Origin of the sequence: Brevibacterium antiquum (assembly GCF_016107655.1) — a bacterium.
GTDB lineage: Bacteria > Actinomycetota > Actinomycetes > Actinomycetales > Brevibacteriaceae > Brevibacterium > Brevibacterium antiquum.
In genome coordinates this window covers 1-191,885 of the sequence record NZ_JABASX010000010.1, presented here as the reverse complement: position 1 = coordinate 191,885, position 191,885 = coordinate 1, and the positions used below count along the sequence as shown (strand labels likewise).

General features: G+C 64.2%; 163 protein-coding genes, 4 tRNA genes, 3 pseudogenes and 1 riboswitch. Of the genes and pseudogenes, 99 read left to right on the top strand and 71 right to left on the bottom strand.

Translation table 11 applies throughout. From position 1 onward, the window contains the following. Nucleotides 1-955: 955 nt before the first annotated feature. Nucleotides 956-2,095, bottom strand: a complete 1,140-nt coding sequence (locus tag JFC13_RS16620; protein WP_232488712.1) for a DUF6882 domain-containing protein — start codon at nt 2,093-2,095, stop codon at nt 956-958. 229 nt (nt 2,096-2,324) lie between these two features. Between JFC13_RS16620 and JFC13_RS16615 the strand changes: the two genes are divergently transcribed. From JFC13_RS16615 to JFC13_RS16595, 5 genes are all read left to right on the top strand, one after another. Beyond that, nucleotides 2,325-4,058, top strand: a complete 1,734-nt coding sequence (locus tag JFC13_RS16615; RefSeq protein WP_198398170.1) for an ABC transporter ATP-binding protein — start codon at nt 2,325-2,327, stop codon at nt 4,056-4,058. Nucleotide 4,059: 1 nt separating this feature from the next. Beyond that, entirely contained in the window at nt 4,060-6,261 is a 2,202-nt protein-coding gene (locus JFC13_RS16610; protein ID WP_269770062.1) for an ABC transporter ATP-binding protein, read from the top strand. A gap of 396 nt (nt 6,262-6,657) precedes the next feature. Further along, the gene (locus tag JFC13_RS16605) at nt 6,658-8,394 is read left to right on the top strand and encodes a hypothetical protein (protein ID WP_198398152.1); all 1,737 of its coding nucleotides are present in this window, start codon (nt 6,658-6,660) and stop codon (nt 8,392-8,394) included. A 322-nt stretch (nt 8,395-8,716) separates the two neighbouring features. Then, nucleotides 8,717-9,211, top strand: a complete 495-nt coding sequence (locus JFC13_RS16600; RefSeq protein WP_198398151.1) for a peptidoglycan-binding domain-containing protein — start codon at nt 8,717-8,719, stop codon at nt 9,209-9,211. 443 nt (nt 9,212-9,654) lie between these two features. After that, entirely contained in the window at nt 9,655-10,365 is a 711-nt protein-coding gene (locus tag JFC13_RS16595) for a hypothetical protein (protein ID WP_198398150.1), read from the top strand. Nucleotides 10,366-10,462: 97 nt separating this feature from the next. Here the strand turns inward: JFC13_RS16595 and purQ are convergent, their stop codons facing one another. The 10 genes from purQ to purD all read right to left on the bottom strand — a co-directional run bounded on the left by purQ (nt 10,463) and on the right by purD (nt 23,276). Further along, entirely contained in the window at nt 10,463-11,200 is a 738-nt protein-coding gene (gene purQ, locus JFC13_RS16590) for a phosphoribosylformylglycinamidine synthase subunit PurQ (protein ID WP_198398149.1), read from the bottom strand. Further along, the gene (purS, locus tag JFC13_RS16585; RefSeq protein WP_198398148.1) at nt 11,200-11,454 is read right to left on the bottom strand and encodes a phosphoribosylformylglycinamidine synthase subunit PurS; all 255 of its coding nucleotides are present in this window, start codon (nt 11,452-11,454) and stop codon (nt 11,200-11,202) included. The genes purQ and purS overlap by 1 nt, the downstream gene beginning before the upstream one ends. A gap of 152 nt (nt 11,455-11,606) precedes the next feature. Beyond that, nucleotides 11,607-13,028, bottom strand: a complete 1,422-nt coding sequence (locus JFC13_RS16580) for an NAD(P)/FAD-dependent oxidoreductase (RefSeq protein WP_198398147.1) — start codon at nt 13,026-13,028, stop codon at nt 11,607-11,609. Nucleotides 13,029-13,214: 186 nt separating this feature from the next. Next, on the bottom strand, nt 13,215-14,078 hold the full coding sequence (locus JFC13_RS16575; protein WP_198398146.1) for an ABC transporter permease: 864 nt from the start codon (nt 14,076-14,078) through the stop codon (nt 13,215-13,217). A 1-nt stretch (nt 14,079) separates the two neighbouring features. After that, nucleotides 14,080-15,069: an ABC transporter permease gene (locus tag JFC13_RS16570; RefSeq protein WP_198398145.1), complete on the bottom strand. Its 990-nt coding sequence runs from the start codon at nt 15,067-15,069 to the stop codon at nt 14,080-14,082. Further along, complete coding sequence (locus tag JFC13_RS16565; RefSeq protein WP_232488710.1) at nt 15,066-16,247, bottom strand: polyamine ABC transporter substrate-binding protein; 1,182 nt, start codon at nt 16,245-16,247, stop codon at nt 15,066-15,068. The genes JFC13_RS16570 and JFC13_RS16565 overlap by 4 nt, the downstream gene beginning before the upstream one ends. Continuing rightward, nucleotides 16,231-17,391 (bottom strand): ABC transporter ATP-binding protein, encoded by a 1,161-nt coding sequence (locus JFC13_RS16560; RefSeq protein WP_198398144.1) that lies wholly within the window; start codon nt 17,389-17,391, stop codon nt 16,231-16,233. Before JFC13_RS16560 ends, JFC13_RS16565 begins: the two co-directional genes overlap by 17 nt. Continuing rightward, nucleotides 17,388-19,046, bottom strand: a complete 1,659-nt coding sequence (locus tag JFC13_RS16555) for an amidohydrolase (protein WP_198398143.1) — start codon at nt 19,044-19,046, stop codon at nt 17,388-17,390. The genes JFC13_RS16560 and JFC13_RS16555 overlap by 4 nt, the downstream gene beginning before the upstream one ends. A 162-nt stretch (nt 19,047-19,208) precedes the next feature. Continuing rightward, nucleotides 19,209-20,705 carry an aminobutyraldehyde dehydrogenase gene (locus JFC13_RS16550; RefSeq protein WP_198398142.1) on the bottom strand — a complete coding sequence of 499 codons (1,497 nt, stop codon included), beginning with the start codon at nt 20,703-20,705 and terminating at the stop codon, nt 19,209-19,211. A 303-nt stretch (nt 20,706-21,008) separates the two neighbouring features. Next, nucleotides 21,009-23,276, bottom strand: coding sequence for a phosphoribosylamine--glycine ligase (purD, locus tag JFC13_RS16545; RefSeq protein ID WP_198398141.1), 2,268 nt, complete (start codon nt 23,274-23,276; stop codon nt 21,009-21,011). Between the two features lie 33 nt (nt 23,277-23,309). Here purD and JFC13_RS16540 point away from each other — a divergent pair, with 33 nt between their 5' ends. The 4 genes from JFC13_RS16540 to JFC13_RS16525 all read left to right on the top strand — a co-directional run bounded on the left by JFC13_RS16540 (nt 23,310) and on the right by JFC13_RS16525 (nt 27,360). Continuing rightward, the gene (locus JFC13_RS16540) at nt 23,310-24,470 is read left to right on the top strand and encodes an asparaginase (RefSeq protein ID WP_198398140.1); all 1,161 of its coding nucleotides are present in this window, start codon (nt 23,310-23,312) and stop codon (nt 24,468-24,470) included. Nucleotides 24,471-24,485: 15 nt separating this feature from the next. Beyond that, complete coding sequence (locus tag JFC13_RS16535; protein WP_198398139.1) at nt 24,486-24,887, top strand: sterol carrier family protein; 402 nt, start codon at nt 24,486-24,488, stop codon at nt 24,885-24,887. Beyond that, complete coding sequence (locus JFC13_RS16530; RefSeq protein ID WP_198398138.1) at nt 24,884-26,326, top strand: aldehyde dehydrogenase family protein; 1,443 nt, start codon at nt 24,884-24,886, stop codon at nt 26,324-26,326. Before JFC13_RS16535 ends, JFC13_RS16530 begins: the two co-directional genes overlap by 4 nt. A 62-nt stretch (nt 26,327-26,388) precedes the next feature. After that, nucleotides 26,389-27,360, top strand: coding sequence for an EamA family transporter (locus tag JFC13_RS16525; RefSeq protein WP_198398137.1), 972 nt, complete (start codon nt 26,389-26,391; stop codon nt 27,358-27,360). 185 nt (nt 27,361-27,545) lie between these two features. Here JFC13_RS16525 and JFC13_RS16520 read toward each other — a convergent pair whose 3' ends face one another. Beyond that, nucleotides 27,546-28,526 (bottom strand): universal stress protein, encoded by a 981-nt coding sequence (locus JFC13_RS16520; RefSeq protein WP_198398136.1) that lies wholly within the window; start codon nt 28,524-28,526, stop codon nt 27,546-27,548. A gap of 157 nt (nt 28,527-28,683) precedes the next feature. On the opposite strand from JFC13_RS16520, the gene JFC13_RS16515 reads away from it, so the two are divergent. Genes JFC13_RS16515 through purM form a run of 3 tightly spaced genes read left to right on the top strand, consistent with a single transcriptional unit; the run spans nt 28,684 to nt 31,692 of the window. Further along, complete coding sequence (locus tag JFC13_RS16515; RefSeq protein ID WP_232488709.1) at nt 28,684-29,070, top strand: hypothetical protein; 387 nt, start codon at nt 28,684-28,686, stop codon at nt 29,068-29,070. Nucleotides 29,071-29,114: 44 nt separating this feature from the next. After that, complete coding sequence (gene purF / locus JFC13_RS16510; RefSeq protein WP_198398135.1) at nt 29,115-30,596, top strand: amidophosphoribosyltransferase; 1,482 nt, start codon at nt 29,115-29,117, stop codon at nt 30,594-30,596. 1 nt (nt 30,597) lies between these two features. Beyond that, on the top strand, nt 30,598-31,692 hold the full coding sequence (gene purM / locus JFC13_RS16505) for a phosphoribosylformylglycinamidine cyclo-ligase (protein WP_198398134.1): 1,095 nt from the start codon (nt 30,598-30,600) through the stop codon (nt 31,690-31,692). Between the two features lie 131 nt (nt 31,693-31,823). Here the strand turns inward: purM and JFC13_RS16500 are convergent, their stop codons facing one another. Next, entirely contained in the window at nt 31,824-32,051 is a 228-nt protein-coding gene (locus JFC13_RS16500; RefSeq protein ID WP_009881540.1) for a DUF3073 domain-containing protein, read from the bottom strand. A 128-nt stretch (nt 32,052-32,179) separates the two neighbouring features. Between JFC13_RS16500 and JFC13_RS16495 the strand changes: the two genes are divergently transcribed. From JFC13_RS16495 to JFC13_RS19950, 3 genes are all read left to right on the top strand, one after another. After that, nucleotides 32,180-32,995 carry a hypothetical protein gene (locus JFC13_RS16495; protein WP_198398133.1) on the top strand — a complete coding sequence of 272 codons (816 nt, stop codon included), beginning with the start codon at nt 32,180-32,182 and terminating at the stop codon, nt 32,993-32,995. A 73-nt stretch (nt 32,996-33,068) separates the two neighbouring features. Then, nucleotides 33,069-33,644, top strand: coding sequence for a hypothetical protein (locus JFC13_RS16490; RefSeq protein ID WP_198398132.1), 576 nt, complete (start codon nt 33,069-33,071; stop codon nt 33,642-33,644). Next, the gene (locus tag JFC13_RS19950) at nt 33,641-34,504 is read left to right on the top strand and encodes a hypothetical protein (RefSeq protein WP_198398131.1); all 864 of its coding nucleotides are present in this window, start codon (nt 33,641-33,643) and stop codon (nt 34,502-34,504) included. The genes JFC13_RS16490 and JFC13_RS19950 overlap by 4 nt, the downstream gene beginning before the upstream one ends. Before the next feature lie 87 nt (nt 34,505-34,591). On the opposite strand, the pseudogene JFC13_RS16480 reads toward JFC13_RS19950, so the two are convergent. After that, nucleotides 34,592-35,410: pseudogene (locus JFC13_RS16480) on the bottom strand (LysR family transcriptional regulator); the annotation flags it as partial. Between the two features lie 90 nt (nt 35,411-35,500). Between JFC13_RS16480 and JFC13_RS16475 the strand changes: the two are divergent. The 6 genes and pseudogenes from JFC13_RS16475 to JFC13_RS16460 all read left to right on the top strand — a co-directional run bounded on the left by JFC13_RS16475 (nt 35,501) and on the right by JFC13_RS16460 (nt 40,245). Beyond that, the gene (locus JFC13_RS16475; RefSeq protein WP_232488707.1) at nt 35,501-36,202 is read left to right on the top strand and encodes an EamA family transporter; all 702 of its coding nucleotides are present in this window, start codon (nt 35,501-35,503) and stop codon (nt 36,200-36,202) included. Further along, complete coding sequence (locus JFC13_RS19485; protein ID WP_232488706.1) at nt 36,202-36,444, top strand: EamA family transporter; 243 nt, start codon at nt 36,202-36,204, stop codon at nt 36,442-36,444. Before JFC13_RS16475 ends, JFC13_RS19485 begins: the two co-directional genes overlap by 1 nt. 36 nt (nt 36,445-36,480) lie before the next feature. Then, nucleotides 36,481-37,788: a hypothetical protein gene (locus JFC13_RS16470; protein WP_198398130.1), complete on the top strand. Its 1,308-nt coding sequence runs from the start codon at nt 36,481-36,483 to the stop codon at nt 37,786-37,788. A 188-nt stretch (nt 37,789-37,976) separates the two neighbouring features. Beyond that, nucleotides 37,977-38,294, top strand: a pseudogene (locus JFC13_RS19945) (PLP-dependent aminotransferase family protein); the annotation flags it as partial. Nucleotides 38,295-38,407: 113 nt separating this feature from the next. After that, complete coding sequence (locus JFC13_RS19475; protein WP_232488704.1) at nt 38,408-39,166, top strand: aminotransferase-like domain-containing protein; 759 nt, start codon at nt 38,408-38,410, stop codon at nt 39,164-39,166. Between the two features lie 98 nt (nt 39,167-39,264). Beyond that, a complete protein-coding gene (locus JFC13_RS16460) occupies nt 39,265-40,245 on the top strand; it encodes a DMT family transporter (protein ID WP_198398129.1) in 981 nt (326 codons plus the stop codon). Here JFC13_RS16460 and JFC13_RS16455 read toward each other — a convergent pair. The 4 genes from JFC13_RS16455 to JFC13_RS16440 form a co-directional block, all read right to left on the bottom strand. Further along, entirely contained in the window at nt 40,217-41,695 is a 1,479-nt protein-coding gene (locus JFC13_RS16455) for a phytoene desaturase family protein (RefSeq protein WP_198398128.1), read from the bottom strand. The two genes, JFC13_RS16460 and JFC13_RS16455, sit on opposite strands and share 29 nt — an antisense overlap. Nucleotides 41,696-41,699: 4 nt before the next feature. After that, nucleotides 41,700-42,392, bottom strand: coding sequence for a nucleoside/nucleotide kinase family protein (locus tag JFC13_RS16450; RefSeq protein WP_198398127.1), 693 nt, complete (start codon nt 42,390-42,392; stop codon nt 41,700-41,702). Then, the gene (locus tag JFC13_RS16445) at nt 42,392-43,381 is read right to left on the bottom strand and encodes an ATP-grasp domain-containing protein (protein ID WP_198398126.1); all 990 of its coding nucleotides are present in this window, start codon (nt 43,379-43,381) and stop codon (nt 42,392-42,394) included. Before JFC13_RS16445 ends, JFC13_RS16450 begins: the two co-directional genes overlap by 1 nt. A gap of 134 nt (nt 43,382-43,515) precedes the next feature. After that, nucleotides 43,516-44,208 (bottom strand): TenA family protein, encoded by a 693-nt coding sequence (locus JFC13_RS16440; protein WP_198398125.1) that lies wholly within the window; start codon nt 44,206-44,208, stop codon nt 43,516-43,518. Beyond that, a riboswitch (TPP riboswitch) is annotated at nt 44,205-44,310 on the bottom strand. (Overlaps the previous gene by 4 nt.) Nucleotides 44,311-44,376: 66 nt before the next feature. Here JFC13_RS16440 and JFC13_RS16435 point away from each other — a divergent pair. The 4 genes from JFC13_RS16435 (at nt 44,377) to JFC13_RS16420 (ending at nt 48,599) form a co-directional block, all read left to right on the top strand. Further along, complete coding sequence (locus JFC13_RS16435) at nt 44,377-44,739, top strand: VOC family protein (RefSeq protein ID WP_198398124.1); 363 nt, start codon at nt 44,377-44,379, stop codon at nt 44,737-44,739. Between the two features lie 21 nt (nt 44,740-44,760). Next, nucleotides 44,761-45,276, top strand: a complete 516-nt coding sequence (locus JFC13_RS16430; protein ID WP_198398123.1) for a HutD family protein — start codon at nt 44,761-44,763, stop codon at nt 45,274-45,276. Between the two features lie 225 nt (nt 45,277-45,501). Beyond that, nucleotides 45,502-46,884, top strand: a complete 1,383-nt coding sequence (locus JFC13_RS16425; protein WP_198398122.1) for a hypothetical protein — start codon at nt 45,502-45,504, stop codon at nt 46,882-46,884. Nucleotides 46,885-47,111: 227 nt separating this feature from the next. Then, complete coding sequence (locus tag JFC13_RS16420) at nt 47,112-48,599, top strand: catalase (RefSeq protein WP_198398121.1); 1,488 nt, start codon at nt 47,112-47,114, stop codon at nt 48,597-48,599. 170 nt (nt 48,600-48,769) lie between these two features. On the opposite strand, the gene JFC13_RS16415 is transcribed toward JFC13_RS16420, so the two are convergent. Then, the gene (locus JFC13_RS16415; RefSeq protein WP_198398120.1) at nt 48,770-50,332 is read right to left on the bottom strand and encodes an amino acid permease; all 1,563 of its coding nucleotides are present in this window, start codon (nt 50,330-50,332) and stop codon (nt 48,770-48,772) included. A gap of 463 nt (nt 50,333-50,795) precedes the next feature. On the opposite strand from JFC13_RS16415, the gene JFC13_RS16410 reads away from it, so the two are divergent. The 5 genes from JFC13_RS16410 (at nt 50,796) to JFC13_RS16390 (ending at nt 56,114) form a co-directional block, all read left to right on the top strand. Further along, nucleotides 50,796-52,160 (top strand): glutamine synthetase family protein, encoded by a 1,365-nt coding sequence (locus tag JFC13_RS16410; protein ID WP_198398119.1) that lies wholly within the window; start codon nt 50,796-50,798, stop codon nt 52,158-52,160. Then, nucleotides 52,141-52,974, top strand: coding sequence for a gamma-glutamyl-gamma-aminobutyrate hydrolase family protein (locus tag JFC13_RS16405; RefSeq protein ID WP_332839451.1), 834 nt, complete (start codon nt 52,141-52,143; stop codon nt 52,972-52,974). Before JFC13_RS16410 ends, JFC13_RS16405 begins: the two co-directional genes overlap by 20 nt. Beyond that, nucleotides 52,971-54,323: an aldehyde dehydrogenase family protein gene (locus JFC13_RS16400; protein ID WP_198398118.1), complete on the top strand. Its 1,353-nt coding sequence runs from the start codon at nt 52,971-52,973 to the stop codon at nt 54,321-54,323. Before JFC13_RS16405 ends, JFC13_RS16400 begins: the two co-directional genes overlap by 4 nt. Before the next feature lie 196 nt (nt 54,324-54,519). Further along, the gene (locus JFC13_RS16395; protein ID WP_232488703.1) at nt 54,520-55,320 is read left to right on the top strand and encodes a 3-oxoacyl-ACP reductase; all 801 of its coding nucleotides are present in this window, start codon (nt 54,520-54,522) and stop codon (nt 55,318-55,320) included. An 11-nt stretch (nt 55,321-55,331) separates the two neighbouring features. Next, nucleotides 55,332-56,114 carry a FadR/GntR family transcriptional regulator gene (locus JFC13_RS16390; protein WP_198398117.1) on the top strand — a complete coding sequence of 261 codons (783 nt, stop codon included), beginning with the start codon at nt 55,332-55,334 and terminating at the stop codon, nt 56,112-56,114. A 23-nt stretch (nt 56,115-56,137) separates the two neighbouring features. Here the strand turns inward: JFC13_RS16390 and JFC13_RS16385 are convergent, their stop codons facing one another. After that, the gene (locus JFC13_RS16385) at nt 56,138-58,084 is read right to left on the bottom strand and encodes an aconitate hydratase (RefSeq protein ID WP_198398116.1); all 1,947 of its coding nucleotides are present in this window, start codon (nt 58,082-58,084) and stop codon (nt 56,138-56,140) included. 145 nt (nt 58,085-58,229) lie between these two features. Between JFC13_RS16385 and JFC13_RS16380 the strand changes: the two genes are divergently transcribed. After that, the gene (locus JFC13_RS16380) at nt 58,230-59,075 is read left to right on the top strand and encodes a DNA-formamidopyrimidine glycosylase family protein (protein ID WP_198398115.1); all 846 of its coding nucleotides are present in this window, start codon (nt 58,230-58,232) and stop codon (nt 59,073-59,075) included. 22 nt (nt 59,076-59,097) lie between these two features. On the opposite strand, the gene JFC13_RS16375 is transcribed toward JFC13_RS16380, so the two are convergent. Then, nucleotides 59,098-59,586 (bottom strand): Lrp/AsnC family transcriptional regulator, encoded by a 489-nt coding sequence (locus JFC13_RS16375; protein WP_198398114.1) that lies wholly within the window; start codon nt 59,584-59,586, stop codon nt 59,098-59,100. 171 nt (nt 59,587-59,757) lie between these two features. Here JFC13_RS16375 and JFC13_RS16370 point away from each other — a divergent pair, with 171 nt between their 5' ends. Next, entirely contained in the window at nt 59,758-62,124 is a 2,367-nt protein-coding gene (locus JFC13_RS16370; RefSeq protein WP_332839450.1) for a transketolase-like TK C-terminal-containing protein, read from the top strand. Between the two features lie 124 nt (nt 62,125-62,248). Next, nucleotides 62,249-63,202, top strand: coding sequence for an aldo/keto reductase (locus JFC13_RS16365; RefSeq protein WP_332839449.1), 954 nt, complete (start codon nt 62,249-62,251; stop codon nt 63,200-63,202). Here the strand turns inward: JFC13_RS16365 and JFC13_RS16360 are convergent. From JFC13_RS16360 to JFC13_RS16345, 4 genes are all read right to left on the bottom strand, one after another. Further along, on the bottom strand, nt 63,150-63,554 hold the full coding sequence (locus tag JFC13_RS16360) for a hypothetical protein (protein ID WP_198398113.1): 405 nt from the start codon (nt 63,552-63,554) through the stop codon (nt 63,150-63,152). The genes JFC13_RS16365 and JFC13_RS16360 overlap by 53 nt on opposite strands. Next, nucleotides 63,532-63,900 (bottom strand): hypothetical protein, encoded by a 369-nt coding sequence (locus JFC13_RS16355; RefSeq protein ID WP_198398112.1) that lies wholly within the window; start codon nt 63,898-63,900, stop codon nt 63,532-63,534. The genes JFC13_RS16360 and JFC13_RS16355 overlap by 23 nt, the downstream gene beginning before the upstream one ends. Before the next feature lie 158 nt (nt 63,901-64,058). Then, nucleotides 64,059-64,220 (bottom strand): hypothetical protein, encoded by a 162-nt coding sequence (locus tag JFC13_RS16350; protein WP_198398111.1) that lies wholly within the window; start codon nt 64,218-64,220, stop codon nt 64,059-64,061. A gap of 52 nt (nt 64,221-64,272) precedes the next feature. Continuing rightward, a complete protein-coding gene (locus tag JFC13_RS16345; protein ID WP_198398110.1) occupies nt 64,273-64,980 on the bottom strand; it encodes a TetR/AcrR family transcriptional regulator in 708 nt (235 codons plus the stop codon). 47 nt (nt 64,981-65,027) lie between these two features. Between JFC13_RS16345 and JFC13_RS16340 the strand changes: the two genes are divergently transcribed. Beyond that, the gene (locus tag JFC13_RS16340; RefSeq protein ID WP_198398109.1) at nt 65,028-66,449 is read left to right on the top strand and encodes a flavin-containing monooxygenase; all 1,422 of its coding nucleotides are present in this window, start codon (nt 65,028-65,030) and stop codon (nt 66,447-66,449) included. Beyond that, entirely contained in the window at nt 66,446-67,270 is an 825-nt protein-coding gene (locus tag JFC13_RS16335) for an SDR family oxidoreductase (protein WP_198398108.1), read from the top strand. The genes JFC13_RS16340 and JFC13_RS16335 overlap by 4 nt, the downstream gene beginning before the upstream one ends. 6 nt (nt 67,271-67,276) lie before the next feature. On the opposite strand, the gene JFC13_RS16330 is transcribed toward JFC13_RS16335, so the two are convergent. After that, nucleotides 67,277-68,512, bottom strand: a complete 1,236-nt coding sequence (locus tag JFC13_RS16330) for a threonine/serine exporter family protein (RefSeq protein WP_198398107.1) — start codon at nt 68,510-68,512, stop codon at nt 67,277-67,279. A 127-nt stretch (nt 68,513-68,639) separates the two neighbouring features. Next, on the bottom strand, nt 68,640-70,262 hold the full coding sequence (locus JFC13_RS16325) for a GMC family oxidoreductase (RefSeq protein WP_232488702.1): 1,623 nt from the start codon (nt 70,260-70,262) through the stop codon (nt 68,640-68,642). A 211-nt stretch (nt 70,263-70,473) separates the two neighbouring features. Here JFC13_RS16325 and JFC13_RS16320 point away from each other — a divergent pair, with 211 nt between their 5' ends. Further along, a complete protein-coding gene (locus tag JFC13_RS16320; RefSeq protein ID WP_198398106.1) occupies nt 70,474-70,656 on the top strand; it encodes a muconolactone Delta-isomerase in 183 nt (60 codons plus the stop codon). Between the two features lie 27 nt (nt 70,657-70,683). Here JFC13_RS16320 and JFC13_RS16315 read toward each other — a convergent pair whose 3' ends face one another. Further along, complete coding sequence (locus JFC13_RS16315) at nt 70,684-72,645, bottom strand: primary-amine oxidase (protein WP_198398105.1); 1,962 nt, start codon at nt 72,643-72,645, stop codon at nt 70,684-70,686. A gap of 101 nt (nt 72,646-72,746) precedes the next feature. Between JFC13_RS16315 and JFC13_RS16310 the strand changes: the two genes are divergently transcribed. The 4 genes from JFC13_RS16310 to JFC13_RS16295 all read left to right on the top strand — a co-directional run bounded on the left by JFC13_RS16310 (nt 72,747) and on the right by JFC13_RS16295 (nt 77,548). After that, entirely contained in the window at nt 72,747-73,376 is a 630-nt protein-coding gene (locus JFC13_RS16310; RefSeq protein ID WP_198398104.1) for a TetR/AcrR family transcriptional regulator, read from the top strand. A gap of 45 nt (nt 73,377-73,421) precedes the next feature. Continuing rightward, entirely contained in the window at nt 73,422-74,438 is a 1,017-nt protein-coding gene (locus JFC13_RS16305; RefSeq protein WP_198398103.1) for an AraC-like ligand-binding domain-containing protein, read from the top strand. 133 nt (nt 74,439-74,571) lie between these two features. Continuing rightward, the gene (locus tag JFC13_RS16300) at nt 74,572-76,077 is read left to right on the top strand and encodes an APC family permease (RefSeq protein ID WP_198398102.1); all 1,506 of its coding nucleotides are present in this window, start codon (nt 74,572-74,574) and stop codon (nt 76,075-76,077) included. 55 nt (nt 76,078-76,132) lie between these two features. Then, nucleotides 76,133-77,548 (top strand): aldehyde dehydrogenase family protein, encoded by a 1,416-nt coding sequence (locus JFC13_RS16295; RefSeq protein ID WP_198398101.1) that lies wholly within the window; start codon nt 76,133-76,135, stop codon nt 77,546-77,548. A gap of 97 nt (nt 77,549-77,645) precedes the next feature. Here JFC13_RS16295 and JFC13_RS16290 read toward each other — a convergent pair whose 3' ends face one another. Next, nucleotides 77,646-78,551: a LysR family transcriptional regulator gene (locus JFC13_RS16290; RefSeq protein WP_198398100.1), complete on the bottom strand. Its 906-nt coding sequence runs from the start codon at nt 78,549-78,551 to the stop codon at nt 77,646-77,648. Between the two features lie 125 nt (nt 78,552-78,676). Here JFC13_RS16290 and JFC13_RS16285 point away from each other — a divergent pair, with 125 nt between their 5' ends. The 3 genes from JFC13_RS16285 to JFC13_RS16275 are packed head-to-tail and all read left to right on the top strand — an operon-like array spanning nt 78,677 to nt 82,840. Continuing rightward, a complete protein-coding gene (locus JFC13_RS16285; protein ID WP_198398099.1) occupies nt 78,677-80,389 on the top strand; it encodes an acyl-CoA dehydrogenase family protein in 1,713 nt (570 codons plus the stop codon). 26 nt (nt 80,390-80,415) lie between these two features. After that, entirely contained in the window at nt 80,416-81,642 is a 1,227-nt protein-coding gene (locus JFC13_RS16280; protein WP_198398098.1) for a CaiB/BaiF CoA transferase family protein, read from the top strand. Nucleotide 81,643: 1 nt separating this feature from the next. Next, nucleotides 81,644-82,840, top strand: a complete 1,197-nt coding sequence (locus tag JFC13_RS16275; protein ID WP_198398097.1) for an acyl-CoA dehydrogenase family protein — start codon at nt 81,644-81,646, stop codon at nt 82,838-82,840. A 56-nt stretch (nt 82,841-82,896) separates the two neighbouring features. Here JFC13_RS16275 and JFC13_RS16270 read toward each other — a convergent pair whose 3' ends face one another. Continuing rightward, complete coding sequence (locus tag JFC13_RS16270) at nt 82,897-83,775, bottom strand: oxidoreductase (protein WP_198398096.1); 879 nt, start codon at nt 83,773-83,775, stop codon at nt 82,897-82,899. 63 nt (nt 83,776-83,838) lie between these two features. Here JFC13_RS16270 and JFC13_RS16265 point away from each other — a divergent pair, with 63 nt between their 5' ends. After that, on the top strand, nt 83,839-85,581 hold the full coding sequence (locus JFC13_RS16265) for an ABC transporter ATP-binding protein (RefSeq protein WP_332839448.1): 1,743 nt from the start codon (nt 83,839-83,841) through the stop codon (nt 85,579-85,581). Beyond that, nucleotides 85,578-87,368, top strand: a complete 1,791-nt coding sequence (locus tag JFC13_RS16260; RefSeq protein WP_198398095.1) for an ABC transporter ATP-binding protein — start codon at nt 85,578-85,580, stop codon at nt 87,366-87,368. The genes JFC13_RS16265 and JFC13_RS16260 overlap by 4 nt, the downstream gene beginning before the upstream one ends. 55 nt (nt 87,369-87,423) lie before the next feature. On the opposite strand, the gene JFC13_RS16255 is transcribed toward JFC13_RS16260, so the two are convergent. Together JFC13_RS16255 and mgtE are read right to left on the bottom strand one after the other, a co-directional pair. Then, a complete protein-coding gene (locus JFC13_RS16255; protein WP_198398094.1) occupies nt 87,424-88,689 on the bottom strand; it encodes a C45 family autoproteolytic acyltransferase/hydolase in 1,266 nt (421 codons plus the stop codon). 77 nt (nt 88,690-88,766) lie between these two features. Next, on the bottom strand, nt 88,767-90,134 hold the full coding sequence (gene mgtE / locus JFC13_RS16250) for a magnesium transporter (protein WP_198398093.1): 1,368 nt from the start codon (nt 90,132-90,134) through the stop codon (nt 88,767-88,769). A gap of 105 nt (nt 90,135-90,239) precedes the next feature. Between mgtE and JFC13_RS16245 the strand changes: the two genes are divergently transcribed. Further along, nucleotides 90,240-90,950, top strand: coding sequence for an ArsR/SmtB family transcription factor (locus JFC13_RS16245; protein ID WP_198398092.1), 711 nt, complete (start codon nt 90,240-90,242; stop codon nt 90,948-90,950). Then, on the top strand, nt 90,947-91,795 hold the full coding sequence (locus tag JFC13_RS16240) for an isocitrate lyase/PEP mutase family protein (protein ID WP_198398091.1): 849 nt from the start codon (nt 90,947-90,949) through the stop codon (nt 91,793-91,795). Before JFC13_RS16245 ends, JFC13_RS16240 begins: the two co-directional genes overlap by 4 nt. A gap of 22 nt (nt 91,796-91,817) precedes the next feature. Here JFC13_RS16240 and JFC13_RS16235 read toward each other — a convergent pair whose 3' ends face one another. The 3 genes from JFC13_RS16235 to JFC13_RS16225 all read right to left on the bottom strand — a co-directional run bounded on the left by JFC13_RS16235 (nt 91,818) and on the right by JFC13_RS16225 (nt 94,471). Next, the gene (locus JFC13_RS16235) at nt 91,818-92,336 is read right to left on the bottom strand and encodes a hypothetical protein (RefSeq protein WP_198398090.1); all 519 of its coding nucleotides are present in this window, start codon (nt 92,334-92,336) and stop codon (nt 91,818-91,820) included. 137 nt (nt 92,337-92,473) lie between these two features. After that, nucleotides 92,474-93,529 (bottom strand): patatin-like phospholipase family protein, encoded by a 1,056-nt coding sequence (locus JFC13_RS16230; RefSeq protein ID WP_198398089.1) that lies wholly within the window; start codon nt 93,527-93,529, stop codon nt 92,474-92,476. Between the two features lie 45 nt (nt 93,530-93,574). After that, entirely contained in the window at nt 93,575-94,471 is an 897-nt protein-coding gene (locus JFC13_RS16225) for an SDR family oxidoreductase (protein WP_198398088.1), read from the bottom strand. Between the two features lie 213 nt (nt 94,472-94,684). Between JFC13_RS16225 and JFC13_RS19940 the strand changes: the two genes are divergently transcribed. Next, nucleotides 94,685-95,527: a CPBP family intramembrane glutamic endopeptidase gene (locus JFC13_RS19940; protein WP_198398087.1), complete on the top strand. Its 843-nt coding sequence runs from the start codon at nt 94,685-94,687 to the stop codon at nt 95,525-95,527. A 67-nt stretch (nt 95,528-95,594) separates the two neighbouring features. On the opposite strand, the gene JFC13_RS16215 is transcribed toward JFC13_RS19940, so the two are convergent. From JFC13_RS16215 to JFC13_RS16205, 3 genes are all read right to left on the bottom strand, one after another. Then, nucleotides 95,595-95,670 (bottom strand) — tRNA-Phe (locus JFC13_RS16215). Nucleotides 95,671-95,739: 69 nt separating this feature from the next. Further along, nucleotides 95,740-95,813 (bottom strand) — tRNA-Asp (locus JFC13_RS16210). A gap of 48 nt (nt 95,814-95,861) precedes the next feature. Continuing rightward, nucleotides 95,862-95,934, bottom strand: a tRNA-Glu gene (locus tag JFC13_RS16205). Between the two features lie 183 nt (nt 95,935-96,117). On the opposite strand from JFC13_RS16205, the gene JFC13_RS16200 reads away from it, so the two are divergent. Both JFC13_RS16200 and ybaK read left to right on the top strand, forming a co-directional pair. Further along, entirely contained in the window at nt 96,118-96,465 is a 348-nt protein-coding gene (locus tag JFC13_RS16200; RefSeq protein WP_198398086.1) for a metallopeptidase family protein, read from the top strand. Nucleotides 96,466-96,710: 245 nt separating this feature from the next. Beyond that, nucleotides 96,711-97,211, top strand: a complete 501-nt coding sequence (ybaK, locus tag JFC13_RS16195; RefSeq protein ID WP_143922254.1) for a Cys-tRNA(Pro) deacylase — start codon at nt 96,711-96,713, stop codon at nt 97,209-97,211. Between the two features lie 15 nt (nt 97,212-97,226). On the opposite strand, the gene JFC13_RS16190 is transcribed toward ybaK, so the two are convergent. Further along, on the bottom strand, nt 97,227-97,838 hold the full coding sequence (locus JFC13_RS16190) for a YigZ family protein (protein ID WP_198398085.1): 612 nt from the start codon (nt 97,836-97,838) through the stop codon (nt 97,227-97,229). 141 nt (nt 97,839-97,979) lie between these two features. On the opposite strand from JFC13_RS16190, the gene JFC13_RS16185 reads away from it, so the two are divergent. Then, entirely contained in the window at nt 97,980-99,341 is a 1,362-nt protein-coding gene (locus tag JFC13_RS16185) for an aspartate aminotransferase family protein (RefSeq protein WP_198398084.1), read from the top strand. Nucleotides 99,342-99,418: 77 nt separating this feature from the next. On the opposite strand, the gene JFC13_RS16180 is transcribed toward JFC13_RS16185, so the two are convergent. Further along, the gene (locus JFC13_RS16180) at nt 99,419-101,050 is read right to left on the bottom strand and encodes an amidohydrolase (RefSeq protein WP_198398083.1); all 1,632 of its coding nucleotides are present in this window, start codon (nt 101,048-101,050) and stop codon (nt 99,419-99,421) included. A 232-nt stretch (nt 101,051-101,282) separates the two neighbouring features. Then, nucleotides 101,283-103,010, bottom strand: a complete 1,728-nt coding sequence (locus JFC13_RS16175; RefSeq protein ID WP_198398082.1) for a thiamine pyrophosphate-dependent enzyme — start codon at nt 103,008-103,010, stop codon at nt 101,283-101,285. Between the two features lie 140 nt (nt 103,011-103,150). On the opposite strand from JFC13_RS16175, the gene JFC13_RS16170 reads away from it, so the two are divergent. Then, on the top strand, nt 103,151-106,021 hold the full coding sequence (locus JFC13_RS16170; RefSeq protein ID WP_198398081.1) for an aminotransferase class I/II-fold pyridoxal phosphate-dependent enzyme: 2,871 nt from the start codon (nt 103,151-103,153) through the stop codon (nt 106,019-106,021). A 6-nt stretch (nt 106,022-106,027) separates the two neighbouring features. Beyond that, nucleotides 106,028-107,074 carry a proline racemase family protein gene (locus JFC13_RS16165; RefSeq protein ID WP_198398080.1) on the top strand — a complete coding sequence of 349 codons (1,047 nt, stop codon included), beginning with the start codon at nt 106,028-106,030 and terminating at the stop codon, nt 107,072-107,074. Between the two features lie 113 nt (nt 107,075-107,187). On the opposite strand, the gene JFC13_RS16160 is transcribed toward JFC13_RS16165, so the two are convergent. From JFC13_RS16160 to JFC13_RS16110, 11 genes are all read right to left on the bottom strand, one after another. Then, nucleotides 107,188-107,955 (bottom strand): amino acid ABC transporter ATP-binding protein, encoded by a 768-nt coding sequence (locus JFC13_RS16160; RefSeq protein WP_232488701.1) that lies wholly within the window; start codon nt 107,953-107,955, stop codon nt 107,188-107,190. Further along, a complete protein-coding gene (locus JFC13_RS16155) occupies nt 107,955-108,749 on the bottom strand; it encodes an amino acid ABC transporter permease (protein ID WP_198398161.1) in 795 nt (264 codons plus the stop codon). The genes JFC13_RS16160 and JFC13_RS16155 overlap by 1 nt, the downstream gene beginning before the upstream one ends. A gap of 207 nt (nt 108,750-108,956) precedes the next feature. After that, a complete protein-coding gene (locus tag JFC13_RS16150; RefSeq protein WP_232488700.1) occupies nt 108,957-109,760 on the bottom strand; it encodes a basic amino acid ABC transporter substrate-binding protein in 804 nt (267 codons plus the stop codon). 201 nt (nt 109,761-109,961) lie between these two features. Next, the gene (locus JFC13_RS16145; RefSeq protein ID WP_198398079.1) at nt 109,962-110,432 is read right to left on the bottom strand and encodes an FABP family protein; all 471 of its coding nucleotides are present in this window, start codon (nt 110,430-110,432) and stop codon (nt 109,962-109,964) included. Between the two features lie 54 nt (nt 110,433-110,486). Then, on the bottom strand, nt 110,487-111,929 hold the full coding sequence (locus JFC13_RS16140) for an MFS transporter (RefSeq protein ID WP_232488699.1): 1,443 nt from the start codon (nt 111,927-111,929) through the stop codon (nt 110,487-110,489). Between the two features lie 205 nt (nt 111,930-112,134). Continuing rightward, the gene (locus tag JFC13_RS16135; RefSeq protein WP_198398078.1) at nt 112,135-113,337 is read right to left on the bottom strand and encodes an MFS transporter; all 1,203 of its coding nucleotides are present in this window, start codon (nt 113,335-113,337) and stop codon (nt 112,135-112,137) included. Nucleotides 113,338-113,487: 150 nt separating this feature from the next. Next, nucleotides 113,488-114,696: a bifunctional 3-oxoadipate enol-lactonase/4-carboxymuconolactone decarboxylase PcaDC gene (gene pcaDC / locus JFC13_RS20095; RefSeq protein ID WP_456298616.1), complete on the bottom strand. Its 1,209-nt coding sequence runs from the start codon at nt 114,694-114,696 to the stop codon at nt 113,488-113,490. Between the two features lie 111 nt (nt 114,697-114,807). Then, entirely contained in the window at nt 114,808-116,193 is a 1,386-nt protein-coding gene (locus JFC13_RS16125; RefSeq protein ID WP_198398076.1) for a lyase family protein, read from the bottom strand. Nucleotides 116,194-116,244: 51 nt separating this feature from the next. Beyond that, entirely contained in the window at nt 116,245-116,817 is a 573-nt protein-coding gene (gene pcaG, locus JFC13_RS16120) for a protocatechuate 3,4-dioxygenase subunit alpha (RefSeq protein ID WP_198398075.1), read from the bottom strand. Further along, the gene (gene pcaH / locus JFC13_RS16115; RefSeq protein ID WP_198398074.1) at nt 116,810-117,610 is read right to left on the bottom strand and encodes a protocatechuate 3,4-dioxygenase subunit beta; all 801 of its coding nucleotides are present in this window, start codon (nt 117,608-117,610) and stop codon (nt 116,810-116,812) included. The genes pcaG and pcaH overlap by 8 nt, the downstream gene beginning before the upstream one ends. A 46-nt stretch (nt 117,611-117,656) precedes the next feature. Continuing rightward, a complete protein-coding gene (locus JFC13_RS16110) occupies nt 117,657-118,841 on the bottom strand; it encodes a 4-hydroxybenzoate 3-monooxygenase (protein WP_198398073.1) in 1,185 nt (394 codons plus the stop codon). Nucleotides 118,842-119,122: 281 nt separating this feature from the next. On the opposite strand from JFC13_RS16110, the gene JFC13_RS16105 reads away from it, so the two are divergent. The 6 genes from JFC13_RS16105 (at nt 119,123) to JFC13_RS20060 (ending at nt 123,885) form a co-directional block, all read left to right on the top strand. After that, nucleotides 119,123-120,178 (top strand): YeeE/YedE family protein, encoded by a 1,056-nt coding sequence (locus JFC13_RS16105; RefSeq protein WP_198398072.1) that lies wholly within the window; start codon nt 119,123-119,125, stop codon nt 120,176-120,178. Then, nucleotides 120,175-120,399, top strand: a complete 225-nt coding sequence (locus JFC13_RS16100; RefSeq protein WP_101598479.1) for a sulfurtransferase TusA family protein — start codon at nt 120,175-120,177, stop codon at nt 120,397-120,399. Before JFC13_RS16105 ends, JFC13_RS16100 begins: the two co-directional genes overlap by 4 nt. Before the next feature lie 213 nt (nt 120,400-120,612). Then, nucleotides 120,613-121,218: a SipW-dependent-type signal peptide-containing protein gene (locus tag JFC13_RS16095; protein WP_198398071.1), complete on the top strand. Its 606-nt coding sequence runs from the start codon at nt 120,613-120,615 to the stop codon at nt 121,216-121,218. A gap of 14 nt (nt 121,219-121,232) precedes the next feature. Further along, nucleotides 121,233-121,952 carry a SipW-dependent-type signal peptide-containing protein gene (locus JFC13_RS16090; RefSeq protein WP_198398070.1) on the top strand — a complete coding sequence of 240 codons (720 nt, stop codon included), beginning with the start codon at nt 121,233-121,235 and terminating at the stop codon, nt 121,950-121,952. Then, complete coding sequence (locus tag JFC13_RS16085) at nt 121,949-123,355, top strand: signal peptidase I (RefSeq protein WP_332839447.1); 1,407 nt, start codon at nt 121,949-121,951, stop codon at nt 123,353-123,355. Before JFC13_RS16090 ends, JFC13_RS16085 begins: the two co-directional genes overlap by 4 nt. Next, nucleotides 123,268-123,885, top strand: coding sequence for a SipW-dependent-type signal peptide-containing protein (locus JFC13_RS20060; protein ID WP_408610777.1), 618 nt, complete (start codon nt 123,268-123,270; stop codon nt 123,883-123,885). The genes JFC13_RS16085 and JFC13_RS20060 overlap by 88 nt, the downstream gene beginning before the upstream one ends. Here JFC13_RS20060 and JFC13_RS16075 read toward each other — a convergent pair. Next, entirely contained in the window at nt 123,882-124,760 is an 879-nt protein-coding gene (locus JFC13_RS16075) for a class II glutamine amidotransferase (RefSeq protein WP_198398068.1), read from the bottom strand. The genes JFC13_RS20060 and JFC13_RS16075 overlap by 4 nt on opposite strands. A 153-nt stretch (nt 124,761-124,913) precedes the next feature. Between JFC13_RS16075 and JFC13_RS16070 the strand changes: the two genes are divergently transcribed. From JFC13_RS16070 to JFC13_RS16045, 6 genes are all read left to right on the top strand, one after another. Next, nucleotides 124,914-126,137, top strand: coding sequence for a Fic family protein (locus JFC13_RS16070; RefSeq protein WP_198398067.1), 1,224 nt, complete (start codon nt 124,914-124,916; stop codon nt 126,135-126,137). Nucleotides 126,138-126,150: 13 nt separating this feature from the next. Beyond that, nucleotides 126,151-126,684, top strand: a complete 534-nt coding sequence (locus JFC13_RS16065) for an O-acetyl-ADP-ribose deacetylase (protein WP_198398066.1) — start codon at nt 126,151-126,153, stop codon at nt 126,682-126,684. A gap of 90 nt (nt 126,685-126,774) precedes the next feature. Continuing rightward, the gene (locus JFC13_RS16060) at nt 126,775-127,317 is read left to right on the top strand and encodes a thiamine pyrophosphate-binding protein (protein ID WP_198398065.1); all 543 of its coding nucleotides are present in this window, start codon (nt 126,775-126,777) and stop codon (nt 127,315-127,317) included. Between the two features lies 1 nt (nt 127,318). Further along, nucleotides 127,319-127,912: a thiamine pyrophosphate-dependent enzyme gene (locus JFC13_RS16055; RefSeq protein ID WP_198398064.1), complete on the top strand. Its 594-nt coding sequence runs from the start codon at nt 127,319-127,321 to the stop codon at nt 127,910-127,912. A 164-nt stretch (nt 127,913-128,076) separates the two neighbouring features. Continuing rightward, on the top strand, nt 128,077-128,307 hold the full coding sequence (locus tag JFC13_RS16050) for a hypothetical protein (RefSeq protein WP_198398063.1): 231 nt from the start codon (nt 128,077-128,079) through the stop codon (nt 128,305-128,307). Further along, a complete protein-coding gene (locus JFC13_RS16045; protein WP_198398062.1) occupies nt 128,304-128,690 on the top strand; it encodes a hypothetical protein in 387 nt (128 codons plus the stop codon). Before JFC13_RS16050 ends, JFC13_RS16045 begins: the two co-directional genes overlap by 4 nt. On the opposite strand, the gene JFC13_RS20055 is transcribed toward JFC13_RS16045, so the two are convergent. Further along, nucleotides 128,666-128,956, bottom strand: coding sequence for a type IV toxin-antitoxin system AbiEi family antitoxin (locus JFC13_RS20055; RefSeq protein WP_198398157.1), 291 nt, complete (start codon nt 128,954-128,956; stop codon nt 128,666-128,668). The genes JFC13_RS16045 and JFC13_RS20055 overlap by 25 nt on opposite strands. A 905-nt stretch (nt 128,957-129,861) precedes the next feature. Between JFC13_RS20055 and JFC13_RS16035 the strand changes: the two genes are divergently transcribed. Next, nucleotides 129,862-130,425: a dihydrofolate reductase family protein gene (locus JFC13_RS16035; RefSeq protein WP_198398061.1), complete on the top strand. Its 564-nt coding sequence runs from the start codon at nt 129,862-129,864 to the stop codon at nt 130,423-130,425. A 17-nt stretch (nt 130,426-130,442) separates the two neighbouring features. Here JFC13_RS16035 and JFC13_RS16030 read toward each other — a convergent pair whose 3' ends face one another. Continuing rightward, complete coding sequence (locus tag JFC13_RS16030; RefSeq protein ID WP_332839446.1) at nt 130,443-131,018, bottom strand: GTP pyrophosphokinase; 576 nt, start codon at nt 131,016-131,018, stop codon at nt 130,443-130,445. A 168-nt stretch (nt 131,019-131,186) separates the two neighbouring features. On the opposite strand from JFC13_RS16030, the gene JFC13_RS16025 reads away from it, so the two are divergent. Further along, a complete protein-coding gene (locus JFC13_RS16025; protein WP_198398059.1) occupies nt 131,187-131,450 on the top strand; it encodes a DUF2277 domain-containing protein in 264 nt (87 codons plus the stop codon). A gap of 12 nt (nt 131,451-131,462) precedes the next feature. Here the strand turns inward: JFC13_RS16025 and JFC13_RS16020 are convergent, their stop codons facing one another. After that, nucleotides 131,463-132,236: an IclR family transcriptional regulator gene (locus JFC13_RS16020; RefSeq protein ID WP_198398058.1), complete on the bottom strand. Its 774-nt coding sequence runs from the start codon at nt 132,234-132,236 to the stop codon at nt 131,463-131,465. A gap of 194 nt (nt 132,237-132,430) precedes the next feature. On the opposite strand from JFC13_RS16020, the gene JFC13_RS16015 reads away from it, so the two are divergent. From JFC13_RS16015 to JFC13_RS16005, 3 genes are all read left to right on the top strand, one after another. After that, nucleotides 132,431-133,894 carry a benzaldehyde dehydrogenase gene (locus tag JFC13_RS16015; protein ID WP_198398057.1) on the top strand — a complete coding sequence of 488 codons (1,464 nt, stop codon included), beginning with the start codon at nt 132,431-132,433 and terminating at the stop codon, nt 133,892-133,894. Nucleotides 133,895-133,960: 66 nt separating this feature from the next. Beyond that, complete coding sequence (locus tag JFC13_RS16010) at nt 133,961-135,229, top strand: MFS transporter (protein ID WP_198398056.1); 1,269 nt, start codon at nt 133,961-133,963, stop codon at nt 135,227-135,229. Next, nucleotides 135,226-136,392 (top strand): PrpF domain-containing protein, encoded by a 1,167-nt coding sequence (locus JFC13_RS16005; protein WP_198398055.1) that lies wholly within the window; start codon nt 135,226-135,228, stop codon nt 136,390-136,392. Before JFC13_RS16010 ends, JFC13_RS16005 begins: the two co-directional genes overlap by 4 nt. A 97-nt stretch (nt 136,393-136,489) precedes the next feature. Here the strand turns inward: JFC13_RS16005 and JFC13_RS16000 are convergent, their stop codons facing one another. After that, on the bottom strand, nt 136,490-139,381 hold the full coding sequence (locus tag JFC13_RS16000; RefSeq protein WP_198398054.1) for an ExeM/NucH family extracellular endonuclease: 2,892 nt from the start codon (nt 139,379-139,381) through the stop codon (nt 136,490-136,492). Between the two features lie 260 nt (nt 139,382-139,641). On the opposite strand from JFC13_RS16000, the pseudogene JFC13_RS15995 reads away from it, so the two are divergent. Both JFC13_RS15995 and JFC13_RS19455 read left to right on the top strand, forming a co-directional pair. After that, a pseudogene (locus JFC13_RS15995) lies at nt 139,642-140,493 on the top strand (FAD-dependent oxidoreductase); the annotation flags it as partial. Nucleotides 140,494-140,542: 49 nt separating this feature from the next. Next, entirely contained in the window at nt 140,543-140,824 is a 282-nt protein-coding gene (locus tag JFC13_RS19455; protein ID WP_232488698.1) for a Rossmann-fold NAD(P)-binding domain-containing protein, read from the top strand. Between the two features lie 59 nt (nt 140,825-140,883). Here JFC13_RS19455 and JFC13_RS15990 read toward each other — a convergent pair whose 3' ends face one another. From JFC13_RS15990 to JFC13_RS15965, 6 genes are read right to left on the bottom strand one after another with little or no spacing between them, the layout of a single operon-like run. Then, nucleotides 140,884-141,798, bottom strand: coding sequence for an endonuclease/exonuclease/phosphatase family protein (locus JFC13_RS15990; protein WP_096160317.1), 915 nt, complete (start codon nt 141,796-141,798; stop codon nt 140,884-140,886). Between the two features lie 9 nt (nt 141,799-141,807). Further along, nucleotides 141,808-142,488 carry an HAD family hydrolase gene (locus JFC13_RS15985; RefSeq protein WP_198398053.1) on the bottom strand — a complete coding sequence of 227 codons (681 nt, stop codon included), beginning with the start codon at nt 142,486-142,488 and terminating at the stop codon, nt 141,808-141,810. Then, entirely contained in the window at nt 142,485-143,588 is a 1,104-nt protein-coding gene (locus tag JFC13_RS15980) for an ABC transporter ATP-binding protein (protein ID WP_096160315.1), read from the bottom strand. The genes JFC13_RS15985 and JFC13_RS15980 overlap by 4 nt, the downstream gene beginning before the upstream one ends. After that, nucleotides 143,585-144,505 carry an ABC transporter permease gene (locus JFC13_RS15975; protein ID WP_096160314.1) on the bottom strand — a complete coding sequence of 307 codons (921 nt, stop codon included), beginning with the start codon at nt 144,503-144,505 and terminating at the stop codon, nt 143,585-143,587. Before JFC13_RS15975 ends, JFC13_RS15980 begins: the two co-directional genes overlap by 4 nt. Next, nucleotides 144,490-145,419 carry an ABC transporter permease gene (locus tag JFC13_RS15970; protein WP_198398052.1) on the bottom strand — a complete coding sequence of 310 codons (930 nt, stop codon included), beginning with the start codon at nt 145,417-145,419 and terminating at the stop codon, nt 144,490-144,492. The genes JFC13_RS15975 and JFC13_RS15970 overlap by 16 nt, the downstream gene beginning before the upstream one ends. Further along, nucleotides 145,416-146,555, bottom strand: coding sequence for an ABC transporter substrate-binding protein (locus JFC13_RS15965; protein ID WP_101571983.1), 1,140 nt, complete (start codon nt 146,553-146,555; stop codon nt 145,416-145,418). Before JFC13_RS15965 ends, JFC13_RS15970 begins: the two co-directional genes overlap by 4 nt. A gap of 339 nt (nt 146,556-146,894) precedes the next feature. On the opposite strand from JFC13_RS15965, the gene JFC13_RS15960 reads away from it, so the two are divergent. After that, a complete protein-coding gene (locus JFC13_RS15960) occupies nt 146,895-147,686 on the top strand; it encodes a GntR family transcriptional regulator (RefSeq protein WP_198398051.1) in 792 nt (263 codons plus the stop codon). 134 nt (nt 147,687-147,820) lie between these two features. Here JFC13_RS15960 and JFC13_RS15955 read toward each other — a convergent pair whose 3' ends face one another. Beyond that, nucleotides 147,821-151,255 (bottom strand): proline dehydrogenase family protein, encoded by a 3,435-nt coding sequence (locus tag JFC13_RS15955; RefSeq protein WP_198398050.1) that lies wholly within the window; start codon nt 151,253-151,255, stop codon nt 147,821-147,823. Between the two features lie 185 nt (nt 151,256-151,440). On the opposite strand from JFC13_RS15955, the gene JFC13_RS15950 reads away from it, so the two are divergent. The 5 genes from JFC13_RS15950 (at nt 151,441) to JFC13_RS15930 (ending at nt 157,066) form a co-directional block, all read left to right on the top strand. Next, nucleotides 151,441-152,964 (top strand): transposase, encoded by a 1,524-nt coding sequence (locus tag JFC13_RS15950; RefSeq protein WP_198398049.1) that lies wholly within the window; start codon nt 151,441-151,443, stop codon nt 152,962-152,964. Nucleotides 152,965-153,058: 94 nt separating this feature from the next. Further along, a complete protein-coding gene (gene udk, locus JFC13_RS15945) occupies nt 153,059-153,670 on the top strand; it encodes a uridine kinase (protein ID WP_332839445.1) in 612 nt (203 codons plus the stop codon). Nucleotides 153,671-153,723: 53 nt separating this feature from the next. Continuing rightward, complete coding sequence (locus tag JFC13_RS15940; protein ID WP_198398048.1) at nt 153,724-155,385, top strand: HNH endonuclease; 1,662 nt, start codon at nt 153,724-153,726, stop codon at nt 155,383-155,385. Between the two features lie 62 nt (nt 155,386-155,447). After that, on the top strand, nt 155,448-155,966 hold the full coding sequence (locus JFC13_RS15935; RefSeq protein WP_198398047.1) for a hypothetical protein: 519 nt from the start codon (nt 155,448-155,450) through the stop codon (nt 155,964-155,966). Nucleotides 155,967-156,130: 164 nt separating this feature from the next. After that, a complete protein-coding gene (locus JFC13_RS15930) occupies nt 156,131-157,066 on the top strand; it encodes a hypothetical protein (RefSeq protein WP_198398046.1) in 936 nt (311 codons plus the stop codon). An 80-nt stretch (nt 157,067-157,146) separates the two neighbouring features. Here JFC13_RS15930 and JFC13_RS15925 read toward each other — a convergent pair whose 3' ends face one another. Further along, complete coding sequence (locus JFC13_RS15925) at nt 157,147-159,048, bottom strand: FAD-binding monooxygenase (protein WP_198398045.1); 1,902 nt, start codon at nt 159,046-159,048, stop codon at nt 157,147-157,149. A gap of 76 nt (nt 159,049-159,124) precedes the next feature. Then, entirely contained in the window at nt 159,125-160,468 is a 1,344-nt protein-coding gene (locus JFC13_RS15920; protein WP_198398044.1) for an MFS transporter, read from the bottom strand. A 172-nt stretch (nt 160,469-160,640) separates the two neighbouring features. On the opposite strand from JFC13_RS15920, the gene JFC13_RS15915 reads away from it, so the two are divergent. The 6 genes from JFC13_RS15915 to JFC13_RS15890 are packed head-to-tail and all read left to right on the top strand — an operon-like array spanning nt 160,641 to nt 167,053. Then, entirely contained in the window at nt 160,641-162,122 is a 1,482-nt protein-coding gene (locus JFC13_RS15915; RefSeq protein ID WP_198398043.1) for a fumarylacetoacetate hydrolase family protein, read from the top strand. Then, nucleotides 162,119-162,856 carry a GntR family transcriptional regulator gene (locus JFC13_RS15910; protein WP_198398042.1) on the top strand — a complete coding sequence of 246 codons (738 nt, stop codon included), beginning with the start codon at nt 162,119-162,121 and terminating at the stop codon, nt 162,854-162,856. The genes JFC13_RS15915 and JFC13_RS15910 overlap by 4 nt, the downstream gene beginning before the upstream one ends. Continuing rightward, nucleotides 162,853-164,358, top strand: coding sequence for a 5-carboxymethyl-2-hydroxymuconate semialdehyde dehydrogenase (gene hpaE / locus JFC13_RS15905; RefSeq protein ID WP_198398041.1), 1,506 nt, complete (start codon nt 162,853-162,855; stop codon nt 164,356-164,358). The genes JFC13_RS15910 and hpaE overlap by 4 nt, the downstream gene beginning before the upstream one ends. Before the next feature lie 11 nt (nt 164,359-164,369). Further along, nucleotides 164,370-165,482, top strand: a complete 1,113-nt coding sequence (gene hpaD, locus JFC13_RS15900; protein ID WP_198398040.1) for a 3,4-dihydroxyphenylacetate 2,3-dioxygenase — start codon at nt 164,370-164,372, stop codon at nt 165,480-165,482. Between the two features lie 12 nt (nt 165,483-165,494). Then, the gene (locus JFC13_RS15895) at nt 165,495-166,280 is read left to right on the top strand and encodes a fumarylacetoacetate hydrolase family protein (protein WP_198398039.1); all 786 of its coding nucleotides are present in this window, start codon (nt 165,495-165,497) and stop codon (nt 166,278-166,280) included. Beyond that, nucleotides 166,265-167,053 carry an HpcH/HpaI aldolase family protein gene (locus JFC13_RS15890; RefSeq protein ID WP_198398038.1) on the top strand — a complete coding sequence of 263 codons (789 nt, stop codon included), beginning with the start codon at nt 166,265-166,267 and terminating at the stop codon, nt 167,051-167,053. Before JFC13_RS15895 ends, JFC13_RS15890 begins: the two co-directional genes overlap by 16 nt. Nucleotides 167,054-167,149: 96 nt before the next feature. On the opposite strand, the gene JFC13_RS15885 is transcribed toward JFC13_RS15890, so the two are convergent. Beyond that, nucleotides 167,150-169,069: an LPXTG cell wall anchor domain-containing protein gene (locus JFC13_RS15885; RefSeq protein ID WP_198398037.1), complete on the bottom strand. Its 1,920-nt coding sequence runs from the start codon at nt 169,067-169,069 to the stop codon at nt 167,150-167,152. A 383-nt stretch (nt 169,070-169,452) separates the two neighbouring features. Here JFC13_RS15885 and JFC13_RS15880 point away from each other — a divergent pair, with 383 nt between their 5' ends. Then, entirely contained in the window at nt 169,453-171,135 is a 1,683-nt protein-coding gene (locus tag JFC13_RS15880) for a PrsW family intramembrane metalloprotease (protein ID WP_232488697.1), read from the top strand. A gap of 8 nt (nt 171,136-171,143) precedes the next feature. After that, nucleotides 171,144-172,331, top strand: a complete 1,188-nt coding sequence (locus JFC13_RS15875) for a MarP family serine protease (RefSeq protein WP_198398154.1) — start codon at nt 171,144-171,146, stop codon at nt 172,329-172,331. A 28-nt stretch (nt 172,332-172,359) separates the two neighbouring features. On the opposite strand, the gene JFC13_RS15870 is transcribed toward JFC13_RS15875, so the two are convergent. The 3 genes from JFC13_RS15870 to upp form a co-directional block, all read right to left on the bottom strand. Further along, the gene (locus JFC13_RS15870; RefSeq protein WP_198398036.1) at nt 172,360-173,301 is read right to left on the bottom strand and encodes an endonuclease/exonuclease/phosphatase family protein; all 942 of its coding nucleotides are present in this window, start codon (nt 173,299-173,301) and stop codon (nt 172,360-172,362) included. A gap of 87 nt (nt 173,302-173,388) precedes the next feature. Then, nucleotides 173,389-174,216, bottom strand: a complete 828-nt coding sequence (locus tag JFC13_RS15865; RefSeq protein ID WP_198398035.1) for a winged helix-turn-helix transcriptional regulator — start codon at nt 174,214-174,216, stop codon at nt 173,389-173,391. Between the two features lie 282 nt (nt 174,217-174,498). After that, complete coding sequence (upp, locus tag JFC13_RS15860) at nt 174,499-175,137, bottom strand: uracil phosphoribosyltransferase (protein ID WP_198398034.1); 639 nt, start codon at nt 175,135-175,137, stop codon at nt 174,499-174,501. Between the two features lie 80 nt (nt 175,138-175,217). Between upp and JFC13_RS15855 the strand changes: the two genes are divergently transcribed. From JFC13_RS15855 to guaD, 9 genes are all read left to right on the top strand, one after another. After that, a complete protein-coding gene (locus JFC13_RS15855; RefSeq protein ID WP_198398033.1) occupies nt 175,218-175,769 on the top strand; it encodes a tRNA adenosine deaminase-associated protein in 552 nt (183 codons plus the stop codon). Between the two features lie 74 nt (nt 175,770-175,843). Beyond that, nucleotides 175,844-176,308 carry a tRNA adenosine(34) deaminase TadA gene (gene tadA / locus JFC13_RS15850; RefSeq protein ID WP_198398032.1) on the top strand — a complete coding sequence of 155 codons (465 nt, stop codon included), beginning with the start codon at nt 175,844-175,846 and terminating at the stop codon, nt 176,306-176,308. 71 nt (nt 176,309-176,379) lie between these two features. Then, nucleotides 176,380-176,467, top strand: a tRNA-Ser gene (locus JFC13_RS15845). A 73-nt stretch (nt 176,468-176,540) separates the two neighbouring features. Then, the gene (locus tag JFC13_RS15840) at nt 176,541-176,882 is read left to right on the top strand and encodes a hypothetical protein (protein ID WP_198398031.1); all 342 of its coding nucleotides are present in this window, start codon (nt 176,541-176,543) and stop codon (nt 176,880-176,882) included. Further along, on the top strand, nt 176,875-178,350 hold the full coding sequence (locus JFC13_RS15835; RefSeq protein WP_198398030.1) for an NCS2 family permease: 1,476 nt from the start codon (nt 176,875-176,877) through the stop codon (nt 178,348-178,350). Before JFC13_RS15840 ends, JFC13_RS15835 begins: the two co-directional genes overlap by 8 nt. A 213-nt stretch (nt 178,351-178,563) precedes the next feature. After that, complete coding sequence (locus tag JFC13_RS15830) at nt 178,564-180,030, top strand: xanthine dehydrogenase small subunit (RefSeq protein WP_198398029.1); 1,467 nt, start codon at nt 178,564-178,566, stop codon at nt 180,028-180,030. Next, a complete protein-coding gene (xdhB, locus tag JFC13_RS15825) occupies nt 180,027-182,426 on the top strand; it encodes a xanthine dehydrogenase molybdopterin binding subunit (protein ID WP_198398028.1) in 2,400 nt (799 codons plus the stop codon). Before JFC13_RS15830 ends, xdhB begins: the two co-directional genes overlap by 4 nt. Then, nucleotides 182,423-183,220, top strand: coding sequence for a xanthine dehydrogenase accessory protein XdhC (gene xdhC, locus JFC13_RS15820; protein WP_332839444.1), 798 nt, complete (start codon nt 182,423-182,425; stop codon nt 183,218-183,220). The genes xdhB and xdhC overlap by 4 nt, the downstream gene beginning before the upstream one ends. 41 nt (nt 183,221-183,261) lie before the next feature. Continuing rightward, nucleotides 183,262-184,569 carry a guanine deaminase gene (gene guaD, locus JFC13_RS15815; protein ID WP_198398027.1) on the top strand — a complete coding sequence of 436 codons (1,308 nt, stop codon included), beginning with the start codon at nt 183,262-183,264 and terminating at the stop codon, nt 184,567-184,569. Here guaD and JFC13_RS15810 read toward each other — a convergent pair. Next, nucleotides 184,538-186,157: a nucleobase:cation symporter-2 family protein gene (locus JFC13_RS15810; protein WP_198398026.1), complete on the bottom strand. Its 1,620-nt coding sequence runs from the start codon at nt 186,155-186,157 to the stop codon at nt 184,538-184,540. The two genes, guaD and JFC13_RS15810, sit on opposite strands and share 32 nt — an antisense overlap. 408 nt (nt 186,158-186,565) lie before the next feature. On the opposite strand from JFC13_RS15810, the gene JFC13_RS15805 reads away from it, so the two are divergent. The 4 genes from JFC13_RS15805 (at nt 186,566) to allB (ending at nt 191,825) form a co-directional block, all read left to right on the top strand. Beyond that, complete coding sequence (locus JFC13_RS15805; protein ID WP_198398025.1) at nt 186,566-187,378, top strand: hydroxypyruvate isomerase family protein; 813 nt, start codon at nt 186,566-186,568, stop codon at nt 187,376-187,378. Between the two features lie 32 nt (nt 187,379-187,410). After that, nucleotides 187,411-188,334, top strand: a complete 924-nt coding sequence (locus JFC13_RS15800) for a 2-hydroxy-3-oxopropionate reductase (protein WP_332839443.1) — start codon at nt 187,411-187,413, stop codon at nt 188,332-188,334. A gap of 158 nt (nt 188,335-188,492) precedes the next feature. Then, the gene (gcl, locus tag JFC13_RS15795; RefSeq protein WP_198398023.1) at nt 188,493-190,289 is read left to right on the top strand and encodes a glyoxylate carboligase; all 1,797 of its coding nucleotides are present in this window, start codon (nt 188,493-188,495) and stop codon (nt 190,287-190,289) included. 177 nt (nt 190,290-190,466) lie between these two features. After that, nucleotides 190,467-191,825, top strand: coding sequence for an allantoinase AllB (allB, locus tag JFC13_RS15790; protein ID WP_198398022.1), 1,359 nt, complete (start codon nt 190,467-190,469; stop codon nt 191,823-191,825). Nucleotides 191,826-191,885 lie beyond the last annotated feature (60 nt).

Genomic DNA, 191,885 nt, shown 5'->3' with positions numbered 1-191,885 from the left:
GATGGTACTGCAACTTGGTGGTTGTGGGAGAGTAAGTGACTGCCGCAATATTCTTTGGAGAGTGGCGGTGTGGGGTTCGATCCTGTGGGATTGTTCCTTACACCGCCATTCTTGTATTCACACGTGGTGTGTCTTCTTTGCTTGGGGCTGTTCCGTCGGTTGCGGGATAGCCCCTTTTTCATATTCACTGGCCCCATCGGGGTGGCCGGCAGGTTCGAGCGACGACTCCGACGGCCGTACCGGACCCCATGCGTCATGCGCGTAGCGTGTGGATGCCACCGACAGAAGCATCCCCAGCAAGCCGCGAGTGATCACTGTTCGACTGCTCTGGACGGGGCACTGGCTCCTCCGCATCTGACTGGCCGCTCTCGTGCAATACCTCGAGATGAGTCCCCTATGTCTGGCCCGGCGCTTTATGGGCTTCTCTCCGAGCGTGCAGGTCCTTGTTGGTCTCGCCGAGGTCGTAGCCGCAGCCTTCCCGCGGTTCCACCGCGTGGCTGGGAGCCCTCCTCGCCGCGTTCGGCATGACTGTCGTGTTCCGGCTCAATCTGATCTTCTACGAGCCTGTCCAGCCGCTCTCAGGCATCATCGCGTTGAGGGGATCATCGAACGCGTCGCCAACCTGCCAAGGCTCTCTCGCTTCTAAGTGTGCAAGCGGACAAGGTCGACCGTGGCACGGCAGGTATCGACGAACCGCATCTTCCTGGCGATCACACGCTTGGCCGGACCTCTCCTTATCCAAGCAGCCTTCGGTCAACTGACGAAAGACGGATCAGCGGCCGTCGATCTGAGATACGAAGACGGGAATCCGGCGAGGTCTGACTCACCGGATTCCCGTCTTCACGCAATTCTGATCTGACCCCTGGCCCGGGACGAAGGTACCTTCTTCGACCGCAACTTCAGCCGGTATCCACGCGTGCCGATCAACCGGCGATGGGCACGCACTACCCGCAGGTCAACGTCCGAAGAGCTTCGAGAACAGCCCCTTCTTCTTTTTCGGCTCCTCCGCCTTGGCCTCCTGCTCCTCTGGCTGGCGATCGCCGTCCTGTGCCTTGTCCGTTGGCGAGGCCGCAGGTTCTGGTTCGGCGACGCGCGGTTGCTCGGACCCGGTCTCGGGTGCGGGACGAGAAGAATCGGAGTCGCGCTCGTCACCTGGGCCCGCCTCGGCGGGGGATGGGGTCGGGGCGGTCTCGTGGGAGGTTTCGGTGGTGGACTCCACTGGCGACGACCCAGGTGTCGAATGCATCGATGGGGCGGCGGCCGAACCCGCGCCGGAGGCAGCGGTTTCAGGAGCCGGGCTCGGTGCAGGGGGAGCCGGCTGTGCAGCGGCCTCTGCGGCAGGAGTTCCAACGGATTCTTGGTCTGTCAAGGAAGCCCCGGTGGCCTGTGCATACTGCTGGGCGGCCTCGCCCTCAAGCGGGGCACCCATCTCGCAGTTGGAGATCCGGCGTTCCTCGTCAAAGGACAGATCGGCCGAACCATCAGCGAAGAGCAGACGCAGCCCGCCCTCGGGCAACTCCGCGGTGGGGATGCCCCGCTTGCTCACATACGCCACAAGCGCGGCGCGATGATCAGTCACCGTTGTCTGCGTCAGCCCCTGCATCAGGGCGCGCACCGTTGTCTTGACCTGAGGCTCGGGAAGGGTGAGCTCCGGAGCATCGACAAGGAGCCAGACAGTCGTACCGGCACCCGCTGCAGCCGGGTAGTGTGCCCATTTGCCGGTGATCTCCTTCGCCGCGAGGGTCAGACGCAGCGCCAGCTCCTCATCGAGGGGGAGCTCTTCCGTGATCAGCTCAGCGACATCCTCGGCGGCACCGAACTTGCGCACGTCGTGAGCGAGAGAGACGACGGGCTCGGGGAACTCGTTGATGTTCTCCCATCCCCACAGCCACGTGCTCTGCCCGTTCGACTCCGAGCCGAGCAGGTGCGGGCGACCACGCAGGACAGTCCCCTCTGAGGAGGTGAAGGTGAGATGCGGGTCGGAGGTGAAATCGACCTCCCATTCGGCATCGGCGATGAGTGCGCCGAAGTGCGTCTGCATCTCTGTGGAGAAGAAGACGGCGCGATTGACGAGGTCCTGCAAAGTTGTGCTCATGATTTCAAGACTAGAGGTGTGCGCCCGATTATCGAGGAGGCACGCGGAGCCACCGCCCAGGTCGGAGCTGGTTTCGCCGGGTCATGTCAGTGGCGTGTGGTGAACTGTAACGAATTGAGAGTCGGGTTCGACCTATTGCCAGGGAGGAGAATGCATGTAAGATTGCCTGTTGCGCTTTTGAATTTCTCAACGCCTTTTCGCGAACTACTCACATCTCTGGATGTCCACCGTGGCCCTATTACGCCTGTCCCTGAAATACGCTCGATCCTATTGGCTCTACATTGTCTTCGTCGTCGTCCTCCAGCTGGTTGCGACCATCGCGGCTCTATTCCTGCCGAGCCTGAATGCGCAGATCATCGACCAGGGAGTCGCCAAGGGCGATACCGACTTCATCTGGTCGACTGGAATGACGATGATCATCGTCTGCCTTGTCCAGGTCGTCACCGCTGTGACTGCCATCTTCTTCGGTGCCCGCACGGGCATGGGCGTCGGGCGGGATCTGCGTCGGGCCATCTACAGCAAGGTCGACGAGCTCTCGACGCTGGAGGTCGGCAGGTTCGGCAGCGCCACACTCATCACCCGTAACACCAACGATGTCCAACAGGTCCAGATGCTGGTGCTCATGACCCTGAACTTCATGGTCTCCACGCCGATCATGTGCATCGGTGGAATCATCATGGCGCTGCGCGAGGACGTGGGGTTGTCCTGGCTGGTATGGGTGTCCGTGCCAGCGCTGTTCATCGTCGTCGGCATCCTCGTCTACCTGCTCATGCCGCTGTTCCGACGGATGCAGGAACAGGTCGATGACATCAACGGAGTCCTCCGCGAACAGATCACCGGCATCAGGGTCGTGCGTGCGTTCGTGCGCGAGCCTTTCGAAGCCGACCGCTATGCCGACGCCAACCGGGCACTGACAGAGACCTCGGTCAAGGTCGGCAACCTCTTCGTGCTCATGTTCCCGGCGATCATGATGATCCTCCACCTCGCCACCGCCGCCGTGCTGTGGTTCGGCGGCCACCGCGTCGACGCAGGCCAGATGGAAGTCGGTTCACTCACTGCCTTCCTGCAGTACCTCCTGCAGATCCTCGTGGCCGTCATGATGGGTGTGTTCATGATGATGATGATTCCCCGCGCTGTCGTCTGCGCTGAGCGCATCTCCGAAGTCCTCGATTCCACCTCGTCCATGATCATCCCGAAGGGCGTCGACGAACTCCCGCGCCGAGGTGAGCTTGAGTTCCGCAATGTCACCTTCGGCTATCCCGGAGCCGAGGTTCCCGTTCTTGAGAACCTCAGCTTCACCGCACAGCCGGGCACGACGACTGCGATCATCGGCGCCACAGGTGCCGGCAAGTCCACCATCGTCAACCTCGTCCCCCGTCTGCTCGACCCGCAGTCAGGAGACGTGCTCATCGACGGTGTTCCCGTCAGCGCATTCAACCGGCATCAGCTGGCACAGCTGGTGGGTCTGGTGCCGCAGAAGCCGTATCTGTTCTCCGGCACCATCGCCTCCAACCTCCGGTTCGGAAACGAGTTCGCCGATGACTCCGAACTGTGGGAGGCGCTGACGACGGCCCAGGCAACGGACTTTGTGACCGATAAGACCGATCAGCTTGAGGCAGTCGTCGCCCAGGGCGGCACGAACTTCTCCGGCGGACAGCGGCAACGGCTCTGCATCGCGAGAGCTCTGGCTGCCAAGCCGAAGATCTTCGTCTTCGATGACTCGTTCTCAGCTCTGGACGTCGCCACCGACGGCCGGCTGCGCAGCGCCCTGGAGCAAACTACCGGCGATTCGACAGTCGTGGTCGTGGCTCAGCGAGTCTCCACGATTCGAGACGCCGACCAGATCATCGTCCTCGACGAGGGCAAGATCGTCGGCCGGGGAACTCACGAGGAACTTGTGGATGCGAATGAGACCTACCAGGAGATCGTCGAATCCCAACTGGCCACGGAAGGGGTGAACTGACATGACGCACCAGGAATCCAACGAGTCAACGACGTCAGACACCTCGGCGGCAACGACGACTGCCGACCCCGACACAGCGCAGGTCGCCGACGAGGACTACCTGCCGCAGGGCGGCGACGGGGACATGTTCGGCGACACCCCGGCGAGAAAGGCGAAGCACTTCTGGCCCTCGGTCAAACGACTGTTCGGACTGATGGCAACCGAGAAGCTCGGGCTCATCAACGTCGTCCTGCTCGTCATCGGTTCGGTCGTCCTCACCGTCATCGCGCCGAAGGTCCTGGGCAAGGCGATGGACATCGTCTATTCCGGTGTCATCGGATCTCAGCTGCCGGCCGGAGCCGACATCGACGACATCATCGCCGGTGCCCGCGCGGAAGGCAGAGACGACTTCGCCAATATGCTGGCCACCGCAGAGGTCGTTCCCGGCCAGGGCATCGACTTCACCGCGCTCGGCCAGATCATCATCATCGTCCTCCTCATGTACCTCGTGGCCTCGATGCTCATGTGGGCGCAGGGCTACATCCTCAACGCCCTCGTTATGCGGGTCGTCTATCGGCTCCGCGAAGATATTGAACGCACCATCAACAAGCTCCCGCTGCGATACTTCGACACCAGGCAGCGCGGCGACGTGATGTCGCGGGTGACCAACGACGTCGACAACATCCAGCAGGCGCTTCAGCAGGCCTTCTCTCAACTGGTTCAGTCCGCACTGACTATTGTGGGAATCGGCGTGATGATGTTCATCGTGTCCTGGCAGCTGGCGCTGCTGGCACTCATCGCGCTTCCGCTTTCCGCGGTCATCGCCGGAGTCATCGGCACCCGGTCGCAGAAGATGTTCAAGGCACAGTGGAAACACACCGGCGAAGTCAACGGACACGTCGAAGAATCGTTCTCCGGCCTCGACGTGGTCCGGGCCTTCGGCCGCGACGAGATCATGCTCGAAGAGTTCGACCGTCGCAACGAGTCTTTGTACAAGGCCTCGGCAGGTGCGCAGTTCGTGTCGGGCATGATCATGCCGGCGATGCAGTTCGTGTCCTACCTCAGTTACGTGCTCATCGCTGTCGCAGGCGGCCTGAAAGTGGCCTCGGGGCAGATGACGTTGGGTGACGCGACCGCGTTCATCCAGTACTCCCGTGAGTTCTCCCAGCCGATCTCCGAGATGGCCGGAGTGGCGAACATGCTGCAGTCCGGTGTCGCCTCGGCGGAGAGGACATTCGAACTGCTGGATGCCGAGGAGGAAGAACCCGACGACGCGCAGGAGACGCTGCCGCAGCGTACCCCGGGCCGGGTCGAGTTCTCCGAGGTCAGCTTCCGCTACACCGAGGACACTCCGCTCATCGAGAAGGTCTCGTTCACGGCCGAACCAGGTCACACGGTGGCCATCGTCGGACCGACCGGGGCAGGCAAAACCACCTTGGTCAACCTGGTGATGCGCTTCTACGAAATCACCGGTGGCCACATCTACCTCGACGGCACCGACACCCAGGATCTGACCCGAGCAGACCTGCGATCCCACGTGGGTATGGTGCTCCAGGACGCATGGCTGTTCGAAGGCACCATTCGAGAGAACATCCGGTACGGCAGACTCGACGCGACCGACGAAGAGGTCATGGCTGCCGCACAGGCAACCATGGTCGATCGCTTCGTACGACAGCTCCCCGATGGATACGACACGGTCATCGACTCCGACGGTGGCAGCGTCTCTGCCGGTGAACGCCAGCTCATCACGATCGCGCGGGCGTTCCTCGCCGACCCGTCACTGCTCATCCTCGACGAGGCGACATCTTCGGTCGACACCCGTACCGAGGTTCTCGTCCAACAGGCCATGGCTGCTCTGAGAACGGACAGAACATCGTTCGTCATCGCGCACCGCCTGTCGACGATCCGTGATGCCCACACCATTCTGGTGATGGAGGACGGAGCCATCGTCGAACACGGCAACCATGAGGAGCTGTTGAACGCGGAAGGAGCGTACTACCGCCTCTACATGTCACAGTTCCGTGGGGAGGATGCGGAGGAGCAATTCACCGCCGAGGTGCTCGCTGAGTCAGAGACCGAGATCGGAATCCTCGTCGAGGATCGAACGGACATGGATGCCGCTGACGACGCCGATGGCGTTGACGACGCAGAGTCTGCGGAAGGAATTCGCGACGGCGGGCCGGCCCCGAGGGGGCTGAAGGACGACACGGTCACAGACACCTGAACCCATTGCGACTGATGACATGGTCGCAACGGGCGAATCGGCCCCTGCAGCTTCGGCTGTGGGGGCCGAAGTCAATTCATTTCGAAGGTAACGATTATCGGCCAAAGATGACCGTCTCTGCACAATCGTGACATGGACTCGTCTCTGCTCTCACGCTGTCCCTGGTGCTGTGCCGGGAGAGAAAGCCGAGGTGGGCGGAGGAACCAGCACCGAAATGGGCAGGGCGGACCGTTCTTCGGACCAGGTTGATGTCTCGAACGGATAAACATTGTGGAATTTCTCAATCACATTTCCGTCATGAACTAAAAGACCAAAAGTCGCCACCCGCTAACTACGTACGTATGGTCCATTTCATCACCGAACATGGCAGCCACGCAGATCTCTGGAAGGATCATCATGAAACGGCTGGCACTTGCAGCAAGCATCGCACTGGCGATTTCCACGCTCGGAGTCGGTCCGGCGGCCGCGAGCACATTGACCACAGCTGAAGCATCGGCTGCGCAGGCAGGCACAGAGTCTCCGAGCGAAGATGCCGCAGATCCCGGTGAAGCAGACGACCCCGGTGCTGACGCATCCGACCCGGGCACAGGCACGAATGAAGCACAGGGTGATGCCGCGGCCACCGAGCCGCCTGCGGACGAGGCAGCCGATCCGGACGCAGCCGAAGACGGAGCGAAGAAGGACGGCGCCACCGACGGTGCAGAGGAAACCGAGGTGATCGATGCCAGCTTCTCCCTCGAGAAGACAGAGATGACAGCCGAAGAGATCGGTGACCCCAATCAGGGGATCCGGTACACCGTCGATTCCCTCAAAGCTGGGGACGTCGTCACCGCTGAACCCGGTGAAGCCACCTCGACGACGGTCGAGAGCGATGGTGCATTCACCGGGACGATCCTCGGTAACACAGAGCTCAAGACCGGTGACACGCTCGATGTCACAGTCACCGTCACGCGTGAGGGGGCGGAATCGAAGACCTTCAGCGGCAGCGTCGAGGTCGTGGCTCCCGATGATGAGGAGCAGGAGGCAGACCTGACAGTTTCGCCGGAGACTCAGAACGTGGACGACTTCATGAACGGCGGTGTCCAGATCACCCTCGTCAACTGCGTGATGGATGAAGAGGTCAATTTCCGCATCGCTCGCAAGGGCGACCCAGGCACCACCATCTGGGAGGACTCGCAGGTGGCCGGTGAAGATGGGGCAGGATCCACCACGTTCATGCCTGGCACGGGCGGTGACGGCTGGGTCGGTGACTTCGTAGTCACAGCTTCGTGCGGCGACAAGAGTGCGGAGACGACCTTCACCGTGACCGATGGTGACGGCGATGATGCGAACTCGGATCTCACCGTGTCGCCCAAGACTCAGAGCCTGGAAGACTTCCTCAACGACGGAGTCCACATGACATTCGTCAACTGCCATATGGACGAAGAGGTGACGTTCAGGGTGAGCACCAAGAGCGACCCTGATACCACCATCTGGGAAGAGACGCAGCAGGCCGGTGAAGACGCGGCCGGGCACGCGACGTTCATGCCCCAAGGTGAAGGCGGCAAGGCGTGGGTCGACGAGTTCCTCGTCATGGCTTCGTGCGGGGATAAGAGCGCAGAGTCGACCTTCACCGTGACCGGCGACGAAGACGCCGGCGCCGAAGCGAAGCTCTCCATCAATCCGGAGAAGATCTCTGCAGTCGACTTCATCAACCGAGACAAGGGGGTGACGATCACTGTCACCGAATGTGAACCCGGCAGCGAGGTCAAGTTCGAGGTCTGGGGACTCGAACCCAGTGGGAAGCTCTACGAACAGAGCGCCGAGGCGAATGAGAACGCAGCCGCCTCGGTCCAGATCTACGGACTCGGCGACGATCCCGCACCCTACGTCGGCACCTACAAGGTGTTTGCGATGTGCGCGGACCAAGCGGAGATGCAAGGCGAATTCCTCGTCACCAGCAACGGTGGCGGCACCGATGGCGGCAACGCCGGCGAGGCCGGCGATTCCGGCCCAGCGGATGATTCCGGCAATACCGGCTCGATGCCTCGCACCGGTGCCGAAATCACCGGACTCGGCGCAGGAGCAGTGTTGATCGTGGGAGGTGCTGCGACAGTTCTCTTCGCCCGTCGCCGATCACAGCCTGGGCAGTGATCGGCGACCCGACGGGCTGGTGAATACCCCCGGCCCGTCGGCGCGAATCGACACTGCCAGAAGGGCGTTCGGCCCCGGTGCACCGACTCATCGAATCTGCAGATGAGCCAGTGCGCCGGGGCCGAACTGCGTGCTATGACCCCAGCAGCGAAATTGTGTCGGCACCAACTCGCGGGCATGCCTTCTGAGTACCGTCGGACCCTTGTCGCAAGAGGAACTGCGCCCATAGATTGACGTTTGTGGCGGCAAGGCTGCTTCCACAAGTATTCACAGCCGGTGCCTCTCTCAATGAGGCTCCACCGGCATCGATAGAGGAGGAAACATGTCGAACCCCGGTCAGCCGATCATCGAAAAAGGGTCACAAGGCGATGTCGTCAAGAGGGCACAGCGAGCGCTGCGCAGGGTGCCGGATCATTCAGTGGCCGTCGACGGAATATTCGGGTCAGTCACGGAAGAAGCGGTGAAGAACTTCCAGCGAGGAGCCGGGCTGGACGATGATGGCATCGTCGGGGACAAGACCTGGGAAGCACTGCCTGACGGCGGACCGATGCCGGTGCTCAAGGAAGGTTCGACCCATAAGGCCGTCGCCGACCTGCAGGAAGTGCTGAAGAACGGTTCGGTCGAGGGGGACTGGCCCTCACCAGGGGAGCCAGACGGCAACTTCGGAGCCGAGACCAAGGCTGCTGTGGAGGGCTTCCAGAAGTGGGGCGAGGCCGACGTCGACGGCGTCGTCGGTGACGAGACGTGGTCGGTCGAGATGCATGCGGCATCCGCGACTCTCGAGACGGCCGTCGGCCTCAAATGGGTTGAGGACTGACTCGGACCTATTGCCTGGGCCCACTCAGCAGTGGGTCCAGGCAATAGAACCGAAATCGCCCATTACGATTGGATCGCGCGCGACGCGCGAAGACATCAATGCGTGACCCCGAAGCTGAACGCCACCTGAACCTGGCTCAGGGACATCGCCGCGCAGATGCAGAGTTCCACCTCATATCCACGACTGTTGCGACCTACTGAGCTGGAACGACGACGCGCTTCGGAGAACTGTGCGAGCCAGCTCAGCTTCAGCAGTCCCAGCATCGACTCAGCTCAATGGGTGAGCAAGTTTCGTTGTCATCACGGAGTGACAGATCTGTCATGACAGGCCTGTCATGACCACAACGAACACAACTCCACAACCGTCATCCGACCTTCGTAGTGTGACTGGCACAACCGAATATGGCTGTTACGACCTTTTGCTGCGAAAGAAGGATGATCACAATGAAGAAGCTCGCACTGGCAGCTTCCATCGCTCTTGGCCTCTCCGCCTTCGGAGTGGGACCGGCGACGGCTTCAGATGGCTCGAATCAGGATTCGGTGATGAAGGAAGCGGACTTGGCGTTGAAATACCGGGAGATGACGCCTCTCGAGGTCACACAGGGCACGGGCATCGAGTTCACGATCGACGGGCTCAAGAAGGGAGACGAGGTCACCACGAGCCTGGACAACGAGCTGCGGACAGCGGAGAAGGACGGAGCGTACGACGGGGCGGTTGTCATGGATGAGAAGCCCGACGATACGAACGTGAAGTTCACGGTTACGGTCAAACGCGGTGATGAGCCGGACCGCGTATTTGACGCTCGCGTCCACATCATCGAGGGCGATCGGGGTGACTACGATGACGGTACTCTCGTGATGGACCCGGAATCGACGACGCTCGACGAGTCGCTCTACCAAGAGGGACTCAACCTGACGATGGTCAACTGCTCGAGCAAGGACGAAGTCCTGTTCCAGGTGTTCAAGGAGGACGAAGAAGGCCGGTCGAAGGTCTGGGAGAAGAGGCAGCTCGCCGGTGAGGACGAGTCTGCATCAGTGAGGTACATGCCAAGGGACGGCATGCCCGATACGGGCGAGTACGAGGCCGTCGCCACGTGCGGTGATCTCGAGGACACGGCAGCAGTGACGGTCAAGCCGACCGAACCGCAGGAGTGAGGTCACTCCGGCCGACAACAAGGCACAAACTGCTGAGGGCCCCGAGGCGCGGCGTCATGCCGTGCTTCGGGGCCCTTTCGTGCACCGGTCTGTGAGCTCAGCCCCTGACCAGAGTGCGCACGGCAGAAGAGAAGAACCCCTGACCGTCGATGCCGCCGCCGTCTTCGGGTCCGAAACCGGCCTCGACAGCGTGTTCGGGGTGGGGCATGAGTCCCACGACGTTTCCGGCCTCATTCGTGATGCCGGCGATGTCACGCAGAGAACCGTTGGGGTTGAGCCCCTGATAGCGGAAGACCACGCGACCGGAGCCTTCGAGTTCGTCGAGAACCTCGTCGGTGGCGACGAATCCGCCTTCACCGTTCTTCAGCGGAATGCGAATGGTCTGTCCCTGTGAGTAGTCACCGGTCCAGGCAGTATTCGTGTTCTCCACGACCAGTTCCTGGTCACGGCAGACGAAATGCTGGTGGTCATTGCGGATGAGGGCGCCAGGCAGCAGGTGCGATTCGCACAGGATCTGGAATCCGTTGCAGATGCCCAGGACCGGCATTCCGGCGTTGGCGGCGGAGACGACGGCGTCCATAATCGGAGCGAAGCCCGCGATCGCGCCGCAGCGCAGGTAATCCCCGTAGGAGAACCCACCGGGCAGAATGACACCGTCGACACCGGCAAGCGTGGAATCGGCGTGCCACAGGTTGACCGGCTTCGCACCCGCAAGACGAACCGCACGTGCGGCATCACGATCATCGAGGGTGCCGGGGAATGTCACAACACCGATCGAGACTCCGGACTCAGCACCCGCCTCGGCGATGGTGGGCTCGGTGGCGACTGCGGTCATCAGGCTTCCTCGACGGCGCGAACGGCCACGACGTTCTCGATGACCGGGTTGGACAGGAGCTTCTCCGCCGCCTCACGAGCCTGCGCGAGAACCTCATCGGTGACCTCACCCTCGACCTCGAGTTCGAAGCGCTTCCCCTGTCGCACCTCACCGAAACCGGTGAAGCCGAGTCGGGACATTCCACCGGAGATCGCCTTACCCTGAGGGTCAAGAATCTCGGGTTTGGGCATCACCTCAACGACGACACTTGCCATGCGTGTTCTGCTCCTTCAAGAAAGTGTTCGGGAGTTCCTCCCGCGCTCGCTGAAAGTCTATCAAGCACGGAAGGAACTGCCGCTTTCGGTCCGAGCTTCGGACGTCACCGGTTGGCCGAGTCGTCACCGGTGCCCAGACGTCACAGGCAGCGTCAGGAGTCGAAGCCCATGCCCACAGCATCGAGCGCTTTGAGCAGCGGACCTCGTCGGCCTTCGTTGCTGTCGGCTCTGATCATCGCATTCGTCGTCATCTGGATGCCCAGCCAGGCCACCGGCTCAGGCGGGAAGGGCAGCGGAAGCTTGCGCACCATCTCCAGCTGGGTCAGCTCGGTGTCCTGCCCGGACAGCAGGTCGAGCATGACCGTGCCGGCGAATCGTGAAGCGCCCACGCCCAGTCCGGTGAAGCCGGCGGCCATCGCGACCTTCTTGCCGTAGGCCGTGGTGAAGAAGGAGAAGAAGCGCGAGCAGGTGTCGATCGGCCCACCCCATTTGTGGCTGAACGTCAGATCAGACAGCTGCGGGAAGGTCTCATAGAAGTGCTCGGCCAGGGTCTCGAAGGTCTCGGGGCGCTGGTCGTACTTCCACGACACCTGCCTCCCGTAGTGGTAGACCGCGTCCCATCCGCCGAAGAGGATGCGATTGTCGGCCGAGAGTCGGTAGTAGTGGAACCGGTTCGCGCAGTCGCCGATGCCCTGCCGTCCGCTCCAGCCGATGGAATCCAGCTGCTCATCGCTGAGCGGTTCGGTCATCAGGGCATAGTCGTAGACAGGGACGGTATGCAGACTGGCCCGCTTGAGCAGCGAGGGGAAGACGTTCGTGGCCAGAGCAACGCGATCGGCCGTGATGATGCTGCAGGGAGCGGTTCTGCTGTCCTCGAGGCTCTGGGCAGTCACCAGAGTCGTGACCTGGACCGTCGATTTCCGGTCACTGACATCCGTGACCTTCGTGCCTTCGAAGACCTCGACGCCGAGTTCTCGGATGACCCGCAGCAGCTCCCAGCACAGCTTGGCAGGGTTGACCATGGCGACCTCGCGCGAGTCCCAGAGAGCACCCTTGTAGGTCGGGGACTTCACGATCTGAGCCAGCTCCTCCTGGTTGTAGAAGATGAAACCGGCCTCTGGGTCGTGTGCTTCTCGCAGCTCCGGGACCTGGTAGTCCTCGGTCGCGACGTCGAGTTCACCGGTGCGCTCGAACTCGACGTCCATGCCGTACCTGGTCACAGCCGCGCCGATCGCATCGAGGTTCTCCCGCCCCAGTTGTGCCAGGCGTTCGTTCTCGTTCGGCAGATGGGACTCACCGTTGTCATAGCCGTGGGTCAGGCTGGCTGCGCAGAACCCGCCGTTGCGGCCAGAGGCAGCCCATCCGATCGAATTCGCCTCGACCAGGACGACATGGCGCCTTGGGTCACGCTCCTTTGCCTGCAGCGCTGTCCACAGCCCGGTGAAACCACCTCCGACGATGACGAGGTCGGCCTCAATGTTGTGGGTCAGCGGCGGCAGGGGTTCCGGGCGCTGAGCGGAATCGAGCCAGAACGGCACGGTGGAGGCGTCGGCCAGTGCGGCATTGACGTCCATGTCATTTCTCCTTCTGTCTGACCGCAGTCGTCTGCGGCCCGACGGCATTCGTCTGCCATCTGTCGGCATTCGTATTCTGCCTTGCGGCAATCATTGCAGGGGTGGCAACACTGAAGTCCCAGGGCCCACCTCGGCGAGACCACCCGCCCACCTCGGCGAGACCACCCGCCCACCTCGGCGAGGGGATCATCCGGCCATCGTCTTGATGATCTCTGTCGAACTTCCACCCGCCTTGCGCAGCACGAAGCCCACAAAGGCCAAGGCCAGGAGGGTGAGGAGGAACATCAGGGTTGAGATCGCCGCCACTTCGGGCCGCAGGGCCACCCTCACGGCAGAGAAGATGTAGACCGGCCACGGCGTATAGCCGGGCTGTTGCACGAAGCTCGAGAGGATCGTGTTGTCGAGGCTGACCGTGAACGACATCAGCGCGCCGGCGAGGATGCCGGGAGCTGCGATCGGCAAGGTGATGTCCTTGAACCGGTTCCATGGGGTCGCGCCCAGGTCCGCGGCCGCATCCTCGAGTTGGGAGTCGATGCCGGCCAGTCGGGCGCGGACGATGAACGTCACGATCGCCATGGAGAACATCGCGTGCGAGATGATGAGCCTGACCAGACCGTTGTTCAGCGGTGTGATGCCCCAGTCGACGCCGACGGTGACGAACCATGGCAGGAATGAGATGCCGTCGACGATCTCGGGTGTGACCAGTGTCAGTCCGAGGATCGCTGTCAGGCCCAGGGCCCACCACGCGCCCTTCGGGGCCCGCGCCAGTGCCACGCCGCCCAGGGTGCCGAAGACCGTTGAGACGAGTGCGGCACCCACCGCGGCCTGGAGGCTTGTGACGACCGAGGAGATGATGATGTCGTTGTTGATCCCGGAGATGTAGGCGTCGAGACCGAAGCCGCGGAAGTTCGCCAGCACCTTGCCGGTGTTGAACGAGTACGCGATGATCACCGCGATCGGGAGGAACAGGTAGGCGAAGACCAGGATCCCCCAGACGTGGAGTCCGATGTCCGTCGGGGTTCTGCGGGCGAACGTATTCTTCTTCGACATCTCAGGCCCTCCCATCTTTCAGCGGCACACTGTTGAGTCGGGCTGCGATCATCTGCCCCAGTTTGAGCAGACTGAATCCGACCCCGACGACCGCCAGAGTCGCGAGGATCAAGATCACCGCCATGGCCGCGCCGACTGCCCAGTTCTGGGCCGTGTTGAATTGGTTGGCGATGAGCTGCCCGACCATCGAACCACTGGCCCCGCCGAGGACGGTCGCCGTGACGTAGTCACCATTGAGTGGGATGAACACGAGCAGGCACCCCGAGACGACACCTGGCATCGCCATCGGCAGCGTCACCCGCAGGAACGTCGTGATCTTGCCGGCGCCGAGGTCGTAGCTGGCTTCGCGCAGCTTCTGACCCGAGGAGTCGATTGCGACGAAGAGCGGCAGAATCATCAGCGGCAGATAGTTGTAGACGACACCGATCTGCACGGCCGAGCGCGTGTAGAGGATGTCCAGCGGCCCGTCGAGCAGCCCCAGGCCCTGCATCCAGTCCGAGAGGAACCCGTCTGGGGAGAGCATGATCTGCCACCCCAGGGTCCGAACCAGGAAGTTCGTCCAGAACGGCACCATGACCAGCGCCAGCGCCAGAGACCGCCTGGCCGGTGAGACCTTGATGGCCAGCCAATAGGCGAAGGGCAGAGCGATGATCAGGCACAGGATCGTGCCGACGACGGAGATCCGCAGGGTGGCGAAGAACGTCGACACGAAGCTGGCCGACATGGCCTCGGGGTACCGGTCGAAGGAGAGCTGGTCGGTGGCCACGGCCGTGAACTCGTCGGGCTTGTAGCCGAAGCTGTAGAAGATGACCAACGCCACGGGGATGATGAAGAAGAACAGTGCATACGCCCAGGTCGGGAACGACATCGCAGAGGCACCGAAGAACCTCGCTGACATGCCTCCGGGCTTCGCCGGCTGAGTTGTCTTCGCCGGCCTCTTGGGTGTTCCAGGTGTCTTCTCGGGCGTTGATTCGGCTGCCTGGGTGCTCATGCTCCGCTCCTTGCCTGCGCATCGGCGTAGATCTTCGTGCGGATCTGATCGGCCGGGGTCTGCTTGCTGGGTTCGAGACGGTCGAGGACCTTCTGAGACGGGAAGATGAGGTCCTGCTCGTCGAGGTCGGCCTTCTTCGCCTGTTCCGCCAGTCCCTGCGTCCCGATCGGGTAGCCGATGTAGTCGAGCTGTTCGACCGCGGTCTCCGGAGAGATCATCTGATTGATGAAGGCATGGGCGGAGTCGGGATGCTGAGCGCCGGTGGCGATGGCCCAGCAGTCCATCCACAGGTTCGCCGAGGGTGTCGGGAACACGAACTTCCAGTCCTCGGGCTCGGCCGCCTCCGACAGTCCCTGTCGGGCATCTCCGTTGAAGGCCTGCAGCAGGGTGAAGCTGCCCTGGACCATGCCCGTGGCGACATTGCCGATATAGGCCTTCGTGTTCGGTGCGAGCTTGTCGAGGACGATGCTGCGCGCCTCCTCGAGTTCCTTCTCGTCCTGGGTGTTGAGGCTGTAGTCCAGCGCCGCCAGTGCGATGGCGCAGACTTCCCACGGGTCCTCGAGCAGCGAGGTGGTCCCGGCCGCCTCCTTCTGTGCGGTGTCGATGAAGTCCTGCCAACTCGTCATCTCGTGAGTGATCTTCTTCGTGTTGTAGACGAACCCTGTGGTCCCCCAGGCTTTGCAGATCGAGTACGTGTTGTCGGGATCGAAGTACTGGTGCGTGAAGTTCGGGTCCATGTGTGTGAAGTTCGGGATGAGATCGAGGTCGAGCTCCTGGAGCAGATCGTGTTTGAGCATCTGCGGAATGTTCGATCCCGTCGGCACCACCACGTCATAGCCCGAGGTTCCGCGCGAGGTGGAGAGCTTTGCGATGAGCTCCTCGTTCGACCCGTAGGAGTCGACTTGGACGAGCACGTCGTTCTTCGCTTTGAATGCTTCGATGAGTTCGGGGTTGTCGTAGTCGCCCCAGGAGTAGAGGTTGAGCTTCGACTCGAGCTCACCGTCCGTGGGCGGTGAAGCGGCCATCGTCGTGTTGCGGCCACAGGCGCTCAGCGCGCCCAGACCGACAACGCCGAACCCGGCCAGGAGCGCTCGCCTGCTCAGCCTCGTCGAGGCGGCCCGGGGCGCCAGGAAATGCACATCGGGGATCCTGCCCGCCATCTCAGACACCGCTCTCATAGTCGTAGACGGCCACGTCGTCGGCATTCCAACTCAGATCCACCTCGGCGTCGGCGGCAAGCACGTCGTTGCCGGCGGCCGGCACCCGAGCCAGGAGCTCATCGTTGTCCCCGGCCACGAGCATGTACTGGATGACGTCGCCGAGGAATGACACGGACAGGATCCGACCGCGGGCGGAGTTCGCGGCCAACTCTTCGGTCCCGGCAGGGGCAACGCGCATGCGTTCGGGCCGAATGGCAGCCCGCACCTTGTCTCCGACGCTCAGCGTCGAAGCCGTCCCCGACGCCGAGGCGGGTCGGATGTCGAGGGTGGGCGTTTCCATGACGGCGTTCGCCGTTCTCAACGTCGCGGTGGAGCCGTTGATCTCGGTCACCTCGGCGGGGACGAAGTTCTGTTTGCCGATGAAGCCGGCCACGAAGCCGTTGACGGGATTGGCGTAGATGTCTTCGCCGGATCCGATCTGCTGGATCACGCCGTTGTACATGACCACGATCCGGTCACTCATCGCCAGAGCCTCGTCCTGGTCGTGGGTGACGAAGACGAAGGTCGTGTCCAGGCGAGTGTGCAGGCGTTTGAGCTCGAGCTGCATCTCCTCGCGAAGTTTGCGGTCGAGGGCCGACATCGGTTCGTCGAGGAGGAGGACCTGCGGTCGGTTGACCAGGGCTCGGGCCAGGGCGATGCGCTGCTGCTGACCGCCGGAGAGCTGTTCGGGCTTGCGTCCGGCGAAGTCCTCCATCTGGACCAGGGCGAGCACCTCACGGACCCGATCGGCGATCTCCGACTTCGGGGTCTTGGACTGCTTGAGGCCGTAGGCGATGTTGTCGGCGATGTTCATGTGGGGGAAGAGCAGGTAGGACTGGAACACCGTATTGACCGGCCGGCGGTGCGGCGGAAGGCTGACGATGTCCTTGCCCGAGAGCAGGATCGCACCGTCGGTGGGGGCCTCGAACCCCGCGATCATACGCAGCAGGGTCGTCTTGCCGCAGCCCGAGGGCCCCAGCAGAGAGAGGAACTCGCCCTTGCGCACGGAGAGATCAAGGCGTTCGATCGCGGTGTTGTCCCCGAATACCTTCTTCACACCTTGGATCTCCAAGTGTTCGAGCTGTGTGGGCGCCGTTGTCTCAGGCGTGGCTGTCGTGGTCATGATTGCCTTTCAGCGGTGGTAGCGTCGTGGACGATGCGGCCGCCTGCGATTGTCATCTCGTTGTGCACCTCGGCGAGACTGCCTGGGTCGAGGTCGAAGGGGTTGTCGCTGGCCAGTGCGAGGTTCGCGATCTGGCCGGTGCGGATGGTTCCATTGGCCCCCGAACGCAGCAGATGCGCGGAACCGGAGGTGTAGGCACGCAGCGCGGTGATCAGGTCGATGGCCTGCTCGGGCAGCAGCGGCGCCGGGTCGCCGGCGTCCGGATGCGAGCGGTTGACTGCCACATGGATGGCCTCCCACGGGTTCGGCGTCGAGACCGGCCAATCCGAACCCATCGCCAAGTGTGTGCCGGCATCGGCGAAGGACTTGAACGGATAGAGCCAGCGGGAGCGTTCGCTGCCGAGGTAGGGAAGGTTGAGGTCGAGGAGCTGGTGGTCGTGACAGGCCCACAGCGCCTGCAGGTTCGCGGTGATTCCGAGCTGAGCGAATCGGGGAATGTCGACGGGATCGACGACCTGAACGTGGGCGATGTGGTGCCGACGCTCCCTGTCCCCGGTGGTCTCGGAGCCCCCGATGGACTCGAAGGCGTCGAGGGCTGCCCTGTTCGCCGCATCACCGATCGCATGGCAGTGGATGTCGAAGCCTGCCGCGTCGAGGGCGGCGAAGGCTCGGTGCAGGTGCTCACGGGTGAAGTAGCTGGTGCCGAACCCGCCGCAGGCACAGCTGTACTCGGCACTCATCGCGGCGGTCCGGGATTCGACGATGCCGTCGAGCATGAACTTCACCGAGGTGGTGCGGAAGCCCCCGTGGGTTCGCCGCTGGTCGAGCAGGGCGGCGACCTGGGCGTCGATGTCCTCGACGTCACGGGGCCACCACAGGCTGCCGACAACCTCGGCCGTCAGATCGCCTGAGTCCTCTGCCTCAACGTAGGTGTCGAAGGGGGAGCGGTGGCCGGAGTAGTCGCCGACGATGGCGTCCATCCAGGCGGTGACGCCGAACGCATGGAGGGAGGACTGCCCGGCGAGGAGTCCGGCGCGGATGTCGGCGTCGGAGGCGGTCGGGACATGGGCGGAGACGAGATCCATGGCAGATTCGTGCAGGCACCCGGTCGGTGCCCCCGCTTCGTCCTTCTCGATCACGCCACCGGGCGGGGTAGGCGTGGAGGCATCGATGCCGGCCAGGTCCATGGCCTGCGTGTTCACCCACGCCGAGTGATGGTCCGCGCTGAGCAGGATGACGGGCCGGTCCGGGCTCAGTTCGTCGAGGATCACGGCGGTCGGTGCGCCGCCGGGGAAGTCGGCCATCGACCAGCCGCCGCCGGTGACCCAGTTGACGTCTGTCGTACCGGCGGCGGTCGCGGTGCTGGCTGCGGTCGCGGTCACATAGTCGCGAATCACCTCAAGCGAGGCCTCGAGGCCCTGAGCTTCGCTGAGATCGCAGGCCAGGGACTCCTGTCCGCCGAAGGTGGTGTGCACATGGGCGTCGACGAACCCAGGTGTGATCAGCTTTCCCGTCGCCGTGATGGTGTGTTCGGAAGGGTCCACAGCCGGGCCGCTGCCGATCTCGGTGATGATTCCGTCGCGGATGCTGATGCGGTTCGCAGGCAGGACCGAGTGTCCGTCGAAGATGCTGACGTCGAGAACGTCGAGGTTCATGTTCCTCCCGACTTCCTTGTCGAAGGTGAGGCCGAGCGCGCTGGACGCACTTGGCAGGATGTCATTGTATGTCGGCCGGGGCATCGGGCCACAGGGCTCGGACCGGCTGTTATCCGTTCGTGCCCGAGACCGTGACCGTGACCGGTAACCCGCGGCAGAGTGTCAGGACGTGAAGATGGTGTCCTGCCATTCGTGGTGCGGGTCCTCGTGTTGGTCGATGAAGACGTGCTTGACCTGCGTGTACTCATCGAACGAGTACTGGCTCATGTCCTTCCCGAATCCGGAAGCCTTGTATCCGCCGTGAGGCATGTCGGAGACGATCGGGATGTGCTCGTTGATCCACACGCATCCGGCTTCGATGTCGGCCGCGGCACGCAGCGTCCGGTTCGTGGTCGTCGTCCAGGCGCTCGCCGCCAACCCGTAGGGGGTGTCGTTGGCCAGTTCGATGGCCTCGTCATCGGTGTCGAAGGCGATCGCGACGAGGACGGGACCGAAGATCTCCTCACGCCATACCTCGGCGTCGGTGTCGATTCCGCTGATGAGAGTGGGTGCGTAGTATGCCGTTGAGTCGGTGTCCCCGGGCAGAGCCTCGCCGAGGTGGTTCGTCGTCGGGATCGCTGCGCCGCAGTGGATCGTGGCCCCGGCAGCCCGGGCACGGTCGACCATGTCGGCGACCCGTGAGCGGTGGGTCAGCGAGATGAGGGAGCCCATGTCAGTGGCGGGGTTCGACGGGTTGCCCACGCGGACACCGTCCATGAGTTCGGTGACGCGGGTTGTGAAGGCCTCGAAGTGTTCGCGGGCGACGATGGCCCGGGTCGCCGCGGTGCAGTCCTGGCCGGAGTTGATGAGCGACCCGGCCACGGCACCGCGGGCGGCGGCTTCGATGTCGGCATCGTCGAAGACGACGAACGGGGCCTTGCCGCCGAGTTCGAGGTGGACGCGAGAGCCCTTCGCCGCGGCGAGTTCCATGATGCGTCGGCCCACCTTCGTCGATCCTGTGAACGAGGACATGACGACATCGGGATGGGTGATGAGCGCTTCACCGGCCTCGAATCCGTCGCCGGCGATGATGTTGATGACACCGGGGGCGAAGCCGGCGGCGGTGGCAGCCTCGGCGAGGATGAGTGAGGTCCCCGGAGTCATCTCCGAGGTCTTGAGCACGATGGTGTTGCCGGCTGCGACGGCGGGGAAGATCTTCCATGCGGCCATCTGCAGCGGGTAGTTCCACGGGGCGATGGAGCCGACCACGCCGAGGGGTTCGCGTCTGGTCATCGACGTCGACTTCTCCCAATAGGTGCCGGCGGCCAGACCTGTGAGCTGCCGGGCGGCCCCGGCGAAGAACTTCGCGTTGTCGATCGAGCCGGGCACATCGAATTCCTTGGCCAGACGGATGGATTTGCCTGTCTGGCGCGACTCGAGTTCGGCGAGTTCCTCGGCGCGAGCCTCGAGCTCGGTGGCGAGGCCGAGCATCAGCTCCGCGCGCTCGCCAGGGGTGAGTGCTTTGAAGGCGGGGTAGGCGGCCTTCGCCGAGGCGACGGCGTCGTTGACATCCTCGGCGTTCGCGAGCGTGTACTCACCGATCGTCTCGCCGGTGGCGGGGTTGACGAGGGTGAAGGTGTCACCGCTGCCTTCGTGATAGGTGCCGTTCCAATAATGCATATCGTCACTTCCAAGCGAGTTGCACGTCTGTGTGTGGGCCTGGTCACACAGAGTATAGGAATCAGTGGGTTGAATCCACCGATTCCGTTGTGTGAGACGGTTTCGAGCTAAAAACAATGACCACCCAGCATATTTCCCTGCTGAATCAGTGGTCGTGTCTGCGATTTTCGCGCTGAGTCCTTGCTTGCGGCCGGGGTCAGCACGCGTCTCGAGACAACGCCGCACCGCCGATACCGCTGTCGTGCAGTGTTGTATCGGCGGTGCGGCGGTGTGAGAGGTGGAGAAGTGACGCTGTGACCGGCCTCAGCCGGGGAACTTCTGGCCGGTGAGTTTCTCGAAGGCCTCGATGTAGCGGGCGCGGGTCTTTTCGACCACCTCGGCGGGGAGGGGCGGTGGGGGAGTGTCCGAGGACTTGTCCCAGCCGGACTCACCGGTCAGCCAGTCGCGGACGAACTGCTTGTCGAAGCTCGCCTGCGGCTGACCCGATTCGTAGCTCGCCGCATCCCAGAAGCGCGAGGAATCCGGGGTCAGCACCTCGTCGCCGAGGACCATGGTCCCGTCGGGCAGTGTCCCGAACTCGAACTTCGTATCGGCGAGGATGATGCCGCGCTCACGGGCGATCGTCTCTGCTCGCTGGTAGATCTCGATCGTCAGGTCACGGACCTTCTCGGCTGCCTCGGTGCCGATGGTCTCTGTGATCTGGGCGAAGCTGACGTTCTCGTCGTGGTCGCCCAGATCGGCCTTGGTTGCGGGCGTGAAGATCGCCGGCTCCAGCCGGTCGGCCTCGATGAGGCCTGCCGGCAGCTGGATTCCGCACACGGAGCCCGTGGCCTTGTAGTCAGCCATCCCGGAGCCGGTGAGGTAGCCGCGGGCTACGCATTCGATGGGCAGCATCGACAGGTTCTTGACGATGAGGCCGCGACCGGCCACTGCCTCAGGAACATCGGAGCTGATGACATGGTTGCCGATGACCTCGGAGAGCTGGTCGAACCACCACAGGCTCAGCCCGGTCAGCACCTTCCCCTTGTCCGGGATCTCGGAGTCAAGCACCCAGTCATAGGCGGAGATGCGATCCGAGGCGACCATGAGCAGCTGCTCGGTCGACGCGGCATCGGTCGAGCCCTCGGGAATGTAGAGGTCCCGGACCTTGCCCGAGTAGACGTGCGTCCAACCCGGAAGTTCGGGCGCCGTGGAGTCGAGCGCGGCGGCAGCCGGTGCCTCTTCCGGTGCCGGGTAGATGTCGGCCACCATGATCTGCCCACGAGCGGCCACCTCGGCGATGTCGGTGCGGTGCTGCTCACCGTCCCACTTGACCTCGGCCACAGCGGCATAGGCCTTGGCCCGGGCTTCGTGGAGTCCGGTGCCCAGCGAGACGACGGAGAGCACACGTCCGCCGGCGGTGACGATGTCTCCGGTCTCGGCGACGTCCTCGGAGATGACGGTGTCTTCGGGGGCGAATCCGGCGCCCGTGTCTGTGGCACGAGCGGTCCCGGCGTGGAGGATGTGGACGTCCTCGAGCCCGTCGGCCGTGTTGAGTCCGCGGATGATGTCGCCGGTGCGCGGAGTGTTCGGGTAGTTCTCGGCAGCCATGACCACGGTCACCGAGGTGCGCGGATCCCAGTCGAGTTCACCGACCTCGTCGAGGCGCCCCTCGGCGGCGGCGAGCATGGTCTGGCCCAGCGGGCTGCGCAGACGTGAGAGCACGGACTGGGTCTCTGGATCGCCGAAGCGGACGTTGAACTCGACGACCCGCATGCCCTTCGAAGTCAGGGCGAGCCCGCAGTAGAGAAGTCCGACGAATGGGGTGCCGCGGCGGGTCATCTCCTCGACGACCGGCTGGGCGACAGTGTTGACGATGTCGTCGATGGTGCCGGCCGGGATCCACGGCAGCGGCGAGTAGGCGCCCATGCCGCCGGTGTTCGGGCCGGTGTCGCCATCGCCGATGCGCTTGAAATCCTGAGCGGGCGCCAGCGGCAGAGTGTGCTGGCCGTCGCAGAGGACGAAGAGGGAGACCTCGGGTCCGTCGAGGTAGTCCTCGATGACGACCCGGTCGGAGACCTCGAGGCAGGAGCTGGCATGAGTCAGTGCCTCGGCCCGGTCCGAGGTCACGACGACGCCCTTGCCCGCGGCCAGGCCATCGGCCTTGACCACGTACGGAGCACCGAAGTCATCGAGAGCGGCGGCCGCCTCGTCGGAGGTATAGGCGACCACGGCGCGTGCGGTGGGCACATTCGCTGACTCCATGACCTCCTTGGCGAACGCCTTCGAGCCTTCGAGGATCGCGGCCTCGGAACTGGGTCCGAAGACCGGGAACGAGGACTCACGCAGGGCGTCGGCGACCCCGGCGACCAGTGGGGCTTCGGGGCCGATGACCACGAGGTCGACGTCGAGTGTCTCCGCCAGTGCCGTGACAGCGGTGGAGTCGTTCATATCGACGGCTTCGGTGTGCGCGATCGCTGCGATTCCCGGGTTGCCGGGTGCGGCGATGACGGCGTCGACCTGGGGGTCGCGACTGAGAGCAAGGACGAGGGCGTGTTCGCGGGAGCCCGAACCGATGACAAGAACCTTCACCCCACCAGCCTATAAGGTCGTAGGCTTGAGTGCGTGACTCGTTCCACTTTCGTTTCCGCCGACGCCGCCGAGTTGGCCTTCGTCGAGCGCAGCGGGTTCATCGAATCCCGCCACACCGGTTCCGCAGTCGTCCTCGACCCGGATGGATCACCCCTGATCACCCTGGGTGCGCCGGAGGCTCCCGTGTTCACCCGGTCAAGTCTCAAACCGCTGCAGGCGATTGCCGCGATGAGTCTCGGAGCGCAGGTCTCCGGCACCTGGGCGGCACTGGCGACCGCGTCCCACAAATGCGAGGCCGGCCACGCCGAGGCGGTTGCCGGAATGCTCGAATCCGCCGGCTTGAACGTGGATGACCTGCAATGTCCGTCCGCGCATCCCGCCGACGGTGCCTTCCGTCGGAGCCTGCAGGAGAGTGCACGTCATCTCGAGCAAGACGACACTGATCCGGCATCGCCCCTGTACTTCAACTGCTCCGGCAAGCATGCGGCGTTCCTCATGGCCGCGGCGGCCATCGGCGCGGACACCGCAAGCTACCTCGACCCGAACCATCCCGTGCAGAAGAAGGTCGCCGAGGTGGTCGAAGCCTTCGCCGGTGAGACGCCGGCAGCCGTGGGCACCGACGGCTGCGGTGCTCCCGTCTTCGCACTCAGCCTCACCGGCCTGGCACGGGCGATCGGCCGTGTGGTGCGTTTGGGCAGTGCAGCCGCTGCCACAGCAGACGAGAACCCGAGAACCACCTCGGCGAGGGAACCATATGTCTCCTACGCCCCCGAGGCCCGCACCCTCATGGACGCCGTCTTCGCAGAGCCGTGGGCGATCGAAGGCCACGGCAAACCGAATACGACGGTCATCGAGAGCCTCGGCGTCTTCGCTAAGGGCGGGGCCGAAGGCGTCATCGCGATGTCGACGAAATCCGGGTATTCGGTCGCTCTGAAATGTCTCGACGGGTCCTCTCGCGCCACCGGAATCGTGGCACTGACTCTGCTGTCGAAGGTGGGAGCGCTCGCCCCGGGCACGGCTTCGTCCACGGGCTCAGCCCCCACCTCGGCGGGGGATGCCGTCATCACCGATGAGCTCCTCGACGAAGTCATCGCGGCGATCACCGACCCGATCACCGGCGGCACCGATTCCGAGGGACGGACGAGCATTGTGGGCAGGCTCGGGCTGGGCGAAGATGTAGCGAAGATCAGGTAAGAGGGAGAGTCACTGATGGCGATTCGCAGAAGGATCGACCCCGACGAGGGCCGCAACGCCCTTGAGATGTGGGTTGCGCACTCCGAGGCCGACGCGGCACCGGCAGACCGGTCGACCCTGGCCACGGCCGTGCGGTTCACGCTCGAGGAGCTCGCCTCCCGGGCGGAGGGCAACAGCGTCGAAGTCCGCGTCCCGCCCTTCGGCGTCACCCAGTGCATTCCCGGGCCCCGGCACACCCGCGGCACACCGCCCAACGTCGTCGAGACCTCGGCGCAGGTGTGGTTGGAGATCGTGACCGGCAGGACCGAATTCTCCGCCGCGCTCGCCGAAGGCTCGGTTGACGCCTCGGGCACGCGCGCCGACATCAGCGATTTCGTCCCCCTGTACACCTCAGCAGAATTGGAAGGTCGGCGATGAACGCCCAGATCACCCAGACCACCTCATTCATCGGCGGACGCCACGTTCCCTCACTGACCACCTACGCCAACGTCGACCCGGCCACCGGCGAACACCTCGGCGATGTCTCCCGCGGCGGAGCCGACGAGGTCGACCGTGCGGTCAAGGCAGCGGCCCGAGCGCAGAGGGAATGGAGGCGTTCGAGCACCGAGCAGCGGTCGAAGCTGCTGGTCACCACCGCCGAAGTGATCCGGGCCAACCGCGATGAGATGGCCGCGCTGGAATCCGAGGACACCGGCAAACCGCTGACCCAAGCCTACGCCGATGTCGACGTCTGCGCCCGCTACTTCGAGTTCTACGGCCACACCATCGAGTCCTACTACGGGCACTCGATCCCCATGGCCGAGGACATGCACGTCTACACGCGCCGCGAACCCTACGGCGTGACCGGGCACATCGTGGCCTGGAACTATCCGCTCCAGCTCATCGGACGCGCCGCCGCGACCTCACTGGCCACCGGCAACTGCGCCGTGGCCAAACCCGCTGACGAGACGCCGCGCTCCACGGTCCGACTGGCCGAACTCATCCATTCCGTTGGCTTTCCAGCAGGTGCGTTCAACGTGGTGACAGGCCTGGGCGCCGAGGCGGGGGCCGCGTTGGCGGCGCATCCGGGCATTGCTCACCTCGGCTTCGTCGGCTCGACTCAGATCGGTTCACAGATCGCCCACGCCGCCGCCGATCGGGTCATCCCGACGGTGCTCGAACTGGGCGGAAAGTCTGCGAACATCGTCTTCTCCGACGCCGATGTCGACGCGGCAGTCCCGTCCCTGGTGCGTTCGATCATCCAGAACGCAGGCCAGACCTGCTCGGCCGGGTCCCGACTCATCGTCGCTCAGGACATCCACGCCGAGGTGGTGGAGAAGATGGCGGCCGCGATGGAGAAGGTGACCATCGGCTACGGCATCGACGACCCGATGCTGGGACCCCTGATCTCGAAGAAGCAGCAGTCCCGCGTCGAAGGGTACCTCTCCGACATCGGCAACGCGCAGATCATCACCGGAGGGACAAGACCCGAAGGTCTCGCCGAGGACCTCACCGGCGGTGCCTTCATCACCCCCACTCTCGTGGACAATGTGTCCCCGGGTTCGAGGATCGCGCAGGAGGAGGTCTTCGGCCCCGTCGTCGTGGCCATGACATTCGGCGATGAAGAGGAAGCGATCTCCCTGGCCAACGGCACCGACTACGGCCTGGTCTCGGCCCTGTGGACGCAGAACATCTCCCGGGCTCATCGGGTCGCCGCCGAGGTCGAAGCCGGGCAGGTCTTCATCAACACCTACGGTGCCGGCGGGGGAGTGGAGCTGCCCTTCGGTGGGTTCAAGAAGTCCGGCTATGGCCGTGAGAAGTCCATCGAAGCCTTCGACGAGTACACGCAGACGAAGACCGTTGTCGTGAAGCTGTGAGGTCCTGACGCAGTGCAGCGGACTGGACACGACGCAGTGCAGCGGACTGGACACGGTCGTCGATGACTCCTGCCGTCCTCGGGCTGGTGCTATTCGCCTCAGTCGCCCATGCCCTGTGGAACATCGCGGCGAAGTCGGTGTCGGGCAAGGGCTACGCCTTCGTGCTGGCCTATCACGGGCTGTCGGCGATCCTGCTGGCCCCGATCGCGATCTGGCTGCTCGTCTCGGGAACACATGCGTTCAGTCTGGGACTGCTGGGCGCCGCAGCACTCAGCGCGGTCTTCCACATCGCCTACTCCGTGTCCCTGCAGTCCGGCTACGACCATGCCCCGTTGGGCGTCGTCTATCCCACGGCGCGCGGGGTCGGGCCGATCATCACGATCATCGTCGCCGTGCTGTTCCTGGGCGAGCGACCCACAGCACCGGAGACCATCGGCGCCTTCATCGTCCTCGCCGGCATCGCGGTCGTGACCGTGCACCCGAGGCGGGTGGGCGGAGGCCGGACGACGAACGGAGGTCACGGGAAGAGCAGGGGCCACGGGATGAGCAGGGGCCACGGGATGAGCAGGGGCCACGGGATGAGCAGCCACGGCGTGGGTCGTGGTCTGGCCTGGGGCGCACTGATCGGAACCTTCATCGCCTCGTACACCCTGTGGGACGACTTCTCCGTCAACCACATCACCGACTCACCGCTGCTCTACTTCGCCCTCTCCGAAATCTGCGTCGCGACCATCATGGCCGTGGGCATCGTGACGATCCCCGGCGGTGCGGGACGTCGCGCGGACTTCACATCGATCCTGTCCGGGCACAAACGAGCCCTGCTCACCGTCGCCATCCTCTCCCCGCTGGCGTACCTGCTCGTCCTCTACGCCATGCAGCAGGCACCGGTGTCCCTTGTGGCTCCCGTGCGCGAGACCTCGATCATTGTCGGCACACTGCTGGCCTGGTGGTTCTTCGGGGAGAAGAACATCGGCATGAAGCTGACCGGCGCGGTCGTCGTCGTCGCCGGCATCGGCCTCATCGCCCTCGGGTGAGATTCCCACCCCGGTGAGATTCCTACATCCGGCCACCGCTGGGTAAAAGTGCAGGCGTTGAGCACTTGTGCCCTACGTCAGCACTTTCGCCAAGCGGTCATGAAGGTGGAGCTGCGGCGCGGTTATGAAGGTGGAGCTGCGGCGTGGTCATGAAGGTGGAGCTGCGGCGCAGCACCGGCACAGCTTCAGCGCTTCTTCGCTGCCTTCCGGCGGAGCACGCGCACCACTCGGGTCGGGCACACAGCGTGTGAGAGGACGGCCTGGGAAGTCGACCCGAGGATCGTTGACACGAAACCGCCGCGGCCGCGGGAGCCGATGATCATGAGTTCGGCGGTGTAGGTGGCGCTGATGAGCACCTCGGTGGCGGGGGCATCGAAGATCGACCAGCGAACGTCAACCTCGGGGAACTCCTCTTGGAGGGACTGCGCGGCTTCTTCTCGCGAGGTCACGGCTTCGTCGTACATCTTCTCGAGGTGCGTTTCGCTGGGCATCCATTCCGGCGAGAGCACGTGGGCAGCGGTGATGCCGACCAGGTGCAGCGGCAGACCATAGATCCGAGCCTGCAGTGCGGCCTCACGCAGGACCGGCCCATCGGTCTCGAACGGATCGATCGCGGCGACGATCTCACCGGTGAAGTCGGGGCGCCTGTCGCCGGATTCGGCGGTTGTCGTCTGCGCGTCGGAGGAGCGCACAGGAAGGTCGATCGGCAGAGGTCGCTCCGGCATCGGGCGTTGGGGCCAGGTGCTGGGGATGACCACGGTGGGGCAATGAGCGTGCGCGGGCATCGCCAAGGCCACGGACCCCAGCAGGCGGCCGGCGAACCCACCGCGACCGCGGGCGCCGATGACCGCGAGATCGGCATTCTTCGAGTTGTCGACCAACGCCCCTGAGGCATCTCCCGGGAAGACCACGGTCGACACCGGCACCGAGGCATCGGTGACGGTTCGTGCGTTGTCGTCGACGAGCTTCTGCACCGACCTCTTGACCTCCGCATCGAAATCGGCCGGGTAGACGATGTCCGCTTGGGTCATATTGACGCCGGGAACGGTGTACGCCGCCACGAGGCGAATCTCGGAAGAGGTCAGCTGAGCGTGTCTGATCGCCCACTGCAGTGCGCATTGACTGTTGGCGGAGCCGTCCACTCCGACGATGATCGTTTGAGACATGTCCACCCCTATGTGAGAAGCCCTACTGTGTCTTCCTCCACCTTATGGGATCGGCCGCATAACTGCCTGGGAGTCGGCGAAAGAGTTCTCGACTAGACTGTCCGCGACGTGAAATGCGGGCACCATCGACCCGCCACCGACACTGCCCAAGGAGATCATGAAGGACCAGATCGACGTCTCCGTTCGTCGCAGCCCCAAGTACTCGGTATTCATGGGACTCGGCGCGATCCTCGGCGTACTCGTCGCGGGTGTGCTCACGCTCTTCGTCGATCCCGAAGCGATGCCCACCGGCTACACAGTGGCCAAGGGAGCGGGGCTGCTGCTGCTCGTCCTCGCCGTGGGCGGACTGTTCCTCGGCGGCCTGCTGGCAGTGCTCCTCGACTGGATAGGTCGGAGGAAGTCACATAAGTACCGAGTCGACGCGGAGATCGACATGGTCGATGATCCGAAGGAGATCGCGCGTCGTCGCATCGCCGAAGCCAACGGCGAAGATCCCGATGCCGAGGACGAGCCCCGAAACGAAGCCCCGAGTTCCGGAGTCTGATCCACTTGTGAAGCAGAGCTCACCGATGTGAGACAATCTTTCACGTGGCAAGAGGAGACGGGCAACTAACGCACGAAATCGACCCCCTGGACCGCGGACCTCAAGATGCTTGTGGAGTATTCGGAGTCTGGGCGCCGGGCGAGGAAATAGCCAAACTCACCTACTTCGGGCTCTACGCTCTGCAGCACCGCGGACAGGAGTCTGCGGGCATCGCTGCCAGCAACGGCAAGCAGATCCTGATCTACCGCGACATGGGCCTGGTCTCGCAGGTCTTCCATGAGCGGGATCTCGAACTTCTGCAGGGACACATCGCGCTCGGGCATACGCGGTATTCGACGACGGGCTCACCCTCGTTCGAGAATGCCCAGCCCACGCTGGGACCCACCCCGTTCGGGACAGTGGCACTGGCGCACAACGGCAATCTGACGAACTTCGATGAGCTCGAAGCTCTGGCCGATGGCCGTCGGCACGATGCCGATCAGGTCGTCAAGGACGCGACGAAGAAGGTCAGCCGGACCAGGCCCTTCCGCGACTCTTCCAATGACACCTCCCTGGTCACCGAGCTCTTCGCCACCGAAGAGGGCGAGAACCTCACCGAGGCCGCGCTCAATCTCCTGCCCAAGGTCGAAGGTGCATTCTCCCTGGCCTTCATGGACGAGAACACCCTCTACGCCGCCCGTGATCGTCATGGTGTGCGGCCGCTGTCGCTGGGTCGGATGGAGAACGGCTGGGTCGTGGCCTCCGAGACCTCGGCTCTCGACATCGTCGGTGCTTCCTTCGTGCGCGACGTCGAACCAGGCGAACTCATCGCTATCGACGAAGACGGTCTGCGCTCCTTCCGCTTCGCCGAACAGGACCAGGCTCGCTGCGTCTTCGAGTACGTATACCTGGCCCGACCCGACAGCGTGCTCAACGGCAAGACCGTGCATGCGGCCAGGACTCAGATGGGCCGCCAGCTGGCCGACGAGTTCCCCGTCGACGCCGATCTCGTCATCGCCACACCCGAATCGGGAACACCGGCCGCCGTCGGCTATGCCGAACGCTCAGGCATACCCTTCGGCCAGGGGCTGATGAAGAACGCCTATGTCGGGCGCACATTCATCCAGCCCTCGGACACCCTGCGACAGCGCGGCATCCGACTCAAACTCAACCCGCTGCGGGAGAACATCGAGGGCAAACGCCTCGTCGTCGTCGACGACTCGATCGTGCGTGGCAACACCCAGCGCGCGCTCGTGCGAATGCTCCGCGAAGCGGGAGCGAAGGAGATCCATGTGCGCATCTCCTCCCCACCGGTCAAGTGGCCCTGCTTCTACGGCATCGACTTCGCGACCCGGGCCGAGCTCATCGCCAACGGCCTGAACATGGACGAAATCCGCGACAACCTCGGCGCCGATTCCCTGGGATACATCTCCCTCGACGGGATGGTCGAGGCCACCCAGCAGGAGCGCAGCCAGCTGTGCACTGCCTGTTTCTCGGGCGAATACCCGATCCCTGTCAACAACACCCCCGCCGACAAAGGATGTTGAGTTGAGCACCGATCCAGCAAAGTCCACCACCTATGCCGCTGCCGGCGTCGACGTCGAGGCCGGTGACCGCGCCGTCGAACTGATGAAGTCCGCGGTCGGCGCCACACACAACGCAAATGTCGTCGGCGAAGTCGGCGGCTTCGCCGGACTCTTCGACGTCTCAGTGCTCAAGGACTTCGAGCGCCCGCTGCTGGCCTCATCGACCGACGGCGTCGGCACGAAGGTCGCGATCGCGCAGGCTCTCGACAAGCACGACACCATCGGATATGACCTGGTGGGAATGGTCGTCGACGACATCATCGTGTGCGGTGCCAAGCCCCTGTTCATGACCGACTACATCGCCTGCGGCAAGGTCGTGGCCGAGCGCATCGCGGACATCGTCCGGGGCATCGCCGAGGCGTGTGCCAGTGCCGATGTCGCCCTCGTCGGCGGGGAGACCGCCGAACACCCGGGCCTGCTCGGAGTCGATGACTACGATGTCGCCGGTGCTGCCACAGGTGTCGTCGAGGCCTCCAAACTACTGGGACCTGAGAAGGTCGACGCCGGTGACGTGCTCATCGGGTTGCCCTCCTCTGGTATCCACTCGAACGGGTACTCCCTGGTCAGGCACATCATCGCCGAGGCGGGGTGGGGTCTGGACCGTAATGTGCCGGAATTCGGCCGCACCCTGGGTGAGGAGCTCCTCGTCCCCACCCATGTCTACACCGGCGAACTCAACGCCCTCTTCTCTGCTCTACCCGATGCCGTGCATGCGGTCTCGCATGTCACCGGCGGGGGACTGTCTGCCAATGTGGCGCGCGTGCTGCCGAAGGGTCTCGTGGCGAAGATGTCCCGAGCTTCGTGGGAGATCCCTCCGGTCTTCTCCACCCTCGGCGATCTGGGCGGAGTCCCGCAGGAGGACCGTGAACGGACCTGGAACCTCGGCGTCGGCATGGTCCTCGTGGCCTCTGCCGAGTCCGTTGACAGTGTGCTCGCGGCCTCCCCGGGCTCATGGGTGCTCGGTGAAGTCAGGGTCGACGACGGTTCACTGGCCTCCGAACTCGACTACGTCCAGGGCGCCAAGGGTGTCGACGGCGGAGCCGCAATCCTCGCCTGAGGTGTGTCAGGCTGAGGGTGTCAGTGCAGCAATCAGGCAAAGCAGAAGGCGGAGGCCGCAGCCTCCGCCTTCTTGCTTGAGCGAATCCGATGCTCCCGTATCTGAGCGCCGATCACATCAGTGCTGATCGGTCAAGATTCGCGCTGTGTATAGTCGTCTTCTTCGTCGTCATCGTCGACGTTGTACTTGTCGGCGTAATCCGAATAGTCCGGCTCGTTGTCGTACGGATCTGACGAACCGGACGCCTGCGACTCGGAACCCAGTTCCTGCTGGAGTCTATTCAGGTCGGTGTCCGGGCTGTAGTATTTCAGCTTCCGGGCAACCTTGATCTGCTTTGCCTTTGCGCGGCCGCGACCCACTGGCGTGACCCCCTCCGTCGTCATGTGGGGCGAAGCGCCCCGGACTAGATCTCTGCTATGCGCTTAAATCCTACCTGTTCGTAGTGGGAAGTTCCATTTTGAGGCCCGACCTTGGATAGGGTGAACCCATGTCCTACAGTCGCGATTATGTTGTCTCTCTGCGGATCTTCGAACCCACCGTAGTCCATTCCGTATTGCAAGACGAGCAGGTGGAAGACAACCGTTCTCGTGTTGAGGAGCAGGTCTCCGAAGACGCGGATCAGCGCTTGATCTCCCTGCCGCCGAACCCTGTGGCCGAGTCCTTTCGCAACACGCCGATCTTCCTCCCGGCGTCTCAGACTTCGGACGGCGTGGATCGGTACTGCCCCGCCCAGGAGGACGTTCGCGGGTGGGAGGCGCTCGAGGCATTGAGTGAGCACACCTCGAAGGCGACGCTGGACATCATCGCTCCGAAGTCGGTGCGCAGGCGTGCGGCCAGTCGTCGTGCCGAGTGGCTCCAGGACACCAAGGATACTCGCGTCTTCACACGCGTCTCGGCGTGGGATGTGCCGCCGTCATGGTGGCTGTTCTTCTCACTGAGCGAAGACCAGATCATCACGAATGAAACCGATGCCGGGCTGAGAGTGCTCATTCGTACGGACATTCTGGCAGCCTCGGCGAGGATGGAATGGGCAGCGGAGACCGTGGCCGATAAGTCCAAGGTCGTCGACATGGTCGAGCAGACATCGATTCTGGCCCAGTGGGTCGACGGCTTCGACATGAACTCCGTGCTCGAACTCGACCTGGGCGGGATGAGCGATGTGCTCTGGCCCAACGAGGCACCGGAGCTCGTCGATTCGTGGGTGACCGCGCTGAGCAACGACGATCCTGAAACCGCGGTCGCATCCTTCCAGAAGTACGCGGCGATGTGGGAACAGCTCAATCTCTACGCGCGCAGCTCCTGACCCACCCTCCAGCTACCTGGCGGCTACGATAGTCTGCGTACCCGCGGCGTCGAGAGAATGAACCACACAGCGCATGGATGAGAAGAAGCGTCGACTTGTGACGAACAGGAAACCGCCGTCGGAGTCTGCCGAGGAGTCAACGACTGCCGCCGAACCGACGACTGCCGCCGAGTCTGCGACTGCCACTGCGACTGCCACGAAGCCAGAGCCGATGACGACGTGGTCGATCGTATGGCGTCTCGGAGCAACCGCCATGGCCCTCGTCATTCTCACCTGCGGACAGTTCCTCAACACCAACGACTTCTTCCCGCTCGGGTCACTCACCCAGTACGCGACCGCCAAGGACCTCAACGGCACGGTGAATGCGACGTGCATCGAAGCGCAGTTCCCCGGTGAGGACGAACCACGTCGGCTCGGCTTCAACACGGACACCGTCGGGATCGAACGCGGGGACATCGAATCCCAGCTCGATCGGGTCATCGCCAACCCGGAACTTCTGCAGCCCATGGCCGACTCCTTTGAGCGCCTCCATCCTGACGAGCCGAAACCGGAGCAGATGATCCTCTGCCGCACCGTGACCCAGTTGGAGAACGGCCGCAGCGTCGGCGAACCCGAACACAAGATCTTGGCGACCTGGGAGGTGCAGTGAGCAATTCCACCACCGCCGAGGCGAAGGTCGGCAATCCGATCGTCGCCTGGTTCACGCCCCAGATCTCTCTGGCCCGCGTCGCAGTCTTCCGCGTCATCGTCTACATCTTCGTCATCATCGACGTGCTCACGATCTCCGCCGACGTCATCCCGCACGGTTGGACTCCCGACCTCTACAAACCGCTGTGGCTGGCCAGGTTCCTCCACATCCCACCGGTCAGCGTCCTCGGCGCGCAGATCCTGCTCGCCGCGATCATCGTCTTCGCTCTCATGGCTGCCGCCGGCGTCCTCCAGCGAATCAGCGGCTGGATCGTCGCGATCACCTTCGGGCTGTGGATGTTCTATACCCAGGGCTATGGCTATGTCGCCCACGACCACATGGCGCTCGTCATCGCCGTCGTGGTGCTGCCGACGGTCGGAGTCGCACGGTTCAGGGATGTGGGGGCCACCTCGGCGAAGGCAGGGTGGGCGCTGCGAGTCGTGCAGATCTCCGTCGTGCTCACCTACTTCTATTCGGTGGTGATGAAGTGGATCGCCTCGGGCAACATCACCCACTGGGCCAACGGCGCTGTGATCATCTGGGCCCTGATGCGCCGCGGGGCCGAATGGTCGAAGCCGTTCCTCGAGATGCCGGGCCTGCTCATCGCCGGGCAGTGGGCGACTCTGGTGTTCGAGTTCCTCTCACTGATCGTGCTGTTCCTCAAGGGCAGATGGCTCTATGGTGCCGTCATCTTCTTCATGCTCTTCCATCTCATGACCTACATCGCCCTGGGCATCCACTTCCTGCCGACGGTCATCTGCTGGGCGGCGTTCCTGCCCCTGGAGAAGCTGATCCCGAAGCGGTTCGCCGCGACTCGCTGACCTGTTCGCAGCCACTCGCTCAGTGTCGTGCCGCAGTGCGTCGAGCACACGTTTGACGGCTGCGCGCTCGGCCGTATCGGGAGCCATGACCGCCACGACCCAACGCGTGGTTGCGACCCCTGTCAGAGGGAGGAGCGTGAGTCCGGCGTCTTTGGGGGTCGTGAATCGCGGCAGCAGGGCGACCTGGTCGCTTGAGGCCACGATCGCCTCGATGAGTCGGTTGTCCCGGATGCGCTGGGTGACCTCGAGCTCACGTCCTGTGACGTGTTCGATCGACGTCAGGATCGTGGTGAATGGGAATCCGTGGGGAACGCAGATCCACTCAGCGTCGACGAGGTCCTCGGGTCTCAGATGATCCCGGCGAGCCAGAGGGTGGGAGTCCGCGAGCGCGACATCGATGGGTTCGGTCGCCAGGCACTCAACGCTCAGCCCTTCGGTCCCGGCCGGACGTTCGGAGATCAGGCTGTGGGCGATGACGATGTCGACGTCGGAGGTCAGGCCCGCGAACTCGTGCTCGGCCAGATCCACATCGACGGTGCGCAGGGTGATCCTCGGGCTCGTCTCCCGCAGCTGTTGCAATGCAGAAGGCACAAGGTAGGCCAGAGCGCTGGGCAGCCCGGCAATCCGAACTTCACCGGAGGGATCGCCGAGGTAGTCCTCCCAGTCCGCCTGCACGCGGGCGATTGCTGAGGCCACGTCCTTACCACCTGCCGCCAGCAGTCTGCCCGCACTGGTCAGCTTCAGCCCGCGGCCCTCGGGTTCGACGAGGGTGTGTCCGAGATCCCGTGTGGCCTGTTTGAGCTGCTGCGATATCGCCGAAGGCGTGCGATACGTCGCCCTGGCCACGGCAGTCACGCTGCCGAGTTCGTCGAGTCGGCGCAGCAGCTCAAGATGCCTGGGGTCCATGTGCCAATGCTACAAGAGTGAAGTAGGGCTGCAAGGTATGTGTAGAACATTTCGATTGTATTAACTGTCTGGCGACTCGAGAATGAAGTCATGTCATTCAAACACTGTTTGCTCGCTGCCTCGGTGGCCGTGATGTGGGGACTGAACTTCCTGGCGATCGATTTCTCGCTCGAACAGTTCCCACCCTTCTTCCTCGTCGCCCTGCGCTTCGCCGTGCTGGCCGTTCCGGCGCTGCTGTTCATCCCGAAACCGGACGTGAAGTTCCGCTGGATCGTGGGCTACGGACTCGGCTTCGGGCTCCTCCAGTTCCTGTTCCTCTACTGGGCGATGGCGGCGGGGATGCCTGCGGGGCTGGCCTCCCTCGTGCTCCAGGCTTCGGGGCCGTTCACGGTGCTGCTGGGGATGACGTTCCTGCGAGAGCGGGTCCGCGGATCACAGATGGCGTTCCTCATCGTGGCCATGGCCGGGCTCGGCGTCGTGGGCTGGCAGAGACTGGACTCGAGCGCGAGCTTCTTGCCGTTCCTGCTCACACTGGCCGGCGGGCTGGGGTGGGCGATCGGCAACATCTGCAACCGTCATGCGCACTCGGTCGAGCCGGTGAAGTTCACGATGTGGATGTCGGTGGTTCCGCCCGTGCCGATGCTCCTTCTTGCGTTGGTCGTCGAGGGGCCAGACTCTATCGGGCAGTCGATGACGACGCTCATGACTCCCACCGGATGGCTGGGCCTCGCCGGGCTCGCCTACACCGTTGTCATCGCCACCATCCTCGTTCTGGCATCTGGTCGTGGCTGATGTCGCGCAACCCCGCTGGAGTCGTCGCACCGTTCTCGATGCTCGTTCCCATCGTCGGTATGAGTGCCGCCTGGTTCGTGCTCGGCGAGACGGTGTCTGTGGCGGAGATGTGCGGAGCCGTCCTCGTCATCATCGGCGTCCTCGGGGCGGGCATGCGCGCTGCGAAAGGGCCGAAGATCCTCGCCGAGGCGGTGCCCACAGACGTCGAAGACGTGGCCGACGTCCCCGCGGGGACGTCCTGACGGCGCGGTCCCTGACACCGAACTAGTGTTGTGCCCATGACTATGTCGCATGACCGCCCGCTCACTGCTGAGGATCTCTTGGCGTCCCCGCGGGGACGCTCGCTCGTGTTGGGACTGGCACTGAGCGGGCGTGAGGACGAATTCGATGACGAAGGCCAGGCCCTCACAGCGTCGGCGCGTGCCTTGGACGAGTTCCGCAGTGCTGTCTTCATCGCCGGCTATCTTGCCGACAAGGCGAAGGGGGCCGCGGTGGCGATGTACCTCGGTGAGGGTGACTCGGAACCGGAATCCGGCGCAGTGACGGCCGGCGACGTCGCTGAGACGCTGCGATTCGTCACACCCTCGAACCCGAACCAGGCCGAGCTCGAGCACGCGATGGCTGAAGTGATCGGAGGGGCCATGTACTGGCAGCCTCCGCACGGGGCTGATCATGTCGCCGCTGAACCCGAGGTGCGTGAGGCCCTGCGACTCTTCGCAGAGGTGCTCATCGGCACCGGTCTGCTCGACGCGTGGTCCCGTCCCCTCGACACGGAGAACCAATGGGCTCTGGCCTGGGACGATGAAGAACATCGCGGCGGTCTGCCGGCGATGTTCACGCACCCGGCAGGCCCGATCGGCCAAGCAGAGAGCCGGCCCGCGATCTCGCTCGCCGATCTCTTCTCGTCTGCGGAGGGGGACGGGGGCAAACTGCCATGGGGCCTTGATGAGTGGCTCGGCCACGTCCTCACCACGGAAACCGAGTACCGTCACGACTTGGCCAAAGACCCCAATGACGAGCTCAGCGGCGAATGGTGGTCGACCCCGCCCGATGGGCTCTGGACCTCAACATCAACCTGGCCGGACCAGACCCCGATCGGGGTCGAACTCGTCGAAGACGATTTCGGTCTCGAACGCGCGCGGGTCTGCCGCGTGCGCCTGCGCCAGGAGGCCCGCATCGCTGAGATTCGCTGGCCCGAGGACTGGGCGCAGCTGTGTCGGCGCTTTCCGCTCGACGTCACTGCTCAACGCCGTTATGTCTGGTTCGAGACGACCGGGCGCAAGGGCCGGTGGGTGATCCCCGACTGGTCACGAGTGGCCGAGGACTTCGATGGGGTGCACGTGAGTTTGGCCGGGTACCTGCGCACCGCAGGCTCCGTCGTGGAAGTCGGAGATCACAGTCTCGTGGAAGCTTCACCGTCCCTGCCCACGATCGGGAACACCGATGACTGCACTGCGAGCCTTATGGCGGGCTGGCACCCGGATATGACGTTCTGGCTGAATGACGTGGTCGACTCTGTCACCGAGGTGGTCGAGTGGGTCTACGACAACGATGCAGATGCGTGGCAGCGACCGCCGACACAGTGAAGTCGGCGAGCAGAAACGTCCCCGCGGGAACGCACCGAACTATGATCTGAGCGCTGTGAATTGCTCCACGGACACCGCACCCGAGCACCATGATTCGGTTGTATGCTCAGCGGATCACCGGTGGTGTCCGTACCGTCAGCACCTGTCATGTCGCCAGTGTTCATGGCTGAGTCTTCAAAGGAGAAACAGTGTCATCGAAGTTCGCCGATCGCATCGTTCGCGTTCAGCCCTCCGCCATCCGTGAGCTGCTCAAATACGGTGACGATCCTTCCATCACCTCCTTCGGTGGTGGGTACCCGGATGCCGCACTCTTCCCCGCGGCCGAACTCCAGCAGATCTATACCGAGATCCTGAGCAAGGAGAGTGCGACCGCACTGCAGTACACGGCCTCGGCGGGACTGCCCGGATTGCGGGCCCAGATCGCCGAACGCATGTCGAGCGCGGGTTCGGCAACGAATGCTGATGATGTTCTCATTCTCCAGGGCGCCCAGCAGGGCCTGGACCTGGTGGCGAAGCTGCTCATCAACCCAGGCGATGTCATCGTCACGGAGAACCCGACCTTCCTCGGTGCCCTCATCGCCTTCAACCCCTGCCACAGCCCGAGTACGCCGCCGTTGACATGGACTCCGAGGGTATGGACGTCGACGCCCTTGAGACGAGGCTGGCCACGACCGAGAACATCAAGTTCATCTACGTCATCCCCGACTTCCAGAACCCGACCGGTGTCAGCCTCAGCCTCGCACGCCGGAAGCGCATCATCGAGCTGGCCAACGAATACGACGTTCTCGTGCTTGAGGATTCGCCCTACCGTGAGCTGCGCTTCGAGGGCGAAGTGCTGCCGACCCTGGCCTCACTCGACACCGAGCACCGGGTCATTCACCTCGGCAGCTTCTCGAAGATCCTCGCCCCCGGAGTGAGGTTGGGCTGGGTGAGCGCGGCACCGGAGATCCTCGACAAGCTCGGTCTGCTCAAGCTCGCCGCCGACACCCAATCGTCGACCCTGAACATGACAGCGGTGACGCGCTTCCTCGACACCTTCGACATTGATGCCCACGTCTCAGCGATGCGCGGGGTCTACCGCGCCAAGCGCGACCTCATGGTCTCGACGATGACCGAACATTTCCCCGCCGAGGTGACCGTGACCAGGCCCGAAGGTGGGCTCTTCACCTGGGTGACCTTCCCCGAAGGCTTCGACACGACCGCCTTCATGGCTGAACACGCCCTGCCCGAAGCACGGGTCGCCTACGTGCCCGGCGAATCGTTCTTCCCAACCGAACACCGCAGTAACTATGCCCGGTTCAGCTACTCGGGCCAGTCCGATGATGAGATGGTCGATGCCCTGACCCTGTTGGGCGCGATCCTCAACGAACACATCTGAGCGAGAATCACCTCTCATCATCGCCGGGGCGAGCCTGGACGGTCCCGATATGAGCCGCAGATAGTGCCAAATCGGGCCCGCGGGCATACGGTCAGCATATGACCTTCATACCCAGGTCCGCTCCGACGCCGGAGCCGCAGACCGCGCTCGCCGTCTCGGCGGTGCTCGGGGGTGCTCTGTGCCTGTCGATCTCGGCGATCCTGGTCAAGCTTGCGGGCGTGGATGCGGCGACGACGGCCGTGCTGCGGTGTGCGATCGCCGTCATCGCCCTCGTGCCCCTGGCTCTGTTTGAGCGCCGACGCCATGGCGGACTCTCTCGGACAGGGGTCCTCTGGGCGATCGCGGCCGGTATCGCGCTGGGCATCGACTACATTGCGTGGACGGCGTCGATCTACCTCGTGGGCGCGGGTGTCTCGACCGTGCTCGTCAATGTCCAGGTCATCGTCCTGCCATTGCTCGCGCTGCTCGTCGATCGTGAGCGTGTGAGTCCACGTTTCCTCATCGCACTTCCGCTGATGCTCATCGGCGTCGGCCTGGTGGGAGGCATCGTCACGCTGACCGAGGTGGGGGACAGTGCCGTCCTCGGCACCGTTCTCGGTCTGATCGCGGGTATCGGCTACGGGGTGTACATGTTCCTCACCCGCCGTGGGACCAGGCGCAAGGCCGAGGGAACACTTCAGCCGTTGGCCTGGGCGACAGCCTCGGCGGCGGTGACCTCGGCGATCATCGCGCAGTTCACCGGCGGCCTCCACCTGGCCGGGATCAGCCCGAAGTCATGGATGTACCTCATCGCCTTGGCCCTGTTGGGGCAGGTGGTGGCGTGGCTGTTCATCAACAGGGGCAGCGTCCGATTGGTGCCGACGATGACGGCGAGCCTGCTGCTCATCCAGCCCGTGCTCGCCCTTGTGCTCGCGGCGCTCATCCTCGGCGAAATGCTCACCCTGGGGCAGGCGATCGGTGCAGGCCTCGTTGTCCTCGCGGTGGCCGTGGCCAACGGGGTGTGGCGATTGCGGAGGAGATCCCACGTTGCTCGGAGTCCAGGGGACGAGCTCAGGGCGCCAGGCTCGGCGCCTCGGTGATTCCGAACCGTGTCTTCAGCGCCCGTTTGGCGGCGAACCAGCCGTTCATGCCGTGCACGCCGGGTGCCGGTGGCGTCGCTGCCGAACACAGGTAGGCGCCGGGGACGCCGAGGCTGTAGTTGTCCCAGCTGGTGCGCGGGCGGGCCATCATCCGGTAGAAGGAGACGAGCCCGGTGGCGATGTCGCCGCCGATGTAGTTCTGGTTGTGGCCTGCCATCTCCGATGCGGGGATCGAGTTGTAGGTCACGATCGTGTCGCGGAAGCCGGGGGCGAAGCGCTCCATCTGTCTGATGATGTATTCGGCCGGATCGAGAGGGCAGTCGAAGGGGACATGGGCATACGTCCACAATGGTCGCAGGCCGCCCACTTCACGCGATGGGTCGAACACGGTCGGGTCGGAGACCAAGCTGACAGGGTGGGTCGGCATGCGTCCGGCGATCACCTCCGCCTCGGCGGCGGCCATCTGCGTCCTGGTTCCTCCGACGTGGATGGTGCCGGCGCGGTTGATGTTGGGATCGGCCCAGGGCACGGGCCCGTTGAGGACGAAGTCCACCTTGGCTGCGGCGTTGCCCTGCTTGAAGCTGCGCAGCGATCTGTCGACCTTGGCCGGGATGAGGCCGGAGAAGATCTGAGCCGCATTCAGTGCCGAGGTGTCGAGGAGATAGGCACGGGCGGGCGGTATATCGGAGACGTGCTCGATGCGCGCGTTCGTCGTCACCGTGCCGCCATGGGCCTCGAGGTCGGCGACCATGGCGTCGATGATCGCCTGCGAACCACCCACAGGGGACGGCCATCCGGCAGCGTGGGCGACGGTCGAGAGCATGGTGGCCGTGGCGGCCGTGCCCATGGCCGGCAGCCCACCGATCGCATGTGCGGCAACACCGGTGAACAGCGACTGAGACGTCTCATGTGAAAGCGGAATGTTCCAGGCCGGGCTCGCCTGGGACAGCAGCCGCAGTCCGAATTTCACCACATTGGCGATCCCGGGAACATCGCGCAGGGTCTCCGGAACGGAGCGCTTGTCACCGAGGGAGAGCCAGATCGCGTCATCGACACGTTCGAGGAGAGGAGCGAAGAACCGTCGCCATTCGGGTCCGGCCGCGCCGAGGTGGTCGACCGTCGTTTCGAGATCGTGGAAGGCCAGCGCAGCGGGCTGATTGTCCAACGGCTGGGCGTAGGAGACCTCCGGAGTGGTGAACTCGAGGCCCCGAGCGCGCAGGTCGAAGTCGACGAAGAAAGGACTCGAGATCGCCAAGGGGTGCACGGCAGAGCAGATGTCGTGGGTGATGCCCGGAGCCAGGCCCAAGTCAAGGGTGCGGGCACCACCGCCGATGGTCGATTGGGTCTCGTACACCTGCACGGACAGACCGGCTCGAGCCATGGTCACGGCGGCGGCCATGCCATTGGGGCCCGATCCGACGACGACGGCATCTACCTCAGCGTTGCTCATAGCTTCAGTCTAGGGGAGTGGGGTGACACGACCATTGATAGGACGGACTATCCCTGACCGTGGGGTGCGCCAGATCGTCGTTGTCGAGGATCCAAGTGGCATGGTCCCAGGGTGAACATTGCGCGAAGTAGAGACGCTGCCCGCCGACATAACGATGGTTGGACTGCGACTCGGGAGCAGAATCGAACTGCCCGGCGAAGCGTTCGTTCCCACGGGGCACAGACACAGCGAAGGGAACCTGCACCCACACACTTGCATCCCACAGCTCCCGAAGCTCGGGCCGGTGGAGAAAGATCCCATCCACGAGGAGGACGCAGTCCTCTGGCAAGGAGTCTTCTGTCGGTGGGGCGGCTGTGTCGGCATCAACATCCCAGACCGCTGGCGCGATCGACAGACCATGTCTGAACGGAGTCACGACGGACCGAGTGAAGGCATCGTAGTCATAGGAATCCCGATAAAAGGAATCGGGGCCCTGACCGTTCGCGTACCGAATCGAGCGGGGATGATGGAATCCGTCGATGCTCAGTGACGCAATGGGGCGCAATCCGTCCTGGCTGGCCACCTCGACGAGCTCTTGGGCTAAGACGGTTTTGCCCGCACCGTCGAGCCCATCAATGGCGACAAGGACTCGTTTGCCGATATTGACCCCGCGCAGCAGTGAGAGCAGTTGGTGGAGAACTGCGCGACGGTCAGACATCAAGTGTGGGACACAGACATCGCGGCAACCTCGGCGGCTATGTACTCGGCGATCCGGTCCGCGGCAGCGGTGCGTCCGGCCGTGCGCTCGCCCTCTTCGACGCTCGGGTTGTAGTTCGTGTTGGTGTTGATGTCGTAGACGACCTGGCGGCCATCGGCAGTCTCGATGAACTCGATTCCAGCGATGTCGATGTGCAGCTCGGCCAGGAGCGTCTCCAGCCTGCCGATGAGGGGCGTGCGCGCGGTGATGTCCTCACGCACGGAGAACGGGTCGAGCGGTGCGGCAGATGCGGAGGGGATCTCGCATGCCTCGGCGGGGCACAATTCGAAGGACCCATCGGAGACATCGACTCGCACCGCATAGTGGAACCGGCCGCCGACGAACTCGGCACGGGTGACGAACGGCTGCGCCGGCTGCACATATTCCTGGACCAGTGTGATTCCGTCGATCGGTTCGTTTGCACCACCGGCGGCGAAGTCACTCGCAGCCTCATCGAGTTCGGAATGAGACTCGAAAAGGCGCACGCCGAGTCCCTTGCCGCCCTGGTTGTGCTTGGTGATGAAGGGCGGGACGAAATCGCGTGCCGCCGTGGACAGCGCAGCGCTGCCGAAGACCGCCGAGGTGCGCGGGGTGTCGAAGTCGCGAATGGCAAGCTCGCGGTTTTGGCGGATCTTGCTCACTTCGAGTTCGTAGACGTCTGCGCCGTTGATGACGGTGCGTCCTGCGGTCTGGAGCCAGGCGAGCACCGCACGCCCATAGTCCTTGACATGCGGATCCGTGCGAGTGTGCGCCGAGGCGGACAGCCGCGACCAGAACAGGCCCTGCGGCGGCTCGGTGGTGAGGTCGATCGAGACCTCAGGCAGCAGCCACTCGACGAAGGGGATGCCTGATCGATCGAGGGCCTGCGCAAACGGCGCGATCCATTCGGGATTGTCATGAATGATGTAGACCGCCGGACCGTCCGTGACGGGAAGCAGCTGCGTGCTCATCTGTATTACCTCGCGTCCTCCAGCGACGGCGAAGGGTGACTGGATGCACCCGTACACCTGTTCTGCTCAACAATCCTAGTCCGAGCAGCCTCGTTGAAGCGAGCGACGCAGAATGTGAACCGGGCGCTCCAGCTTCACCGGGTCTCGTTCTGCGCGTACGCCTCGTCGAAGAAGGCCAGTTCGAGGTCGACGCCACGGTGCCAGATGTGAGTCAGTCGGCCTCGCGCCGCGGCGGATTCTGCGTCCTCACCGGTGGGGAATACGCGCTCAAGTTCGTCGACGAGGAACTGCACCCAGGCCCGGAAGGCCTCACCGCGGTGCAGGTCGATCCACCCGGAATGGACCCGGCGTGGAGGCATCGGATCCGAGCGCTCGCCCCAATCGAGGTAGAGCCATTCGGCGATGACGAGCACGACGAGCAGTTCTGCGTAGGAGGCTGAGACGACGGCCTCGTCCATGAGGTCACGGAACCCCTCGGTCGGCCCGGCCAGCTGGGGGTCAGCGTAGTCGGCGGCAGGGACACCCACCTCGGCGAAGGCCATGAGGAAATACGAATTCTCGTCGGCTTCGAGAAAGCCGAGCTGCTTGGCGAATCGCAGCTTGGGCCCGAGGGCATCGCCGTGAGCGACGCACGCGCCGAGCATCGAGAGGAACGATTCGAAGAACTGGTAGTCCTGAGTCAGGTACCGACTCATCACGGAGTCATCGACCGTGCCGGCAAACAGTTCGGTGACGAACCTATGCCCGACTGCCGCCTCCCAGGTCTTTGCCGATTGTGCTCTCATCGCTGCCACGGCCCCACCTGGCTGCACATGAATAGTGGTCATCGCTGTGTCCTCACTTCCTCCGCCGGTGCTCACCGGATCAGGTTCAAAGGGTCTGCTCGCGCACTCTCAGCGCCATTTCTCGGCGCTCCCCTGGGGTGGTTCGAGCCTAACACCAGCTCTGATCGTCAGGCTGTTCCCCATGTCACCCCCGCGGCGTAGACTCACATCATGGCTATCGCAAAGCAGCCCGTCATCGTCCTAGATGCCCCTGACGCCCGCGAACTCGCGGAGTTCTACGGCAAACTCCTCGACTGGGAAGTCAGAGTCGATGACGACGGCACCTGGGCAGAGATCACATCCGATTCCTGGCCGCCGATCTGCTTCCAGCAGGTCGAGGACTACCACGCTCCCAGTTGGCCGAGCCAGGCGCATCCGCAGCAGATGCACATCGACGTCATGGTCGACGACTTGGACGTCGGAGAGGCAGCGGTGACCGAAATCGGCGCCGGTAAGGCTGCCGAGCAACCGGGCGAGACCTTCCGCGTCTTCCTCGACCCTGCCGGGCACCCGTTCTGCCTCTGCGCGAACTGAACTCCCGTTTAGAATGATCACATGCGCGTGATCACCTCCTTCGATGACCTCGAACCGGTTCCATGGGCCAATGGTGCGGGGGAGACGACCGAGCTCGTCTCGCTCATCGAATCCCAAAATCTGACCCCGAGCCGACGACGGTGGCGCCTGAGCATCGCGCGTCTGGACCGTCCGGCTGCATTCTCCCCATTGCCGGGCTTGGCACGCACGTTCCTTCCTATCGGCGCCGAGGTTGTCCTTGAGATCGACGGACAGGGGCACTGCGTCGCCCAAGATGAACCTCAGAGATTCCGTGGGGACCAGATTGTCTCCCTCATCGAACTGGGCACTCCGTGCTTCGCCCTCAACCTCATGGTCGAGTCCGACGACGGCGCAGAATCGGAACAAGTCGGGATGGCGATGTCGACGCGATCGACCGGTTCCGACCTCTTCGCAGTGACCTTGGAGTCGGGTGCCGGCTACCCGAGATTCCAAGTGCTGGAACTCGAGGAATCGGACGTTCTTCCCGATCACCTCGGCGTGGCCATTCTGCACTGAGACGGCGACTGAGACAGCGGTCCTCGAGGCGGTCGAATTCGGACCTGCGAGTATCCTGCAAAGCGCATGTCCTGTGCGTCACACGGATCGGCATCATCGCAGGTCAACAGCCATGGAGGCGCTGCCTTCTCACAGTGTTGTCCCAGCTTCTGAGGGGGTGGGTCAGGAACTCCGAAAATGGACGGGCGATACTGAACTCAGGGACCAGTCATCGGAGGTATTTTGGTGTCGAAGCAGAATGAGTCAGGCAGACTGAACGGGCAGAGCGTCGCAGCGTCCGTTCACGACGGATCAGCATCGGAAGACGGCGGATCCGAATCGACCGTGCAGGCATCACAGACCCTGCCTCTGATCACCGAAGAACTCGCCGCCACACACGCCAGGAACACCCAGTCGACACCGACGCCGAGCTCGCACGTGAGCACACCGGTGATGCCGCCGAATCCGATCCGACGCGAAGAACAGCCGGTGTCAGCAGGCTCGGCGACTCGGATGATGCAGGAGAGCACCACTGCAGTCGGTGAATCGACAGCGAAGGATGACGTTGCCGAGAATGCGAAGGGCGACGACGGCGAGAAGAAGGAGAAGAGCGAGAGCAGGGTCTCGGCGACCCAGCTCGTCGCCGGTGCCGCAGCCGCAGCCACCTCCTCGGTCATCGGCGGGCAGCTGGGCGTTGCCGGAACGGTCGTCGGTGCAGGGGTCGCGAGCATCATCACCGGACTCGCGGTGACGCTCTACACCAGCAGCCTCGACAAGGGCAAAGAGAAGATCAGAGAAGTCGGCACGAAGCTCGCTCCTGCAGTGAAGGCGAAGTCACTCGGTGCCAAGACTCAGCGATCCCACGCCACCAGCACCTTCGGGAGCCTGAGCGACGAGGCGGACGCAGCCACGACCGTCGACGTTCCGTCAGCGCAGCACCCATCACCCGATGCCACCGAGGCGGCCAACGAGGAACCGAAGACGTGGTGGCAGAAGCTGCGCCGCAAACGCGTCCTCTACCCGGTGGCTATCGGGGTGGCGACATTCGGAATCGGCCTGGGTGCCGTAGTCATGGCCGAATCATTCACCGACGCCGACATCTCGCCCGGCACCTCACAGATCTCACGATCAGTGACCGGAGATTCCGGCACCGGGGATGACTCCGAAACATCGCAAGACGGCGGCGGCACTGCCGAATCCAGCTCCTCCGGGGACGATTCCCAGCCCGGCCAGAACCCGAATCAGGGCAGCGGAGCCGAGAGCTCGTCGACGAGTGAAGGACAGTCCACCTCGGCGAACGAGGGCAGCTCCACCACCTCCTCGACTGCAGATCAGACGGGGACCGACCAGGGCACCGATGCCAGTTCATCCACAACCACCGGCGACGACACCGCAGGAGCCGCCAGCGATTCAAGCGGATCCAGCAGTGCCGGAGCGGACACCTCGGGCGGGGGCGCAACCTCGACGGACGGGAGCTCGAGTTCCGGCTCGCAGGGTGAAGCAGGAAGCTCTGGCTCCGGCAGCTCGAGTGGAGGATCCAGCTCCAGCGGAGGCTCTGGTGACGGTGTGGGCAGCGGTTCCGGCTCGAGCTCTGCAGGCGGTGGAAGCGCCGCGACTGCCGCAGGCTGAGGGTCAGGAATATTGAGCAGGGTGGCCTTGGTTGTACCGAGAAAGGAACCTGGATAGCGTGAAAATCGGTTGCGCCAGTCTTCTGCACGCTGCCAGGAACTCGATATCAGGGGAGCCGTGATCGGCCTTCGCTTCATCGCATACAGGCGAGCGATGTTCGTCCTATGATGGATGAAGTGGACCGGGAAGAATGACTCCCCGTCGCTCAATCGGTTGAAGGAGAAGCAATGACTAAACACGCTGATCATGAACATCCAGGATTCGACGGCACGAAGCCCTCGACGACCGAATCAGGTGCCCCACGAGAGTCCGACGCGCACTCGCTGAGTGTCGGAGCAGACGGCCCGCTCCTCCTCCACGATGTTGCACTCGTTGAGAAGCTGGCTCGGTTCGACCGCGAACGCGTTCCCGAGCGCAGCCCCCACGCCAAGGGATCCGGCGCCTTCGGCGAACTCGAGATCACTGCAGACGTCTCCGCCTACACCCGGGCGAAGTTCCTGCAGAAGGGCACGAAGACACCGATGCTCGCACGATTCTCCACCGTCGCCGGTGAGCTGGGCTCACCCGACTCCTGGCGCGACGTGCGCGGATTCGCACTCAAGTTCTACACCGAAGACGGAAACTTCGACATGGTGGGCAACAACACCCCCGTGTTCTTCGTCCGCGATCCCATGAAGTTCCCCGACTTCATCCACTCGCAGAAGCGCACCCCCGATTCGGGACTGCGCAGCAACAACATGCAGTGGGACTTCTGGTCGCTTTCGCCGGAATCGGCACACCAGGTCACCTACCTCATGGGACCGCGTGGCCTGCCCAAGACCTGGCGCAACATGAATGGCTACTCCTCGCACACCTACATGTGGGCCAATGAAGCCGGCGAACGGTTCTGGGTCCAGTACCACTTCCACACCGACCAGGGCGTGGAGAACATGACCAACGAGGAAGCCGGACGGATGGCCGGCGAGGACGCGGACATGCACCGTCGCGACCTGTTCGACGCGATTGAGCGCGGCGACTACCCGTCATGGACCGTCAGCGTTCAGATCATGCCGTATGAAGAGGCCAAGACCTACCGGTTCAATCCCTTCGATCTGACGAAGACCTGGTCGAAGAAGGACTACCCGCTCATGGAGATCGGCAAGTTCACGCTCAACAAGAACCCGTCGAACCACTTCGCGCAGATCGAGCAGGCCGCATTCAGCCCCTCGAACACCGTGCCGGGCACCGGAATCTCGCCCGACAAGATGCTCATGGGCCGCGTCTTCTCCTACCCGGATGCGCAGCGCAACCGCATCGGCACCAACTTCAACCAGCTGCCGGTCAACGCTCCCATCACGAAGACCAATTCCTATGACAAGGAAGGTCAGATGGAGTACCACCATTCAGGTGATGCCCCGAACTATGCGCCCAACTCCTACGGCCGTCCGTACCAAGCCGAGGAGACTCAGGTCGAAGCACGGTGGGAGTCCGATGGTGAGCTGGTCCGCAGCGCCGCCACTCTCCACGCAGAGGACGACGACTTCGGTCAGGCACACACCCTGGTCCGTGAGGTCTATTCCGAAGAGGAGCGCCAGGGCCTCATCGAGACCGTCGTCGGTGCACTGAAGGACGGCGTGGAAGAGCCTGTGCTGACCAACGTGTTCACGTACTGGAAGAACATCGACGCCGAGGTGGGTCGGGCGATCGAGGACAAGTACAGATCCGAGACCGCGTGAGTCGATAGCCGGTGCCGGAGTCGGCGCAGAGCTGATGTTCCCGCCCGGCTGGCTGCGGCCCGCAGATGCCACTGGCCCGGATCCCTCCTAGTGAGACATCCGGGCCAGTGGCATCTGCGCGTCCGGCGATGGCTGAGCGCGGATCCGGGTCCGCGGACCGGATTGCGAACTCAGTCGTCGATCTCGTCGAGAAGCTTCTTCTCGTCGATGGCCAGCTGCTCCTTGTCGAGGTGCTGCATGAAGTGCTCCTTGCCGCGGGCGTACCAGAGCACAACGCTGAGGACGAGCACGGCGAGGACCGCGATGGGGGAGTAGTTGAAGGTCGAGATGGTGATCGGCAGGGTCGGTGGCAGCACGAACAGGATGCAGATGAAGATCACCCAGACGACGGCGATCCACCCGATGACTGCGCTCCACCGACCCAGATTCCACGGACCCGGCTTGAACGCATCGCCCTTGAGTCGCCGCAGCAGTACGGGTGCAACGTAGGCGATGTAGAGACCGATCACCGCCACACTCGTCACCGCCAGATAAGCGGTCTCATTGAACAGCGCCGGCACCGTCAGGATCGAGGACAGCACGATGCACAGCCAGATCGAGTTCGTGGGTGTGCCGGTGCGTGGATTGACCTTCTTCCAGTACTTGGATCCGGGGATCGCATCGTCGCGGGAGAACGCGTAGCTCATCCGCGAGTTCGCCGTCACCGAGGCCATGCCGCAGAAGAACTGGGCGCCGCAGACGATGAAGAGCAGGAACTTCGCCATCGTCGGGTTGTTCAGGGCATCGAGGAACACCTGCGCCGGCGGCAGTCCCGTTGCGGTGGCATTGAGAGCAGTCAGCCCCGCCTCGGAACCGTCCTGGATCGCGGCCGTGATCGAGTACAGCAGGATCCAACCGCCGATGATCGATATCAGGACGCTCATGACGATGCCCTTGGGTGCTGCGGTCGAAGCGTTCTTGGTCTCCTCGGCCACGTGCGCCGAAGCGTCATAGCCGGTGTAGGTGTACTGAGCCATGAGCAGGCCCATGAGGAAGACGAACGGCATGAACGTGAACCCGGTTTCGTTGTGCCAGGCCGTCATGGTCCAGCTGAACGACTGATGCTTCGTGGGCATGATCCACAAAGCTGCGACGATGACGAGCACACCGACGATGTGCCACCAAGCTGAGACGCCGGAGAGCAGGTTGACCAGGTTGACGCCGAAGGTGTTGAGCAGACCATGCAGGGTGATGATGACGAGGAACAGGACGAAGGTGTTGAGCGCAGTGGGCACGACCCCGAAGGTCAATGCCGCAAAGGCCATCATGGTCGTCGCCGCGCCGTAGTCGATGGCTGCGGTCACCGCCACCTCGCCGAGGAAGTTGAACCATCCCACGTACCAGGCCCAATGCCGCTTATTGCGTTTGGCCAGACGACCGGCCCAGAAGTACAGGCCACCGGCTGTGGGGTACTTCGAGCAGACTTCGGCCATGGCCAGTGCCACGCAGAGGACGAAGATGCCGACCAGCGGCCACCCGATCGTGATCGCTGCCGGGCCGCCCGATCCCAGCGCAATGCTGTAGGAGGTGATGCAGCCGGCGAGGATCGAGATGATGGAGAAGGAGACCGCGAAGTTGCCGAAGCCCGACATGCCGCGCTTGAGCTCCTGTTTGTAGCCGAGCTCGGCAAGACTGGCCTCATCAGCGCTGAGGGCCGGCGCCGGATCGTCGGGTGGAGAGGATTCATTGCTCATGGGAACACCGTTCTTCTCGAAATGGCTGCTTCCGCTGGCCGGTTGCCTGGCTGGCCCGATCGGTCCTCGCTGACCGATCGACATCGTCGGAATCCGGCTGGTGGACAGGCACTGACACCGACGCTGACACCTGCACCTCCGTCGGGACCGCGACCGTACAACGCGTGCGGAAGCCGCGAAAATAGTGCGTGATGCAGTTCACAGCTCTGTTCTGACGTTGAGCTTGTCACCGCGCCTATGGTTTGTCAATAGGTATTTGTTCAGACCGCAAAGCAGCATTGTCGCCAATTTCTCTCCAGCTATTGCGCGCAAATGGTTCGGTGGCATACCTTAAATATGAGAGTCTTCCTGATCCGCCGCAAGCCGCCACTGCCGTACAGAACCACCACCGCAACGATGCGTGACCCAGTCCGTCGCAAGGATGCGAACTCATCGCCTGGGTGGGCTACCGAGAAGAGGAACCATGAGCGTGACTTCATCAGATATGACCCTGGAGCAGCTGCAGGCAGAGATCGCCGCCGGCCGCATCGACACAGTGCTCATCGCCGCCACGGATATGCAGGGCAGGCTTCAGGGCAAGAGGATCACGGGCAGGTTCTTCCTTGATGAGGTGATGGACAACGGGACCGAAGGCTGCAACTACCTCATGGCCGCCGATGTGGAGATGAACACCGTCGACGGTTACGAACTCACCTCGTGGGAGCGCGGCTACGGCGACCTCATGTTCGTCCCCGACTACTCGACCCTGCGCCGCATCCCCTGGCACCCGGCGACGGTCATGGTCCAATGCGACTTGGCCCTCCTCGACGGATCCCCGTTGAGCGTGTCTCCTCGTCAGGTCCTCAAGGCTCAGTTGGAGCGCTTGGAGAAGCTGGGCTATTCGCCCATCGGTGCCACAGAACTCGAATTCGCCCTCTACAACACCGGCTACCGTGAGGCGATGGCGAAGGACTACCGCCACCTCGAAGCCGCCAGCACCTACAACATCGACTACTCCCTCTTCGGCACCGGCCAGGTCGAAGGCTACCTGCGACGACTGCGCAACGAGATGGACGAAGCCGGTCTCTACACCGAAAGCGCGAAGGGCGAATGCAACCTCGGCCAGCTCGAGGTCGGCTTCCGCTACACCGATATGCTGACGACCTGCGACAACCACGTCGTCTACAAACTCGGTGCCAAGGAGATCGCAGACCAAGAAGGCAAGTCGGTGACCTTCATGGCCAAACCCAATGACCGCGAAGGCAGCTCCTGCCACATTCACATGAGCCTGCGCGACGCGGACGGAACACCGGTCTTCCCGGTAGGCCACGGCACCGAGATGTCGACGACGATGAAGCACTTCGTCGCCGGAGTCGTCGCCACTCAGCACGACTTCACCTACCTCTACGCCCCGAACGTCAACTCCTACAAACGCTTCGCCGACGGCTCCTTCGCCCCCACGGCAGTCGGCTGGGGGTGGGACAACCGAACCTGTGCCGTGCGCATCGTCGGCCACGGCCCCGCCCTGCGCTTCGAACAGCGGGTCCCCGGCGCAGACGCCAACCCCTACCTGGCCAGCGCCGCCCTCATCGCGGCCGGAATCCACGGAATCGAGAACGAACTCGAACTGCCCGAGGCGCTCGCCGGCAATGCCTACACCCAGAATGCCCCGACCATCCCACGCCGCCTCCACGATGCCGTCGCAGCCTTCGAGTCCTCCGACGTCGCCCGGCATGCCTTCGGCGACGAGGTCGTGAACCACTACACCCACGCCGGTCGCGTGGAGATGGCGGCCTTCGACGCCGCCGTCACCGATTGGGAGGTCCGGCGTGGCTTCGAACGACTCTGACCCAACGCTCGGCAGCGCAGCCCTCGACCCGACGATGCGCCGCCCGCTCATCGGACTGCCCACCTACTACGGCCGCGGCCAGTTCGGAGTCTGGGACCGGGACGCGGCATTCCTCCCCAGCGTCTACGTCACCGCTGTCACGCGCGCCGGCGGTCGAGTCGTCCTCCTGCCCCCAGAAGACCCCTGGACGCTGAACGAGGTGGCCGAGCTCGACGGCATCATCCTCACCGGCGGCGACGACGTCGACCCCGGTCTCTACAATGCGCAGGCCCACCCCCGCACCCAGGTGCCCAACGTGCGTCGCGACTCCTTCGAGACCGCCCTGTACCGCCACGCGCGCACCGCGGAAGTGCCGGTCTTCGCGATCTGCCGCGGCGCCCAGATCGTCAACACCGTCCACGGCGGTTCCCTGTACCAGCACCTGCCCGACCTCGACGGCTACGGTGCCCATGAAGCACCCAAGAAGGACGAATTCGCCGAGGTGGCAGTGCAGACCGCACCAAATACCGCAGTCTCCGGCCTGATCGGAACCGGTGCCACGGTCAGGTGCCATCATCACCAGGCCATCGACCGCCTCGGCGATGGACTGATCGTGAGCGCACGCTCCGCCGACGGCTGCATCGAGGCCCTCGAGACCCCAGACGGCTCGATGCTCGCGGTGCAGTGGCATCCGGAGGAGACTCTGGACGATCTCCGGCTGTTCGCAGGCCTTGTGGCGGCTGCGAACCAGCGCATGAGCGGACCACTGACGACACCCACAAGCACGACAACGACAGCCACACCAGCACAGACGACAACGGAGGCCCACCGATGACCGAAGTGATCAACCCCGCGACCGAGGCCCTCATCACCTCGGTCGATGCCCACAGCGCCGAAGCGACGCAGGATGCGATCGCCCGGTCCGCCGACGCCTTCACCCGGTGGCGGGCCACGCCCCCGGCCGAGCGGGCCGAACTGCTGCGCGCCTTCGCCCGCGCCGTCGACGCCGACATCGACAACCTCGCCGCGCTCGAAGTCGCCGAGGCCGGGCACACCATCGGCAACGCCCGGGGTGAGGCCGGGAACGTCCGCGACGTCCTCAACTACTTCGCGGGCGGAGTCGAGCGTCACCTCGGCGATCAGATTCCCGTGGCAGGGGGAGTGAACATCACGTTCAACGAACCGCTCGGTGTCGTCGGAATCATCGTGCCGTGGAACTTCCCCATGCCGATCGCCGGCTGGGGCTTCGCACCGGCGCTCGCCGCAGGCAACACCGTGGTCCTCAAACCCGCCGAGCTGACCCCGCTGACGGCGATCCGCCTCGGCGAGCTGGCTCTGCAGGCAGGGCTTCCCGCCGATGTCTTCCAGGTCATCCCCGGAAAAGGATCCGTCGTCGGCCAGACCTTCACCGACGATCCCCGCGTCGCGAAGATCGTGTTCACCGGATCGAGCTCGGTGGGCGAGTCGATCATGGCCGACGCCGCCAAGACGATGAAACGGACAACGCTGGAACTCGGCGGAAAGTCCGCCAACATCGTCTTCGACGACGCCGACCTCGAACTCGCCGCGGCCACCGCACCCTACGGCGTCTTCGACAACGCCGGCCAGGACTGCTGCGCGCGCTCACGCATCCTCGTCCACGACTCTGTCTTCGACCGCTTCATGGAACTCCTCGAACCAGCGGTCTCCGGAGTGGTCGTCACCGATCCCAGCCTCGAGGAGGCAGAGATGGGGCCGCTCATCTCCGCTGGCCATCACGAGAGCGTGGTCGGATTCCTCGATGGTGTCGACATCGCGTTCACCGGCAGCGCCCCCAGCGGCGCCGGCTACTGGATGGCGCCGACGGTCGTGCTGCCGAAGTCACCGCGTGATCGCATCGTCACCGAGGAGGTGTTCGGGCCCGTCGTGACCGTGCAGCGCTTCCGGGACGAAGCCGAGGCGATCAGCATGGCCAACGATTCGCCCTACGGCCTCTCGGGGTCGATATGGACCCGCGACGTGGGCCGCGGACTGCGGGTCGCCCGGGGTGTCGACTCGGGGGCGCTGTCGCTGAACTCGCATTCCGCGGTGCGCTATTCGACTCCCTTCGGCGGGTTCAAACGCTCCGGCATCGGCCGCGAACTCGGCCCCCACGCGATGGACTCGTTCACGGAGACGAAGAACCTCTTCATCGCCACCGACTGACCCGCCACCGACTGACCCGCAGAGAGGCCAGCAGCCCGCAGCAGCACACCGAGCAGAGCGCGGCGGCAGGCTTAGGTGGTCATTCTGGTCCGAAGTTCTCCCCGGAAATCGGTCCAGAACGACCACCTAAGACAGAAGCCACCGCTCCACTGCTCCCACGAACTCACAGTGCAGATCTCCCAGCAAAGGACACACCATGAACGAAACAGCAGACGGGAACAACCAAATCATCTGCCGGCGCCTCCCGGGACGCACCGCCGTCGTCACCGGAGGGGCCAGCGGCATCGGCCTGGCAACCGCGAAGCGCCTCGCCTCTGAAGGCGCAAACGTCGTCATCGCCGACACCAACGCAGACTCAGGGACAGCCGCCGCCGAGGCGGTTGGGGGACTCTTCGTATCCACCGATGTCACCGATGCCGACCAGGTGGAGAACCTGTTCCAGACGGCGTTCGACACCTACGGCAGCGTAGACGTCGCGTTCAACAATGCGGGAGTCTCCCCACCGGCGGACGCCTCGATCACTGAGACCGGCCTCGATGTGTGGCGAAAGGTCCAGGACATCAATCTGACCTCGGTGTACCTGTGTTCGAAGGCGGCGCTGACCTACATGCGCAGGCAGGGCCGCGGTTCGATCATCAACACGGCCTCATTCGTGGCGCTGATGGGATCGGCGACCTCCCAGATCTCCTACACCGCGTCGAAGGGCGGGGTGCTGGCCATGTCGCGCGAACTCGGCGTGGAGTTCGCGAAAGAGGGCATCCGCGTCAACGCCCTGTGCCCGGGGCCGGTCAACACCGAGCTGCTCCGAGAACTGTTCGCCAAGGACCCGGAGATGGCGGCCAGGCGCCTGGTGCATGTGCCGATGGGACGCTTCGCCGACGCTTCCGAGATGGCCGCGGCCGTGGCGTTCCTGGCCAGCGATGATGCCTCGTTCGTCACCGCACAGTCGTTCACCGTCGACGGCGGCCTGACGAACGCCTACACGACTCCGCTGTGAGCGGCGATGGCATGACGGCAAGCACCCCAGCTGCGGGAAGCCAGACCGCCGGCAGCCAGGTGACCGCGCTGCGGGCGATCGCTCCCGCCCGCTCGGGCAACATCTTCGAGGAGACGATCGAGTGCCTGCTCCAGATCATCCGCCTCGGGATCATCCCACCCGGTCAGCGGTTCCCACCAGAACGCGAGCTCGCCGAGCAGCTGCGGGTCTCCCGGGCGACCCTGCGCGAGGCGATCTCGGAGCTGCAGACCGCCGGCTGGGTCAATGTCCGCCGCGGTCGTGGTGGCGGAACGTTCGTCTCCCGCACTCCCGCAGGCGGCTGGGCGCCCAGCCCGACCCAAGACGCTGACACCGGCCTCGGGGCCGGGTTCTGCGCAGTCGAGGTCGAAGACACCCTGACGTGGCGTCGTGTGATCGAGATGGGAGTCGCCGAGGTGGCTGCCGGACAGGATCTCACCGCACCCCAGAGAGGTCAGCTGGCTGCGGCCATGGATGCGAGTCGGCAGTCGAGTCTGGCCGAGTACCGGCGTCTGGACTCCCAGCTGCATCTGACCTGGGCGCAGGTGACAGGCTCACCGAGTCTGGTGCGTTCGATGGTCGAGAGTCGGACGCGGGCGAACAAACTGCTCGAGCAGATCCCGATGATCGAACCCAATCTGGCCCATTCGCACGAACAGCATCAACGGGTCCACAACGCGATCCTCGCCGGAGACGCAGCCGGAGCCCGCACAGCGATGGCCGAGCATCTCGACGGCACCGCAGCATTGCTGCGCGGCTTCCTCGCGGCGCCCTGATCGCGAGTGGACACGAGCAGACCTCAGCCCTTCGCGCTGGCCTCCTGCTGGGCCCGTTGGGCGATGCGTCCTCCGGCCAGGACCATCTCGACCTGCCGGGGCGAGAGCGTATGGCGGAATTCGAACTGTCGTCCGTCCACCTCGGCGCTCACAGTCTTGCCCTCGGCCAGCTGATCGCGCAGTCCCCGGAACTGAAGGACCTCACCCTGGGACAGGGTCTCGTAGTCGTTCTCATCTGAGAATTCGAGGGCGAGGACGCCGAAGTTCGCGAGGTTCTGCCAGTGGATGCGCGCCAGGGATTTGGCGACGACGATGCGCAGTCCCAGATAGCGCGGGGCGATCACGGCATGCTCACGGGAAGAGCCCTGGCCGTAGTTCTCCCCGCCGATGATCGCATGGCCGCCGGCATGGCCCGCTGCCCGTTCGGCGTAGCTGGGATCGACCTGGATGTAGACGAACTCGGAGATCTTGGGAATGTTGCTCCGGTACGGCAGGACCCGGGAACCGGCGGGCATGATCTCGTCGGTGGAGACGTTGTCGCCGACCTTGAGCATGATCTCGAGATCGATGTCCTCGGGCAGCGGTTCGAAGTCAGGCAGTGAGGAGATGTTCGATCCTTTGACCAGCTCGACCTGCCGCGCCTCCTCGAGTGGAAGCGGTGGGACCAGCATCGACCGATTGGCGGAGAACATCTCCGGCAGCTTGACCTGCGGATACTCGATGCCCAGCTCGCGTGGGTCTGTGATCTTGCCCGTCAGCGCTGCGGCCACGGCAGTCTCCGGCGAGCACAGCCACACAGCGTCCTCGTCGGTGCCCGAGCGGCCGGGGAAATTCCGCGGCATCGTGCGCAGGCTGTTGCGGCCCACTGCTGGGGCCTGTCCCATACCGATGCAGCCCATGCAGCCCGATTGGTGGATGCGAGCGCCGGATCCGACCAGTGAGGTCAGCCATCCGCCGGCGATGAGGTCGGCGAGGATCTCTCGCGATGTCGGGTTGACGTCGAGCGAGATCTGCTCGTGGATGCGGCGACCTTCGAGTGTCTCGGCGACGACGGCGAAGTCCCGAAGTCCCGGGTTCGCCGAGGAGCCGATGACGACTTGGAAGACGTCCTCACCGGCGGCTTCGCGCACGGGGCGGACGTTGCCCGGCGAGGACGGCGCGGCGATGAGCGGTTCGAGCTGCGAGAGGTCGATGGCGTCGTGGAGGTCGTACTGCGCGCCTTCGTCGGCTTCGATCCGAGTGAAGTCTTCGCCCCGGTCGCTGGATTCGAGGAAGTCCCGGACCGCGTCGTCGGCGGGGAATACCGTAGCTGTGGCACCGAGCTCGGCACCCATGTTCGCAATCACGTGGCGGTCCATGGCTGTGAGGTCTTTGAGGCCCTCACCGTAGTACTCGATGATCTTGCCGACTCCGCCCTTGACGCCGTGACGTCGCAGCATCTCGAGGATGACGTCCTTGGCCGAGACCCACGGCGGCAGCGTGCCGGTGAGTTCGACTCCCATGATCTCAGGTGAGCTGATGTAGAGCGGTTCGCCGACCATGGACATCGCGATCTCGAGCCCGCCGACGCCGATGGCCAGCATTCCCAAGGCACCGGCCGCGCAGGTGTGGGAGTCGGAGCCGATGAGCGTGGCACCGGGTTTGCCGAACCGAGATTGGTGAACCGGGTGGGAGACGCCGTTGCCGGCGGGGGAGAACCACAGGCCGAATCGCTGCGCGGCAGAGCGCAGGAACATATGGTCTTCCGGGTTCTTCTCATCGGTCTGCAGAAGGTTGTGGTCGACGTACTGAACAGAGGTGTCCGTGCGGATCCGGTCGATGCCAAGCGCTTCGAGCTCGAGCATCACCAGCGTTCCCGTCGCGTCCTGAGTCAGCGTCTGATCGATGCGGACTCCGATCTCGTTTCCGGGCTCAAACGTCCCGGATTCCAAATGTGAGCCGATGAGCTTCTGAGCGACATTCTCAGCCATCGTCACCCTCCTTGTGAAGTGGTCGAATTGCTGGTGCAGCACGCTCTCACGTGGTCTGTCCACGTTAGCTCTCGTTCAGGGAACTCACAAGGGCGGTATGTCCGGGAGCAGTGCGGGCTCGCGCGCGAAGGCGCATACTGGTCTCATGCCGGAACTGCCCGAGGTCGACGCACTCGTCCACTTTTTGGACTCGCGGATCGTCGGAGACTTCATCACCCGAACCGATATCGGTGAGCTGAGCATCCTCAAGACGGCCGATCCGCCCTTGGCAGCGATCAGCGGGCTCGAGGTCAGCGGGGTCTCCCGGGTGGGCAAGGCCCTCATCATCGAGTTCGACGGACTCGACCTGGTGTGCCGCTTCGCCCGCGCAGGCTGGTTGGTCTGGCACGAACAGGTGCCCACCGGACCGGTGAGGATGGGCAAGGGGCCCTTGGCTCTGCGCAACCACCTGGCCTCCGGTGCCGGCTTCGACATCAGTGAGGCGGGTACGAAGAAGAACGCCTCGGTGGCTCTCGTCCATGACCGCACCGAGGTGGCTGCTGTGGCTGGCGCCGGTCCCGATGCCCTGAGCATCGACGACGACCAGTTCGCTGCGGTGCTCGCGGACTCGAGCTCACGGATCAAGACCGTGCTCGAGGATCAGTCGCTCATCTCCGGCATCGGCAACGCCTACTCCGATGAGATCCTCCATACTGCCAAGCTCTCTCCCTTCGCCTCGGCCAACGGTGTCGATGCGGAGGCGCTGCTCGAGGTGATCCGTGGGGTGCTCGGTGCTGCCCGCGAGGCGCTGAACGACCTGCCGCCGGCGAAGGTCAAGACAGCGAAGAAGCGCGGACTTCGGGTCCACGGTCGGACCGGTCAGACCTGTCCGGTGTGCGGTTCGACCATCGCCGAGGTCTCCTATGCCGACAAGTCACTGCAGTACTGTCCCGGTTGTCAGACCGGCGGGAAGAAGCTCAGCGATCGCCGTATGGACCGGCTGCTCAAATAGCGGCGGACTCTTGGAACGTCGCTCAACTGTTCTCGATCGTCCTCTGCAGCAGGGGAGTGACGCGGTATTGCACCATCTGCTTCATCGACACGAGGGTGCGTGTGCGTTTGACGCCGGGGGTTCCGAGGATCTGCCCGGCGACGCGATAGAGGTCATCGGTGTCTCGGGCGACGATCTGGATGAGGGTATCGGCTGTTCCGCTGACACCGATGACCTCGAGAACTTCGGGGATCCGGCTCAGCGCCTCACCGACCTCGTCGAGTCGTGACTGTTTGAGGTTGGCCAGCACGTGTGCCCGGATCGGATAGCCGAGGCCAGTCGTGTCGACACGATGTCCGAACGGGTGCAGCCCCTCGGACTCGAGCCTGCCCAGCCGTGCCTGAGCGGTGTTCCTGGCCACCTGCAGGCGATGGGCCAGTCCCGCGATCGTCGCTCGCGGCTCGCGGATGAGTTCGAGAAGGATCCTCGCATCCAGCACATCTGCGATTCGTCGCCGTTGTCCCTCGGCCATGACACCACCATCTTTCCTCAGCGAAATGCTCACCAACTGCTCAATTCTATAACTCGGAACTGAGCATTATGCTCAATTTCAATTCGACATATTGAGCACCCCGATCAGACCTGTTTGGATCGTTGTGAGCCGGTCCGGACCTGGACCGACCTGCGGTTCAAGGAGGAATACGTGTCCGACCACTCTGCTCTCGACGCCCTCGACGAGATCCATGACCGCATCCTGTGGCTTTCGACCTCGATCATCCACCACGCCAACCGAGTCCGGCCCAACCGGAGCGGCCTCAAAGTGGGCGGTCATCAGGCCTCATGTGCATCGATCGCCTCGATCATGACCGCACTGTGGTTCCACGAACTGCGTGCCGAGGACCGCGTGAGCATCAAACCGCATGCCGGTCCCGTGTGGCATGCCATCAACTATCTCTTCGGCGAACTCGATGATGAGCAGATGACGACGCTGCGGGAGTTCGGCGGCCTCCAGAGTTACCCGAGTCGCACCAAGGACCCGGTCCCGGCCGACTATTCGACGGGATCAGTGGGCATCGGTGCCACAGCCCCGATCTGGGGAGCCGTTGCCCGCCGCTACGTCGACTCCAGCCTGCGCGACATCGGCACCGGACGCCAGTACTCACTTGTCGGCGATGCCGAACTCGACGAAGGAGCCGTCTGGGAAGCCGTCAACGATCCCGGAGTCAAGCACCTCGGCGAGATCGTGTGGATCATCGACCTCAACCGGCAGTCGCTTGACCGCGTCGTCCCCGACATCGCCGCCGGACGGATCGAGGCGACGTTCGAGGCCGCCGGGTGGCAGGTGATCACGGTGAAGTTCGGGCGTCTGCTCGAAGACCTCTTCGCCCGTGCAGGCGGGGACGCGCTGCGCCGGCGCATCCTCACGATGTCCAACCCCGAGTATCAGCGGATCCTGCGCTGCAGCGCCGATGAACTGCGCACTCGTCTGCCCGGAGAAGCAGGAAGTCAATGCGACGGTGACAGCGAGAGCTGTCGAGCCCTGAGGGCCCTCATCGCCGACCTCGACGATGCCACGCTCCTGGCCGCGATCAGGAACCTCGGCGGTCATGACATTCCGACCCTGCTCGAGGCCTTCGCGCAGATCGACGACTCCCGTCCCACCGCGGTCATCGCCTACACGATCAAGGGATTCGGGCTGCCGAGCTCCGGCCATCCGCAGAACCACTCGGCCCTCATCGACGCGGCCGAGTATTCGGCACTGGCCGAACTCAGCGGTCAGGATCCGCAGGCGCCGTGGTCGCGCTTCGATCCCGACACCCCTGCCGGTCGCATCGTGGCCGAGACCGCACAGCGACTGGCCCGCCGCGAATTCGTCCCTGCCGCACCGGTCGAGCTGCCCTGCGATCTGGAACGGACGCACAAAGGGACATCGTCCTCGCAGGCGGCGCTCGGTCGGGTCCTCATGGACCTCAGCCGGCAGTCGCCGGAGACGGCATGCCGGGTCGTGACCGTCAGTCCCGATGTGTCATCGACGACCAACCTCGGCGGATGGGTCAACAAGGTCGGCGTGTGGAGTGCGGATGCGGCGCAGAACTGGTTCGCCGACGATGCGGAGACGATCCTGCAGTGGAACGAGTCGGCACAGGGCCAGCACATGGAGCTCGGCATCGCCGAAACCAACCTCGTCGGCCTCCTCGGCGAATTGGGTGCGACGTGGAGCCGCTGGGGAGAACCGCTGTTCCCGATCGGGGTGATGTATGACCCGTTCGTCAATCGTGCGCTGGAACCGTGGACATTCGGCATCTATGCCGGTGGCCAGTCGATCCTCGTCGGAACTCCGTCCGGAGTGACGCTGGCACCGGAAGGCGGGGCACACCAGTCGATCACCACCCCGTCGACGGGCATCGAGGTGCCGGGGCTGGTCACGTATGAACCGGCCTTCGCGCAGGACGTCGAGTGGTCGCTGCTGCACGCGATGTCGCTCATGGGCAGGCCCGGCGGCGAGTCGGCCTATCTGCGCCTGTCCACCCGAGGCGTCGACCAGAGCCTGGCCCGTGTACCCGCGGACCCTGCCGCCCGGGAGCGTCGCCGACAGCAGGTCATCGCCGGGGCCTATCGGCTGAGAACTTCGACACGACCCGTCGTGCAGCTCGTCGGGATGGGCGCGCTCATGACCGAGGTGCTCGCGGCCGCCGATCGTCTGGAGAAGATGGGGATCGAAACCGACGTCGTGTGCGTGACGAGTCCCGGTCTGCTCTACCGTGCACTGCGAGCCGGCCAGCGCCGTTCGCCGGCGTCGGAGTCAGCTGGGTCAGTCGGTTCTGCCGCTGCTGGGAGCGGATGGATCCTTGATCAGGTGTTCCCTGCCTCGAGCGCGGTGCCCATGGTCACGGTCCTCGACGGTCACCCGCACACGCTGTCATTCCTCGCGACGATCAATCAGGTCGAGCATGTGGCGCTGGGCGTGAGCACCTTCGGGCAGTCCGGCGATATGGACGACGTCTACCGCTATCACGGCATCGACACCGAATCGATCGTGTCCGCGGCCCTCGACGCCGTGCGCAGCTAGACGATTCCCGCGCGACGTCGGCACCCCGACGTCGCGCACATGCGCTCACCTGCTGAGACAGCGGAATTTTTCGTGCCGGGGCACTCGTTGGACCAAGTGAACGACACCGAACCGATACAGGAGCATGATGACGCAGCAGCTGCAGATCCCCGGTACAGACCTGTCGATCTTCCCCATCAACCTGGGCACGAACACCTTCGGCTGGACCGCCGACGAAGCCGGATCGCACGCCGTGCTCGACGCGTTCCTCGCCGCTGGCGGCAACTTCCTCGACACCGCAGAGTCCTACCCGGCGTGGGTTCCCGGCAACACCGGTCGCGAATCCGAGACCATCATCGGCACCTGGCTCGCCGCCCGCGGTAACCGCGACAAGGTCGTCATCGCCACGAAGGTCGGTGACCACCCGGACCACAAGACGCAGGACCCCGAGTACATCCGCACTGCCATCGACGCCTCCCTCGAACGCCTCCAGACAGATCATGTCGACCTCTACTACGCGCACCGCGATGACGAGGTGACCCCCATCGCCGAGGTGGCCCGGGTCTTTGATGAGATCGTGCGTGCCGGTAAGGCCAAGCATGTCGCCGTGTCCAACTACTCCAAGGACCGCCTGGCCGAGTGGCTGGCCGTGGCCGAGCAGGAGAACCTGGCCAAGCCCGTGGCGATCCAGCCCCAGTACAGCCTGGTCTTCCGGCAGGACTACGAGACCGAGCTGAAGCCGCTGGCACAGGAGCACAACCTCGGCGTCTTCACCTACTTCAGCCTCGCCGCCGGATTCCTGACAGGAAAATACCGCACCGAGGAAGACCTTGAGGGCGCCAGCCGCGGCGGCATGGTTCAGGGGTACTTCAACGCCGATGGACTCAAGGCCGTCGACGAGCTGGTTGCTGTGGCCGAAGCTCACGACGTGGCACCGGCAACCGTTGCGCTCGCCTGGCTGCTGGCCAAGGGTGCGAGTGCACCGATCGTCTCGGCTCGCACGCCCGAACAGCTCGACGCACTGATGGCAGCCCCGGCCCTCGAACTCAGTCCCGAGGAGCTCGCCCGTCTGGATCAGGCTTCGGCTCCCTTCGCCTGAACAGGAGTGGTCGCATCGCCACCAGACCGAGGATGGGTCCTGGCAGGAGCAGCCATACGGCTGCCACGCCGACGGTGACGATGAGGCTCTGCAGGATGACGATGCTGATGACGCTGACGGCGAAGCCGAGGGCATTCATCGCCGTCAGCCCTGTGCCCGTCAGCTCCGCTGGAGCATAGCGGGCAGCGAGATCCGAGAACTGCGGAGAGTCCACGATGACGAGTGTGGGCACGACTGCCCAGAAGGCGTAGAGCTTCCACATATGGCCCACATACCCGAAGACGGCGGCGCGAAACATTCGGTCCCGGAACAGCCTGCGCAGCGGAGCATCACCGGCGGCCGACGCAGACACAAGGCCGTGCGGTCGCCGGCTGCGACGCCTGCGGTGGCCGAGGCGTCTTCGTCCGCTGGCCAGTACCGCGGTCGGCACCTGAACCGGCACCGCGACCGGAGATCGCAGCAAGGAGCAGTGCCCCCATGACAGCCAGGGCCGAGGACCCCCACGTGATCGACTGCCACGGCAGTGAGGTGCCGAGGGCTGACAGGAGCTGCGGCATTGCGGTGCCCAGGGTGAGCATGGCCACGAGCCAGCTCAGAGCCTGCGCGGACTTCGCCTGGGCCCGCTTGGCGATCATCTTCATCCCCATCGGGTAGATGTCCGCGAGGCTCTCTCCAACCGCGAAGCGAGAGATCCACACGAGGATGAGGTCAGGCGGGCCGAGCGTCCACGCGAAGTTCAGGCCAGCCCCGACGAGGCTGGAGACGATGAAGATCCGCTCGGGCGGGAACCGATCGGCAATCCCGGTCGCCGCGCTCAGCAGTGTCCCGGCGATGAAGCCGACCTGGGTTGCGGCGATCAGTCACCCGAACTGCGCCGGTGTCGACCCGAGCCATGATGAGAGGCCGTCGACGGCGCCGCTGGGCTGAACCACAGGGAGGTGCCGAACCACTGTGCGAGGACGATGGCCAGGATGGCGGCTCCTGCGCCCCGCCCCAAGCCCGATTGCGAAACAGCCATTGTTCCTCTCCATCGATCCCGGGTTCGTGGTTCGACCAAGGATTCCATGGTGTCATGCGCCGCAGGTCGGGAACACCCCGTGGGCACGGAGGGCCACCTCGGCGATGCTGGTGAGGAATTCGGTGGTCGACGTCCGCTTCTCCACGGGGGTGTGCACGCGCTGCACCAGGGCTTCGGTGATCCCACCGACAAGAATGAGGCTGGTCAGCTCGGCACTGTCCGCCCCCGACAGCGCGCCGTGACTCGGCAGATCATGGGCTTTCTGGAGATGAGCGACCGCAGCATCGACGGAGGCCGCCAGCATCCGCATCGTCTCTCGTCGCCTGGCCTCGAGGGAGTCGTTGACGCCGACGGCCTCGACCTCGAGAACGCGAGCCTTGCGCTCATCGCCCAACATCGGCATCAGCGCGGCGGACACGACGTGGACGGTGGCGTCGAGGAGACTCGCGCCAGTCGGGATGGTCAGCGTCGCCAGGGCCTCGACGATCTCCTGGTTGAGGACGACGTAGAGCTGCTCGAGGAGCGACTCCTGAGCGGTGATCGACTCCTGCTGCGCATCCGATCTGCGGGCTGGGAAGAGTTCATAGAAAGACCGACTCGAGACCCCCGACTCGTGACACAGCGCCTGGATCGACGTTCCGCGAAAGCCCAGCGTTCCGTACAGTTCGAGAGCGGCTTCGAGAAGCCTTTCCCGGCGGGCCCCATCACGGTCCGTTCGTGAAGTCCCACGCCACAGTCCCGCAGGTTCTCGAAAGTTCATGACTCCAGTGTAGTGAAAATTTTGATTTTCAATGGCAGTATTGTGACATGCCTTACAGCGTCAGACAGAAACATCGAGCCCCAGAGATCACCGCAGAGATCCGACCAGACCCCGCACTGCCGCGGGTCTGTGTCATCGGCGCCGGAGCCTCGGGCCTCGCTGCAGCCAAAGCCCTCTACACCGCGGGCGTTCCCTTCGACTGCTTTGAGAAGGGCACCGAATTCGGCGGCAACTGGCTCTTCGACAATCCCAACGGCGTCAGTGCCTGCTATGAGACCCTGCAGATCAACACCTCGTGTCCTCGCATGGCCTTCTCCGATTTCCCGATGCCCGCCGACTATCCCGATTACGCCAGCCACGATCAGGTCTACGCCTACTTCCGCGACTATGTCGCCCACTTCGGCTTCGGCAACACCATCACATTCAACACCGAAGTCACCCATGTCCGCCGAGGTGAGCGCGGCGGTTGGGATGTCGACATCCGTGCCACCGGCACCGGCTCCGCCGCCGAATCTGTCGAGACTGCAGCGACCGAGACGCGCCATTACGACGCCGTGATGGTCGCCAACGGCCACCACTGGGATGCTCGCTGGCCCGACCCCGGATACCCGGGCCACTTCGACGGCGAGCAGATCCACGCCCACGACTACCGCAGCGGAGACCAGCTTGAGGGCCGCGATGTTGTGGTCGTCGGTGCGGGCAACTCTGCGATGGACATCGCCGTCGAGGGTTCTCATCGGGCGCGCAGCGTCAATCTCTCGATCCGCCGGGGCCAATGGGTCCTGAAGAAGACTCTCTTCGGAATGGCCGCCGATCAGATCGCCCTGCCCAGCTGGGCTCCCTGGTGGGCCACGAGCGCTCGCCTGCGCATCGCCGCGATGCTCTCCGGAGGACTGCGAAAATACGGCCTGCCCACTCCGCCCCATACACCCGGCCAATCGCATCCGGTGCAGTCGGACGCAATCAGGGACCGCCTCGGCGCCGGTGCGATCACGGTGAAACCGGGCATCGAACGACTCGAGAGTGACCGGGTGGTGTTCACCGATGGAAGTGAGGCGCCGGCCGATCTCATCGTGTGGGCGACGGGATATCGGGTGAACTTTCCCTTCTTCGATCCGGACCTCATCTCCGCTGAGGGCAATGACCTGCCGCTGTTCAAGCGCATGGCCCATCCCGACCGTCCCGGCCTGTTCTTCATCGGTCTCCTGCAGCCGGTCGGTGCTGTCATGCCTCTGGCCGAGGCTCAGAGCAGGCTGGTCGTCAAGGAGCTCACCGGCGAGTACGAACTGCCGAATCGGCAGGAGATGACCAGGCGCATGCGCGAGGACGATCGACGAAACAAACGGCAGTTCTACGATTCGCCCCGGCACACGATGCAGGTCGATTTCGACCACTATCTGTTGGAACTGAAACGTGAGATGCGAACGGGGCGACAGCACGCTCCTCGCAAGGGAAAGGTGACGGCATGACTGACAAGCGCGCACTGAGCGGCCAGGTTGTGGCCATCACCGGCGGAGCCCGAGGCATCGGGCGGGAGATCGCCGCCGGCTTCACAGCCGCCGGGGCGAACGTGGCCATCGGCGACATCGACCTCGATGCGGCGCGGGCAACCGCTGCAGAGCTGGGGATCCAGGCCAGCAGACTCGACGTCACGGATCCCGCCTGCCAGAGTGCTTTCCTGGAAGAGGTGACGCAGGAGCTGGGTCCCATCGACATCTTCGTCTCCAATGCGGGTCTGATGTGGGTCGGTCCCTTCACCGAGGAGCCTGAGGCTGCGGCCCGGGCACAGATCGAGGTCAATCTGCTCGGCGTCATCAACGGCATCAAGGCCGCGGCACCGGCCATGCTGGCCAGGGGGCGCGGCCACCTCATCACCGTGGCCTCGGCGGGATCGATCCTGCCCATCCCGGGAGAGGCGACCTATGGTGCCACGAAGCACGGAGTGCTCGGATACCTCAAGGCCATCCGCGCGGAGATGCGCGGCACCGGTGTTCAGGTCACGGCGATCATGCCCGGAGTCGTCGACACCGCGCTGGCGGCAGGAACCTCCAGCGGTGCGGCCAGGCTGCTCACCCCCACCGAGGCGGCGCGTGCCGTTGTCAAGGCCGCTGCCAGACCGCGATTCGAGGTCACCGTTCCCGGGTTCATCGGCCCGGCCGTCAAGGTGGCCAATCTGCTGCCGACTGCGATCCGCGATCGGCTGTTCAAGGCGATGGTGCCCAACCAGCTGCGGGCGCGCAAGAACCAGAGGCAGAGCTACGAGGCCGCGTTCGCTGACCCGAAGCGCTGATGGGCCTCAGGCGACGATCTCGTCCTTGGGTTCGACGGCGTGAGCGATGGTCGCGCCGATGACGGTGCCGATGGCGATCGAGAAGAATGTTGCGCCGGCCGCGAGCAGGCCGCCCGCGACACTGCTGCCGTCGCCGAACTCGAGCTGCGAGGCATTGAGCAGGCCGAACGAACCGGGCGCGACGATGAGGAATGCGGGAACGTAGCTGATTCGCCAGATCGGCCCGCGGGGCAGGCGGGAGAGGATGACGGCCACCAGTGAGGCGGTCAGTGCTCCGGCAAGACCACCCACGGCGGCACCGAACTCGGCTCCGAAGCCCAGCTGTGCCAGTGCGGCGGCCGCGATCGTGAGAACGATCGGCAGCGTGTGCTCGAGCGGGGTGTACAGGTAGACCATCAGCCCGATGGTGGCGGAGAGGACACCGAGGGCGGAGAGCTGCCAGGCCGAATCGGTGAGCTGAGTGTTCCGCAGCGCTTCGGCCCCGGTGCCGGTGATCGCGGCGGCGCCGGCGACTCCGGCGATGAACATCGCCAGCTGCACCGTGGCCGAGACGAGCCGTGAACTGCCGGCAGAGAGTGCTCCGGCTGAGATTTCGGTCAGCCCGGTGACCACGGCGCTGCCAGGAAGCAGCAGCGCGAGAGTCGCGACGATCGTGCGCAGGGGACTCTCAAGCCAGTCGAGTCGGTAGCCGATGAGGACGATGACGGAGACGATGAACGCCGAGCTCACCGGCAGCAGCGGGCGGAGATTGGGCCAGCGACCGTTGACTGCCAGGATGCCTGCGACGATGAGCGAGCCGAAGGCCGCGAACGCCAGATTGATCAGACCGGGCTCGAGCAGCAGACACAGTCCGATTCCGATGGGGACGGCGCCGAGGTGGGAGAGCCAAACGGGCCACCGCGGCAGCCTCGCGTGGACCTCGATTTCGATCATCCGTCCCGCGGCCCCGACCGAGAGCCGCCGCGCCCGCAGTGCGTCGACGATGTCGAGCAGCTTCGCCGTCTGATCGAAGCGCAGGTCGGGACCGATGCGTTCGAACTTCGTCGAATCCCCGGAACCGGATGTGAGGAACAGTCCACGGGGGAGGGCCGCGACGCGGAGCTTGCTGATGCCCAGTGTGCGGGCAAGGCCGGTCAGAGCATCCTCGACGTCGACCGAGGAGATTCCGCCCGTGAGCAGCCCGGCCCCGATGGTGACCAGCAGCTCCTGGGAGTCCTGCGTCGAATCGCTCGCCTCGGACACGCGTGCCCCTCTCGATCGCAGTTCGGTCGACGGATTCGAAGACTATCAGCCCCCAACTGCTACCTGACGGCGGCCCAGCAACTTAGCGCGAGGTTGCTGGGCCGCCGTCAGGTAGCAGTTGGGTGGGTCAGGGGGCGGTGATCCCCTCGACGGAGGAGCCGACGAGGACGGCAGCCGCGCGTTCGGCGATCATGATCGTCGGGGCGTTGGTGTTGCCGGTGGGCACCTGCGGCATGATCGAGGCATCAGCGATGCGCAGGCCCTCGAATCCGTGGACCTTGAATGACTGCGGGTCGACGACGGACGTCTCATCCTGTCCCATCCGGCAGGTGCCGACCTGGTGGTGGTAGGTCACGACAGAGCCGCGAACGTAGTCCTCGAGATCCTCATCGGCCACCTCGGGGCCGGGGAAGATCTCTGTGGGCTGCCAATGTGCCAGGGCCTCGGCGCGTCCGATCTCCCGGCACTGCTTCACCGAGGCCACGAGGGCATCGACATCGGCCTGTTCGGACAGCACGTTCGGGTTGACCAACGTCGGGTCCTGCGGGTTCGGCCCACTCAGAGTGACCTCACCATGGCTCTTCGGCCGGACGAGCCCGCCCTGCAGGGTGAAGCCGTTGTCCGGTCCCGTCTGCACGTTCGGCGCGGAGTCCTGGGCGTACATCGGCACGGAGAAGAACAGAGGTTGGGTGTCGGGCACCGGAAGGTCCGGGTCGGACTTCCAGAACAGATGCACCTCGGCGGGGGCGACCTCACCCATCGGCACGGGCTCGGAGCCGGTGGTGAAGATGACCGGGGAGAGCCAGTGATCCTGGAGGTTCTTACCCACGCCCGGCAGGTCGTGGATCGGTTCGATCCCGACCTCGCGCAGCTCATCGGCGGGACCGATTCCCGAGCGCATGAGCAGTTCCGGTGAGGCCAGCGCCCCCGAAGTGAGGATGACTTCGTCTGCGTTCAGCGTCCCCACCCGTCCGCGGAAGTCGACCTCGACGCCGGTGATCTGCGTGTCCTCGGTGAGGAGACGACGAACATGTGTCGACGTGAGGATCGTGAGATTCCCATCGCCGAGGCGGGGCTTGAGGTAGGCCCGCCACGTGTTCAATCGCTTTCCGTCGCGGACGTTGAGTTGGATCCGGGAGATGCCTTCGACGCTGCCCGAGTTGTAGTCGGGGTTGTAGTCGAGGCCAGTCTGCTCACCCGCTGCGACCATGTCCTCCTGGATCGGGTTGCGTTCGTAGCCGGTGCGCACATCCATCGGGCCATCGGTGCCGCGTGTCTCTGTGATCTCACCGTCGTAGGTCTCGATGGCTTTGAACACCGGCAGGACCTCGTCCCAGGACCAGCCGGGGCAGCCCGATTCGACCCACTGCTCGTAGTCCCAGGCATCGCCGCGGACCCAGATCACAGCGTTGAGGGCGTTGGAACCGCCGAGGACCTTGCCTCGCGGCAGGTGGATCTTGCGATTCATCGCGCCCGGCTGCGGGGTCGTGTAGTAGTCCCAGTCCTGAGCTGAATGCCAGAGCAGGCCCAGGGTGTTGAGGTGGTCGATGTTCGGGTTAGTCTCGTCCCCGCCGGCCTCGATGAGGCAGACCTTCTTGCCGGCGTCGATGAGCCTGCGGGCGATGACGCACCCGGAGGATCCGGCACCGACGACCACATAGTCGAAGTCAGTGTCGGGCAGTTCGGTGGGGAAGTTCTCACTGTGCTCGCTCGTCGAGCCGGCGCTGTTCTGTGCAGTTGAGGCGTTCATGACGCCAGGCTAGTGACCTGGCTCACGAGACAACAGCGGTGGGGGCGGAACTCTGCACGCACACTCAAGCGGGACCGCTGTCTGTGCACGGAGGATCAATGCGGGAAGCTCGTTGTGGGACGGCCGAGCTGTCCCCAGCAGCAAAGCCCTATAGTGGCCATCGAATCACCCATTCAGACAGAGCAGGAGGCACGAATGCTGACGCGGAATCATGAAGGGCATCTGGCGCATCGTGGGAGAGTACTCCAATATCTCGATCTACGACGTCGATGACCTCGACTTCCTCCACGCGACCTTCCAGGGCTTCCCGATGTTCGCCTATATGAACGTCAAAGTCACACCCCTGGCGAAGCACCCCAACGCGACCACGGACGACTTCTTCCGCCAGCTCTGAGCTGCGCGGGGGCACCGCGCAGCAGTCTCACCCCTCGCAGCAGCCGCCGTCGGATCCTTCGCAGTGTCCACCCGAGGCCGGCGCAGGAACATCAAGGACAGGGGAGCGGTCGAAGAACCCTTCCGGGCGCAACTTGAATCCGACCGTGTCCACGGGCATGATCGGCCAGTCCTCGACCCGCGGGAAGTGTGTGAGGCCGAAGCTGTGCCACACCACGATGTCCTCACCGTCGACGCTGCGGTCGGCCTCCGTCCAGCTCGGCAGCCCCGCATGGCCGGGATGCTGGTTCGGGAAATCACCGGTCGGATAGCGTTCGTCTTCGTGATACTGCGAGACCCACAGCGCCTTCGACGCAAACGTCGCCCGCCGGTGAACCGAGGAATCCTCGGCGGCCAGCAGAGTCGGCAGTCCCGTGGGATGAAGCTTGTACCCGACAGGTTCGCCGAGGCGGTTGACCGACTCCGGATTCGACACCACCCAGGTCCGAGCTTTCGACTGATCCGCATCGCGCTGGGCCTCACGCTCAGATCGCAGCACCGTGCGTTTGCGGCTGAATGCGTTGCCGCGCGGATTGGTCTCGGAGACCGGCAGGCGCACCACGTCCTCCTCTTCGACTCGGCACTTGCCGCCGTCGAGGGCGAAGTCGAGACGCGCCCCGAAGAGATGCTGATGGAACGGAGCACCCAGCCCGGGCGCGATCTCCGAGGCGAAATCGCTCGATCCGTCCGGCAGTGCTGAGGTGAACACGACTCCCGTGGCCTTGGCCTCGAACTCGATGGTGCCGTCGAGGTAGAGGTACCAGTAGAAGCCGTAGTCGTAGTTGCCCACGGTGGTGAAGAAGGAGACGACGAAGCGTCGGTTGCGTCTGGTGTAATCGACACCGGACCACAGGTCCGAGTGCTTGGCCAGGATCGAGGCATCTTCCTCGTGCATGCAGACGCCGTTCTTGATCTGCCGCGGTTCGCCGAGGTTGTTCACCACCCACGGGGAGAGGTAGGTGATGTCACCGAGGCAGTCACACCCCAGTTCGAGTGAGTTCGCGCATTGCCCGACGAGGTACTCGCCGGTGTCGAAATAGTTCTGCCAGGACCGCACCGGTGAGGGATCGCCGTAGGGCACGACCATTTCCGCGATGGCGGCACGGTCGAGGATCGTACGGGTGCGCTCGCCGTCGGTGAAGGCGATGTTGTGGAGGATCAGACCTTCACGCATGTCAAAGCCGACATCGAGTGACCATTTCTCCCACTCGATGTGGTTGCCCTCGGACAGGGTGAAACTCGGGCCTTCGGGCTGGGTGATTTCGATCGGCTTCTGCGTGGTGCGCATCGGACCGGTCAGTTCGGGGTCGGTGTAGTTCCCGTGCTCGGCAGGCACCGGAACATTCTCGAGGTCGAGGATCTGATCGACTGACTTGTTCGTGACATCGACATAGGCGACGAGGCCGTCGATCGGGTGCGCCCACGCGGAATCGGTCTCATGCTGCTGGTGGAAGGCGAGGCCCCGCAGGATCCGCCGGCCACTCTCCTCCGGGTATTCGAAGACGCCCGCGGACAATGGTGCCACACGCACCTGTTCGACAGGCAGGCCGCGACGGGCGAGGATCTCCTGCCACTTCGGGTCCGCGGCAAGCACCTCCTCGACGATTCCGAACTCCTCCTCCATGACGGGGAACTCACCCTCGCTCGTGGAGTCCACTTCGGTCACGGAATCGACCCGGGCATGCGTTGCGGACACGATGATGTCGCGGGCCGTGCCAGCGGACTTGTCGATGATGAAGGCACGGAAACGGCGGTCCACCTCGGCGGCGGTGCGGGCCTGGCCGCGCACGGGATCGAGCAGTCCGACGTAGGCCATGCGCGCCTCGGCGGGGAAGTGCCCGGCCTCGCGCAGCACGGTGGTGACGGTCGCGATCTCATCCTCGGTGGGCAGCGAGCGTGGGGTGAGGATGCTCCGAGGGGGCGGCTCGGCGGGAGTGGAATGGCAGGACATGTGTGCACCTTTGCAATGAAATGTGTGTGCTGACTCACGTAATAACCTACACTTGTAGAAATTAAAGTCAAGAGCCGCCGCTGAAGTGAACCGGAGGACGTATGCCCAAGATCGTCGATCACGACCAGCGTCGGCGCGAACTCGTCGAGGCGACCCTGAGGATCATCGTCAGGCAGGGGCTTGCCGGGGCGACAATGCGCGATATCGCCGCCGAGGCGGGCTTCGCCAACGGTGCGATCAAGTCCTACTACCCATCCAAGTCCGACCTGCTCGCGGCCACCTACCTGTTCGTCTTCGATGCCACGAATCGCCGCGTCGAGTTCTCGACCTCGCACCTGCGAGGGGTCGACGCTCTGCGTGCCTTCGCTTCGGAGGTCCTGCCGATCACGCCCGAGCTCCACGACGAGGCCAGGGTCGTCCTGTCCTTCTTCGCCGAGGTGGCCCAAAGTCCCGATCATGCCCGCACCACGCGCGAGACCATGGCACGGTGGCGGACCTGGATTCTCGGTTGGCTCGGTCAGGCCCGTGATGATGGTGATTTGGCCGCCGAGGTGGTCCTCGAGCCCGCGGCCGATGTCCTCCTGACATATCTGCTTGGTGCCCAGACCGCCGCGATGATCGGTGGTGAGACCGTCGACTTCGCGGGCTTCCGTGCCCAGCTCGACTATGTCATCGACCGCATGTCGGCCGCAGCGCTGAAGGACAATGACCAATCGGTCGGTAAATCCTGAAGTGCTCGTGACTCCCCGCTCGGTTGGGGATAGAGTGAGCGCCAAGTGATCGCCGACGCAGAGGTCGACGATCGGTCGTTTCTGCAGAGGACGAAGATGTTACTTGAGAGCACAGCATCGGACTTCGATGGATGGAAGTCCCTCGTCTCGGACTCGTTCGTGCCGTTGGACACAGAGCCCCAGCGCCGCGGCGGATTCCGGGGAGCAATCAGCGCGCGCGATTACGACTCCGTCGTCATGTCCCACATCTCTGCCAATCCTCACGCGGTGCTGCGGACGCCGAACCTGATTGCTCGCGGTACTGACACCGACTCCAACGGCTCGGCCCCGAGCCCGGACAGCTACTACAAGGTCTCACTCCAGCTCAAAGGGCACGGGCTGCTCATCCAGGACGGTCGAGAGGTGTCCCTGGCACCCGGCTCGCTGGCGATCTACGACACCTCACGTCCTTATACCCTGAGCTTCGACTGCGACTTCTCCTCCTACGTCATGATGTTCCCGCAGTCGCGGGTCAATCTGCCCGCCGACACCGTCGGCCAACTCACCGCGACCTCGATCGGCGCTGAGCATCAGCTCGGTGCGGTCGCCACGCAGATCATCACCCAGGCCGGGGCCATGCTGCCCACTCTCAACAGGGCGGTCGGGATCCGGCTGGCCGGCAACGTCGTCGACCTGCTCACCACCGTCATGGCCGATGAGCTCACCGAGGCGAGGGAAGCGCCGGGGGAGAGGCAGCAGCTCTGGGCGGAGATCACCGAATACATCGAAGCGAACCTCGCGGATCCGCAGCTTTCGCCCTCGACGATCGCCGCCGCACACTTCATGTCCGTGCGGGCCCTCCACCAGATCTTCGAAGGCAGCGGCGAAACGGTCTCCGGAGAGATCCGCAGGCGCCGGATCGCCCGCTGTCGCCTGGATCTTGCTGACCCGCTGCAGGCTCGGGTGCCCGTCGCCGCGATCGGGGCCCGCTGGGGACTGAGCGATCCTGCTCATTTCTCCCGGCTCTTCCGCAGTGTTGTGGGCCGGCCGCCGGCCCAGTACCGCAGAGGCTGCCTGGGCTGAGGCGATAGTCGGCGTGATCCGAGGCGCACGTGAAGACTGCGTCGAGAGTCAAGCGGAGTGCTTCCAAAGCCAAGACATGGCTGGCTTCGGTGCGAGATCCTGAACAGACAATCTTTTCTGTTAGGTGGATCACATGAGCGCGCACGGAATCCTCGGCACCGGCGCCGAGGCGGAAGGCACCACTGCCTCGAGTCACTCAAGGGCAGGTCTCGGGGCGAGCCGGATCGGAACGTCGGCGCTCGTGTTCATGATCATCGCCGCCTCGGCGCCCCTGACCGTGGTCGCCGGCGGTGTCCCGAGCAATTTCGCGGTCACCGGTCTCCTCGGAATCCCATTGTCGTTCGTCGTCCTCGGCATCATTCTCGTCCTCTTCGCGATCGGGTATGCGGCCATGAGCCGACACGTGCACAATGCCGGTGCCTTCTTCGCCTACATCTCCAAAGGGCTGGGAAAGCCCGTGGGGATGGGAGCCGCTCTGACGGCTCTGGTCGCCTACAACTCGATGCAGATCGGCATCGCCGGAATGTTCGGCTTCGTCTTCTCCTCCTTCCTCGATTCCCTCTTCGGTCTGCAGGTCGCCTGGTGGATCTGTGCGCTCATCGCCTGGGTGATCGTCGGACTCATGGGCATCAGCCGTGTCGACTTCTCTGCGAAGGTCCTCGGGATCATCGTCGGCACCGAGTTCCTCGTCGTCATCGTCTTCGACATCATCGGTTTCAGTCACAGTCCCGAAGGCGTCACCGCCGACGGACTGCTGCCCGACCAGCTCTTCGCGCCCGGGGTCGGCGCGGCACTGGCATTCTCGATCGCGGCGTTCATGGGCTTCGAATCCGGCGCGATCTACAACGAAGAGGTCAAGGACCCCAAGCGCACAGCAGGCCGGGCGACGATCATCGCTGTGAGCATCATCGCCGTCTTCTACGCGTTCTCCGCCTGGGCGATGACCGTGGGCGAAGGCGCTTCGAGCGTCGTCGGACGGTCTCAGGAGTTCGGTCCCGATCTTATGTTCGTCTTCCTCGGTGAGCATGCCCCGGTATGGTTCGTCGACCTCGCGAACCTGCTCTTCCTCACCTCGCTGCTGGCCGCGCTCGTCGCCTTCCACAACATCGTGGCGCGATACTTCTTCGCTCTCGGCCGTGATCGGGTGCTGCCGACCTTCCTCGCCAGAACCTCCCGCCGAACGGGTGCACCCGTTGCCGGGTCTCTGGCCCAGTCAGGGATCGCTCTCATTGTCATCCTCGTCTTCGCATTCATCGGGGCCGGCAGTGAGGATCCGCTCTTCCCTGTTGTCACCCTCTTCACCTGGCTGACGAACATGGGGGCCTTCGGACTCGTCTTGCTTATGGCGCTGACCGCGCTGGCCGTGGTCGGATTCCTGCGCTCTCACTCACGCGAATATTCGTTGTGGACCAGGGCGATCGCACCAGGGCTCTCGGCGCTGGGGCTCATCGTTCTGTTCATCTCCATCGTCATCAACTTCAACGTCCTCATCGGCCTCGAAGGCACCTCGGTGCTCTCCTGGCTGCTGCCCGCCATCGTGCTTGTGCCCGGCATCATCGGCACCGCCTGGGCCCTCGTCCTCCGGGCGAGGCGCCCACAGCTCTATGCAGGTGTCGGTTCAGGTGGAAGCCTGGGATGAGACCTCGCCATACCCACCCCATGACCACACGATCCACCCCCGAAAAAGGAGAATCATGAGCACCGACCTCACCACTTTCGCAGGACTGCTGTCGACCATCGAAGACCCGAACGGTCGAGAACTGCTCGATCCTGCCACCGGCGAGGTCGTCGGTCGCACCCGTGAAGGCAGCACCGCCGACATCGACACCGCCGTTGCAGCTGCACGCAAGGTTCAGCCCGAATGGGCGTCGCGGACGTCGAAGGAGCGCAGCGATCTGCTGAACCGGGCCGCTGACGCGGTCGAAGCCTCCGCCGAGGCGCTGGCCGAGCTGCTCTCGCGTGAACAGGGCAAGCCGCTCAACGGACCCAATGCCCGCTTCGAGGTCGGCGCCTGCGCCGCATGGCTGCGGGCCAATGCCGCCTTCGAGCTCGAGCCTGAAGTTCTTGTCGACGACGAGGAGACCCACGCCGAACTCCACTACGGACCCGTCGGCGTCATCGGAGCAGTTGGGCCCTGGAACTGGCCGATGATGATCTCCGTGTGGCAGTTCGCCCCCTCGTTGAAGATGGGCAACACCGTCGTTCTCAAGCCCTCCGAGTACACGCCTTTGTCGGTGCAGGCACTCGTCGCAGTCATCAACCAGGTCCTGCCCGCCGACGTTCTCACCGTGGTTCCCGGCAGCGGCGAGGTCGGCGCGGCCCTGACATCTCATGCAGATGTCGACAAGATCATGTTCACCGGATCGACGAAGACCGGTCAGGCAATCATGCGATCGGCAGCTGACACCCTGGCCCGTCTGACCTTGGAGCTGGGCGGCAATGACGCAGGCATCGTGCTCGAAAACGCCGATCCTGCGGCCATTGCCGGCGACCTGTTCTGGGGTGCGTTCATCAACACCGGTCAGACGTGTGCGGCGATGAAGCGCCTCTACGTGCCCGAAGCCCTCTACGACCAGGTCTGCGATGCCCTCGTCGAGGTGGCCAAACAGTCACCGATGGGCGTGGGTTTGGAGGAGGAGAACGTGCTCGGGCCGCTGCAGAACAAACAGCAGTTCGATATCGTCGCCAAGCTCGTCCAGGCGGCCAAGGACTCCGGTGCCCGGGTGCTCACGGGCGGTGACCCTGTCGCGGACCAGCCCGGATACTTCTACCCGACCACGCTTGTCGCCGACATCGACAACGACAACCCGCTGGTCGCAGAGGAGCAGTTCGGCCCGGCTCTGCCGATCATCAAGTACACCGACCTGGAACAGGCCATCGGCTGGGCCAACGAACTCGAGGTCGGCCTCGGCTCCTCGGTCTGGGGCAGCGACCTCGAGGAATGCAAGAAGGTCGCGGCCCGCCTGGAGGCAGGATCGACCTGGATCAACAAGCACGGAGCAGTGGACCCGCGGATTCCCTTCGGCGGGGTGAAGAAGTCAGGTTTCGGACTCGAGTTCGGACTCGAAGGGCTCAAGCACGTCAGCGTCCCACACGTGATCAGCTGGTAGCACTCGCCAGACTAAAACTCCCCGACGTCACTAATTTCGCGTGGCGCCGGGGAGTTTTATTGACGTCGGGACGTTTTGGCGGGAGGTGCGCTCCGGCTCAATTGGTTTTCGGCAGCTGCGCCTCGGGCAGGATCTCCTGCACGATCTCGACGACCCGCGCCAGGGCCTTCGAAGGGTTGTTGCGGCGCCAGCCGAGCGCCAATGTGAACGCATCCCCACCCTCGGCGAGGCGAACATAGGTGACACCGTCGATGCGGATGTGATTCGAGGACTCGACGACGATCGCGATTCCGACCTGCGCACCCACGAGCGCGAGCAGACTGTAGGGATCCGGTGCCTCCTGCGCGATGTGCGGAAGATAGCCGGCCTGATCGGCCAGGCGCATCATCGCCTCTCGCACCTGCGAACCGTGCGAAGGCGCGTAGGTGATGAACGGCTGCTCCTTCAGATCCGCCATGGAGACGCTCTCCGCCCCGGCGAGTTCGTGGCTGGTGGGGACTGCGACCATGACCCGTTCCTGCCGGATGACGTGGACGGCGATGCCCGCCGGCGCCGGCGGGGAGATGATCCCCATGTCCATGGTCCCGTCGCGAACGGCCAAGGCCGACTCACCGGAATACGTCTGTGGGTGCATCTCCAGGGTGATACCGGGCTGTCGGTGCGCGACCTCCCGGGCGAGCAGGGACAGGATCGAATAGCCGCTCGTGCCGCCGAACCCGATCCGCACCCGGCCGACCACGCCTTCCTTCGCAGCACGGGCGATGCGTCGCGCGCCCTCGACCTGGGCCTGGATCGCGCGAGCGGGCTCGAGCAGCGCCTCACCTGAGGAGGTCAGTCGCACCCGGCGCGTTGTCCGTTCGAACAGCTGCACGTTGAGGTCCTTCTCGAGGGCGCGGATCATCTGGCTCAAGGCCGGCTGCGCGATGTGCAAGGTCTCCGCTGCCCGTCCGAAGTGCAGCTCCTGTGCCACGGCGAGGAAGGCCGAGAAATGCCGCAGTTCCATGGTGCCCGCTTTCGTTGTCGTTCGGCCGTATCCGCAGACAGCCAAGGATTGATAAAGAATCGCAAATAATGACCATGAGATTACGTCTTGGACACCGTGTAATACAAGTGGAACAGTAAGGAACCATGAACTACGTCGACCTCGACCCGGCCCTGCAGCCCCTCATCGAGTCATACCTTGAGTCAGCAGATCGAGAGCTGCTCGCTCCGGTGCTCACTGCACTTGGCGCCGATGCCCCGCAGCGCCTGGCCCCGCTGGCAGACGTTGCGGACAAGAACCCGCCGACGCTGGAACAGTTCAACCGCGAGGGCGATCGCGTCGACACGATCGACTACCACCACAGCTACCAGGAGCTGCAGAAGGCCGCCTACGAGGAATACGGCCTCTCCGCCCTTTCACACCGTGGCCTCCACGGCTGGGACGACGTACCGCCCCACCTGGTCAAATACATCCTCTCTTACGTCTTCGTCCAAGCCGAGTTCGGTCTGGCCTGCCCGGTCTCGATGACCGACGCAGCCGCCAGGACCCTGTGGAAGTTCGGTGAGGGGGAGCAGATCGCCGAGGCAATTGATCGTCTGATCTCGGTCGATCCCGAACGTCGGTTCACCGGTGCGATGTTCATGACCGAGATCCATGCCGGCACCGACATCGCCCAGACCTCGACCGTGGCCGAGCGTGACGGCGAGAACTGGGCGCTGTCCGGTCGCAAATGGTTCGCCTCGAATCCGGACGCTGACATCATCCTCACCCTCGCCAGGTTCCCCGGCGGCGATGACACCACGCGCGGTGTGGGACTGTTCATGCTGCCCAAGCACCGTCCGGACGGGACGAAGAACTCCTATGTCATCGACCGGCTCAAGGACAAGCTCGGCACCAGGTCCATGCCCAGCGGCGAGGTCACCCTCAACAATGCCTATGCCGTCCAGGTCGGTGCGCTCGAGCGCGGATTCCGGCAGATGGCGGAGATGGTCAACACCTCCCGCCTGTCCAACGCGATGCGCGCCACCGCCCTCATGCGCAGGTCGATCAACGAAGCGCTCGCCCACGCCCGCCAGCGCGTGGTCTTCGGCAAGACCCTCATTGAAGCACCCCTGATGCGCATGACCCTGCTGCCGCTGCAGGCCGAAGCCGAGGCCGCACTGGGTCTCGTCTTCTACTGCGGTGACATGCTCCAACGAGCCGATGCCGGGGATGCTTCCGCGACCGCGCAGATCCGCGTACTCACCCCGCTGGCCAAGCACTACATCTGCAAACGTGCCCGCTTCGTCACCGGTGAGGCGATGGAGGTCCGCGGCGGTCGCGGTTACATCGAGGAATTCCCCGATGCCCGCCTCGTCCGCGATTCCCACCTGGGCTCGATCTGGGAAGGCTCGAGCAACGTCATCGCCCTCGATGTCCTGCGGTGCATGCGCAAACAGAACACGCATCGTCTCCTGGCGAAGACGATGAAAGAGAAGCTGAACACCATCGCCCTCGCCGAGGCTGTCCCTGAGATCCGTGAGCTCCTGACCAGATGGAGCGCGATCGTCGACCGCGGTGACGCCATTGTGAGCGCCGAATCCGAAGCCGCCGAAGCTCTCATCGGCGGGTATGCCGATGATCTGGCACAGCTGATTATGGCTACCCTGCTGCTCGAGCAGGCCGATGCCGAAGCCACCCGTGACGGCAACTTCCGCAAGCTGCTCGTCGCGAAGACCTTCATCGGCAGCAACATCACGGGTGACGAGTCCGCCGTGGTCGAAATCCTGTCCCACTTCGAGGACATCGTCGATGGGGCGAGTCTGACCAGCGAATCTGTCTCGGCTGGCACCGTCTCAACTCCTACACCCGTGGCCTGAAGCCACCTCAACCATCGGAGCATCACATGAGAACCACAGCAGAAGAAGCAGCACACGACGAAGCCCTCACTGCCGACGAGACCTTCACTGGACCGCTCGCGGGCGTACGCGTCATCGACCTGTCGAAGATCCTCGCCGGTCCCTATGCCACGATGTCCCTGGCCGATCTCGGTGCCGAGGTCATCAAGGTCGAGCATCCTGATGGGGGAGACCCCACCCGAGCCTGGGGCCCACCTATGGTCGGCGCCGATGCCACGTACTTCCACGCCGCGAACCACAGCAAGAAGTCTGTGACGATTGACCTCAAATCCGATCGGGGCCAGGAGCAGGTCCACGAATTGCTGGCTGAGGCCGATGTGCTGGTCGAGAACTTCCGACCGGGCAGCTCGCTGCAGCAGATCTTCGATTACAAAGAGCTCTCGGCCAGATTCCCGCACCTCGTCATCCTCCACATTTCCGCCTACGGAGACCACGGGCCGATGCGCGATGAACCCGGCTACGACATGGTTGCCCAGGCTCGCGGAGGACTCATGTCCCTGACCGGAGAGGCCGGGGGGCCACCGATGAAGTCCGGGTTCGCCATGGGCGATCTGGGTGCGGGGCTGTTCGGCATCATCGGCATCGTCTCCGCGCTCTTCGAACGCAGCCGGACCGGCAAGGGCCAATACCTGACGACTTCCCTCTATGAAGGCCAGCTGGCGTTGCACGTGAACTGGGCGACGAACTACTTCGCTGACGGCAAACGCCCACACGCGCTGGGCTCCGGCCACCCCAACCTCGTGCCCTATCAGGCATACCCGGCCGCCGATGACTACTTCGTCCTCGCCATCGGCAACGACTCCCTGTGGCAGCGGCTCTGCACAGCCATCGACCGACCAGACCTCGGCGGCGACGAACGCCTGTCGGTCAACCGTGGTCGAGTCGAGAACCGTGAATACCTCAACGCGGAACTCTCCCGCACCCTGCGCACAAACACCGTCGAGCATTGGTGCGCGAAGTTCTCGGCCACCGGCATTCCCGCCGCACCGATCAAACACCTCGACGAGGTCTATTCCGATCCGCAGACCGAAGCCCTCGGGATGGTCCAGACGGTCGACCATCCCACCGCCGGACCCATGCGGCAGGTGGCATTCCCCGTCAACTTCAACGGAGTCCGCCCACCCGTGCGTTCCGCGCCACCGGAGCTCGGAGCAGATACTCACGACATCCTCGGCGCCGCCGCCCACCCACACCCAGCCACCACAGGAGCCTGAAATGACTACGACCGCCACTGCGCAGGACGCCGCCGACCTCGACAAGTCCGACCTCCTCAATCTCGAAGGACTCCTCAGCAAGTCCGAGATCGAACTTCGCGACAAGGTGCGGGCCTTCGTCGATGAGCGTTTCCGTCCGAACATCGCCGACTGGTATGAGAACGCCATCTTCCCCCGCGAGATCGTGGCCGAGATGGGCGAGCTCGGACTGCTGGGCATGCACCTGCACGGCTACGGCTGCCCCGGGCGAACCGCCGTCGAATACGGCCTCGCGGCCATGGAGCTCGAAGCCGGTGATTCGGGACTGCGGACCTTCGTGTCCGTGCAGGGATCCCTGGCTATGTCCGCGATCCACAAATTCGGGTCCGAAGAGCAGAAGAACCGGTACCTGCCGGGGATGGCCAAGGGAGAGATCATCGGCTGCTTCGGTCTGACCGAACCCACCGCCGGGTCCGACCCCGGATCAATGGCCACGACTGCCGTGCGCGGCGACGACGGCACCTGGACCCTCAACGGTGCCAAGAGGTGGATCGGGCTGGCCTCGATCGCCGACATCGCGGTCATCTGGGCCGCGACCGACGAGGGCATCCGCGGCTTCCTCGTCCCCACCGACACCGAAGGCTTTGAAGCGACCCCGATTGAGCAGAAGCTGTCGATGCGCGCCTCCATCCAGTGCGACATTACCCTTGACGAGGTCCATCTCCCCGCCGAGGCGGTCCTGCCCGAAGTCCGAGGACTCAAGGGGCCGTTCTCCTGCCTCAATGAGGCCCGTTACGGAATCATGTGGGGCGCGATGGGCGCCGCCCGCGACTCCTACGAGGTGGCTCTGAAGTATGCGCAGGAGAGGATGCAGTTCGACAAACCACTCTCCGGCTATCAGATCACTCAGCAGAAGCTGGTGAATATGGTGCTCGAGATCCAGAAAGGGATCCTTGTGGCCGTGCAGACCGGTCGCCTCAAGGATGCCGGGACGCTCGATCCGGTCCAGATCTCGGTCGGAAAACTCAATAACTGCCGCGAGGCGATCGCCATCTGCCGGGAGGCCCGCTCGATGCTCGGCGGCAACGGCATCACACTCGAATACTCACCGCTGCGGCATGCGAATAATCTCGAATCGGTGCGCACCTACGAAGGCACGGATGAGGTGCACACTCTGATTCTGGGCCGTCACATCACCGGTGAGCAGGCGTTTCGGTAGGCCGGGAGGCAATTGGACGGGGTGTTGAAAAAGCGTCGCGCGATGAATTCCACGACCTAGAGCGGAAACCTGATTCCCGTCAGCTCCTCCGACACCGTCCACAGACGTCGGGCAACCTCGGCGTCCTTGGCTGCAGCAGAACGGCCGACGAGTTTCGGCTGTCCGAAAGTCTCCTTGAATCGGCGTGGGCCGACATAGCTGTTGCCCGGGATGTCAGCTGTGGCTGCGCACAATGTCGGCACAGCACCTTGGTGCTCGTCCTGCGAGATCAGACCGATCACGGCCTCGGTGACTGATGCGAGCGTTCGGTTTCCCTGCAGTCGGTAGAGGTTCGTCGCCGCCAGACCCGGGTGGGCTGCGGTCGCGATGACAGAGGAGGGCACCTCGGTGAGCCTTCGCTGGAGTTCGGAGGTGAAGAGAAGGTTCGCAAGCTTTGACTGCCCGTAGGCCGCCATCGGTTTATACGGTCTGCGTTCCCAACTGAGATCATCGAAGTCGATTGTCCCCAGCCGATGCCCGATCGAGGAGATGGTGACCACCCGATCTCGGATCTGGGGAAGAAGCAGGTTGGTCAGAGCGAAATGGCCGAGGTGGTTCGTGCCGAACTGGGATTCGAACCCGTCGGCGGTGTGACCTAAGGGTGGGGCCATGATCCCCGCATTGTTGATGAGGACGTCTATGGGCTCGGTGAATTCCTCAGCGAAGGCGCGCACCGAGGCGAGATCGGCGAGGTCGAGATGTCGTACATCGACGGTCCCGCGCATCGCGTCAGCTGCGGCTCGTCCCTTGGCCGGATCGCGCACGGCAAGGACCACGTGAGCGTCCATGCCTGCGAGCATGGATGCTGCCGCCCTGCCGATTCCGCTGTTGCCACCGGTGATGACGATGGTGCGGTCGGCTGCGGATGAGATGTTGTCATCGAGCCTTGTGCCCATGAAGCCATCGTAAGCCCAAGTGCGGAACTCCGCGGTCCTTCGCAAAATGTTAGGGTAGCCTTCGTGCCGAAGACTCCCTCATCAGGTTCGATGCTGCTGCGCAGGGCCGCCCGGCGTCGACTCGGATTGCTCGTGCCCGGAGCCATCACCCTGTCGTTGTGGCAGGTCTGTGAGGCGCTCGTGCCCGTCGCCATCGGAATCGTCGTCGACCGCGCGATCATTCCGCTGTCCCTGCCGACGCTCGCCGTCTCGATCATCGGCATCGGCCTGCTGTTCACCGTGCTCAGCCTCGGATATCGTTTCGGCTCCCGCTTCTGCAACTCCGCTCGTGAACACGAAGCCCATGCCCTTCGCGTCGAGATCACCCACGCCGCGCTCACCTCGGCGAACCTGCCGCCCGATCGCGCCTCCGGCGAGGTCCTCTCGATCGCCTCGGCAGACGCCGACACCGCAGCGCAGTCGTTCGCCCAGGCCGGACGCGGCATCGCCTCGGTGCTGGGCATGGTCACCGCCGCAGTATTCCTCCTCATCGCTGACCCAGTGACCGGTCTCGTCGTCCTCATCGCCGTGCCCATCGGGCTGCTCATCGTCGCACTACCCAGCCGTTCCGTATCCGCGAAGGCCGCAACCCAGCTCGAAGCAGTCGCCGGTGCCGGTCGTTCCGCATCCGACCTCATGCACGGTCTGCGCGTGATCAAGGCCATGGGCGGTGAGCCCTGGGCCGTCCGCCTCTACGAGAAGACCTCCGACGAGGCCGCGGCAGCCGGCATCGCCACCGGTGAGAGAACAGGTCGACTCGCAGGCCTGGGTGCTCTCGTGATGTCGACGGTGCTCGCGATCGTCCTCGTCGTCGCAAGCCTGCGGCTCATCGAAGGGCAGATGAGCGTCGGCGCACTGATCGGCATCCTCGGCATGACCGCGTTCCTCACCGAACCGATGCGAGCGCTCGCCGAGATCGTCGGCCTCTTCGCCCAATCGCACGGCGCGGCAGGCAGGATCGCCCGGCTCCTGACCGACATCGAATCCGCCGAGGCTGTTCCCTCGTCCGCGGCACTCACATCGACCGACGCAGCCACTGAGACAGAATCCGACAAGAGTGCCCCACGCCGAGGCGGGAAGCCGACAAGGATCCACATCGGCGACACCGCGGTCGACGTCCGCAATTGGGCAGTCGGTGAGGACCGCAGCGTCGACTTCACCACCGACTTCGGCACACTGACGTGCATCGTCACCGAGAGCGCCGAGCCGACGACGGTCCTCCTCGCAGCGCTGGCATCCCATGCCCGAGGGACGAGTCCCGACCAGATGATCGTCTCACCCCACACCGTCGACCTCTTCGAGGGCACGATCCGCTCTAACATCACCATGGTCGTCGGCACGACCGACCACCCCGTCCCCGCCGAGGTGCTCCTCGCATCGGGGGTCGACGAACTCCTCGGACTCGTCGACGGGGGCCTCGACCACAGAATCCAGGAACTCGGCGGCAACCTCTCGGGCGGCCAACGGCAGCGCGTCGCCCTGGCCCGAGCGCTGAATGCCGACCCGAGCGTCCTCGTCCTCCACGAACCCACCACCGCCGTCGATGCCGTCACCGAGGCACGCATCTCGAGCGGCGTGAGCGATCTGCGTCGGGCCGGCCGATCGGCTGCCACCGTCATCGTCACCGCCTCTCCGGCATTCTTGGCAGCCGCGGACACGGTTGTCTTCGTTCCTGTGAACGGACAGGTACTCATCGGCGGCCACGCCGAACTCCTCGCCGCGGAGTCCGCGGCCGCAGAGTCCTACCGTCAGGCGGTGGCCCGATGACCGCATCCTCCGCGCCCGCTACCCTGTCGATCGCCTCGAGGCGACGCTCCTTCTCCCACCTGGCACCCCTGCTGCGGGCGCGAACCGGATGGCTTGTCGTGCTCGCCGTCTCGGGTCTGGCCAACGCAGGTGCCGGTCTCGTCGGGCCCTGGGCGATCGGCCGCCTCGTCGACGAACTGCCCACCGGCGCCGGCCCGGATCTCGTCTGGACCTGCGCGATCGCCGTTGCGGCCGCCGGCATCGTCATGGCGCTGGGCACGTGGGTCAGCGCTTGGTCACTGGCCCATATCGCCATGCCCGTCGTCGCCGAGCTGCGCACCCAGGTCGTCGAATCCGCGCTCAGACTGGATTCCCAGCGCATCGAGAAGACCGGCACCGGCGACCTGGTCTCCCGCGTCGCCGACGACTCCCGCAAGATCAGCGAGGCCGCCGCCCAGGTGCTGCCGCTCGTCGTCGAATCGCTGCTCATCGTCATCGTCTCTGCCGTGGGCCTGGGCGCGATCGACTGGCGACTGGGCCTCGTGGGCCTCGTCGCACTGCCGATGTACTGGCTCACCCTGCGCTGGTACCTGCCCCGCTCGGAACCGATCTACAAGGAGGAACGGGCGGCGTTCGGCAGGCGCGCCGGTCGGCTGCTGGGCGGACTCACCGGAGCACAGACCCTCCGTGCCTACCGTGCTGAGGACGGCGAGCTGACCCGCATCGACTCGGCCTCCGGCGAGGCCCGCGATCTGTCGATCAATGTCTTCCGCTTCCTCACCCGCGCCTTCGGACGCAACAACCGCGCCGAGGCCGTCGTGCTCTCCCTGCTCCTCGTCGCCGGATTCGCTCTGGTCTTCACCGGTGAGACCACGGCCGGGGCAGTCACGACCGCTGCCCTGGTCTTCCACCGTCTGTTCAACCCCATCGGGGCGCTGGTCGGGCTCTTCGACCAGATCCAATCCGCCGGAGCTTCGCTGACGCGCATGGTCGGCGTCATCGATGAGGCAGGCAGTTCGCCGAGGCGGACGAGCGACGTCATCTTCGACTCTCCGGCCCTCGTGCTCGAGGACCTGTGGTTCACCTACGACGAGGACCCGGAGTCGAGCAACCATGTCCTCAAGGGCGTGAACCTGCGACTGGAGCCGGGCGAAGTCGTCGCCGTCGTCGGCACCACCGGGGCCGGGAAGTCCACGCTGGCACGGATCGCGGCCGGACTCTCCGCACCCACGCACGGACTGGCGCGACTCGATTCGGGCACAGCCACCTCGGCGGGGGACATGGAACTGACCGAACTGCCGGAAGACGTGCTTCGCTCGCACATCACGATGGTCGCTCAGGAGGTCCATACCTTCAACGGCACCCTGCGCGACAACGTTACCCTGCCCGTCCCGAATGCCACGGACGAGAAGATCACCGCCGCCTTGAGCACGGTCGGGGCCGGTTGGGTCAGCGAACTGTCCAAGGGACTGGACACCGAGGTCGGTGACGGCGGAACCCGTCTGAGTGCGGTGCAGGAGCAGACGATCGCACTCGCCCGTCTGGTGCTGGCGAATCCTGACTTCGCGATCCTCGACGAGGCCACCGCTGAGGCGGGATCGGCGGGAGCTCACGTGCTCGAAGCCTCTGCCCGTGCCGCATTGGCCGGTCGTGGGGCTCTCGTCGTCGCCCACCGGCTCAGCCAGGCCGAGACCGCTGACCGAGTCCTCGTCATGGAACACGGTGAGGTTGTCGAGGAGGGCAGTCACGAGGAACTTGTCGCCGAGAACGGGCGTTACGCGCAGCTGTGGTCGGCGTGGTCGGCGTGATGCTGCGCCTGGTGCGTGGACGCCGACGTGCGTGGAAGCAGACGAGTGTGGACGCTCAGCGCCAGCGCTGCCAGGCTGCCTGACGGCTGACGTCGGCCATCTCGGCCACCCTGGCCCAGGAATTGTCCTCGGCCATCGTGCGAGCACTGGTGCCCAGGGCCTCACCGACCTCGGCGGAGAGGCTGAGCAGCGCCGAAAACGCCGCAGGGTCCGGCGAATGGGACAGATCGTGGACCGCCTGCCGTGCCGTGTCGAGCAGATCGGCCACAGCAGGGCCTGCCGATTCTCTGACCGGATCCGCGATCGGCTGGTTGTCGGGCTGCCTGTCGACATGCATCGGTTCGGGACTGTCTTCATCGAGGGTCACGATGATCATCTCCTCGGTAGAGTTCAGGCTGCGGGTCCAGCTGCGGTCGTGCCAATGATATTCGACCTGGCCGCGCAGCGGCAGATAGACGGCAGTGTACAGGGTGCCGAAGGCGTTATCGTAGTCGTCGCTGAAGACTCCGGGGCTGAGCATCGTTTGGGCCATCTCCTGCACATCGCATCCCTGCTCCACTGCCTCGGTGAGCAGGTCCTGGCGCTCGACGCTGCGGAATCGTCGTGCGTGGTCGGGGAATTCCGGGTGGCGACCGCGGTGGTTCGTCGCCACCGGATCGTTGATGATCTCTGGGGTCATTCCCGGACCGACGTAGGCCGTCACCGATGTGCCTTCGGCATCGATCATGGTCAAGTTGTAGAACATGGACACCGGTATCGTCTCGAGTCGGCGCAGGGCCTCCGGCACGGAGCCGGCGACCTCCAGGAGAAAGCGCACGACCAGCGGCGCGGCGAAGCCGTCACCGTCGCCTGGCCGCCCGCCGAAGGCCAAGGAGACGGCCAGCCCGTCCTCATTCATTCCGTCGAGCAGGCCCCACAGGCAGTCCGAGGTCCCGATCACCCGGCGGGAGTCGAAGCGAGTCGAGGCGTGGACCTGTTCGAACAGCTCCAACCCGTAGTCGTAGTTGCGCACCAGCGCCGGCTCAGGGGATTGCAGGGCAACCTGTGAACACCCGGGCAGGAAACGCGGCGGGTTCCACAGTGTGAGCATGCGAGCCGCGGTTTCGTCCCCGCGTGCGAGTTCGACCAGACGCTGCCAGGTGGGGACGATTTCGGGCATGTGTTCGCGCAGTTTGGCCTCGGCCGTAGCCAAACTGGGGCGGGCGGTGTCCCCGTCGCGGAGATACCACGCCCGGTAGGCAGGCCACACGGCATCGAACAGTGTCTGCCAGCGGGTCGAGGGGCGGTCTTCGGTGATGGCAAAGAAGTTGAATGAGGTCATGCGTCAAGGTTAGGTTGACGCTTTCAATGTGTCAATAAAATCTTGACAGCTCGTGGCGGCTGGGTGTTCGTAGTGCCTCAGCCGAGCCGCAGAATCGTCGTCGCAATGGTGAAGTAGATGATCAGGCCGGTGGCGTCGCAGAAGGTGGAGATGAACGGGTTGGAGAAGACCGCCGGATCCGCCCCGACGCGCTTCGCGATGATCGGCATCAGCCCGCCTACAGTCGCGGCCATGATGCACACAGACAGCAGAGTGAGGCCGATGACCAGCCCGATCGCCCACCCATAGACGAGCCCGGCGACAATGAATCCCAGACCACCGAGCACAGCGCCCAGCAGCGCACCGACCCGCAGCTCGCGCCAGATGACCTTCCCGAGGTCGCGGATCCGCACTTCGCCCACGGCCAGCGCTCGGGTCACGGTCGTTGCGGCCTGATTGCCGGTGTTGCCTCCCGTGCCGGTGAGCAGAGGGATGAAGAGGGCGAGGATGACGACCTGATCGAGCCGGTCCTCATAGACCTCGAGAACCTGGACGGTGAGGATCGCGGAGACCGCGAGGACCAACAGCCATACGATGCGGCTCTTGACCAGGCGGAAGATCGTCGAGGACAGGTAGGAGCGGTCGAGAGGTTCGGAACCGCTGGACCGGGCGATGTCCTCGGCGTCCTCCTCATCAACGATGTCGAGGACATCGTCCATGGTCAGAATCCCGACGAGGCGGTCCTCCTTGTCCACGACCGGCATCGCAATGAGCCGGTGGGAGAGGAACTCACGTGAGGCGACCTCACGATCGGTCAGCGCCTGCGTGCTGATCGATTCGCGCACCATATCCCCGATAAGAGCCTCGGGCTCGGCGGCGATGAGGTTGCGCAGGGACACCACCCCTGAAAGGACACGACCGACCCCGACGACGGGCAGGAGGTAGACGGTCTCTGGTCCGTCGATGCGGGCGCGGACGACCTCCATAGCCTCGGCGGCTGTCCAGTCCTCGTGGAGGCTGAGCACCTCGGGTGACATGTAGCGGCCGATCGCCTTCTTCGGGTAGCCGAGGACCGCGGTCGTCATCTCTCGTTCTTCGGCATCGAGGCCGCTCATCAGCCTGCGGGCGACGTTGGCGGGAAGTTCGCCGAAGAGTTCGGCACGGTCATCGGGGTCGAGGCCCTCGACGATGTGGGCGACCTCCGGTTCCCGCAGACTCTGGATCAGTTCTGCCTGATAACCCGGCGGAAGATTCTCGAAGACCGCGAGAGCGTCATCCTTATCCAAGATGCGGAAGAGGACCGCCGACTGCAGCGGATTGCTCGTGTGGACGAGACGGGTCAGTTCGGGGAGTGGAATCTGATGCGTGAGATCCGCGATCTCGTCCATCGCGGACCGGTCGATTCGTCCCGACAGTGCGGATTCGAGGCGGTCTGCCGCCGAGTCGTCCACCGTCATGTCTGTCATGACTGCCCCCTTACATCCGCTGTCTCTGTCGTCGCTGTCCACCATATGCCACAGCGCGAGGTCACTTCGGCACTGCCCGAATCGTTGGAGTCCTATCATGGAGGCATGAGCAGGGCACACCAGGAAGCGGCGCCGGACATCGCCGCACTCGCATCGGCAATCGCCGAGCCCACACGAGTGATGATCTGCACCTGCGTCCTCGACGGCAGAGCCTGGACGCTGACCGAGTTGTCCCGTGCACTCGGGCTGCCGATGTCGTCGACCTCGGAACATGTCAGCATCCTCATCGCTCGCGGAGTCCTGGCGGAACGCCGTCAGGGCAGGCATCGCTACGTCCAACTCGCCTCGGCAGACATCGCCGATTGGCTCGAGAACACCGGAGCCCTGGCAGGCCAGCGAGTCGAATCGGTCTCGTCTCTGGTTGCGAAGACTCGTGACCGTCACCTCCTCGAGGCGAGGACCTGTTACAGGCATATCGCAGGAAAGCTCGGCGTCCGATTGTTTGCTGCCCTGACCGCACGCGGGTGGGTCGACGAGGCGGTGACCGTGACCGATTCCGGTCGGGAGGCAATCGCGAAGGCGTGGGGCATCGACGTGCCGACCACAGCGACATCTGCCCGACCGGTCACACGCCGCTGCCTCGATTGGACGGAACGGCGGACCCACCTCGGCGGGTGGCTCGGAGACGAACTGTGCCGAGAATTTCTCGACCGCACGTGGATCACGCGCCGACCGAGCAGTCGAGCACTCAAACTCACACCGACCGGTCGGGAGAGCCTCGACTGGATCCTTATCGCAGAGGAGACACAGCTATGAGCAGACCGTCCGCACCGTTCCCGGCTTTCCACCGTCTGCACCGCCCGGGGGAGCCGTTCATTCTGCCCTGCGCCTGGGACGTGGCGAGTGCCCGCTTGTTCGCCGAGGCTGGTCACTCTGCCGTCGGCACGACCAGTCTCGGTGTGGCGGCCGGCATCGGCGCCGCCGACGAAGACCGCGAGACACTGACCGCGATGGCCGCTCTCATGGCGAACATGCGGCGGGCACTGCCCGACGGCCTGCTCACCTGCGACTTCGAAGATGGATACGGCGACGATCCCCAGGCCGTCGTCGACATTCTGCGGGAGAGCTTCGCGACCCGGCAGACATCGGTGGGCGTATCGGGTGGGCAACGCTCCTCGGATGGGGGAGCCCTCGCGGTCGACGGGATCAACATCGAGGATTCCGCTCGCGGTCGCCTCGTCGCACCGGAGGCGCTCGCCGACAAGGTGAGAGCGATCAAGGACGCGTTCCCGGACCTGTTCGTCAATGCCCGGATCGACACGTACTGGACCGGGAAGGAAGACCTCGGCGACACACTTGAGCGGTTGCGGCGCTATGCCGACTCCGGGGCCGATGGGATCTTCGTCCCCGGGGATCTGGACCTGGATGTCATCACCCGGATCGTCGACGCCTGCCCGCTGCCGGTCAACGTGCTGGCCAGCCCACGATTCTCACGCAGCCAGTTGGCCGAGGCAGGAGCGGCACGCATCAGCACAGGTTCGCTGCTGTATCGAGCAGCGATCTCCGCAGCAGTGCAGTCGCTGGAAGGGCTGACCGGAGACCGCCCGGCTCAGACAGCGAACGTGCTGTCCTATCGGACGGTCTCCGAACTGGGCGGATAGTCCCAGCGGTTCAGACTGTGACTCAGTCCTCGTTGTAGGAGTCGTCGATGACCTCGGGCATGCCGTCGATGAGGGCGACTTCTTCGACCCCATCATCGGCGAGTGCATCGACATCGAGGTCATCACCGGCGAGCTCGGCGACTTCAGCCTCGTCTTCGTCCTCGGAGACCATCTCATCACCGGGGCGGTTGCCCATTTCGGCGGCAGGGGAGGTATCCGTGGAGAACTCACCGGGAAGGTCGGGGGCATTGAGCTCGTCCTCCACACCTTCGGCTTCGACGAGGGCATTGTCGGCACCTTCGATGCCGGTTCCCTCGGGGCCGTCGGCACCGGGCTCGATTGTCGGCCCGGCTGCTGAATCGGGATCGACACCGGCATCGAGCTCCGTGTCGACATCGTCGGCTTCGGCTTCGGCTGCGTTGAGTTCAGGGTCGTCCAGCTCGTCGGCCGTGGGCTCTTCAAGGGTGGGTTCATCCATGTCTGGTTCACCCATCGCAGGTTCGTCCTGCCACTGCCTCGGATCGTTGGGATTGTCGCTCATGATCGCTCCTTCGGTGGTGGTCGATGCGTTTTTCTGCCGACGCCCACATTGTTGCACGAGCAGAAGCTTGTGCACAGGTGTCCTGGCTCCCACCGGTGTCGTGGACGGCTCTCGACGGTGTCGTGGGCCCGCTGCGATTACCGTCGGTCGTAGCGTTCCTTCCACGTCTGCCAGTCCCAGGTGCTGAGGAAGTCTTCGGCCGCGGTCTCACCCGATCCGATGAGGTCGACCTTGTCCGCCAGCGTCAAGGCGAAGTCGGTGCTGCTCTGGGATGCGGTGTCGACGAAGATCGTCCGGTCGGTGACCGAGGGTTCATCGATATGACGCCGGTCGTGGGCGTTGATCATGGTCGACAGCAGAGAGACGGCGTATTCGTAGGTGTTCGCATTGGGCCGCCATTGGGTTTCGGCCGTGGTTTTGGCTGAGAGCATCACGCCCAGGGTGGGCCAACGAGCGGGCTGACTGTCTTTGCGATCGAAGATGTCGACGGGGAAGTTCGACAGCAGCCCGCCGTCTGCCCCGAGCACTGTGGCACCACCGGCCACCTGCGGATCTGCTCGCAAAGAGCGGGGCCGGAAGAAGAACGGGGTCGCGGCCGAGGCACAGACCGCCTCGGCGACGGACTGGGAATCCGGGTCGACGCCGAGCGCAGATCGGTAGTCCCAGGGCAGTCGCAGCATGCGACCGCGGGAGACATCAGAGACGATGACGACGAGGCGGTACTGCCTCTCCGGCGGCAGCGCGCTGTGGGGGTCGTGCAGACGCAGGTCTCCCCAGGTGCGGATCCCCTGATCAGCGAGGATCTCGGCCAGAAAGTCGTGGAGGGCGGTGCCGAGATACATGCCCTTGTGGAACAGAAGCCCCTGGACCTTCCCGAGCCACGGCACGAGCCGGAAGGCCGGACTGAGGTCCTCGAAGTCGGTGAAGTCCTTGCCGAGAACCGTCTCGATGAGACTCTCCGGCGGAATGCCCGCAGCGGTCAGGGCTCCGACAACCGCACCGGCCGAGGTTCCCGCAATGCGGTGGAAGGAGTAGTCGGCCGAGCTCAGTGCATTGACCGCGCCGATGAGTCCGGGAAGCTTGGCTCCTCCGCCTTCGAGGACCAGATCGGTGACGGCCATGGCGTCCTCCTTCTGCGCAGCTTCGGTGTCTGAGCCCCCGCGGGGTCGATGCTCCTCCTCATCATTGTCCATCGAGTAGGCGTATAGCCAAAGATGAGGAGGAGCTCGTGTCCCTCGTCAGCGTCGCGCAGGGGCCGGGGCGGCGGATGGATCGGCGGAATTCAGCTCCTGTGCCGGCGAGGCGGTATTCGACTCCGCCGCCGCGGGCCGACGGCCGGTGAAATGATCCATGGTCTTGTTGACGCCGAGGAAGTCCAGCACCCGGTCGAAGGCCTGCGTCGGCAGCATCCGCATACTTGGCAGCAGACGGACCAGGGAGGGCATGACCAGCTGTTCGCGCCCGGATTCGATGGAGTCGATGACCTTGGTGGCGACGTTGTTCTCCTCGAGGATGGGCAGCAGGCGAGGGAACTTCGTGGTCACGCCCTCGAACATGCCGGTGTTGATGTAGAAAGGGCACACGACGAGAGTGTTGACGTTGCTGCCGTCGGTGCGCAGCTCATTGCGCAGGGACTCGGTGAAGCCCAAGGCGGCGAATTTGCTTGCCGAATAATCAGTCTGCTTGGCCACTCCGGTGAGGCCCGCGGCGCTGGAGATGGTGACCACGCTGCCGCGGTCACGTTCGAGCATTCCGGGCAGGAAGGCACGTGTCGTCCAATACAAAGCGAGGGTGTTGACGTCGTAGACCCGTCGGATGGCGTCCTCATCGGCGTCCAGCAGCTTCTTGCCGGTGACGATTCCGGCGCAGTTGATGAGGACATCGATCGGGCCGGTTTCCTCTGCGGTGGCTGTGACCTGGCTGGAGTCGCCCACATTGACGGCAAATGAGCGGGCCTGCGTTCCTGCCGCCACGAGTTCATCGCGTACGCGCTGTCCACTCTCGGCCGAGAGGTCCCAGATCAGAATCTCTGCGGCTCCACGTGCTGCTGCGTCGAGGGCCATCAGGCGTCCGATTCCGCTGCCTGCACCGGTGATCAGCACTCGTGCACCATTCATTCGGGTACCACGTGTCATATTTTTGCTCCTTTGCATCTTGAGTTTCAGCGCATGGTTCGGTTGGGAACTCTGTTACCGCCATCACAATACATGCCATGGTTACCGTTACGTAACCGGTTGGTCCCATCTGTTTTCACTCTCAGGGGTGATGCTTGCCCGGATAGATGCCCCCTATCGTCGCCGATGGCCGAGGCAAACGCTCACGGCCTTCTTGCGAATGGAGTCAGTGTCGTGCGTCTCATCAAACAGCTCATCGCCGTCGTGGCAGTCACCGTCCTCGGAAGCGTCGCCACAAGTATCGTCGGGGGAAACGGGGTGGCGGCTCTCGTGGCCGGACTCATCACTGCGACCCTCACGCTCGTCGTCTACCGTGCTGTAGTACGGCGCACGGAGAATCGCACTGTCACCGAGGTGTCGCGGACAGGCGCCGCACGGTCGCTCGGCCTCGGAGCGCTCATCGGCATCAGCCTGTTCTCTCTCGTGATCGCGACAATTGGCCTCCTCGGCGGATACACCGTCGACGGGCTCGGGTCCCCGGGGGCATTGCTGGGAATGCTCGGGTTCATGGCAGCAGTCGCCGTCACAGAGGAAGTGATCTTTCGGGGTGTCCTGTTCCGCGTCATCGAAGAGCGGACAGGCTCATGGATCGCCATGGCGGCCACCGGTATGGTGTTCGGCCTCATGCATCTGCTCAACCCCAACGCCTCCCTCTCCGGTGCGATCGCCATCGCGGTCGAGGCCGGCTTCATGCTCACCGCCGCCTACATGGCGACGAGGAGACTCTGGGTTCCTATCGGTCTGCACTTCGGCTGGAACATAGCCGCCGGAGGAATCTTCAGCACCGAGGTCTCCGGGGCCAATACGCCGCAGGGGCTGCTGGATGCGACGATGTCCGGACCGGTGCTCATCACCGGCGGAGACTTCGGACCTGAAGGCAGTGTGTTCTCCATCGTTGTCTGCATGCTTGCGGGTGCCGTCTTCATCTGGATGGCTCATTGTCGAGGCAGAATTCTTCCGCCTGGTGGTGGGCGACAGACATCGGAGGCCTCCCAGCTAGTGCTCCGCGAGAGCTGAATCTGGCAGGACTGAATCTGGCACAGAAAAGCCCCCGGACTTCCGCAGAAATCCGGGGGCTTCCGTCTGGTGGCTCCGACCGGCGTCGATCCGGTGACCTTTCGATTTTCAGTCGAACGCTCTACCAACTGAGCTACAGAGCCATGCCGCAAACATACGTCAAGTATGTTGAGAGAAACAAAGGCCCTTCCGAAGAAGAGCCTTGTGCTCCGCGACCCTGACCGGACTCGAACCGGCGACCTCCGCCGTGACAGGGCGGCGCGCTAACCAACTGCGCTACAGGGCCTAACTATGTTGCATCTGATCCGATGTCGGACTTCACAATCCTACACCGTACCCCCAACGGGATTCGAACCCGTGTCGCCGCCGTGAAAGGGCGGTGTCCTAGGCCTCTAGACGATGGGGGCCCAGGTTGACCTCGGATTCCCCGGGGCAACGACGTTAAGCTTATCCCAACCATTTCGAAGAGTGCAAACCGGCAACCCGTGTCCTCGGTCACACTGTCTCGGGGGCTTTGAAGAGAGTGGTTCGGGGCCCGCGGGAGAACGGCCCACAGTCCCTTCGGAGATCATCCCGGTAGGCTGGTCGACATGGAAGACCTCAGTGAAGAAGAGTTCGAAACGATCCTTGACGAGGCACTCGACCAACTTCCTGCGGGCGTGACCGATGAGCTCGACAACGTCGCTCTTTTCGTCGAGGACCGGCCTGAGGATGGCAACACACATCTGCTGGGCCTCTACGACGGAACGCCGGTGGGGGAGCGCGGCATCTCCGGACTCGAGCTGCCGGACAATATCTTCCTCTACCGCGACAATCTCATTGCCTTCGCCGAGGACCGTGACCACCTGCGCAACGAGATCGTCATCACCATCGTTCACGAGATCGCACACTTCTACGGAATCGATGACGAACGGCTCCACGAGATCGGCTGGGGCTGAGGCCTACAACCTCCGCAGTTGCCCGTGAACACCGGCGTCACTCCAGGTCGTAGGTGGTTTCTGACTCTTCATCAACCGTCATTGATTGGCGCTTGAGCCGGGACTTCGCTTATTGTGGGCGGGTACCCATCAGCATTCGATACAACATTCCGTCCGTATCGACGCGGGAACACAGGGGCGAATGCCCTGGGCAGAAATGCTCCGCGTGTCCTCGCAGATTTACGGGCAGGAGGCACGACCCCTTTATGACAGTGGCATCCAAACCGACAAGCGCGGCTACCCCGGCCGTCCGTGTACTCAACCTGGCAGGCATCGATTACACCCTGCACAGCTTCGATCACGATCCGAGTACACGCCGTTACGGAACCGAAGCAGCCGACAAGCTCGGCGTAGGCTCCGACCAGGTATTCAAGACCCTCATGATCCAGGTCGACGGCGCACCCGTCACCGCCCTGGTTCCCGTGTCCGGGCAGCTCGACCTCAAGGGCCTCGCCTCCGCACGCGGAGCGAAGAAGGCCCAACTGGCAGGCGTGGCCGAGACCGAACGTCGCACCGGCTACCCGGTCGGCGGGGTCTCCCCGTTCGGGCAGCGCCATGCTGTGCCGGTCGTCATCGACCGCACCGCACTCGAGCACTCCTCGGTCTTCGTCTCCGCAGGTCGTCGCGGCCTCGAGATCGAAATCCGTCCCGAGGACCTCGTCATGCTGACCAATGCACAGGTCGGAAAGATCGCAGCCCTGGACTGATCAGTTCAGCACTGATCACGCCCATTCGACATCACCGACGGCGGGCTCTGCCTGCCCGGCGGTGACGTCTGCGTACATTGCAAAGGCCGCGTCCACCTCGGCGACGGGGACCATCATGTCGATGACCACGGTGGCTCCGTAGTGCGACCGCGTCGCCCATCCTCTGTTCCCGGCCGCCCGATCCAGGGCGTTGGCCTGGGCATAGTCGACTTCGGCGCGCACAGGCACCAGCTCATGCTTCGTCACCACGCGTGCCGTCTCCAATGCCGCCGAGGTGGCCTGGCCGTAGGCGCGGACGAGTCCTCCCGCACCCAGCAGAGTTCCCCCGAAGTACCTGGTCACGACCGCGACGACGAACGTCAGCTGGTGACCGGAGACGACGTCGAGGATCGGCGCCCCGGCCGTGCCCGCCGGCTCACCGTCATCGCTGAAGCGCTGTGTGCGCGAATCCGGATCGAGGACGAACGCGGTGCAATGATGGCGCGCCTTCGGATGGGCGCTGCGGCGCTCGGCGATGACCTCCCTGGCCTCTGCCTCATCGGCGACCGGTGCGAGGAAGCCGATGAAGCGCGACTTCTTGATCTCGATCTCGGTCTCGGCGGGGGCGACGATCGTGCGGTAGGGCATGCGAATCACTCTACCCGGGGCCATCGATGCGGAGCCCGGGGGCACGGACATAGACCCGGCACCTCGTCGACGGACCGTTTCACCGGAATCTGATCTACGATGAGCGGACGAACCTGAACAATGGTGAAAGGGTGATGCGTTGTGCAGCAGCTCAGCGAGGCAGACATCTCAGCGATCAAGGACGAATCCGCCAGGGCCTACGAGCTCGATCGCGCGCACGTCTTCCACTCCTGGTCGGCGCAGGAGCTGCTTGACCCGATGACCGTCTCCCGTGCGCAGGGATCGACCATCATCGACGGCCAGGGGCAGTCGTTCCTCGACTTCTCCTCCCAGCTGGTCAACACTAACATCGGGCACCAGCATCCGAAGGTCGTCCAGGCCATCAAGGATCAGGCGGACCTGCTGTGCACGATCAGTCCCGCCCACGTCAACGCAGCTCGTTCGGAGGCCGCCCGCCTCATCACCGACCGCACCCCTGCCGGACTCGACCATGTGTTCTTCACCAACGGCGGTGCGGACGCGAACGAGCACGCGATCCGCATGGCCCGGCTGCACACGGGCAGGCATAAGATCCTCTCCCGCTATCGCTCGTATCACGGCGGCACCGAGACCGCCGTCAACGTCACCGGCGACCCGCGTCGCTGGTCGAATGACCGCGGTGACTCCGGAGTCGTCCACTTCTTCGGGCCCTTCCTCTACCGGTCCGAGTTCTCTGCCGCCACAGAGGCGGAGGAGACCGAGCGGGCGCTGCGCCACCTCGAGCGCACCATCGAACTCGAGGGTCCGTCGACGATCGCCGCAATCATCCTCGAGACCATTCCGGGCACAGCAGGCATCATGCTCCCGGGCAGCGACTACATGCGCGGCGTCCGTGCGCTGTGCGACAAGCACGACATCATCTACATCGCCGACGAGGTGATGGCCGGTTTCGGCCGCACCGGCAGATGGTTCGCCTTCGAGCACTTCGACGTGGTGCCCGACATCATCACCTTCGCCAAGGGCGTGAACTCCGGCTACGTGCCCTTGGGCGGTGTGATCATGAACGATGCGATCTACAGTTCGTTCGCACGCAAGCCCTATCCCGGCGGGCTCACCTACTCCGGCCACCCTCTGGCCTGCGCAGCAGCGGTGGCCACGATGACGGCCATGGACGAAGAAGGCATGATGGAGCACGCCGAACGCATCGGCGAGGAGATCATCGGGCCACGGCTGCGCCAGATAGCGGAGAACTCGAAGCATGTCGGCGAGGTCCGCGGAGTCGGCGCCTTCTGGGCGATCGAACTCGTCTGGGACAAGGAGTCCCGCGAACCGCTGGCGCCCTACGGTGGGGGCTCGCCCGAAGTCGCCTCGGTGGTTGCGGCCCTCAAAGAACACGGCGTCGTCCCCTTCAACAACTACCACCGTCTTCACGTCGTCCCGCCGATCAACATCAGCGAAGAGGACCTCGAGACCGGCCTGGGCGTCTTCGAGAAGGTCCTCACCGACCTCGACTTCTCCCGCTGACCCCACCAACCGCTACCCGACGGCGGCCCTGCTACCTCGCGCGAGGTAGCAGGGCCGCCGTCGGGTGTTTGGGGGAGTCAGCGGGCGTCGTGGGTGAAATCGCCGCCGAGGACGGTGGCGCGGACCGTGATCTGCGAGATCTGCTCGGGTTCCACCTCGGCGGGGTGGGCATCGAGGGCCACGAAGTCCGCGAGCTTCCCGCGTGACAGGGTTCCCTTGTCTGCACCATGCCCGGAGGCCTCGGCCGCGACAGAGGTGTAGGCGGCGATCGCCTCATCGGCGCTCAGGCATTCCTCGGCCGAGCCCATGATGTCGCCGTCGCGGGTCTTTCTGGTCACAAAGGCTTCGATCCCGCGCAGCGGATTGCCGTCGGCGCAGGGGCGATCCGAGCTGCCGGCCAGCAGCACACCGGCGTTGAGGAAGGACTTCGCGCGGTAGATCAGTGAGCGGCGTGCGGGGCCCAGTGAGGCGTTCATTCCGTCGCCGATTCCTTCGGCGAACGCGGACTGCGGGGTCACGACGATGCCGTTGTCGGCCAGGGTGGACAGGTGCTCATCATGAACGAGGCCAGCGTGCTCGATCCGGTTGGGGACCGCTCGGCGACCATACTTGGCCTGGGCGTCGACGATGTTGGCTACCGCAGCATCCACGGCTGCATCGCCGATCGCATGGACTGCGACGGACCATCCTGAGGCGTAGGTGTCCAGGATCTGCTTGCGCAGCACCTCGGCGTCGTCCTGCAGATAGCCGGGATGGTCCTTGCCCTCGTAGTTCTCCCGCAGAGCTGCGGTCTCCCCGCTCAGCGCCCCGTCCATGAAGAACTTGACGGGTCCCAGCGAGACGAGGTCATCGCCGAGGCCGGTGCGCACTCCCGCATCGAGGCCGATGCCGAAGCCGTCGGCGGAGTTCGCTGCGATCTCGTGGAGACCATCGGCCTGCGGCAACAGCTGGGCCCGGGCGCGCAGTTTGCCCTCTTCGCGAGCACGCAAGTAGGCGCTGACCTCGATGGGGGAGTGGCCGATCCACCCGTAGGCGACGCCGCAGTCACCGAAGGAGGTGATGCCCTCCTTTGCATAGTACGCCGTCGAAAGGTCGATGGCTTCGACGATCGTGTCGAGTGAGTAGGGGCGGATGAGGTCCTGGACAAGTCCCTGCGCGGTCTCTTCGACCAGACCTGTGGGGTGGCCCGCCGCATCGGTGACGACCTTGCCTCCGACGGGGTCGCTGAAGCCGGGGTCGAGGACTCCTGCTCGCTTCATCGCCTCGGTGTTGACGATCGCGGCATGCCCCGAAGTCTGGCGCATGAACAGAGGCCGGTCGCCGGTGATCTCATCGAGGCGGGAGAGCTCCGGGTACTGCCCGTCGTAGTCGCGGTGGGCGTAACCGGTGGCGTTGATCCACTCGCCGGCCGGTGTCGTCGCGGCCGCTTTCTCGAGCGCGGCGTAGACATCGGGCAGGCCACCGGGCAGCGCTGTGACGTCGATGGATGCCAAGGTGAGTCCGAACCAAGCTGTGTGGCAGTGGACGTCGTTGAAGCCCGGCAGTACGGTGGCCCCGCCCAGCGATTCGACCCGATCTGCGGTGACGCCGTCGAGTTCCTCGTCGAAGCCGATGATGCGGCCGGCGAAGACGCCGATCTTCTTCGCCCGCGGACGTGCCGGGTCGAGCGTGTGGGCATCAAGATCGGTGAAGATCGCGTCGATGTTCATGTCAGTCACCTTTGCAGCGTCAGAATCAGTTACAGCGTAGGAATCAGTTACAGCGAGAGAGCGTGTGATTTCGCGGAGACCGGGGCCGCCGCGGTGTCGGTGAGCTCGGAACGTGGTCCGAGCGCCCAACAGTTGGTAACTCCTGGTCGATCCGAAGCGAATTTTCGACCAGAAGTCACCAACCGTTGGGTCCGTGGCTGTGCAGCCGGTGGGAGGGAGCTCATCGGCCCAATCACACCCGGGCACCGCGGATCGCGGGATCCGTGAGGCAGCGGACGAGGGCCGGCCCCTCATGAGCCAGGGCCTTCTCGAAGGCGTCCCGGAAGTCCGCGGTGCGTTCGACCGTCAGCCCCAGGCCGCCGAAGGCCGTGGCCAGGGCCGCGAAGTCGGGGCTTCGCAAAGCAGTTCCCGTTGCGCGGCCCGGGTACTCGCGGTCCTGGTGGCCGCGGATCGTGCCGTAGACGGAGTTGTCGTTGACGACGACGGTCAGGTTCACCCCGTACTGTGCGGCGGTGGCGAGCTCCTGGCCGTTCATGAGGAAGTCCCCGTCTCCGGCGATGCAGAACACGGGCCGCTCGGGATGGACGAGACCGGCGGCAACGGCGGCCGGGAGGCCGAAGCCCATCGACCCGTTGCGCGGGCCCAGCGCCGAGGGGAACCCATGGGTGGGCAGGAACCTGGTGGCCCAGCCCGAGAAGTTCCCGGCCCCGTAGGTGATGATCGCGTTGTCCGGCAGCAGCTCCTTGACATGGGCGAAGGCCTCATCCATGTCGACGAAGCCGTCACCGGCATCAGCAGAGTCAGAGTTCGCCGAGGTGGTGACCGGCATCCGCCATTCGTCGAGTTCTGCGCGGGCCTCGCGGATCCAGTCCGGCAGCGGCACCGGCTCATCGTTGCCGCTCAGGTGCTCATCGCCGACGGCGGGTTCATCAATGGAGCCGTCCGAGGAGACCGAATAGGCGCGCGAACCGTCCTCGGTGAATAGGGCCTGGGCGAAGCGGTTGACCGAGGTGACGATGTGCTGGTCGAGGCTGCCGTAGTGTCCGTGGGCATCTGGGTCGGGGCCGATGACGACGGTCTTGGCCTCGGTGCCGATCGTGAAGGAATCGGTGGCCACATCGGTGCGGACACAGCCGAGGAAGATGTGCAGGTCAGCCTCGGCGAAGGTTCTCTTGGCCACCGCGGAGGCGCCGAAGCCGAGCATGCCGAGGAAGTTGGGGCAGTCGTGGTCGATGCCGTCATAGGCACGGAAGGTGCCGATCACGCCGAGGCCGCGATCGCGCGACCACTGCGCGATCCTGCGCGACGTCGCTGGGGACCAATCCTCGCCGCCGATGATGAGCACAGGAGAATCGGCCTGGAGGATGCGGGCCCGCAGCTCTGTGACATCGCCGGCATACGGCGCGGCGGAGCCGTGTGTGCGCGGTGCCAGAACTCGACCGGCGCTGGCCTCGACGAGCACCTCCTCGGGCAGGCCCACGACGACGGGACCCGGCCGCCCGGTCACGGCGGTGTGCATGGCATCGGCGACCACCTCGGCGGCCTTGTCCGGGTCATCGAGGGTCAGGACCTTCTTGGTCGTCGTCGAGAACCAGCCGTCCAGATCGAATTCCTGGAAGGATTCGCGACCTCGCTGGGCGGTGGGGATGAGGCCGACGAAGACGACGAGCGGCGTCGCGTCCTGGTAGGCGGTGTGCACGGAGACCATGACATTCGAGGCTCCGGGGCCGCGGGTGACCATGGCGATTCCGGGGATGCCGGTCATGCGGCCCTCGGCTACGGCCATGTAGCCGGCTCCGCCCTCTTGGCGGCCGACGATGGGGGTGATGGTCGAATCGTGGAGGCCATCGAGCACGTCGAGATAGGACTCGCCGGGGACCAGGTAGGCACGCTGGACGCCGTGGGCTTCGAGCTCGTTGACGAGGAGATGGCCGGCGGAAAGTGGCGCGGAGTTGTCCATGGCTTCATGCTTATCATTCTTTTGTCTCATGTGGGTGGGCTGTTGAACATTCGGTCATGCAACGCCGTATGATCTTGGCACAACGGATTCCGCAGGGGATCGCTCGACATCGAGATACTTCATCGCCAGGAGGCTCAAGTATGACCGGCATCGACTCCGACGACCATTCGGCACAGGCATCTTTCATGCCTGGACCGGCAGCGGCCGGAGGGACGCCCCGGAAGCGGCTGGACTCTGACTCGGCCGGCGGTTCCTCGGAGACGGGATTTCGGTCTCGGCCGAAGAAGTCGCAGCTCGAACGCGATCCGGGAATGCCTGCGAGCACCTGGCGTCTGCGCTCGGACGCCTGGGAGTACCTGAAGTTCGCGATCAAGCGTCTGGCCATCAGCGGCGGGGACTTCTCGATGATCGCCGCCGACGGTGAGGTCTGGCGTTCGCTGCGGTCGCTGAAGACGATCGAACTGTACTGGGGCGGCTTCGGGCAGCGCTATGTCGAGGACATCGCCGAGCTGCTCTCCAACGGTGAGTTCGACAAGGCCCACGACATGATCACACGTGCCGTCAACCGCCTGCGCGGAACCACAGTCCCCGACGTCGCCGAGGATGACCTCACCGAGGATGAGCGCGCCGAGCACAAGGACCGTCAGGATTCACGCCCCCGCTTCGAAGTGCTCATCGTCGATGAGACTACGGAGGGCGGCCGTGATGAGCTGCACACCGACCTGCTCAAGCTGCGCAACGCCTCCGACCAGTTCATCTACGACTACGTCATCGTCCCCACCGCCGACGATGCGGTCGCGGCGGCGCTGACGAACCCGAACCTGCTCGCCTGCGTCATCCGCCCCGGCTTCACCGACCGGACCCGGCAGGTGCTCAGCCGCGATCTGCGCAGTGCCATCGAACTTGCCCACCAGGGCACGACCGACTCGCCGACGATGCCGATGAGTCCGCTCAATTCGGTCCGTCGAGTGCTGCGTCTGGCAGACACTCTGGCCGGTCTGCGCCCGGAGCTCGACCTCTACCTCATGGCCGGTGCCCACATCGAGAGCCTGGCCGGAGCCCTGACCCATCGTTTCCGTCGTGTCTTCCGCCGTGAGGACCAGTTCGAGCTCCACCTGTCTCTCCTGCGCCGCGTCCAGCACCTCTATGACACCCCGTTCTTCACCGCGATCCGGGAGCACGCGCGCCGCCCGGCCGGTGTCTTCCACGCTCTGCCGGTCTCCCGTGGCGGCTCGGTCGTGGGATCGAAGTGGATCAGTGACTTCGTCGACTTCTACGGTCTCAATCTGCTGCTGGCAGAGACCAGTGCCACCTCGGGTGAGCTGGACTCCCTGCTGGCGCCGGTCGGCACGATCAAGAAGGCGCAGTCCCTGGCGGCCAGGGCCTTCGGCGCGAAGCGGACCTACTTCGTGACGAACGGAACCTCGACGGCGAACAAGATCGTCCACCAGGCGGTCGTCTCACCCGACGAGGTCGTCATGGTCGACCGCAACTGCCATAAGTCGCACCACCATGCGCTCATGCTCACGGGTGCCAGGACCGCCTACCTCGAGGCCTACCCTCTCAATGATGTCGCCTTCTACGGCGCGGTGCCGCTGAACCGGATCAAACAGCTCCTGCTCGACTACCGGGCCGCCGGCCGTCTCGACGAGGTCCGGATGATCACCTTGACCAACTGCACCTTCGACGGGATCGTCTACGACCCGGAGAAGGTCATGGCCGAATGCCTGGCGATCAAGCCCGACCTCGTCTTCCTCTGGGACGAGGCGTGGTTCGCCTTCGCCCGGTTCCACCCTGTCACCCGCAAACGCACCGCCATGGTCGCGGCCGAGCGGCTCGAAGCGATCCTCGACACCGATGCCCATGCCAGGGCGTACCGCGAGCAGCGTGAGCGTCTCTTCGATGCAGAGACCGGTGAGCCCGCCCCCGACGAGGTGTGGCTGAACGAGTCGCTGCTGCCGCCGCCGGATGCGGTTCTGCGCGTATATGCGACCCAGTCGACGCACAAGACGCTGACCTCGCTGCGGCAGGGTTCGATGATCCACGTCTACGACCAGGAGTTCTCCCACGGAGCGGAGGACTCGTTCCACGAGGCGTACATGACGCACACCTCGACCTCGCCGAACTACCAGATCCTCGCGTCCTTGGACTTGGGGCGCCGGCAGGTAGAGATGGAGGGCTTCGCCCTCGTGCAGAAGCAGCTGGATCTGGCGATGAGCCTGGCGTCCGCCGTCTCACGTCATCCGCTGCTGAAGAAGACCTTCCGTGTGCTCACCGCGGCCGACCTCATCCCCGAGGAGTACCGGCAGACCGAGCGCACGATGCCTCTGCGCGATGGGCTGGCGACGTTCTGGCATGCGTGGACGACCGACGAGTTCGTCGTCGATCCCAGCCGTATCACCATCGAGATCAGCGGCACCGGAGTCGACGGGGACACCTTCAAACACGACTTCCTCATGGACCGCTACGGAATCCAGGTCAACAAGACGAGCCGCAACACGGTGCTGTTCATGACGAACATCGGCACGTCACGGTCGGCCGTGGCCTACCTCATCGAGGTCCTCGTCAAGATGGCCGAGAAGTTCAACGACCCGCACGAACTCCAAGCCGAGTACTCCCTCGACGAGCCGGCCGAGATCATGCCGCCGCTTCCGGACTTCAGCGCCTTCGCGCCGGAATACGCCGCCGAGGTGCCGGCTGAGGATCCGTCGAAGCAGCTGCCCGACGGTGACCTGCGCACCGCCTACTACGCCGGGCTGCGCCGGTGGAACATCGAACACGTCCTCCCGGAGGAGTTGGGCCGTCGGGTCGAGTCCGGGGATCAGCCGGTCTCTGCCGGGTTCGTCACGCCCTACCCGCCGGGATTCCCCGTGCTCGTGCCCGGTCAGATCATCACCGCCGAGGTGCTCGACTTCATGTCCGCCCTCGACACCAGAGAGATCCACGGCTACGACGCCCGGCTGGGTTACCGTGTCATCCTTCCGAAGGATCAGCTCGAGTCGAAGAAGTAGGCGAACATGCGCACGAATCGACTCATCCAAACCGTTGAGGCTCATACCGAGGGCCTGCCGGTGCGGGTCGTCACCGGGGGAGTCGGGGCCTTTCCCGGTGCCACGATGGCCGAGCGCCGTGACCGGTTCATCGCCGATTCCGATGACCTGCGCACCTTCCTCATGTGCGAACCCCGTGGCAACGGCTGGCTCTCCGGGGCGATCCTGCAGCCGCCGACACGTTCCGATGCCGATTGGGGCGTGCTGTTCATCGAGGTCACCGGTGTGCTCCCGATGTGCGGTGCCGGCACCATCGCCGTGGCCACCGTGCTCGTTGAGACGGGCATGGTGACCGTGGAGGAACCGGTGACGCGCATCCGTTTGGACGCGCCCATCGGGCTCATCATCGCCGAGGTGGCCGTCCGTGATGGTCGAGCCGAATCGGTGACCATCGTCAACGTCCCGTCCTATGCACATGCGCTTGACCAGATCGTCGACGTGCCGGGTCGCGGTGAACTGGCATGCGACATCGGCTTCGGCGGCAACTTCTATGCGTTCGTCAATGCTGCTGAGGTCGCTATCGGGGACGGCGCTGCTGACGGGCAGGGAGTCGGAATCCCCTTCGAGCGTGACCGCGCAGAGGATTTCATCGCCGCCGGGCGGGACGTCATGGCCGCGGTCAACGAGCAGATGGAGCCGGTGCATCCGGAGTCGGGGTACCGCGGCTGCGAACATGTGGTGTTCCTGGCACCGGGAAGCGACAGCGGGCAGAGTTCCCTCGGCGTGCGCCATGTGCTCATCAATGCGCCCGGCTGGCTGGACCGCTCACCGGGTGGAACCGGAACGAGCGCTCTCATGGCCGTTCGTCATGCCCGTGGCGAGCTGGAGTTGAACACGGATTTCACCAACGAGTCGTTCATCGGCACCTCGTTCACCGGCCGCCTGGTCGACGAGACGAACGTCGCCGAGCATGCGGGTGTCATCCCCACGATCACAGGCAGCGCTTGGATCACCGGCAGCGCGCAGTACACACTCGACCCGAGCGACCCGTTCCCCGCCGGTTTCACACTCTGAGCAAGCTGCCCAGACAACCTCTTTCATCGAGCGGTCACCTTAGCGTTGACGGGCGAGGTTGTGCCGTAGCCTCTCAACGCTCAGGTGACCGCCCGGCGAAGCTGGGCTGCCTCCTACCCCAGCTGTCCGGGATTGAGGACGCGGGCGAGGAAGTCCTTCGTCCGCTGCTCCTGCGGGTTGCCGATGACCTCCCTGGCGGGTCCGGACTCGACGACGTACCCGCCGTCCATGAACAGGACACGGTCGGCGACCTGCCGGGCGAACTCCATCTCGTGGGTGACGACGACCATTGTCATTCCCGCCTCGGCGAGGTTGCGCATGACCTGGAGGACATCGCCCACGGTCTCGGGATCGAGCGCCGAGGTGGGCTCGTCGAAGAGCATGACATCGGGATCCATGCTCAGCGCTCGGGCAATTGCCACTCGCTGCTGCTGACCGCCGGACAGGGACGCGGGCTTGGCATCGATCTTCTCAGACAGCCCCACCTTCGCCAGGTTCGCCTCGGCGACTTTGTCGGCCTCTGCCTTCGAGCGCCCCAGCACCTTGATCTGAGCGACAGTGAGATTCTCACGAACGGTTAAGTGGCCGAAGAGATTGAACGACTGGAAGACCATACCGATTCGAGTCCGGGCGGCATCGATGTCGAGGTCGAGGTCGGTCATGTCCATGCCGTCGACGACAATGGATCCACCGGTGGGTGTCTCGAGTGTGTTGATGCAGCGCAGCATCGTCGACTTGCCCGAGCCCGAGGGCCCGACGACGCAGACGACCTCACCCTTATCGACCTCGAGGTTGATGTCGGTGAGCACCTGGTTCGAGCCGAAGCTCTTCTTGAGGTTCTTGATCGATATGATCGGTGTCTTGTCGGCTGTGCTGATCATTACTTCACTCCTGGCTCGGCAGAACCGTATTTGCGTTCGAGGACCCGTGAGAGATAGGACAGCGGGATCGTGATGATGAGGTAGCAGACCGCGATGACGATGAACGGGGTGAGGTTCGCGGAATTCACGATCTCGGCCCGGCCCAGTGCGGCGAGTTCGCGCCCGTCGACCGATGACCCGAGGATGTAGGCCAGCGAAGAGTCCTTCGTCAGCAAGATGAGCTCATTGGTCAGCGGCGGCAGGATGATGCGCATCGCCTGGGGCAGCACGATGGTGAACATTGCCCGCGATGAGGACATGCCCAGCGATCGAGCCGCCTCCACCTGCCCCTGAGGTACAGCCTGGATGCCGGCTCGGATCGTCTCGGCCATATAGGCCGAGGACACGAGAGCCAACGCGATCATGATGATGACCAGTTGCGGAAGATTGAATCCTTGGAATGCAACAGGGAGACCGAAACCCATGACGAGGAAGACGACGAGGGCAGGGAGTCCACGGAAGAACTCGATGTAGGCGAATGAGATCCACCTGTAGATTCCGACCGAAGACAGGCGCATGAGTGCGAGCACGATCGCGACGATCAGTCCGAGCACGAAGCCGAGGGCTGTGAAGATCACGGTGTTCTTCAGGGCCTTGGTGATGACTTCGGGGAACATGCTGACTGCGATGTCCACGCGACCGAAGGTGTCGATGAGAGTGGGCCAGTCGGCCACGGCGATGATGGCGATGACGATGACGAGCAGAATCCCGTATTGGATGCCGCGGGAGATCTTGGCCTTCTTGCGCTTGCTCATCTTGGCTTTGGGGACGGGGTGGCCCGGGCCGGTCGGGCCGCGGCTCCCCGTCGTAGGTGAAGTCGACATGGGTGAGGTCCTTCAACGGTGTCGGCGGAATCGTGTTCGCCTGTGTGCAGATGGGACAGGTGAATGCGAATTGACGCACTCAGGTCAACGGGCGGCCGGCCGGAGCCCGAAGGCTGCGGCCGACCGCCCGATCACCGATCATTCCTTGGGTGGCGCCTGGTTGAACCACTTTTTGTAGATCTTGTCGTACTCGCCGTTGTCCTTGAGTTCCTTGATGGTCTCGTCGACGGCCTTCTTCATCTCGGCATTGTCCTGCTTCATGCCGATGCCGTAGTGCTCGCCGGTGTCGATGTCGAAGCCGACAGCGAAGCCGTCGTTGTTCGCGGCATAGTCGTAGAGAACGCCGTTGTCGTTGATGACCGCGTCGGCCTGGCCGTTCTTCAGCGCTTCGAGGGAGAGGGGGAGATCCTCGTAGGTGATGACCTCGGCGTCTTTGAAGTTCTCTGTCGCATAGTCGAGCCCGGTTGTCCCCGCCTGTGCACCGACCTTGAAGTCCTTGAGCGCGTCGGCATCCTTCGCGGTCTTGTCATCCTTCGTCAGGACGGCCTGGTTCGCAGCGAAGTACGGTTCTGAGAAGCCGATAGCTTCCTCACGTTCAGGCGTGATGGTCATCGCTGCGGCCGCAACGTCGCACTGGTCCTGGTTGAATGCGGCACCTGTGGTGATGGTTTCGAAGGGCGTATTGACGATCTCCTGCTCCACGCCGAGCTTCTTGGCCACGGCATCGACGATGTCGACGTCGAATCCGACCACCTCGCCGTCCTTCTCGAACTGGAAGGGCTGGTAGGACAGGTGGGTGCAGGTCGTCAGTTTGCCCTCTTTGACCAGTGGGACTCCACCTTCGCCGGTCGCTGCCGGCTCTGATTCGCCTCCGCCGCCGCACGCGGACAGAGCGAGCATGGCGCCGACGGCCACCGTGGCCAGAGTCAAGCGTCGTTTCATAGTTCCTCCAGGAGAGTCAGTGACATCGATGTCATAGAAAGGTGTCGCTCGCGCGGGAAAAGTCTGAGCAACGTCTGAAGGGAATCGTACCGTGTCCTGAGTCACACACATGACGAACGGGGCCTCGCCGAGGCGGTCGTTGCCAAATCGTAGTGTTGAAGTTCAGTTTCAGCCCGGGACAGCCGTGACTCGGAATCTGTGTCAGTCCTCGGCTCTGACCAGGTCCGAATGGAGATGGTGAGTCATGGCCGCACCAACGGCGGCCATGGAGAAGTCGACCGACAGCTGATTCTTCACCAGACGGTAGGTTCGAGCGGTTGCTTGAACGGGCTTCGCCGAGGCGGTCACGAGGACCTGCGGTGACTGCAGTTCGAGAATGAGCCCGTGCTCAGCCGCAATCAGGGTGCCTTCGGCCAGTTCGGCGTGTCCTGTCGGTTGGGCCAGCACGAGTTCGACGGTGGAGGGAGTGGGGCTGCGCAGGAACCCCGTTTCCATGTGCATGGGCTGCCCGTCGGGTGACCAGGTGCGCTGCTGGTAGACCAGGAAGGGTTTGCCGACGTCGCGGAAGGTCAGTTCTTCGCTGTAGCTGAAGGGGGCGATCGTGGGGTAGTGGCCCGATCCGGTGCCCTGCCAGGTGCCGACCAAGGGTTGCAGCTGCGGTGAAAGTGCCATGGTCGTCCTCCCCTGATGCTGGTTGTCCTCGTCTCGATCCTAGGGCATTGGGCCTCAGCTCAGCTGAGCCTCCATGTCGAGCTCGGAGGTGTCCTTGGCCAGGAACAGGGAGATGAGCGTGAGGATCGCCGCGCCGATGATGTAGAGGCCGCAGTAGAAGATCGTTCCACCTTCGGCCTGCCACAGGGCCACCATGACGAACGGCGCGGGACCTGCACCGATGACGCTGGACATGTTGTAGGAGATCGCCGAGCCCGTGTAGCGCACATTGGCCGGGAACAGCTCCGGCAGGTACGCGGCCATCGGACCGAATGTCAGTCCCATGAGGATGAAGCCGACGATCAGGGCGATGATGACACCTGGGGTTCCTGAATTGAACAGTCCATTGACGACGAGGCCATAGGCGGCGATGAGAACCGTGACTCCCATGAGCATCTTGCGTCGTCCCAGCTTTTCGGCCAGCGGTCCGGAGACCACGGTGAAGATGCCGAAGAACACGACGCCGATGATGAGGTAGGTGAGGAACTCACTCTTCGTGTACCCCAGCCCAGCGACGAACCCGGCGGGATCGAAGCTCGTGCCGGCAGCCTCGGCGGCGGTCTTCGCCTGACCGGTGGTAGCTGGTGAGGTGCCGTAGGTGAGGGTGAACGCGGTCATGAAGTAGAAGATCACGTAGGTTGCGAACATGATGAAGGTGCCGAGGATCAGCGGCTTCCAGCTCGTCTTGAAGACGGCAGCGAGCGGGGCCTTGGAGATCTGCTGCTTCTGGGCGACCAGCTGGAAGGCGGGAGTCTCCATGAGGGACATGCGAACGTAGAGGCCGACGGCGACGAGGAGTGCTGAGAGCAGGAAAGGGATGCGCCAGCCCCAGGCGAGGAACGCCTCGGGGGAGGTCCATTTGTTGAGTCCGACGAAGAGCAGGTTGGCGATGATGAAGCCGACAGGGGCGCCCAGCTGCGGGAAGGTTCCCCAGATGGCACGTTTGCCTTTCGGAGCGTTCTCGGTGGCCAGCAGTGCCGCACCCGACCATTCGCCGCCGAGTCCGACTCCCTGGCAGAAGCGCAGGAGGACGAGGAGCAGCGGGGCCAGGACGATCCAGCCCGGAGTGCTCGCGGTCGGGAGGAGGCCGATGAGGAAGGTGCCGATGCCCATGATGAGCAGGGACGCGATGAGTGTCTTCTTGCGGCCGATGCGGTCGCCGAAGTGGCCGAAGATGATGGACCCCAGTGGTCGGGCGACGAAGGCGACGCCGAAGATCGCGAAGGAGCTCAGAAGCTGGGTCGTCGACGTCTGGTTGGGGAAGAAGAGGGCCGGGAACACCAGCGACGAGGCGGTCGCATAGGCATAGAAGTCGAAGAATTCGATCGTGGTGCCGACCATCGAGGCGGTGAGAACCTTGCCTCGGGTGTTGTTCTTCCGAGTCGCTGCGATGACATCGGATTCGGACTCCGGTCCCGGCTGAGCGCTGGGGTTTCCCGGCTGTGTATCGGTGGACATGTTCTTTTGTGCTCCGCTGTTGTCGAGAGACGAAGGCACGGGCGGGATGGTGCTCGTGTCAGATGAAAGTCGCCGGACACGGGCGTGAAAGGCGACTGCTAGACACTACTCCTGTCTCACACAATGCGACCAGAAGGTATCAGAAGTTGAGACTACTTGTACGTCCGAGTGATCTGCGCGACTCAGACGTGAAGCCCCACCAGCCTCAGAGCTCGACGGTCGAGCGGTTCGTCGAGCCGCCTCGGCGCATGGCGATGGCGATGATGAGGACGACGAGTCCGAGCAGGCACAGGCCCACGCCCACCCAGGCCGGGGCGCGGTAACCCAAGCCGGCGGTGATGACGATGCCGCCGAGCCAGGCGCCGAGGGCGTTGGCGAGGTTGAACGCGGCGTGGTTCATGGCCGCTGACAGGCTCGGGGCGTCGTGGGAGTCACGCAGCAGACGCATCTGCAGGGCGGTCGTGATCATCGAGCCGGCGATGCCGATGAGGAAGAGCGCGATGATTGCGACCGCAGCGATGTGGGTGAAGGCGCCGAAGGCGGCGAGCACGATCGCGGAGAGGATCATGCCGCCGATGCCAGAGCGTTCGATGGACTTGTCGACGAGGGGCCCGGCGATGAGGGAGCCGGCTGTCATGCCGAGTCCGTAGACCGCGAGCACCCAGGGGATCGCGACCTCGGGGACGCCGGCGACGTCGGTCATGGTCGGGGTGATGTAGGTGTAGACGGCGAACATGCCGCCGAAGCCCACCGAACCCGCGACGAGGGTGAGGACGATCTGGCTGCGCCCCAGGGCCTTCATCTCGCCGCGAGCCGAGGGGATACCGGCCAGCTTCACCTTCGGTACGCCGACGGCAACCATGATGACGGTGAGGATGCCGAGTGCGGCTACGAGGGCATAGGCGCTGCGCCAGCCGAACATGTTGCCCAGTGCCGTGGCGATGGGGACGCCGACGATGTTGGCGATCGTCAGGCCCAGCATGACCCGTGCCATTGCTCGGCCGCGACGGTGAGGGGCCACGAGCGAGGACGCGACGATCGCGCCGACACCCAGGTAGGCGCCGTGGGGGAGCCCGCTGAAGAAGCGCGCGATGTTGAACAGGGTCGCGTCGGGGGCGAGCATCGAGGCGAAATTGCCGAGGGCGAAGAGTCCCATGAGGCCCAGCAACAGGTTCTTGCGGTCCATGTGCGCAGCGATCGTGGTGATCAGGGGTGCCCCGACGACGACGCCGATGGCGTAGAACGACACGGCGTGACCGGCCTGGGGGACGGTGATGTCGAGTTCGCGGGCGATGTGGGGCAGCAGGCCCATCGTGGCGAACTCGGTCACACCAATGGCGAACGCGCCGATCGCGAGGGCGAAGACGGCGAACTTGTAGACCCGGCGTGGGTACGGCGCGTCGCTCATGGAGTTCCTTCGGGCGAAGTGAATGATTGGGACCGCGGTGACGCCCGAGGTCGGAGACTCAATCGGGCGATTCACTGCAACCGAACCAGCCTATTGCCGATCGACAGCCATCGATAGCCCCGCGGACGCAATGTGACGATTCGAACAGTGTCAGCCTTCTTCGTCCATCTCCGCCAGTGCCTGCGAGGCCACGGAGAACGCGGTGTTGGCGCTGGGCACGGAGCAGTAGATAGCGGATTGGAGGAGGACTTCCTTGATCTCGTCGCGGCTGAGCCCATTGCGCACGGCGGCCTTGACGTGCATCGCGAGTTCGGCCTCATGCCCACCGGCGATCATCGCGGTCAGTGTGATCGCTGATCGCATGCGCTTCTCGAGGCCCGGGCGGGCCCAGATCTCGCCCCAGGCGTAGCGGGTGATGAGGTCCTGGAAGTCGGCGGTGAAGTCATCGACCTTCGCATTCGCGCGGTCGACGTGAGCGTCGGAGAGGACCTGGCGGCGCACGGTCATACCGGCCTCTCGCACCTCGTCCCGGCTGGCATCACGTGGACCAGAGGCGGTGGGCAGATCCGCCGAGGCGGCGTCCGAACTCTGTGCGCTCGCAGTGTTCCCGCCCCTGCTGTTTCCATCCAGGAAGTCATGGAGCAGACCCGCGACGACCGCCGGTGCTTCGGCGGGCACGAGGTGGGCGGCTCCCTCGATGACCTCGAGGAGGGCACCGGAGATGCCATTGGCGATCTCGGCGAGTTTGGTCGGTGGGGTCGGCTGATCCTCGGACCCGGCGACGGCGAGAACCGGCAGGGCGATCTCCGAGAGGCGCGAGCGGACGTCGAAGGAGGCCAGTGCGTGGCAGAGCGCGGCATAGGAGAAGCGGTCCGCGTCCTGCAGCGAGTGCAGCAGGGCAGCCGAAGCATCGGGCTCGCGATCCATGAAGCCCTCACCGAACCAACGCTGGGCCGAACCGATGACCTGTGTGGGTGTGCCCGAGGTGGCGACGACCTCCGCGCGTTCCTCCCAACCGCTGGCCTCACCGATCTTGGCTCCGGTGCAGAACACGGCGGCACGGTCGAAGCGGTCACCGTGGTCGAGGGCCAGCTGCAGGGCGATCGCGCCGCCGATCGAGTCACCGGCCAGGCTGATGCGGGCAGCAGCAGAACCGGCCACGTCGGGAAGGACTCGGTCGATGGTGGTCAGGACCGCCTCGGCGAGGTCGCTCATCGTCAGTCTGGGCACCTCGGAGGTCCCCGCGGGGACGTCGACCGGCGTCGAACGGCCGTGGCCGGGCAGGTCGATGCCGATGACCGTCGTCTCAGGATCCACGCCGCCGAGGTGGGTGGCAGCTGACTGCCACAGCGCGCTCACCGAGGTGCCCAATGAGGGCAGGACGACGAGGACGCGCGGATTCGCAGTGGCAGTGGCGGCGGAAGGGACGGTCGGTGCGGCAAGGACAGTTGCGGTGAGTTCCACGTCAGGTCACTTTCTTGAGGCGAAGGGGAGGAGGCCCGGCGATACGGGCTCGGGTCCGTTGATGGTGGCAATGATGGTCTGTCGGATATCTTCGGCGTCGCCGAGGTAGTTCTCCGGAGTGAAGAAGCTCTCCAGATCGTCCTCGGCCTGGCCCAGGGCTGCTTTGAGCGCGGCCACAGGGTCACCACCAGGGGCGATGATGTCCTGAACCTGAGTCTTCGTCAGCCGGTCGCCGAAGGCGATGTTGAGGCGTTCGGCATAGATGCCTGGGCTGGCGGCGTCCACGTTCTTCCGCATTGCATCAGGCTTGACGCTCAGTCCTTCGACCATCGTCTGGAGCATGATGAGGGAGGACACGGCCAGGCCCATGAGCTCGGACAGGGCAGGCCATTCGGCGTGCCAGGCTCCGTCGGAGCGCTCCTCGATCGCCTCGGCCGCGGTCGAGGTCAGTGTGGCCATGAGCCCGGGGGCGCGCATGCCGTTGCGGTGAAGGAGGACCGCCGAGGTGGGATTGACCTTCTGCGGCATCGCCGAGGACTCGCCGGTCGCGGCCAGGCTCAGTTCGCCGACCTCGGGGCGGGTGCCGATGAGCACGTCTCGGGCGATTGAGGCCCCGACCGTCACACATTGGGTGAGGTGAGAGGCCCAGTTGAGGACCCGGACGCGGTCGGTGTGCCAGGGCGCGGGAATGCTGGTGAGCGCGGCGTCGGGTCCGCGCAGCTGCACATGGAATTCGCGCAGCAGCGCCTCGGTCTGGGTTCCCGCGAACTCGCGGATCGCGGCTCGGGTGCCCGCGGCTCCTCCGACCTGCACGTAGTCGATGCGCGGGGTCAGGCTCTGGACCTCGTGGACTTCGGCGGCCCAGGAGGCGATCTTGAGCCCGAAGGTCGTCGGCAGTGCCGGTTGGGTCAGGGTGCGAGCCAAGCACACGGTCGAGGCATGATCCTCGGAGAGCCCGACGAGCACATCGGCGATGACGTCGAGGCGTGCATGAGTCTGGCGGGCAACTCGGGCCATGAGCAGTCCTAGCGCCGAATCCATGACGTCCTGGCTGGTCAGGCCCTTGTGCAAGGCGCGGGACGCATCCGGACCGAGTCGTGAGCGCACGGCCTTGAGGAACGGAATGACCGGGTTGCCACCGGATTCGGCGCCAGCGGCCAGCATCTCGAGTTCGGCGGAGTCGGAGAGCAGCGACCGGGTGGTGGCTTCGATGCCCGCCACCGCCTCGGCGCGGGCATCGGAGGAGATCAACCCGGCATGCGCCTGAGCGTTGATCCACGCCGACTCCACATCGCCGAGTGCAGACACGAGGGCGACATCGTCGATGGCCTCGGCGCCTCGCAGGTCGCCCGGGGCGAACAGGAGGCGCGTATGGGCAACGGTGTCAGTCATTGTGTGTCCTCTCCAGTGGCGGCAGCGGTGACTCGGTGTTTGTGAGTCCTGTCAGTCTTCGTGACTGGGGAACCGCAGGAACGGGGTCTCGTTCTCACCCTGCAACCGTATGTCGAAACGCAGCGATCCGTCAGCCCCGCGAGTCGCGATGAGGCGATCCCGCTCGGTCGCATCGAGGGAGGACAGCAGCGGGTCGGCCGCCAGAGCCTCGGTGTCCTCAGGGAGATAGATCCTGGTGAACAGCCTGTTCAACAGTCCGCGGGCGAAGATGACGACGCTGATGAACGGTGCCTTGCCTGCCTCAGTCGCCCCTGGGTTGAGGGTGGAGAAGACGTAGCGGCCTTCCGGGTCGACCTCGTTGCGGCCGAAACCGGTGAAGGTGAATCCGTCACGGCGCAGCGATCCCGAATTGCGGGAGACGTTGCCGTCCTCATCGGGCTGCCAGATCTCGAGGATCGCATCGGGAACGGGAGCGCCGGCCCCGTCGTAGACATAGCCGTGGAGCTGGACTGCTCCGGCTTTGGCCGGGGGAACGAGTTCATTGTCGCCGGGCCACGGCATGGCGTAGCCGTAGAACGGGCCGACTGTCTGGCCGGGTGTTGCAGTGAGCTTCTGGTCAGTCATCGTCCTCTTCTTCCATCCAGGTGCGGTTGCCTCCGGTGAGCACGATGTCCCAGTTGTAGCCCATGAGGAATTCGTGCTCGGTGATGGTGTGATCGTAGGTGGCGACGAGGCGGTCGCGGGCCTTCTTGTCGGTGATCGACTGGTAGATCGGGTCGAGTGCGAACAGCGGATCGCTGGGGAAGTACATCTGAGTGATCATGCGCTGGGTGAACTCGGAGCCGAAGAGTGAGAAGTGGATGTGGGCCGGCCGCCACGCATTGTGGTGGTTCTTCCACGGGTACGGTCCTGGCTTGATCGTCGTGAACGAGTAGGAGCCGTCGTCACCGGTCAGGGTGCGGCCGACGCCGGTGAAGTTCGGGTCGATCGGGGCTGGGTGCTGGTCGCGCTTGTGGATGTAGCGTCCGGCGGAGTTGGCCTGCCAGATCTCAACGAGCTGGTTTCGGACGGGGCGGCCGTTGCCGTCGAGGACGCGGCCGGTGACCTTGATGCGTTCGCCGATCGGTTCCCCGCCGGCCTGGATGGTGAGGTCCGATTCGAGATTCGCCAGGTCGCGGTGGCCGAATGCGGGAGAGAAGAGCTCGATGGTCTCCGGATCCGTGTGCCGAGGGTCCTTTGTCGGGTGTCGGAGAATCGAGGACCGGTACGGCGGGTAGTCCAGGCGCGGCTGTGTCTCGGCCGGTGTGCCGGCGGCGACTGCGTTCTTATGCTCGGTCTCGATGGCTTCGATCTCGGCAGACAGCGTCTGCTGTGACTCGGCCGCGTCGTCCGGGCCGGAGGGTTTCTGTGCTCCCATGTCGAACCTTTCTTCTCGGTGTGGAGGATTGTCTGTGCTGAGCTGCTCAGCCCTTGGGCCAACCTGTGTAGCACTCGGCGAGGTAGCGCCGGCCGTGCTCGGATTCGAGGATCGAATTGAGCTCGCCGAGGCTGCGCTTCGTTTCGAACGCATCCTGGCTGGGGTCGGAGTGGAGCATCCGGGTCATCTGGTAGGAGAAGTTCTGAGCCTTCCACACACGTTTCGTCGCGGTCTGCGAATACCCGGCCAGCGCCTCGGCGTCGGAGGTCTTCAGGGCTGAGATCAGCGCCGGGGCAAGCACGGACACGTCGGCGAAGGCCAGGTTGAGGCCCTTGGCTCCGGTGGGTGGAACGGTGTGGGCGCTGTCGCCGGCGAGGAACAGGGAACCATGCTGCATCGGCTCGGTCACGGCCGAGCGGAAGGGCAGGATGTTCTTGTCGATGATCGCACCCGTTTTGAGCTGGAAGCCGTCGGGTCCGTCGACTCGGGACTGCAGCTCCGACCAGATGCGGTCATCGGACCAGTCGGCGACATCGGTGTCGGGGGAGGTTTGGAAGTACATGCGCTGCACGGACTCGCTGCGCTGGGAGATCAGGGCGAAGCCGCGTTCGGAGCGGGAGTAGATGAGGACCTCGTGGCTGGCCGGTGCCTCGCAGAGGATCCCGAACCAGGCGAAGGGGTATTCGTGGAAGAAGCGCTGCTTCGTGTCTGCTGGGATCATCGCCCGGCAGGGCCCGCGGGAGCCGTCGGAGCCGATGACGTAGCGGGCATTGATCGTCAGTTCCTCGCCGTCCTCGGTCGTCGCACTCACCCACGGCTGTTCGGTCTCGATATCGCCGATCGCGGTGTCGGTGACCGAGTAGAAGGTGGGGCGTCCGGTGCGTCCGCGGGCGGCGGAGAGGTCGACGAAGATCTCGTTCTGCGGGTAGAGCCAGACGGATTCGCCGATGAGGCTCGGGAAGTCGAAGGAGTGGCTGACGCCGTCGACGCGGATGTCGATGCCGTCGTGACGGTGGCCCTCTGTATGTACGCGTGATTCGATGCCCTCGGCCTCGAGCATGCGCACCGACCCGGCCTCGAGGATGCCTGCCCGGTGGGTGTGGGCGATGTCGTCGCGGCTGCGGTTGTCAACGACGACTGAGTCGATCCCTGCATTGTGCAGCGTGTGGGCGAGCAGCAGCCCGGCCGGACCGGCTCCGACGATGGCGACGTCGGTCTGAAATTCTGGCACCTGGGCCTCCTTGCCGTAATTGTCCTCTCAGTGTGCGCCCAGTCACTGACACAAGGCGAGGAAGTTATCAATGAATGAGAAGCAGCGCTGTGCGGACTCCAGGATCGACTGGGATTCGGGCAGTGGTGTTGACGAATGGTCAGATTGTTGAGCAGAATGAGGGGTGTTATGTTCACGAGGTGGGTTCTGAGTGTTTCCCCCAGCCCGTCTCGGTAGAAGATAGCTCAACACATACATGTATCGTCGCGGCAGCAAGCTGCCTATAAGCAGAAAGCTCATGAATGATCATCACCGGACTGGTCGTCGGCCTGGTACTCGGATTCGTCCTCCAACGAGGACGCTTCTGCGTCACCGGAGCCTTCCGCGATCTCACGCTGACCGGGAACACTCGATGGTTCTCGGCGCTCATCCTCCTCATCGCCGTGCACTCGATCGGGCTGTTCCTGCTCAACGCGCTTGGCGTCATCACCTTGGAGGCCTCGCCGTTCCCCTGGTTGGCGTCGATCATCGGCGGCCTCATCTTCGGCTTCGCCATGGTGCTGGCCGGCGGATGTGCCACCGGCACCTACTACCGGGCCGGTGAAGGTCTGGTCGGCAGCTGGTTTGCTCTGATCTTCTATGCGCTCGTCTCCGCGGTGATGAAGAACGGTCCGCTCGCCTCGGTGACGGAGGGGTTGCGCTCGATCACGATCGAGAGCGGCACGCTCCAGGCATCGACGGGGCTGAGCCCGTGGGTCTTCGTCGCGATCATCTCGGCCGTGGCCATCGCGGTCACTGTCCACCACAACAGGAAGATCGCCACCCCGGTCGCGACCCTGCCGCCGCTGAAGAAGGGTCTGGCCCACATCCTCACGGAGAAGCGCTGGAACCCGTTCGTCACGGCCGTGGTCATCGGCGTCATCGCAACGATCGCCTGGCCGTTGTCGGCCGCGACCGGCCGCAACTCCGGCCTGGGCATCACAACGCCTTCGGCGAATCTCACCACTTTCCTGGGTACGGGGGACGCCTCGCTCGTCGACTGGGGCGTCATGCTCGTCATCGGCATCCTCCTCGGATCGTTCATCGCGGCCAAGGCTTCGGGCGAATTCCGGATCCGCGTCCCCGATCAGGGGACCGTGGTCAAGTCCATCCTCGGCGGAGTCGGGATGGGCGTGGGGGCCGCGATCGCCGGCGGCTGCACCGTCGGCAACGCCATGGTCTCGACCGCGCAGTTCGAATATCAGGGCTGGGTCGCGACCTTCTTCATGATCGTCGGTGCTGGAGTCGCCGCGAAATTCACCATCAAATCAGGAGCGCGGACAGGTGCCGCGCAGCCCGTAGAGAGCAGGAGCGCATGAAACAGGTATTAGAGACGAACGGTCTTGTCTGCCCCTTCCCCCTGGTTGAGGCCAAGGACGCAATCGGCGGGATGGACAACGGAGATGAGCTCGTCATCAACTTCGACTGCACCCAAGCCACCGAGGCGATTCCCCAGTGGGCGGCGGAGAACGGCTACCCCGTGACCCACTTCGATCGCACTGGTGACGCCAGTTGGACGATTACCGTGCAGAAGGCCTGACTCTCTCACCACCCGAGACACCCGCTATTTGTGCGGCCCTGCGAATTCTGCAGGGCCGCACGACTATTTGAGCCAAGCTTCCGTGATCTTCCATTTCTGTGCCGGAAAACACGTCTGTAATAAATAGTATTCTTAAACAAGTAATTGTGTGATAATGATGAAGTCACCAAATCTGGTGTTGTGTGCATAAGTGTGCTTTTCCAAGGAGTCAGAATGACGCAGTCCAAGACGCGTTCTCGCAAGTTCAAGGCCATCCTCGCGGGTGGCATCGTTCTCGGTGTGGGAGCTGCGGTGACGCTGGCCGCCTGGACGGACAACGAATGGGCCGAAGGGACCTTCGGCGCCGGTTCGTTCAATGTGCAGGGAAGCACCAATGGAACCGACTTCACCGATCACACCAGTGCCGATGGTGCGGCGAATCTGACATTCGACCTCGACGGCGGTGACAACCTCACTCCCGGCGACACCGTGGCGGCCCCGTTCGTTCTCAGGCTCGACGGCGAAACCTCGTACGACGCGAGCGTGGTTCTCGAAGCCGCCGCAGGCAGCGGTGCTAACGAAGCGAACCTGAGCTACGGAATCGTCGCGGTCGTCGATGCCGCATCGTGTACCGAAGGTGCAGCGGGCACCACAGTCGTTCCGGCCGGTACAGCCTTGGACGCGACCACTGGCGCCCAAGGGTTTGATTTGACCGCAGGTGCAGGCAGCACGGCAGGCGCTCCCGTCACTCTGTGCTTCCAGGTCACTGCCGGTGACGACCTGACCGAGGGTGACGCTGCCAGCGCCCAGTGGCAGTTCACCGCAACCTCTGCTGAATAGCTCCAGCGGACTTCGTGCAGTTTCCGACGGATGCCTCTGGCGATCCGACCCCGTCTGAGCGGGTCTCGAACGAGACCCGCTCAGAGAGTCGACGCCGGAAACGGGAGCGCGAGCAGAGCCGACGTCGACTGTACAACCGCCGGATCAAGGCGATCCTCGCCGGAGGAATGGTCTTCGGCATCGGTGCGGCAGCGACGTTGGCGGCGTGGACCGACACCGAGGAAGCAACCGGGTCGTTCGAAGCGGGCACGTTCAACATCGATTTGTCGGTCGACGGCTCGAACTGGAACAACACATCGACGATGACCTTCAACGCCACCGGGATGTACCCCGGATCGAAGGTCTACGCCCCGGTGTTCATCCGCACTGCGCCGGACACGACTATTGACGGTGAGCTGAAAGTGTCGAGCGGAGGGACAGGCGGCACAAGCGGCATCGCCGGGAAACTGGTCTATCGTGCAGTGACAACCTCATATTCAACAGGTGGGTTCACGTGCAGTGCCTCGACATTCACCGCATCGGCGGACTATGTCTACGGCGGCACTTCAGCTACGACGAATCTGTCAGAGAAAGACCGCCAAGGTGCAGGCTCGCAGTTGGTCGGCAAAACCGGCAGCTCAGTTCGAGCCTACTGCTTCGAGGTCACCCTCCCGACGGACACTCCGAGCGTTGCCCAGGGTACGAGCGCGTCGAATACTTGGACATTCACTGCCACGAACAAGGCACCGTCGTGACAAGATCTCACGACGCCGCCCCTAGAAAGCACCCCTCATCATGGCTGGGCGCGGCCCTGCTCAACATCCTCGCTGTATTGGGCGTCGTGTGCATCGTCCTCGTCATCCTCAGCTTCGTCTTCAACATCTCGATCATGATGTTCAAAACAGGCTCGATGACCCCGACGATCACCGCCGGATCGATCGCCTTCGTCCACGAGATCCCTGCGCAGGAGATGAAGGTCGGCGATATCGTCACCGCCGACCGTGGCGAGAAGGTCCTGCCCGTGACGCACCGCGTGACCTCGATCCTGAAGACGGATTCCACGTCCGGCACCGTCACGTTCGAGATGAAGGGCGACGCCAACGAAGCGAAGGACCCCGAGCCGTACACTGCGGATACCGTTCGCAAGGTCATGTTCTCGATCCCGGGGATCGCACCGGCCATCCAGAAGCTGCGCAATCCCTATGCTCTTGGCGGCATCACGATCGCAGCGTCCCTGCTCGTCGTCTGGGCCTTCTGGCCGCGACGGGAGGACGAGGAAGACGACCTTGCCGAGGAGGCCGAGGACTCGCGTACGACTGCTGAGTCGATGGCGCGCGTCACGTCGCAATCAACGATGACTCGCTCACCGAAGCATGCCATCGCTCTGCCTGTTGCCGCTGTGCTGTTGGTGGCCGGAGGCGGTCCGTTCGGCTCGTCTGATTCATCGCCGATTATGTCCGCAGCCGGCCGCACTGATGCTTCCGATACTTCAACCACGGCTGGTGGAAGAACCGCAACCAGCACCACCGCCGAGGTGCGCGGCCAGTATCTGCGCATGCGGACTGTCGGCGACGAGGCGAAGATGCTCAATCTGAGCCCGGGAGCCTCGGCGGACTGGACCGTCGATGTCTGGGCCGACGCACCGGATTCCGGAACAGTGGAGTTGGAGATCGGTTCCGGACAGCTGACGAACGCGATAGCCGGCGAACTCCTCGTCGACGTGCGCTCGTGTGCGGAGATCGTGGAGATGGATCAGTGTCCGGGCGGCGCAGCAGAACTCATTCACCGGATCCCGCTCAGCGAACTGGGAGCGGCACCCGACAACGGCCGCCGTCTGCTTGAAATGCCCAGTGATGAGAAGCGTCGCGTGCAGGTGACAGTCACCTTGGCTCAAGGTGCTGACGCAGAGGCAGTCGCCGGGCAGCGAAGCGAAGTGCGCTTGACGGCAATCGGCCAAGGCGAAGAGATTTCGACTGGTCCAGGCGATCCAGGAAATCCCTCTGCCCCAGGTGAGCCCGGTCCAGATGCGCCCGACTCTCCCGGTGACCTCCCACGCACCGGCATCGAAGGATGGCTGTGGATTCTGCTGATCGCCGGCGGACTCATCGCCACGGGCTCCGCCGTCGTCGCCAAGACACGAAGTCGGGGGAATTCATGAGCAGCCACAGACTATTGCGGCTCCGAAACCGCCGGATCCAGGCCCTCATCGCCGGCATTGCTTTGGCCATACTCGTCCTCGGACTGTCCGGTGTGCGTTCGACGATGGCTGCGTGGACGGATACCGAACAGTCTGCGGGCTCGTTCAGGGCCGCTACCGTCCCGGCACCGACATTGACTGCCAATTGCAAATATGTGCCGGTTCTCCTAAGCGGCCGGGTGGAGATCTACTGGCATCTGCCAACGGGTTATCAACTCACAGACGTCGATATTGAAGCATCCACCAGTGGACTTGGATCTGTGCTGGCCCCGCTAACCGGGTACAACCTTTCCCTAAACACAACTTCCACTGGCGGAGGCAACTACACCACGAAAGTCCCCGCTGGTGTACTCACAGGTCTGCTGGGTAGTCTCGGCGAGCTACAGGTCTCTCTCTTCGTCAAACACACAAGTGGATGGCGATCAGGACCCGCATCCATCGCAAGCGACGCTGGGCTTCTCTTCGGCGGAAAGTGCCGCAACCTGACTTAGAGCGCCACCACAGTCTCCGCCCCATCAGCCACAGTCAGCCGCATCGCCGTGTTCTGCTCAACGAGACTCCAGCCCTTATGATCAAGGCCCGAGGACGACACGATCGTCGCCCCGTCGTCGAAGCGCTGCCAGCTCATCCGGTAGTAGTGGTCCTTGTGATCGAGCGGAAGTTCACCACCGGTGCCGGAAGTGTCGAAGTTCTTATATGGAATCGGTGTTCCCGAAGTCGCATGAACGACGATCATCTCCTCGGCATTGAGGACGAGCAGATTGATCCCCGGATGGTCGAAGTCTGCCCGCAGCATCCGGACGGTCGCGATGGTGGCGTCGAACAGAGTTTCGCCCTGACCCACGCGTCGCAAAATGAGGGCGAACAGGATTGCGGTGTCTGTGGATCCGCCGATGCGCTCGGCCTCGGCAGTCGTGACGTATTCGCGTAGGCGTTCTATCGGATGGATGGATCCGTTGTGCGCCAGAGCGATGTTGTCGGCGAGGAAAGGGTGCGAATTCTCGGTGAGGTCGACAGCCCCGTGCGTGGCCATGCGCAAGTGAGTGATCCGCGCGACCGTCGGACGGACGGTGAGGACTTCCGTGAGATGAGGGTCGTCTGCTCCCTCGTGCGGGGTGCGATACCTTTCAAGACGTCCTCCCCGAGACACGGTGTCCTGCACGTCGGGGCCGGTGTCGAAGGTGCCCGAGGTGGTTCCCTGCGGACGGGCCGATTCGGCTGATTCAGATTCCGGTCGGATCCACGCGGTGCCCCAGCCATCGGCATGGAGTCGGCCCAAGTTCTGCCACTGCCGACATTCCTCGGCACCGATGAGATCCGCTGCGCTCGCCGGAGTGGGGGAGATGTAGCCGAGAAGTCTGCACATGGTTCGTCGTTTCCTTCCGCAGAAGGCCGTCTGCCTTGCCGAGGCGGCTGTGTCGTGTCAGCCTACGCCGATGGATCTCTCGACTGAGAAGTGTGAATTAGTTAGACTCTAACTAACGGATACACGCTTAAGTGTTAATAAGGAGTTCGCGTCATGACGGATCTCAAGGTACCAATACCGTCGATGGGCAGTGAAGAACTGAACTGGTCACCGGTCAATCCGGACATGCTCAGCCGTCGGGAGGTTCAGCGCCAGACGGGGACCTATCGTGCCGCCCTGGTGCCAGAGATCGCGCAGTGGGAGGTGCGTCTGCCGGCTGAAGTACATGCTGACGTCGACGATGCAACCGGCGCTTTGGCTCGGGTCGACGGGTTCGCATCCGGAAGACTCGGCCCGAACGCTCGTATGGGCGGTCCAATGCCGACCATATTACTGCGGACCGAGAGTGCATCAAGCTCACAGATTGAACAGCTGACAACATCGGCTCTGCAGTTGGCGCTAGCGTCCATAGACGAGACGGTGAAGGCCAATGCCACAACAGTTCTGGGCAACGTGCATGCCATGGAGACCGCGATCGGGATGTCGGGTCAGATGTCCCTCGAGTCGATTCTCGACATGCATCGGGCTCTGCTGGAGGGCGATCGAATGATGGCTTCCGAGGCCGGAGCACTCCGCGAGCAGCAGGTATGGATCGGACCGGGAGGAAGTGGGCCGTTGCTCGCTGATTTTGTACCGCCGGCGCACCACCGAGTTCCTCCAGCGATAGAAGATCTCGTCGCATTCATCGCGCGGGAGGATCTTCCCGTGTTAGTTCAAGCCGCCATCGCACACGCGCAGTTCGAGACCATACACCCGTTCGCCGACGGGAACGGCAGGACTGGTCGCGCTCTGATCCACGCAATTCTCAAGGAGAAGGGCCTTGTCACCACCTCGGTAATACCGATTTCGGCAGGGTTGCTCACCGACATCGGAGCGTACTTCGCCGCCCTCGGTGAATTCCGCTCAGGTGATGCCGGACCCATTATTGCTCAGTTCACTCGTGCCGCTCGTTTCGCCAGCCATTCGGGCAGACAGCTCATGGACGAGTTGCTCACCGTGCTGAATGAGATGGAGCACGCGCTGGCAGGAGTGAGGCGCGACTCGTCAGCATGGACTTTGCTGCCCATGCTGATCGCGCAACCAGCAGTTAATCTCAGTTTCGTCGCCGTTGCCCTCGGCACCAATCAGATGACGGCGATGCGTGCGGTCGACACATTGGTCGATCGTGGCATTCTGCACGAGGCGACCGGACGTAGAAGGAATCGCATCTGGCAGCAGCCCGGCGTATTGAGCGTTCTCGACGCATTCGCGGACGGCGCACGAAGAGGAGGGCTATGACTAGACTTGAATCATGAAGATCACGGTACTCGAGGGAGACATCACCGAGGCGTCCGTGGACGCGATCGTCAATGCCGCCAACTCAAGTCTGCTCGGCGGAGGCGGCGTCGACGGCGCCATCCACACGGCAGCCGGACCCGAACTGCTCGAGGCCTGCCGAGAGGTACGCCAAACTAGCCACCCGCGCGGACTTCCCGCAGGTCAGGCCGTCGCCACGACCGCCGGCGCACTCAAGGCCAAGTGGGTCATCCACACCGTCGGACCCAACCGCCATCAGGGCGAGGCCGACCCCGAGGTGCTTGAGTCCTGTTTCGAATCCAGCCTCAACGCAGCCGAGGACCTCGGCGCCACCTCGGTGGCCTTCCCGGCCATCGGCGGGGGAGTCTACGGCTGGTCTGCCAGGGACGTCGCCGAGGCGGCCCACGCCGTCATCGTCGACGGCCGCGAACGCGGGCGCTGGGAGTCAATCGCCGAGGTGGTCTTCGTCCTCTTCAGCGACTCGATGACGAGCGTGTTCTGTCAGGTATTCGACCACGACCAATGGTGAGGAAGATCCAATGAAGGTCCGCGACCCCGACGGCAACGTCATCAACATCACCCAACACCGAGTCCCCGAAGACAGGGAATGAGGAAATCCGTGACAACGAAGTCATATACGCAGGCCGTCGCCGATGGGATCTGGGGCGCCGGCGCCGACCTCATCGGCTACGTTCCCTCCGTCACCATTGCCCCAGTCATCGGCCACCTGGTCACCGCAGACGGAGGGACCGCCGGAATCTCAGAGCGAGTGAAGCCGCTCTCCCGTGAAGAGGAGGCGATCGGAGTCCTCGGTGCGCTGCCGCTGGCGGGGAAGTTCGGGGCCGTCGTCATGCAGGACAACGGCTTCGGCAACAGCCTCACGGCACTGACGACGTTCTCAATGTCCTATCACCTGCCGCTGCTCATCTTCGCTAACACTCGCGGCGGCCCGGGGGAGTACAACTCGATGATCCACTCGATCAGCCAGCCCATGCCGACGATTCTGCGCACGGTAGGACTCCAGGTGCTCGAGCTCGATCGGCGCTCGTCGTCCGAGGATTGGGAGCAGACCGTCGCCGAGGCGGGTGTTCACGCCCGTATGACCTACCGTCCGGTCGTTGTCCTCGGCTCCTTCTGGAACACCGATGGGAAGGTGGCCTGAGATGAAGCGCATCGAAGCACTCGAAGTCCTCAACGAACTGACCGCGGAACTTCCCGTCGTCGTGACCTGTGCCGCGACCAGCCGTGAGCTGGCGTCCGTGGAGAACCGGGACAACCACTTCTACGTCCTCGACTCGATGGGCCTCGTCGGGTCCATCACCACAGGCCTCGCCCTGGCGGCCAAGGACTCCGACCTGCCCAAAGTCATCGGTCTCGAAGGCGACGGATCCTTGCTGATGAACCCGAACGTGCTGCCCACCGGTGGATTCCTAGGGGCCGAAAAGCTGTTCCTCATCCTCCTCGATAACCAGGTGTACGGATCGACGGCCGGCCTGCCGACCTACTCCTCACACGTCGACTTCGGCGCGCTCGCCGAAGCGGCGGGCTGGACGGTCGGCCGAGCCGCAGACGATGCGCGGTTGCGTTCCGAGTTCGATCGCCTTATCGCAACATCGGGACCGACGCTGCTGCACCTGAGCATTGAGGCTGGCAATGCCTCCGATATTCCTAAGCTCCTCGTTGACCCAGTCGTTTTGTCCCACCGCTTCCAAACCTGGTTGACTACCAGATTGGCCCGAGGCAGTGGGACCAGGTGAAGATCAGACCGTGGTGAAGCAGCCGTCGATGAGTTCGGCGCGCTCTCGATCCTCCTGCCAGGTCGGACGAACAGCAGACAGTTGGTGTGTCGTCAATGTCCGAGGCCGGCTTCGAAACCTCGGCTATGAGCGGTAAGGAGTTCACCGGCAAATGAGTTCCGCATGTGACGGATCAGCATCTGTCTCTGTACCGGATCGCGGATGATGTCGAGCACGGCAATGCCGTCTTGTGGCGAGAATGGCTGGGCCGCGATGTGGGCGTAGTGGTAACTGGCCGCTGTGATGATGTCGGCATCGGTAGCGTCAAGTGCCTCGTCGTCGTCCCAAACTTCATCATCGAATGGTCTTTCAGACAGCGCATTGAGGATGACGGCGAGGTCGAGTGTGCTTCTTGAAGCCCAGTGACATCGAGAAGGTTGCCGTCTGTGAATGTCACAGTGCGATCGGCTTCATTGCCGCCGAACGGAACGATGTCGACCTCGACTCCGAGAACTTTGAACTTGTGAGGTGCTTTGCCCCTGCGAGCAAAGGTTCCGGCGAGTTCGAGAAACTGTCCGTCGGTGCGGACTGCAACGGCGATATCGACATCAACTGTGGCGCGAACGGGATCTTTATGCTGCTGGGAGTGGAGGGCGAGATCTCGAGCAGCTGCACCGATGACGAGCAATTCGACATCCAACTTCCTACAGATTTTCGTAAGTTCGGCGAGTACTTCCTCAGGAACCGGGACGTCCGCGTGCCCGGTGAGATCGATCAACAGTTGTCTCCAAAGAACTGAGTCCTGATCTCATCGATTCGAGGGTCGTCTTCGAGGAGCAGGCCGGCACGAATAAGGAGCCGAGGTACGGTCTCGTTGAAGGCCGGGACTGGAGAGTTTGTCCAGATAGCAGGCCGGATTCGGATCATCCCGCGCTCGTCTTTGCGGAGCCTCCCCTGTCGGATCAGCTCGCGCCGGTCGCTGGCGTTGCCGCCGAGGTGAATGAGCACGGATGCTGGCCGAATCGGTGCGCCGAGGCGGGCGGCGGCGATTTCCGAGCCGAACAGCGCAGCCGGCGTCCAAGGTGGATCTTTTCAACAGCTCGTTGTGCTTTCCCTCCAGAAACGAAGGAGTGCGCTCGCGCAGTGCCCTGATCACACGGTTGACCGTTCCCAAGGAAGCTCCAGAAGTGTCAGCCAGGGCCCGCTGAGTGGGCGTGCTGCCGAAATGCTCGTTGGCGGCAAGAAGTGAGAACGTCACAGGTAGACCCGCGCGGGTGAACGGCGCTGTAGTCGCGGCCTGCTGAGCCGAATCACCATTGCGTTGGCCCGCGATCTCGATGACCAAGCCCTCTCCGCGCGGCGAAGCATTTCCCGAGGAGTCCACATATCCTCCCCACCCACGATCTTTGAGCTGCTGCGCACGTGATTGCGTGACCTTCTCTGAAATCAAGACCGTGTCTCGATCGTGAGGGAACATGGCGACGTCTGGTTTTGTGTTCGAAGGGCTCGCAATTGCTGAGAACTTGTGAGGTCGTCCCCCGTTGTGGATCGTCAGTGTTCCTGAAACGGCTTGCCCGTATTCGTCCGCATGACCGGACCACCCGACACGCATGCCCAACGCAGCGAGATGACTGACAGCCCGCTCGATGAACGCGGGGGCATCTTGATTCCGATGTTCAGTCATATCCATATGTTCAGGATGCTTGAACATCTGAAAAAATTGAACACCTGGCAGGGGAGTTGTCAATCAAAGGACACTCCTGAGAGTCAAGAGTGGTGCAGGCTCGAGGTTTCTCAGCCGGCTCCACCGGAGGTCCTGCTCGTCGGGACCGAAAGTCAGGTTCTCCACCGGCCTGCCTGTGAAGCTTGCCCTCTTCAATTGGGAACCCAGCAGCAAATTTCGACACGAGCCATAGCAGCGTGACCCAAAGATCGTCATACTGATTGCACCGACTGCTCAAGGAGGAGCGATGGCAAGAGTCACATGGGGTTTCACGAGCTCACTCGACGGGTTCATCACCGGCCCGAATCACGACATGTCCTGGATGGCCGGGCTCGGTTCGCTCTCAGACGGCACCGTCGAGGACCTCGCCTCGCAGGTCGCCGTCATCATCTCCGGCCGGCGTGGCTATGACGCGGCCAAGGCACAGGCAGCCGAGCGCGACGAGATGACTTCCGAAGCCTACGGCGGAGCGTGGGAAGGCACCGAGTTCGTCCTCACCCACCGCCCCCAGGAGCTCGCCGAGGACACGACGATCACAGCCGTGAACTGCTCCATCGCCGAGGTGGTCGATCGGGCCCAGGCCATCGCCGGTGATCGTGACATCCAGATCATCAGCGCCGATATCGGCAGGCAGGCGCTCGAGGTCGACCTCATCGACGAGATGCAGGTCTTCGTCGCGCCCATCTTCCTCGGCGACGGCACGCGCATCTTTGACGTCCCCGGCGGCAGGCGCGTCTATTGGGAGCTCATCGCAGAGGATGACGCCAACATGGACGCTTGGTTTCGCAGATTTCGCCCGAAGCAGCCGTAGGGCTCGGGCCCCGGGTCTCAGGCCTCGCGCCTGCTCAGCTCCCACAGGGTGCGCATCGCCTCGTCATCGAAGTCCTCGCTGGCCGAGCCGTCGGGGTCACCGTCGTGGACCTCGGCGTGCAGCTGTTCCATCTTGCGATCGAGCTGGCCGGCCACCTCGGCGGCCTGAGTGAGTTCCTCGACGAGCCGGTCGGGAACTTCGCCTGCGAACTTGTAGTGGATCTTGTGTTCCAGGCTGGCCCAGAAGACCATGGCGATGGTGCGGATCTGGACCTCGCAGATCACCGGGGTCGGGCCGCCGCCGAGGAACACGGGCACCTCGAGGATCGCATGCAGGCTCTTGTAGCCGTTGGGCTTCGGGTGGGCGATGTAGTCCTTGATCTCCACGACCCGAACATCATTCTGCGAGGTCAGCATGTCGAGCACATGGTAGGTGTCGGCGATGAAGCTGCAGGTGATCCGGATGCCCGCGATATCGGTGATCTTCGTGCGGATGACATCGAGGTCGAGGATGGAGATCTTGGTCAGCAGCTCGTCGATGACGAAGCGGTGTTCCATGAGCAGTCTGGAGAAGTCGCGCCGCAGGGTTCGCACGCTCGCCACTTGACCAGGAGTCAGCGCCACGCTCGAGGGTGGGATTCGATCGGTCTTCGTTCTCCATAGCTGGGCTGGTGAAGGAGCTGGGCTGTTGAAGGGACGCCTGGCCAGTCTATCGGCGGCAGACCCCTGTCCCGTGTCAGTCCCGCGGCGTACCGTTGGAACATGTGCAGGAACATCAGAACCCTTCATAACTTCGAACCCCACGCGACCTCGGACGAAGTGCACGCCGCAGCGCTCCAGTACGTGCGCAAGATCGCGGGCACGACGAAACCCTCCCAAGCCAATGCGGAGGCCTTTGAGGCAGCCGTCGACGAGATCGCTCACACGACTCAGCATCTCCTCGACGCATTGGTGACCACTGCTCCGCCGAAGAACCGTGAGGTCGAGGCCGAGAAGCGACGAGCCAGATTCAAAGCCCGCGCGTGACGAGCCGGGAGATCAGTCCACCACGGATTTGCCCTGAGCCTCGAGGTCCTTCGTGATCCCCGCCGAGGCGGTGCGCAGGGCCTGCATGATCGCCGGCCCACCCACATGGTGTTCGGAGTCGACGACGACGCCGATGGCGGCGATCGTCAGCCCATGGCTGTCGAAGACGGGCACCGCAATACCGGTGGTGCCGTCATCGATATGCCCGGCAAGCTCCGCGAAGTGATAGGTCCGGATCGTGGCCAGCATCTTCCGCAGCACAGCCGGATCGGTCGTCGTCTTCTCGGTGATTGCAGCCAGCGGTCCGCGCAGGTAGGCCTCCCGCACGTGCTTGGGGGCGTGGGCGAGCAGCACCAGCCCACACGAGGACGCATGCGCAGGAAGTCTCCCCGCTGTCTTCGAGCGGTGGATGACTGCGGTCGGTTTCGACATCCGCTCGATGATGAGGACCTCACGTTCGCGCAGGATCCCCAGTTGGGTGTTCTCGCCGACGAAATCGTGGACGGCCATCATGTGCGGTCTGGCCACGGTCGCGAGATCGACGGCGTCGGAGGCGCGGTTCGACAGCTCCCACATTCCCACTCCGATCCTGATCCGACCGTTGGGGTCACGCTGCAGGAGATTGTGCCGCATCATGTCGTTGATCAGCCGGTACGCCGTGGACTTCGGCAATGCCGCTCGTGCGGAGAGTTCCTCGGTGCTCAGGCTCTGGTGATCAGGATCGAAGGAACCGAGGACTCGGACCAGCCGATCGATCATCGAGTCGCCCGATTGAGAGTTCGCCATGACCGCAATCGTAGCCCCGGAGCACTCGTATTCTCAATCAATGGGCCAACGATGGCTCCCCGTGGTCCGCATCACTATTGTGGCCGATAAGCGTGGCAATCACGTGCATCACCCATGCCCGAAAAAGCCGACCTCGAAGGAGCGGGCGCCACAACAGTCACAACCCGACCAGAGCAGGAATAGGGGAGAAAGACATGAGCGAGAACAGCTTCCTAGGTGCCCAGTGGCACGGCAAGATCTTCACCGGCGCGTGGACGAACGGCGCAGACGCATCCTATGACGTCATCGAACCCGCCACAGGCCAGACCTTGGGGCGCTTGGGCGCTGCGAACGCCGATGACGTGAACGAGGCCGCCACCCGTGCAGCGGCAGCACAGAAGGAGTGGGCGAAGACGCCACCTGCCGAGCGTGCCGCTGTCCTCCGCCGGGCCGGCGCTCTGTGGGCCGAGCACGCCGAGGAGATCTCCGACTGGATCGTCCGCGAATCAGGTGGGATTCCAGCCAAGGCCGGGCTGGAAGTCAGCTCCGCAGAGCAGATCTGCTTTGAATCCTCTGCCCTGCCCAGCCACCCCAAGGGACAGGTCCTGACCTCGAACGAACCCCGCTGGTCCTTCTCCCGCCGAGTGCCCGCCGGAGTCGTCTCCGTCATCGCACCGTTCAACTTCCCACTCATCCTCTCCATCCGCTCGGTCGCTCCGGCGCTGGCCCTGGGCAATGCGGTCCTGCTCAAACCGGACCCACGCACCGCGGTCTGCGGCGGTGTCAGCCTGGCCCGGATCTTCGCCGAGGCGGGGCTTCCCGAGGGACTCCTGCAGGTGCTGCCCGGAGGCCGGGAAGCCGGCGAAGCAGTGGTCTCTGCTCCCGAAGTATCGGTCATCTCCTTCACCGGTTCGACGGCAGCCGGGCGCAAGGTCGGCGAATCCGCCGGACACCTCCTCAAGCGCTGCCACCTGGAACTGGGTGGAAACAACGCCCTCATCGTCCTGCCCGGGGCAGAAGTCGGTCCGGCCACCTCGGCGGGGGCCTTCGGCTCCTGGATGCACCAGGGTCAGATCTGCATGACCACGGGTCGCCATCTCGTCCACGAGTCCATCTACGACGAATACGTCGAACAGCTGGCCGAGCGTGCCCGGAACCTGCCCGTGGGCAATCCCGCCACCGAGGAGGTCGCACTGGGGCCGATCATCGACGACAAGCAGCGAACGAACGTCCGCGACATCATCGACAAGGCCCAGGCCGACGGTGCACGACTCGTCGCCGGAGGAACCGGCGAGGGTGCATTCGTGCCGCCGACCGTGCTTGCCGATCTCAGTCCCTCGAACCCAGCCTGGACGCAGGAGATCTTCGGACCCGTGGCACCCGTGAGTCGCTTCTCGACTCTTGAGGAGGCCGCGGAACTGGTCAATGCCAGCGAATACGGGCTGTCGGTGGGCATCCTCGGCGATGTGGGCATGGCCATCGAACTGGCCGACCTCGTCGACTCCGGCAAGGTCCACATCAATGAGCAGACCGTCTCTGATGAGGCGAATGTGCCCTTCGGCGGCACGAAGGACTCCGGCAACGGATCCCGCTTCGGTGGGGCCGAGGCCAACATCGAAGCCTTCACCGAAACCCAGTGGGTCACGATGCGCTCGCAGATTGCGCCGTATCCTTTCTGATTCGCTGACCGTCCACCCACGAAGACCGTCCAACCACACTGACCTACTGAACGACCGGAGACACTGATGTCCACACCTGCCGCAGCCCCTGGCGCTGCCAACACTGCCCGCGCCGGCGATACCCGCTGGCCGGCGATCCTGTGTTGGCTGGCCGTCGCACTCGAAGGCTTCGACCTCGTCGTACTGGGAGCCGTGATCCCCGAACTCCTGGCGACCAACGCCATCGGCTTCACTCCTGAGGCTGCGACCCTCGTCGCGACCTTGAGCCTGGTGGGTGTGGGCCTCGGTGCCGCGGCGGTGGGACCGATCGCCGACAGCTTCGGGCGCCGTTACACGATCATCTTCTGCGTGCTCTTCTTCTCCATCTTCACGATTCTCGTCGCGTTCTCCCCGAACGTCGCCCTGTTCACAACCTTCCGGTTCATCGCCGGACTTGCCCTGGGTGCCGTGATGCCCGGCTGCCTCGCCTACATCAGCGAGCACAACAAATCGGGCAAGACCGGCAAAGCGACGACCCTGACGATGACCGGCTACCACGCCGGTGCCGTGGCGATCTCACTGCTCGCCGTCTTCTACTCGCACAACTGGCACCTGCTCTTCATCGCCGGTGGTGTCGCCGGACTCGTCCTCGTCCCGCTGCTGTGGTGGAAGCTGCCCGAATCTCAGGAGTTCGTCGCCGCTCAGGTCGCGAAGTCACGTCCGGCCGAAGCTGCCGACTCAGAAGTCGTGGCCCCGAAGACCGGCATGGCCGGACTCTTCGTCGGACGGTTCAAGCTGGTCACGATCGGTGTCTGGGCCGCCAGCTTCATGGGTCTGCTGCTCGTCTACGGACTCAACACCTGGCTGCCGAAGATCATGGCCGATGCGGGCTACGAGGTCTCCGACTCCCTCGTCATGCTCTTCGTGATGAACATCGGCGCCGTCGTCGGACTCGTCATCGCCGGCTGGTTGGCGGACAAGCACGGCACCAAACCGATCGTGCTCATGTGGTTCCTCTTGGCAGCCGTGTTCCTCGCGGCACTGAGCATCCCGATGACGAGCCAGATCCTGCTCAACATCGCCGTCTTCATCACCGGTGTCTTCGTCTTCTCCGCTCAGGTCCTCGTCTACGCCTTCGTCTCCGCGATCTACCCACCCACGGCACGCGGCACCGCGATCGGCATGGCCTCGGCAGTCGGCCGCATCGGCGCCATCGTCGGACCGTTCATCACCGGCACCCTCGTCACGGCGGGTATTGCCTACCCGTGGGGCTTCTATCTCTTCGCCGTCGTCGCCGTCCTCGGTTTCGCCGCGATGGTCATCGTTCCGAAGGCTGTGGACGCCGCAGGCCGATGACCGATTGGATCGATGCCGCGTTCGTACGCGGAGGCACGAGCAAGGGACTCTACTTCCGCTCCGATGCCCTGCCCGAGCTGGACACGGTGCCAGCCCAGGGAGTTGCCGGTGACACCTCGGCATGGGATGCGATCTTCTGCTCCGCCCTCGGCTCTCCGGACGCCCTCGGCCGTCAGCTTGATGGCATGGGCGGTGGGATCTCATCGCTGTCGAAGGTGATGGTCGTGTCCTTGTCGACGCGGACAGGTGTCGACCTCGACTACACCTTCGGTCAGGTCGATGTCGCCGAGGCGGTCGTGGACTATTCCGGCAACTGCGGAAATCTGTCCTCGGGTGTCGTGCCCTTCGCACTGCTGGCCGAGATCATCTCCGCGGCCGATGGGTGGCACGTATTCCGTCTGTTCAACACCAACACCGGCAAGCTCGTCGACGTCGGCCTCACCGTCGTCGATGGACAGGCTGCGGTCGCAGGGGACTTCGAACTCACCGGGGTCAGCGGCACCGGGGCACCGATCGAGCTCATCTACCCCGATCCGGCAGGCAGCCGCACCTCGGGGATTCTGCCCACGGGAGCTGCCTCGGAGTCGATCGACGTCGACGGAGGCATGATCGAGGTCTCCGTGGTCGATGCGGCATTGCCGGTAGTCATAGTGCCTGCAGACGCGATCGGTCTCAACGGCGATGAGTCTCCGGAGTCCATCGACGCCAAAGTTCCCTCGACGCTGATGATCGAGGAACTGAGACGCAATGCGGCCGTGCGAATGGGCTTGTGCGAGTCTCCGGAGACCGCCCCGCAGGTCGTGCCCAAGGTCGCGGTCGTGACCTCACCGAAGCCGACGATCCTGCTCGACGGCACCACCTCGGCGGCTGAGGATTCCGATGTCGTCGTCCGCATGATCTCCATGGGCCAGACCCACAAGGCCGTGCCGGGCACCGGAGCAATGTGCTTGGCAGCTGCCGCGCAGATCCCCGGAACAATCGTTTACGGAATAATCCACAGATCCGAGCATTCTGTGCCTGGCCCGGAGGTGTGTCTCGGCACACCATCGGGCGTGGTTACCGCCTCCGCGGTCTGGGACGAAGCGCAGAAGACCGTGACGGCGGCCTCCCTGTTTCGCACTGCCCGCGTGCTCATGCGCGGCCAGGTCGCGGTTGAGAGCTGAAAGTGAGGGAGGAAAACGTTGATTCTACGATCAGAATCGACGTTCTCCTCCCTCACAATGGGTGGTCCGGCGGTACATGGCCGCCCGGAACCGTGTACTAGCTGCGTACTCCCAGCTTGCGTCTGCGCACGATGAGCACAATGCTCGCGCCGATGATGAGGAACCCAGCCGCAATGGACATGGTCAGCGCCGGATCAACACCCGTACGAGGCAGGTCGCCGCCAGCATCGCTTACTGCCGCGTCTGAGGATCCACCGGCAGCAGAATCTGAGGATCCACCGGCACCCGCAGCAGATGAGTCACTGGAACCACCCGAGTCACTCGCACCGCTCGAACCGCTGTTGGCATCCGCACTCACAGAAGCCGCCGAATCCGCACCCGCCGAAGCATCTGCGTCTGCGCCGTCGGCACCAGCACCAGCATCTCCACCCTCAGCACCTGCACCAGCATCTCCACCGTCAGCCTCAGCCGAGGCCTCTGCGTTGTCGTTCCCGACCTCGTCCCCAGGTTCGAAGAGCCCCACGACGACAGGATCGTGATCGGAGGCGCGGAACTGATCCGGAGCGTAGAAGTCGCCCGCGTTGTAGTTGAAGCGGCTGTATTCGAGTGCCAGAGCTTCGACCGAGTTGATGTTCCAGACATCGGCACCGGTGATTGCATCGAAAGCGCTCGACGGCACATCCGCCTGAGCCTCGGACCTCGACTTCGACTGAGCGCCCGAGCCTGAAGCGTCCAATGCCAGCACGTGGTCGAGACTGCCGGCGCGGGACTTGAACACATAGGTGGATTTGTCTGTCTTCTCGGCTGCGACGTCCTTGAACCCTGCCTCGTAGAAGACCTGCATCGGGTCCTCTTGAGTGTAGGAATTGAAGTCGCCGAGCATGTAGACGAAGTCGCTGTCGGCGGCCTCCTGCTGCTTGCCTGCGAACTTGACCAGCGAAGTCGCCTGCTTCACCCGATCAGCGTTCGACGCTCCCTGTCCGTCACCACTGTCCTCGTTGCCTTCGCCTGAGCCCGAACCTTTGGACTTGAAGTGGTTCGAAATCGTCACGAAGGTCTTGTCGTTCTCAAGCTCACCGGACTCGTCCTTGGGTGCGAACGCCTGCGAGAGGGGCTCGCGGGCGTTGGAGAACGCACCCTGGTCGTCAAGGATCGTGGAATCGTTCTGCGGGGCCACCTCGGCGGGCTGATAGATCAAAGCCGTGCGGATGACATCCTCATCTTCCGGCACCGTGGCGGGGGAAGGTACGAAGTCCCACTTGTCTTCTCCGGCAGACTCGTTGAGGCGCTGCACAAGAGTCTCAAGTGCATCATCGCGATCATCGCCGAACGCCGCGGAATTCTCGATCTCCATGAGAGAGACGACTGAAGCATCGAGCTTGCTGATGGCCGTGACGATCTTCGTCTCCTGGCGTTTGAGGCTTTCCGCGTTGGCAGCACCACGGGCATCGCAGCCGCCGCGAACGGTGATCGGGTTGCCCTCGCGGTCGTCATAGTAGTCACAGCCGGAGAGCTGATCGCCGGTCGTGGTGAAATAGTTGAGGACGTTGAAGCTGGCCAGACTGACCTGTCCGCCGATGTCCTCTGGTGCATCGGTGCGGGTGTCGGTGAAGCTGGCAGGCTGGATCGCCTCGGCGTTGTCGCCGGTCAGGCGCGTGGTGGGCTGGAAGCGCCACTTCTCGTGATCGAAGCCGAGCACCACCGGCGAGGTCATCGTTACCTGAGCGCCGACGCGCATCGGTTCGTCGTTCGAGACATACGGGACGACAGTGTCCTTGTCGTTTTCGAGGTAGTTCACGGTCGCGCCGTCATCGAGGACGACCTCCCGCTCGAGGTTCTCGGCCTCAACGGCCTCGGCCTCGGCGGTGCCCGGGCGGGCGACGTCGGTGGCCTGCGGGAGGGTCCCCTCGCCGGTGGCCAAAACGACCTCGCCGTAGGAGTTCGTGTTGTAATTGTCGGCCACGGTCAGCTCACCGGTGGGCTGCAGCAGCATGCCTTCGAGGGCTTCACGGGCGGAAGCGTCGTCAGGGAACGCGTCTTCGATGGGCTTGACCGCCTCGGCGGGCTCATCCAGGACCGTCATTCCCGTGTTGCTGACTGAGATCTGAGTCTGCCCGTATTGTTCAGAGACCGAGCCGGTCAGTTCAAGATGGTCGCCGAGGCTGACATCAGCGACTGTGTCAGGGGAGTAGACGAAGACGCCGTCCGAGGCGCCCGGAGTCTCATCCTCGGCACCGCCTGTGCCCGGCGTCTGCACGTAGTATCCGTTCAGCCCGCCGCTCGGGTACGACGCTGTGACGATGCCGCGGGTCCTGACGGTCTCGCCTTGCAGGGGGCTTTCATCGCCGGTGCCCTGAATATCGGCGATCGGGGTGACATCCTCTGGCACAGGGGAGTTGCCGCCGTCTTCACCGTCATCACCGGGCAGCGCGTCCGGAGTCGGCACCGCGGAGGACCAGGTGCCGTCGATGAGTTGGATGGATTGTCCGCCCGCGGCGGTGGCTCCCGTGGGAGAGGCCTCTTCGCCGACGACGGCGTCGGGGGTGTTCTTGTTCGACTTACCCGTCACACCCTTGCCGTCGGTCACGCCGCCGACCTGTTCGAAGTCCACGAGCATGCCGTCGTCATCGATGGCGAAGGCCGAGGAGCCGTAGCTGCCGTCGGCGGCATTCCCGGACTTCACGGAGTTCGTGATCGGCACCTCGACCGCCAGCGCGCCGGCCTCGCCTACGGTGGTGCCGGCAGGAACGGTGGTGATGTTCTCGGCCGCTTGGACACTGCCGCCGCGAGTGACGGAACCGACCGTCCATCCCGAGACGTCGGTGCCGGGCTCGGCTGCGATCTCGATGAAGTCAGTGTCGAGCGTGTAGCCGATTTCGCTGATGTGCGGATCTTCGGCAGCGGTTGCCGGTGCTGGGGGAAGCGTGAGGCCGATTGCCGCGACGAGGCTGAGTGCCGCGCACGATGAAGCCGTCTTGGAGACTGTCATAGGAGCCTTTCGGATTCTCAAGCGTCGCGAGAGATCACGGCGCAGACGCAAGCACCGTATCGCTGTCCACGCTGACGTCTATGGCAGACATGTGAACGAAGTGTGAACTCTGCAAGAGAACGCTGGGTGCTCTGGTGTGATCGAGACTACTACATATGAGACCCTGCCAACACGAACGTCGGCTTGGACGCAGCGAGTCCGCGCTGGCTCCGGGAGATCTAAACTGGTGATCTGATCATCAGTCTGCAGGGAGGCAGAAGATGCGTGTGCTCGTCGTCGGCGCCGGGATCGCTGGTTCCACGGTGGCCTATTGGCTGCAGAAAGCGGGGCATCAGCCCACGCTCCTCGAGCGATCACACGGGCTGCGTCGAGGTGGTTATCTCATCGATTTCTGGGGTACTGGATTCGATGTGGCAGAGCGGATGGACCTTGTGCCTCGACTGCGACGCGAGGGCTACCCGCTCGCAGAGGCTCGCGATGTCGCCCTAGATGGGCACCGGATTGCGTCGCTCGACCCCCAGCAGTTCGTTGCGGGAACAAGTGGCCGATACGTCAGCATTCTGCGTTCAGACCTCGCCGCTGCAATCCATGACAGCCTCGAAAGAGGCGTCGAGACGATCTTCGGGGACACCGTTGCCCGACTCACCGAGGGGGAGCGAGGCGTCCATATCGAGTTCTTGCATGCTGCCCCACGGGAATTCGACCTCGTGGTCGGTGCGGACGGGTTGCACTCACGCGTCCGTGAACTGTTCTTCGGTGAGGAGTCGCGGTTCGAGCGAGACCTCGGGATCGCCGTCGCCGCGTTCGATGTCGACGGCTACCGCCCACGAGATGAACTCGTCGCCGTCTTGCATGCTGAAGTCGGGTTCCAGGCGATCCGTGTCGCGCTGCGTGATGACCTGACGATGTTCATGCTGACCTTCCGGCATCAGGGCCCGGTTCCCACTGATGATCTCGATGCACAACGGGACCTCCTTCGTTCCAGCCTGGCAGAGGCAGGATGGGAGATCCCGGCGATTCTTCACGAGCTGCCGCGGGCACGAACGCTCTACCTAGATCGGGCGAATCAGATCCGGATGCGCTCATGGACCAGCGGCAGAGTCGCACTGATCGGCGACGCCGCGGCGAGTCCGTCATTGTTGGCCGGGGCAGGGATCGGCGTTGGCGATGGTCGAAGCCTATGTGCTGGCGGCCGAATTGGCTGCCACACCGGGGGACCATCGCCGAGCCTTCGACGCATACGAACGTCGGCTGACGCCGATGATAGCCAGCAAGCAGGACGCGGCCCATGGGCTCGGAATCGTCTTCGCTCCAGCGAATCGCCGCGACCTGCTGCTGCGCTCGGTCGGAATGAAACTCATGAACATCCGACCGCTGGCCGGTTTGATGCTGGGGCGCAGTCTGCGGGACCAGGCCGGCCTTCCCACGTGGCCGGGCCGCTGAGGCTTCAGCGTATGTACACGATCGACGGAGTGGCACGCGCCGATCGCGCAGGGAACCGCTCAGGCCGGGAAAGTGAACCGTGTTTCGACGAGCTGATGATCGGACGGGAAACGGTTCTGCCGCTGGTTCGGGATGAGTTCGCAGCGTCCGCCGACATCGACGAAGCCGTCTTCGATCAGACCTTCGGCGCTGCAGCCACGCATCACACTGTCGACGACGTCGAGGCCGCGCGAGAAGATGAAGTCGATCCGATCACGGGGCTCGGCACCGTCGGCGCGGCCCGGTTCGGGCTTCTCCTGATGACCGGCGTGGGTGAGCGGCTCGATCGGAGACCATGTATCGGCCGGAGAGGCGACAGGGTCAGAGTGCACCGCGCGGAAGGTGTCGGTGAACCCGGCCGCCAGCAGTGCGTCGGGCGAGCGCCACGCGATATCGGGTCGATCAGTGCGCGCCGACCAGTCCCCGGTGGACGGGGTATTGAAATCACCGCAGATGACGACGGGCAGATCGGCCTGACCGTCCTGGCCGCAGATACGGTCGGTCTCGGACAGGATCTCTTCGATCTGCTCGAGGCGTGGTGCCTCCTCGGCATCGGCGACGTCCTGTCCTTCCCCCTGCAGGGCTCGGTAGACCGCATAGGGGTACGGCGCGAGGTGGACGGACCAGACGAGTATCTGCGGCGAGTCCGGCAGCGGACGCACGAGTGCTGCCTGGGCATAGGGCAGCGTGCTGGTTTCCACCACCGTCAGCTGTCCGGAGCTGAGCACAGCCGTGTCCCATCCCCGCTGCGCATGGTCTGCGAGGATCTTCGGTGCCAGGTTCTCTGCGGCGCTGCCCCAGCATTCCTGCAGCGCCAGAACGTCTGCTGGGAACTGCGCAGCGATCGCGTACTGCTTCTCTTGGCCGAAGTCGACTTCGCGGCCGCCGTACCAGACGTTCCACGTCTGCAGGGTGAATGTGGTCGAAGTGGGCATGGCATCTCCTCAATGCTCGGTGTCGATGAGCAGCGAACGGGTTCGGGGATCGAAACGCAGCTGCGCGAAGTGGCGCAGTCGCACCTCGCCTGCCAGCTCGATGCTGGGATCGTTGTTGACTCCGATCACCGTGCATCCGGCCGTGTGCGCTGCCTGTGACCCGACCGGTGAGTCCTCGAAGGCGACCACCGTCGAGGCGGAGAGCCCGAGCCGTCGAGCAGCCAGAAGGTAGGGGTCCGGTGCCGGTTTGCCCTGGTCGACGTCGTCGATCGTGATGATGGCGTCGAAGAAGTCGAGCATTCCGGCACGTTCGAGGAGTCCGCGGACGTCCTCGCCTCGGCCGTTGCTGGCCACAGCTATCGGAATGGTCCCTGACAATGAGGCCACGAGTTCGGGAGCGCCGGGCATGGGAGCGGCGACGTGCTCGAGGGCGGCGCTGTAGGCGCGGTCGACCTCGCCTGCCGTCGGCGGTCGGACATCGCCGGGCGAGCCGGGTGCCTCGTGAATGCGCTGAAGTCGGGCCACAGCCTCGTCCGCGGTGAGTCCGCGCAGGTCCTCGGGCGAGAGGCCACTGGCGGACATCGATGTCAGGTAACCGGCCATGAGGTCGATCCAGGGGGCTTCGGAGTCGACGAGGATGCCGTCGCAGTCGAAGACGGCACCGGAGAATCCGGTGATGGAGTCGCTCATGCGGGGACTCCTTCGGCGTCGGCGTCGTTCCGGTCCAGGCGCAGCGCGGGTTCAGCGGTGACCGAGGCATCGATGCGCATGCCGGGTTGCAAGTCATCGGCGTCGACCGAGGCCAGGGAGGCCGCCCACCGCGCCTTGTGGTCTCCGGGCAGCCCGAGGTGGACCATTGTGCGCTCGCCGGTGTAGGTGCTGTGCTTGACCTCGAGGAAGCCGTCCGCGGCAGAAGTGATCGACAGGTTCTCGGGACGGACGAAAACGGTGTGATCCGGTGCGGGCTCGATGGGAAGACGGTCGCGAATCGTCCAGTCTTGGCCCACGGCGAATTCGTTGATCGAGCCGACGAACCGGGCGACGAAGGCAGTGGCCGGAGACGAATACACCTCGTGCGGGGCGGAGTACTGCTCGATCCTGCCGTCGTTCATCACCGCCACGCGGTCGGCGATCGCCAGAGCCTCTCCCTGGTCATGGGTGATGAAGACCGTCGTCGTGCCCAGCGCCTGCTGCACTCGACGAATCTCATCACGCAGCGAGGAGCGGACCGAAGCGTCGAGTGCGGATAGCGGCTCGTCGAGCAGCAGGACCTTCGGCTGAGTGGCCAGCGCGCGGGCCAGAGCGACACGCTGCTGCTGCCCGCCAGAAAGCTGATGCGGGAATCGGGCGCCCATTCCGGTCAGGCCGCAGATCTCGAGGAGCTCCTCGGTGCGTCGACGGCGTGCTCCGGCGTCGACCTTGCGGATCCGCAGGCCGTATTCGATGTTGTCGCTGACCCCGAGATTGGGGAACAGGCTGTAGCTCTGGAACACCATGCCCATGTCGCGGCTGTTGGGTGGCAGCTTGAGGACGGATTCGCCGCCGACGAGGACATCTCCTCCGTTGACCGGTTCGAAACCGGCGAGGATGCGCAAGGTCGTCGTCTTGCCGCAGCCGGACGGTCCGAGGAAGCTGACCATGCTGCCCGCTTCGATGTCGATGTTGAAGTCGTTGAGCACCTCGGTGCCGCCGTAGGACTTGTTGACGTGTTCGAAGCGCACGGCTTCGGGCTCATCTGTGTGTTCGATGCCCGATCGTGATGGGCGAGGGCGGTTATCCGCAGTGGTCATGGGGTCTCATCGTCCTTTCGAAAAGCACCGGCGGCCTGGGAGACGGCCGGTTCATCGGCTTCGGGCTCATCGTGCTCGCTGACAGCGCTCGGTCGATGGCCGAAGCGCGAGGCGCTCACGGTGGCGGCAGCCAGCAGCAGCCATGTGGTGAGGTTGAGCAGCACGGACAGGGTGATCGAACCGCGGAAGTTCGTGCTTGAGAGTGTGTTGAGGAATACCGGCAGGGTGTTGATCGACAGAGTCGCGGCCACCGTGTACTCCGCAATGGACAGGGCGAAGGTGAAGAAGACCGAGAACATCACCGGTCCTCGGATGTTGGGAATGATGACCCGCCGCAGTGTGGTCCCGAGCCCGGCGCCGAGGATCGATGAGGACTCGAAGAGCGTGCGCAGCGGCAGGGTGGACAGCCCCGCGTCGATCGATCGGAATGTGAAGGGCAGGCACAGGATGACGTAGGTGCCGACGAGCACGAGCGGCAGATCCTGCGACTGCAGCATCGTATTCAGCTGCATGCCGAGGCTGCCCCGGCCCTGAGCCGCCAGGCTGCGCAGCACTGCTGAGAGTCCGGCGACGATCGCGATGGCCGGCACGACCAGAGGCAGGGTGCACAGGATGCTGAGCACCGACCGCAGCCGAGGTGCCCAGAGGTGGACGGCGACGACTGCAGGAACCAGCGTGACCACGAGGATGACGGCAGCGAGCACGGACACGACGAGGCTGCGCATGAGCGGGGCCACGATCTTTCCGGAGTCGGCCAGGCCGGTGAGCCCGGACGTGGTGAAGCTGCCGTCGGCGCGGAAGAACGAATATATCAGCGAGCTCAGCAGCGGAGTAAGGATGAAGATCGCCAGCGCCGCGAGCGGCAGCCACGCCAAGAATCTCTTCATCCGCGGGGAGCTGTTCAGGTGTTCAGCCACTTGGCGCTCCTCTTCATCAATGCGTTGTAGGCGATGAGGACGATCACGGCGATCGCTCCCGTCGTCACGCCCAGGGCCATCGCCACTCCTTCTCCGCCGGTGGCCGCAGAACCGGCGAGCTGGCCGGCGATCTCGAGCGGGATGAGGGGGAAGCCTCCCGTGCCGATGAGCACTGCTGCCGAGGCGTGGGTGCCGAAGGCGGAACCGAACATGAGCAGCCAGGCACCCAGCAGGGCGGGAGTGATCACAGGCAGTCCGACACGGCGCCAGAAGGTCACGCTGGTGCCGCCCAACGACGTGTTGGCCTCACGCCACTGCTGTCTGAGCGAGACGAAGCTGGGAAGCGTGAGAAGGATCATCGTGGGGATGAGGAAGTACTGGTACATGAGGATCAGACCCTTGACGCTGTAGAGCGTGAAGGTCGAATCGACCGCCGTGATCAGCGCGGTGAAGTATCCGGTGTTGCCGACCGCGACGATGAAGGAGAACGCCAGAGGAACGCCTCCGTCGTTGGCCAGCACGCTGGAGATCACGGCGGTGATGGAGTCGACGATCTTCGACTTCACGGTCGAGATCGCCCAGGCGCAGAGACCGCCGAAGATCGCGGCCACGGTGGCGGCGGTGAACGACAGGAGGAGGCTGTTGCCCAGGGCCATCGAACGCGATCCCGAGCCCAGCGCGGTGAAGTTGTCGAGGCCGAAGGTCTTCGTGCCGGGTTCGCTGCCGGGAACGAGGAGCGAGGTCGCCACCATTCCGCCGATCGGGATCACGAAGAACAGCACGATGATGACCGCGATCGGTGCCAGGGCCGTCCAGGCCGGTGAGAGGGCTCGCCTGCGCCGTGGGCCGGCCGGAGCAGGTTCTGCTTCGGCCGGCCCAGCGGTGCGGGGCAATGACTGTGGAACTGAGGTCATCCGATGGCTTTCGCCCAGTTGTCAGCCAGGACCTTCTGCTGCGAATCCCGCTGTTCCTGAGTCGGCTGCGGCGCCGTCTGGTCGACCGCATCATCGAGCAGCTTCGACAGTGCATCGTCGTCGACCGTGTCGGCTTCGACCATGGCGTCGAGGCGACCGGGCAGGACGTAGCCTTCGAGCAGCAGGTTCTGTCCCTCGTCGCTGAAGACGAATTCCTGCCACAGGCGTGCAACCGCTGGGTGTGGTGCATCATCGTTGATCGATGCCGCGTAGTAGGAGGCGACGGTGCCGTCGGACGGGATGGAGATCGACATGTCCACCCCACCGTCAGCAAGGTCGTCCGCCCACTGCAGGAGCAGGTAGTCCCAGTTGACGGCGATCGGCGTCTCACCGGTCTCGAACGTTCCGGCCTCGGCCTCTGTCGGTACGAGGTTGCCCTTGTCCGAGAGCTCGGCGAAGTAGTCGATGCCCGGCTGAATGTCGTCGAGCGAGCCGTCGTTGGCCAGGGACGCGGCGACGACGGCCATGAAGCCGGCTTCGCCCGTCGTCGGGTTGCCGCGCATGGCGACCTTGCCCTTGTACTCGGGCTCGAGTAGCTCGGCGAAGCTCTTCGGGCACTTCTTCACGGTTTCGGAGTCACAGCCGATGGCCATGGTCCCGCCGAGGTGGTTGAACCAGGTGCCGTCCGGTGCCTTCATGTTCTCGGGGATGTCATCGGCGGTCTCGGGATAGTATTCGGCGAGCAGGCCCTCCTCTGCGGCGTCGACGGCGAAGGATTCGCCGGTGTCGAGGTAGTCGAGAGAGGTTTCCTGCCCCTGCCTGTTCTTGACCGCGTTGATGAGGTCTTGGCTCGCGCCGGTCGAGGTGTCGTTGTCGATCTCGATGTCGTACTTCTCCGAGAACGCGTCGAGCAGCCCGCCGTAGTTGGCCCAGTCGGGGTAGAGGCCCATGACATTGAGTGATCCCTCCGCCTGAGCAGCCTCGACGAGAGCGTCCATGCCCCCGCCGTCTTCGACCGACGTCGCCGATCGCCAATTGGCCGATTCCTCGGACTCGGCGCTGTCACCGCAGCCGGACAGGGCGGCCAGAGCGCCCACTGCGAGGGCAGCCGTGAGCTTTCGTGTGTGTTTGAGCATCGTCGTACTCGCCTTTCGGACTTGTGCGCAAGCGCATTGTGTTCTCATTCGAAGTGCTTCGATCCATCCCCACGATAGGGAACAGATGGAAGATAGACAACCTAGATCACTAGTGAGGTTCTAAGTGGCGAATAATCCTCACTAGTGAGCCTGACCAAGAAAATGCCGTGCGCATGAACTCTGCCGGGCTGCTCACAGCGTCGAGACAAGGTGACGGTGACGCTCCAGTGCGTTCGGTCATCGCCAGCTCGGAGCTTGCGGTAGCGTAGGTGCACGGCACTGACAGCAGTGCTGAGCGTGCTGGCTCTATTGGGAATACATCATGGGAGGACTGAAGGCGTGACCGAGTCGCAACTGCAGCCGTCTGGATCCGGCGGTGCGCGGTACGAGCAGATCGCGGAGCAGATACGCGAATCGATTCGCACCGGGGCACGGCAGGTGGGTCAGAGCCTCGAATCCGAAGCAGCTCTGGCCTCCGAGTACGAAGTCGCACCGGGCACGGTGCGCGAAGCGCTGCGACTGCTGGTCAGTGAGGGAACCGTGGGAGGTCGGCGCGGAGCTCGCAAGATGGTGCTGCGCAGGCCTCGGCCGGCGGCAGTGGCTGAGGAGTTCCGCAGCTTCGCTCAGTGGGCCAGCGCGCACGGGCGGACCCCGGGCGGCCAGGTCATCGAGCAGCGCTGGCGCATTGCGGGGGATGAGACGGCCGCGGCACTCAAAGTCGATCCTCGTGCCCGTGTGCTGCGGGTTCTTCGTGTGCGTCTACTCGACGGCGAGAAGGTCATGGTCGAACGGACGAGCTACCCCGAGGATCTCGGCGACTTGGTCGAGAAGGTTCCCAGCGATGCAGCCTCGGTCAGCCGCAGCCTCGCCCAGCAGTACGGGATCGTCTTCGCCGGTGCTGATCACGTCTTCTCGGCGACCGTCTGCGGTCAGCAGGATGCAGACCTGCTGGGGGTTGCACGCGGACGACCGCTGCTGCGCCACCTGCGCCGCAGCCGCGACAGCGCGGGGCGGCCGTTGGAGATATCCGAAGACCGCTATCTGGCCAACATCCTGTCCGTGGCGATGTCGAATGGTCGCAATGTCAACCCGATCAGCTGGCTGACTGCCGACGAACCGAACTGGTTCTGATTTCGTCGCCGACACCCGAACAGCAGACAGCGGCTCGGACACCTCGATCCGAGGTATCAGAGCCGCCGTCCGCCAACCGATCGGCTGGGTCAGGGCCAGCAGGTCGGCTGGGTCATGCCTTGAGTTCGGCTGGGTCAGGCCTTGAGCTCGGCCGCCAGCTCGTGGAAGTCTCGACTGGGGTTGCCGAAGCGGTGCAGGGTCATCGACACTGCCTGCTCCTGCACGTAGTACCGCATCTCCACCCGCGCCGAGGAGGTCACCGGTTCATCGATGACCGCAACCTCGGGGCGTGGTGCGGTGGCCGCCAGCAGCTCAGGTTCCTGCGGCCCGAGCACGCGGATGCGGGCACCGACGGAGTCGTCGTATCGTCCTTCGCCGACCATGTTCGCGAATGTCGCTGCGGACTCGGTCCGAGCTGCGACACCCGCGTTCGTGGCGGCGATCTTCACCTCGGAGGCCACCTCCTCGGCGACGGACAGCTGCACGGTCGACCCGACGCACTTCGCTGCGTGCAATGACCTCTCCAGATCGAACAGCGACGATGTCGAGGTCACTCGCAGTGTGACCGGGCGGGGCCGGTAGCGGAAGATGTTGGCCTCTGACTGCAGGCCCGTGTGGTCCTTCGCCGCGCCGAACTCGCGGGCCAGCCAACGTTCGTCGTCGGCCTTGGCCAGTTCCAGGTTCTGGCTCGCGTCAGTGGCGCCTGGCAGTGTGGAGGGATCGTCGGTGTAGTGGCCGAAGAGCATGAGGTAGTTCGGGCCACCGGCCTTCGAGCCGAGCCCGACGGAGGACTGCTTCCAGCCGCCGAAGGACTGGCGCCGAACGATTGCACCGGTGATGCCGCGGTTGACGTAGGCGTTGCCGACCTGGACACGGTCGAGCCAGGTGCGCACCTCCTCGGGGTCGAGGGAGTGGATGCCGCCGGTGAGGCCGAAGTCCACATCATTCTGGAACTCGATGGCCTCGTCAAGGTCGCGGGCGTGCATGAGACCGAGCACCGGACCGAACACCTCGGTGAGGTGGAAGAAGGATCCCGGCTTGACGCCGTCCTTGATTCCCGGGGTCCACAGTCGACCCGTGTCATCGAGCTGCTTGGGCTCGAGCAGCCAGGACTCACCCGGTTCGAGGGAGCTCAGGGCCCGTTCGAGCTTGTCGGAGGGATCCTCGGTCAGCGGACCCATCGTCGCCGACATGTTCGCCGGCCAGTCGACGACCATTGAGGAAGCAGCATCGATGAGCTGCTTGCGGTAGCGCTGCGAGTCATAGGTCGAGCCGACCATGATGCCCAACGAGGCGGCCGAGCACTTCTGACCGGCATGTCCGAAGGCGGAATACACGAGATCGGCCACGGCCAGATCGCGGTCAGCCGCCGGAGTGATGAGCAGAGCGTTCTTGCCCGAAGTCTCCGCGTTGACGTGCAGGTCCGGACGGAAGGACTTGAACAGGGCCGCCGTTTCGGAGGCGCCGGTGAGGATGACACGGTCGACATCCGGGTGGGCGACGAGATGACGGCTGAGGTCCCGGTCCGAGGGCGTGCACAGCTGCAGCACGTCCTTCGGGACGCCGGCTTCCCACAGGCAGTCGATGATGAGTGCCGAACAGTGCGGTGTGGGCTTCGACGGCTTGTGGATGACGGCCGAACCGGCCGCCAACGCTGCCACGGTGCCTCCGGTGGGGATGGCGATGGGGAAGTTCCACGGCGGGGTGACGACGACCATCTCATCGGGAACGAAGTTCGCTCCTTCGAGGGTCTCCAGCTCCGCGGCGTTCAGAGCGTAGTAGCGGATGAAGTCGATGGCCTCTGAGATCTCCGGATCGGACTGGGACGGCATCTTCCCAACCTCGGCGGCCTCGACGGCGATGAACTCGCCACGACGGGCGGCGATCACTTCGGCGGCCCGATGGAGGATCTCACCACGACCGGCAGCACCCAGCGCACGCCAGGCTTTGGCAGCCTCGCGTCCATCGGCGATCATCTCATCGAGCTTCGAGGCCGAGTCGACCTTCGGCGTCTTCGGACGGTCGTCGAGATATCCGGGGGCGGTCGCCTCGGCGATGATCTCCTTGGCCCACTTCTGGTTCGCCGGCAGTGAGGGATCGGTGTCGGGCTCATTGAAGAACTCGGTCGGGGCAGGCCCTGAGACATCGCGTTCGGCCGAACGGTCCTGGTTCCGGTTCGGCCTCGGCGCGGTATCACCGTCGGTCTCGAGGATGTCCTCGAGCTGTTTGACGGAGTCCTGGAAGCGGTCCGCCTCCCGAACGAAGACCTCGTTGCCGTTGGCCAGGTCGAAGATGCCGGACATGAAGTTCTCGGACGACGAGTTCTCCTCGAGCCTGCGCACGAGGTAGGAGATTGCGACGTCGAATTCCTTCGGATGCACAGCCGGGACGTAGAGGAGGAGATCTCCGACGTCCTCGGTCACCGCGGCGGCCTGTTCCGAGGCCATGCCCTGCAGCATCTCGAACTCCACGCGGTCGGTGACTTCCCGGTCGAGCGACAGGTGGTGGGCGAAGGCGATGTCGAAGAGGTTGTGGCCGGCTACGCCGATGCGCAGCCCCTTCATCCGCTCGGGAGTGAAGAGCCAATGGAGGACGTGCTTGTAGTTCGCGTCTGTGGACTGCTTCGAATCGCACGTCGTCGCCGGCCAGCCGGCGATCTCCGCGTGGACGGTCTCCATCGCGAGGTTCGCGCCCTTGACGAGACGAACCTTGACCCCGACTCCGCCGTTGGCGACACGTTCATTGGCGAACTCGCTCAGACGCTGCACGGCGCCCAGCGCGTCGGGCTGGTAGCCCTGGATGACGATGCCGGCCTCGAGGTTCTTGAACTCGGGTTCGGCGAGCAGGCGGGTGAAGACCGCGATCGTCAGCTCAAGGTCCCGGTACTCCTCCATATCCAGGTTGACGAACTTGGACCCGGTCGGTGCCTTCGCCGCCTGCTGGTAGAGCGGACGCAGGCGTTCGACCACGTAGTCGACGGTCTCGTCGAAGGCCCACATGGAGATCTGAGAAGCGACAGAGGAGACCTTGACGGAGACGTAGTCGACGTCTTCGCGGGCCAGCAGTCGGTGGGTCTCCTCGAGGTGATGGTCGGCTTCGCCATCACCGAGGACAGCCTCGCCGAGGAGGTTGATGTTGAGTCGGTGACCGTCTGCGGTCAGCGCGGCGACGGCCTTGCCGAACTGCTTGTCGCGGGCATCGACGACCATGTGCCCGACCATCTGACGCAGGCGGGTGCGGGCTGCCGGAACGACGACCTGCGGCAGTGCCCGAGCCAGAGCGGCACCGGTCTTGATCTGGGCGCGGTCGAGGGCAGACATCGTCTCGGGCGCAAGTTTGCCGACCTCAGCCAGGGCGTCGGCGGCGGCGTGCACATCATCGGTGCGCACGACCCGGTCGACGAATCCGACGGTGAAGTCGAGGCCGTTGGGGTCGGAGAGCACTGCCGAGAGGCGTTCGGCGGCAGGGTTCTTGGCCGTGGTCTTGCTCGTTGCCACGCGCAGCCATTTGCGAACGGTGTCGATGGAGCGACTGGTGAGCTGATCAAGATCGGAGTCTGTGTGCAACAACTGCTCGTTCCTTTTCTGTTGGACGAACTCTGGATGAGTCTGGCTGGTGTCTGTGCCAGCTGTTCCCGCGTCGCCGTTGACCGTTGACGGGATCGTTGTGAACAGTATGCGCCGGAGAGAATACGGGGTGAAGGGCTCGTGACCAATCGCAGACATAGTTGAGTCAGAAGTAATAGAATAGCGTGATGTATTCCTCAGAAATGCGTCGTGACGCCGTTGCCAGGACGGCCTCGTCCTCCATCGCCGAGGTGGCAGCTGAGTTGGACGTCTCACCGTCGAGTCTGCGTCGGTGGATGGTGAGATCCGATCTCGAGGATCGTCCCCGAAGTGGCCGTCCGCAGATCCAGAGCACGGCCGATCAGGTGGTGGAAGCTCTCGTGAGCACGGCAGGGGCGAGGATCTCTGGGAAGGACTATTCGACCCGGGCGCTGGCCGATGCCACTGGCCTGAGCCAGAGCATCGTATCTCGTGCGATGAGGGGCATGACAGTGCCGCGGGATCAGGTGCGCGGTGGCGATGAGATCACTGCCGTAGCGGGAGGATTCCCCCTGGTCATCATCGGTATTCGCGTTGCCGATCAACGAGCTGAAGGCACGAGCGCAGTCTCAGCGCGGCGGGTTCAGCGCCGCATCGCCGGCATCGTGGCCGGTCTGCGTTCGGCAGGGGTCCAACATTGGCCGCAGCGATTCGACAGCGAGCATCGCCAGACCGATGCAGCGGTGATGCTCGAGCTGCTTCAGGCAGGGAGCGACCGGGAGCGCTTCGTCGTCTTCGATCCTCATAGAGAGACGAACGAGACGGCAGAGAGCGCGAACATCGCGGTCCACCGTGAGTTCGCAGAGTTCCTCGACGCCGTCAAATCCGCTCTCGCCACTTGCCGCGATATTCCCGGGTCTCTGCTCGACATGCTCTCCGTTCGCGTGCGGCATGGTTTCGAAGGCGTGATGTGGCGGCAATCGAGTCAAGCAGACCCCCGGAGAAGTTCCAACAATTCTGACTCAATGGAGATCTCTTCGTGGCTGCCGAAGGAGACGCGATCCATCACCGAGCATCTGGCGATCGCGCTGCGTGAGGAGATCATCGACTCCGGTTATGAGCCCGGAGACAGAATCAACCCGCGCCTCCTGTCACGCCGTATGCAGGTGCCCCGTTCCTCGGTGGATGCCGCACTCCGGCGCATGGTCGATGACAAGCTGCTTGACGGCTCACGTGGTGGCTCGAGAATTCCTCTGATCACGACCCTCGACGTTCTCGACCTCTATGCCGGGCGTATGGCGGTGGGGGAGGTTCTGCTGCGGTCTCTGGCGCTTCGGCCGAAGCGCTACTTCGTGCCTGTGCAGCTGGCGCTGCGGCAGGTGGAGGCATCGGCGGCGACGAAGAGCGGCATCGACGTCGAGGACGCAGACCTCCATTTCCAGCAGGAACTGGCCCGAGCGTCCGGACTGCGGCAGAGCGCTCGCGCCTTCGAAGCCCTGACGCTGCGTCTGCGTCTGTTCATCTCTGTCCTGCAGCTCGACTACTCACCGGCCAGCGATCGCATCCTCATAGACGACCGTGCCATCTTCAAGGCGCTGTCGCTGGGGGATGCCGACACCGCTGTGAGCGCCTGGCGGGGCAAGGTCGACAACGCGGTCAGGCACATGGCCGGACTTTTTGCTCGCCGCCGGTTCGACCAGGACCTCTGGGCACAGCTCACCCGGCGGCGTTGAACGGCCCCGCCGGACAACCTCGGCGAGGGTGACTGGTATAAATTTGGGGAAAGTCAGTGCTTGAGTCCGCACAGCCGAAAGGGATAGTTGAACCGTGGAGACCTTGATTGTAGGCGTGGCTGGCGGCACCGGCAGCGGAAAGACGACCTTGACCCAGGCGCTGCTGGACAAGTGCGCGGGACCACCCTCGGTGCTCTTTCACGACAACTACTATCGGCGGCGAGACGAACTGACGTACGAAGAACGGGAGAAGGTCAACTACGACGATCTCGACGCCTTCGACAACGACCTCTTCGTCGAGCACCTGCGCGCACTGCGGTCCTCACAGTCGGTTAAGAGCCCGGTCTATGACTTCTCGATCCACAATCGCAGCGATCGCACGACTCTGGTCGAACCATCGCCGGTGATCATCGTCGAGGGAATCCTCATCTTCGCAGAGCCCCGGATCTGCGAACTGCTGGACATCAAACTCTTCGTCGACACGGACGCCGATGTTCGTCTGCTGCGGCGGATCAAACGTGACGTCGTCGAACGAGGCCGAACCCTGCAGTCGGTCGAGGACCAGTATCTGGGAACCGTGAAGCCGATGCATGAACTCTACGTCGAGCCCTCGAAGCGCAACGCGGACATCATCATCCCTGATGGCGGGCACAATATCGTGGCCATGGACATGGTGCTCAATCGGATTCAGAGGGACGTCGGCTAGTATCCCGATCGGTTGGGAAATCTCGTGTCAGCAGCGACTTGTAGTGTACTGACATGGACGCGAGCATCGTTGTGGAGACGCCACCGGCGGATCATGATCTCATCGCCGAGATCGACCGCTTCGCCTCTATCCTGCGCGGCGCCGCGTCTGCGGTGACCGAGTCTGCTGCGCTCGCTCGGATCGGTGCACTTGAGTCCCTCAAAGCAACGATTGCTTCCGTGCAGTCGGCCGAAGCGGTGGCTTTCGAGGTGCTGCGTCGGCGTCGAGATGCGCTCAACCAGGTCCCGGACCGCGACTGCGGTATCCACGCTGCCGAGGAGATCGCCTTGGCGAAGAGAGTCTCACCAGGCAGCGGCCGGAGGTTCCTCTCCGCTTCGCGTGCAATCGTCGGCGAATTGCCGAACACATTCAAGGCACTGTCCTCGGGTGAGATCTCCGAGGACAAGGCACGCATCATGGTCGACGAGACCGCATGCCTGCCTTCCGCCGACCGACGCAAGGTCGACACTCGAATGAAATCGAGTATGGGGCCATCGGGTCTGCGGAGTCTGCGGACCGAAGCACGAGCCCTGGCAGAGGAGATGAACGACGAAGCCGCTGCCGAACGGGTGAAGAGGGCAACAGCCAATCGGCGTGTGACGATGACCCCGCTCGACGACGGGATGGGACGGGTCTCTGCGATTCTGCCCATCCAACAGGCAGTCGCGGTCTACGAAGGACTGCGCGAGGCGGCAGATTCAGCCCTGGCGGCCGGAACGGCGAAAGGTCGCAGGCACAATCAGCTCATGGCCGACACCCTCGTCGAGCGGCTCACCGGTCAGGCAGGCGCCGAGGCTGTGCCGACCGAAGTCCACCTGGTCGTCGAGGCGGAATCCCTGTTCTCCGACGGCATGGTTCCCGCGTGGCTGCCCGGATTCGGCCCCCTGCCAGCCACGACGGCCCGCAGCTTCATCGCCGCAAACGAGGCGGAGGTATTCATCCGCCGCATGTTCACACAGGTCACCGATGGCCAGCTGGTGGGCATGGAATCACGCTCGCGGTCCTTCACCGGATTGCTCAGGCAGATGGTCGTCTACCGCGATGACGTGTGCCGGACGCCGTGGTGTGATGCCAGGATCAAGCACGCCGATCACTCCGAGGGATATGCATCCGGGGGAGCGACCTCGTGGGAGAACGGCTCGGGCCTGTGCGCAGCCTGCAACTATGCCAAGGAACACCCGGGGTGGAAGCACGAGGCCACAGCTCAGGGGCTGAAGGTCACCACACCGAGCGGACTCGACTACGAAGCGGCAACACCTCCGTTCGTGAGACGAATGAGATACCCACGACCCGGTACAGCACCACCGGATGCGAATGCCGCCGACGGTTGGCGGCTGCAACTCGCCGGGCTGCTCGAACCGCAGAGAGACCCACCTGACGCCGATCCGGAATCGGGCGACGTCGGCGGGCGCGAGGCGGAGCTGCCGTTCCTCCCGATCTCGGCCTCGGAGGCCAGGAAGTTCGTGGAAGCGGCGCCTGCGGGGGAGAGCACCGATTGCGAGATCGCCGAGGTGGTCGATCCTCTGCGCCTTCCACCGGCAGTGAGTCTTCGCTACCGTCCCCGGTCCCGTAGACCTGGCCGAACTCGGTCGTCTGGCCGTCAGCGTGTGCCAGAGTCTTCGACGGGAAGCACAATTGAGGAGACTCTGCGCTCGGGGATGCTCGACATCGGGTGACGTGCTGAGACTGCAACAAATCCGACACGGCTGACACCACGATCCGCCGCAGGATACTGAGTATGAATGTTGACGACGGCAGCTCTCACGGACCCTCCGACCCAACAGCGCGCCTCCGCCGGATTGCGGCTCTCCTGCCGCTGGTAACTGTCGCCGCGTGGGTGATCACGATCTTCGTGCCCATCCTCGACAGCGGAAACGATGACGGGCCGAGGATCAGGATCACGTCGATGGGGGAGAACCCGTTTGATCCGGCGACTGCTGTTCCAGGATTCTTCGCAGTCTGGCTGTTGGTGGTCGTCTTCTCGATTCTGCCTCTGGTCTTCGGAATCTCCCGCTGGTGGTCCGGTGCAGCGATGGTCGTCGCCGCGCTCCTCATCGTCGTTCTCGTGATCGCCGCTCTCAACCCGCCGTCTCTGTTGTGGGACGGTCAGACTGCTGATGGAATGCCGACGGGCGGCATGGAAGTCGCACTCCCTGACTTCGGCTTCTTCGTGTGCTTGGTGGGGGCTTTGGCGCTTGGTGCAGCGGGGAGCGCCGGATCGTCTGCTGGCAGATCTCGTCCGATGCGGCAGCCATGAGTGCGCGCAAGACCGCAATGAGGCGTCCACGCCACCGACCACATAGGCAGCGCCTGCGATTCGCTGCGAGGCTGTTGCCGATTCTGGCGCTGTGCGCGTGGGTGATCACACTGTGGGTGCCGGTTCTCGACAGTTCGCTCAACACTCTGCACACCAGAGGGTCCATGAGAATTGTCGTCACCTCGTTGGGTGATGTCTCCCGCGGCCTGAGCGATCTCGATCCCGAATTCGTCATCATCTGGTGCTGTCTGCTCGCCTGTGTGATCTCGGCATGGCTCGTCGACCGTTTGCTGATGTGGGCCTGGGTCACGGTCTGTCTCGGCATCGCTGTCCTAGCGTCGCTGATCAACATGGTGGCCGAGCCTCCGTCGCTGATGTGGGACGGTCAGGACGAGAGCGGGAGGTGGATCGGCGGCATGGAAGTGGCCTCTCCCGCGGCGGGGGCTGCATTGTGGGCAATCGGGAGTATGGCTCTGATCGTTGCGGGGATCTGCGGCCTCATCGGTGAACGTCAGCAGTCGCCTGATCGTTTCCGCCCACGCATCCGCCGCTGGCTTGTCGTCAGCAGCCCCAGCAGCCCCAGCAGCCCCAGCAACCCTGGCCGGTTCGTCGTCCGCCAGCATCGAACCCTGGCCGGCAACGCTGCGCGTCTGCTGCCGCTGCTGAGTTTGGCCGCGTGGATCGTCATGATCTGGGTGCCGATCATGGAGAACACGGCATCGGACGTCAAGGGTGTCACACTCACGTCTCTGGGCCTCAACACAACCGACCTCGTGGATATGAGCCCCGGCATCCTGCTTGCGTGGTCTGCGGTCATCCTCTGCGCGGCAACAGGTCTGACCATGGAGCCACCTGCTTGGTGGTCAGCGGTCGTCGTGGCCTTCGGCGTGGGCCTGTACCTCATGCTGGACTGGATCCTGGCGAATCCGCCCTCTGTCCGGTGGAGAGGCGAAACGTCGTCCGGAGAATCGGTCAATGCCACCGTCTCCGGCTTTCCGGCGGCGGGAGTGAATTTTTGGGCTTTGGGGAGCTTCATGCTGATCGCAGCCGGCATCAGCGGACTCATTGCCCAACGACAACGCCGACGCCTCTTCAGATGAGGAATGCCCTCACTGCAGAGACGTCGGCGTCAGTGGATCCTACGAGTCACTTGATCCTACGAGTCGCTGGATCCGACACGTCACTGTTCGGAGACGAACACTCCGTCGAAGAAGCTGCCGATCTCGTCATGGGCATCCAACGGGAAGATGCCCGATACGTACTGATCGGGACGGACCACGACCACGGCACCGTCACGGCTGATGCCGCGCACGTCGAAGATGTCTTCATCGGCCAGCGTCGCGTAGATCTTCTCCACATACTCAAGGCTGAACTCGCCAACATGCGGGCGGAAGACCGTCGGCACATCGGGGAAGGAGAACTCCGTGTGTCCCTGCTGGTAGATGACGCTGAGCTCGAGAAGGCTGTCGAGGTCCTCACCTGCACGACGGTACTTGACCAACGGCGAGGCCGGATCCGCGTTGAGCCAGTCGGCCAACTGGGTGACCTTGGACGAGGCGTTGTTACCCGGTACCGGCGCATCGGCGAAGACATAGACGCGCCAGCGGCCGTCGGCCCGTGCCCTGTGTCCCAGGTGGATGTAGTTGGCGTCGCAGTTGCGCTGGACTCGAGCAGACTTGAACCTCTTGCCCACGGGGAAACCAGTGGCCAGCTCCTGGTGCTCGGTGGTCGCGGTGATCATCGACTCGGTGTACTCGGTCATGAACCCGGCCGGGAACTCAGCGGTCTTGACGTAGAAGTCCTGCAGGTAAGTCTCGTCCGGCAGATCCTCCTGGGGAGTGGCCATCAGTGTCGACCATTCTTTGTCGAAGTCGATGAGGTTCTTCGCCGTGACCTGACGCTCGGCGGAATAGGTCCGCAGCAGCTCCTGTGAGGATCGTCCGGACAGCACCTGGCCGAGCTTCCACGAGATGTTGAACCCGTCCTGCATCGACACGTTCATGCCCTGACCGGCCTTCGCCGAGTGTGTGTGGCAGGCATCGCCGGTGATGAACACGCGTGGACACGGTGATCCGGGAGTCGTGTCGTCGGTGTCGTCGAAGGCATCGGTGAGCCGGTGCCCGACCTCATAGACACTGTGCCAGGCGACGTTCTTCACGTCGATGCTGTAGGGCTTGATGATGGCGTTCGCGCGATCGATGATCTCGTCGACGCTCGTCTGCCGCACCTTGCGTGCATCGTCCTCCGGGACCTCGCCGAGGTCGACGTACATGCGGAACAGGTGCCCGCCCTCGCGGGGGATGTGAAGGATGTTGCCATGTTTGGAGGAGATGGCGCACTTAGTGCGGATATCGGGGAAGTCGGAGTTGGCGAGCACGTCCATGACGCCCCAGGCATGATTGGCCTGGTCGCCGGTCATCGTGCGACCGATCGACCGGCGTACGCCCGAGCGGGCTCCGTCGCAGCCGACGACATAACCGGCGCGGATCGTGCGCTCTTCGCCTGCGCGCGCTCCTGCGGTATAGCGAACGGTCACCGTGACCGGGTGTTCGGAATCGGCGTCACCGTCGACCCTCAGATCGACGAACTCGATGCCGTAGTCGGGCTCGACGCGTCCAGGGGACTGCTTGGCGAACTGAGCGAAGTAGTCGAGGACGCGAGCCTGGTTGACGATGAGGTGCGGGAACTCACTGATTCCGGTCTCATCGTCCTTCGGCCGTCCCGTTCGGATGATGTGCTCGGGATTCTCCGGGTCCGGGTTCCAGAAGGACATGTCGATGATGTGATAACCCTCGCGGATGATCTCCTCGGCGAATCCGAACGCCTGGAAGGTCTCGACAGATCGGGCCTGGATGCCATCGGCCTGACCGATGACCAGTCGTGAGTCCCGCTTCTCGATCAGCCGGGTGTTGACCTCGGGATACTGAGACAGCTGTGCCGCCGCGACCATGCCCGCCGGGCCGCTGCCGACGATGAGGACATCGACCTCATCGGGCAGGTCCTGTGGACGATCGATTCCGTAACCTGCTGCAGCTTCGATCCGCGGGTCTGCGGACACATAGCCGTGCTGGTGAAAATGCATGTCAACCTCCGGTTCATCACACGTCTTCGTGACTTTCCAATATTAGCAGTTCATATACGATCGTGTGTTACTCAGGTCATCTTGAGCCAATGCCTATGATCGGGCTCACTGACTGCTCCTCCTCGTGGTCGGGGCCCAGGGGGATGCGCGAGCGGTCGCGTAGGACCAGCGTGGCGACAAGCGCGATCGCCGTCATGATGGCCAGATAGATGGCCACCGAGGTGGTTGTGCCGGTGGACGCCACCAAGGCCTTCGCGATCGTGGGAGCAAAGGCTCCGCCCAGGATCGACCCGATCGCATAGGAGACCGAGACGCCGGAGAACCGCACGCTGGAGGGGAAGATCTCGGCATACATCGCCGGCTGCTGTCCGTAGGTGAATCCGAGCCCGACGGTCAATATGACCAGCCCCAGGAAGAGCATCCAGATGTTGCCGGTGTTGACCAGCGGGAAGAGTGAGAAGATGCCGATCAGCAGGAGCATCCAGCCCAGCAGATAGGTGTTCTTACGACCGATCTTGTCTGAGACGGAGCCGGCGATGATCGTGAAGATCAGCCATGACACCGCCGAGGCGGAGACTGCCCAGAGCACGGGGCCGCGATCGAGTCCGACCGGTCCGGTTGGGTCCGTGGCGTAGTTCTGGATGTAGCCGCCGGTGGTCATGTAGCCGGCCGCATTATTGCCGACGAAGACCAGCGAGGCCAGGATGACGAGCAGCCAGTGGCTCTTGAGCAGCCTGCCCAGCGGGTTGGCGACCTGCTCCTTCCGCTCGGCGATCTCGTGGAAGACAGGGGACTCTTCGACGCCGCGGCGGATCCAGTAGCCCACGGCGACGAGCAGGATCGAGAGGAGGAACGGCACCCGCCAGCCCCACTCGAGGAAGGCTTCGCCCGGGGCGATCGCGGTCATGAGCGCGAGCACGCCCGAGGAGAGGATGAGTCCGATGGAGACACCGATCTGCGGGAAGGATCCGCGCAGTCCGCGATGTTTGGGCTCCGCGTGCTCGACGGCCAGAAGAACCGCTCCGCCCCACTCGCCGCCGGCTGAGATGCCCTGGATGATGCGCAGGACGATGAGGAGGATGGGTGCTGCGATGCCGATCGAATCGTAGGTCGGCAGGAGGCCGATCAGAGCGGTGGCGGCACCCATGGCGATGAGTGTGATGATGAGGACGACCCGTCGCCCCAGCTTGTCGCCGTAGTGTCCGGCCAGGAAGGCGCCCAGGGGTCGGAACAGGAAGCTGATGCCGACGGTGGCGAACGCGACCATGGTCGACAGCGTCGAACCCAGCGGGCCGAAGAACAGCTCGTTGAAGATCAGCCCAGAGGCCGCCGCATAGAGGAAGTAGTCGTACCACTCGATGCTGGTACCGACGACGGTCGCGAATGCCACCCGACCTTGGGTGTGCTTTTTACTCACCATGACTCCTGTGTCGCATTGAGACTCTTGTGTTTGTGCCGCTGGCCCATGGGTAGGAGATCGCAGCTATCGGAACGCTGACGTGACCTCAATCATGTGACGCGGACTACTTGTCCTCCGGGACCGTATCATATACGATCTGGGTGAAAGCCAATCGAAATGAGGTGCGAGATCGATGTCGACTCCAGCTGATGTCCCAGTCCGGCCGGGCAAGATCATTGCCGTCCATGTGGCGTACGAGTCACGCTCCGCCCAGCGCGGAAAACGGCCGTCCCAACCGTCCTACTTCCTCAAGGCCACCAGTTCCCTGGCCGCATCGGGTGAGGCGATCGAGCGTCCCGCCGGGACATCGCTGCTCGCCTTCGAAGGCGAGATCGCGGTCGTCATCGGCACCGCGGCCCGATCCGTTGGTCCCGACAAGGCCTGGACCTTCGTCGAAGGAGTGACCGCGTCCAACGACTTCGGCCTCTACGACATCAAGTCTGCCGACAAGGGCTCGAATCTGCGGTCGAAGAGCCGCGACGGCTACACGCCGCTGGGTCCCAACATCATCCCCGCCGCCGAGGCGGACCCGCAGTCCCTGCGCATCCGCACCTGGGTCAACGGCGAGGTCAAGCAGGACGACGGCACAAGTGCCGCACAGCTGATCTTCCCCCTGACCCAGATCATCGCCGATCTCAGCCAGCACATGACTCTGGAACCCGGTGACGTCATCCTCACCGGAACTCCCGCAGGATCAACTGTTGTGGCCCCCGGGGACACGGTCGAGGTCGAGGTCAGCACCACCTCGGCGAGCACCGGATCAGAACTCAGCTCGGGTCGCCTCGTCACGAATGTCGTCGAGGGACCGGGCGCATTCGACCCGAACCTCGGCAGCACCCCGGCCGTGACCGAAGCCCTGCAGGCCGATGCCTGGGGATCACGTGAGGAAGCCGGTCTGGCACCGGAAGCCACAGGCGGCGGTGCACTGAGTGAGGACCTGCGCGCCAAGCTCATCGAGGCTCCGACCGCTGGTCTCTCCGCCCAGCTGCGTGCACGCGGCCTCAACAACGTCGTCATCGAAGGCGTTTCCCCGCTCGTGCCCGGCAGCAAGGTCGTGGGCACCGCAAAGACGCTGCGCTTCGTGCCCAACCGCGAGGACCTGTTCAAATCACACGGCGGCGGATACAACGCCCAGAAGCGGGCCTTCGACTCTCTGCAGTCCGGCGAGGTCGTCGTCATCGAAGCACGTGGCGAATCCGGCTCAGGAACCCTTGGCGACGTGCTCGCGCTGCGGGCCAAGGCTCAGGGCGCGACAGGCGTCATCACCGACGGGGGAGTCCGCGACTCCGCCGAGGTGGCCGGGATCCTCCCCGTGTTCTCAACGTCGAAGAACCCCGCCGTACTCGGCCGCAAGCACGTCCCGTGGGAATCCGACGTGGCCGTGGCCTGCGGAAACGCCACAGTGCTGCCCGGTGACGTGATCGTCGGAGACGACGACGGAGTCATCGTCATCCCACGCGATCTCGTTGAGGAAGTCGTCGATTCTGCGCTGACGAAGGAGATCGAAGACGGATGGGTGGCCGAACAGGTCGCAGCCGGCAATCCGATCGAGTCGCTGTTCCCGCCCAAGGGCGAATGGAAAGAGAAGTTCGACGCCTGGAAGGCCTCACGATGACCACCGCTGACGCCGTCGACGCACCGGCGGAGCCGAGCTCACTGAGCAAGGCGGAGACGGCCTACCGCTGGATCCGAAAGTGCATCGCGGATCAGACCTTCGAACCCGGGCACAAACTGGTGCTGGCTCAGATCGCTCTCGAGCTCGATACCTCCGTCGTTCCGGTCAGGGAGGCCATCCGCCGCCTCGAGGCCGATGGGCTCGTGACCTTCGAACGCAATGTCGGTGCCCGGGTCGCCATGGTCGACCAGAGCTCCTACGCCCAGTCGATGGAGGCCGTGGCGATCCTCGAGGGAGCCGCGACCGCGCAGGCTCTTGAATTCCTGGACGAGCACGATCTCGCCGAGGCGGATGCGATCAATGAGCGCATGCGTGACCTGCTCGCCGACTTCGATCCCACCGAGTTCACCCGCCTCAACCACGAATTCCATGCGGCACTGTTTCGACGGTGCCCGAACGAACGGCTGCACACCCTGGTCGCCGTCGAATGGGACCGTCTGGCGCACCTGCGGAACTCGACCTTCTCCTTCGTGCCCGAACGGGCACGGGGTTCGGTCGACGAGCACTCCAGGATCGTCGCACTCATCCGGGCCCGCGCCTCGGCGGAGGAGATCGAGCGAGTCGTGAGGAATCACCGCTCAACGACCCTGGCCAGCTACCAGGAGGCCCAAGCCAAAGCCCCCGATACCCCTGCAAGCACAGGAATCATCGACAGAGAAGAGGACAAGTCATGACCGAGTCCACTGCAACTCCGGCGAACCTGCCGGAGAAGATCCGTCACTACATCAACGGCGAGTTCGTCGATTCGATCGACGGCGAGGAATTCGACGTCATCAACCCGGTGACCAACGAGCCCTACATCAAGGCCGCATCAGGCAGGAAGGCCGACATCGACGCCGCCGTCGCCTCGGCGAAGCAGGCCTTCGACGAAGGTCCGTGGCCTTCGATGCTCCCACGTGAGCGTGCCCGCGTGCTCAACAAGATCGCCGATATCGCCGAGACCCGCAGCCAGGAACTCGCCGAGATGGAGTCCTTCGACTCCGGTCTGCCGATCACCCAAGCCAAGGGACAGGCCAACCGCGCCGCGGAGAACTTCCGCTTCTTCGCCGATCTCATCGTCGCCCAGGTCGACGACGCGTTCAAGGTTCCCGGACGTCAGGCCAACTACGTCAACCGCAAACCCATCGGCGTCGCCGGGCTCATCACCCCGTGGAACACGCCGTTCATGCTCGAGTCCTGGAAGTTGGCTCCGGCCATCGCGACCGGCAACGCCGTCGTGCTCAAGCCTGCAGAATTCACCCCTCTCTCAGCTTCGCTGTGGCCGGGCATCTTCGAAGAGGCCGGACTGCCTAAGGGCGTGTTCAATATGGTCAACGGCTTCGGCGAAGAGGGCTTCGCCGGAGACTCTCTCGTCAAGCATCCCGACGTTCCGCTCATCTCCTTCACCGGTGAGTCGAGCACGGGTCAGACGATCTTCGCCAACGCCGCTCCCTGGCTCAAGGGCCTGTCGATGGAGCTCGGCGGAAAGTCACCAGCCGTCGTCTTCGCCGATGCTGACCTCGACGCCGCCATCAACGCCACTGTCTTCGGTGTCTTCTCCCTCAACGGCGAACGCTGCACCGCCGGTTCGCGCATCCTCGTCGAAGAGTCCGTCTATGACGAGTTCGTCGAGCGCTACGCTGCCCAGGCCAAGCGTGTGAAGGTGGGTCTGCCGTCGGATCCCAGCACCGAGGTGGCCGCACTGGTCCACCCCGAGCACTACGACAAGGTCATGTCCTACGTCGAAATCGGCAAGGAAGAGGCTCGCCTCGTCGCCGGCGGCGGCCGCCCCGAAGGGTTCGAGACCGGCAACTTCGTCGAGCCGACCGTGTTCGCCGATGTCACCCCGGACGCTCGAATCTTCCAGGAGGAGATCTTCGGACCCGTCGTCGCGATCACACCCTTCAAGTCCGATGAGGAGGCGCTGCAGCTGGCCAACAACACCAAGTACGGTCTGGCCGCCTACATCTGGACCTCCGACCTCAAGCGGGCGCACAACTTCTCGCAGGCCGTCGAATCCGGAATGGTGTGGCTGAACTCGAACAACGTCCGCGACCTTCGCACCCCCTTCGGCGGTGTCAAGGCTTCAGGCCTCGGACACGAGGGCGGCTACCGGTCGATTGATTTCTACACGGAGCAGCAGTCCGTGCACATCAACCTCGGCGAGGTTCACAACCCAGTCTTCGGGAAGCAGTGAGAGGAAACCACATGTCCCAAACAATCCCAGTCCCATCAGTTCCGGCTCCGGACATTCTGCGGTGCGCCTATATGGAGCTCGTCGTCACCGATCTGAAGAAGTCGCGCGACTTCTACGTCGATGTGCTCGATCTGCAGGTCACCGAGGAAGACGAGAACACCGTCTACCTGCGGTCCATGGAGGAGTTCATCCACCACAACCTGATCCTCCGCCAGGGTCCCATTGCCGCGGTGGCCGCATTCTCTTACCGCGTGCGCAGCCCCGAAGACGTCGACGCCGCCGAGGCGTACTACCGCGAACTCGGCTGCCCGGTTGTGCGGAAGAAGGAGGGATTCGTCGCCGGCATCGGTGATTCGGTGCGCGTCCAGGATCCCCTCGGCTTCCCCTACGAATTCTTCTACGAGGTCGACCACGTCGAACGTCTGGCCTGGCGCTACGACCTCTACTCTCCGGGCGCACTCGTCCGTATCGACCACTTCAACCAGGTCACCCCGGACGTGCCGAAGGCCGTGGACTACATGGAGAACCTGGGCTTCCGCGTCACCGAGGACATCCAGGACTCCGATGGCACCGTCTTCGCTGCGTGGATGCGGCGCAAGCCCACCGTGCACGATACCGCGATGACCGGCGGCGACGGACCGCGGATGCACCACGTCGCATTCGCCACGCACGAGAAGCACAACATCCTCGCCATCTGCGACAAGCTCGGCGCGCTGCGCCTGTCCGACGCGATCGAGCGCGGTCCGGGCCGCCACGGCGTCTCAAACGCCTTCTACCTCTACCTGCGCGACCCCGACGGTCACCGGATCGAGATCTACACGCAGGACTACTACACCGGCGACCCCGACAACCCACGCGTGACCTGGGACGTCCACGACAACCAGCGCCGTGACTGGTGGGGCAACCCGGTCGTGCCCTCTTGGTACACCGACGCCTCCACGGTCCTCGACCTCGAGGGCAACCCGGTGTCGCTGACTCAGCGCACCGACGACTCCGAAATGGACGTCACTATCGGCGCCGACGGGTTCTCCTATACTCGCCGAGAGGACGCGACGACGAACTTCGGTGAGCATTCCGGTGCTGACGACGGAGAAGACGAGTTCAAATTGGGCCACCAGCTCTGAGGAGACGCGCACATGCTCAATGAATCAACGATCGCGGCCATCGCCGACGATCTGGCGCAGGCAGAGAAGGACCGGACGAAGATCGGTCTGCTCACGGCCAAATACCCCGACATGACCGTCGAGGACTCCTACGCTGTGCAGAACGAATGGCGTCGCCGCGGCGAAGCATCCGGACGCAGACTGATCGGTCACAAGATCGGACTGACCTCGAAGCCGATGCAGCAGGCGACGGGGATCAGCGAACCCGACTACGGTGCGATCTTCGCCGACCAGGTCTATGACACTGGTTCGGTCATCGACCACTCGCAGTATTCGGGCGTGCGCGTCGAGGTCGAACTCGCCTTCGTGCTGAAAGACGAGCTGCGCGGGCCAGACATCAGTCTCATCGATGTGCTGCGCGCCACCGAATACGTAGTGCCGGCGCTTGAGGTGCTGTCCTCGCGGATCGAGATGGAAGGCCGCACCATCGTCGACACGATCTCCGACAACGCTGCGTTGGGGGCCATGGTCCTCGGTGGCAATCCGGTGGCCGTCGACGCGGTTGATCTGCGCCGGGTCGGCGCACTGCTGTACCGCAATGAGTCGGTGGAGGACTCCGGCCTCGCCGCCGCCGTCCTCGATCACCCGGCCCGCGGCATCGTGTGGCTGGCGAACAAACTGGCCGAACACGGCGATATCCTCCAGGCAGGCGAAACCGTTCTGGCTGGGTCCTTCACCCGCCCCATGTGGGTCAGCCCGGGTGATACAGTCCACGCCGACTACGGAGATCTGGGAGTCATCACATGTCGTTTCGAGTAGAACTGCCGCAGACCTTCACCCAGCGCGTGACCGAGCTGGGTGAAGGAGAGTATCTGGCCGGAATGTGGGTCTGCTCCGGCTCGCCCGCAGCTGCAGAGATCGCCGCGGCCTCCGGGATGCAGTGGGTGCTCATCGACGCCGAGCATTCGCCGATCGGCCTGGAGACCACGACCAGTCTGCTGCGTGCCATGAACGGATACCCCGCGACTCCCGTCGTGCGGGTGCCTGTGAACGACCAGGTCCTCATCAAGCAGTACCTCGACCTCGGTGCGCAGAACCTGCTCGTGCCGATGATCGATACCCCTGCCGACGCCGAGGCGGCCGTGCGTTCCGTGTACTACCCACCTCGCGGTGTGCGTGGGGTGGGGTCGGCACTTGCGAGGGCCTCCCGCTGGAACGCGGTGCCGAACTATCTCGCGCGGGCCGAGGAACTTGTGTCCCTGACCGTGCAGATCGAATCTGCTACGGCGGTGGACAACGCGGCGGAGATCGCTGCGGTCGATGGGATCGATGCAGTGTTCGTCGGGCCCTCTGACCTCGCTGCTTCGATGGGTTTGCTCGGGCAGCAGACGCATCCCGATGTCACCGATGCTGTGCTGCGGACCTTCGACGCGGTCAAGGCGGCCGGCAAACTCGTCGGCGTCAATGCCTTCGATGGCGAACAGGCACGGAAGTATCTCGACGCCGGTGCCTCATTCGTCCTCGTCGGAGCCGACGTCGGATTGATGATGAATGGCGCTCGCGCCTGGGCCGAGACCTGGGTGCGGGGCTGAACGGCTGAACAGCAGCTGACGAGCTGCGCAGCTGAGCAGCGTGGCGGAGGCCCGAAGGGCGTGTGTCCTCCGGGCCACCGCTTTTCTCCTTTCTTCTTACTCCTTGCTTCGGCGGCTGCCGGTGATGAGCAGCGCCGTAGCTCCGAGTCCGATGAGGAAGATTCCGGCGCCGATGAGCATTCCGTTGCCAGTGGTTCCCGTCCGCGGCAGCTGTGCCGGTGGGGTTGGCGCTGCAGGCTTGTCAGCGACGGGTTCGGCCGGTGGTTCGGCTGGCGGTTCTGGTGGAGCGGGCGCTTCTGGCGGTTCCGGGGCTTCCGGCGGAGCGGGTGGCGTCGTGGGCTCCTCGGGTGGCATCGTCGGAGTCTCTTCGGGCGTCCTGTGCACTGTTTCAGCGGGGATGCCCCAGTCGCTCGTCCACTTCTGGTGCTCGTCAGTGCCCTGGATCGTGGTCACATAGGTGACCCACCCGACCGGCATGTCAACAGCCTCTGAGCTCACGGTTGCCTTTCCCTCTCGGTCTCCGACAACGGTGATGTCCTGGGAATGGAGCTCCGTACCGCTGACTTCCTTCGACTGCTGCGGCTCTGACTCTGAGTGATATGCCGTCATCGTGATCACAGCTTCACCGCCCGGGCGCAGTCCGCTGACCGTGACTTCGTCGTGGACGGCGTTGACCTCAAGTACCGCTTCCGTCTCGGCACTCGGGGTCCAGGGAACGAAGCCTGTCTCCCGCGGCTGACCGTGGGCGCCCTTCCATTCCTTGGTGGTCTCGTCACCGGCGATGGTCTCGGTGAAGTACATCCATCCGTGGAAGTCCTTCGGGACTGTGATTTCGTCGGAACGATGCGTGCCGTTGCCGACGTTCTTCGACGTCACCTCTGCAATCACTTCGGCGTCGTCATTCTTCTTCCCGGGCTCGGGTGCCGATTCCGTCTTCCACAGTTCATGTTCGACGGTCACCGTATGGTCTCCGACCAGGCCGGACACGGTGAACTTGTCGGTGATCGAATCGCCGGGCTGTGGACTCTGATCAGAGATGTCGGTGGACACACGAGGCTGCGAGGTCATATCGACTTTCGCCTGAGCAGTGACCTCGACAGGTTCGTCAGGGGTGATGACGCGTTGGACCCGTTTGGTCTTCTGCGGTTCGTAGAGCAGGACGGACTCGGGAGCGAGACTCGCTGAGGCCTTGGCCGTGACTGCGCCCGGAGCGTTGAGTCTGAGGGTGGTGACAACGGGTCTCGCCTCGCTGGTCAGGGATTTCGGTGCGTCCTCGGTTCCGTCGACGTCGAGAGTGATGGGAATACCCGGCACGGCGGTGCCGGAGGCACTGGTCAAGGACACCGAGAGCGTGACTGTATCCGTCGTGGGGAGCTGGGGTCTTAAATCCTCGTCCTTATCGTCATCGACTCGTTTGAAGTCACCGTCCTCGGGTCCCTGTTTGTCGTACGGCTCGAGCACCGGCATGGCCGCGACGGGAGTCAGGCTGACATCGAGGGTATAGGGGCCCGCGAGCTTCTTCGCCTCGGCGCTGATCTTTGAGAACTGCTGCGCAGCACCCCTGAACTTCTTTCCCAGATCGCCCGGCTCCTGCGGTGGAACCTGGTGATCATGCGGGATCGCCTCATCCAGACGCGCCAGTGCGCTCAAGGCCGCCTGCACATCCGCCGATTCGGATCCGGAGTACTCGTGCAGCGCCCACGCGGTCTGCGCGGTGGTGATCTTCTGCGCTTTCGAGGTCGTGAAGTACTTGGGCAGAGGCGACTGCTTGCCAGCATCGATGCAGTACGCCTGCGTGTCATCGAAGGTTTCGTAGGAGCCGTACCAGGTCTTCCCCTGCGGTGCGTGATGCCAGATGCCCGGACCATAGGTGTCGCTGGCCTTGAGCATCGGCACTTCCCCAAGTGAGGCGGGCGGCCCTTGGGCCATGGCCGGACCGAGCCCGATGAGAGATGCCAGAGCCAGGACCAGGAAGAAGAGAGCGGAGCGGAGAGTGAAGCGTCTGCGAGTAGTCATACCCCGATTCCACGATGGACGAGTCGAGCCTGACCAGAGCAGAAAATCTGCCTGTGAATTCACCCGGCGCCGTCCACAGGAAAACGAGCATGAGTCGACGGCGATCGCAGCGGGGGTGTGGACAGACGAACGAGACCCCGGATGGGCATCGTTCCAGGTCACGATGGGTGCTATTGAGATCGGACGGGCAGCGCACGATTTCATGGCCGCTCTCCCTCGCCGAGGTGGTGTCGACAACGGTGATCCGTCCACATAGCAGCGAACTTGAGTGGCCACCGAAAGTCAGCAACTGTTGCGGTACGGCAACACCGTTTTCGGCCTGACGTCAGCATTGGACCGTAAACTTGGCGAGGCGGTGAATTCCATACCAAGAAGGACGATATATGTCGCATCAGGCGGGCCCCGGAAACGGCCCCGACTCGCAGCAGAACGCGCATCCGGGCAATTCCGTGCCCCCGAGCGCGCAGCCGCCTCGGGTCGCCGACCCCCGGAACCTCAACGTGCCGCCTCAGCAAGGGATGCCGCAGCAGGGGCAAGTGCCGCCCCAGGGCCCGCCGATGCAGGGCCCGCCGCCACAGCGCCCGAACAATGACCGGTTTCGGCCGCGACCGCAGCAGCCCGGTCCCGGTTCGCAGGGTCCAGGCCCTCAGCCGCTGCCGCGGCAGATTCCCCAGCCGGGGATGAACCCCGCGCCACACGCCCAAGGTAACCCCCACCTCGGCGCCCCAATGAACCAGCCGCCGATGCAGGGCCAGCCGCCGATGCAGGGCCAGGCACAGATGTATGGCCAGCCGCCGATGCCGGGACGCGTCTACGAACAGGCACGGTTCGCCCCGACCGTGACCCAGGAGATGCGGGCCCGCGCACGCATGCAGGCGCCTCAGCAGGTGGTCTCGGAGACTCCCTGGACCGGTGCCGTGCGCCAGTCCCAGCCGGAGGAGGAGCCCGAGTCGACCGCCAACATCATTCGTCTGGTCATCGCCATCCTTGCTGTGGTCGGGCTATTCGTCGGGCTGTTGGTTCTCGCTCTTCTGGGGGGACTGAGCTTCGGCCTCAGGCTCTTCGCCCTGGTCGCACTGTCGGCGATACCACTGATCGGAATCATCGCCTATGTGCTCTGGCTCGACCGATGGAAACCGCAGCCGAAGATCATCCTCGGCCTCTGCCTCCTCTGGGGTGCCGTCGCCGCCGTCACCCTCACGCTCGTCTTCTCCATCGTCGGCAAGGTCGCACTCTATTTCGCGGGCGTCGGAAGTCTGCCCGATGCCTACGGCGCTGTCGTCGAGGCACCGATCATCGAAGAGACGACGAAGACCGTGCTGCTCGTCGTCATCGTCCTCGCCGCTCGCCGACACTTCGAAGGTCCTCTCGACGGCCTCGTGTACGGAGCACTCATCGGCGCAGGCTTCGCTTTCACCGAAAATGTCCTCTACCTCGGAGGAGCCTGGGAACAGAGCGGCGGGAACCTCCTCGTAACATTCATCCTCCGCTGCGTATGCTCACCGCTGCTGCACACTGTGTTCTGCACCTGTGCTGGCGTGACCATCGGCTTCGCTGCCCGCAAGTGGAAGTGGTGGGCGATTGTCCTGATGTGGTTGCCTGGCCTTCTCGTCGGTATGCTTCTTCACGCCGTCTGGAACGGCACGATGACCGGTCTGGGCCAGATCAATGCGATCGTGTCGATCATCGGTCTCATCGTCGTCAGCTTCATGTTCACCACGTGCTGGGTGGTGCTCGGGATACTCCTGCGGCGCAGCGAGCGACTCCACACACAGAACATGCTCGGCGACTACGCGAACACGGGATGGATGACTCACTCCGAAGTCGACATGCTCGCAACTTGGAAGGGACGCAAGTTCGGCAAGCGCTGGGCCGATTCCTTCCCCGGCGGCAAAGAGGAGATGCGCACCATGATCCGCACCTCCGGAGATCTCTCGACTACGCGCATGCGGCTCCTGGCCGGAGTCGGCGGGCAGAAGGAACGGGACATCGAGAGCTTCCAGCTGAAGAAGTTCTCCTCCGCCCGCGATCGCCTTCTGGCCGCATCGGGAAGCGTGGTGCGCTGACTCTCGTGATGCTCGTCGACGTCGTCATCATCATCCTGGGGATCGCTGCGCTCTTCTCCGGGTTCCGCCAGGGTTTCATCATCGGCCTCGCCGCTGTCGCCGGCTTCGTGGTCGGCTGGATCGTGGGCAGGCTGCTCTCACCCCTGATCGAACGCCTGAGCGAAGGCACCCAGGTCATGGAGAATCCCGGTGTCGTCATCCTCCTCGCATCGATGCCGCTCGTCCTCAGCGTTCTGTTCGCCTTCGTCGGCAACGGGGTCGGCGTGTGGTTCAAACGATCCATGGACTCGGAGCTCGGGCAGGGCATCGACTCGATCGGCGGCACAGTCACCGCGGGCGTCGTCTACGTCCTCGTCATCTGGCTGGCGGCGGGCTTCATTCGGACCACGCCGTGGGTCGAGCCGAACCGATGGGTCGCAGACTCCACGGTGATAGCGGCCGTTGACAAGACGATTCCGTACTCTTCACAGATCGCTCTGGGCGACATCTCCCAAGGTCTCGAGGCCACAGGCTTCCCGCAAGTCTTCTCGGGGCAGACAGAGCAGATCCGCGGCGTCGGAGAACCCGACTCAGCGATGGTCGACGTCGGTCGTGGTGTGGAGGAATCCGTCGTCAAGGTCACGACGACTGCCACCACCTGCCCGACAGGATCCGAGGGCTCGGGATTCGTCTACAGTGACGGACTCATCGCCACCAACGCCCACGTCGTTGCAGGGTCAACGGACCTCGCCGTCCAGGTCGGCGGTAAGGGCAGGCCGTATTCCGCCGAGGTGGTGGAATTCGATTCCGAGGCCGACGTGGCCGTCCTGCGGGTTCCCGAGCTCGATGCTCCCGCCCTCGAATTCGGCAGCGGGTTGGGACCGGGAGATGACTCCGTCGTCGCTGGGTTCCCTCAGAACGGGCCCTATACGATCTCTCCTTCGCGAGTGCGGGAGAAGATCGACGCGCGGGGCCTCGACATCTACGATTCGAGCTCAGTGGTGCGCGAGGTGTATTCGCTGCGTGGAATCGTCCGCGAAGGAAACTCGGGAGGTCCGCTGCTCGACGCGAACGGCGACGTGGTGGGGATGGTCTTCGCCAGGTCCGCCACCGATGACGAGACAGGGTATGCTCTCACGCGAGCGGAGATCAGCGACGAACTGCAAGCAGGAGCACAGAACCGGACTCCGGAGTCGGCAGGGCACTGCACCGGCTGAGGAGCTATGAGAGAGTCAGGCTGACGAACTATTTCACGTCAAGGCCGGCGAGGACGGCGCGGTGGTCACTCGAGCCGCGGCCGAGCACCTCGTCGGAGGTGGCGTCGAACCCGCGATAGAGGACATGGTCGAGCCGGGTGACGGGGAGGCGGGCAGGCCAGGTGAAACCGAAGCCGCCGCCGGTCTCGACCCGCGAATCCTCAAGTGGGGGAGACAACGTCGAGAAGTTGGTATCCGTCGTTGCAGTGTTGAAGTCACCGGCCACGATGACACGCTCGGCTTCATCGGTTTCGACCTCTGTGGCCAACCTGCGGATTGCGGCATTGCGCATGGCTTCGTGACCAGGTCGCACCGAAGGCATGTGTACGGAGTAGAACCTGATGTCGCCGTGGTCCGTGGAGACGGTGGTGGCGAAGGCACGAGGCCACTGCAGTCCCAGGTCTACCTCTTCGGGTGCGGACATCGGCCATTTCGACCACACGCCGATCGTGTCGACGACCTGCGAATGCTGGAACGAGGAATCGAGTTCCTTGTGGATGATCTTGCCCGACAGGGACTCGAGCTCCTGAATCGTGACGATGTCGGGGTCAGCGGATACGAGACTCTTCGCCGCTGCGGTGGGCTCGGACAACCTGGCACCCACATTGTGCGTGGCGACGGTGACATCCGGGTCGCCTTTGTCGCTCGCCGGAATCACCGCGGAGCCGAACATCGACGCCCAGACCACTGTCGGCACCAGGAAGCCGATCGCTGAGAGCAGCGAGAAGCGGATGAGGAACATGAGCAGGACCAAGGCCAGGAAGATTCCCGTCCACGGCAGAATGCTCTCGATGAGCAGCGCAATGCCCATCCTGGTCGGCAGCAGGTGGTGGAGCAGGAGAAATGCGGCATAGGCGATGCCGAAGATCAGCGCGGTGATCCCCTTGGCTGGGCTATGCGTTTTCCTGGGTTGAGAATATTCCTCGTTCATCGATTAAGAATCTTAACCGCTGAGTCTGTCCTCATGCTGGGCGAGCCATGCGACGTGGCTCACTTTTCGCCCAAGAATAGGATTCAGTCACCGGTGGGCGGTGGCGGACCACACCGTGACGTCGGGGTGAGTGTCATAGCGGTAGCCGGAGCCTCTCATCGTCCGAATCACCGAAGAGTACTCTCCCAGACGTCGGCGCAGGCGTCGGATGTGCACGTCAACAGTCCTCTCATCAGGGACTTCGCCACCCGACCAGACGGCAGTGATGAGGTCTTCACGGGGCAGAGTGGAGTCGGCATGAGAGACGAGAGTCGCCAGGAGGTCGAATTCCTTGGTGGTGACATCGATGAGATCGCCGTCGATGCGAACCTCGCGGCGCGGGATGTCGATGCGCAGGCGCTCGGCGGTTCTGCTCTGGAAGTTCCCATCGAATCGGGATCCGAAGCCGCCTGTGGGGGCGGCTTCGCCGATGCCCTGCTCGGGCTCGCGGCGCAGGGTCGGTGGATGGATCCGGTTGGGAATGCGCGAGCGGACCGGGCCGTGTGATCCAGCTGGGGTGCCGGTGGCGGCGGGGGAGCCGTTGGCCACGGCACGAACGGCATCGATGTCGTTGCCGCGACCTTCCGGCGCCAGAGCGATGACCGCCTGGGTCTCGGCCTGGGAAGCCAGCTCCTTTGCGTAGGCCTGCAGCTCCCCGGCGATCGCGGAGAGGTTGGTCCCATCGGCAGCCGCCTTGGACTCATCAAGACCGATGTAGACGATGATTCCACGCGCCGCCTTCGGCGAGGGCACGACGCCGGCGGGGCCGAAGGTGTGGGGCGGGTTCTGCGGGTCTACGGCACTCAACCGGGCTCCTGCGCGACGGATGGCAGCTGCGCTGCGTGGATGTGCGTACGCTGGTTCTGGATTCGACATGGCTGTCCTTTGCTTCGACCTGTCAGGCCGTTGTGACTGAATGAGTCCGCTGCGGAGTCTGCGTGTACTCGTTCGAAGCCGGACAGCGGAGAGGCGATCACCGACAACGAACGCAGAGCATACGCATGCCTGCGGGGCACATTCGCGTCGGGTGCGTCGAAGAAGTCATGACTTCATTATTTGTCACAAAACTCGCCGGTTGCAAAGGAAAGCCCGAAAATGAGACGAGTGTGACGAAATATGACGCCGAATTCTTCGTCATCCGGCGTCATCCAGCCTCGGTCAGTCGACGATTCCGTACATTCGGTCACCGGCATCGCCGAGCCCGGGGACGATGTAGCCCTTCTTGTTGAGCTTCTCGTCGAGCGCTGCTGTGTAGATCTCGACATTCGCCGACTGCGCGTAGTCCTTCTCAATGCGCGCGACTCCCTCTGGAGCACTCACGAGGCAGACCGCCGTGACGTCCCTGGCGCCTCGGGCGAGGAGGAAGTCGATGGCCATGGCCAAGGTCCCACCCGTGGCAAGCATCGGATCGACGACGAAGATCTGCCGGCCGCTGAGGTCATCGGGCAGACGATCTGCGTAGGCGCTGGGCTCAAATGTCTCCTCATCGCGGACCATCCCCAGGAAGCCGACCTCGGCGGTGGGGAGAATGCGCAGCATGCCATCGAGCATGCCCAGACCCGCGCGCAGGATCGGAACGACGACCGGGCGCGGTTCGGCCAGGCGGGTGCCGGTGAACGTCGTGACGGGGGTCGTGATCTCCTTGTCCTCGACCGCAACCGAGCGGGTGGCCTCGTATGCGAGGAGCATGACGAGCTCCTCGGTGAGCTGGCGGAAGCGAGCAGAATCCGTGCTCTGGTCGCGTAGGACGCTGAGTTTGTGGGCGATGAGCGGGTGATCGGCTACATGTAGGCGCATAAGAGAAATGGTACGGAACTTTTCATCTTCGCGCGCGTGGAACTGTGGTCAATGGTCGGCCGAGGAGTCACAATGGGACCATGTCCTACTTCACTGAGATCCTTGCCGAAACTAGCGATGGTTTTCGTGCGCTCGATGTCGATGTCCGGGATGCCTCAGATCTCGACAGCCTGGTTGAGATGATGCAGGCGGCCGGCTCGGAAGACGGCGAATCGGTCGCGGTCATCGAGCACGAGGACGAATGGTTCGGCCTCGTGCGAGTCTGCGAGAACAACGAGATCAAAGTCTTTCTGTCTGACCTGCGTGCCGTCGAGCTCAGCCCCTTCGCGGATATATTCGCCGACTTCCTCGATTCGCAGCCCGATGCCTATGAGGCCGAGCCGGAGGAGGAATTCGGTCTCGAAGAAGATGCGGTCGCCGAGACCGATGACGACGAGGATGAAGAGGTCGCGATGCTCGAGTTCGACATCGACGCCGAATGGGGCGGAGATGCCGAGATCTACGTCGACCGCGGAGTCCTGCCCGCCGACCTCATCGAGCAGGTGGAGAAGTACCGCTCGGACCCTGCCCGCGTCGTTGCCCATGTCGGTGAGACCGTCGGATTCGCCGATCAGCTCCAGGCCGCCCGCTGAGCTCACCGGAGGAGGCCTCGCCAGAGGAGAGTGCGGATCTCGGCTTCGGCGCCCACGCGCACTTCCAGGATTGGATGGCACTGGCCCTCGCCGAGGCGGCGCTGGCGAGTGCGCATGACGACGTTCCCGTCGGGGCCGTGGTGCTGAACGCTGATGGTGCGGTGATCGGGCGCGGTCACAACAGACGCGAAGTCGATCAGGATCCGCTCGGGCATGCCGAGCTCATGGCGCTGCGCAATGCCGCCGAGGCGACCGGACGATGGCGCCTCGATGACGCTACCCTTGTCGTCACTCTCGAACCCTGTGCGATGTGTGCAGGTGCTGTCGTCGGGTCCCGGGTTGCACGAGTCGTCTATGGTGCCTTCGATGAGAAGGCCGGTGCGGCCGGGTCTGTCTGGGATCTGCTGCGAGACCGCGCCGCGCTGCATCACCCAGAGGTCTACTCCGGAGTTGCAGCGACGAAGTGCCGGGATCTGCTCAGTGATTTCTTCGCCGCGAAACGGGGGAATCCTGCAAGCCGAAGCTCGCCGACCGAGTAAGGCAGCGCAGTGGCTCAGGTCACGCCCGCTCGATTTGGACGCCGCCTGGGGCTGACTGTAATGTTGTCCGCGGTGGCGTGTCCGAGCGGCCGAAGGTGCAACACTCGAAATGTTGTGTAGGGTAACCCCCTACCGTGGGTTCAAATCCCACCGCCACCGCGTTTTGCCTGAGCCGTGACATCGTTGGGAGACGGTGTCACTGCTCAGGCTTTTCTGTGCTCGAAGACGAGCGATGATCCTCATTCCTTCCCTCTGCGCCGACTGCGGTCGTGAGCCGCTGACCACCACCCCGATGGCGGGGGCAAGCGTGTGGTTTGCGATGATTGCGTGTGGTCGAGGCGGACGACTTGGCCATAGTCGGCAGCGTAATCAGAATGTGATCGTTGACACATTATGCAAAACAGACTTAACTGGTCAGTCGGAACGGAAGTGTCTTTCCATGATGCGAAAAGAAACTTCTGTTGTGGAAGCTCGTGTCCGTTTCTCTGCGCATGTTCAAGGCGCATGGTCGCCGACGATGATGTTGCCGACTGATCAAATCGAACAACTTGAGGTGGTCCATGAAAATGGCTGACAACGACCAACGGCGGGATACGAAGACCGCTGACAACAGCAGCGGGAGTCCCGGTCTGCTCGACAGATTCTTCGAAATCACATCACGCGGATCCTCGGTCAAACAGGAGATCCGCGGCGGCATCGTCGCCTTCTTTGCGATGGCCTACATCGTCGTCCTCAACCCGCTCATCCTGGGCGGTTCCCAGGATGTCGCGGGCGGGGCGCTCGACTTCGCCCAACTGACTGCTGTCACCGGCCTCGTCGCCGGCGTCATCACGATCCTCTTCGGCGTCGTCGCGAAGCTCCCCTTCGCACTCGCCGCAGGGCTGGGCATGAACAGCTTCCTGGCCGTCTCCGTGGTCCAGGAAGTCACCTGGGCCGAAGCCATGGGGCTCGTGGTCATCAACGGTGTCATCATCGTCGTCCTCGGAGCCACCGGCATCCGAACCGCGATCTTCAACGCCGTGCCTCACGCCCTGAAGGTCGCGATCACGGTCGGAATCGGCCTGTTCATCGCGTTCATCGGGTTCGTCAACTCCGGCTTCGTCACCCGCACCCCGGCCGGACCTCCCGTCCAGCTGGGTCAGGACGGGTCGATTGCATCGCTGCCGACGCTGGTGTTCGTCTTCGCTCTGATCCTCATCGGCATTCTCGTCGCACGTCAGGTTCCGGGCGGAATCCTCATCGGCATCATCGTGGCCACAATCGTCGCGATGGTCATCCAGGCCTTCGCGAAGCTGGGAACCGTGGGCGACCCGGTCAATCCGGACCCGGTGGGCTGGAACCTCGCCGCCCCCGAGATCCCCAGTCAGGTCGTCGCCTTGCCCGACTTCTCGCTCATCGGAGCCTTCGACCTGTTCGGGTCCTTCGAGCGAATCGGCGTCCTCGCTGCCACGATGCTCGTCTTTACCCTGGTGTTCACGAACTTCTTCGACGCCATGGGCACCATGACCGGCCTCGCCCGCAGCGCAGGGCTGCAGACCAAAGACGGAATGTTCCCCCGTATCCGCGGTGCATTCATCGTCGAGGGCATCGGCGCAGTTGCCGGTGGTGGAGCCTCCGCCTCGTCGAACACCGTTTTCGTCGACGCAGCGGCAGGTATCGCCGAAGGTGCTCGAACCGGATTCGCCGCCTGCATCACGGGTGCGCTGTTCCTGGTGTCGATGTTCTTCGCACCGCTCATCGGCGTCATCCCGATGGAAGCCGGAGCCGCCGCGCTCGTCGTCGTGGGCGCCATGATGGTCACGCAGATCCGCGAGATCGACATGAGCGACTTCCGCACCTCGCTGCCGGTGTTCCTGACCATGGTCACCATGCCGCTGACCTATTCGATCGCCAACGGAATCGGCGTCGGATTCATCTCGTGGGCCCTCATCCATGCGATGAGCAAACGCGGCCGGGACGTTCACTGGCTCCTTTGGGTCGTGTCCGCAGGATTCGTGCTGTACTTCGTTCGCGGGCCGATTTCAGCTATCTTGGGAGGATGACGTTTATGTCGGAGATCACAGCCTGGTCGAAAGGTCAGATCGCACACGGGTGCTGAGGACGATTGCGTCGTCGGCACAGCGGGTGTGACACCCGAGCCGCGACACCACGTTCTTCGCTGCTGTTCGCATGGATAACCAGAAGCTCGAAGAACGAAGCAATTGTTCCAACCATGCACTGCGCGCCGCAGAGATGAGGCGCAGGAGGTAAGTGCGATGTCTGCCCCGGCAACTCAACGTTCCACCGCCCAGGTTTCAGTGAACTCGACCGTTCACGAATTCGACGGGCCACCACACACAAATGCTTTGGACTTTCTCCGCGGAGCCGGTCTCACAGCAGCCAAGGAAGGCTGCGCCGAAGGCGAATGCGGGGCCTGCGCGATCATGGTCGCCCGCCCCGACGCCGATGGGACGACCCGTTGGACCTCGGTCAACTCGTGCCTGCTGCCGGCCGCGGCACTCGACGGCCAGGAAGTCATCACGGCCGAAGGCCTCGCCGACGCTGAGTCCGTCCACCCCGTCCAGGAAGAGCTGGCCGTGCGCGGCGGATCCCAATGCGGATACTGCACCCCCGGCTTCATCTGCTCCATGGCCGCCGAATACTACCGGCCAGAACGTGCCGAGGATGCCATCGCCGCCGACCACCACTGCGGCCCCAACGGCTTCGACATCCACTCCCTGTCCGGCAACCTCTGCCGCTGCACCGGCTACCGCCCCATCCGCGATGCCGCCTACGCTCTCGGCCAGCCCGAAGCCGGCGACACGATCGCACAGCGTCGGCAGAAGCCGGCACCCACCTCGGCGAGCACCGATATCCACCGAGCCGATACGGCCACGGGTGAACCAGGACGCTACCGTCGCCCGTCCACCCTCGCCGAGGCTCTCGACATCCTGGCCGCCGAACCCGAGACTCTCGTCGTCGCCGGCGCCACCGACTGGGGCGTCGAGGTCAACATCAAGGGAGCACGCGCCAAATCGATGCTCGCCATCGATCGTCTGCCCGAACTGCGCGGCATCCGCCGGACCGAGGACTACATCGAACTCGGTGCGGCTCACACCCTGAGCGAACTCGAACGCGAACTTGCCGGCTCGATCCCGCTGCTGGGCAAACTCATCCCGCAGTTCGCCTCCCGACTCATCCGCAACGCCGCCACCATCGGCGGAAACCTCGGCACGGGCTCACCCATCGGCGACGCCCCACCGGCACTCCTGGCCCTGGAGGCACAGCTCGTGCTCACCTCGTTGCAGGGCTCACGCGTTGTGGACCTGGCCGAGTACTTCACCGGCTACCGGCAGACCGTCCGTGCTGCCGGGGAACTCATCACCGCGATCCGCATTCCGCTGCCGCTGGCACCCATGACCTCGTTCCAGAAGATCGCGAAGCGCCGCTTCGACGATATTTCCTCGGTCGCGATCGGCTACGCCGTGAGTGTCGAGGACGGGGTCGTGGCCAAGGCCCGGATCGGACTGGGCGGCGTCGCGGCCACACCGCTGCGCGCCGACGCTACCGAGGCTCTGCTGGAAGGTTCGGCCTGGACGCTTGAGACCGTGCACGGCGCCGCAGAGACCCTCGCCGCCGAGGGCACCCCGATGGATGATCACCGGGCGAGTGCGAAGTACCGGACCGCGATGCTGCGGTCCTCGTTGGAACGTTTCTATGCCGAACAGGAGGCAGGACGATGAGCCAGCTCTCACAGCGCCCCACCGACCCCATCGTCGGTGAGAGTCACCACCACGAAAGCGCCTTCGGTCACGTCACCGGAGCGGCCCTCTACACCGATGACCTCGTGGGACGCCTCGCCGGAGTCCTCCACGCCTACCCGGTGCAGTCCACTCAGGCACACGCCAAGCTGAATTCCGTCGACATCGCGCCCGCCTACGAGGTGCCCGGAGTCGTCCGCGTGATCACGGCAGCAGACATTCCCGGCGTCAACGACCAGGGCGTCAAACACGACGAGCCGATGCTGCCCGTCGACGAGGTCATGTTCTTCGGCCAGCCCATCGTCTGGGTCCTGGGCAACGATCTCGAAGCGGCGAAGGCCGGGGCCGCAGCCGTGGCCGTCGACTACGAACCGCTGCCCTCTCTGGTCAGCGTCAGGGATGCGATCGAAGCGGAGAGCTTCCACGGCATCCAGCCCGTCATCGACAAGGGCGACGCCACCGGAGCCTTCGCCGATGCCGCGCACGTGTTCGAAGGCGAATTCGAGTTCGCCGGCCAGGAGCACTTCTACCTGGAGACCCAGGCCTCGCTGGCTCAGATCGACGAGAGCGGGCAGATCTTCGTCCAGTGCTCGACGCAGCATCCCACCGAGACACAGGACATCGTCTCCCACGTCCTCGGAGTCCCCGCCCACGAGGTGACCGTGCAGTGCCTGCGCATGGGCGGCGGCTTCGGCGGCAAGGAGATGCAGCCCCACGGGTACGCGGCTCTTGCAGCCCTCGGTGCGAAGCTCACCGGTCGCCCGGTGCGCCTGCGGCTCAACCGGACGCTGGACATCACGATGACCGGCAAGCGCCACGGCTTCCACTCGTCCTGGAAGATCGGCTTCACCGCCGAGGGCAAGATCCTTGCCCTCGACGCCACGCTGACCGCCGACGGCGGGTGGAGCCTCGACCTGTCCGAGCCCGTGCTGACCAGGGCCATGTGCCACATCGACAACGCCTACTGGGTGCCCAATATCCGGGTGTCCGGTCGCATTGCGAAGTGCAACAAGACCTCGCAGACCGCCTTCCGCGGGTTCGGCGGACCCCAGGGCATGCTGGTGATGGAGGACATCCTCGGCCGGGTCGCCCCGAAGCTGGGCCTGACAGCCCGTGAGCTGCGCCGCCGCAACTTCTACACCGCCGGCCAGGACACACCGTACTACCAGCCCGTGCGTCATCCCGAGAGGATGGAGGCGGCCTGGGACCAGGTCGTGTCCACCGCCGAAGTGGAGGCCAGGGAAGCCGAGATCGAGCAGTTCAACGCGGGCAGCGAGAACGTCAAACGCGCGATCGCGCTGACACCGGTGAAGTTCGGGATCTCGTTCAACCTCACGGCCTTCAACCAAGGCGGGGCCCTCGTGCTCGTGTACAAGGACGGGTCCGTCCTCGTCACCCACGGCGGCACCGAGATGGGCCAGGGCCTGCACATGAAGATGCTGCAGGTCGCGGCCACGACCTTGGGTGTTCCTCTGTCCACGGTGCGGCTTGCGCCCACGCGCACGGATAAGGTCCCCAACACCTCGGCGACGGCGGCGAGCTCCGGCACCGACCTCAACGGTGGTGCGGTCAAGGACGCCTGCGAACAGATTCTGGGCCGGCTGACACAGGTGGCCGCCGGGATCCTCGGCGCACCCGCCCACGAGGTCAGCGTCACCCGCGGCATCGTCAGCGCGCTGTCATCGAAGAAGACCATCACCTGGGAAGAGCTCATCAACGCCGCCTACTTCCAGCGGATCCAGCTCTCGGCCTCAGGGTTCTACCGGACCGAGGGACTGCACTGGGACCTGTCGATCATGACCGGCGAACCCTTCAAATACTTCGCCTACGGTGTTGCGGCGAGCGAGGTCGAGGTCAACCGCTTCGACGGTTCCTACACACTGCGTCGCGTCGACATCGTCCATGATGTCGGCGATTCGCTCTCACCGCTGATCGACCTCGGCCAGATCGAGGGCGGATTCGTCCAGGGCGCCGGATGGCTGACCCTGGAAGACCTGCGGTGGGACGAATCAGACAAGCCCAGCCGCGGTCGCCTGGCGACCCAGGCTGCGAGCACGTACAAGATCCCCAGCTTCTCCGAGGCCCCGGAGGTATTCAACGTCTCGCTGCTGGACAAGGCGCACGAAGAGGGCGCCGTCTACGGTTCCAAAGCTGTGGGCGAACCCCCGCTCATGCTCGCCTTCTCGGTCCGGGAAGCCCTGCGGGATGCCGTGGCCGCCTTCGGTGCCCAGCCCGAGCCTGGGGGCTTGGGGCCATCTGTCGAGCTCGCGTCACCGGCGACACCCGAAGCCGTGTTCTGGGCCATCGAATCGGTGCGCTCACCAGCCATGACGGTTCCGGCACCGACGGCAGCCGAAGGCCTCAGTGTCCCATCATGACGTGGATGGAGACAGCGGCCGAGCTTCGGAAGTCTCGGGTGCCGGCCGTCCTCGTCACTCTCGCCTCGGTTCGCGGGCACGCCCCACGTGAGGCCGGAGCGAAGCTGATCGTCACTGCCGATGACCTGCATGGGACCATCGGCGGCGGCAATCTGGAGATGACGGTCGTCACCCGCGCCCGCGAGATCCTCGCGTCCGGGACGGAGCAGACCAGGGCCGAACCCGAGATGTTCACGCTGCGGCTCAACGACAAGGCACCGGCCAAATACGGACGCCAATGCTGCGGGGGAGAGGTCAGCGTTCTGCTCGAACCGCTGCCCGTGCCCGCCGCGGTGGCGATCTTCGGGATCGGCAACATCGGACTCGAACTGACCCGTATCCTGGCCCGCCACGACATCGAGGTCCACGTCAGCGACTCCCGTCCCGAGCACCTCGAGGAGCTCGACCGACTGGAACCGCCTGTGGCCCAGATCCATCGCGAGTTCGCCGTCGTCGGCGAAGAGGTGCTCGTCGGGCTGCCCGCGGGCACCCATGTGCTCATCATGACCCACGACCACGCCGAGGATCTTCACCTCTGCGATGCCGTGCTGACCCGCGGTGACCTCGGCTCCATCGGGCTCATCGGCTCGAGCGCCAAATGGCAGCGGTTTCGGAAGAACCTCATCGCCGAAGGCCACACGCCCGAGGTCGTCGACACCATCGACTGCCCCATCGGCCTGCCCGACCTGCCCGGCAAGCAGCCGGCGACGATCGCTCTCAGCGTCGCCGCCGACCTGCTGGGCCGCATGGGCTGAACCACTGACCTCATCATTCTTCACCTGCAAGGAGCACCACCATGTTCATCTGCCGCGCCCGTGTCTTCGACACACCGATCAGCCCCTTCGCCGGGGGCACCCTGCGCTCCGACTCGGACGTCGCTCTCGTCGTCGATGACGGACTGATCATCGCCCGCACCGACTATGAGAGTGCGGTCGCGGACCATCCCGACGCCGAGGTGGTCGACCTCCGCGCCGGCGTCCTCATCCCCGGCCTCATCGACACCCACGTCCACTACCCGCAGGTCCGCGCCATCGGCTACCTCGGCAAGCCGCTGCTCGAGTGGCTCGACCACTGTGCCCTGCCCGAAGAGGAGAAACTCGGTGACGAGGCCTATGCCGCAGTCGTGGCCGGCGAGTTCCTCACCGGGCTGACCTCGGCGGGGACCACCTCGGCGATGGTCTTCGGTTCGCACTTCGCCACCGCGATGGACACCTTCTTCACCCAGGCCGCCGAGGTGGGTCTGCGGATCACATCGGGACTGGTCACGAGTGACAAGATGCTCCCAGAACCGCTGCTGACGAGCGTGGAGAGATCCGTGTCCGAGAGCCAGGGCCTCATCGATCGCTGGCATGGGAAGGGTCATCTCCGGTATGCGGTGACCCCGCGCTTCTCCTTCTCGGCGGGTCAGGAGCTGTTGGCTGCCGGCGGCCGGCTGGTGGCGGACAACCCGGGCATCTGGGTGACTTCTCATCTCAACGAGAACCGCGACGAGATCGCCGGTGTCGCCGAGATGTTCCCCGAAGCGCTCGACTACCTCGACACCTACGATCGGGCAGGACTGCTGGGCCGGCAGACGGTCCTGGCCCACAACGTCCACCCGAGCGATCGCGAACTGGCACGGATGGCAGAAGTGGGGGCCGCCTCGGCGCACTGTCCGACCTCGAACTCGAATCTGGCCAGCGGCTTCTTCCCGCTGCGCCGACACATCGAAGCCGGGGTCCGTGTGGCACTCGGCTCCGACGTCGGTGCGGGCACGGGCTTCTCCCTGCTCAAGGAGGGCGTCCAGGCCTACTTCATGCAGCAGCTGGACCCGTCCGGCGGACTGCCGCTGAGCTCTGCACACCTTCTGCACCTGGCAACGGCAGCCGGCGCCGAGGCCCTGGAACTGTCAGATCAGGTCGGGGACCTGTCCGTGGGCAAGCGCTTCGACGCCGCCTACATCCGGCCGAGCGCTGGCGAGCCCTTGGCTGTGGGGCTGGAGCACGCCAGCAGCGATGACGATGCCTTGGCGAAGATCTTCGCCATGGGGACTCCGGCCGACATCGCCCAGGTGTGGGTCGACGGCCAGCTCGTCAAGGGCGGCGATTCTCCGACTCCTCGCTGATGACCTGCTTGACGCTTGCGGTGTCGACGATGTCCCCGCAGTCGATCGCCGCCTGCACCTCCTCGGCCTTCTCATCGGGGATGAGAGGGATCTCCTCCCCGTCGCAGTCGACGAACCTCCCGTCGATGAACTTGTCGCCTTCGCGCAGATCCTTGAGGTTCGACGGAGTGAGGAAGCGGGCAGGTTTCGCGCTGTAGACCGAGGGGTTCTTCGAGTTACCGAAGCGCAGCTCGTTGAACAGCAGGTTGAGCAGGACGGCCATGATCGCTGCGGAGGAGATGCCCGAGTGGAAGATCGTCTGGACCCAGGACGGGAACTGCTCGTAGAAGTCCGGCTTGACCACCGGGATGAGTGCGAAGGCCAGTGAGGCGGAGACAATGATCAGGTTCATGTTCCCCTCGAACTTCACCTCTTTGAGGTTGCGGATGCCTGAACCGGAGACGGTTCCGAAGAGGATGAACCCGGCACCGCCGAGGACGGGCATCGGCACGGCCGCAACGACCTGACCGAGCACAGGCATGAGTCCGAGGAGGATGAGGATGACGCCACCCGCGGAAACGACGAAGCGGGATCGTACACCGGTGAGTGCGACGAGGCCCACGTTCTGAGCGAAGGCGGACTGGGTGAAGGAACCGAAGAACGGGGCGATGACCGAGGAGAGCATGTCGGCGCGCAGGCCGTTGGCCACGCGCTTCGAGTCGACCGGAGTGTTGATGATCTCACCGACGGCCAGGACATCGGCCGCCGTCTCGGTCTTGATGACGAGGATGACGATGAGCATCGAGCCGATCGCCGCGAGATCGAAGCTCGGAGCGCCGAATGGCAGCAGACCCGGGATCGCGATGGGAGCGCCGTCACCGACCTCGGAGAAATCCGTCATGCCCATCGCGGCTCCGACGCCGGTGCCGATGGCGAGTCCCAGCAGAATCGACAGTCGTGAGATCGTGGCGGAGCCGACCTTGCTCAGCAGAAGGATCACGGCGAAGGTGATGAAGGCCAGAGCGACGTTCTGCACGGAGCCGTAGTCGGCGGCGGCCTCGTCGCCGCCCATGGCCCAATTGCCTGCCGTCGGGATGAGTGTGAGGCCGATGGCGGTGATCACCACCCCGGTGACCACAGGTGGAAAGAAACGGATGATCCGGGCGAAGAACGGGGCGACGACGAAGCCGATGACGCTGGCGACGATGACCGCTCCGAAGATGTCGCCGAGGCTGCCGCCGCCGGAGAGGATAGAGAGCATGGTCGCCACTCCGGCGAAGGAGACGCCCTGGATCAGCGGCAGGCGTGATCCGACGAGGGGCAGGCCGATGCTCTGGATCAGAGTGGCGATCCCGCCGACGAAGAGGCTGGCTGTCACGAGGGCAACGAGCTGGCCGCCGTCGACCCCAGCCGCCTTGCCGATGATGAGCGGCACGGCGATGATGCCGCCGTACATGGTGAGGACATGCTGGAGCCCGTAGGCGAAGAGCTTGGGCACCGGCAGCCACGCGTCCTCTGGTCTCTGTGAGCCGGGTGGGAATGATGGAGGTGTCTTTGCAGCGGCAGTCGTACCCGCGACCGTGCGGGCAGACTTCGAATTCTCGGTCATATCTGAACCTTCCGAAGCGAGGATCTCGGCCCGCCGGACAGATGCCTGTGTGGTTCCAACGCCTGTGTGGACCCAGCGGCCGTGTGATTCCGGAGCAAGCCTTACTACTCTTCCGTATCGTGGACTTCATTTTCCAAAAAATGTGATCCTCACTACGTTCTTCCTCTTTTCGGGCGTTGTCAAGCGGCGGGTGCGTCGATCCTGCTCCAGTGTTCGAGGTCGAGTGGGATCGTGTGCCAAAGATGCGCGACGTGCGCCCGGTGCGTGGCTGTTTTCTGTGGATTCCCCCTTGCTGGGTTGACGCCCCCTCGTCCGCGTGCTTATGCTGGATTTCATCAACCGGAAAGACACTTCCATAATACGGAAAAGAAATCCGCTCAGATTCACAGAGACTCGAAGGAGAATCCCGTGACGACATTCGATTTCACCAATGCCGACAGCTACATCCTCAACTGCTCCACCCTGCTCACCGAGCTGCCCGTGATGGAGCGCGCCCAGGCCGCCAAGGACGCCGGCTTCAGCCAGGTCGAATTCTGGTGGCCCTTCGACGGCAACCCCACACCCACATCGGCGGAGGTCGATGAGTTCATCGCTTCGCTGGACAGTGCCGGTGTCGAACTCAAGGGCTTGAACTTCTGGGCCGGAAACATGGCCGGAGGCGACCGCGGTATGGTCTCGATCAAGGGTGCCGAGACCGACTTCGCCAAGAACGTCGAGATCGCCGTGCAGATCGGCCGCCGCACCGGCTGCCGGGCCTTCAACGCCCTCTACGGCCTGCGCACCGAAGGGCAGACCCCCGAAGAGCAGGACGAAGTCGCCATCGAAAACCTCAAACTCGCATCCGACGCCGTCGCGGCCATCGAAGGCACCGTGCTCGTCGAGCCGGTCTCCGGAGCCGAGGACTACCCGCTCAAGCGCGCATCCGACGCCGCGAAGGTGGTCGAGAAGGTCCGCGCGCAGGGTGTGAACAACATCGCCGTCCTCGCTGACTTCTTCCACATGTCGATCAACGGCGACGACGTCGCCGCAGTCATCGAGGCCGACGCCGCGAAGTTCGGCCATATCCAGATCGCCGATGCCGCCGGTCGTGGAGCACCCGGAACGGGTGAACTGCCGTTGCAGGACTGGATCAACCGCTCCTACGAACTCGGCTACACCGGAGCCGTCGCACTCGAATACAAGCAGGACCGCGCCACTGCCTTCGAGTGGCTCGCCAACTGACCTCGTCCCGCTTCCGCCCGCGCTGAGAACAGATGCAGCGCCCCGCATACCAAGAGAAGGACTCGAACATGAGCAAGACAATCGCATTCATCGGTCTGGGCATCATGGGCCTGCCCATGGCTAAGAACCTCGTCAGCGCCGGCTTCGCCGTCCGCGGCTACAACCGCTCACCGGAAAAGGCCGCCGCACTCGCGAAGGCCGGTGGTCATGCTGCCGGCTCCGTCGCCGAGGCGGTCGACGGTGCCGACGTCATCATCACCATGGTCCCGGACTCCCCGGACGTGGAAGCCGTTCTGACCGGCGACGACGGCATTCTCGCGCACGCCAAGGCCGGCGCCTACTGGATCGACAACTCGACGATTCGCCCCGATGTCGCCAAGAGCCTCTCCGCACAGGCCGTCGAGAAGGGTCTCAAGCCCCTCGACGCCCCTGTCTCCGGGGGTGAGGCCGGAGCGATCAACGGTGCCCTGTCGATCATGGTCGGCGGCGAACAGGCCGACTTCGACGCCGTGTCCGACGTCTTCGACGCGGTCGGAAAGACCATCGTCCTCGTCGGACCCTCGGGCTCAGGACAGACGGTCAAGGCCGCGAACCAGCTCATCGTTGCCGGCAACATCGAACTGCTCGCCGAAGCCGTCGTCTTCCTCGAGGCCTACGGTGTCGAGACCGGGTCGGCCCTGCAGGTGCTCGGCGGGGGACTGGCCGGCTCCAAGGTCCTTGATCAGAAGGGGCAGAAGATGCTCGACCGCTCCTTCGACCCCGGCTTCCGGCTCGAGCTCCACCACAAAGACATGGGCATCGTCACCGCCGCCGCTCGGGAAGCCGGCGTCGCGATTCCGCTCGGATCGGCCGTCGCGCAGCTCGTCGCCTCGACTGTCCAGCAGGGCAACGGGGGACTGGACCACTCGGGTCTGTTCACCGTCGTCGAACAGCTCTCCGGCAAGAACCGGGACTGAGTTGCCACATTCAGGGCGGGGCCATCGGCTTAACGACACTGACGGCCTCGTCCCACCACGAACCGAGCCGGCGACACCGTCGTCGCCGGCTCACTGAACCACCGGCCCGCCGGGCCACCGGCTCACTGACATCGACTCACTGATGCGAAGGAAGAACAATGACACGTATGCGCGCAGTTGACGCGGCGGTGCTCATCCTCGAAAAGGAAGGCGCCACGCAGACATTCGGCCTGCCGGGAGCGGCGATCAACCCGCTGTACTCAGCGATGAAGGCACACGGAGGCATCCAGCACACATTGGCCCGCCACGTCGAAGGTGCCTCACACATGGCTGACGGCTACACCCGTGCGGCGGCCGGGAACATCGGCGTCTGCCTCGGCACCTCCGGTCCGGCCGGGACCGACATGATCACCGGGCTCTACGCCGCCGCCGCGGATTCGCAGCCGATCCTGTGCATCACCGGCCAGGCTCCCGTCGCAGTCCTCGACAAGGAGGACTTCCAGGCCGTGGACATCGCATCGATCGCGAAGCCCGTGACGAAGATGGCCAAGACCGTGCTCGAGGCCGGGCAGGTCCCGGGAGTCTTCCAGTCGGCCTTCCAGCTCATGCGCTCGGCTCGCCCGGGCCCGGTCCTCATCGACCTGCCGATCGACGTCCAGCAGACGGAGATCGACTTCGACATCGACACCTACGAACCTCTGGAGCCCTCGAAGCCGGCCGCCACCTCGGCGCAGGCGGAGAAGGTCCTCGACCTCATCGCCGCGGCGAAGCACCCGCTCATCATCGCCGGCGGCGGCATCCTCAATGCCGATGCCGCCGACAAGCTCGTCGAGTTCGCCGAGCTGACCTCGATCCCGGTCTCACCGACGCTGATGGGATGGGGCACGATTCCCGACAGCCATCCGCTGCAAGCAGGCATGGTCGGCATCCAGACACATGTCCGCTACGGCAACGCCTCCTTCCTGGAGTCCGATCTGGTCATCGGCATCGGCAACCGCTGGGCCAACCGGCACACGGGTGACCTCGGTGTCTACCGCAACGGCCGGAAGTTCGTCCACATCGACATCGAGCCCACACAGATCGGCCGCGTGTTCTCGCCCGACTACGGTGTGGTCTCCGACGCCGGTGCCGCGCTCGACGCGCTGCTGTCCGCGGCACGGGGTCGGACTGAAGCTGCGAGCCTGCCGGACTTCACCGGCTGGGCCGGCGAATGCACGAACCGCAAGAGCACCGAACACCGCAAGACCAACTACACGGACATGCCGATCAAGCCGCAGCGTGTCTACCAGGAGATGAACGCGGCCTTCAGCGAAGACGTGACGTATGTGTCGACGATCGGCCTGAGCCAGATCGCCGGCGCGCAGATGCTCCACGTCTACAGGCCTCGGCACTGGATCAATGCAGGTCAGGCCGGTCCGCTGGGATGGACCGGGCCCGCCGCACTGGGAGTCGCGAAGGCCAAGCCGGACGAGACCGTCGTCGCGCTGTCCGGCGACTACGATTTCCAGTTCATGATCGAGGAACTGGCCGTCGGCGCGCAGCACAAGATTCCGTATCTTCACGTCGTCGTGAACAACTCATACCTGGGGCTGATCCGGCAGTCGCAGCGTGGTTTCGAGATGGACTACGAAGTGTCGCTGGCCTTCGACAACATCAACTCCTCGGGCGGATCAGCCGGCTACGGCGTCGACCATGTGGCCGTCGCTCAGGGCCTGGGCTGCAAGGCGCTGCGCGTCGAAGATCCCGAGCTCATCGGTGAGGGACTGCGAGTGGCGAAGGAGCTCATGGATGAACACCAGGTTCCCGTCGTCGTCGAGGTCATCCTCGAACGCATCACCAACATCTCGATGGGCGCCGCGCTGGACAACATCAACGAGTTCGACGTCCTCGCTCAGACTCCGGCCGACGCTCCCACGGCGCTGACGCCGATGAGCGAATTCGCCGAGGCGAAGTAAACTGACCTCGACTCGATCAGAATTGGTATACCATGACCCCGAGGGAGTGCGCAGTACGACTGCGGCTCCCTCGGGGACTTGTCTGACATACCCGGCGAAATTCGCCGGAGCGCAGGCCCCGGCATTGACGCCGAGGCGAATTGCCCGGCCGCACCGCCGGGTGGATGAGGAGGATGTATGAACGCCGGAACAGAGGACTACGATCTGGTCATCCGAGCGCAGCGGGCGCTTCTGCCCGAGGGCGTGCAGGCGGCCGAGATCGGTGTGCGCAAGGGCCGGATCGTCGAGATCACGACAGCGGGATCGAAGCTCAGCGGTGCCGCCTCGGCGACTGCGAAGGTCGTCGAAGTCGGCGAAAGCCAGGTGCTGCTGCCGGGCCTCGTCGATTCGCACGTGCACGTCAATGACCCCGGCCGCAGCGAATGGGAGGGCTTCGCCAGCGCCACCCGCGCCGCAGCCGCCGGCGGCGTGACGACGATCGTCGACATGCCGCTGAACTCTCTGCCGCCGACGGTCAACGTCGAATCACTCGACATCAAGCGCGAGGTCGCGGCGTCCAAGGCATTCATCGACGTGGGCTTCTGGGGTGGGGCGATCCCCGGCAATACCGGTGACCTCAAGCCCCTCTTCGACGCCGGCGTCTACGGTTTCAAGTGCTTCCTCGAAGACTCAGGGGTCGATGAGTTTCCACCGCTGGAGCCCGAAGAGCTGCGCGCCGACTTGGCGGAACTCGCGAAGTACGACGGCCTGCTCATCGTCCACGCCGAGGACCACTCGGTCATGGCCGAAGCCCCGAAGAACTCAGGGCGCAAGTTCAGCGACTTCCTCGCCTCCCGCCCGCGTGAGGCCGAGAACGTCGCGATCGCCCGCGTCATCGAGGCGGCACGGGAGACCGGGGCTCGCGCCCACATCCTGCACCTGTCATCGGCCGACGCGCTGCCACAGATCGCGGAGGCCAAGGCCGAGGGTGTGAAGCTCACGGTCGAGACCTGCCCCCACTACCTCGTGTTCACCTCCGAGGAGATCCCGGACGGCGCCACCACACACAAATGCTGCCCACCGATCCGCGAGGAATCCAACCGGGAAGCCCTGTGGCAGGGACTCGTCGACGGCACGATCGACTGCATCGTCTCCGACCACTCGCCCTCGACAGCTGAGCTCAAACTCCTCGACACCGGCGACTTCGGTGCGGCCTGGGGCGGAATCTCCTCCCTGCAGCTGGGCCTCTCGCTCGTGTGGACCGAGGCCGCAAAGCGCGGAATCGACCTCGCTGAGGTGGTTGCCTGGATGTCCAGTGCCCCCGCGTCCGTCGCCGGAGTGAAGAACAAGGGCGCTATCGCACTCGGCAACGACGCGGACTTCGCAGTCTTCGCCCCCGACGAGGAGTGGACTGTTCACGCCACAGAGCTCTACCACCGCAACCAGATCAGCGCCTACGACACGCGTGCCGTCCGCGGCGCCGTCAAGCAGACGATCCTCCGCGGCGCACCCGTGGACTACGACGAGCCCCAGGGCCGCCTCCTCCGCGCCCGCTGACCTTCCCCCAACAACTACCTGACGGCGGCCCAGCAACCTTGCGCAAGGTTGCTGGGCCGC

What these genes read in the sequence shown, in the direction of transcription:
- JFC13_RS15890 (WP_198398038.1), top strand. Translation starts at nt 166,265, where the DNA reads ATGTCGTTTCGAGTAGAACTGCCGCAGACCTTCACCCAGCGCGTGACC.
- JFC13_RS16345 (WP_198398110.1), bottom strand. Translation starts at nt 64,980, where the DNA reads ATGAACTTTCGAGAACCTGCGGGACTGTGGCGTGGGACTTCACGAACG.
- JFC13_RS16285 (WP_198398099.1), top strand. Translation starts at nt 78,677, where the DNA reads ATGAACTACGTCGACCTCGACCCGGCCCTGCAGCCCCTCATCGAGTCA.
- JFC13_RS15885 (WP_198398037.1), bottom strand. Translation starts at nt 169,069, where the DNA reads ATGACTACTCGCAGACGCTTCACTCTCCGCTCCGCTCTCTTCTTCCTG.
- JFC13_RS16470 (WP_198398130.1), top strand. Translation starts at nt 36,481, where the DNA reads ATGACTATGTCGCATGACCGCCCGCTCACTGCTGAGGATCTCTTGGCG.
- JFC13_RS16175 (WP_198398082.1), bottom strand. Translation starts at nt 103,010, where the DNA reads ATGGACAACTCCGCGCCACTTTCCGCCGGCCATCTCCTCGTCAACGAG.
- JFC13_RS15830 (WP_198398029.1), top strand. Translation starts at nt 178,564, where the DNA reads ATGTCTGCCCCGGCAACTCAACGTTCCACCGCCCAGGTTTCAGTGAAC.
- JFC13_RS16605 (WP_198398152.1), top strand. Translation starts at nt 6,658, where the DNA reads ATGAAACGGCTGGCACTTGCAGCAAGCATCGCACTGGCGATTTCCACG.
- JFC13_RS16140 (WP_232488699.1), bottom strand. Translation starts at nt 111,929, where the DNA reads ATGTCCACCGATACACAGCCGGGAAACCCCAGCGCTCAGCCGGGACCG.
- JFC13_RS16595 (WP_198398150.1), top strand. Translation starts at nt 9,655, where the DNA reads ATGAAGAAGCTCGCACTGGCAGCTTCCATCGCTCTTGGCCTCTCCGCC.
- JFC13_RS16385 (WP_198398116.1), bottom strand. Translation starts at nt 58,084, where the DNA reads ATGGCTGAGAATGTCGCTCAGAAGCTCATCGGCTCACATTTGGAATCC.
- JFC13_RS16620 (WP_232488712.1), bottom strand. Translation starts at nt 2,095, where the DNA reads ATGAGCACAACTTTGCAGGACCTCGTCAATCGCGCCGTCTTCTTCTCC.
- JFC13_RS16180 (WP_198398083.1), bottom strand. Translation starts at nt 101,050, where the DNA reads ATGAACATCGACGCGATCTTCACCGATCTTGATGCCCACACGCTCGAC.
- JFC13_RS16315 (WP_198398105.1), bottom strand. Translation starts at nt 72,645, where the DNA reads ATGTCCTGCCATTCCACTCCCGCCGAGCCGCCCCCTCGGAGCATCCTC.
- JFC13_RS16000 (WP_198398054.1), bottom strand. Translation starts at nt 139,381, where the DNA reads ATGACAGTCTCCAAGACGGCTTCATCGTGCGCGGCACTCAGCCTCGTC.
- JFC13_RS16150 (WP_232488700.1), bottom strand. Translation starts at nt 109,760, where the DNA reads ATGAAACGACGCTTGACTCTGGCCACGGTGGCCGTCGGCGCCATGCTC.
- JFC13_RS19485 (WP_232488706.1), top strand. Translation starts at nt 36,202, where the DNA reads ATGTCGCGCAACCCCGCTGGAGTCGTCGCACCGTTCTCGATGCTCGTT.
- JFC13_RS15935 (WP_198398047.1), top strand. Translation starts at nt 155,448, where the DNA reads ATGAATGTTGACGACGGCAGCTCTCACGGACCCTCCGACCCAACAGCG.
- JFC13_RS16490 (WP_198398132.1), top strand. Translation starts at nt 33,069, where the DNA reads ATGGATGAGAAGAAGCGTCGACTTGTGACGAACAGGAAACCGCCGTCG.
- JFC13_RS16415 (WP_198398120.1), bottom strand. Translation starts at nt 50,332, where the DNA reads ATGAGCAATGAATCCTCTCCACCCGACGATCCGGCGCCGGCCCTCAGC.
- JFC13_RS16565 (WP_232488710.1), bottom strand. Translation starts at nt 16,247, where the DNA reads ATGAGAGCGGTGTCTGAGATGGCGGGCAGGATCCCCGATGTGCATTTC.
- JFC13_RS15880 (WP_232488697.1), top strand. Translation starts at nt 169,453, where the DNA reads ATGTCGCATCAGGCGGGCCCCGGAAACGGCCCCGACTCGCAGCAGAAC.
- JFC13_RS16525 (WP_198398137.1), top strand. Translation starts at nt 26,389, where the DNA reads ATGACTCCTGCCGTCCTCGGGCTGGTGCTATTCGCCTCAGTCGCCCAT.
- JFC13_RS16310 (WP_198398104.1), top strand. Translation starts at nt 72,747, where the DNA reads ATGCCCAAGATCGTCGATCACGACCAGCGTCGGCGCGAACTCGTCGAG.
- pcaG (WP_198398075.1), bottom strand. Translation starts at nt 116,817, where the DNA reads ATGACTGACCAGAAGCTCACTGCAACACCCGGCCAGACAGTCGGCCCG.
- JFC13_RS16325 (WP_232488702.1), bottom strand. Translation starts at nt 70,262, where the DNA reads ATGAACGCCTCAACTGCACAGAACAGCGCCGGCTCGACGAGCGAGCAC.
- JFC13_RS16280 (WP_198398098.1), top strand. Translation starts at nt 80,416, where the DNA reads ATGAGAACCACAGCAGAAGAAGCAGCACACGACGAAGCCCTCACTGCC.
- JFC13_RS16075 (WP_198398068.1), bottom strand. Translation starts at nt 124,760, where the DNA reads ATGTGCAGACTTCTCGGCTACATCTCCCCCACTCCGGCGAGCGCAGCG.
- purS (WP_198398148.1), bottom strand. Translation starts at nt 11,454, where the DNA reads ATGGCAAGTGTCGTCGTTGAGGTGATGCCCAAACCCGAGATTCTTGAC.
- tadA (WP_198398032.1), top strand. Translation starts at nt 175,844, where the DNA reads ATGGCACTGGCCCTCGCCGAGGCGGCGCTGGCGAGTGCGCATGACGAC.
- JFC13_RS16100 (WP_101598479.1), top strand. Translation starts at nt 120,175, where the DNA reads ATGAAACAGGTATTAGAGACGAACGGTCTTGTCTGCCCCTTCCCCCTG.
- gcl (WP_198398023.1), top strand. Translation starts at nt 188,493, where the DNA reads ATGACACGTATGCGCGCAGTTGACGCGGCGGTGCTCATCCTCGAAAAG.
- JFC13_RS19475 (WP_232488704.1), top strand. Translation starts at nt 38,408, where the DNA reads ATGGACTCCGAGGGTATGGACGTCGACGCCCTTGAGACGAGGCTGGCC.
- JFC13_RS16035 (WP_198398061.1), top strand. Translation starts at nt 129,862, where the DNA reads ATGGCAAGAGTCACATGGGGTTTCACGAGCTCACTCGACGGGTTCATC.
- JFC13_RS16135 (WP_198398078.1), bottom strand. Translation starts at nt 113,337, where the DNA reads ATGAGCGACGCGCCGTACCCACGCCGGGTCTACAAGTTCGCCGTCTTC.
- JFC13_RS16095 (WP_198398071.1), top strand. Translation starts at nt 120,613, where the DNA reads ATGACGCAGTCCAAGACGCGTTCTCGCAAGTTCAAGGCCATCCTCGCG.
- JFC13_RS16335 (WP_198398108.1), top strand. Translation starts at nt 66,446, where the DNA reads ATGACTGACAAGCGCGCACTGAGCGGCCAGGTTGTGGCCATCACCGGC.
- JFC13_RS16475 (WP_232488707.1), top strand. Translation starts at nt 35,501, where the DNA reads ATGTCATTCAAACACTGTTTGCTCGCTGCCTCGGTGGCCGTGATGTGG.
- JFC13_RS15940 (WP_198398048.1), top strand. Translation starts at nt 153,724, where the DNA reads ATGGACGCGAGCATCGTTGTGGAGACGCCACCGGCGGATCATGATCTC.
- JFC13_RS16190 (WP_198398085.1), bottom strand. Translation starts at nt 97,838, where the DNA reads ATGCCCTACCGCACGATCGTCGCCCCCGCCGAGACCGAGATCGAGATC.
- JFC13_RS16200 (WP_198398086.1), top strand. Translation starts at nt 96,118, where the DNA reads ATGGAAGACCTCAGTGAAGAAGAGTTCGAAACGATCCTTGACGAGGCA.
- JFC13_RS15980 (WP_096160315.1), bottom strand. Translation starts at nt 143,588, where the DNA reads ATGACCACTGCGGATAACCGCCCTCGCCCATCACGATCGGGCATCGAA.
- JFC13_RS16245 (WP_198398092.1), top strand. Translation starts at nt 90,240, where the DNA reads ATGAGCAGGGCACACCAGGAAGCGGCGCCGGACATCGCCGCACTCGCA.
- JFC13_RS16125 (WP_198398076.1), bottom strand. Translation starts at nt 116,193, where the DNA reads ATGACTGACACCGTTGCCCATACGCGCCTCCTGTTCGCCCCGGGCGAC.
- JFC13_RS16495 (WP_198398133.1), top strand. Translation starts at nt 32,180, where the DNA reads ATGTCCTACAGTCGCGATTATGTTGTCTCTCTGCGGATCTTCGAACCC.
- JFC13_RS16520 (WP_198398136.1), bottom strand. Translation starts at nt 28,526, where the DNA reads ATGTCTCAAACGATCATCGTCGGAGTGGACGGCTCCGCCAACAGTCAA.
- JFC13_RS16440 (WP_198398125.1), bottom strand. Translation starts at nt 44,208, where the DNA reads ATGACCACTATTCATGTGCAGCCAGGTGGGGCCGTGGCAGCGATGAGA.
- JFC13_RS16320 (WP_198398106.1), top strand. Translation starts at nt 70,474, where the DNA reads ATGAAGGGCATCTGGCGCATCGTGGGAGAGTACTCCAATATCTCGATC.
- JFC13_RS16270 (WP_198398096.1), bottom strand. Translation starts at nt 83,775, where the DNA reads ATGGGCACAAGGCTCGATGACAACATCTCATCCGCAGCCGACCGCACC.
- JFC13_RS15925 (WP_198398045.1), bottom strand. Translation starts at nt 159,048, where the DNA reads ATGCATTTTCACCAGCACGGCTATGTGTCCGCAGACCCGCGGATCGAA.
- JFC13_RS16240 (WP_198398091.1), top strand. Translation starts at nt 90,947, where the DNA reads ATGAGCAGACCGTCCGCACCGTTCCCGGCTTTCCACCGTCTGCACCGC.
- JFC13_RS15965 (WP_101571983.1), bottom strand. Translation starts at nt 146,555, where the DNA reads ATGCTCAAACACACACGAAAGCTCACGGCTGCCCTCGCAGTGGGCGCT.
- JFC13_RS16375 (WP_198398114.1), bottom strand. Translation starts at nt 59,586, where the DNA reads ATGGCCGAGGGACAACGGCGACGAATCGCAGATGTGCTGGATGCGAGG.
- hpaD (WP_198398040.1), top strand. Translation starts at nt 164,370, where the DNA reads ATGTCCCAAACAATCCCAGTCCCATCAGTTCCGGCTCCGGACATTCTG.
- JFC13_RS16535 (WP_198398139.1), top strand. Translation starts at nt 24,486, where the DNA reads ATGGCGATTCGCAGAAGGATCGACCCCGACGAGGGCCGCAACGCCCTT.
- JFC13_RS16255 (WP_198398094.1), bottom strand. Translation starts at nt 88,689, where the DNA reads ATGACCTCATTCAACTTCTTTGCCATCACCGAAGACCGCCCCTCGACC.
- JFC13_RS15920 (WP_198398044.1), bottom strand. Translation starts at nt 160,468, where the DNA reads ATGGTGAGTAAAAAGCACACCCAAGGTCGGGTGGCATTCGCGACCGTC.
- JFC13_RS15915 (WP_198398043.1), top strand. Translation starts at nt 160,641, where the DNA reads ATGTCGACTCCAGCTGATGTCCCAGTCCGGCCGGGCAAGATCATTGCC.
- JFC13_RS16450 (WP_198398127.1), bottom strand. Translation starts at nt 42,392, where the DNA reads ATGTCTGACCGTCGCGCAGTTCTCCACCAACTGCTCTCACTGCTGCGC.
- JFC13_RS16610 (WP_269770062.1), top strand. Translation starts at nt 4,060, where the DNA reads ATGACGCACCAGGAATCCAACGAGTCAACGACGTCAGACACCTCGGCG.
- JFC13_RS16435 (WP_198398124.1), top strand. Translation starts at nt 44,377, where the DNA reads ATGGCTATCGCAAAGCAGCCCGTCATCGTCCTAGATGCCCCTGACGCC.
- JFC13_RS15990 (WP_096160317.1), bottom strand. Translation starts at nt 141,798, where the DNA reads ATGCCCACTTCGACCACATTCACCCTGCAGACGTGGAACGTCTGGTAC.
- JFC13_RS16010 (WP_198398056.1), top strand. Translation starts at nt 133,961, where the DNA reads ATGTCCACACCTGCCGCAGCCCCTGGCGCTGCCAACACTGCCCGCGCC.
- JFC13_RS16430 (WP_198398123.1), top strand. Translation starts at nt 44,761, where the DNA reads ATGCGCGTGATCACCTCCTTCGATGACCTCGAACCGGTTCCATGGGCC.
- JFC13_RS20060 (WP_408610777.1), top strand. Translation starts at nt 123,268, where the DNA reads ATGGCTGTGGATTCTGCTGATCGCCGGCGGACTCATCGCCACGGGCTC.
- JFC13_RS16380 (WP_198398115.1), top strand. Translation starts at nt 58,230, where the DNA reads ATGCCGGAACTGCCCGAGGTCGACGCACTCGTCCACTTTTTGGACTCG.
- JFC13_RS16170 (WP_198398081.1), top strand. Translation starts at nt 103,151, where the DNA reads ATGACCGGCATCGACTCCGACGACCATTCGGCACAGGCATCTTTCATG.
- JFC13_RS16165 (WP_198398080.1), top strand. Translation starts at nt 106,028, where the DNA reads ATGCGCACGAATCGACTCATCCAAACCGTTGAGGCTCATACCGAGGGC.
- JFC13_RS16105 (WP_198398072.1), top strand. Translation starts at nt 119,123, where the DNA reads ATGATCATCACCGGACTGGTCGTCGGCCTGGTACTCGGATTCGTCCTC.
- JFC13_RS16230 (WP_198398089.1), bottom strand. Translation starts at nt 93,529, where the DNA reads ATGGACAATGATGAGGAGGAGCATCGACCCCGCGGGGGCTCAGACACC.
- JFC13_RS16395 (WP_232488703.1), top strand. Translation starts at nt 54,520, where the DNA reads ATGAACGAAACAGCAGACGGGAACAACCAAATCATCTGCCGGCGCCTC.
- allB (WP_198398022.1), top strand. Translation starts at nt 190,467, where the DNA reads ATGAACGCCGGAACAGAGGACTACGATCTGGTCATCCGAGCGCAGCGG.
- JFC13_RS16460 (WP_198398129.1), top strand. Translation starts at nt 39,265, where the DNA reads ATGACCTTCATACCCAGGTCCGCTCCGACGCCGGAGCCGCAGACCGCG.
- JFC13_RS16550 (WP_198398142.1), bottom strand. Translation starts at nt 20,705, where the DNA reads ATGCATTATTGGAACGGCACCTATCACGAAGGCAGCGGTGACACCTTC.
- JFC13_RS15895 (WP_198398039.1), top strand. Translation starts at nt 165,495, where the DNA reads ATGCTCAATGAATCAACGATCGCGGCCATCGCCGACGATCTGGCGCAG.
- JFC13_RS16155 (WP_198398161.1), bottom strand. Translation starts at nt 108,749, where the DNA reads ATGAGCAAGCGCAAGAAGGCCAAGATCTCCCGCGGCATCCAATACGGG.
- JFC13_RS16275 (WP_198398097.1), top strand. Translation starts at nt 81,644, where the DNA reads ATGACTACGACCGCCACTGCGCAGGACGCCGCCGACCTCGACAAGTCC.
- JFC13_RS16445 (WP_198398126.1), bottom strand. Translation starts at nt 43,381, where the DNA reads ATGAGCACGCAGCTGCTTCCCGTCACGGACGGTCCGGCGGTCTACATC.
- JFC13_RS16420 (WP_198398121.1), top strand. Translation starts at nt 47,112, where the DNA reads ATGACTAAACACGCTGATCATGAACATCCAGGATTCGACGGCACGAAG.
- JFC13_RS16530 (WP_198398138.1), top strand. Translation starts at nt 24,884, where the DNA reads ATGAACGCCCAGATCACCCAGACCACCTCATTCATCGGCGGACGCCAC.
- JFC13_RS15930 (WP_198398046.1), top strand. Translation starts at nt 156,131, where the DNA reads ATGAGAATTGTCGTCACCTCGTTGGGTGATGTCTCCCGCGGCCTGAGC.
- JFC13_RS15950 (WP_198398049.1), top strand. Translation starts at nt 151,441, where the DNA reads ATGTATTCCTCAGAAATGCGTCGTGACGCCGTTGCCAGGACGGCCTCG.
- hpaE (WP_198398041.1), top strand. Translation starts at nt 162,853, where the DNA reads ATGACCGAGTCCACTGCAACTCCGGCGAACCTGCCGGAGAAGATCCGT.
- JFC13_RS16600 (WP_198398151.1), top strand. Translation starts at nt 8,717, where the DNA reads ATGTCGAACCCCGGTCAGCCGATCATCGAAAAAGGGTCACAAGGCGAT.
- JFC13_RS16055 (WP_198398064.1), top strand. Translation starts at nt 127,319, where the DNA reads ATGAAGCGCATCGAAGCACTCGAAGTCCTCAACGAACTGACCGCGGAA.
- JFC13_RS16365 (WP_332839449.1), top strand. Translation starts at nt 62,249, where the DNA reads ATGATGACGCAGCAGCTGCAGATCCCCGGTACAGACCTGTCGATCTTC.
- JFC13_RS16160 (WP_232488701.1), bottom strand. Translation starts at nt 107,955, where the DNA reads ATGATCAGCACAGCCGACAAGACACCGATCATATCGATCAAGAACCTC.
- JFC13_RS16260 (WP_198398095.1), top strand. Translation starts at nt 85,578, where the DNA reads ATGACCGCATCCTCCGCGCCCGCTACCCTGTCGATCGCCTCGAGGCGA.
- JFC13_RS16560 (WP_198398144.1), bottom strand. Translation starts at nt 17,391, where the DNA reads ATGACCACGACAGCCACGCCTGAGACAACGGCGCCCACACAGCTCGAA.
- JFC13_RS16290 (WP_198398100.1), bottom strand. Translation starts at nt 78,551, where the DNA reads ATGGAACTGCGGCATTTCTCGGCCTTCCTCGCCGTGGCACAGGAGCTG.
- JFC13_RS16570 (WP_198398145.1), bottom strand. Translation starts at nt 15,069, where the DNA reads ATGAGCACCCAGGCAGCCGAATCAACGCCCGAGAAGACACCTGGAACA.
- JFC13_RS15810 (WP_198398026.1), bottom strand. Translation starts at nt 186,157, where the DNA reads ATGACCGAGAATTCGAAGTCTGCCCGCACGGTCGCGGGTACGACTGCC.
- JFC13_RS16515 (WP_232488709.1), top strand. Translation starts at nt 28,684, where the DNA reads ATGAAGGACCAGATCGACGTCTCCGTTCGTCGCAGCCCCAAGTACTCG.
- JFC13_RS16225 (WP_198398088.1), bottom strand. Translation starts at nt 94,471, where the DNA reads ATGACACGTGGTACCCGAATGAATGGTGCACGAGTGCTGATCACCGGT.
- JFC13_RS16025 (WP_198398059.1), top strand. Translation starts at nt 131,187, where the DNA reads ATGTGCAGGAACATCAGAACCCTTCATAACTTCGAACCCCACGCGACC.
- JFC13_RS16455 (WP_198398128.1), bottom strand. Translation starts at nt 41,695, where the DNA reads ATGAGCAACGCTGAGGTAGATGCCGTCGTCGTCGGATCGGGCCCCAAT.
- xdhC (WP_332839444.1), top strand. Translation starts at nt 182,423, where the DNA reads ATGACGTGGATGGAGACAGCGGCCGAGCTTCGGAAGTCTCGGGTGCCG.
- JFC13_RS16575 (WP_198398146.1), bottom strand. Translation starts at nt 14,078, where the DNA reads ATGTCGAAGAAGAATACGTTCGCCCGCAGAACCCCGACGGACATCGGA.
- ybaK (WP_143922254.1), top strand. Translation starts at nt 96,711, where the DNA reads ATGACAGTGGCATCCAAACCGACAAGCGCGGCTACCCCGGCCGTCCGT.
- JFC13_RS16145 (WP_198398079.1), bottom strand. Translation starts at nt 110,432, where the DNA reads ATGGCACTTTCACCGCAGCTGCAACCCTTGGTCGGCACCTGGCAGGGC.
- JFC13_RS16005 (WP_198398055.1), top strand. Translation starts at nt 135,226, where the DNA reads ATGACCGATTGGATCGATGCCGCGTTCGTACGCGGAGGCACGAGCAAG.
- JFC13_RS15870 (WP_198398036.1), bottom strand. Translation starts at nt 173,301, where the DNA reads ATGAACGAGGAATATTCTCAACCCAGGAAAACGCATAGCCCAGCCAAG.
- JFC13_RS15910 (WP_198398042.1), top strand. Translation starts at nt 162,119, where the DNA reads ATGACCACCGCTGACGCCGTCGACGCACCGGCGGAGCCGAGCTCACTG.
- JFC13_RS16400 (WP_198398118.1), top strand. Translation starts at nt 52,971, where the DNA reads ATGACCGAAGTGATCAACCCCGCGACCGAGGCCCTCATCACCTCGGTC.
- JFC13_RS16295 (WP_198398101.1), top strand. Translation starts at nt 76,133, where the DNA reads ATGAGCACCGACCTCACCACTTTCGCAGGACTGCTGTCGACCATCGAA.
- JFC13_RS16555 (WP_198398143.1), bottom strand. Translation starts at nt 19,046, where the DNA reads ATGAACCTCGACGTTCTCGACGTCAGCATCTTCGACGGACACTCGGTC.
- JFC13_RS16390 (WP_198398117.1), top strand. Translation starts at nt 55,332, where the DNA reads ATGACGGCAAGCACCCCAGCTGCGGGAAGCCAGACCGCCGGCAGCCAG.
- JFC13_RS16580 (WP_198398147.1), bottom strand. Translation starts at nt 13,028, where the DNA reads ATGGACGTCAATGCCGCACTGGCCGACGCCTCCACCGTGCCGTTCTGG.
- upp (WP_198398034.1), bottom strand. Translation starts at nt 175,137, where the DNA reads ATGCGCCTACATGTAGCCGATCACCCGCTCATCGCCCACAAACTCAGC.
- JFC13_RS16070 (WP_198398067.1), top strand. Translation starts at nt 124,914, where the DNA reads ATGACGGATCTCAAGGTACCAATACCGTCGATGGGCAGTGAAGAACTG.
- JFC13_RS16300 (WP_198398102.1), top strand. Translation starts at nt 74,572, where the DNA reads ATGAGCGCGCACGGAATCCTCGGCACCGGCGCCGAGGCGGAAGGCACC.
- JFC13_RS15865 (WP_198398035.1), bottom strand. Translation starts at nt 174,216, where the DNA reads ATGTCGAATCCAGAACCAGCGTACGCACATCCACGCAGCGCAGCTGCC.
- JFC13_RS16020 (WP_198398058.1), bottom strand. Translation starts at nt 132,236, where the DNA reads ATGGCGAACTCTCAATCGGGCGACTCGATGATCGATCGGCTGGTCCGA.
- JFC13_RS16065 (WP_198398066.1), top strand. Translation starts at nt 126,151, where the DNA reads ATGAAGATCACGGTACTCGAGGGAGACATCACCGAGGCGTCCGTGGAC.
- JFC13_RS16350 (WP_198398111.1), bottom strand. Translation starts at nt 64,220, where the DNA reads ATGGCTGTTTCGCAATCGGGCTTGGGGCGGGGCGCAGGAGCCGCCATC.
- guaD (WP_198398027.1), top strand. Translation starts at nt 183,262, where the DNA reads ATGTTCATCTGCCGCGCCCGTGTCTTCGACACACCGATCAGCCCCTTC.
- JFC13_RS15855 (WP_198398033.1), top strand. Translation starts at nt 175,218, where the DNA reads ATGTCCTACTTCACTGAGATCCTTGCCGAAACTAGCGATGGTTTTCGT.
- JFC13_RS15835 (WP_198398030.1), top strand. Translation starts at nt 176,875, where the DNA reads ATGGCTGACAACGACCAACGGCGGGATACGAAGACCGCTGACAACAGC.
- JFC13_RS16340 (WP_198398109.1), top strand. Translation starts at nt 65,028, where the DNA reads ATGCCTTACAGCGTCAGACAGAAACATCGAGCCCCAGAGATCACCGCA.
- xdhB (WP_198398028.1), top strand. Translation starts at nt 180,027, where the DNA reads ATGAGCCAGCTCTCACAGCGCCCCACCGACCCCATCGTCGGTGAGAGT.
- pcaH (WP_198398074.1), bottom strand. Translation starts at nt 117,610, where the DNA reads ATGGGAGCACAGAAACCCTCCGGCCCGGACGACGCGGCCGAGTCACAG.
- JFC13_RS16015 (WP_198398057.1), top strand. Translation starts at nt 132,431, where the DNA reads ATGAGCGAGAACAGCTTCCTAGGTGCCCAGTGGCACGGCAAGATCTTC.
- JFC13_RS16235 (WP_198398090.1), bottom strand. Translation starts at nt 92,336, where the DNA reads ATGAGCGACAATCCCAACGATCCGAGGCAGTGGCAGGACGAACCTGCG.
- JFC13_RS15840 (WP_198398031.1), top strand. Translation starts at nt 176,541, where the DNA reads ATGATCCTCATTCCTTCCCTCTGCGCCGACTGCGGTCGTGAGCCGCTG.
- purQ (WP_198398149.1), bottom strand. Translation starts at nt 11,200, where the DNA reads ATGACCGCAGTCGCCACCGAGCCCACCATCGCCGAGGCGGGTGCTGAG.
- JFC13_RS15875 (WP_198398154.1), top strand. Translation starts at nt 171,144, where the DNA reads ATGCTCGTCGACGTCGTCATCATCATCCTGGGGATCGCTGCGCTCTTC.
- JFC13_RS15985 (WP_198398053.1), bottom strand. Translation starts at nt 142,488, where the DNA reads ATGAGCGACTCCATCACCGGATTCTCCGGTGCCGTCTTCGACTGCGAC.
- JFC13_RS15800 (WP_332839443.1), top strand. Translation starts at nt 187,411, where the DNA reads ATGCAGCGCCCCGCATACCAAGAGAAGGACTCGAACATGAGCAAGACA.
- JFC13_RS15970 (WP_198398052.1), bottom strand. Translation starts at nt 145,419, where the DNA reads ATGACCTCAGTTCCACAGTCATTGCCCCGCACCGCTGGGCCGGCCGAA.
- JFC13_RS16410 (WP_198398119.1), top strand. Translation starts at nt 50,796, where the DNA reads ATGAGCGTGACTTCATCAGATATGACCCTGGAGCAGCTGCAGGCAGAG.
- mgtE (WP_198398093.1), bottom strand. Translation starts at nt 90,134, where the DNA reads ATGACAGACATGACGGTGGACGACTCGGCGGCAGACCGCCTCGAATCC.